At 70.4% G+C, this 228,574-nt stretch carries 214 protein-coding genes, 4 tRNA genes and 3 pseudogenes (2 of these 221 only partly in view); 90 read left to right on the top strand and 131 right to left on the bottom strand.

The annotated features are described in order from the left end of the window. Together LTL01_RS03830 and LTL01_RS03825 are read left to right on the top strand one after the other, a co-directional pair. On the top strand, positions 1-288 hold the final stretch of the coding sequence (locus tag LTL01_RS03830; RefSeq protein ID WP_236967473.1) for a PucR family transcriptional regulator. 1,272 nt of this gene lie to the left of the window's left edge; the window shows 288 of its 1,560 coding nt (coding positions 1,273-1,560); the start codon falls outside the window, past its left edge; it ends in the stop codon at positions 286-288. A gap of 15 nt (positions 289-303) precedes the next feature. Continuing rightward, complete coding sequence (locus LTL01_RS03825) at positions 304-1,689, top strand: NAD(P)/FAD-dependent oxidoreductase (protein WP_236967472.1); 1,386 nt, start codon at positions 304-306, stop codon at positions 1,687-1,689. Positions 1,690-1,791: 102 nt separating this feature from the next. Here the strand turns inward: LTL01_RS03825 and LTL01_RS03820 are convergent, their stop codons facing one another. After that, the gene (locus tag LTL01_RS03820) at positions 1,792-3,264 is read right to left on the bottom strand and encodes a helix-turn-helix transcriptional regulator (protein ID WP_236967471.1); all 1,473 of its coding nucleotides are present in this window, start codon (positions 3,262-3,264) and stop codon (positions 1,792-1,794) included. A gap of 230 nt (positions 3,265-3,494) precedes the next feature. Between LTL01_RS03820 and aceB the strand changes: the two genes are divergently transcribed. From aceB to LTL01_RS03805, 3 genes are all read left to right on the top strand, one after another. After that, positions 3,495-5,159: a malate synthase A gene (gene aceB, locus LTL01_RS03815; RefSeq protein ID WP_372461283.1), complete on the top strand. Its 1,665-nt coding sequence runs from the start codon at positions 3,495-3,497 to the stop codon at positions 5,157-5,159. Between the two features lie 136 nt (positions 5,160-5,295). After that, positions 5,296-6,888 (top strand): isocitrate lyase, encoded by a 1,593-nt coding sequence (locus LTL01_RS03810; RefSeq protein WP_053548114.1) that lies wholly within the window; start codon positions 5,296-5,298, stop codon positions 6,886-6,888. A 138-nt stretch (positions 6,889-7,026) separates the two neighbouring features. Beyond that, positions 7,027-8,235 (top strand): pyridoxal phosphate-dependent aminotransferase, encoded by a 1,209-nt coding sequence (locus LTL01_RS03805; RefSeq protein WP_053548115.1) that lies wholly within the window; start codon positions 7,027-7,029, stop codon positions 8,233-8,235. A 19-nt stretch (positions 8,236-8,254) separates the two neighbouring features. Here LTL01_RS03805 and LTL01_RS03800 read toward each other — a convergent pair whose 3' ends face one another. From LTL01_RS03800 to LTL01_RS03780, 5 genes are read right to left on the bottom strand one after another with little or no spacing between them, the layout of a single operon-like run. Then, positions 8,255-9,391, bottom strand: coding sequence for a UDP-N-acetylmuramate dehydrogenase (locus LTL01_RS03800; RefSeq protein ID WP_053548116.1), 1,137 nt, complete (start codon positions 9,389-9,391; stop codon positions 8,255-8,257). A 4-nt stretch (positions 9,392-9,395) separates the two neighbouring features. Beyond that, a complete protein-coding gene (locus tag LTL01_RS03795; protein ID WP_053548117.1) occupies positions 9,396-9,803 on the bottom strand; it encodes a MaoC/PaaZ C-terminal domain-containing protein in 408 nt (135 codons plus the stop codon). After that, on the bottom strand, positions 9,800-10,249 hold the full coding sequence (locus LTL01_RS03790) for an FAS1-like dehydratase domain-containing protein (protein ID WP_053548118.1): 450 nt from the start codon (positions 10,247-10,249) through the stop codon (positions 9,800-9,802). The genes LTL01_RS03795 and LTL01_RS03790 overlap by 4 nt, the downstream gene beginning before the upstream one ends. Before the next feature lie 21 nt (positions 10,250-10,270). Beyond that, positions 10,271-11,032: a sulfite exporter TauE/SafE family protein gene (locus LTL01_RS03785; protein ID WP_308195165.1), complete on the bottom strand. Its 762-nt coding sequence runs from the start codon at positions 11,030-11,032 to the stop codon at positions 10,271-10,273. Between the two features lie 42 nt (positions 11,033-11,074). Further along, the gene (locus LTL01_RS03780) at positions 11,075-11,860 is read right to left on the bottom strand and encodes a DUF2510 domain-containing protein (RefSeq protein WP_236967470.1); all 786 of its coding nucleotides are present in this window, start codon (positions 11,858-11,860) and stop codon (positions 11,075-11,077) included. A gap of 75 nt (positions 11,861-11,935) precedes the next feature. Between LTL01_RS03780 and LTL01_RS03775 the strand changes: the two genes are divergently transcribed. Further along, positions 11,936-12,766, top strand: a complete 831-nt coding sequence (locus tag LTL01_RS03775) for an oxidoreductase (RefSeq protein ID WP_236967469.1) — start codon at positions 11,936-11,938, stop codon at positions 12,764-12,766. Between the two features lie 131 nt (positions 12,767-12,897). Here LTL01_RS03775 and LTL01_RS03770 read toward each other — a convergent pair whose 3' ends face one another. Then, on the bottom strand, positions 12,898-13,431 hold the full coding sequence (locus tag LTL01_RS03770) for a TetR/AcrR family transcriptional regulator C-terminal domain-containing protein (RefSeq protein ID WP_236967468.1): 534 nt from the start codon (positions 13,429-13,431) through the stop codon (positions 12,898-12,900). 191 nt (positions 13,432-13,622) lie between these two features. On the opposite strand from LTL01_RS03770, the pseudogene LTL01_RS03765 reads away from it, so the two are divergent. The 4 genes and pseudogenes from LTL01_RS03765 to LTL01_RS03750 form a co-directional block, all read left to right on the top strand. After that, positions 13,623-15,296 (top strand): annotated as a pseudogene (locus LTL01_RS03765) (amidase); the annotation flags it as partial. 347 nt (positions 15,297-15,643) lie between these two features. After that, complete coding sequence (locus tag LTL01_RS03760) at positions 15,644-18,559, top strand: aminotransferase (RefSeq protein WP_236967467.1); 2,916 nt, start codon at positions 15,644-15,646, stop codon at positions 18,557-18,559. Next, entirely contained in the window at positions 18,553-19,611 is a 1,059-nt protein-coding gene (locus LTL01_RS03755; protein WP_236967466.1) for an agmatine deiminase family protein, read from the top strand. Before LTL01_RS03760 ends, LTL01_RS03755 begins: the two co-directional genes overlap by 7 nt. A gap of 43 nt (positions 19,612-19,654) precedes the next feature. Beyond that, positions 19,655-20,416, top strand: a complete 762-nt coding sequence (locus tag LTL01_RS03750; protein ID WP_236967465.1) for a LysM peptidoglycan-binding domain-containing protein — start codon at positions 19,655-19,657, stop codon at positions 20,414-20,416. 373 nt (positions 20,417-20,789) lie between these two features. Here LTL01_RS03750 and LTL01_RS03745 read toward each other — a convergent pair. The 4 genes from LTL01_RS03745 to LTL01_RS03730 form a co-directional block, all read right to left on the bottom strand. Next, positions 20,790-20,863: transfer RNA gene (locus LTL01_RS03745), tRNA-Met, on the bottom strand. A gap of 34 nt (positions 20,864-20,897) precedes the next feature. After that, positions 20,898-20,969: transfer RNA gene (locus LTL01_RS03740), tRNA-Thr, on the bottom strand. A 63-nt stretch (positions 20,970-21,032) separates the two neighbouring features. Beyond that, complete coding sequence (locus tag LTL01_RS03735; protein ID WP_236967464.1) at positions 21,033-22,409, bottom strand: peptidoglycan DD-metalloendopeptidase family protein; 1,377 nt, start codon at positions 22,407-22,409, stop codon at positions 21,033-21,035. Positions 22,410-22,566: 157 nt separating this feature from the next. Next, a complete protein-coding gene (locus tag LTL01_RS03730) occupies positions 22,567-23,361 on the bottom strand; it encodes an inositol monophosphatase family protein (RefSeq protein WP_236967463.1) in 795 nt (264 codons plus the stop codon). 51 nt (positions 23,362-23,412) lie between these two features. Here LTL01_RS03730 and LTL01_RS03725 point away from each other — a divergent pair, with 51 nt between their 5' ends. Then, complete coding sequence (locus tag LTL01_RS03725) at positions 23,413-25,014, top strand: phytoene desaturase family protein (protein WP_236967462.1); 1,602 nt, start codon at positions 23,413-23,415, stop codon at positions 25,012-25,014. Positions 25,015-25,039: 25 nt separating this feature from the next. Here LTL01_RS03725 and LTL01_RS03720 read toward each other — a convergent pair whose 3' ends face one another. Next, positions 25,040-26,407, bottom strand: coding sequence for a hypothetical protein (locus tag LTL01_RS03720; RefSeq protein ID WP_236967461.1), 1,368 nt, complete (start codon positions 26,405-26,407; stop codon positions 25,040-25,042). Positions 26,408-26,503: 96 nt separating this feature from the next. Between LTL01_RS03720 and LTL01_RS03715 the strand changes: the two genes are divergently transcribed. Next, positions 26,504-27,640: a calcium/sodium antiporter gene (locus tag LTL01_RS03715; RefSeq protein WP_236967460.1), complete on the top strand. Its 1,137-nt coding sequence runs from the start codon at positions 26,504-26,506 to the stop codon at positions 27,638-27,640. A 196-nt stretch (positions 27,641-27,836) separates the two neighbouring features. Here LTL01_RS03715 and LTL01_RS03710 read toward each other — a convergent pair. From LTL01_RS03710 to LTL01_RS03675, 8 genes are all read right to left on the bottom strand, one after another. Further along, positions 27,837-27,921: transfer RNA gene (locus LTL01_RS03710), tRNA-Tyr, on the bottom strand. 98 nt (positions 27,922-28,019) lie between these two features. Beyond that, a complete protein-coding gene (locus LTL01_RS03705; protein ID WP_236967459.1) occupies positions 28,020-28,937 on the bottom strand; it encodes a PfkB family carbohydrate kinase in 918 nt (305 codons plus the stop codon). Further along, positions 28,934-29,434 (bottom strand): FBP domain-containing protein, encoded by a 501-nt coding sequence (locus tag LTL01_RS03700; protein WP_053548131.1) that lies wholly within the window; start codon positions 29,432-29,434, stop codon positions 28,934-28,936. Before LTL01_RS03700 ends, LTL01_RS03705 begins: the two co-directional genes overlap by 4 nt. A gap of 23 nt (positions 29,435-29,457) precedes the next feature. Beyond that, positions 29,458-30,270, bottom strand: a complete 813-nt coding sequence (locus LTL01_RS03695) for a hypothetical protein (RefSeq protein ID WP_236967458.1) — start codon at positions 30,268-30,270, stop codon at positions 29,458-29,460. Continuing rightward, positions 30,267-32,159, bottom strand: coding sequence for an alpha-amylase family glycosyl hydrolase (locus LTL01_RS03690; protein ID WP_236967457.1), 1,893 nt, complete (start codon positions 32,157-32,159; stop codon positions 30,267-30,269). The genes LTL01_RS03695 and LTL01_RS03690 overlap by 4 nt, the downstream gene beginning before the upstream one ends. Continuing rightward, positions 32,156-33,130 carry a sugar ABC transporter permease gene (locus LTL01_RS03685; RefSeq protein ID WP_236967456.1) on the bottom strand — a complete coding sequence of 325 codons (975 nt, stop codon included), beginning with the start codon at positions 33,128-33,130 and terminating at the stop codon, positions 32,156-32,158. The genes LTL01_RS03690 and LTL01_RS03685 overlap by 4 nt, the downstream gene beginning before the upstream one ends. Next, positions 33,130-34,737 carry an ABC transporter permease subunit gene (locus tag LTL01_RS03680; protein ID WP_236967455.1) on the bottom strand — a complete coding sequence of 536 codons (1,608 nt, stop codon included), beginning with the start codon at positions 34,735-34,737 and terminating at the stop codon, positions 33,130-33,132. Before LTL01_RS03680 ends, LTL01_RS03685 begins: the two co-directional genes overlap by 1 nt. 90 nt (positions 34,738-34,827) lie before the next feature. Then, complete coding sequence (locus LTL01_RS03675; protein ID WP_236967454.1) at positions 34,828-36,084, bottom strand: sugar ABC transporter substrate-binding protein; 1,257 nt, start codon at positions 36,082-36,084, stop codon at positions 34,828-34,830. A gap of 280 nt (positions 36,085-36,364) precedes the next feature. Between LTL01_RS03675 and LTL01_RS03670 the strand changes: the two genes are divergently transcribed. Further along, positions 36,365-36,853, top strand: coding sequence for a YajQ family cyclic di-GMP-binding protein (locus tag LTL01_RS03670; protein ID WP_236967453.1), 489 nt, complete (start codon positions 36,365-36,367; stop codon positions 36,851-36,853). On the opposite strand, the gene LTL01_RS03665 is transcribed toward LTL01_RS03670, so the two are convergent. The 6 genes from LTL01_RS03665 to LTL01_RS03640 all read right to left on the bottom strand — a co-directional run bounded on the left by LTL01_RS03665 (position 36,844) and on the right by LTL01_RS03640 (position 43,860). Next, on the bottom strand, positions 36,844-37,554 hold the full coding sequence (locus LTL01_RS03665; RefSeq protein WP_236967452.1) for a sirohydrochlorin chelatase: 711 nt from the start codon (positions 37,552-37,554) through the stop codon (positions 36,844-36,846). The genes LTL01_RS03670 and LTL01_RS03665 overlap by 10 nt on opposite strands. After that, a complete protein-coding gene (locus tag LTL01_RS03660) occupies positions 37,551-38,699 on the bottom strand; it encodes a uroporphyrinogen-III synthase (RefSeq protein WP_236967451.1) in 1,149 nt (382 codons plus the stop codon). Before LTL01_RS03660 ends, LTL01_RS03665 begins: the two co-directional genes overlap by 4 nt. Beyond that, complete coding sequence (cobA, locus tag LTL01_RS03655; protein ID WP_236967450.1) at positions 38,696-39,928, bottom strand: uroporphyrinogen-III C-methyltransferase; 1,233 nt, start codon at positions 39,926-39,928, stop codon at positions 38,696-38,698. Before cobA ends, LTL01_RS03660 begins: the two co-directional genes overlap by 4 nt. Then, entirely contained in the window at positions 39,925-40,305 is a 381-nt protein-coding gene (gene nirD / locus LTL01_RS03650) for a nitrite reductase small subunit NirD (RefSeq protein WP_236967449.1), read from the bottom strand. The genes cobA and nirD overlap by 4 nt, the downstream gene beginning before the upstream one ends. Beyond that, positions 40,302-42,875 (bottom strand): nitrite reductase large subunit NirB, encoded by a 2,574-nt coding sequence (gene nirB, locus LTL01_RS03645; RefSeq protein ID WP_236967448.1) that lies wholly within the window; start codon positions 42,873-42,875, stop codon positions 40,302-40,304. Before nirB ends, nirD begins: the two co-directional genes overlap by 4 nt. 73 nt (positions 42,876-42,948) lie before the next feature. Next, complete coding sequence (locus LTL01_RS03640; protein WP_236967447.1) at positions 42,949-43,860, bottom strand: formate/nitrite transporter family protein; 912 nt, start codon at positions 43,858-43,860, stop codon at positions 42,949-42,951. A 201-nt stretch (positions 43,861-44,061) separates the two neighbouring features. On the opposite strand from LTL01_RS03640, the gene LTL01_RS03635 reads away from it, so the two are divergent. Beyond that, positions 44,062-45,246, top strand: coding sequence for a GAF domain-containing sensor histidine kinase (locus LTL01_RS03635; RefSeq protein WP_236967446.1), 1,185 nt, complete (start codon positions 44,062-44,064; stop codon positions 45,244-45,246). Here LTL01_RS03635 and LTL01_RS03630 read toward each other — a convergent pair. The 7 genes from LTL01_RS03630 to LTL01_RS03600 all read right to left on the bottom strand — a co-directional run bounded on the left by LTL01_RS03630 (position 45,240) and on the right by LTL01_RS03600 (position 52,083). Then, the gene (locus LTL01_RS03630) at positions 45,240-46,763 is read right to left on the bottom strand and encodes a SulP family inorganic anion transporter (RefSeq protein ID WP_053548138.1); all 1,524 of its coding nucleotides are present in this window, start codon (positions 46,761-46,763) and stop codon (positions 45,240-45,242) included. The genes LTL01_RS03635 and LTL01_RS03630 overlap by 7 nt on opposite strands. A 167-nt stretch (positions 46,764-46,930) precedes the next feature. Continuing rightward, entirely contained in the window at positions 46,931-47,230 is a 300-nt protein-coding gene (locus LTL01_RS03625) for a hypothetical protein (protein ID WP_053548139.1), read from the bottom strand. A gap of 9 nt (positions 47,231-47,239) precedes the next feature. Beyond that, complete coding sequence (locus LTL01_RS03620; protein WP_053548140.1) at positions 47,240-48,268, bottom strand: alpha/beta hydrolase; 1,029 nt, start codon at positions 48,266-48,268, stop codon at positions 47,240-47,242. Positions 48,269-48,277: 9 nt separating this feature from the next. Further along, positions 48,278-49,651, bottom strand: coding sequence for an FAD-dependent oxidoreductase (locus LTL01_RS03615; RefSeq protein ID WP_236967445.1), 1,374 nt, complete (start codon positions 49,649-49,651; stop codon positions 48,278-48,280). 17 nt (positions 49,652-49,668) lie between these two features. Beyond that, positions 49,669-50,721 (bottom strand): polyprenyl synthetase family protein, encoded by a 1,053-nt coding sequence (locus tag LTL01_RS03610; RefSeq protein WP_236967444.1) that lies wholly within the window; start codon positions 50,719-50,721, stop codon positions 49,669-49,671. A gap of 9 nt (positions 50,722-50,730) precedes the next feature. Further along, complete coding sequence (locus LTL01_RS03605) at positions 50,731-51,525, bottom strand: demethylmenaquinone methyltransferase (RefSeq protein ID WP_236967443.1); 795 nt, start codon at positions 51,523-51,525, stop codon at positions 50,731-50,733. Between the two features lie 9 nt (positions 51,526-51,534). Next, positions 51,535-52,083: a DUF402 domain-containing protein gene (locus LTL01_RS03600; protein WP_231717998.1), complete on the bottom strand. Its 549-nt coding sequence runs from the start codon at positions 52,081-52,083 to the stop codon at positions 51,535-51,537. Between the two features lie 67 nt (positions 52,084-52,150). On the opposite strand from LTL01_RS03600, the gene LTL01_RS03595 reads away from it, so the two are divergent. Genes LTL01_RS03595 through LTL01_RS03580 form a run of 4 tightly spaced genes read left to right on the top strand, consistent with a single transcriptional unit; the run spans position 52,151 to position 56,089 of the window. Further along, a complete protein-coding gene (locus LTL01_RS03595; protein WP_236967442.1) occupies positions 52,151-53,467 on the top strand; it encodes an isochorismate synthase in 1,317 nt (438 codons plus the stop codon). Further along, on the top strand, positions 53,464-54,708 hold the full coding sequence (locus LTL01_RS03590; RefSeq protein ID WP_236967441.1) for an amidohydrolase family protein: 1,245 nt from the start codon (positions 53,464-53,466) through the stop codon (positions 54,706-54,708). The genes LTL01_RS03595 and LTL01_RS03590 overlap by 4 nt, the downstream gene beginning before the upstream one ends. Next, entirely contained in the window at positions 54,705-55,073 is a 369-nt protein-coding gene (locus LTL01_RS03585; protein ID WP_236967440.1) for a TIGR04076 family protein, read from the top strand. Before LTL01_RS03590 ends, LTL01_RS03585 begins: the two co-directional genes overlap by 4 nt. Next, positions 55,070-56,089 (top strand): LLM class flavin-dependent oxidoreductase, encoded by a 1,020-nt coding sequence (locus LTL01_RS03580; RefSeq protein ID WP_236967439.1) that lies wholly within the window; start codon positions 55,070-55,072, stop codon positions 56,087-56,089. The genes LTL01_RS03585 and LTL01_RS03580 overlap by 4 nt, the downstream gene beginning before the upstream one ends. A gap of 30 nt (positions 56,090-56,119) precedes the next feature. Here the strand turns inward: LTL01_RS03580 and LTL01_RS03575 are convergent, their stop codons facing one another. Genes LTL01_RS03575 through LTL01_RS03560 form a run of 4 tightly spaced genes read right to left on the bottom strand, consistent with a single transcriptional unit; the run spans position 56,120 to position 61,010 of the window. Further along, positions 56,120-57,805 carry a DUF885 domain-containing protein gene (locus LTL01_RS03575; protein WP_236967438.1) on the bottom strand — a complete coding sequence of 562 codons (1,686 nt, stop codon included), beginning with the start codon at positions 57,803-57,805 and terminating at the stop codon, positions 56,120-56,122. A 42-nt stretch (positions 57,806-57,847) separates the two neighbouring features. After that, entirely contained in the window at positions 57,848-58,711 is an 864-nt protein-coding gene (locus tag LTL01_RS03570) for a polyphosphate kinase 2 family protein (protein ID WP_236967437.1), read from the bottom strand. A gap of 18 nt (positions 58,712-58,729) precedes the next feature. Continuing rightward, the gene (gene menD / locus LTL01_RS03565) at positions 58,730-60,607 is read right to left on the bottom strand and encodes a 2-succinyl-5-enolpyruvyl-6-hydroxy-3-cyclohexene-1-carboxylic-acid synthase (protein ID WP_372461282.1); all 1,878 of its coding nucleotides are present in this window, start codon (positions 60,605-60,607) and stop codon (positions 58,730-58,732) included. Beyond that, positions 60,543-61,010: a PLD nuclease N-terminal domain-containing protein gene (locus LTL01_RS03560; RefSeq protein ID WP_236967435.1), complete on the bottom strand. Its 468-nt coding sequence runs from the start codon at positions 61,008-61,010 to the stop codon at positions 60,543-60,545. Before LTL01_RS03560 ends, menD begins: the two co-directional genes overlap by 65 nt. 65 nt (positions 61,011-61,075) lie before the next feature. Here LTL01_RS03560 and LTL01_RS03555 point away from each other — a divergent pair, with 65 nt between their 5' ends. After that, entirely contained in the window at positions 61,076-61,414 is a 339-nt protein-coding gene (locus LTL01_RS03555; RefSeq protein WP_236967434.1) for a DUF4229 domain-containing protein, read from the top strand. On the opposite strand, the gene LTL01_RS03550 is transcribed toward LTL01_RS03555, so the two are convergent. From LTL01_RS03550 to LTL01_RS03530, 5 genes are all read right to left on the bottom strand, one after another. Further along, positions 61,361-62,338 (bottom strand): 1,4-dihydroxy-2-naphthoate polyprenyltransferase, encoded by a 978-nt coding sequence (locus tag LTL01_RS03550; RefSeq protein ID WP_236967433.1) that lies wholly within the window; start codon positions 62,336-62,338, stop codon positions 61,361-61,363. The genes LTL01_RS03555 and LTL01_RS03550 overlap by 54 nt on opposite strands. Positions 62,339-62,396: 58 nt before the next feature. Continuing rightward, complete coding sequence (locus LTL01_RS03545; RefSeq protein WP_236967432.1) at positions 62,397-63,551, bottom strand: AMP-binding protein; 1,155 nt, start codon at positions 63,549-63,551, stop codon at positions 62,397-62,399. A 175-nt stretch (positions 63,552-63,726) separates the two neighbouring features. Next, a complete protein-coding gene (locus tag LTL01_RS03540; protein WP_082334714.1) occupies positions 63,727-64,635 on the bottom strand; it encodes a 1,4-dihydroxy-2-naphthoyl-CoA synthase in 909 nt (302 codons plus the stop codon). Between the two features lie 41 nt (positions 64,636-64,676). Continuing rightward, a complete protein-coding gene (locus tag LTL01_RS03535) occupies positions 64,677-65,384 on the bottom strand; it encodes a formylglycine-generating enzyme family protein (protein ID WP_236967431.1) in 708 nt (235 codons plus the stop codon). Between the two features lie 36 nt (positions 65,385-65,420). Beyond that, on the bottom strand, positions 65,421-65,831 hold the full coding sequence (locus tag LTL01_RS03530) for a glucose-6-phosphate dehydrogenase (protein ID WP_236967430.1): 411 nt from the start codon (positions 65,829-65,831) through the stop codon (positions 65,421-65,423). Between the two features lie 108 nt (positions 65,832-65,939). Between LTL01_RS03530 and LTL01_RS03525 the strand changes: the two genes are divergently transcribed. The 3 genes from LTL01_RS03525 (at position 65,940) to LTL01_RS03515 (ending at position 67,698) form a co-directional block, all read left to right on the top strand. Continuing rightward, the gene (locus LTL01_RS03525; RefSeq protein ID WP_236967429.1) at positions 65,940-66,506 is read left to right on the top strand and encodes an SRPBCC family protein; all 567 of its coding nucleotides are present in this window, start codon (positions 65,940-65,942) and stop codon (positions 66,504-66,506) included. Then, positions 66,503-67,171, top strand: a complete 669-nt coding sequence (locus LTL01_RS03520; protein WP_236967428.1) for a DUF4166 domain-containing protein — start codon at positions 66,503-66,505, stop codon at positions 67,169-67,171. Before LTL01_RS03525 ends, LTL01_RS03520 begins: the two co-directional genes overlap by 4 nt. 140 nt (positions 67,172-67,311) lie before the next feature. After that, the gene (locus LTL01_RS03515; protein WP_236967427.1) at positions 67,312-67,698 is read left to right on the top strand and encodes a hypothetical protein; all 387 of its coding nucleotides are present in this window, start codon (positions 67,312-67,314) and stop codon (positions 67,696-67,698) included. Positions 67,699-67,891: 193 nt separating this feature from the next. Here LTL01_RS03515 and LTL01_RS03510 read toward each other — a convergent pair whose 3' ends face one another. The 3 genes from LTL01_RS03510 to LTL01_RS03500 all read right to left on the bottom strand — a co-directional run bounded on the left by LTL01_RS03510 (position 67,892) and on the right by LTL01_RS03500 (position 70,067). Next, positions 67,892-68,692, bottom strand: a complete 801-nt coding sequence (locus LTL01_RS03510; RefSeq protein ID WP_236967426.1) for an LLM class F420-dependent oxidoreductase — start codon at positions 68,690-68,692, stop codon at positions 67,892-67,894. 75 nt (positions 68,693-68,767) lie between these two features. Further along, on the bottom strand, positions 68,768-69,730 hold the full coding sequence (locus tag LTL01_RS03505) for a permease prefix domain 1-containing protein (protein ID WP_236967425.1): 963 nt from the start codon (positions 69,728-69,730) through the stop codon (positions 68,768-68,770). A 1-nt stretch (position 69,731) separates the two neighbouring features. Continuing rightward, entirely contained in the window at positions 69,732-70,067 is a 336-nt protein-coding gene (locus LTL01_RS03500; protein WP_236967424.1) for a PadR family transcriptional regulator, read from the bottom strand. Positions 70,068-70,145: 78 nt separating this feature from the next. On the opposite strand from LTL01_RS03500, the gene LTL01_RS03495 reads away from it, so the two are divergent. Continuing rightward, positions 70,146-71,153 carry an o-succinylbenzoate synthase gene (locus LTL01_RS03495; protein ID WP_236967423.1) on the top strand — a complete coding sequence of 336 codons (1,008 nt, stop codon included), beginning with the start codon at positions 70,146-70,148 and terminating at the stop codon, positions 71,151-71,153. 6 nt (positions 71,154-71,159) lie between these two features. Here the strand turns inward: LTL01_RS03495 and LTL01_RS03490 are convergent, their stop codons facing one another. Beyond that, positions 71,160-71,804: a TetR/AcrR family transcriptional regulator gene (locus LTL01_RS03490; RefSeq protein WP_236967422.1), complete on the bottom strand. Its 645-nt coding sequence runs from the start codon at positions 71,802-71,804 to the stop codon at positions 71,160-71,162. A gap of 155 nt (positions 71,805-71,959) precedes the next feature. Between LTL01_RS03490 and LTL01_RS03485 the strand changes: the two genes are divergently transcribed. The 3 genes from LTL01_RS03485 to LTL01_RS03475 all read left to right on the top strand — a co-directional run bounded on the left by LTL01_RS03485 (position 71,960) and on the right by LTL01_RS03475 (position 77,566). Then, positions 71,960-74,719, top strand: coding sequence for an efflux RND transporter permease subunit (locus LTL01_RS03485; RefSeq protein ID WP_236967421.1), 2,760 nt, complete (start codon positions 71,960-71,962; stop codon positions 74,717-74,719). Further along, positions 74,716-76,845, top strand: a complete 2,130-nt coding sequence (locus LTL01_RS03480; protein ID WP_236967420.1) for a YhgE/Pip domain-containing protein — start codon at positions 74,716-74,718, stop codon at positions 76,843-76,845. Before LTL01_RS03485 ends, LTL01_RS03480 begins: the two co-directional genes overlap by 4 nt. 76 nt (positions 76,846-76,921) lie before the next feature. Beyond that, a complete protein-coding gene (locus LTL01_RS03475; RefSeq protein ID WP_236967419.1) occupies positions 76,922-77,566 on the top strand; it encodes a class I SAM-dependent DNA methyltransferase in 645 nt (214 codons plus the stop codon). A gap of 6 nt (positions 77,567-77,572) precedes the next feature. On the opposite strand, the gene ccsB is transcribed toward LTL01_RS03475, so the two are convergent. Genes ccsB through LTL01_RS03445 form a run of 6 tightly spaced genes read right to left on the bottom strand, consistent with a single transcriptional unit; the run spans position 77,573 to position 83,476 of the window. Next, positions 77,573-78,655 carry a c-type cytochrome biogenesis protein CcsB gene (gene ccsB, locus LTL01_RS03470; protein ID WP_236967418.1) on the bottom strand — a complete coding sequence of 361 codons (1,083 nt, stop codon included), beginning with the start codon at positions 78,653-78,655 and terminating at the stop codon, positions 77,573-77,575. Positions 78,656-78,665: 10 nt separating this feature from the next. Beyond that, positions 78,666-80,411 (bottom strand): cytochrome c biogenesis protein ResB, encoded by a 1,746-nt coding sequence (gene resB / locus LTL01_RS03465; protein ID WP_372461281.1) that lies wholly within the window; start codon positions 80,409-80,411, stop codon positions 78,666-78,668. Beyond that, entirely contained in the window at positions 80,392-81,225 is an 834-nt protein-coding gene (locus tag LTL01_RS03460) for a cytochrome c biogenesis CcdA family protein (RefSeq protein ID WP_053548165.1), read from the bottom strand. The genes resB and LTL01_RS03460 overlap by 20 nt, the downstream gene beginning before the upstream one ends. Then, positions 81,222-81,827: a TlpA family protein disulfide reductase gene (locus LTL01_RS03455; RefSeq protein ID WP_236967417.1), complete on the bottom strand. Its 606-nt coding sequence runs from the start codon at positions 81,825-81,827 to the stop codon at positions 81,222-81,224. The genes LTL01_RS03460 and LTL01_RS03455 overlap by 4 nt, the downstream gene beginning before the upstream one ends. Next, positions 81,827-82,456: a histidine phosphatase family protein gene (locus tag LTL01_RS03450; RefSeq protein ID WP_236967416.1), complete on the bottom strand. Its 630-nt coding sequence runs from the start codon at positions 82,454-82,456 to the stop codon at positions 81,827-81,829. The genes LTL01_RS03455 and LTL01_RS03450 overlap by 1 nt, the downstream gene beginning before the upstream one ends. 9 nt (positions 82,457-82,465) lie before the next feature. Continuing rightward, entirely contained in the window at positions 82,466-83,476 is a 1,011-nt protein-coding gene (locus LTL01_RS03445) for a DUF368 domain-containing protein (protein ID WP_236967415.1), read from the bottom strand. A gap of 69 nt (positions 83,477-83,545) precedes the next feature. Between LTL01_RS03445 and aspS the strand changes: the two genes are divergently transcribed. The 5 genes from aspS to LTL01_RS03420 all read left to right on the top strand — a co-directional run bounded on the left by aspS (position 83,546) and on the right by LTL01_RS03420 (position 89,123). Next, complete coding sequence (gene aspS / locus LTL01_RS03440) at positions 83,546-84,886, top strand: aspartate--tRNA(Asn) ligase (RefSeq protein ID WP_236967414.1); 1,341 nt, start codon at positions 83,546-83,548, stop codon at positions 84,884-84,886. Between the two features lie 262 nt (positions 84,887-85,148). Further along, complete coding sequence (locus LTL01_RS03435; RefSeq protein WP_236967413.1) at positions 85,149-86,282, top strand: ABC transporter substrate-binding protein; 1,134 nt, start codon at positions 85,149-85,151, stop codon at positions 86,280-86,282. Continuing rightward, positions 86,279-87,217 (top strand): ABC transporter permease, encoded by a 939-nt coding sequence (locus LTL01_RS03430; RefSeq protein ID WP_372461280.1) that lies wholly within the window; start codon positions 86,279-86,281, stop codon positions 87,215-87,217. Before LTL01_RS03435 ends, LTL01_RS03430 begins: the two co-directional genes overlap by 4 nt. Beyond that, complete coding sequence (locus LTL01_RS03425; RefSeq protein ID WP_236967412.1) at positions 87,214-88,008, top strand: ABC transporter permease; 795 nt, start codon at positions 87,214-87,216, stop codon at positions 88,006-88,008. Before LTL01_RS03430 ends, LTL01_RS03425 begins: the two co-directional genes overlap by 4 nt. Next, on the top strand, positions 88,005-89,123 hold the full coding sequence (locus LTL01_RS03420) for an ABC transporter ATP-binding protein (RefSeq protein WP_236967411.1): 1,119 nt from the start codon (positions 88,005-88,007) through the stop codon (positions 89,121-89,123). Before LTL01_RS03425 ends, LTL01_RS03420 begins: the two co-directional genes overlap by 4 nt. Before the next feature lie 29 nt (positions 89,124-89,152). On the opposite strand, the gene LTL01_RS03415 is transcribed toward LTL01_RS03420, so the two are convergent. From LTL01_RS03415 to LTL01_RS03390, 6 genes are all read right to left on the bottom strand, one after another. Further along, complete coding sequence (locus LTL01_RS03415) at positions 89,153-89,710, bottom strand: bacteriorhodopsin (protein WP_236967410.1); 558 nt, start codon at positions 89,708-89,710, stop codon at positions 89,153-89,155. 88 nt (positions 89,711-89,798) lie between these two features. After that, positions 89,799-90,050 (bottom strand): glutaredoxin family protein, encoded by a 252-nt coding sequence (locus LTL01_RS03410; RefSeq protein WP_236967409.1) that lies wholly within the window; start codon positions 90,048-90,050, stop codon positions 89,799-89,801. Continuing rightward, positions 90,047-90,343: a rhodanese-like domain-containing protein gene (locus LTL01_RS03405; RefSeq protein ID WP_053548173.1), complete on the bottom strand. Its 297-nt coding sequence runs from the start codon at positions 90,341-90,343 to the stop codon at positions 90,047-90,049. Before LTL01_RS03405 ends, LTL01_RS03410 begins: the two co-directional genes overlap by 4 nt. A gap of 113 nt (positions 90,344-90,456) precedes the next feature. After that, positions 90,457-90,555 carry a 30S ribosomal protein bS22 gene (locus tag LTL01_RS03400; protein WP_003792170.1) on the bottom strand — a complete coding sequence of 33 codons (99 nt, stop codon included), beginning with the start codon at positions 90,553-90,555 and terminating at the stop codon, positions 90,457-90,459. 82 nt (positions 90,556-90,637) lie between these two features. Further along, on the bottom strand, positions 90,638-90,829 hold the full coding sequence (locus LTL01_RS03395) for a helix-turn-helix domain-containing protein (RefSeq protein WP_053548174.1): 192 nt from the start codon (positions 90,827-90,829) through the stop codon (positions 90,638-90,640). A 100-nt stretch (positions 90,830-90,929) separates the two neighbouring features. Continuing rightward, entirely contained in the window at positions 90,930-91,337 is a 408-nt protein-coding gene (locus LTL01_RS03390) for an ArsR/SmtB family transcription factor (protein ID WP_053548175.1), read from the bottom strand. A 69-nt stretch (positions 91,338-91,406) separates the two neighbouring features. Here LTL01_RS03390 and LTL01_RS03385 point away from each other — a divergent pair, with 69 nt between their 5' ends. Next, positions 91,407-92,846, top strand: coding sequence for a TrkH family potassium uptake protein (locus tag LTL01_RS03385; RefSeq protein WP_053548176.1), 1,440 nt, complete (start codon positions 91,407-91,409; stop codon positions 92,844-92,846). After that, positions 92,839-93,510 (top strand): potassium channel family protein, encoded by a 672-nt coding sequence (locus tag LTL01_RS03380; RefSeq protein WP_053548177.1) that lies wholly within the window; start codon positions 92,839-92,841, stop codon positions 93,508-93,510. The genes LTL01_RS03385 and LTL01_RS03380 overlap by 8 nt, the downstream gene beginning before the upstream one ends. Before the next feature lie 21 nt (positions 93,511-93,531). On the opposite strand, the gene LTL01_RS03375 is transcribed toward LTL01_RS03380, so the two are convergent. Continuing rightward, a complete protein-coding gene (locus LTL01_RS03375; RefSeq protein WP_236967408.1) occupies positions 93,532-93,843 on the bottom strand; it encodes a potassium channel family protein in 312 nt (103 codons plus the stop codon). Between LTL01_RS03375 and LTL01_RS03370 the strand changes: the two genes are divergently transcribed. Continuing rightward, positions 93,838-94,194, top strand: coding sequence for a LamG-like jellyroll fold domain-containing protein (locus LTL01_RS03370; RefSeq protein ID WP_236967407.1), 357 nt, complete (start codon positions 93,838-93,840; stop codon positions 94,192-94,194). The genes LTL01_RS03375 and LTL01_RS03370 overlap by 6 nt on opposite strands. Positions 94,195-94,270: 76 nt before the next feature. Here LTL01_RS03370 and proC read toward each other — a convergent pair whose 3' ends face one another. Beyond that, complete coding sequence (gene proC / locus LTL01_RS03365; RefSeq protein WP_236967406.1) at positions 94,271-95,119, bottom strand: pyrroline-5-carboxylate reductase; 849 nt, start codon at positions 95,117-95,119, stop codon at positions 94,271-94,273. A gap of 133 nt (positions 95,120-95,252) precedes the next feature. Between proC and LTL01_RS03360 the strand changes: the two genes are divergently transcribed. Then, positions 95,253-96,365 (top strand): alpha/beta fold hydrolase, encoded by a 1,113-nt coding sequence (locus LTL01_RS03360; RefSeq protein ID WP_236967405.1) that lies wholly within the window; start codon positions 95,253-95,255, stop codon positions 96,363-96,365. Between the two features lie 58 nt (positions 96,366-96,423). On the opposite strand, the gene tadA is transcribed toward LTL01_RS03360, so the two are convergent. Further along, complete coding sequence (gene tadA / locus LTL01_RS03355) at positions 96,424-96,885, bottom strand: tRNA adenosine(34) deaminase TadA (RefSeq protein WP_236967404.1); 462 nt, start codon at positions 96,883-96,885, stop codon at positions 96,424-96,426. A gap of 78 nt (positions 96,886-96,963) precedes the next feature. On the opposite strand from tadA, the gene upp reads away from it, so the two are divergent. Further along, complete coding sequence (gene upp, locus LTL01_RS03350; protein WP_053548181.1) at positions 96,964-97,596, top strand: uracil phosphoribosyltransferase; 633 nt, start codon at positions 96,964-96,966, stop codon at positions 97,594-97,596. 251 nt (positions 97,597-97,847) lie between these two features. On the opposite strand, the gene LTL01_RS03345 is transcribed toward upp, so the two are convergent. Continuing rightward, on the bottom strand, positions 97,848-98,171 hold the full coding sequence (locus LTL01_RS03345; RefSeq protein ID WP_053548182.1) for a DUF3467 domain-containing protein: 324 nt from the start codon (positions 98,169-98,171) through the stop codon (positions 97,848-97,850). A 40-nt stretch (positions 98,172-98,211) separates the two neighbouring features. Then, complete coding sequence (locus tag LTL01_RS03340; protein WP_236967403.1) at positions 98,212-101,694, bottom strand: TM0106 family RecB-like putative nuclease; 3,483 nt, start codon at positions 101,692-101,694, stop codon at positions 98,212-98,214. Positions 101,695-101,795: 101 nt separating this feature from the next. On the opposite strand from LTL01_RS03340, the gene LTL01_RS03335 reads away from it, so the two are divergent. Next, a complete protein-coding gene (locus LTL01_RS03335) occupies positions 101,796-102,419 on the top strand; it encodes a rhomboid family intramembrane serine protease (protein ID WP_236967402.1) in 624 nt (207 codons plus the stop codon). Between the two features lie 52 nt (positions 102,420-102,471). Next, positions 102,472-102,657 carry a hypothetical protein gene (locus LTL01_RS03330; RefSeq protein WP_236967401.1) on the top strand — a complete coding sequence of 62 codons (186 nt, stop codon included), beginning with the start codon at positions 102,472-102,474 and terminating at the stop codon, positions 102,655-102,657. A gap of 61 nt (positions 102,658-102,718) precedes the next feature. Here LTL01_RS03330 and LTL01_RS03325 read toward each other — a convergent pair whose 3' ends face one another. After that, positions 102,719-103,801, bottom strand: coding sequence for an FUSC family protein (locus LTL01_RS03325; protein WP_236967400.1), 1,083 nt, complete (start codon positions 103,799-103,801; stop codon positions 102,719-102,721). A gap of 160 nt (positions 103,802-103,961) precedes the next feature. On the opposite strand from LTL01_RS03325, the pseudogene LTL01_RS03320 reads away from it, so the two are divergent. Together LTL01_RS03320 and LTL01_RS14800 are read left to right on the top strand one after the other, a co-directional pair. Next, a pseudogene (locus LTL01_RS03320) lies at positions 103,962-104,525 on the top strand (alpha/beta hydrolase fold domain-containing protein); the annotation flags it as partial. A gap of 374 nt (positions 104,526-104,899) precedes the next feature. Beyond that, positions 104,900-105,379 carry a helix-turn-helix domain-containing protein gene (locus tag LTL01_RS14800; RefSeq protein WP_236967399.1) on the top strand — a complete coding sequence of 160 codons (480 nt, stop codon included), beginning with the start codon at positions 104,900-104,902 and terminating at the stop codon, positions 105,377-105,379. A 66-nt stretch (positions 105,380-105,445) separates the two neighbouring features. Here the strand turns inward: LTL01_RS14800 and LTL01_RS03310 are convergent, their stop codons facing one another. Next, complete coding sequence (locus LTL01_RS03310) at positions 105,446-106,264, bottom strand: YrhB domain-containing protein (RefSeq protein ID WP_236967398.1); 819 nt, start codon at positions 106,262-106,264, stop codon at positions 105,446-105,448. Positions 106,265-106,324: 60 nt separating this feature from the next. On the opposite strand from LTL01_RS03310, the gene LTL01_RS03305 reads away from it, so the two are divergent. The 3 genes from LTL01_RS03305 to LTL01_RS03295 all read left to right on the top strand — a co-directional run bounded on the left by LTL01_RS03305 (position 106,325) and on the right by LTL01_RS03295 (position 107,516). Next, positions 106,325-106,582, top strand: coding sequence for a hypothetical protein (locus LTL01_RS03305; protein ID WP_236967397.1), 258 nt, complete (start codon positions 106,325-106,327; stop codon positions 106,580-106,582). A gap of 156 nt (positions 106,583-106,738) precedes the next feature. After that, positions 106,739-106,993, top strand: a complete 255-nt coding sequence (locus tag LTL01_RS03300; protein ID WP_236967396.1) for a hypothetical protein — start codon at positions 106,739-106,741, stop codon at positions 106,991-106,993. A 37-nt stretch (positions 106,994-107,030) separates the two neighbouring features. Beyond that, a complete protein-coding gene (locus LTL01_RS03295; protein ID WP_236967395.1) occupies positions 107,031-107,516 on the top strand; it encodes a tetratricopeptide repeat protein in 486 nt (161 codons plus the stop codon). 3 nt (positions 107,517-107,519) lie between these two features. Here the strand turns inward: LTL01_RS03295 and LTL01_RS03290 are convergent, their stop codons facing one another. From LTL01_RS03290 to LTL01_RS03280, 3 genes are all read right to left on the bottom strand, one after another. After that, complete coding sequence (locus tag LTL01_RS03290; protein WP_236967394.1) at positions 107,520-108,272, bottom strand: YidC/Oxa1 family membrane protein insertase; 753 nt, start codon at positions 108,270-108,272, stop codon at positions 107,520-107,522. A 98-nt stretch (positions 108,273-108,370) separates the two neighbouring features. Beyond that, entirely contained in the window at positions 108,371-108,649 is a 279-nt protein-coding gene (locus LTL01_RS03285; protein WP_236967393.1) for a DUF6412 domain-containing protein, read from the bottom strand. A 170-nt stretch (positions 108,650-108,819) separates the two neighbouring features. After that, complete coding sequence (locus tag LTL01_RS03280; RefSeq protein WP_236967392.1) at positions 108,820-109,041, bottom strand: hypothetical protein; 222 nt, start codon at positions 109,039-109,041, stop codon at positions 108,820-108,822. A 112-nt stretch (positions 109,042-109,153) separates the two neighbouring features. Here LTL01_RS03280 and LTL01_RS03275 point away from each other — a divergent pair, with 112 nt between their 5' ends. After that, the gene (locus LTL01_RS03275; RefSeq protein WP_053548193.1) at positions 109,154-109,363 is read left to right on the top strand and encodes an HAD family hydrolase; all 210 of its coding nucleotides are present in this window, start codon (positions 109,154-109,156) and stop codon (positions 109,361-109,363) included. Positions 109,364-109,432: 69 nt separating this feature from the next. Then, positions 109,433-111,511 carry an NAD(+) synthase gene (locus LTL01_RS03270; protein ID WP_236967391.1) on the top strand — a complete coding sequence of 693 codons (2,079 nt, stop codon included), beginning with the start codon at positions 109,433-109,435 and terminating at the stop codon, positions 111,509-111,511. Between the two features lie 37 nt (positions 111,512-111,548). On the opposite strand, the gene LTL01_RS03265 is transcribed toward LTL01_RS03270, so the two are convergent. Continuing rightward, positions 111,549-112,136: a hypothetical protein gene (locus LTL01_RS03265; protein ID WP_236967390.1), complete on the bottom strand. Its 588-nt coding sequence runs from the start codon at positions 112,134-112,136 to the stop codon at positions 111,549-111,551. A 64-nt stretch (positions 112,137-112,200) separates the two neighbouring features. Here LTL01_RS03265 and LTL01_RS03260 point away from each other — a divergent pair, with 64 nt between their 5' ends. After that, complete coding sequence (locus tag LTL01_RS03260) at positions 112,201-112,758, top strand: nucleosidase (RefSeq protein WP_236967389.1); 558 nt, start codon at positions 112,201-112,203, stop codon at positions 112,756-112,758. Positions 112,759-112,860: 102 nt separating this feature from the next. On the opposite strand, the gene LTL01_RS03255 is transcribed toward LTL01_RS03260, so the two are convergent. After that, entirely contained in the window at positions 112,861-113,313 is a 453-nt protein-coding gene (locus LTL01_RS03255; protein ID WP_236967388.1) for a hypothetical protein, read from the bottom strand. A gap of 65 nt (positions 113,314-113,378) precedes the next feature. After that, positions 113,379-114,548, bottom strand: a complete 1,170-nt coding sequence (locus LTL01_RS03250) for a phosphotransferase (protein ID WP_053548197.1) — start codon at positions 114,546-114,548, stop codon at positions 113,379-113,381. A 91-nt stretch (positions 114,549-114,639) separates the two neighbouring features. Between LTL01_RS03250 and LTL01_RS03245 the strand changes: the two genes are divergently transcribed. Next, positions 114,640-116,175, top strand: a complete 1,536-nt coding sequence (locus LTL01_RS03245) for a sensor histidine kinase (RefSeq protein WP_236967387.1) — start codon at positions 114,640-114,642, stop codon at positions 116,173-116,175. A gap of 10 nt (positions 116,176-116,185) precedes the next feature. Beyond that, positions 116,186-116,842, top strand: a complete 657-nt coding sequence (locus LTL01_RS03240; RefSeq protein WP_053548199.1) for a response regulator transcription factor — start codon at positions 116,186-116,188, stop codon at positions 116,840-116,842. Between the two features lie 3 nt (positions 116,843-116,845). On the opposite strand, the gene LTL01_RS03235 is transcribed toward LTL01_RS03240, so the two are convergent. From LTL01_RS03235 to cmtR, 9 genes are all read right to left on the bottom strand, one after another. Beyond that, complete coding sequence (locus LTL01_RS03235; protein ID WP_053548200.1) at positions 116,846-117,022, bottom strand: hypothetical protein; 177 nt, start codon at positions 117,020-117,022, stop codon at positions 116,846-116,848. Positions 117,023-117,032: 10 nt separating this feature from the next. Next, positions 117,033-120,089: an AAA family ATPase gene (locus tag LTL01_RS03230; RefSeq protein WP_236967386.1), complete on the bottom strand. Its 3,057-nt coding sequence runs from the start codon at positions 120,087-120,089 to the stop codon at positions 117,033-117,035. Then, positions 120,086-121,240 carry an exonuclease SbcCD subunit D gene (locus tag LTL01_RS03225; protein ID WP_236967385.1) on the bottom strand — a complete coding sequence of 385 codons (1,155 nt, stop codon included), beginning with the start codon at positions 121,238-121,240 and terminating at the stop codon, positions 120,086-120,088. Before LTL01_RS03225 ends, LTL01_RS03230 begins: the two co-directional genes overlap by 4 nt. Before the next feature lie 50 nt (positions 121,241-121,290). Continuing rightward, positions 121,291-122,787 carry an MFS transporter gene (locus LTL01_RS03220; protein WP_236967384.1) on the bottom strand — a complete coding sequence of 499 codons (1,497 nt, stop codon included), beginning with the start codon at positions 122,785-122,787 and terminating at the stop codon, positions 121,291-121,293. A 235-nt stretch (positions 122,788-123,022) separates the two neighbouring features. Then, positions 123,023-124,411 carry an HNH endonuclease signature motif containing protein gene (locus LTL01_RS03215; protein WP_231718005.1) on the bottom strand — a complete coding sequence of 463 codons (1,389 nt, stop codon included), beginning with the start codon at positions 124,409-124,411 and terminating at the stop codon, positions 123,023-123,025. A gap of 122 nt (positions 124,412-124,533) precedes the next feature. Next, positions 124,534-125,133 carry a cadmium resistance transporter gene (locus LTL01_RS03210; RefSeq protein WP_053548203.1) on the bottom strand — a complete coding sequence of 200 codons (600 nt, stop codon included), beginning with the start codon at positions 125,131-125,133 and terminating at the stop codon, positions 124,534-124,536. After that, positions 125,130-125,591, bottom strand: a complete 462-nt coding sequence (locus LTL01_RS03205) for a signal peptidase II (protein WP_230379484.1) — start codon at positions 125,589-125,591, stop codon at positions 125,130-125,132. The genes LTL01_RS03210 and LTL01_RS03205 overlap by 4 nt, the downstream gene beginning before the upstream one ends. An 86-nt stretch (positions 125,592-125,677) precedes the next feature. After that, positions 125,678-127,582 (bottom strand): heavy metal translocating P-type ATPase, encoded by a 1,905-nt coding sequence (locus tag LTL01_RS03200; RefSeq protein ID WP_236967383.1) that lies wholly within the window; start codon positions 127,580-127,582, stop codon positions 125,678-125,680. Next, the gene (gene cmtR / locus LTL01_RS03195) at positions 127,579-127,938 is read right to left on the bottom strand and encodes a Cd(II)/Pb(II)-sensing metalloregulatory transcriptional regulator CmtR (RefSeq protein WP_053548253.1); all 360 of its coding nucleotides are present in this window, start codon (positions 127,936-127,938) and stop codon (positions 127,579-127,581) included. Before cmtR ends, LTL01_RS03200 begins: the two co-directional genes overlap by 4 nt. Positions 127,939-128,155: 217 nt before the next feature. On the opposite strand from cmtR, the gene LTL01_RS03190 reads away from it, so the two are divergent. Both LTL01_RS03190 and LTL01_RS03185 read left to right on the top strand, forming a co-directional pair. Next, positions 128,156-128,437, top strand: a complete 282-nt coding sequence (locus LTL01_RS03190) for a metal-sensitive transcriptional regulator (RefSeq protein ID WP_053548254.1) — start codon at positions 128,156-128,158, stop codon at positions 128,435-128,437. A gap of 32 nt (positions 128,438-128,469) precedes the next feature. Continuing rightward, positions 128,470-128,793 (top strand): heavy-metal-associated domain-containing protein, encoded by a 324-nt coding sequence (locus tag LTL01_RS03185; RefSeq protein WP_155048972.1) that lies wholly within the window; start codon positions 128,470-128,472, stop codon positions 128,791-128,793. Between the two features lie 23 nt (positions 128,794-128,816). On the opposite strand, the gene LTL01_RS14910 is transcribed toward LTL01_RS03185, so the two are convergent. Then, a complete protein-coding gene (locus tag LTL01_RS14910; RefSeq protein ID WP_082334724.1) occupies positions 128,817-129,020 on the bottom strand; it encodes a hypothetical protein in 204 nt (67 codons plus the stop codon). A 30-nt stretch (positions 129,021-129,050) separates the two neighbouring features. On the opposite strand from LTL01_RS14910, the gene LTL01_RS03180 reads away from it, so the two are divergent. The 9 genes from LTL01_RS03180 to LTL01_RS03140 all read left to right on the top strand — a co-directional run bounded on the left by LTL01_RS03180 (position 129,051) and on the right by LTL01_RS03140 (position 135,982). Continuing rightward, positions 129,051-130,979: a heavy metal translocating P-type ATPase gene (locus LTL01_RS03180; protein ID WP_082334732.1), complete on the top strand. Its 1,929-nt coding sequence runs from the start codon at positions 129,051-129,053 to the stop codon at positions 130,977-130,979. Positions 130,980-131,041: 62 nt separating this feature from the next. Beyond that, the gene (locus LTL01_RS03175) at positions 131,042-131,473 is read left to right on the top strand and encodes a DUF6153 family protein (RefSeq protein WP_053548206.1); all 432 of its coding nucleotides are present in this window, start codon (positions 131,042-131,044) and stop codon (positions 131,471-131,473) included. Positions 131,474-131,563: 90 nt separating this feature from the next. Next, positions 131,564-132,172, top strand: coding sequence for a DUF305 domain-containing protein (locus tag LTL01_RS03170; RefSeq protein WP_053548207.1), 609 nt, complete (start codon positions 131,564-131,566; stop codon positions 132,170-132,172). Positions 132,173-132,317: 145 nt separating this feature from the next. Then, a complete protein-coding gene (locus tag LTL01_RS03165; protein ID WP_236967382.1) occupies positions 132,318-133,157 on the top strand; it encodes a F510_1955 family glycosylhydrolase in 840 nt (279 codons plus the stop codon). 224 nt (positions 133,158-133,381) lie between these two features. Further along, positions 133,382-133,573 (top strand): hypothetical protein, encoded by a 192-nt coding sequence (locus LTL01_RS03160; protein WP_236967381.1) that lies wholly within the window; start codon positions 133,382-133,384, stop codon positions 133,571-133,573. 117 nt (positions 133,574-133,690) lie between these two features. After that, positions 133,691-134,092 carry a four-helix bundle copper-binding protein gene (locus LTL01_RS03155; protein ID WP_053548210.1) on the top strand — a complete coding sequence of 134 codons (402 nt, stop codon included), beginning with the start codon at positions 133,691-133,693 and terminating at the stop codon, positions 134,090-134,092. A gap of 57 nt (positions 134,093-134,149) precedes the next feature. Continuing rightward, positions 134,150-134,746, top strand: a complete 597-nt coding sequence (locus tag LTL01_RS03150) for a DUF305 domain-containing protein (protein ID WP_188700523.1) — start codon at positions 134,150-134,152, stop codon at positions 134,744-134,746. Positions 134,747-134,985: 239 nt separating this feature from the next. After that, complete coding sequence (locus LTL01_RS03145; RefSeq protein WP_236967380.1) at positions 134,986-135,546, top strand: hypothetical protein; 561 nt, start codon at positions 134,986-134,988, stop codon at positions 135,544-135,546. 19 nt (positions 135,547-135,565) lie between these two features. Then, a complete protein-coding gene (locus LTL01_RS03140; RefSeq protein WP_236967379.1) occupies positions 135,566-135,982 on the top strand; it encodes an alpha/beta fold hydrolase in 417 nt (138 codons plus the stop codon). 105 nt (positions 135,983-136,087) lie between these two features. On the opposite strand, the gene LTL01_RS03135 is transcribed toward LTL01_RS03140, so the two are convergent. The 5 genes from LTL01_RS03135 to LTL01_RS03115 all read right to left on the bottom strand — a co-directional run bounded on the left by LTL01_RS03135 (position 136,088) and on the right by LTL01_RS03115 (position 139,275). Then, on the bottom strand, positions 136,088-136,474 hold the full coding sequence (locus LTL01_RS03135; protein ID WP_053548213.1) for a hypothetical protein: 387 nt from the start codon (positions 136,472-136,474) through the stop codon (positions 136,088-136,090). 71 nt (positions 136,475-136,545) lie between these two features. After that, a complete protein-coding gene (locus tag LTL01_RS03130; RefSeq protein WP_236967378.1) occupies positions 136,546-136,977 on the bottom strand; it encodes a DUF1622 domain-containing protein in 432 nt (143 codons plus the stop codon). A gap of 26 nt (positions 136,978-137,003) precedes the next feature. Then, complete coding sequence (locus LTL01_RS03125) at positions 137,004-137,303, bottom strand: GNAT family N-acetyltransferase (protein ID WP_053548256.1); 300 nt, start codon at positions 137,301-137,303, stop codon at positions 137,004-137,006. A 71-nt stretch (positions 137,304-137,374) separates the two neighbouring features. Continuing rightward, complete coding sequence (locus LTL01_RS03120; RefSeq protein ID WP_236967377.1) at positions 137,375-138,820, bottom strand: GH1 family beta-glucosidase; 1,446 nt, start codon at positions 138,818-138,820, stop codon at positions 137,375-137,377. Then, positions 138,817-139,275 (bottom strand): glycoside hydrolase family 31 family protein, encoded by a 459-nt coding sequence (locus LTL01_RS03115; RefSeq protein WP_372461279.1) that lies wholly within the window; start codon positions 139,273-139,275, stop codon positions 138,817-138,819. The genes LTL01_RS03120 and LTL01_RS03115 overlap by 4 nt, the downstream gene beginning before the upstream one ends. 491 nt (positions 139,276-139,766) lie before the next feature. Here LTL01_RS03115 and LTL01_RS03110 point away from each other — a divergent pair, with 491 nt between their 5' ends. The 7 genes from LTL01_RS03110 to mgtE all read left to right on the top strand — a co-directional run bounded on the left by LTL01_RS03110 (position 139,767) and on the right by mgtE (position 144,976). Beyond that, positions 139,767-140,564 carry a winged helix-turn-helix domain-containing protein gene (locus LTL01_RS03110; RefSeq protein ID WP_053548216.1) on the top strand — a complete coding sequence of 266 codons (798 nt, stop codon included), beginning with the start codon at positions 139,767-139,769 and terminating at the stop codon, positions 140,562-140,564. A 141-nt stretch (positions 140,565-140,705) separates the two neighbouring features. After that, positions 140,706-141,722: a DNA-3-methyladenine glycosylase family protein gene (locus LTL01_RS03105; RefSeq protein WP_236967376.1), complete on the top strand. Its 1,017-nt coding sequence runs from the start codon at positions 140,706-140,708 to the stop codon at positions 141,720-141,722. Positions 141,723-141,752: 30 nt separating this feature from the next. Further along, positions 141,753-142,043, top strand: a complete 291-nt coding sequence (locus LTL01_RS03100; protein ID WP_053548217.1) for a DUF1905 domain-containing protein — start codon at positions 141,753-141,755, stop codon at positions 142,041-142,043. Between the two features lie 91 nt (positions 142,044-142,134). Then, on the top strand, positions 142,135-142,533 hold the full coding sequence (locus LTL01_RS03095) for a SpoIIAA family protein (protein WP_236967375.1): 399 nt from the start codon (positions 142,135-142,137) through the stop codon (positions 142,531-142,533). A gap of 9 nt (positions 142,534-142,542) precedes the next feature. Then, positions 142,543-142,767: a hypothetical protein gene (locus tag LTL01_RS03090; protein WP_053548219.1), complete on the top strand. Its 225-nt coding sequence runs from the start codon at positions 142,543-142,545 to the stop codon at positions 142,765-142,767. 30 nt (positions 142,768-142,797) lie between these two features. Further along, the gene (locus LTL01_RS03085) at positions 142,798-143,559 is read left to right on the top strand and encodes an SDR family oxidoreductase (RefSeq protein WP_236967374.1); all 762 of its coding nucleotides are present in this window, start codon (positions 142,798-142,800) and stop codon (positions 143,557-143,559) included. A 58-nt stretch (positions 143,560-143,617) separates the two neighbouring features. Continuing rightward, on the top strand, positions 143,618-144,976 hold the full coding sequence (gene mgtE, locus LTL01_RS03080; RefSeq protein ID WP_236967373.1) for a magnesium transporter: 1,359 nt from the start codon (positions 143,618-143,620) through the stop codon (positions 144,974-144,976). A gap of 4 nt (positions 144,977-144,980) precedes the next feature. On the opposite strand, the gene LTL01_RS03075 is transcribed toward mgtE, so the two are convergent. Continuing rightward, positions 144,981-145,814 (bottom strand): aldo/keto reductase, encoded by an 834-nt coding sequence (locus tag LTL01_RS03075; RefSeq protein WP_236967372.1) that lies wholly within the window; start codon positions 145,812-145,814, stop codon positions 144,981-144,983. A gap of 79 nt (positions 145,815-145,893) precedes the next feature. Here LTL01_RS03075 and panC point away from each other — a divergent pair, with 79 nt between their 5' ends. Continuing rightward, positions 145,894-146,739, top strand: a complete 846-nt coding sequence (panC, locus tag LTL01_RS03070) for a pantoate--beta-alanine ligase (protein ID WP_236967371.1) — start codon at positions 145,894-145,896, stop codon at positions 146,737-146,739. A gap of 13 nt (positions 146,740-146,752) precedes the next feature. On the opposite strand, the gene LTL01_RS03065 is transcribed toward panC, so the two are convergent. The 3 genes from LTL01_RS03065 to LTL01_RS03055 all read right to left on the bottom strand — a co-directional run bounded on the left by LTL01_RS03065 (position 146,753) and on the right by LTL01_RS03055 (position 149,347). Then, positions 146,753-147,547, bottom strand: coding sequence for an SDR family NAD(P)-dependent oxidoreductase (locus LTL01_RS03065; protein ID WP_236967370.1), 795 nt, complete (start codon positions 147,545-147,547; stop codon positions 146,753-146,755). Further along, positions 147,544-148,413 carry a 3-methyl-2-oxobutanoate hydroxymethyltransferase gene (panB, locus tag LTL01_RS03060; RefSeq protein ID WP_236967369.1) on the bottom strand — a complete coding sequence of 290 codons (870 nt, stop codon included), beginning with the start codon at positions 148,411-148,413 and terminating at the stop codon, positions 147,544-147,546. Before panB ends, LTL01_RS03065 begins: the two co-directional genes overlap by 4 nt. A 106-nt stretch (positions 148,414-148,519) precedes the next feature. Next, entirely contained in the window at positions 148,520-149,347 is an 828-nt protein-coding gene (locus LTL01_RS03055; protein ID WP_257730665.1) for a Cof-type HAD-IIB family hydrolase, read from the bottom strand. A gap of 61 nt (positions 149,348-149,408) precedes the next feature. Between LTL01_RS03055 and pgi the strand changes: the two genes are divergently transcribed. Both pgi and LTL01_RS03045 read left to right on the top strand, forming a co-directional pair. After that, positions 149,409-151,088: a glucose-6-phosphate isomerase gene (gene pgi, locus LTL01_RS03050; RefSeq protein WP_236967368.1), complete on the top strand. Its 1,680-nt coding sequence runs from the start codon at positions 149,409-149,411 to the stop codon at positions 151,086-151,088. Positions 151,089-151,151: 63 nt separating this feature from the next. Then, the gene (locus LTL01_RS03045) at positions 151,152-151,784 is read left to right on the top strand and encodes an NADPH-dependent F420 reductase (protein ID WP_236967367.1); all 633 of its coding nucleotides are present in this window, start codon (positions 151,152-151,154) and stop codon (positions 151,782-151,784) included. Between the two features lie 64 nt (positions 151,785-151,848). On the opposite strand, the gene LTL01_RS03040 is transcribed toward LTL01_RS03045, so the two are convergent. The 4 genes from LTL01_RS03040 to LTL01_RS03025 form a co-directional block, all read right to left on the bottom strand. Next, a complete protein-coding gene (locus LTL01_RS03040; protein WP_236967366.1) occupies positions 151,849-152,019 on the bottom strand; it encodes a CsbD family protein in 171 nt (56 codons plus the stop codon). Positions 152,020-152,177: 158 nt separating this feature from the next. Then, positions 152,178-152,603, bottom strand: coding sequence for a GIY-YIG nuclease family protein (locus tag LTL01_RS03035; protein ID WP_236967365.1), 426 nt, complete (start codon positions 152,601-152,603; stop codon positions 152,178-152,180). 33 nt (positions 152,604-152,636) lie between these two features. Next, entirely contained in the window at positions 152,637-153,242 is a 606-nt protein-coding gene (locus LTL01_RS03030) for an HD domain-containing protein (RefSeq protein ID WP_236967364.1), read from the bottom strand. Positions 153,243-153,504: 262 nt separating this feature from the next. Beyond that, positions 153,505-155,223: a long-chain-fatty-acid--CoA ligase gene (locus tag LTL01_RS03025; RefSeq protein ID WP_236967363.1), complete on the bottom strand. Its 1,719-nt coding sequence runs from the start codon at positions 155,221-155,223 to the stop codon at positions 153,505-153,507. Positions 155,224-155,442: 219 nt separating this feature from the next. Between LTL01_RS03025 and LTL01_RS03020 the strand changes: the two genes are divergently transcribed. Together LTL01_RS03020 and LTL01_RS03015 are read left to right on the top strand one after the other, a co-directional pair. Continuing rightward, complete coding sequence (locus LTL01_RS03020) at positions 155,443-158,373, top strand: endo-1,4-beta-xylanase (protein ID WP_236967362.1); 2,931 nt, start codon at positions 155,443-155,445, stop codon at positions 158,371-158,373. A gap of 283 nt (positions 158,374-158,656) precedes the next feature. Next, complete coding sequence (locus tag LTL01_RS03015) at positions 158,657-159,319, top strand: Rossmann-fold NAD(P)-binding domain-containing protein (protein WP_236967361.1); 663 nt, start codon at positions 158,657-158,659, stop codon at positions 159,317-159,319. 85 nt (positions 159,320-159,404) lie between these two features. Here LTL01_RS03015 and LTL01_RS03010 read toward each other — a convergent pair whose 3' ends face one another. Continuing rightward, entirely contained in the window at positions 159,405-159,836 is a 432-nt protein-coding gene (locus tag LTL01_RS03010; protein ID WP_236967360.1) for an SRPBCC family protein, read from the bottom strand. Between the two features lie 418 nt (positions 159,837-160,254). Here LTL01_RS03010 and LTL01_RS03005 point away from each other — a divergent pair, with 418 nt between their 5' ends. The 4 genes from LTL01_RS03005 to LTL01_RS02990 all read left to right on the top strand — a co-directional run bounded on the left by LTL01_RS03005 (position 160,255) and on the right by LTL01_RS02990 (position 164,794). After that, the gene (locus LTL01_RS03005) at positions 160,255-160,875 is read left to right on the top strand and encodes an MFS transporter (protein WP_236967359.1); all 621 of its coding nucleotides are present in this window, start codon (positions 160,255-160,257) and stop codon (positions 160,873-160,875) included. 96 nt (positions 160,876-160,971) lie between these two features. Then, positions 160,972-161,871, top strand: a complete 900-nt coding sequence (locus LTL01_RS03000; protein WP_053548869.1) for an SDR family oxidoreductase — start codon at positions 160,972-160,974, stop codon at positions 161,869-161,871. Further along, positions 161,868-163,244, top strand: coding sequence for an alpha/beta fold hydrolase (locus LTL01_RS02995; RefSeq protein ID WP_236967358.1), 1,377 nt, complete (start codon positions 161,868-161,870; stop codon positions 163,242-163,244). Before LTL01_RS03000 ends, LTL01_RS02995 begins: the two co-directional genes overlap by 4 nt. An 11-nt stretch (positions 163,245-163,255) precedes the next feature. Next, complete coding sequence (locus LTL01_RS02990) at positions 163,256-164,794, top strand: GMC oxidoreductase (RefSeq protein WP_236967357.1); 1,539 nt, start codon at positions 163,256-163,258, stop codon at positions 164,792-164,794. 4 nt (positions 164,795-164,798) lie between these two features. Here the strand turns inward: LTL01_RS02990 and LTL01_RS02985 are convergent, their stop codons facing one another. Further along, complete coding sequence (locus LTL01_RS02985; protein WP_236967356.1) at positions 164,799-166,610, bottom strand: glycoside hydrolase family 15 protein; 1,812 nt, start codon at positions 166,608-166,610, stop codon at positions 164,799-164,801. Between the two features lie 185 nt (positions 166,611-166,795). On the opposite strand from LTL01_RS02985, the gene LTL01_RS02980 reads away from it, so the two are divergent. Next, positions 166,796-167,686, top strand: a complete 891-nt coding sequence (locus tag LTL01_RS02980; RefSeq protein WP_372461278.1) for an SDR family oxidoreductase — start codon at positions 166,796-166,798, stop codon at positions 167,684-167,686. Positions 167,687-167,736: 50 nt separating this feature from the next. Here the strand turns inward: LTL01_RS02980 and LTL01_RS02975 are convergent, their stop codons facing one another. Continuing rightward, on the bottom strand, positions 167,737-168,750 hold the full coding sequence (locus tag LTL01_RS02975; protein ID WP_236967355.1) for a LacI family DNA-binding transcriptional regulator: 1,014 nt from the start codon (positions 168,748-168,750) through the stop codon (positions 167,737-167,739). Positions 168,751-168,921: 171 nt separating this feature from the next. On the opposite strand from LTL01_RS02975, the gene LTL01_RS02970 reads away from it, so the two are divergent. The 5 genes from LTL01_RS02970 to LTL01_RS02950 all read left to right on the top strand — a co-directional run bounded on the left by LTL01_RS02970 (position 168,922) and on the right by LTL01_RS02950 (position 177,505). Then, positions 168,922-170,949 (top strand): beta-galactosidase, encoded by a 2,028-nt coding sequence (locus tag LTL01_RS02970; protein WP_236967354.1) that lies wholly within the window; start codon positions 168,922-168,924, stop codon positions 170,947-170,949. A 126-nt stretch (positions 170,950-171,075) separates the two neighbouring features. After that, a complete protein-coding gene (locus LTL01_RS02965) occupies positions 171,076-172,302 on the top strand; it encodes a sugar ABC transporter substrate-binding protein (RefSeq protein ID WP_236967353.1) in 1,227 nt (408 codons plus the stop codon). 77 nt (positions 172,303-172,379) lie between these two features. After that, on the top strand, positions 172,380-174,002 hold the full coding sequence (locus LTL01_RS02960; protein WP_236967352.1) for an ABC transporter permease subunit: 1,623 nt from the start codon (positions 172,380-172,382) through the stop codon (positions 174,000-174,002). Continuing rightward, positions 174,002-174,895 carry a sugar ABC transporter permease gene (locus LTL01_RS02955; RefSeq protein WP_236967351.1) on the top strand — a complete coding sequence of 298 codons (894 nt, stop codon included), beginning with the start codon at positions 174,002-174,004 and terminating at the stop codon, positions 174,893-174,895. Before LTL01_RS02960 ends, LTL01_RS02955 begins: the two co-directional genes overlap by 1 nt. A gap of 75 nt (positions 174,896-174,970) precedes the next feature. Then, positions 174,971-177,505 (top strand): glycosyl hydrolase 53 family protein, encoded by a 2,535-nt coding sequence (locus LTL01_RS02950; protein WP_236967350.1) that lies wholly within the window; start codon positions 174,971-174,973, stop codon positions 177,503-177,505. 193 nt (positions 177,506-177,698) lie between these two features. Here LTL01_RS02950 and LTL01_RS02945 read toward each other — a convergent pair whose 3' ends face one another. Continuing rightward, positions 177,699-179,549, bottom strand: coding sequence for a DUF2207 domain-containing protein (locus tag LTL01_RS02945; RefSeq protein WP_236967349.1), 1,851 nt, complete (start codon positions 179,547-179,549; stop codon positions 177,699-177,701). A gap of 45 nt (positions 179,550-179,594) precedes the next feature. On the opposite strand from LTL01_RS02945, the gene LTL01_RS02940 reads away from it, so the two are divergent. Then, the gene (locus LTL01_RS02940; RefSeq protein WP_053548832.1) at positions 179,595-180,032 is read left to right on the top strand and encodes a MarR family winged helix-turn-helix transcriptional regulator; all 438 of its coding nucleotides are present in this window, start codon (positions 179,595-179,597) and stop codon (positions 180,030-180,032) included. A gap of 69 nt (positions 180,033-180,101) precedes the next feature. Here LTL01_RS02940 and LTL01_RS02935 read toward each other — a convergent pair whose 3' ends face one another. After that, positions 180,102-180,557 (bottom strand): Hsp20/alpha crystallin family protein, encoded by a 456-nt coding sequence (locus LTL01_RS02935; RefSeq protein WP_236967348.1) that lies wholly within the window; start codon positions 180,555-180,557, stop codon positions 180,102-180,104. Positions 180,558-180,879: 322 nt separating this feature from the next. On the opposite strand from LTL01_RS02935, the gene LTL01_RS02930 reads away from it, so the two are divergent. Continuing rightward, positions 180,880-181,866 carry a putative endonuclease domain-containing protein gene (locus LTL01_RS02930; RefSeq protein WP_236967347.1) on the top strand — a complete coding sequence of 329 codons (987 nt, stop codon included), beginning with the start codon at positions 180,880-180,882 and terminating at the stop codon, positions 181,864-181,866. A gap of 94 nt (positions 181,867-181,960) precedes the next feature. On the opposite strand, the gene LTL01_RS02925 is transcribed toward LTL01_RS02930, so the two are convergent. From LTL01_RS02925 to LTL01_RS02915, 3 genes and pseudogenes are all read right to left on the bottom strand, one after another. Continuing rightward, positions 181,961-183,460: an L-serine ammonia-lyase, iron-sulfur-dependent, subunit alpha gene (locus LTL01_RS02925; protein WP_236967346.1), complete on the bottom strand. Its 1,500-nt coding sequence runs from the start codon at positions 183,458-183,460 to the stop codon at positions 181,961-181,963. A gap of 67 nt (positions 183,461-183,527) precedes the next feature. Then, positions 183,528-185,213, bottom strand: coding sequence for a glycoside hydrolase family 13 protein (locus LTL01_RS02920; RefSeq protein WP_236967345.1), 1,686 nt, complete (start codon positions 185,211-185,213; stop codon positions 183,528-183,530). Between the two features lie 69 nt (positions 185,214-185,282). Continuing rightward, a pseudogene (locus tag LTL01_RS02915) lies at positions 185,283-185,408 on the bottom strand (carbohydrate ABC transporter permease); the annotation flags it as partial. A gap of 84 nt (positions 185,409-185,492) precedes the next feature. Here LTL01_RS02915 and LTL01_RS02910 point away from each other — a divergent pair. Together LTL01_RS02910 and LTL01_RS02905 are read left to right on the top strand one after the other, a co-directional pair. Next, complete coding sequence (locus LTL01_RS02910) at positions 185,493-186,719, top strand: ROK family protein (protein WP_053548871.1); 1,227 nt, start codon at positions 185,493-185,495, stop codon at positions 186,717-186,719. A 21-nt stretch (positions 186,720-186,740) separates the two neighbouring features. Further along, positions 186,741-188,651, top strand: a complete 1,911-nt coding sequence (locus tag LTL01_RS02905) for an amylosucrase (RefSeq protein ID WP_236967344.1) — start codon at positions 186,741-186,743, stop codon at positions 188,649-188,651. Between the two features lie 38 nt (positions 188,652-188,689). Here LTL01_RS02905 and LTL01_RS02900 read toward each other — a convergent pair whose 3' ends face one another. Beyond that, positions 188,690-190,834, bottom strand: a complete 2,145-nt coding sequence (locus tag LTL01_RS02900) for an MMPL family transporter (RefSeq protein WP_236967343.1) — start codon at positions 190,832-190,834, stop codon at positions 188,690-188,692. Positions 190,835-190,956: 122 nt separating this feature from the next. Between LTL01_RS02900 and LTL01_RS02895 the strand changes: the two genes are divergently transcribed. Next, the gene (locus LTL01_RS02895; RefSeq protein WP_236967342.1) at positions 190,957-191,451 is read left to right on the top strand and encodes a MarR family winged helix-turn-helix transcriptional regulator; all 495 of its coding nucleotides are present in this window, start codon (positions 190,957-190,959) and stop codon (positions 191,449-191,451) included. Positions 191,452-191,526: 75 nt separating this feature from the next. Here the strand turns inward: LTL01_RS02895 and LTL01_RS02890 are convergent. Together LTL01_RS02890 and LTL01_RS02885 are read right to left on the bottom strand one after the other, a co-directional pair. Next, a tRNA-Arg gene (locus tag LTL01_RS02890) sits at positions 191,527-191,599 on the bottom strand. A 71-nt stretch (positions 191,600-191,670) separates the two neighbouring features. After that, entirely contained in the window at positions 191,671-192,249 is a 579-nt protein-coding gene (locus LTL01_RS02885) for an asparagine synthase (RefSeq protein WP_236967341.1), read from the bottom strand. Between the two features lie 173 nt (positions 192,250-192,422). Between LTL01_RS02885 and LTL01_RS02880 the strand changes: the two genes are divergently transcribed. Beyond that, positions 192,423-192,629 carry a hypothetical protein gene (locus LTL01_RS02880; RefSeq protein ID WP_231718052.1) on the top strand — a complete coding sequence of 69 codons (207 nt, stop codon included), beginning with the start codon at positions 192,423-192,425 and terminating at the stop codon, positions 192,627-192,629. Between the two features lie 304 nt (positions 192,630-192,933). On the opposite strand, the gene LTL01_RS02875 is transcribed toward LTL01_RS02880, so the two are convergent. The 17 genes from LTL01_RS02875 to LTL01_RS02795 form a co-directional block, all read right to left on the bottom strand. Continuing rightward, complete coding sequence (locus LTL01_RS02875; RefSeq protein WP_236967340.1) at positions 192,934-193,875, bottom strand: aldose 1-epimerase family protein; 942 nt, start codon at positions 193,873-193,875, stop codon at positions 192,934-192,936. A gap of 108 nt (positions 193,876-193,983) precedes the next feature. Then, positions 193,984-196,956, bottom strand: coding sequence for an immunoglobulin-like domain-containing protein (locus LTL01_RS02870; RefSeq protein ID WP_236967339.1), 2,973 nt, complete (start codon positions 196,954-196,956; stop codon positions 193,984-193,986). Between the two features lie 73 nt (positions 196,957-197,029). Continuing rightward, entirely contained in the window at positions 197,030-198,541 is a 1,512-nt protein-coding gene (gene araA, locus LTL01_RS02865) for an L-arabinose isomerase (protein WP_236967338.1), read from the bottom strand. Between the two features lie 33 nt (positions 198,542-198,574). Beyond that, positions 198,575-200,173, bottom strand: a complete 1,599-nt coding sequence (locus LTL01_RS02860) for a xylulokinase (RefSeq protein ID WP_236967337.1) — start codon at positions 200,171-200,173, stop codon at positions 198,575-198,577. Next, the gene (locus LTL01_RS02855) at positions 200,170-200,889 is read right to left on the bottom strand and encodes an L-ribulose-5-phosphate 4-epimerase (protein WP_236967336.1); all 720 of its coding nucleotides are present in this window, start codon (positions 200,887-200,889) and stop codon (positions 200,170-200,172) included. The genes LTL01_RS02860 and LTL01_RS02855 overlap by 4 nt, the downstream gene beginning before the upstream one ends. 38 nt (positions 200,890-200,927) lie before the next feature. After that, positions 200,928-201,971 (bottom strand): ABC transporter permease, encoded by a 1,044-nt coding sequence (locus LTL01_RS02850; protein ID WP_236967335.1) that lies wholly within the window; start codon positions 201,969-201,971, stop codon positions 200,928-200,930. Further along, positions 201,968-203,005, bottom strand: coding sequence for an ABC transporter permease (locus tag LTL01_RS02845; protein ID WP_236967334.1), 1,038 nt, complete (start codon positions 203,003-203,005; stop codon positions 201,968-201,970). Before LTL01_RS02845 ends, LTL01_RS02850 begins: the two co-directional genes overlap by 4 nt. Position 203,006: 1 nt before the next feature. After that, the gene (locus LTL01_RS02840) at positions 203,007-204,578 is read right to left on the bottom strand and encodes a sugar ABC transporter ATP-binding protein (protein WP_236967333.1); all 1,572 of its coding nucleotides are present in this window, start codon (positions 204,576-204,578) and stop codon (positions 203,007-203,009) included. 117 nt (positions 204,579-204,695) lie between these two features. Further along, on the bottom strand, positions 204,696-205,712 hold the full coding sequence (locus tag LTL01_RS02835) for an ABC transporter substrate-binding protein (protein WP_236967332.1): 1,017 nt from the start codon (positions 205,710-205,712) through the stop codon (positions 204,696-204,698). A 167-nt stretch (positions 205,713-205,879) separates the two neighbouring features. Then, the gene (locus tag LTL01_RS02830) at positions 205,880-206,899 is read right to left on the bottom strand and encodes a LacI family DNA-binding transcriptional regulator (protein WP_236967331.1); all 1,020 of its coding nucleotides are present in this window, start codon (positions 206,897-206,899) and stop codon (positions 205,880-205,882) included. 44 nt (positions 206,900-206,943) lie between these two features. Continuing rightward, complete coding sequence (locus LTL01_RS14595) at positions 206,944-207,249, bottom strand: hypothetical protein (protein ID WP_272877634.1); 306 nt, start codon at positions 207,247-207,249, stop codon at positions 206,944-206,946. A gap of 8 nt (positions 207,250-207,257) precedes the next feature. Continuing rightward, positions 207,258-208,358, bottom strand: coding sequence for a WxL protein peptidoglycan domain-containing protein (locus LTL01_RS02820; protein ID WP_236967330.1), 1,101 nt, complete (start codon positions 208,356-208,358; stop codon positions 207,258-207,260). Positions 208,359-208,464: 106 nt separating this feature from the next. Next, on the bottom strand, positions 208,465-209,103 hold the full coding sequence (locus tag LTL01_RS02815) for a hypothetical protein (RefSeq protein ID WP_236967329.1): 639 nt from the start codon (positions 209,101-209,103) through the stop codon (positions 208,465-208,467). A 201-nt stretch (positions 209,104-209,304) separates the two neighbouring features. After that, the gene (locus LTL01_RS02810; protein ID WP_236967328.1) at positions 209,305-211,686 is read right to left on the bottom strand and encodes a family 43 glycosylhydrolase; all 2,382 of its coding nucleotides are present in this window, start codon (positions 211,684-211,686) and stop codon (positions 209,305-209,307) included. A gap of 94 nt (positions 211,687-211,780) precedes the next feature. Continuing rightward, the gene (locus LTL01_RS02805; protein ID WP_236967327.1) at positions 211,781-214,705 is read right to left on the bottom strand and encodes a family 43 glycosylhydrolase; all 2,925 of its coding nucleotides are present in this window, start codon (positions 214,703-214,705) and stop codon (positions 211,781-211,783) included. Between the two features lie 121 nt (positions 214,706-214,826). Continuing rightward, positions 214,827-214,982 (bottom strand): hypothetical protein, encoded by a 156-nt coding sequence (locus LTL01_RS02800; protein ID WP_236967326.1) that lies wholly within the window; start codon positions 214,980-214,982, stop codon positions 214,827-214,829. A gap of 304 nt (positions 214,983-215,286) precedes the next feature. Next, positions 215,287-218,805, bottom strand: coding sequence for a family 43 glycosylhydrolase (locus tag LTL01_RS02795; protein WP_236967325.1), 3,519 nt, complete (start codon positions 218,803-218,805; stop codon positions 215,287-215,289). 147 nt (positions 218,806-218,952) lie between these two features. Here LTL01_RS02795 and LTL01_RS02790 point away from each other — a divergent pair, with 147 nt between their 5' ends. The 3 genes from LTL01_RS02790 (at position 218,953) to LTL01_RS02780 (ending at position 221,769) form a co-directional block, all read left to right on the top strand. Beyond that, on the top strand, positions 218,953-219,867 hold the full coding sequence (locus LTL01_RS02790; protein WP_236967324.1) for an oxygenase MpaB family protein: 915 nt from the start codon (positions 218,953-218,955) through the stop codon (positions 219,865-219,867). A gap of 153 nt (positions 219,868-220,020) precedes the next feature. Beyond that, positions 220,021-221,292 carry an MFS transporter gene (locus LTL01_RS02785; RefSeq protein WP_236967323.1) on the top strand — a complete coding sequence of 424 codons (1,272 nt, stop codon included), beginning with the start codon at positions 220,021-220,023 and terminating at the stop codon, positions 221,290-221,292. 135 nt (positions 221,293-221,427) lie between these two features. Next, on the top strand, positions 221,428-221,769 hold the full coding sequence (locus tag LTL01_RS02780) for a DUF2834 domain-containing protein (RefSeq protein ID WP_236967322.1): 342 nt from the start codon (positions 221,428-221,430) through the stop codon (positions 221,767-221,769). Between the two features lie 15 nt (positions 221,770-221,784). On the opposite strand, the gene LTL01_RS02775 is transcribed toward LTL01_RS02780, so the two are convergent. The 9 genes from LTL01_RS02775 to pcaH all read right to left on the bottom strand — a co-directional run. Beyond that, complete coding sequence (locus tag LTL01_RS02775) at positions 221,785-222,558, bottom strand: IclR family transcriptional regulator domain-containing protein (protein WP_236967321.1); 774 nt, start codon at positions 222,556-222,558, stop codon at positions 221,785-221,787. 38 nt (positions 222,559-222,596) lie between these two features. Further along, the gene (locus LTL01_RS02770) at positions 222,597-223,763 is read right to left on the bottom strand and encodes a thiolase family protein (protein WP_236967320.1); all 1,167 of its coding nucleotides are present in this window, start codon (positions 223,761-223,763) and stop codon (positions 222,597-222,599) included. After that, positions 223,760-224,431, bottom strand: coding sequence for a 3-oxoacid CoA-transferase subunit B (locus LTL01_RS02765; protein ID WP_236967319.1), 672 nt, complete (start codon positions 224,429-224,431; stop codon positions 223,760-223,762). The genes LTL01_RS02770 and LTL01_RS02765 overlap by 4 nt, the downstream gene beginning before the upstream one ends. Next, entirely contained in the window at positions 224,428-225,168 is a 741-nt protein-coding gene (locus LTL01_RS02760) for a 3-oxoacid CoA-transferase subunit A (RefSeq protein WP_236967318.1), read from the bottom strand. Before LTL01_RS02760 ends, LTL01_RS02765 begins: the two co-directional genes overlap by 4 nt. A gap of 104 nt (positions 225,169-225,272) precedes the next feature. Next, positions 225,273-225,683, bottom strand: a complete 411-nt coding sequence (gene pcaC, locus LTL01_RS02755) for a 4-carboxymuconolactone decarboxylase (RefSeq protein WP_053548853.1) — start codon at positions 225,681-225,683, stop codon at positions 225,273-225,275. Beyond that, positions 225,683-226,522 (bottom strand): alpha/beta fold hydrolase, encoded by an 840-nt coding sequence (locus LTL01_RS02750; RefSeq protein WP_236967317.1) that lies wholly within the window; start codon positions 226,520-226,522, stop codon positions 225,683-225,685. Before LTL01_RS02750 ends, pcaC begins: the two co-directional genes overlap by 1 nt. Next, the gene (locus LTL01_RS02745) at positions 226,519-227,898 is read right to left on the bottom strand and encodes a lyase family protein (protein ID WP_236967316.1); all 1,380 of its coding nucleotides are present in this window, start codon (positions 227,896-227,898) and stop codon (positions 226,519-226,521) included. The genes LTL01_RS02750 and LTL01_RS02745 overlap by 4 nt, the downstream gene beginning before the upstream one ends. Continuing rightward, positions 227,888-228,457, bottom strand: a complete 570-nt coding sequence (gene pcaG, locus LTL01_RS02740) for a protocatechuate 3,4-dioxygenase subunit alpha (RefSeq protein ID WP_053548856.1) — start codon at positions 228,455-228,457, stop codon at positions 227,888-227,890. The genes LTL01_RS02745 and pcaG overlap by 11 nt, the downstream gene beginning before the upstream one ends. Then, a protein-coding gene (gene pcaH, locus LTL01_RS02735) for a protocatechuate 3,4-dioxygenase subunit beta (RefSeq protein WP_236967315.1) crosses the window boundary here: on the bottom strand, positions 228,457-228,574 show its 3' portion. It continues 698 nt past the right edge of the window; only the last 118 of its 816 coding nucleotides appear in the window; the start codon falls outside the window, past its right edge; the stop codon is at positions 228,457-228,459. The genes pcaG and pcaH overlap by 1 nt, the downstream gene beginning before the upstream one ends.

Raw genomic sequence — 228,574 nt, 5'->3', positions numbered from 1 at the left:
CGGGCGGGCGTGCTCTCCGCGCTCTCCGCGGATGCGCGGGCCCTCGCCGACGCTCAGCTGCGGCCCCTCGTCGACAACGACCGGACGCAGGGCACGGCTCTGCTGGCGACCCTCCGCGCCTGGCTCGATGCGGACTGCTCGCACGAGGCGTGCGCCCGGGCCCTCGGCGTGCACCGCCACACGGTGCGGACTCGTCTCGCGCACATCGAGCGCGTGCTCGGACTCGATCTCGGATCGTTCCCCGTGCGGGCGGAGCTCTACGCAGCGTTGCGCGCGGCGGAGGGCTGAGGACATGATGACCGCATGAGCAGCGCGACGGAGATCGGCGACGTTCCGAACGGCGACGTGTCGTGGTGGTGGCGCTCGGTCGGCGGAGTCCCCGCGCCGAGACCCGCCCTGCCGGGGGACATCGACGTGGATGTCGCCGTGGTCGGCGCCGGGTACACCGGTCTCTGGGCGGCGTACTACCTGAAGACCCTTCAGCCGGGCCTCCGGGTCGCGGTCCTGGAGCAGCGCTTCGCCGGCTTCGGCGCGTCGGGCCGCAACGGCGGATGGCTCACCAACAGCGTCACCGGCGGTCGCGCGCGGTACGGACGAGGACCCGGCACCGCGCAGCAGCGTGCATTGAACGCCGCGGTGGACGAGGTGATCACCGTCGCCGAGCGGGAGGGGATCGACGCCGACATCGTGCGCGGGGGCGAGTTCGAGGTCGCGCGCACCCCCGCGCAGCTCGCCCGTCTCCGCGCCGCCGCGCGCGCCGAGCAGGACTGGCCCGACACCGATGTGGAGGAGCTGGATGCCGCGTCCGCCGCCGCCCGGATCGGTGTGGCCGGGACGCTCGGGGCGATCCGGCACCCGCACTGCGCGCGCGTGCATCCGGTCAAGCTCGTCCGCGGACTCGCGGCGACCGTCGAGCGCCTCGGCGTGCCGATCTACGAGGACACGCGCGTCCGCGAGATCTCCCCCGGTCGTGCGGTCACCGACCGCGGGACGGTGCGCGCCGCGCACGTCTTACGTGCCACGGAGGGGTTCACGGCGGACCTCCGCGGCGAGCACCGGACCTGGCTGCCGATGAACTCCTCGATGATCGTCACCGATCCCCTGCCCGCCTCGGCCTGGGCGGAGATCGGCTGGGAGGGGCGGGAGACGCTCGGCGACTTCGCACACGTCTACATGTACGCCCAGCGCACCGCCGACGATCGCATCGCCTTCGGCGGCCGAGGGGTCCCGTACCGGTTCGGATCGCGCGTGGACACCGACGGGTCGACGCAGGCGCGCACGATCGCCTCGCTCGCCGCCCTGCTGCACGACTTCTTCCCCGTCGCGGCGGACGTGCCCGTCGCGCACGCATGGTCGGGCGTGCTGGGCGTCCCCCGCGACTGGGCGGCGACCGTCGGCCACGACGCGCGCACCGGCCTCGGCTGGGCGGGCGGCTACGTCGGCACCGGCGTCACCGCCACGAACCTCGCCGGTCGCACGCTCGCCGACCTCGTCCTGGGCCGCGACACCGATCTCACGCACCTGCCCTGGGTCGGGCATCGCGCGCGCCGCTGGGAGCTCGAGCCGCTGCGGTTCGTCGCCGTCCACGCGATCTACGCCGCGTATCGGAGCGCGGATCGGATGGAGGCCGGAGGCTCCTCCCGGACGGCGTGGCCGGCGCACGTCGCCGACCTCATCGCGGGGCGCTGAGCCCCGGCATCCGGAGACAGGCGATCAGCCGAGAACAGGACGATTCCGCGCGCATCGTCCTGTTCTGGGCACATCGCCTGTTGCGGTGAAGGGCCATGCCCCTCACGCGCGCGGGGCGTGGGCTTCGAGGAACTCGTAGACGTCGGTGGTGTCCACCCCGGGGAAGGCGCCGGTGGGGAGCGTGGCGAGCAGCGTCCGCGGGGTGCGGACGTTCGGCCACGCATACTCGCGCCACGACGCCTCGAGATCCGCCGGCGCCCGGCGGCAGCACACCTCCACCGAGTGCTTGGACACCCCGCGGTGCGGAGTGTCGCGGCCGAGGAACCATTTGGTGTCGTCGAAGCGCACCCCCACCGAGACCGAATGCGCGCCCTCGCTGGAGAGCTCGACACGGGCGGTGCACCAGTACGTCCCGTTGCCGGTGTCGGTGTACTGGTAGTACGGGTTGAAGTGGTCGTCCTCGTCGAAGACGACGCGTGAGGTCCACTTCCGGCAGCACATCTGCCCCTCGATCGATCCCAGCCGATCGGTCGGGAAGTTCACGTCGTCGTTCTCGTAGGCCTTCGTGATCGTGCCCGACTCGTGCACCTTCAGGAAGTGCACCGGGATGCCGAGGTGCACGGTCGCGAGATTCGTGAACCGGTGCGCGGCGGTCTCGTACGACACCGAGTACGCGTCGCGGAGATCCTCGATCGACACCGCCCGACGCCCCTTGGCCTCGAGGAGGAACGGCACGGCGTGGTCCTCGGGGATCAGGAGGGCACCGGTGAGGTAGTTCGTCTCGACCCGCTGGCGGAGGAACTCCGCGTAGCTCGTGGGTTCGGTGTGCCCGAGGATCCGGCTGGAGAGGGCCTGCAGCACCGCCGTCCGCGGGTCCCCCTTCGACGCCAGCCTGCTCGAGAGGTAGAGCCGGCCGTTCTTGATGTCGGCGACGCTGCGGGTGGTCTGCGGCAGGTCCGGCACGTAGTGCAGCGTGAACCCGAGGTGCGCGGCGATGTCGGACGCCGTCCGCTGGGTCAGCGGACCGCCCGGGTGGTCGACCGCCGTGAGGATCGAGCGCGCGTGCTCCTCGAGTTCGGGGAAGTAGTTGTCCTGCGTGCGCATGAGTCGCCGCAGTGCGACGTTGGCCCGTCGCGCTTCCTCCGGCGTCGCGGCGCGTTCGTCGCGAAGGCGCTCGATCTCGCCCTGCAGCGCGAGCATCGCGCGCAGCGCTTCGGTGGGCACGCCCTTCCCGATGCGGAAGGAGGGGATGCCCAGAGCCTGGAACGTCTGTCCTTTCATGGCGCGTTCGAGGGCGATCTCGAGGGTCGACCGCTCATCGAGGGGCTCCGACTCCAGCAGCGCGTCGAGCGTCGTGCCGAGGGTGCGGGCGATGGTCTGAAGCAGGGTGAGCTTCGGCTCCCGGCGCCCGTTCTCGATCATCGACAACTGGCTCGGGGCGCGGTCCACGGCGGTCGCGAGCTCTTCGAGGGTCATGCCGCGATCGGTGCGGAGCTGCCGGATGCGGCGGCCGATCGTGAGCGCGTCGACGCTCTCTTCCGTATCGGATGCCTGGCCGGGGGCGGTAAGCGTCATCGTCGACCTCCTGGGTGAGCTGGTGACACGCATTCTGTCACGAGAAGAGAAATTCGGCCAAACTTCACACCCGAATTGGTCAGGAGTGACCCTGATCTTCACCGGATAGTGGAACCACGAACAACCTGATCGATCCCGACACGGATCACGGGATGCCTCGGCCCGGCCCACACGCCGAGCAGGCAGCATCCCCCGACTCTCACCGAACTCGTTCACAGGAAGACCGGGACATGACTCCTGCAACCGCCGCCCCGATGCGTCCCCGCACCGGCGCCCTCCCCACCCAGACCACCGAGCCCACGATCGAGGTCATCGGCTCGATGGGACCCCGCTACGACGAGATCCTCACGCCCGAGGCGATCGCGTTCCTCACCGAACTGCACCAGCGCTTCAGCGCCCGCCGTCACGACCGCCTCGCCGACCGCATGCGTCGCCGCTTCGAGATCGGCAACGGACACGACCCGCAGTTCCGCGATGACACCCGCCACATCCGTGAGGATGCCGAGTGGAAGGTCGCGGGCGCCGGCCCGGGCCTGGAGGACCGCCGTGTCGAGATCACCGGCCCGACCGACCCGAAGATGACCATCAACGCCCTCAACTCGGGCGCCAAGGTGTGGCTGGCCGACCAGGAGGATGCCACGAGCCCCACGTGGAAGAACGTCATCGAGGGCCAGTTGTCGCTGCGTGACGCGATCCGCGGCGAGCTGGAGTACACCAGCCCCGAGGGCAAGCGGTACGAGGTCACCGCGACGGAGACGCCCACGATCGTCATGCGTCCCCGCGGATGGCACCTGATCGAGCACCACATCCGCTTCACCGACCGCACCGGTCGCGAGATGGCGGCGTCGGGTTCGCTCGTCGACTTCGGCCTGTACTTCTTCCACAACGCCACGCAGCTCATCGCGAACGGTCGCGGCCCGTACTTCTACATCGCCAAGCTCGAATCCAGCGAAGAGGCGAAGCTGTGGGACGACGTCTTCACCTTCAGCGAGCAGTACATCGGGATCCCGCACGGCACGATCCGCGCGACTGTGCTGATCGAGACGCTGCCCGCCGCGTTCGAGATGGAGGAGATCCTCTTCGAGCTGCGCGACCACATCGCGGGTCTGAACGCGGGCCGCTGGGACTACATCTTCTCCATCATCAAGAACTACCGCGGCCGCGGAGCGCGCTTCGTACTCCCCGACCGCAGCGAGGTCACGATGACCGTGCCGTTCATGCGGGCCTACACGGAGCTGCTGGTGCAGACGTGCCACAAGCGCGGCGCCTTCGCGATCGGCGGCATGAGCGCCTTCATCCCGAACCGCCGCGACCCCGAGGTCACGCAGCGCGCGTTCGAGAAGGTGGCGGCCGACAAGAAGCGCGAGGCCGGCGATGGCTTCGACGGCACGTGGGTGGCTCACCCCGACCTCATTCCGGTCGCGCGGGCCGAGTTCGACGCGGTCCTGGGCGACCGGCCCAACCAGGTCGACCGCCAGCGCCCCGACGTGCAGGTGACCGCGGCCGACCTCATCGACGTGCACATCGGACGCCCCGTGACCGCTCAAGGCGTGCGCGACAACGTGTCGGTGGCGATCCGCTACATCGAGGCGTGGCTGCGGGGCCTCGGTGCCGTCGCCCTGGACAACTTGATGGAGGATGCCGCGACCGCCGAGATCTCGCGCTCGCAGGTGTGGCAGTGGATCCACCAGGACCGCTCAACCGCCGAAGGCGACCACATCACCCGCGAGTACATCGAAGGTCTCATCACCGACGTGCTGGCCGAGGTGGAGCGCCACGGCGACGACCGCTTCGACGACGCGGCCGAGGTCTTCCGCGAGGTGGCGCTCGGCCAGGAGTTCCCGGCCTTCCTGACGCTGCCCGCGTACTCGAAGTTCCTCATCGAGACCCGCTGACCTCCTCCGCGTTTCGTCTCGTCGCTTCGCTCCTCGCTCAACGACCGGGAGCAACACCCACCCCGGTCGTTAAGCGAGCGGAGCGAGACGAAACGCCCTGACCACCAGCATCCACCCCTTCCCGAAAGAAACAATCATGACGAACTACCAGGACGACATCGACGCCATCCAGGCCCTCAAGGAGCAGCACGGCTCCAGCTGGGACGCCATCAACCCCGAGTCGGTCGCGCGCATGCGCGCCCAGAACCGCTTCCGCACGGGTCTGGAGATCGCGCAGTACACCGCCGACATCATGCGCCGCGACATGGCCGAGTACGACGCGGACTCCTCGGTCTACACGCAGTCGCTCGGCGTGTGGCACGGGTTCATCGGCCAGCAGAAGCTCATCTCGATCAAGAAGCACCTGAAGTCGACCAACAAGCGCTACCTCTACCTCTCGGGCTGGATGGTCGCCGCCCTCCGCTCGGAGTTCGGGCCGCTGCCCGACCAGTCGATGCACGAGAAGACGGCCGTCCCCGCGCTCATCGAGGAGCTCTACACGTTCCTGCGCCAGGCCGACGCGCGCGAACTGGACCTGCTGTTCACCCAGCTCGACGCCGCCCGCGCCGCGGGTGACGAGACGGCGGCGGAGTTCATCCAGTCGCAGATCGACAACTACGAGACCCACGTGGTGCCGATCATCGCCGACATCGACGCCGGCTTCGGAAACCCCGAGGCGACGTACCTTCTGGCGAAGAAGATGATCGAGGCGGGCGCGTGCGCCATCCAGATCGAGAACCAGGTCTCGGACGAGAAGCAGTGCGGCCACCAGGACGGCAAGGTCACCGTTCCGCACGAGGACTTCCTCGCCAAGATCAACGCGGTCCGCTACGCGTTCCTCGAGCTCGGCATCGACAACGGCGTGATCGTCGCCCGCACCGACTCGCTCGGCGCAGGCCTGACCCAGAAGCTCGCCGTCACGAACGAGCCGGGGGACCTCGGCGACCAGTACAACTCGTTCCTCGACGTCGAGGAGATCTCGGAAGACGAACTGGGCAACGGGGACGTCGTCATCAAGCGCGACGGCAAGCTGCTGCGCCCGAAGCGCCTCGCGAGCAACCTGTACCAGTTCCGCGCCGGAACGGGTGAGGAGCGCTGCGTGCTCGACTGCATCACGTCGCTGCAGAACGGTGCCGACCTGCTGTGGATCGAGACCGAGAAGCCGCATGTCGAGCAGATCGCCGGCATGGTCGACGCGATCCGCGAGGTGATCCCCAATGCGAAGCTCGTCTACAACAACAGCCCGTCCTTCAACTGGACGCTGAACTTCCGCCAGCAGGCCTACGACCTCCTCGTCGAGCAGGGCGCGGACGTCTCGGCGTACAACCGTGCCGAGCTGATGAGCCCGGAGTACGACGACACCGAGCTCGGACGCCTGGCCGACGAGAAGATCCGCTCCTTCCAGAAGGACGGCTCGGCACGCGCCGGCATCTTCCACCACCTCATCACGCTGCCGACGTACCACACGGCCGCGCTGTCGACCGACAACCTCGCCAAGGGCTACTTCGGTGACGAGGGCATGCTCGCCTACGTCGCCGGCGTCCAGCGCCGCGAGATCCGCGAGGGCATCGCGACGGTCAAGCACCAGAACATGGCCGGCTCCGACATCGGCGACAACCACAAGGAGTACTTCGCCGGCGACGCCGCCCTCAAGGCCGGCGGACAGCACAACACGATGAACCAGTTCTGATCGAACACATCGCACACAAGGGATGCCTCGGACCCACCCGGTCCGAGGCATCCCTTGTTCTCCCGTGTGTATGTCTCAGGGGCTGCCTTGTACACGGGGCACATCTTGACGGAGGGCCTCCCCCGCTACCCTCGGAGTGTGACCGAACGCGCTCCCCTCTCCCGCAAGCTGTCCGCGATCGCCGAGTCGGCGACCCTCAAGGTCGATGCCAAGGCCAAGGCCCTGCAGGCGGCCGGCCGGCCCGTGATCAGCTACGCCGCCGGCGAGCCCGACTTCGCCACGCCGGCGTTCATCGTCGAGGCCGCCGCCGAAGCCCTGCGCGACCCCGCGAACTTCCGATACACCCCCGCCGCGGGCCTGCCGGTGCTCCGCGAGGCGATCGCCGCGAAGACCGCGCGCGACTCCGGACTGGATGTCGCCCCCTCCCAGGTGATCGTCACCAACGGCGGCAAGCAGGCGGTCTACCAGGCCTTCCAGGCCGTGGTGAACCCCGGCGACGAGGTGCTCCTCCCCGCGCCCTACTGGACGACCTACCCGGAGGCGATCGCCCTCGCCGACGGCGTGCCGGTCGAGGTCTTCGCCGGCGCCGACCAGGAGTACAAGGTCACCGTCGACCAGCTCGAGGCCGCCCGCACCGACCGCACGACCGTGCTCGTCTTCGTCTCGCCGTCGAATCCGACCGGCGCCGTCTACACCGCGGAGGAGACCCGCGCGATCGGCGCGTGGGCCCTCGAGCACGGGATCTGGATCATCTCGGACGAGATCTACCAGAACCTCGTCTACGAGGGCACGCGCGCGGTGTCGATCGTCGAAGCCGTGCCCGAGGTCGCCGGACAGACGATCCTCGTCAACGGCGTCGCCAAGACCTACGCGATGACCGGCTGGCGCGTGGGCTGGATGGTCGGCCCCGCCGACGCGATCAAGGTCGCCGGCAACCTGCAGTCGCACCTCAGTTCGAACGTCAACAACATCGCCCAGCGCGCGGCGCTCGCAGCTCTCTCGGGCCCGCAGGACGAGGCGGAGTCCTTCCGTGTCGCATTCGACCGGCGCCGGCGCCTCATCGTCGACGAGCTGTCGAAGATCGACGGCGTCGTCGTCCCCAACCCGCTCGGCGCGTTCTACGTCTACCCCGATGTGCGCGGCCTACTCGGTCGCACGTGGGGCGGGGTCACCCCGCAGACCTCGCTCGAACTGGCCGATCTGATCCTCGAGCGGGCCGAGGTCGCCGTCGTCCCCGGGGAGGCGTTCGGACCTTCCGGCTATCTCCGCCTGTCGTACGCGCTCGGTGATGACGCGCTCCTCGAGGGCGTCTCCCGCCTGCAGGAGCTTTTCGCGACCTCGGACTGAGCCCGGCTGACGGACCGTTCTACAGCTCGACGCCGATGAGAACCGGCTCGGGCTGCAGGACGAGTCCGAACTCCGCCGCCACGCGGCTCTGGATATAACGGGCGAGCTCGGCGAGCTCGGTCGCCGTGGCGTTGCCGCGGTTGGTCAGGGCGAGGGCGTGCTTGGTCGAGAGCCCCGCGCGCGAACGCGGGAAGCGGAAGCCCTTCCGCAGCCCCGCGTTCTCGATCAGCCATCCGGCGCTGACCTTCACGTCGGACTCCCGACTCGTGGGCGCGGGAACCAGACCTTCGTAGGCGGAGAGCGGGATCACCACAACCGGATCGAGGTCCGGTGCGACGGGCCACCGCGGGCACGCGTCGGGAAGGGTCCGGGCGAAGGATGCCGACACAACGGCGTTCTGGAAGAACGAGCCGGCGCTGTGGGTGTCGGGGTCGGCGTCATCGAGCACCATGCCCTTCCGCGCCCGCGTGGCGAGGACGTGCTCGCGCACCCACGCGAGGCTCACGGTGTCGTCCTCGGTGAGCCCGAGGGCTCCGCGCAGCTGCGCGCCGGCGATTCGGCGCTCGCCGTGCCCGACATCCGCGAGTTCGAACGTCGCCGAGAGGATGACCGCCCGGCGCGCGGGGACAGAGCCGTAGTGGTGCTTGAGCACCGAGGTGCGGAATCCGAGTCCGAGGTCGGCGGCGGGGACGGTCTCGACCTCGCCGGTGGTCTCGTCGATGAGCTCCACCTCGACGAGGGTCTGGACGGTCTCCTGCCCGTACGCGCCGATGTTCTGCACGGGCGCGGCACCGACGGTCCCGGGGATGCCGGACATCGCCTCGAGACCCGCGAGCCCCTCCGAGACCGAGACCGCGACGAGGTCGTCCCAGTCGTGTCCCGCGGCCACGCGCAGCCGCGCAAAACCCGGCCGGGGCGACGGGAGGCGTTCGATCCCGCGCGTGAGGATGCGCACGACCGTGCCTTCGAAGGGGTCGTCTCCGACGAACAGGTTCGATCCGCCGCCCAGGACGAACCACTCGTCGCCCGTCGCCCACACGTCGCGAAGCGCCTCGACGAGCTCGTCCGTCGAGAGTGCGTCGATCATCCGCTCCGGGACGCCGCCGGTGCGCAGCGTCGTCAGCTGCGCGAGGGGAATCGGGGTGATCTCCGGCATCCGATCAGACGATCCGGACCCGGACCTGGGCCTTGCCGAGGACGGTCGCACCGTCGAAGGTGACGGTGAGGTCGACCCGCGCGACGTCGTCGGCCATCTGCCCGATTACCGCGCGGACCGTGACGTCGGCGCCGGTGTCGGGGTCGACCACGACCGGGCGGGTGAAGCGCACGCCGTAGTCGAGGATGCGGCCGGGGTCTCCGACCCACTCCTCGATCGTCTGCACGGCCAGGCCCATCGTGAGCATGCCGTGCGCGAGGACGCCCGGAAGCCCCACCGCGGCCGCCACATCGTCGCGGTAGTGGATGGGGTTGAAGTCGCCCGAGGCGCCGGCGTAGCGCACGAGCGCCGCCCGATCGAGGTGGACGGTGCGCTCGGCGACGACGTCGCCCACGTTCAGGGTCTGGCTCATGACTGCTCCTCCCCTACGACCAGCACGGATGTCGTCGTGACGACGTGCACGCCCTCGAGGTCGGTGATCTCGGCCTCGCTGGTCACCATCGTCGCCGCCCCCATCGCGCGAAGGCCTGTCACGGACAGCCGCCCGACGAGCTCGTCGCCCGCGACGATCGGACGGGTGTAGCGGAACCTCTGCTCGGCGTGCAGGACACGCGAGAGCTCGATCCCCGAGTCGGGCTCGGCGAGGAGCTGCTGCAGCGTCAGGTCCTGGAGGACCATCGCGAACGTCGGGGGCGCGACGACGTCAGCGTAGCCGAGGGCGCGCGCGGCGTCGGGGTCGTGGTGCGGTGCGGCGTCGGAGAACACCGCGCGGGCGAACTCGCGCACCTTCTCTCGACCGACCAGGTAGGGGGCGGTCGCGGGGAAGTCGCGACCGACGAGCTCGGGGTTCACTGGCACCCGTTCATCCTATCGACGGGGTCAGCGGGCGCCTTTCCGACCCCGGATCGCCTTCATCGCCATCTGCACGGCGATGAAGACCAGGAAGGCGGCGAACAGGATGTTGCCGACCTGAGGATCGACCCGGACGGCGATCCACGCGCCGAGGGCGGTCGTGGTGATCGCGGCGAGACCGACGATCCCGGCGGCGACGAGATCGATGTTGTGCCGGCGGATGTTGCCGATCGTGCCGGAGATGGCGGTCGGGATCATCATGAGCAGCGACGTGCCCTTGGCGACGAGGTCGCTCGTGCCGAAGAGGAAGATCAGCGCCGGCACGACGATGATCCCGCCACCCACGCCGAGGAGTCCCGCGAGCACTCCGGTCACGAGGCCGAGGGCGATGAGCCCGAGGCCCGTCCACCAGGTGAGCTCGAGAACGGCATCCCGCGAGGGGATGACGATGAAGAGCATGACGATGACGACGCCGAGGAACGCGACGAACCCCCACCGGAGCACCGTCTGCGAGAGCTTCGCGAGCAGGGCCGTCCCGACCTGGGCGCCGATGAACCCTCCGGCGGCGAGGATCAGCGCGGGGATCCATGCGACCGAGTCGTTGAGCGCGTAGGAGATCACCCCCACCGATGCCGTGGGCACGATCGCACCGAGGGACGTGCCCGCAGCCAATCGCTGATCGAATCCGAGGACGAGGACCAGCAGCGGCACGATGACCGTGCCCCCGCCGACGCCGAACAGGCCGGACATGAGACCGGCGAGGAGCCCGACCCCGATGCACGTGATCACGTAGCGCGCCCCGCGGGCGCGCGTCACCTCTTCCGCCACCGGTTACTCGAGGAAGTCGATCGCCCAGCCGCCGTCGGCGGGGACGAGCGTGTAGAGGAAGACGTTGTCGTAGGCGACCGCCTCGTCGAGGGGATTACCTTCTTCATCGAAGAAGCTCTCGAAGGTCTCGGTGGTGGTGACCAGGATCTGCTCCGCGTCGCCCTCGATGGAGGTGACCTCGATTCGGTAGTCCTCGACGGATGCCGAGAACTCGCTCGCGGTCGCCTCGAAGGTCTCGCAGTCGACCAGACCGCCGGCGGTGCGGAACGACTCGGTGGTGCTCGCGAGGAACAGATCGCAGTCCGCGTTCTGCCATGCGTCGTCGTAGTCCATGACGACCTCGACGGCGGCCTGTTCGTCATCGCCGGCCGGCGCACCGCCTCCGCCGGAGCCTCCGGAACCGCTCGACGTCGCGGCGTTGACGAGCAGCAGCGGGATGAGGACGGCTGCGGCGATGACCACGCCGAGCATCACCACGCCGAGAACGAGCCACAGGATCCAGAGCTTCGACTTCGGCTGCGTGGCCGCGGAGAACCCGCCACCCTCGCCGTTATAGCCCTCCGGGGGCGCGGCCCCGTCGACGGGCTGCGGGTCGAACCCGACGGTCTGCAGCGACGCGTCGGTCGCATCGGCCGCGGCGGGCGTGGCGTCATCGGGCGCGGGCGGCGTGGCGCCGTCGGGCGCCCCCTCGGCGTCGGGTGCGGCGACGTGGGTGGTCCACTGCGTGCCGTCCCACCAGCGCAGCGCGCCGTTTCCGTCGTCGTACCAGCCGGGAGGGGTCGCAGTCATGCTCGCAACCCTATCCCTCAGCCGACCTCGCCCCCACCCGGTCCGACCCCGGAGAATCCGTGATGGACTGGGGGGATGTCAGACAAGACCCGCCCCGTCGTCCTCATCACCGGCGCGTCCTCCGGAATCGGCTACGCCACCGCCCTCGCGCTGATCGCGCGCGGCTGGGTCGTCTACGCCGCCGCGCGTCGGGTGGACCGGATGGCGCACCTCGCGGCATCCGGGTGCGAGGTGCTGGAGATGGACGTCACCGATGACGCCTCGATGCAGGCGGGCGTCGATCGGATCGTGCACCAGCAGGGGCGCATCGACGTGCTCGTCAACAACGCCGGGTACGGCTCGTACGGCGCGCTCGAGGACGTCCCGATCGAGGAGGCGCGTCGTCAGTTCGAGGTGAACGTCTTCGGGCTCGCGCGCCTCACCCAGCTGGTGCTGCCCACGATGCGCGCGCTCGGTCGCGGACGCATCGTGAACATCTCCTCCGTCGGCGGCCGCATCTACGAGCCGATCGGCAGCTGGTACCACGCGACCAAGTTCGCCGTGGAAGGACTGTCCGACTCGCTGCGCCTCGAGCTCGCGCCGCACGGCATCGACGTCGTCATCATCCAGCCCGGGCCCATCCGCACCGAGTGGAACGCGATCTCGCGCGAGAGCGCGCTCGAGCGCTCCGGTGACGGCCCCTACGCCGCGCAGGCCGCCGCTCTCGTGTCGAACTACGAGAACGTCGATTCGTCCCCGCTGTCCGGCACCGCCGAGGGCGTCGCCCGCACGATCGTGAAGGCCGTCACCGTGCGCTATCCGCGCTCGCGCTACGCCACCCCCGCCTCGGCGAAGGTCATCGTCGGGCTCCGGCGCCTCCTCCCCGACGTCCTCATGGACCGGATGCTGTCGCGTCTGGCGACGTAGCCGTCGCAGGCGCGCTCTCCCCTGTGGAGGGCGACGAAGGTCGCGACTCCGGCGGCGAGCAGTCCGCGAGTGACGCGGGACGCTCGGGACGGACGCATACCCCCCGTCTGCCACTCGCGGCGAGCGCGCGGTCAGCTGCCGGGGTGCTCCTCCGGTCGCGCCGAGGCGATCAGCATCCGGAGCCCCATCTCGAACGCACGGGTGGCGATCGGGTCGGCGGGATCCTCGTCGGCGAGCGTCGCGAAGGCGGCGGAGAAGGCGGGGAGGTCGGCTTCCTGGCCGCGCGGATCGAACACGATCGCGGGGCCGGACATGTCCAGCACGCTCCCCAGGATGAACGACTCGAAGGCCGTGAGGAGCGGGAGGATGTCGCGATCAGCCCAACCGACGGCACGCGCGGCGACGGCGAAGTCCTCGTACTCCGCCAGCAGAACCGGCGCCTTGACCGCGTTGGTCATCAGGAGCGGCACCACGCGCGGATGCCCCGCGAACGCGCGCCGGTAGGAGCGCGCCCACTCCCGGAGCCCCTCCTCCCACGCCATCTCGCGCAGCGGTCGCGACTCGATGCGCGCCGACACCAGCGAGCGGACGTCCTCGATCATGGCGGCGAGGTTCGGAACGTGGTTGTACAGGGACGTGGGGTTCACGCCGAGCTTCGTCGCCACGCGGCGGATGCTCGCTCCCTCCACGCCGTGACGGTCCACGAGGGCGAGCGCCGTCTGCGCGATCAGCTCACGGCTGAGCAGCGGGCGGGGCGGTCTGGCGATGACGGACTCCTCGAGGTCGCGGCCGAGCTTACGCGGCGTCCAGCAAAGGGTGTGGCGGCGCGGAAAACATACGGTGTATGTTTACCCCCATGATCGCACCTCTGCCGACGGTCGTCGAGGCGTCCATCGCCGAGCTGGGCGCCGCCCTCCGGGACGGCGCGGTCACGAGCGTCGAACTCGTCGCCCGCTACCTCAACCGGATCGCGTTCTACGACCGATCGGGGATCGCGCTGACCTCCGTCATCGTGCTGAACCCCGGGGCCTTCGCCGAGGCGCGGGCAGCCGACGAGCGCCGCGCGCACGGCGAATCCCGCGGCATCCTGGACGGCATCCCCTTCACCGCGAAGGACAGCTTCTGCGTGGCGGGCCTCCCGGTCGCCTCCGGCTCCCCCGCTTTCGCCGACCTCATCGCCCAGGACGACGCGTTCGCCGTCGCGCGCCTCCGCGAGGCCGGCGCCGTGTTCCTGGGCCTGACGAACATGCCTCCGATGGCGGCGGGCGGGATGCAGCGGGGGCTCTACGGGCGCGCGGAATCGCCCTACAACGCCGAGTACCTCACCTCCGCCTTCGGCTCGGGGTCGTCGAACGGGTCGGGCACGGCCACCGCCGCGAGCTTCGCGGTGTTCGGGCTCGGAGAGGAGACCTGGTCGTCCGGCCGCGCCCCCGCCTCGCACAACGCCCTGACGGCGTACACCCCGTCCCGCGGCATGATCTCGGTGCGCGGCAACTGGCCGCTCGTGCCCACGATGGACGTGGTCGTCCCCCACGCCCGCACGATCGACGACCTCGCGCACATCCTCGACGCCGTGGTCGTCGACGACCCGATCACCGACGGCGATCTGTGGCGGTCGCAGCCGTGGATCCCGCTGCCGGCGCCGTCGGAGGTCCGTCCGCCCTCCTTCGCCGACCTCCCCGCCGCCGACCTCGCCGGCATCCGTCTCGCCGTCCCCCGCATCTACGTCGACGCCGACCCCGACACCGCGCTCCCGATCGACGCCCGCCCCTCGGTGATGGCGCTCTGGGAACGTCTGCGTGCCGAGCTCGAGGACGCGGGCGCCAAGGTGGTCGAGGTGGATCTCCCCGCGGTGGACAACTACGAGAAGCTCCGCGCCGACAGCCGCGACGTGGTCGACCGGGGCTTCGTGCCGCGGGAGTTCCTCGCCGACGAGGTGGGCGACCTCTCCGTGTGGGCGTTCGATGCATTCCTCCGCCTCAACGGCGACCCGCGCCTGAACCGCCTCGCCGACGTCGACGCGGCGAAGATCTTCCCCCACCCCACCGGCGCCCTCCCGGACCGCTACGGGATCTTCCCCTTCGACATCGCCTACGACCTCGCCGAGTATGTGGATGCCGCGAGGTCCGGGGTGCGCACCCCCACCGAGATCCCGAGCGTCGAGCAGGGGCTCCGCGGCCTGGAGCACACCCGCGCGGTCGACCTCGAGGAGTGGATGGCGGCGGAAGGGTTCGACGCCGTGATCTTCCCCACCCAGTCCGACGTCGGTCCCGCCGACGCCGACGTGAACGAGGCGTCCGCCGACATCGCGTGGCGGAACGGTGTCTGGGTCTCCAACGGCAACCTCGTCCCGCGCCACCTGGGCATCCCGACGGTCACCGTGCCGATGGGGACGATGGCGGACACCGGGATGCCGGTCGGTGTCACCCTCGCCGGCCCCGCCTACGCCGACGCGCGCCTGATGCAGCTCGCCGCGGCCGTCACGGCGCTCGGGGCACGTCGCACATCACCGCCGCGCACTCCGGCGCTCCCGGACGAGGCGGTCTTCCCCGCCGCGATGCCCGTCGCCGCGAGCGGGCTCGACATCCGTCTCGATTCGGTCCGGATCGACCGGGACGCCGATCACACGGTGGTGTCCTTCTCCGGCACCCTGAGCGGCACCACCCCCGCAGACGTGGTCGCCTACGTCGACGGCGTCCGGGCGGCGGTGAGCGTGGACGGCGAGCGCATCACGGGTGTGCATCCCCTCCCCCTCGACGCGCATACCGTGGCGTTCAGCGAATGGCTGCCTCCCTTCGGACCGCTCGTCGTCCTTGTCGCCCGCGACGCCGACGGCGCCGTGGCGGGGGCGTTCGGATCGACGGAAGGCGCACCGCTGTGACCGACACGACCCCGGCATCCGCCGCGCCGTTCGACTACTTCGCCCACGTCGAGCTGCCGACGCCCTCGCTCGGCGACGACGAGGTGCGACGCCTGTTCGCTCAGACCTTCGGCGTCGAGATCGACCTCCGCTCGCTCGGCAGCCAGCAGGACCAGAACTTCCGGGTCTTCGCGCGCGGCTCGGACGTGCCGCTCGGGGTGCTGAAGATCAGCAATCCCGCCTTCAGCGAAGCCGAGATCGACCTCCAGGACCGCGCCGCGGCGCGCGTCGCCGATCACGACCCGGCGCTCCGCGTCCCCCGGATCGTCACCGGACCCCGCGGTCCGATGAGTGCCTGGTGGGACTCCTCGCGCGGCCGCGTCCACGCGCGGGTGCTCGAGAACATCGCCGGATCGACCCTGATGGGCTCGGGCTACCTCTCCCCCGCCGTCGTCGGGCGCCTGGGCGACCTTGCCGCGCGGGTGAGCATCGCCCTCGACGGCTTCACCCACCCCGCGACGTCCCGGGTGCTGCAGTGGGACGCGCGTTACGCCCTCCGTGTCATCGACGCGCTCCTCCCCGGCGAGACCGACGCGACGGTGCGCGAGTCCCTGCGGGCGGCGACGACGGATGCCGCGGCAACGCTGACCCCGATCGCCGACCGACTCCCGGTGCAGGCCGGACACTTCGACATCACGGACGACAACGTGCTGCGCGCCGAGCCGGGGGCGCTTCCGGATGCCGTCATTGACTTCGGCGACGTCACCGCATCGTGGCGGGTCGGCGAGATCGCCACCACCGTCTCGTCGGTCCTCCACCACGACGGCGCCGACGCGCTGTCGACCCTCCCGGCCCTCCGGGCGTTCCACGCGCGTCGGCCGCTCACCTCTGACGAGATCGCCGCGGTGTGGCCGCTCGTCGTGCTCCGCGGTGTCGTCCTCGTGCTGAGCGGACGGGCGCAGGTGCGCATCGACGACGCCAACGACTACGCGGCGAGCGCCCTCGATCGCGAGTACCGCATCTTCGAGACCGCGACGGCGGTGCCGATCCCCGTCATGACCGCGGCGATCCGCGCCGATCTGGAGGGTGCGCCCGACGGCGGCGACACGGATCGCGCGTGGCGGAGTGGGCCGCTGCTGACGCTCGCCGGGGAGATCGCGGTCCTCGACGCGGGGACCGTATCGGCGCTGAACGACGAGGGCGCGTGGCTCGACGAGGGTGCGCTCGACCGCGCCGCGGCGGCGGCACTCGACCGGGGGGCCGCATGCAGTGTGATCCCGGCGTGGGAGCCCGTGCTGACCGGCGCACCCCGGCGGACCCCCGCAGCCCCCGCCACCGTGCCGACCGGGGCGACGATCTGGCTGGCGGAGTCGACGCTGCTCGCCTCCGCGGCTGCGGCCGGCGCGACCGTCGCCGACGGCACGCTCACCTGGACCGACGGACGGGAGACGGTGACGATCACCGGCCTCCCCGCCGACGCGACGGCGGCGGAACTCCCCGCGCGGACGCGCCTGTTCGCCCGGCGATTCCCTTCCGACGGCCCGCAGCCGCCGGCGCGGGTCACCCCGGCGCTCGCGGCCGCCTGGTGGACGGTCGTCGGGGATGTCGGCCCGGCGCTGGGGCTTCCCGCGAGCCCCAGGCCGCGGCATCCGTCCGACGATCTCCTCGAGCGCCGGTACCGCGTCGTCGCCGATGTGCAGGAGCACTACTACACCGCACCCCCGCAGATCGAACGAGGCTGGCGCGAGTACCTCATGGACGTCGACGGCCGGGTCTACCTCGACATGGTGAACAACGTCGCGTCGGTGGGGCACGCCCACCCGCGGGTGGTGGCGGCGGCGACGCGGCAGATGCACCTGCTGAACACCAACTCGCGGTTCCACTACGGCGGCATCACCGAGTACGGCGAGAAGATCGCCGCGACTCTGCCCGACGAGCTCGACACGGTGTTCTTCGTCAACTCGGGCTCCGAGGCGGTGGACCTCGCGCTGCGCCTCGCGATGGCCGCGACCGGCCGCCGCGACATCGTCGCGATGCGCGAGGCGTACCACGGCTGGACGTTCGCGAGCGATGCCGTCTCGACCTCGATCGCCGACAACCCGTTCGCGCTCGAGACGCGGCCCGACTGGGTGCACACGGTCGCCGCCGCGAACTCCTACCGCGGCGCGCACCGGGATGCGGATGCCGCGCGGTACGCGCCGGAGGCCGTCGCCGACATCGATCGGATCGTGGCGGGCGGCGCCCTCCCCGCCGGGTTCGTCTGCGAGACGTACTTCGGCAACGCCGGCGGCGTCGCCCTGCCCGCCGGTTACCTGCAGGAGGTCTACGCCGCGGTGCGTCGGCACGGCGGCCTCGCGATCGCCGACGAGGTCCAGGTCGGCTTCGGGCGGCTGGGACGCTGGTTCTGGGGCTTCCAGGAGCAGGGGGTGGTCCCCGACATCGTCGCCGTGGCGAAGTCGATCGGTGCCGGGCATCCGCTCGGGGCCGTGATCACCCGCCGCGAGATCGCCGACCGCTATCGCACGCAGGGCTATTTCTTCTCCTCCACGGGGGGCTCTCCGGTCTCCGCCGCGATCGGCAGTGCCGTGCTCGACGTCATCCAGCAGGAGGGGCTGCAGGACAACGCCCGCGACGTGGGCGCGCATCTCGCCGCACGCCTGGAAGACCTGGGGACACGGCATCCGATCATCGGTCGCGTCCACGGATCCGGCCTGTATCTCGGCGTCGAGTTCGTGCGGGACCGCGAGACGCGAGAGCCCGCCACGGCCGAGACCGCCGCCATCTGCGACCGGCTGCTCGAGCTGGGCGTGATCATGCAGCCCACCGGCGACCACCAGAACGTCCTGAAGATCAAACCCCCGCTGTGCGTGACGAAGGAATCCGTCGACTACTTCGCCGACGCGCTGGCCCGAACATTGGAGACCGGATGGTGAGCTCGCGCCCCCTCGACACCCCGAGCTGGCGGATGCCGGCCGAGACCGACCCGCACGAGCGGACGTGGATGGCCTTCCCCCGCGAGGGCTTCACGCTCGGTGAGGGCGGGCAGGAGCGCGAGGAGGGCTACGCCGCGTGGACAGCGGTCGCGCACGCGATCGTCGAGTTCGAGCCGGTGACGATGGTGGTCGACCCGACCGAGATGTCCCGCGCGCGACGGATGCTGAGCGGTGACGTCGAGATCATCGAAGCGCCGATCGACGAGTTCTGGATGCGCGACATGGGCCCGACGTTCGTCGTCGACGATGCGCGCCCCGGAACCCTCGCCGCCGTCGACTGGGTCTTCAACGGCTGGGGGGCACCGGATTGGGCCGAGTGGCGGAAGTCAGCCCTCATCGGACGATTCGTCGGCAAGCACCTCGGCATCGAGGTCATCGACTCACTCCTGGTGAACGAGGGCGGCGGCATCCACGTCGACGGTGCCGGGACGGTGCTCCTCACCGAGACGGTGCAGCTCGATCCGCGCCGGAACCCGTTCGCCGACAAGGCGCGGGTCGCCTCGGAGATGGCCCGGACGATCGGGGCAACCGACGCGATCTGGCTGTCGCGGGGACTCACCCGGGACTACGACGACATGGGCACGAACGGCCACGTCGACATCGTCGCCACCTTCACCTCGCCGGAGCACGTGCTGCTCCACGAGCAGCAGAACCCCGACCACCCCGACTTCGCGGTATCGCAGCAGATCCGCGGCGAGCTGGAGGCGGCGTTCGCCGCCCGGGGTCGGGACGTCACCATCACCGGGCTCCCCGCCCCGGACACCCTGCGGGACGACACGGGATGGGTGGATTGGAGCTACGTGAACCACCTCGCCGTCAACGGCGGCGTGATCGCGTGCGGATTCGGGGAGGACGCCGCCGACGCCCGTGCCCGCGACATCCTCGCCGCCGCCTACCCCGGTCGCCGCGTCGTCACCGTCGACGCGCGTCCGCTTTTCGACCGCGGCGGCGGCATCCACTGCATCACCCAGCAGCAGCCGGCCGTCGGCTGATCAGCCCTCGCGGGAAAACGGCATCCGTGAGAGGCTCGGTCCGATGAACCGGGCGCAGAAGATCACGATCGCCGTCTCGACGATGGTGGTCGCAGGCCTCGTGGTGCTCGCCGCTCCGCCCGTGCTCGACGCCGCAGGGTGGGCCGCTGCGCGACTCGCGCCGGCCGCTGCCGAGCCGACCGCGCCTCCTTCTGCCGCGACCGAATCGCCCGGTGAGGACGACGCGGCGCTCACGGGCCTGCCGGAGGGGTACGTGGACGTGGGAAACGGCACCTTCATCCCCGCGGGAGGCCCGGGCGACTGCGAGGAGGCCGCCTGGATACACATCGGGGAGATGAACGCCTGGCTTCACGGAGACATCCCCGACCAGGGCGTCCGGGAGTTCGCCGCCGGTGAGGCCGGGCTGGACGACGAGGGACGGGTCATGACGTACACCGTCGCGCCCGGCGACGCGCTGTATGCGATCAGCGACCGATTCTGCATCGCCAACCCGCACAGCATCGACACGCTGAACCACACGAGGATGATCCAGCCGGGCGACGTCCTCCTCCTGCGTCCGAACAAGTCACTGCCGTGGATCCCGTACTACAGTCCGCCCGATGCACCCGCGGGATATCAGCAGATCCCTTATCAGAACGCCGTGGAGGCGATGAGTGCTGCCGCGCAGGCCGGCGATGTCGACGCGATGCGTCGCATCTTCGAGGACGACCTCGCCGCCCTGTTCCCGAACCCCGACCACGCGAACGTCGTCGCCCGCGCGCTGGAGCTCGAGAGACTCGACGTCCTCCGTCACATGTTCGCGTAGCCGGGCTCGCACGCCTCGCACCCGCCCACTCGAGACCCGTCGTCCCGCGCCGGCCGCGACCCTGAGCCGAACTCCTCAAAACCGGTCCCGGACCCGCCCTGGGCACCGGAACCCGGCCGACTGCGCGCGAATCGGAGGAGTTCGGTACGCGACCGACCGCCCAGGGTCCGGCCCATGGGTTCGACGGCAGGAGGCCCGACCCGACCCCGAGCTCGCCGGAACCGCGGGCCGAACTCCTCAGAAACCCTGCCTGACGCCTCCCCGGGCCCCGGAACCCGCCTCCGGCGCGCGAATCGGAGGAGTTCGGTACGCGCAGGCCCCGACCACCGACCCGGAAACGAAAGAAGCGCCCCTCGAGGGGGCGCTTTTCCTGTAGCGGGAGCGGGGCTTGAACCCGCGACCTCACGATTATGAGTCGTGCGCTCTCACCAACTGAGCTACCCCGCCGCGACGCATTCCGTCGGTCGGACGAGATGCTGCGAGCCCCGAGTCAGGATTGAACTGACGACCCCTTCCTTACCATGGAAGTGCTCTGCCACTGAGCTATCGGGGCGTGTCACCTGCGTGCAGGCAACTCAACGAGGATACCAGAATCACGGCATCCTGCTGAATCGGCTCAGCCTCCCGCGTGCTCGCGCAACCAGGGAAGCGGATCGATCGCGGTCGTGCCGTTCATGAGGATCTCGAAGTGCAGGTGCGCACCGAACGAACGTCCGGTGTTGCCCGTCAGCCCGATGATCGTTCCGGCCGTGACGGTGTCGCCGACCTCGACCTGGAGCGAGTCGTACTGCATGTGCGCGTAGTGGCTCGAGACGAGCTGGCCGTCGATCTCGTGGTCGATGATGACGTGCACGCCGTAGGCGCCGCCCGCACTGGTGGCGACCCGCACCACGCCATCGGTGATCGCCTGGATCGGCGCACCGTCACCGGGGACGAAGTCGAGCCCTTCGTGCAGGTTCCCCGAGCGCATCCCGTAGCCATAGCTGATGGGCACACCCACGGGGAACGGCCACTGGATCTCGCCGTTGGGGTCGTTGTAGAAGAAGTTGGAGAAGTTCTGGATGCCGGACTCGGACGCGAGCTCCGCGATCGTCTGCGTCGAGTAGCTCTCCGTGCGCTGCAGCGTGTCGTTCTGCGCATCCGACGGGGCCACGTACGCCTGGATCTCGTCGCGGTCGATCGCGCTCGAGGCGACCGTCATGTTCGCGGGAGCCACCGCGGACGTGGGCACCGATGCTGCGGCGACGGCCTCGGCGGGAGTGGTCATGCCGACCGCCATGAGTCCGACGATGCCGAACACGCCGACGGAGAAGGATGCCGTCGCCACGCGCGTGACGGCGGAGCGTCCGGAGCGTCGACCGCGCGGAGGGACGACGTGGGCGCCCGTGATCGTGAGCGGCGCGGAGGATGCCGGCTCCGACGGCGCGGCGGCGACCGGGGTTTCGCCGGTGAAGCAGAAGAGGCGTGCGGCCCGTTCGAACTCGTCTTCGTCGGCGTCGGCCGGGGCGGTGGTATCAGCGGCGTCGCCGGGGTCCGCGTCGACGAGGGACTCCGCCGCGGGGGAATCCACGACGCTCTCGAGAAGCTCGGGTTCGACGGCGGCCGGGTCGTGCGCGATGGCCTCGGCGGCGGGGGCGGGGATCTCGTCGACGACGAGGTGCTCCACCGCCGGCACGGATGCCCGGCGGGCGCGGCGCGCGCGGCGGGTCAGGACGGGCTCCGCCTCGTCCGCGGGCACGACGGGCTCCGGGGTCACGGTATCGACGGGGTCCGCGGAGTCGCGGGGCTCCTCACCGGCTGCGGCGAGGTCGAGCTCGATGAGCACGGCGTCGCCCGGGAGGGTGACGGAGGCCGTCGACTCGACGGCGACGGCACGGCGTCGCTCCGCGCGGGAGGGGGCCGGAACCAGGACGTCGACGGATGCCGGGGGCGCGGGGAGTCGGCGGGAGCGCCGCGTGGGCGCGGGCTCAGCCTGGGGTGAATCGAGGGGCAAACGAAAAGGCTCTCAGTCGTGTCGCACGCGCGACGGAGGTCATCTCAGATGGGGGGATGTCGCTTCGTTCCGCACGGGCACGGAAGATAACGATCGGGTAAACACTACCCCCGGCGACCTGAGAATGCGATGTACACACGCCCGATCGCGCAGCCGCTCACGGCTGCAGCGCCGCCGCGAACAGGCGGTCGTAGAGCTCCGGTGCCGCCGCGACGTTCAGGACGCGCCCCGCCGCGTCCGCGTCACCGCGGCCGAAGCGGCCCCCGGCCTCCCGGACGATCAGGGCGCCCGCCGCGTGGTCCCACGGCTGCAGACCGCGTTCGAAATAGCCGTCGAGGCGCCCCGCGGCGACGTAGGACAGATCGAGGGATGCCGCGCCCGCACGCCGGAGGTCCCGCGCGAGGGGCAGCACACGGCCCACCGCGGCGAGGTCGCCAACGTGGGTGGACGGGTCGTAGCCGAAGCCGGTGGCGATGAGGCCGCCGGCATCCGTCAGCTCCGCCACCCGCAGGCGCGCGCCGTCGAGATACGCCCCGTCGTGCCGGACGGCGTGGAACATCTCATCGACCGCGGGCGCGTACACCGCCGCGGCCACGGCCTCCCATCGGTCGGGGTCGGGCTCTCCCGCGACGACGGCGATGCTCACCGCGTACTGGGGCATGCCGTACGCGTAGTTGACGGTGCCGTCGATGGGATCGACGACCCACGTCAGACCGCTCTCGCCGCCCTCCGCACCCGTCTCCTCGCCCAGGAACCCGTCCCGCGGTGCCTCGGCGGCCAGCCGGGCGCGGACGAGCGCCTCGACCTCGCGATCGGCCTCGGTGACGATGTCGGCGAGCGCGGACTTCGTCGCCGCGATCGCCACACCCTCGGTGCGGCGCCGGAGCGCGAGCGCGCCCGCCTCCCGCGCGATGTCGAGGGCGAGGTCGTGCAGGTCGCGATCGGATGCCATGCCTCCACGCTACTGCGGGCGCGCGGGGGACCCCGGCGCTAGCGTGGATCCATGACAGGCGGATTCGGCCACACCCACGATGTCGTCATCATCGGCGGCGGGCACAACGCACTGACCGCCGCGGCCTACCTCGCCCGCGCGGGCCACAGCGTGGTGGTCCTCGAACGGCTCGCGCACGCCGGCGGCGCCGCGGTCTCCGAGCAGCCCTGGGCGGGGGTGGACGCCCGACTGTCGCGCTACTCCTACCTCGTGAGCCTCCTCCCCCGGCGGATCATCGACGACCTCGGACTCGCCCTGACACTGAAGCGACGGCGCTACTCGTCCTACACACCGGATCCGGGCGATCCCTCACGCGGAATCCTCATCGACACGCAGGATGCCGCTGCCACCGCGTCCTCGTTCGCGCGCGTCACGGGGTCCGCCGCGGAGGCCGAGCGGCACGCACGGTTCGGGGCGCGGCTCGGCCCGCTCGCGGCATCCGTCTTCCCGACGATGACCGAGCCGCTCCGGCGACGTTCCGAGATCGCGGCCCGCGTGACGGATGCCGCGCTGTGGGAGGGGATCGTGGAGCGACCGCTCGGCGAGCTCCTGCGGGCGTCCTACGACAGCGACATCGCACGCGGGATCGCCCTGACGGACGGGCTGATCGGCACGTTCGCGGCATCCGATGATCCCGGCCTCCGGCAGAACCGGTGCTTCCTCTACCACGTGATCGGCGGCGGCACCGGGGATTGGGACGTCCCCGTCGGCGGCATGGGGCAGGTCACCGATGCGCTGGAGCGGGCGGCCCGGGCGGCCGGTGCGGAGATCCGCACGCGCGCCGAGGCGGTCTCCGTCACCCCCGAGGGCGAGGTCGAGATCGCCGGGGAGCACCCGGGAACCGTCCGCGGGCGGCTCGTGCTCAGCGGAGTCGGCCCGAGCGTCCTCGCGGCGCTCCTCCGCGCGGGCGGGGCACCGACGACGGATGCCGCCTCAGCACCGTCCCCGGAGGGCGCACAGGTCAAGGTCAACATGCTGTTGCGGCGCCTCCCGCGTCTGCGGGACGCCACGGTCGCCCCCGAGGCCGCGTTCGCGGGGACGTTCCACATCAATGAGACGCTGAGCCAGCTCGACGCCGCGCACGCGCGGGCGTCCGGCGGAGAGATCCCCGATCCGCTGCCGGCGGAAATCTACTGCCATTCGCTCACCGATCCGACGATCCTCGGACCGGAGCTGCGCGCATCGGGGGCGCAGACGCTGACCCTGTTCGGCCTGCACGTGCCGCATCGGCTCGTGGCCGGACGCGATCGCGACACCGTGCGACGCGACCTGCTGACCGCGGCGGAGCGTTCGCTGGACGCAGTGCTGGCGGAGCCCATCTCGGACTGTGTCCACGAGGCTCCGGACGGGACGCCGTGCGTCGAGGCGAAGACCACCGCCGACCTGGAGGCGGGCCTCGGGATGACCGGCGGCGACATCTTCCACGGCGACCTCTCGTGGCCGTGGGCCGAGGACGACGAGGCGCTCGACACCCCGGCGGAACGGTGGGGGGTCGCCACCGCGCACGAGCGGATCCTCATCTGCGGCGCGGCGTCGCGCCGCGGCGGCGCCGTCAGCGGCCTCGGCGGCCACAGTGCCGCGCACGCGGCCCTCGAGATCCTCGCGGGCCGCTGACCCGGGGGCTCGTCCCCGGGGCGCGTCAGCCGCGCGGCGGTAGCGGAGGCGGCGGCGGGAAGCCGTCGTATCCGGGTGCCGGCGGCGCGGGCTGTTCGGGGGCCTCCTGCGCGGGCGGAGGTGACACGGGCGCGAACACGTGCGCGCCCGGGCTCGGGAAGCCGGTCTGGTAGGCCGCGAAATCGGGCGAGCCGTCGGGCATCATCGGCAGCGGCGTGACCCCGTCGGCGAACATCGGCCACGGCAGCAGTTCCGGCTCAGCGGATGCCGCGGGAGCCGCGGTCGGAGCGGCAGCCGGGGTCGGTTCGGCCGGGGCGACCTCGGTCGGGGCCGGCTCGGGCGAGGGTCCCGCGTCGGGTGCGGGCTGCTCCCCCGCCGCCTGCGCGGCCTCGGCCTGCGCCTGCTGGACCGCGGCGTGGGTCACGACGGAGCGGGCCGGATGCGGCTGCTCCCCCTGGGGCGCCGGCGCCGCGGCATCCGTTCCCGCGGCCGGATCGATCGGGGTGGCACCCGCCGGTCCACGGTAGGGCTCCGGGGCCGCCGGAAGCTGCGCCGAGAACGGCGGAGCGGCGGGTGCGGACTGCGCACCGGGGTAGGCCGCGGGAGTCGCGGGCGCACCGTACCCACCGGTGGGACCGTAGCCGCCCGACGCTCCGTACCCGGCCGAGGCTCCGTACCCGGCCGACGCCCCGAAACCGGCGTCATACGCCGGACCGCCGGGGTAGCCGGGCGCCGGCGCGGCGGCGACGGGCCGCGCCTTGCGCGGCGCGAACAGGGCGTTCACGAGCGGGAGAAGAGCGGTGCCCACGGCGGCGAGGATTGCGGTGGCCACCACGATGCGCCAGTAGATGTCGGCGAAGTCGACCCACTCCGAGAGCATGAGCGGGATGATCAGCAGGACAGCCAGGAGCGTGACGAGACCGATGGTCGTGAACGCCACGATCTGCGTGAACCGCGTCACGTACCGCTCGAGCGCCTTCATGTACAGGCGCACGTGGAGGAGGGCGAGCTGCAGGATCAGCACGATGAAGAGGAACTGCAGGAAGCGGCCGAAGCCGCTCCACGAGTAGCGCTCCGGCATCCAGATCATCACCGCACCGATGAGGAGGGTGACGATCCAGGTGGCCATGCTCGCCAGCGCGAACCATGCGGGACGGCGGGGGGCGAGGTGCGCGTCGAGGATCGCGACGCCCGCGAAGCCCGCCAGCAGCAGGATCGTCAGGAACGCGCGACCGACGATGCCGTTCTGTTCGCCGATGAGGACCCACACGACGCAGACGAGCGCCGCGGCGATGAGAGCGCCGATGGCGACCCAGATCGCCGCACGCAGCAGCGGGGAGGTCTGGGCGTCGGCGCGCGAGGGCTCGAGCGCCTGTTGATCGGGCTGCGACATGGTCCGTCCTCTCGTCCGCGGGATGGACCCGCCGTCCCATCCTGACATGCGTGGTTCTCGGCGGCGACCCGGTTCTCGCGCCCCTAGAATCGCGACGTGGAACTCCTCGACATCGGCCGCGTCCTGCTCGGATTGGTCCTGCTCATCGGCGGCGGCGAGGTGCTCGTGCGCGGCGCGTCCGCGCTCGCGACCAAGCTCGGCATCCCCCCTCTCGTGGTGGGGCTCGTGATCGTCTCGGCCGCCACGAGCGCGCCCGAGCTGGCGGTGACGATCGGCGCCGTCATCGACGAGGAACCGAGCCTCGCCGTCGGCAACGTCGTCGGCAGCAACATCGTCAACGTCCTGCTGATCCTCGGCCTCTCGGCCTTGTTCCTGCCACTGGCGGTCAAGCGCCGCCTCGTGAAGTTCGACCTCCCGGTGATGGTCGGCATCAGCATCCTGTTGCTCGTGCTCGCCCTGGACGGCGAGATCACGCAGATCGACGGGGTGATCCTCTTCGCGGCGGCCGTCGCCCACGTCGTCCTGAGCTTCACGCTGAGCAAAAACGACCCGGATGCCCTGCCCGACGATGCCGCGGCAGCCACCGATCCCTCGCAGACCGGTCCGGTGCGGACACGGCGGGCCCCGGCATCCGGAGTCCTGTCGTACCTGATCCCGGTCGTCCTCATCCTCGCCGGCATCGGTCTGCTCGTGTTCGGCGCCGACCTGCTCGTCACCGGAGCCGTGGCGATCGCGACCGGTTTCGGCGTCTCGAGCCTGGTGATCGGCCTCACCGTCGTCGCGATCGGCACCTCCCTCCCGGAGCTCGCGACCTCGATCGCGGCCGTCCGACGCGGCGAGCGCGACCTTGCCGTCGGCAACATCGTCGGCAGCAACATCTTCAACATCGGGATCGTGCTGGGCCTCCCCGCGATCTTCTTCCCGGAGGGGATCCCCGTGCCGGATGCCGCGATCTCGCTCGACATCCCGCTGATGATCGCCGCCGCGGTCGCGCTCGTGCCGATCGCGTTCACGGGGTTCACGATCGCGCGGTGGGAGGGCGCGGTGTTCGTCGGCCTCTACGTCGCGTACACGGTGTACCTGATCCTCGCCGCGGTGGAGCACGATGCCCTGCGCGGCTTCTCGATCGTGATGCTCTTCTTCGTGCTCCCGCTCCTCGCGGTCACCCTCATCGCCGTGACGGCCTACGAGGTGGGCCTCCGCCGCGGCCGCCGCGAGACCCCCACCCCCTGACCCCTCCGACGCCGCGACACGCGCGGTTCGGTGGCGCCTTCGCGCGGGTCATGGGCGCGCACACCCGCCTGACGGCGCCACCGAACCCCGTTCACTTGTCGCCTCTGGCGGGTGTCGCCGCCCCCGACCCGCAGGAGGCGACAAGTCAACGTCGGGGGGAACGACGAAGGGCCCCGCGGTGCGGAGCCCTTCGTGATGGTGGCGAGTGAGGGATTCGAACCCCCGAATGCTGAGCAGTCTGATTTACAGTCAGATCCCTTTGGCCGCTTGGGTAACTCGCCGGGTGCGCACCCGCCCGGCTTGTACAGTCGACCGGAGGCGCGATCACCGATCCTACTCTCCCGAGGCCGCTCTCGGGAAATCGGATGCGGTGCGAGGATCAGGTGCCGATGGCGTCGAGGTCGGTGTCCTCCAGCGCCGACGGCAGACGCAGCAGAGCCCCCTCGAACCGGCAGGTCGCCGCGGCGGCATCCATCGCCTTCTCGAGCACATCGCCCCACTCCTCCTCGGACTCCGGACGCCCGTGCGCCAGCGACGCGAGGGTCGACGCGAACGCGGCGTCACCCGCGCCCATCGTGTCGACGATCGGACCCGGGAGGCTCGAGATCGGTCGCGTCGCGGTGACACCGGCGGCCTCGACCGACGCTCCGGCGGCACCCTGGGTCGCCAGCACCGCGTGCGTCCCGAGCTCCAGGAGCCGGGCTCGCAGGGCGTCCAGCGGCTCTCCGTACAGCAGCGTCGCGTCGTCCTCGCCGACCTTCACGAGCGCGGCGTCGGCGGCGAGCGCCTCGAAGCCGCGCACGAACTCGGCGCGGTCGTGCATCATGCCCTCGCGCGGATTCGGATCGATCGCCAGCGGAGTGCCGGATGCCGCGACCGCCTCCGCGAACTCCCGGGTCTGCTCCGTGTCGTCGAACGCGAAGCAACTGACGGCCACGAGGGCGGCATCCGCCATCGCGGCGCGTTCCGCATCACCGAATCGGATGCGGCGCTTCCGGGACGCCTCGTTGAAGACGTAGGTGGGCTCGCCGCCGCCGGAGCGGGTGCTCACCGCGCGGGCGGTGCCGAGCGGGGACGCCGTCGCGAGGAGGTCGACGCCGTGGTCGGCGAGGTACGCGCGCACCCGCGAACCGGGTTCGTCGTCTCCGACCATCGCGACGAGGGTGGTGGGCACGCCGAGTCGCGCGAGTCCGACGGCGACGTTCAGCGCGGCGCCTCCCACGAACTCGCGCACACCCGTGTCGTCGCGCAGCTCATCGATCAGCGCGTCTCCGACGACGACGATCCGTTCCGTCATGCCCTGCTCCCCACGCTCTCCAGCACTCGTCCGACGAAGGTCTCGGTACGCCGACGCGTTCCGTCGATCCGCATGTCCACGCTCGCCCGCATCTCGCTCGGCGCGAGCGGCGCGGCCAGCCGCACGTTCTCGTGACACGACAGGTCGGCGCACATGTACGTTCCCACACTGTCCCCGCGTTCCCCGGCAGCACCGGCGCGCCGCGCGGAGAACATCACCACCTGATCGGCCGGCTGCATCGTGTGGCAGAGGTTGCACATAGCCGAGCGCGCGTGCGAACTGCCCTCGGCAGCCCGGAGGACGATTCCGCGCGGCTCGTCGTCGATCTCGACGAAGAGGTATCCGCGGCCGCGCGTGCGCGGATCACGCCACGCCAGGAAGTCCAGGTGGAACCAGTCCAGCAGCACGAAATCGGTCGGCAGGGCGACGATCCGCAACTCGTCGGGGGTGGCGTTGACGAAATGGGAACGCACATCGTCTTCGGTCAGTGGGCGCATGGCACCTCCTCGCCCGACCCAGTCTACGAACCTCCCCGCGCCGCGGGGTCCGCACCCCACCCGAGGCGCGCGGCGACAGCGTCCGCGGCGGGCGTCGGAAACTCCCCCCAGCCCGGCTCGAGCACGTCGCGGGCCAGGTCGAACAGCCCTCGCGCGCACTCCTCCACAGGGCGGTCGAGGATCTCCGCGATGCGCGCGCCCTCCGCCGGGAAGTCCTCCTCGAATCGCCTCACCGGGTCGATGATGTCGCGCCGGGAGGTCGATACTGTCGCGAAACGTCCCCTCACGGCTCGGATCAGGTGCTGCACCGCCCACTGACGGATGAACTGCCCGCCGTTTAGACGCTCGCCGCGCCGGACGCGTCCGACGCCGACCATCAGCTTCACCAGGAAGAGGGCGGTGTCGTTCGCCGGGTCGAAGCGGTCGGATGTCTGCGCTCGGCGCCACGCGTCCTCGATGAGTGCAGCCACCGAACCGGCCTCGTCGTCGACGACGACGGAGGCGTCTCCGGCGAGAGCGCCGGACAGCTCGTCGATCTCGGCCACGGCGAACTCGAGCAGGTGTCCGTCCGCGTAAAGCACCGCGAAGCCGACCTCGCCCTCCCGCGCGACGAGGACGCGGGAGGCGGGATCGGGAAGCCACTCGAGACTCTCCCGGGCCTGAGCCCCGCGTCCGCGGTGAACGAGCGCGAAGAAGTCGTGATCGGACCACTCGTCGCGACGCAGGCGTCCCGATTCGGACGCCGACCCGAGCAGCACCAACCCGAGGAGGCGGTCATCGGCACGGACACCCTCGGCCAGGTCGGCACTGAGCGCGTCGAAGGCGTCCGGGTTCACGGCACCCGCACTCCGGGCAGGGCCCAGGCGGCGAAGACCGGTCCGCGCGCCGAGACCGTCACGACGCCGGATGCCGCGTCCACCGCGGCCGCCCCGTACAGCGTCTGCGCCTGTTCGGCGCCCGCCAGCGCGTCCGCCGGCACGGTCATCTCCACGTCGCCGCGGGCGGCGAGGACGAGGATGCTCTCCTCGGCGGTCTCCCGGACGAAGAGCACTGCGTCCTCGTCCACGTGCACCCATCGCAGCCCGCCGCCGGCGAGCGCGGGATGCGCGCGGCGGAGGTGCACGAGGTCGCGGTACAGCGCGATGCGCGCGGCGACGCCGGGCTCGCCCTCGGTGCCCCACGGCATCGGCGTGCGGCTGGCCTCGCCGTCGACCCCGACGGCGCCGAACTCGTCGCCCGCGTAGACGACCGGAAGGCCCGGGAGCGTCATGGACAGCCCGACCGCGACCGGGATCGTCCCCTCCCCCGCGTGCGTGGCGAAGCGGGCGGTGTCATGGGTGTCGAGGGGCTGCATGGTGCCGAGCCGCACCCGCCAGGGGACGCCGGCCGCGAACCGCGTGACGGACTCGACGAACTGGGTGGCCGTGTAGCGCGGGATCCCGCCGATCGGCTGCCCGAAGAACCACGGCTCGGTGACCTCATCGCCCTCGGCGTTCCGGTACACCGTCGACTGCGGATCGCTCAGCCACGCCCACAGCGGTCGAGTGAACGAGGGATAGGTCATCGCGCCGTGCCACCCGTCCCCCTGCAGGTCGCTCACGGCGTCGTTCGTCGACTCCCCCAGGAGGAGGGTGTCGGGGTTGATGGCGATCATCGTCTCGCGCAGGAGCTGCCGCACCTCGGCGTTGAGATCGATGTCGCCGAGCCGCCCGGTCATGTTCGCGACGTCGATCCGCCATCCGTCGGCGTTGTAGGGCGGCTTCAACCACATCGCCACGACCGAGTCGGGGCCGGAGATGAAGCGCTCGCGGAGCTTCTCCGAGGCCCAGTTGAACTTCGGCAGCGTCGGATACCCGAGCCAGGAGATGTACTCGGTGTTGCCCTCGTCGGTGAAGTAGTAGAACTCCTCGGCGGGCGCTGCCGGCGTGCCGTAGGCCGAGAGGAACCACTCGTGCCGGTCTCCCGAGTGGTTGCTGGTCAGATCTCCGATGACGCGGATGCCGCGGGCATGGGCCTCCTCGATGAGACGGACGTACGCGTCATCCCCGCCGAGGAGCGGGTCGACCGTCAGGAAGCTCGACGCGTCGTAGCGGTGGTTCGAGGCGGCGGGGAAGACGGGGGTCAGGTACAGCAGGTTCACGCCCAGGTCGACGAGGTGGTCGAGCTTCTCGATGACGCCGGGAAGATCGCCGCCGTAGAGCTGCTGCGACCGCCCGGGCGCGAGGACGTCGACCGGGTCGTCCCAGGATGCCGGGATCGCCCACTCCGGAGTCGGGTGAGTGTCGGCCTCGGACGACCGGGCGAAGCGGTCGGGGAAGACCTGGTACATCACCGCGTCGTACATCCACGCCGGGGGCGCGGGATACGCCACGAGGGCGAAGTCCTCGGCATCGAGCGTCTCGATCTCGTGGAGACCGGCCTGGTTCAACCAGAACACGCGACCGTCGTCCCGACGGATCATGAAGCGGTAGCCGTGGCGCGGGTTGGCCACGACGACCTCCGCCTCCCACCAGTCCCATCCGCCGTCGGCGCCGAGGAGGACGGCATCCGTCCACGCCGGCTCATGGTCCGGGTTCGACCGCGCGCGGACGATCCCGGCGCGTCCCCACCCGTGCGGGATCCGCACCCGCACCCGCACGGTCTCGCCGAGCGCGGGCGCGAGGGTCGACACGTGCAGCGGCGACCCGTCGTGGTGCGGGATCAGCCGGGACGCGGCATCCGTCACTTGACGCTGCCGGAGACCAGCCCGCCCGCGATGTAGCGCTGCGACAGCAGGAAGAGCACCATCACGGGGAGGGCCGCGAGGATCGCGCCCGCCGAGAACACACCCCAGTTCTGCGACTGGAAGCCCGACACGAGCTGGAAAAGACCGATCGCGACGGTCTGCGTGGCCGGATCGGTGAGGATGACGCTCGCGATGGCGAACTCGCCGATGATGCTGATGAAGGTCAGCAGCCCCACGACGATGAGGATCGGCGTGACCAGCGGCAGCATGATCGTGAAGAACACCCGCGCGTGGCCGGCACCGTCGATCTTCGCCGCCTCGTCGATCGCCGACGGGACGGTGTTGAAGAACCCGTACATGAGGAACGTGTTCACACCCAGCGCGCCGCCGAGGTACACCATGATGAGGCCCGCGTGGGTGCCGAGACCGATCGCCGGGAAGACGTCGCTGATCTGGATCATCAGGAGGAAGATCGCGGTGATCGCCAGGAGCTGCGGGAACATCTGCAGCACGAGCAGCGTCATCAGTCCGAACCGCCGCCCGCGGAAGCGCATGCGCGAGAACGCATACGCGCCGAGCGCGCACAGGAGCACCGTGACGACGCTCGTCACGATCGCGATGATCAGCGAGTTGACGTACCACGTGCCGTACGGGATCGCCGGGTCTGTGAAGAGGCGCTCGTAGTTGCGTGGCGAGATCGCCGAGAACAGCTGGTTCGAGCCGGTCAGGGTGCCGATCGGGTTGAGGGATGCCGAGACGATGTACAGCAGCGGGAAGAGCGCGAAGGCGATCGCGATCCACGCCACGACGTGACGCCACCCCTTGTCGGCGAACCACCGGCGGAACGACTGGCGCCGGTGCGTCGGGATCGGCGGCTGGTCGTCGGCGGGGAGGCCCGTGACGCCGCCGATGCGGCTGACGACCCCGACGCGGGCGGCGTCGGGAACGGACTGGTCGATGCGCTCGCTCATCAGTTCAGGTCCTCCAGTGCCTTGGTCTGCCGGAAGCTGATCACGGCGACGACGGTGACGATGACGAAGATCAGGATCGACAGCGCCGACGCGAGACCGAGGTCACGGCCTCCGCCGCCGCCGAAGGCGACCTTGTAGACCATCGTGATCATGATGTCCGTCGCACCGATGTCCAGCGTGGTGTCGGTGAAGCGGGGGTTTCCTCGCGTGAGCATGTAGATCACGCCGAAGTTGTTGAAGTTGTACGCGAAGGTGGCGATCAGCAACGGCGCGACGGCGACGAACAGGAGCGGAAGCTTCACAGAGCGGAAGATCCGCCACGCGCCGGCGCCGTCCATCTTCCCGGCCTCGACGATGTCTTCCGGCAGCGACTGCAGGGCGCCCGTGCTCACGAGGAACATGTACCCGTAGCCGAGCCACATGTTCACCACGAGCACGCTGAGTCTCGCGAGCCACGGATCGGCCAGCCAGGGTATCGAGGCACCGCCGAGGAGGATCTGGTTGATGAACCCGAACTCCTGGTTGAGCATGCCCGCCCAGACGAGACCCGTCAGGTACGCGGGGAAGGCGTACGGCAGGATCACGAGGATGCGGTAGTACTTCTTGCCCTTGAGGGTCGGGTGGTTCAGCGCGACGGCGAGGAAGAGGCCGAGCGCGAAGCAGAGGAACGTCGAGCCCGCGGCGAAGACGAACGTCCAGATCGTCACGCGCAGCAGAGGATCGCGGATCTGATCGTTGGTGAAGGCGTAGGCGAAGTTATCCCAGCCGATGACGACCCGCCAGCCGGGGGTGAGGATCGAACCGTCCTCGGCGCGGAAGTTGCCCTCGCCGTCGTCGACGTAGACGAGCCCCGAGTCGGTGTTCGTGAACGTGTCGGCGACCTCGTCGTACTCGAGGTTCGAGGTGAAGATGAACGCACGCTGACCGTCGGAGGTGCGCAGCGTCCCGTCGTTGATGTCGTCCGAGACCGGGACGTTCAGGGCCAGGATCTCGTCCTGGAAGCGGATCACCTGGTTGAGGTTCAGCTCGTCCCAGCCGGAGGGGGCGGCGGTGACGTCTTCCAGCGGCTGCTCGTTCGTGCCGAAGGCGAGCGTCCCGCCGGGCTCGGCCACGAGGAGACCGAACTGGTCGGCTTGGCGGAGCACCTGGACGGTGTACTCGGGCGAGTCGGGCACACGTGCCTGCGAGGTGCTGATGATCTGGGCGACCGCATCGTCTTTGGTGCTGTTGTGCTGGTCACCGGCGTTGGTGAAGGCGATGTAGCCGGTGTAGAAGATGACGAAGACCTGGAAGATCGCGAGGAACGCGAGGCCGGGCGTGAGGTACTTGCCGGGAAGGAGTCCCGGACGCAGGTAGATCACGTTCACCGCGATGACGACGAGCGTCAGAATGCCCGCGGCCACCCAGTCGCCCGTGGCGATGAGGACCCACACGGCGAAGACGGTGAGGGCGTCGATGACGCCGAGGAGGACGACCTTCACCACGAGGGCGAGAATTCCGCCCGAGGTGAGTCGTCGCGACGGGGTGTGGAACGGGTTGTCACCCCACGGTCCGGAGGACGGGGTGCCGGACCGGCCGGCGGTCGTTACAGGCTTGGCGTCGACCATCGATGGACGCTCCTTCATCGCAGTGTTGGGCTAAAGAATAGGGGCGGGTGGGGTTCGAGCAGAACCCCACCCGCCCTGTGACGGCGGAACTCAGCCGTCGATCTTGGTCTGGATGTTCGTCGCAGCGGTCTCCCAGACCTCCTGCGGGTCACCCTCGCCCTTGATGAGCTGGAGCTCGGCGTTGCCCCAGTCCGACCACACGGCACCCATCTCGGGGATCGCGGGCATCGGGGCACCGGTCTGGCCGATGGCGCCGAAGGCGGCGACGTCGGGGTTGGATGCCGCGGCACTCTCGTACGCGGCGGTCAGTGCCGGCGGACGGCCGCCGACCTCGAACAGTGCGAGCTGCGCCTCTTCGGTGCTGAGGTAGTTGACGATGAAGTTCGTCGCGGCCAGCGCGTTGGCGGACTTGCTCGAGAGGAAGAAGCCGTTGACGCCGATGAACGGACGGGCCTCTTCGCCACCGGCGCTGGGCAGCGGGTCGACGACGTAGTTGATGCCGGCCTCGGCGATCGCGGGGGTGTTCCACGGCCCGGTCAGGTAGTAGGGCGATTCGCCGGCGAGGAAGAACTCGCGGGCGCGGTCTCCGTCGATGTTGGCGTTGAGGATGCCCTCGGCACCCCACTGCTTCAGCGCGGTGGCGAACTCGACACCGGCCTCGTCACCGAGGACGAGGTTGGAGGAGTCGTAGCTGCCGTCGGCGTTCTGGGCGAACACCTGCGAACCGAACGAGGTCTGCAGCGGGTACAGGTGGTACGGGTCACCCTGCTCGGGCGACAGGCCCACGAGGAACGGGTAGGTGGTGCCGGCCTCGCGACCCTTCGCGATGACCTCGTCGAAGGTCGTGCTCGGCTCGGCGACGAGGTCCGCGTTGCGGACGAGCGCGACGTTCTCGATCGAGTATGGGACGCCGTAGACGTTGCCGTCGTAGGTCATGGCCTGAATGGCGGACTCCGCGAAGCCCGAGGCGACGTCGCCGAGCTCGAGCGGGGCCACGACACCGGCGGCCACGTAGGCGCCCAGCTTGTCGTGGGGGCTGACGATGACGTCGGGGCCCTTGCCGGTGGGAACCTGCGAGATGAAGTCCTGGTCGACGGTGGCGAAGTCCTTGGTCACCAGCTCGACCTCGATGCCGGTGTCCTCGGTGAAGGATGCCGCGACACCCTCCAGTGCGGGCTTGCGCTCGATGTCGACCCAGACGGTGATCGCGTTCGCGTCGCCGCTGCCTTCACCGGTGTCGCCGCCGTCGGCCGTGTCGCCGCCGCCGCTCGCGCAGCCGCTGAGCACGAGCGCGCTGCTCGCCACCAGCGCGCCGAGTGCGAGCACGCTCTTCCTGTTCACCTTCATCGGTGTGCCTCTCTTGAAGTGCTGATACGTGGAGAACCGGCTTCTGCCGGCGCTGAGCACCGAGAAGACCGTTCTTCTGCTCGCCGTGATGCAAGCGCTTACATTCTTACCCGCCACCCTCGATCCCGCAACCGCGGATTTCGGATCGATATCTCGCCGTGATCTGCGGGGTGGACTGGAACCGCTTACAAATGACACGCGGTGTCAGTTGTGCGCGCTCACTTCCGCACGATGCCGCGTCTCCGGCGTTGGCATGGCCTCCGCCGGTAGACTCCCCGGCATGGCTGATTCCTCGTTCGACATCGTCTCCAAAGTGGACCGGCAGGAGGCGGACAACGCCCTGAACCAGGCGCGCAAGGAGGTCGAGCAGCGCTACGACTTCAAGGGCACGGACGCCTCGATCGCGTGGAGCGGCGAGTCGATCCTCATCAAGGCCAACAGCGAAGAGCGGGCGCAGGCGGTTCTCGACGTCTTCCAGACCAAGCTCATCAAGCGCGGCATCTCCTTGAAGAGCCTCGATTCGGGTGAGCCCGTCGCGAGCGGCCGCGAGTACCGCATCGTGTCGACCCTGAAGGAAGGCATCTCGCAGGAGAACGCCAAGAAGATCGGCAAGATCATCCGCGACGAGGGACCCAAGTCGGTCAAGTCCCAGATCCAGGGCGACGAGCTCCGCGTGCAGTCCAAGAGCCGCGACGACCTGCAGGAGGTCATCCGCCTCCTCAAGGCCGCGGACCTCGACGTCGACCTGCAATTCCTCAACTACCGCTGAGCCGCACTCCCGCTGTGCAAGGCCCTTCGCGCGTCGAGGTAGCGTTCGGCCACGAGCTGCGCCATGCGCGGATCGAGTGCGAGCGGGTCGGTCGTCGCGTCCGCGCCCGCACGCGCGACGACATCCGCGAAGAATCCCGGGGCAAGGACGTAGCTCGCCGCCACGACGCGACCCGAGCGCTGCCGACGGATGTCGGAGACCACCGCGTCGATCCGTTCCCCGTTCCCCGCCGCCACCCCGACACGGACGGGCCGTCCCAGGGCCGCGGCGAGGTCGCGCGCGGTCTCGGCGACGTCCGCAGCCGCAGCGGGGTCGGTCGATCCGGCCGCGGCGAGGACGACGGCGTCATCTGGGCCGAGCTGCACCGCCGCAAGTCGGTCGGCGAGGACCGCGGTCACCAGCGGATGGGGACCCAGCGCGGGTGCGGCGACCGCGGCGCCCGGATGCCGTCCGACCGCGCGGGCGATGTCCACGCGCGTGTGGAACCCGGCCGAGAGGAGCAGCGGCACGACGATGACGGGGCCTCGATCGACCACACGATCGACGACCTCGCCGACCTCCGGCTGCTGCACGTCGACGAACGCCTCTTCCACGGGGACGTCGGGCAAGAGGACGCGCACGCGGGTCACGAGCCGGGAGATGGCGGCGCGGCCGGTCTCCGACGACGTTCCGTGGGAACAGGCGATGAGCGTCGGTGTCATGATCCGGCATCCTCTCCGTCGGGAACATCGAGACGATAGCCCCGCTTGACCACGGTGCGGATCGGGCACGGACCGCCGAACGCTTCCCGCAGTCGGGCGACCGCCACATCGACGGCGTGAGCTCCGGCGCCGGAGTGTGCGAGCGCTCCCTGCAACGCGGTCCGGGACACGACATCGCCCCCGGCGGCGAAAAGCACCCGCAGCACGCTGATGCCGGTAGGCGACAGCGGGACCAGCCGCCCGTCGAGCACCGCGCCGCCGCTGCGCAGCTCGAGCCGCCCCGCGGTCGTCTGAACCGCGGGCGGGTGCCCACCCCCGAAGTGCGTCACGACCGCCCGGACCAGCGACCCGAGCCGACCGCGCTCGGCGATCAGAACCTCCGCCCCCGCCTCGGCGAGGGGCTTGGCCGTGATCGGCCCGACCGCCGCGAGGAGGATCCGACCCGAGCGCGACAGCGCGACGACGTCGGCCAGCGCCCCTTCGCGCTCGGCGGAGGCCAACCACTCGGCGGCACCGGGCGCCGAGGTGAACAGGACGGCGTCCACGTCCCCCCGCGCGGCCGCCGCGACCGACCTCGCCACCACGGCTGCGTCGGGGGGTGGCCCCCAGCGGTACACGGTGAGACTCACCACGTCCGCACCGACATCGGCGAAGAGCTCATCGAGTCCGTCTGCTCCGGAGCCGTGATGCTGGACGGCGATCCGGCGGCCCGCGAGACCCTCGGCGAGGAGGAACTCTCCCAGCTCCTCGGAGGTCTCCGACTCGGCGACCCAGTCGGCGGTGAGGCCGGCCTGCTGGATCGCCCCGCGCGCCTTCGGACCTCGGGCGACGATCTGCGCCCGCTCGAGCGCGGGGTGGAGCTCATCGAGCATGCCCGTTTCTTCGGCGGTCTCCATCCATCCACGAAATCCCACGCCGGTCGTGACCACCACAATGTCGGGGGGCTCGTCGATCAGTGCACGGGTGGCCTCGATGAGGGCGGCATCATCGATGTGCGGCACGATCGTCAGCGCCGGGGCCCGCCGCACCTGCGCGCCGTGTCGCTCGAGCGCGGCCGTCAGTTCCGAGGCTCGCCGGTCGACCGCGATCACGATGGTCGTACCGGCGAGCGCAGAGGAGAGGGCGGGGCGGAGCGGAGCGGTCACCGGTGAGCATCACCGGCCAGGGCGGGGTCGGTGAGGAGGAGGTCGGCGCGGGCCACGTCGCCGACCACGATCACCGCCGGATTGGCGACACCGGCGGCCGCGGCATCCGTCACGACTTCCGCGAGCGTGGAGCGTGTCGTCCGCTGCTCGGGCGTGTGCCCGCGCTCGACGATCGCCACCGGGCGGTCGCCCGGCGCTCCGGCTCGTCGCGCGGCGTCGACCAGCCGCGGCAGGGCGGCGACGCCCATCAGCACGACGGTGGTGATGCGCTCGTCGGCGAGCGCGGCGAGGGTGGAGCGGGAGGGCTCCGCCTGACCGTTGACCACGTGGATCCCCGCGGACACCCCGCGATGCGTCACGGGGATCCCCGCCGCCTGCGGCACGGAGACGACACTCGTCAGCCCGGGGACGACGTCCACCGGGACTCCGGCGGCCAGACACGCCGCGACCTCTTCGCCGCCGCGTCCGTAGACGAACGGATCACCGCCCTTGAGCCGGACGACGCGCTTGCCCGCGCGGGCGAGGGACACCAGGAGCTCGTTGATCCGCTCCTGCGGAACAGGGTGGGCGCCGGGGCTCTTCCCGACGTCGATGACCTCGACATCCGCCTCCAGCTCGAGCAGGACGCCGGTGGGCCCGAGTCGGTCCGCCACGACGACGTCGGCTTCGGCGAGGAGCCGACGCCCCCGGACGGTCATGAGGTCGACCGGCCCCGGACCACCGCCGACCAGGTCGACGCGCCCGATCCCCCGACGACGCTGCCGCCGCAGCGGAAGCGATCCCTCTCGGAGGAGCGCGCCCACGGCGTCGCGGAGGCGTCCGGCGCGCCGAGGGTCCACCCCGGAGTGGGACATCACCCCCACGATCACATCGCCCGACCGCGTCTCGGCGGCGAGGCGCGCGGAGCCGTGAGACCCGTCGGAGGCGTTGATGCACAGCACCCGGTTCTTCTCGCACCAGGCGGCGACATCGGCGTCGACACGCGGGTCGCCGGTCGCGGTGTGCACGAGCCATGCCCCGATGACGTCGCCTTCGACCACCGCGCGTGCGATCCAATCGAGGTCATGCGCGTCGATGGCCGCACGCATCGCCGCGGACACCGCCGGCGCCACGACGACCACCCGGGCGCCGTCCTCGAGGAACCGGCCTAGCCGCCGCGCGGCGACGTTCCCGCCTCCGACGAGGACGACGCGACGGCCGCTGAGCGACACCCCGAGCATCGTGGTCATCGCGATCCCCCCGCCCGAACGAACACGGCATCGCCGTCCACGGCGACCGCCCACACCGGGAGGGTGGCCGGTGCCCACCCCTGCGGGTCGAGACACACCCCGGTGCGGAGGTCGAACACGTGCTTGTACATCGGAGAGGCCACGGTCGGCGCATCGCCGCGGGTCCCCACGATCCCGCGCGAGATGACGTGCGCGCCGCAGTAGGGATCCCGGTTGGAGACCGCGTGCACACGGCCTGTGTGCAGCAGGAACAGGGCGACCTGCACGTCGCCGAGCAGTGCGGCCCGGCCCCGCTCGACCTCCAGGTCGGCGAGTCGGCAGACGTAGGTCCACTCGTCCGCCCGCGACGGCGCGGCGTACTCAACCGTCAGGCTCATCGCCGCACCTCCAGAACCGAACCCGCGATGAAGACCGCAGGGTCCGCGCGCTCCGCATCCGTGGCGGGACGCCCCTGCCCCCGCTCGGCGATGTACGCCAGCCCCGGGTCGGGGGTCGTCGGCGCGTTCACGAACGACGCGAACCGTCGCAGCTTCTCAGGGTCGTCGAGCGTCGCCTTCCACTCGTCCTCGTACCCGTCCACATGCCGGGCCATGGCGGCATCCAGGTCGCCGCAGATGCCGAGGGAATCCTCGAAGATCACGTCCCGCAACCCCTCGATCCCCCCGTCGAGGTCGGCAAACCACGGCGCGGTGCGCTGCAGACGGTCGGCGGTGAAGACGTAGTACATCAGGAACCGGTCGATGGCAGTGAGCAGGTCATCGTCGCTGAGCCCTTCGGCGAGCAGCTCGGCGTGGCGGGGCGTGAAGCCGCCGTTGCCTCCCACGTACATGTTCCAGCCCGCTTCGGTCGCGATGACGCCGACGTCCTTCCCCCGCGCCTCGGCGCACTCGCGCGCACAGCCGGAGACGCCGAGCTTGATCTTGTGCGGCGAGCGCAGCCCGCGATAGCGCAGCTCGAGACGGACGGCCATGCCCACAGCATCCTGGACTCCATAGCGGCACCACGTCGACCCGACGCACGATTTCACCGTGCGGAGCGACTTCCCGTATGCGTGACCGGACTCGAACCCGGCATCGACCAGACGGCGCCAGATGTCCGGGAGCTGCTCGAGCCGGGCACCGAACATGTCGATGCGCTGGCCGCCGGTGATCTTCGTGTAGAGACCGAAGTCCCGCGCCACCTCGCCGATGACGACCAGACCCTCGGGCGTGATCTCTCCCCCGGGAATGCGCGGGACCACCGAGTAGCTGCCGTCCTTCTGCAGGTTCGCCATCACGTGGTCGTTCGTGTCCTGGAGCGTGGCGTTCTCGCCGTCCAGCACGTGCGTTCCGGTGAGCGTCGACAGGATGCTGGCCAGCACGGGCTTGCAGATGTCGCAGCCGCGCCCCGAACCGAACCGGTCGACCACCGCGCTGAAGGTCGTGAGCCCGGAGACCCGTACGGCGTCGAAGAGTTGCCGCCGGGACATCGGGAAGTGCTCGCACAGCGCCGTGCTGAGAGTCTTCCCGGAAGCGGCCAGCTCGGTGCCGACGATCTTCTTGATCATCATCACGCAGGAGCCGCACGCCGCCCCGGCCTTCGTGCACGCCTTCACACCGGCGACGTCCGCACAGCCCTGGTCGTGCACGGCCGAGCGGATGGCGCCCGCGGTGACGCTGTTGCACGAGCACACCAGCGCCGTGTCCGGCAGGTCTCCGGTCGGGGGCGCCGCGGCGCCCTCGGGCAGGAGATACGCGGCCGGATCTCCGCCGAGCGCGCCGCCCAAAAGGGGGCGCAGGGCACCGTACGCCGACGCGTCTCCGACGAGGATGCCGCCGAGAAGGGTCTTCGCGTCGTCCGAGAGGACGAGCTTCTTGTACACCCCGGCCACCGGGTCCGCGTAGACGACATCGAGCGCCCCGGGCGTCTGCGCGAATGCGTCGCCGAAGCTTGCGACATCCACTCCCGAGAGCTTCAACTTCGTCGAGACATCGAAACCCGCGAATGCTCCGTCGCCGCCGCGGAGCCGTGTCGCGGCCACTTCCGCCATGGCATAGCCGGGCGCGACGAGTCCGACGCATTGCCCCTCGAAGTTGGCAACCTCGCCGATGGCGAGGATGCGCGGGTCCGACGTCGCGCACGCGGCGTCGATGACGACCCCTCCCCGGGGGTGCACCCGCAAGCCGGCGGTGCGGGCGAGTTCGTCCCGGGGCCGGACCCCGACGGTGAACACGACCACGTCGGCGTTCCCCCACTCCCCGTGGCGGAACTCCAGCCCCCGCACCCGCCCGCGGTGGTCGGCGTCGATACGCGTCGTGATGGTCTCCGTCCGCACCTCGATGCCGCGGGACTCGATCAGGCGACGCAGCGCAGCGCCCGCGGGCAGGTCGAGCTGTGCGGACATCAGACGGTCCGAGGACTGTACGACGGTCGGGGCGACGCCCAACCCCTGGAGCGCCCCCGCGGCCTCGAGGCCGAGGAGGCCCCCGCCGATGACGGTGCCCACGAGCGGACGCCCCAGCTCGGCGGCCCGGCGCTGCACGAATCGCTCGAGAGCGACGACATCATCGAGGGTCCGATAGACGAAGCAGCCTTCGTGGTCGTAGCCCTCGACAGCGAGGCGCGCGGCGTAGGACCCGGTGGCCAGAACGAGCCGGTCGTATCCGACGCGCTCACCGTCCGCCGTGACGACCTCGGCGGAGTCGCGGTCCACCCGGCGCACCGCGCGACCACGGAGGAAGCGCACACGGCTGTCGCGCATCGGTCCGCGATCCAGTTCGAGATCCGTCGTCGACGCACCCGCGAAATACGACGTCAGCCCCACCCGGTCATAGGGGTGCCGGTCCTCCTCTCCGATGACGGTGACGGCCCACTCGCCTCCGTCACTGAGCAGGCTCTCGACGAAGCGGTGCGCGACCATCCCCGCTCCGGCCACCACGATGCGGGGGGCGGACCGGGTGGAGCTCATGTCCGCACCGTACGCCGACGAGGTTTCCCCGCCGTCAGCGGTGTGTTTCGTCTTCTTTTCCGCGGCGGACATCTCAACCCACCGGAGCGTGCACGGTCTCGCGCTCGGTCTCCGCCGCCGGGGCGACGGAATCGGATGCCGGGTGCTGCGCGGCGGCGCGCTCACGTCGGGAGGGAACCCGGCGGCGCGGCGACGACGGGCGCCCGTAGGTGACGTACAGAGGGATGCCGACGAACACCAGACCACCGACGAGGTTGCCGAGCACCGTGGGGATCTCGTTCCAGATCAGGTAGTCCATAACGGTGAAGTCACCGCCGAGGAGCAGGCCGGACGGGAAGAGGAACATGTTCACGATCGAGTGCTCGAAGCCCATGAAGAAGAAGAGCATGATGGGCATCCACATCGCGATGATCTTGCCCGGCACGCTCGTCGAGATCATCGCGAGCACGACGCCGGTGGCGACCATCCAGTTGCAGAGGACGCCGCGGATGAAGAGGGTCAGCATCCCGGCCGCGCCGTGTTCGGCGTACCCCAGCGTGCGGCCCTCGCCGATGTGTCCGATGGCCTCACCGACCGCGTTGGGCGGCGTCGAGAAGCCGTACGTCACCACGATCGCCATCAGGAGTGCCACCGCGAAGGCGCCGATGAAGTTCCCGAGGAAGACCAGGCCCCAGTTGCGCAGGATTCCGCCGAGCGTCACCCCGGGGCGCTTGTCCAGCCACGCCAGAGGGGTGAGGACGAAGACGCCGGTGAGCAGATCGAACCCGAGGAGGTACAGCATGATGAAGCCGACGGGGAAGAGCACCGCGCCCAACAGCGGGACCCCGGTGGTCGTGGCGACCGTCACCGCGAACGCTGCGGCGAGCGACAGCAGCGCGCCACCCATGATCGACCGCACCATCGTGTCGCGCGTGGAGTACATCACCTTCGAGGCGCCGGCATCGATGACCGTGCCGATCAGGTCTGCGGGTTTGACGTAGGACATCGGTTCTCCTTCGGGGACGAATGCGCGGGGAAGGTTCTCGTGCTACGAAGGTAGAAGCGCGGTGTTTCCCGACAACGACCGAGAACGACGACTTCGATTACGGCTTTCTCTCTTCGGCGCGGGGGCCACTGTGAGAAAGATCCGGACGACATCGAGCGCGACCCGCCCGCTCGACGCCGCCGGCACGAGGGCGGAGGGCCCATGACCGCAGTGGATGACGCGATCCGGCGCGAGGCGATCGCGGACTACGGCGTGATCGGCGAGGCCCCGGCGTCGAGCCTCGAAGGCCTGCTGCGTATCGCCGCCAGTGTCTGCCGGGTCGACAAGGCGGTCGTCAACATCATCGACGATCGCTTCCAGCACCAGATCGCCGCCTTAGGCTTCGACGCCGCGGTGTGCGCCCGCGAGGACTCGATGTGCGCGGCGGTCTACCTCTCCGGCCAGCAGGTGGTCCTTCCGGACGCACGAGACGATGAACGCTTCACCGACAACCCCTTCGTCACCGGCGAACTCGGTCGGGTGCGCTTCTACGCGTCGAGCCCGTTGCGCACCCCCGACGGCGTCATCATCGGCACCCTCTGCGTCTTCGACGACGACGTAGCCGAACTGGATGCCGCTCAGCGGTCGACGATGGACATCCTCGCCGGGCAGGTCGTCGACGTCCTCGAACTGCGTCGCGCGGGCCGCGAGCTGCGCTCCTCGAACGATCGGCTGAGCACGTTCGCCGGCCAGGTCAGCCACGACCTGCGCAATCCGCTCACGGCACTCGTGGGCTATCTCGAGCTTGCCAGCGACAGCCTCGAAGTCGATGAGGCGCAGCAGGCGACGGTCTCGCTGGCCCGCGCCGAGGCGGCGGCGAACCGCATGACCGACCTCGTCGGGGACCTGCTCTCGTACGCCCGCATCGGCGGCGCCGCGCGCCACTTCGGCCCGGTGTCCGTCCGCGAGGCCGCCGTGGCCGCGGTGGACGACCTGGATGCCGCGCTGCGCGAGCACGGAGCCCGGGTGAGCCTCGACGTGGACGGCATCGTGTTCGGCGACGCGACCCTCATCCGGCTCGTCCTGCAGAACCTCATCGCCAACTCGGTGAAGTTCACCGCCGCCGCCGGAATCCCGCCCATGATCGAGGTGAGCACGACCCGCACCGATGGGGCCCTGGTGATCCGGGTGGAAGACAACGGGCCGGGCATCCCCGAAGCCGATCGCGGGCGGGTCGTCGGGCTCATGGAACGCGGCGCCGACGCCCACGGGATAGAAGGCCTCGGGCTCGGTCTCTCGGTGTGCCGCCGCATCGCCCAGGAGCACGGCGGGCGTCTCGGGATCGATGCCTCCCCCACGGGCGGCGCCGCCGTGTGGGTGACGTTCCCGCTCCTCGGGGGTCAGTGACCGGCGCCGAGCCCTCCGGACAGCCGCGTGTGCAGCTGGGTCGTGGCGTCGTTCATCCCCTCGAGGACGACCTCCTTGCCGCGCTGGCGGTACTTCGTCACCACGGCGTCGAGCGCCGCGACCGTGGAGGCGTCCCACACGTGCGAGCGTGACATGTCGATGACGATCTTGTCGGGGTCTCCCGCGTAGTCGAACAGCGTCGTCAGGTCGTTGCTGGAGGCGAAGAAGAGCTCGCCCTCGACCTCGTACCGCACGATCGTCTCACCCGCGGAGTCGTTCACCGTCCGCTGCACGCGGACGAAGTGGGCCACGCGACGGGCGAAGAGGACCATCGCCGCGAGGACGCCGACGCCTACGCCGATGGCGAGGTTGTGCGTCCACACCGTGAACACGACGGTGATGACCATCACTGCGGTCTCGCTCTTCGGCATCCGTCGCAGCGTCGACAGGCGGACGCTGTGCCAGTCGAACGTCGCGACCGAGACGACGATCATGACGGCCACGAGAGCGGCCATCGGGATGATCGCCACGATGTCACCGAGGACGAGCACGAGGATCAGCAGGAAGACGCCGGCGAGGAACGTCGAGATGCGCGTGCGTGCGCCGGATGCCTTGACGTTGATCATGGTCTGGCCGATCATCGCGCACCCTCCCATACCGCCGAAGAGGCCCGAGAGGATGTTCGCACCGCCCTGGCCGAAGGCCTCCCGCGTCTTCCGCGAGTGGGTGTCGGTGATGTCGTCGACGAGCTTGGCCGTCATGAGCGACTCGAGGAGCCCGACGACGGCCACGGCGAGCGCGTACGGTGCGATGATCTGCAGCGTCTCCAGCGTCAGCGGGACGTTCGGGATGAAGAGGAAGGGCAGGCTCTCGGGCAGGTCCCCCTGGTCGCCGACCGTCGGGATGTTCATCACGAACACCACAGCAGCAGCGGTGAGCAGCACGATCGCCACGAGCGGTGCGGGGACGACCTTCGTCCAGCGCGGCATCAGGTACATGATGAGAAGTCCCGCCACGACCATCGGATACACCAGCCACGGGACGCCGATGAGCTGCGGGAACTGCGAGGTGAAGATGAGGATCGCGAGCGCGTTGACGAAGCCGACCATGACGCTGCGCGGGATGAAGCGCATGAGCTTCGCGACGCCGAGCGCGGCCATCACGATCTGGATGAGCCCGCCGAGGATCACGGTGGCGATGAGGTAGTCCACCCCGTACTCGCGCGCGACGGGTGCGATGACCAGCGCGATGGCGCCGGTGGCGGCGGTGATCATCGCGGGGCGTCCGCCGAGGAACGAGATGGCGACGGCCATCACGAACGACGAGAACAGGCCGAGACGCGGATCGACACCGGCGATGATCGAGAACGCGATCGCCTCGGGGATGAGGGCGATCGCCACGACGAGGCCGGCGAGCGCCTCGCGGGTGAGAAGCCGGGGGCTCCGCAGCGCCTGCATCACCGTGGGTTCGATGCGATAACGGCTCGGCGGGTCGGGGACGGGGACGACACGGGTCATGGACGCTCCAGGGTGGCGGGGCGGGATCGCGACGGCGATCGGGGAAGGACGCGATGATGCGTCGGGACCGCGAGCGCGGTCGGAGGATAAGGGAACGGATGCCGCAGAGCGCGGCATCCGAAGACTCTACCGCCGTCGGCATGCGCGGCGGGCGATGACTCCCGTGGTCAGCGCGCGGAGGTGTCCCAGTCGACCTCGATCGCGTCCTCGTGGGAGGGCGAGATGCGCGCGGCGTGCACGTCACCCGGTTGCGGCCAGCGGTTCTTCGGGAACACCGCCTCCGTGGAGACCGTGCGCGGCGCGACGCCGGCCGCTTCGGCGCGGAGCTCGACGCGGCATTCCTGGTAGCGCGCCCGCCCCTCGGGCTCGGATACCGAGACGACGGTCACGCGGCCGCGCACGGCGTCGGCCATCGGATCCTTCGTGGCCTTTTCCAGCCACTGCGCCATCTCGTCCCACTCATCCACGCGGTCAGCCTAGTGCGGCGGGGCGAGCATTCCCCGCGGAGCACGGCGGCGCACGGCGCCGTCGACGAGCCACTCCCGCAGACTCCGGTAGGCCTCGGTGCGTGCGGGCTCCGCCGAAAGGAAGACGTCGTGAAGGGCGCCGTCCACGCGGCGGAGGGTGACGTCACTGCCGACGCGCGTCGCGGCACGGGCGATCTCGTCGACCACGAGGACGGAGTCGGAGGTCAGCGCCTGCTCGGACCACGACAGCGGCGAACTCGAGCGCGCCGACAGCAGGACGAGCGTCGGACAGCCCGTCTCGATCCCCGCGGCGACGGTGGCATGCCCGCGCACCACCGCCCGGAGCCATCCGGGGTGCGTCGGGAAGCCGCGCTCGGGCCGCCACGCGGCGGGGATCGCCTCCCCGGGGAGCGCGCCCGTCTCCCGCTGCGCCCGCGTGTAGAAGCCGAGGTCGACCTCCGGGTGCGCACCCAGCGGATCCCACCGGGCGCGCGCTTCGATGAGCGGCAGGAGCGCCTGGCGCGCGAACGGTCCCGTCTGCAGCTCCAGCCACGGGCTGTTCAGCACGAGCGCATCGGCGAATCCCGGATGCCGGGCCGCCCACAGGGTGAGGGTCAGACCCCCGGTGGAGTGACCGAGGAGGACCAGCCGACGCCGGCGCGGGGCATCCGTCGCCGGGTCGTGTCCGATCGCCGTCAACGCCGCCGCGATGTCCTCGTCGTACACGGAGAGGTCGGTGACGTAGCCGGGGATCTGCCCCTCGCGGAGGCTCCGCCCGTACGCGCGGAGGTCCAGGGCGTGGAAACGGGCGCCGAGATCGCACCAGAAGCGCGCGAGCTCGACCTGGAAGAAGCAGTCCGACCACCCGTGGACGTACAGGACGTCGACGTCGCGGAGCGGTCCGACGAGCGTCGCCCACACCGAGGGCTCGCGACGCACCAGCGTCGCGACGACCCCACCGTCGGCATCCGTCCCGAGGGGAAGCGTGCGCTGCGCGAACGGAGGCCCGAGGACGTCGGGCCTCCATTCAGCGGTCATCGCCGAAGGCTACTCGCCGCGCGAGACGGTCACCATCTCGTCGCGCGGGACCACCTTGATGCGGGCGCGCCCGTGCGGCGCACCCAGGGCGATCTCGTGCTGGTCGAGGCGGTGCCAGCCCTCGAGGTCGGTCCACGCCACGCCGCGCTCGGCGAGGAGGGCGGGGATCGCCTCGTCCGACGGGTCGACGGGCTGCCACCACGACGCCTGGTCGTTGATGACGTGGCGGACGGTCTCCATGGCGTCGGACTTCGTGTGCCCGATGAGGCCCACCGGCCCTCGCTTGATCCATCCGGTCGCGTAGACACCGGGCACACGCTCGTTGGAGTCCTTGTGCAGGACCTGGCCCTCGTGGTTGGGGATCACGCCGTGGCGCTTGTCGAAGGGCACGCCCGGCAGGGGCGACCCGAAGTAGCCCACCGCGCGGTAGATCGCCTGGATCGGAACCTCGCGCAGCTCGCCCGTGCCGACCACGCCGCCCTCGCCGTCGGGGCGCGTGCGCTCGTACACGAACGCGGTCGCACGCCCCTCGGCATCCGTCTTCACCTCGACGGGCTTGGCCCAGAAGTGCAGGTGCAGGCGACGGGATGCCGTGCCTCCGGCGTTGTTGACCGAATCGCGCTGCCGCCACTGCTGCAGCACTCGGTCGATGACCATGACCTGCTTGTTGCTGGCGATGGCGACCTTGGACGCCTCGTCGTAGTCGAAGTCCTCGTCGTAGACGACCATGTCGACGTCGCGGAGCTCGCCGAGTTCGCGCAGCTCCAGCGGCGTGAACTTCACCTGCGCGGGTCCGCGCCGGCCGAACACGTGGACGTCGGTCACGGGACTGGCCTTGAGGCCCTCGTAGACGTTCTCGGGGATCTCGGTGGGCAGAAGGTCGTCGGCGTGCTTGGCGAGCATGCGCGAGACGTCGAGCGCGACGTTGCCGTTGCCGATGACGGCGACGGACTGCGCATCCAGCGGCCACTCGCGCGGGACGTCCGGGTGACCGTCGAACCAGCTGACGAAGTCGGCGGCTCCGTAGGAGCCCTTCGCGTCGATGCCGGGGATGTCGAGATCGGCGTCGCGGATCGCGCCGGTGGCGAAGATCACGGCGTTGTAGTGCTTCTTCAGATCGTCGAGAGTCAGGTCCTCACCGAAGCGCACGTTCCCGAAGATGCGGATGTCGCCGCGGTCGAGCACTTCCCGCAGCGCCGTGATGATGCCCTTGATGCGCGGGTGGTCGGGGGCGACCCCGTACCGGACGAGGCCGTACGGCGCGGGGAGCTGGTCGAACAGGTCGATCGACACGTCGAACGTGCGCTCGGCCTTCAGGATGATGTCGGCGGCGTAGATGCCTGCGGGGCCCGCCCCGACGATGGCCAGCCTGAGCTTGGTCAAGGAATGTCCTCCTGGAATCAACGGGAGCGGTCGGCGACGGCGCGCGCGAACCGGGTGAGAGCCTCGCGGACCGCGCCGTCCGGCAGCGGTTCGAGGGCGTCGATGGCCTCCTGCGAGTACGAGCCCGCAAGGTCGCGGGTGGCCTGGGTGGCTTCGTGATCGCGGAGACGGGCGAGGGCGTGATCGAGGATCGCGGGATCGGCACCGTCGGCGATCCGGGCGACGCCGTCGTCGATCTCTTCGCGGAGCCCCACCGAGTCCGCGTCGGTGCGGCGGGTGAGGACGAGGTACGGCATCGTGGGGACGCCCGCCCGTAGGTCGGTGCCCGGCACCTTGCCGGTCTCGGCGGGGTCGGCGGCGAGGTCGATCACGTCGTCCAGCAACTGGAAGGCGACCCCCGCCTTCTCGCCGAAGACCGCCAGCGGCTGCTCGAACTCCTCCGGGCCGTTCGCGAAGATGTTGCCCACCTGAGCGGATGCCGCGATGAGCGACCCCGTCTTGTCGGCGAGGACGTCGAGGGAGAACTGCACCGGATCGTCGCCCTCGGCGGGCCCGACGGTCTCGCGCATCTGACCGAGGACGAGACGCTCGAACGTGTCGGCCTGGATCCGGATCGCGCGCTCGCCGTAGCGGGCCATGATCTGGCTCGCGCGGGCGAAGAGCAGGTCGCCGGCGAGGATCGCGACGCTGTTGCCCCACACCTCGTGCGCGGCGGGGACGCCGCGGCGCTTGTCCGCGTCGTCCATGACGTCGTCGTGGTAAAGCGAGCCGAGGTGGGTGAGCTCGAGCGCGGCCGCGCCTTCGACGACGGCGTCCGTCGTCCCGTCACCGAGCTGGGCGGTGAGGAGCGCGAGCATCGGCCGCACGCGTTTGCCGCCGGCCTCGTAGAGGTAGCGGCTGACGGCGTCGACGACCGGCTGCGCCATGCGCAACTCGTCGCCGAGGACGGCGTCGACGCGGAGCATGCCCTCATCGACCGTGGCGAGGAGCCGACGCGAACGGGCGCCGGCGAAGATGCGGTCGGTGAGGCCCAGCTTGCCGAGACGCGAATCGGACGCGGAGGGGGTCACCTGATCAGCCTACCGGGGTGCGGGGGTGCCCTCGGCGGCGGAGCCGGAGGCGCGCGGGCGGACGGGCTTGACGCCGCGGTGGAGCGCGACGATCCCGAAGGACAGGTTGCGGAAAGCGACGTCGGCCCAGCCCGCGTCGCGCATCCACGCCGCGAGGGTCGGCTGGTCGGGCCAGTCGCGGATCGACTCGTTGAGGTAGTCATAGGCGTCGGCGTTCGAACTGACGGTCTTCGCCACGACCGGCAGGACGCGGTCGTTGTAGAAGCGGTAGAGACCGGCGAAGGCCCGCGACGGCGGGTGCGAGAACTCGCACACCACGATCCGCCCGCCGGGTTTGGTGACCCGCAGGAGTTCGGCGAGCGCCTTCTTCGGATCGTTGACGTTGCGCAGACCGAACGACATCGTGACCGCGTCGAACTCCTCGTCCGCGAACGGGAGGTCGGTGGCGTCGGCGTGGACGAAGGACAGGTTCCGGATGCCGCCGCCCGGCGCGTCCGGTCCGTGTCGGCGCCGCCCCTCGCCGATCATCCCGGGCGAGAAGTCCGCGGCGACGACCTCCGCACCGCTGCGGGCGAGGGAGACCGAGGACGCACCGGTGCCGGCGGCGAGGTCGAGGATGCGCTCTCCCGGGCGCGGGGACACCGCGCGCGTGGTGGCGACCCGCCACAGCCGGTCGTTGCCCATGCTGAGCACCGTGTTCGTGCGGTCGTAGCCGCGCGCGACGCCGTCGAACATGCCGCTGACGCTCGCCGGGTCCTTGCCCAGATCGGCGCGGCGGGGCTGGTTCGCGGGGGTGTCGGTCACCCGTCGAGTCTAGGCGGCGCCCAGGGCGGCGAGGCGCTCGAGCCAGGCGTCCGCCGTCGCCTCGTCGAAGGGGGCTTCGGCCGCGCGCACCTTCCGCTCGAGGTCGACCGCGAGCGCTTCCAGGTGCGCGACGATGTCGGCCGGGTATCCGTAGTGGACGCGGTGCTCGTCCCACTCGTCGCGGTCGTCGATGTAGATCCCGCCCACCGCGCGGTCCACGACGTCGAGGTCCATGTCGATGCCGGTCGGCTCGCCGCCGCGGAACGTCACATCCCACCCGAGGTCGATGTAGGTGTGGGTGCGGTCCGGCCGGGCGTTGCGGGTGAAGGCGTAGTCCCCGGTCGGGGGCAGCAGAGTGACGTTGTCGAACTCGGTGCGATTGTCGCGGCCGGGACGGAAGCTGCGCCACCCGGCACGCTGGCCGACCCAGTCGCCCCAGCGGTCGCTGCCGAGGAAGACGCAGTCGTGCACCCAGTGCTCGCTGCCGTCCCACTTGCGCCAGCGGAAGAGGATGCGCGATCCCACGGGGGGCCGGTCCGGCAGGGTGTTCTCGCTCACCCGCAGAGTCTAAGCCGCGGTCTCCGGGCGCGGATCCGCGGGGCGCGGCGGGCCATAGGCTGGGTGGGTGATCGAAACCTCCGGTGCGCCGTGGTTCGTGGCGCAGACGCAGGAGATCGACCCGATCGACGATCCCCTCCTCTTCGCCGATCCGGCGTCCCCTCTGGCTTGGCTCCGCCGTGGTGACGGCATCGTCGGCGTCGGCGGGATGGTCGCCGGATTCGAGACCGGCGCCGGGGCGGGCATTCCCTTTGGGAAGCCCGAGCCGACCGATCGACCGACGCCCGCCGAGGCCTGGCGCGACATCGTCGCCCGCAGCGAGATCGACGATCCGCTCGGCATCCCCGGCACCGGACTCGTGGCCTTCGGAGCGCTGGCGTTCGACCCGCGGTCGACCTCGACGAGCCGCCTTATCGTGCCGCGGGCCATCGTGGGACGCCGGGACGGTCGCGCCTGGATCACCCGCATCCGGAACACCCGGACCGATCCCGTCGACGACACCCCCTTCCCCGTGTCCCGCCCCTACGGCCCGTACTGGTCGGCGACGCTCGGCCCGGGCGCGATGAACCCGGTCGCCTATCAGGAGGCGGTGCGCGCAGCCCTCGCCGCGATCGATGCGGGAACCGTCGAGAAGGTCGTCCTCGCGCGCGACCTCGTCGGCACCGTCCCCGCCGGCGCCGACCTCCGCCGGCTCGTCCGGGCCCTGGCCGGCAGCTATCCCGACACGTGGGCGTTCGCCGTCGACGGTCTCGTCGGCGCGAGCCCCGAGACACTCGTCACCGTGTCCCGGGGCCGGATGACGGCGCGCGTGCTGGCCGGGACCGCCGCGCGCGGAGCGGATGCCGCCGCCGACGCGCGAGCGGTGGCCGCCCTCGCGGCGAGCACGAAGGACCTCGAGGAGCACCGGTTCGCCGTCCAGAGCGTGTTGACCGCGGTCGATCCGTTCACGCAGGAGGTCGACGCGGGCACCGGGCCCTTCACCCTGGAACTGCCGAACGTGTGGCACCTCGCCACCGACATCTCCGGCGCGGTCCGCGGGTCGGCATCCGCCCTCGATCTCGTCGCGGCGCTGCACCCGACCGCCGCCGTCGCCGGGACCCCGACGGATGCCGCGGTCGACCTGATCCGACGCCTGGAGCCCTTCGACCGCGGTCGCTACGCCGGTCCTGTCGGGTGGGTCGACGGCAACGGCGACGGGGAGTGGGCGATCGCCCTCCGCTGCGCGCAGATCGGATCCGAGCCCGCGCGCCGGTTTGCGGAGTACAGCGACACAATGCCGGTGACCGCCCACGCCGGCGCGGGGATCGTGGCGGGCAGCGACCCCGAGACCGAAATGCTCGAGACGCGCGTGAAGTTCCGCCCCATCGTGGACGCCCTGGCATGAGCGGGCCGGTCCCCTCCCTCGCCACCCGCGGCGACGCGGTGCTGACGAACCTGCGCCTGGTCGACGGCATCCGCCCGACACCGCAGGACGGGCTCGTGATCGTGATCGAGGCGGGTCGCATCGCGCGCATCGAGCCCGGCACGCTGTCGATGACGGATGCCGGAACCGCGGTGCACGATCTCGGCGGCGCGGTGGTGATGCCGGGTCTGATCAACATGCACACCCACTTCTCGCTGTCGCTTCCCGGGCCGGGAGGGGACGCGGTGAGCGCGCTCGACCCGCACGAACTGGCGCTGTACATGGCCGACGGTGCGCGGCGCACCCTCCTCTCGGGCGTCACGACCGTCCGGTGCGTGTCCGAGAAGGGCGGGGCCGACTTCGCCCTTCGCCGCGCAATCGAGGCCGGCCACGTGGCGGGCCCGCGCATCTTCACCGCCGGGCGGGGCCTGTGCTGCACCGGAGGACACGGGCACGACACCGACGACACCCTCGAGTGCGACGGAGCGGATGCCGTCACCCGCGGCGTCCGGAGCCAGATCGCCGCCGGCGCCGACCTCGTCAAGCTGATGATCTCGGGCGGCATCGCCGGGGAGAACGAGCAGATCACGACGCCGCAGCTCACGCGGGACGAGATGTCGGCGGCGATCTCGACGGCCCACGCGTGGGGACGCAAGGTGACCGCGCACGCCGGTCCCGCGGCGATCATCGCCGAGGCGGTGGAGCTGGGGCTCGATTGCGTGGAGCACGGCTACGAGCTGACCCCGGAGGTCGCCGCCCTCATGGCCGCGCACGGCACGGCGCTCGTGCCGACGCTCGTTGTCACGCGGGCGAAGGCGTTCTTCGACGACCTCGGTGTGCCGGAGTGGATGCAGCAGCGCTCGCTCGAGGCTGGCCCCCGCCATCTGGACTCGTACCGGTACGCCCTCGACGCCGGCGTCGACGTGCTCCTCGGTAGCGACATGCCGCCGTTCTGGGACTTCGAGGGCACGAGCGCCGTCGTCCGCGAACTCGAGCACATGCAGGCCGGCGGCCTTCCCGCCCCGGACGTCGTCCGCGCCGCCACCTCCGCTCCCGCGCGCTGGCTCGGCGCCGACGACCTCGGCATCCTCGCTCCCGGCGCGTGGGCCGACCTCGTGGCCATGCCCGACGACCCGACGGCCGACATCTCGGCGCTCCGCGGGATCGACCTGGTGATGCGCGGCGGCGTGATCGTCCGCGACGACGCGGGGCGCACCCGATGAGCGCGGAAGACGACGACCGGACTCCCGCAGCCGGCAGCTCCGGCGGCACCGCCGCACGCACGGAGCTGTACGACCTGCGCGTCGTCGTGGACCGCATCGAGGGCCGTTCGGTGTGTGGCATGAAGGTCGGCGATCACATCGACCTGGTCGAGAGCAGCCGCCTGTGCCTCCCGGACGGCGGCCACTTCTGCCTCTACGCCCTGCAGGCCGTCCTCCCTCTGCTCCCGGCCAAGCAGCGGCGCCTCCCGCCGGGCGATTGGCTGGAGCGCGACGACCTCGTCGCGTGCCCAGACCCGGAGGAACGCCTCATCATGCGGATCGAGCGCACCGGCATCCGTTCGATCCCCACCGAGGACCTGACGTGAGCGCCGACGACCGGCGCGAGCCCGTCCGGTTCTCCCTCGGGCTGCAGACCGACAAGGCGCCCGGAGACTACGCCGCGCTCGCCCGCCTCGCCGAGGACCTCGGGTTCGACGGCGTGAGCGTCTTCTCCGACCTCCTCTATCAGCCGCCGATCGCGGCCCTCCTCGAGATGGCGCACGCGACCACGCGCATCCGGCTCGGGTGCGCGTGTTGGAACCCGTTCACCCTGCACCCCTACGAGATCGCCGGTCAGTTCGCCGCGGTGGATGCCGCGTCCGCAGGCCGGGCCTACCTCGGACTCGCACGTGGGTCGTGGCTGGAGGCGATCGGGGTGGAGGCCGGGCGTCCGATCGCGGCGCTGCGCGACGCAACCGGCATGATCCAGGCGCTGCTGTCGGGTTCGGGCGAAGGATACGCCGGCGACGTCTTCCGGCTGGAGCCCGGCGTGCGGCTGCGCTACCCCATCGTCCGCGAGCGCGCACCGATACTGATCGGATCGTGGGGACCACAGGGCATGGCGCTCGCGGGAGAGATCGCCGACGAGATCAAGATCGGCGGCACCGCGAACCCCGCGATGGTCGGCATCGTCCGCGGGCGCCTGGGTCGCGGCCTGAAGCGGGCCGGTCGCCCGGACGGGGCCGTCGGAGTCGTCGTGGGCGCGGTGACCGTCATCGATCGCGACGGGGATGCCGCGCGCGCCCTCGCCCGGCGCGAAGTGGCGATGTACCTCGACGTGATCGCCGCGCTCGATCCGACGGTCGACCTTCCCGACGACCTGCTGCCCGGCATCCGTTCCCGGCTCGCGGACGGCGACGAGGAGGGGGCGGGGCGGCTCATCCCCCGCGATGTGCTCGATCTCTTCGCGTTCTCGGGGACGCCCGATGACATCGCGGCTCAGGCGCGGCTCCTGATGGATGCCGGGGTCGACCGGATCGAGTTCGGAACGCCCCACGCGCGCGTCCCCGCCGAGGGCATCGTCCTCCTCGGGCGCGAGGTGCTCCCGCGCCTCCGCGACTGAGGGCGCCGGCCCCTCCGGTCGACGGCGGCGTCAGCCCAGGAGACGCTCGCGGAGCGGCTCGAGTCCCATGGGACCGAGGCCGAGCGCATCGCGATGGAAGGCGCGGAGCGAGAAGCCCGCACCGTCCGCCGCCTCGCGCGCGGCGCGGGCCTGCACCCACAGCCGCGCGCCGATCTTGAACGCCAGGGCCTGTCCCGGCCAGCCGAGGTAGCGGTCCACTTCGAACCCGGCCAGGTGCGGTTCGACCAGAGCGAGGTCGACCAGCATCCGTCGGGCGAGGTCCGGGGTCCACGGCTGCGGCGGGACGACCGCCCCGTCCGGGACCGCCCAGCCGGTGTGCAGGCCGATGTCTGCGACGATCCGCACCGACCGCCAGATCTGCCCGAGCACGAGCCCGAGGCGTTCCGCCGGGTCGCGGACGAGGCCGAGCTCGTCGGAGAGCTGCTCGGCGTAGTGCGCCCATCCCTCGGCGTATCCGTGGATGTGGCAGAGGTGCCGCTGCCACGGGTGCAGGTCGGGGTCGGAAGCGGTGACGACGAACTGGAGGTGATGCCCCGGGAGACCCTCGTGGTGGACGCTCGTGACCTCCTGCCACGACGCGGCCACCGGCACCCCGCTCGGGATCGTCCAGACGATGCGACTCGGCGCCGAACCGTCCGGCGGCGCGGGCGTGTAGTAGACCACGCCGTCCGTCGCCTCGGCGACGACGCAGTCAACGCGACGGATGCCGGCGGGGAGGGCGAAGGCGTCCTCCAGCGCCGCCGTCGTCTCATCGACCCGGCGGGTGAGCCAGTCGCGGATGGCGTCCACCCCCTCGAGCCGGTAGCGCGGGTCGGCGTCGAGCAGAGCGGCGGCCGCGCGCACCGGATCGTCGCCGTCGCCTCCGAGCGCGCGGGCGAGCGTGCGGGCCTCGTCCGTCAGACGCTCGAGCTCGGCCCAGCCGTACGCGTACGTGTCGGCGAGGTCGATCCGGGCGCCGAGCATCGCGGCGGCGAGATCGGGGTAGACCTCCTCCCCCACCCCGTCCTGCTCCGGCGCGGCGGCGCGGAGGTCGCCGCGGAGGGCGGACACGAGATCGGCGAGCGCGCCGTTCGTGTCGTCGGCGGCGGCGCGGACGCGCGCCCGGGTGGCGTCGTCGACGCCCGGCGCGATCGGCACGCCGCTGAACCAGTCCGCGTCGATCCAGCGGTCGAGCTGGCCGGCGAGGGTGTCCAGCTGGCGGATCGGCGCGACGCCGCTGCCGGTGAAGCGGTCGGCCTCGTCGCGTGCCCATCGGAGGGCGGCGAGGTACTGCCGGACGGCGACGGCCGCGGCCTCCAGGCGCGCGAGCAGGGCCTGACCCGCGGCATCCGGTGTCAGCGTGAGCCCCTCGACGGCGTAGCGGACGAGGTGCACCGGCGTCGCGAGCCCGGCCACGAGGCGCGGGGTGAAGCCGGTGTCGAAGAGGAGGCGCTCGCGTTCGAGACGCTCGCGCAGCGCGGCGCGGAGCGCCGGGTCTCCGGCATCCGTCGGGAGGGCGTCGAGTCGCCGCACGGTCTCGCCCTGCAGGGCGTAGCGGCGCTGCAGCCATTCGGGTGAGAGGTCGGGAAGCGCGGGGCCGTCCTCCCGGCCGAGCGCCTGCGCGGCATCCGGTTCGTGGCGGGCGAGCTCGGCGACGTAGTCGTCGGCGATCCGATGGACCGGATCCGCGGGGTGGGGCTGGTGGGGCTGGGGCACCGCCTCAGCCTACGAGCCGTCTGCCGTGAGGCCGGATGCGGGTCAGCTCGCCGCGAGCCGCTCCTTCTCGGCCTCGACGTCGAAGGACGCCACCGGCCACTGCGGATCGATGCGCTCGAGCACGTCGAGGAGGAGTGCCTGCACGGCCAACCGGGCATACCACTTCCGATCCGCGGGCACGACGTGCCAGGGCGCGTGCGGGGTGGAGGTGCGGTCGAGGACGACCTGGTACGCGCCCATGTAGTCGTCCCACAGCTGCCGCTCGTCGATGTCGCCCGGGTTGAACTTCCAGTGCTTGTCCGGCCGCTCGAGGCGTTCGGCGAGACGCTCGCGCTGCTCGTCCTTCGAGATGTGGAGCATCACCTTCACGAGGTGGACGCCGGCGTCGGTGATGCGCCGCTCGAAATCGTTGATCGCGTCGTAGCGCCGCTCGATCTCGTCGGGCGTCGCGAGGCTCCGGACCCGGCCGATGAGGACGTCCTCGTAGTGCGAGCGGTCGAAGACCCCGATGTAGCCGGCGCGCGGCACTTCGCGCTCGATCCGCCACAGGAAGTCGTGCTCGAGCTCCTCGGGTGTGGGCTTCTTGAACGCCTTCAGGTGGATGCCCTGGGGGTCGGTCGCGCCGATGACGTGGCGGACGATCCCGCCCTTGCCCGCCGTGTCCATCGCCTGGAGCACCAGCAGCACCGCGGGCGAATCCGGGTTCTCGCGGCTCTGGGCGTACAGCCGCTCCTGCAGCTCGTCGAACTCCTCCGCGCCGGCGGCGAGGTCGTCTTGGGCGTCGGATTTCGTCTGACCGTAACCGGGGGTCGAGCGGGTGTCGACGTCCGCGAGGACGAACCCGTCCCGCACCCGGAGGAGATCGCCGAGGTCGCCGTCGCTGTGTGTCTGACTCTTCGCCGTCATCACCCCATCCTGTCCGGTTCAGCGCTCGAGCGGAACCTCGATGATCTGCCGCCCGCCCACCGGCGAGGTGAGCACCTGGTCGAGCTCGGCGCGCGTCGTCACCCGCCGGTACTCCCACCCGTACGCGAGGGCGAGCTGCTCGAAGCGGACCGTGTGCGGGGTGTACAGCACGCGGTCCATCGCATCGGCGTCGGCGAGGGCGGCCACCTCGAGCGAGTCGAAGATCGTCCCCCCGGCGTCGTTCCCGACGATCACCTGGAGGCGGGGCTCGTCCTCCGCGGGCGGGAGGAGGAGGGCGCCGACGTCGTGGAGGGCGGCGAGGTCCCCGAGCAGAAGCCGGGTGACGCCGGGCGCACCGCCACGTTGGCTGGCGGCGGCCACGCCGAAGGCCGTGGCGATCGTGCCGTCGATCCCGGCGAGGCCGCGGTTGGCGTGGACGACGACCTTCTTGCCGCCGAGAACGGCGTCGGCCACGCGCACGAGGCGCGACGAGCCGAACACGAGGCGATCGTGCGGCCACGACGCGCGCCAGACGGCGTCGACGAGGATCTCGCGGTCCACGCGGTGGCGGGCGACGGCGAGCTCGGCCGACAGCGCGCCGAGGCGCTCGGACGGGACGGCCGAGGCGAGGGCATCCGCGTCCGGGGCGGGGGGCGTGAGATCGACGGCGGCGTCGCGGGAGGCGCGGATCCACGCCCCGAGCCACTCGCGGTCGATCTCTCCGGCGGCCACGGCGACGGCATCCGCCGCGACCGTCGCACCGTTGAGGTTCAGCGGCTCGCCGGGGCCGCGGAGGGCGACGACCTCGATGTCGGGATCGGCGAGGAGCCGCGCGACCTCGCGGCTGAGGGTCGGATGCCCGAGGACGACCGCGCGCTCGACGCGACCGCCGAGTTCGGGATCCGACAGCAGCGCGCGATACCCGTGCGCGAGATTGCGTCCGAACCGCGCGCCGCTGACGATCTCCGCGACCAGCGGCCACCCGCCGAGGTGCGCGAGGTGCTCGGCATCCGCTCCGGCGTCGGCGCCGGCGATCACGACGGTCCGCGGGCCGCGCTCGAGCACGCAGGGCGCGTCGTCCGGGTCGCCGGGGAGGTCGGACACGCCGATGCCCCCACCCCCCTGGTACAGCGCACCCGAGCCGTCGGGGCCGTCGGGGTCGTCCTCGTCGGGCGCGGGCGATGCGCCGGTGTCGGTACCGGCCGGCGGCACATCGGAAGGCCCGATCCAGGCGGGAAGGGTCCCGGCGAGGGGCTCGCGGTACGGCAGGTTCAGGTGGACGGGTCCGGCGGACCGGAGCCCCACGCCGAGGGCGGCGTCCATCGCTTCGTCGGCGAGCCTGCGGAGCATGAGCGTCTGCGGGCCGTCGCCGGTCGGATCCGTCTCGTCCGGCGTCGGGACGTCGGTCTCGAGGCGCACGCTCGGGGCGAACATCCCCGGCTGCCGGGTGGTCTGGTTCGCGCCGACCCCCCGCAGCTCCGGAGGGCGATCGGCCGTGAGCAGCAGCATCGGGATGCCGGCATGGTGCGCCTCGAGGGCGGCCGGGAGGAGGTTCGCGACGGCGGTGCCGGAGGTGCAGATGACGGCGGCGGGGATCCCGGTCTCGCGTCCGATACCGAGCGCGGTGAACCCGGCGACCCGCTCGTCGATCCGGACATGGAGCGCGATCCGTCCGGCCCGTTCGAGGTCGGCCGCCACGAGGGCGAGAGCCTGCGAGCGCGACCCGGGGCTCAGTACGACATGGGTGACACCCCGCTCGACGGCGCGCAGAAGGAGCGCGGCGGCCGCGTCGGTGGCCGGGGAGGCGGACTCCCGGGAATCGCCGCTCACGTCAGCCGCGGGCGCCGCGCTGGCCGCGCGCGTCGTCGTCGCCGTCCGCGGCGGGCGGCGGCACATCGGGGGTTCCCGCACCGGTGGTGCCCGTGGTCCCCGTGGCGCCGGTCGTGCCGGCATCCGTTCCCGGGCGCTGCCAGCGAGGATCGTCGTCCTCCGCGTCGAGCTGCGCGAGCTCTTCCTCGAGTCGGCGGATGCGCTCGTCCTGATCGCTGACGGTGCCGATCTTGCCGAGGAAGTCGGGGTCGTCGTCCGGGGCGCGAGAGAGCCGCACGGCCGACGGCCGTGTACGGCCGACGACGAACCACAGGATGCCGCCGAGGACGGGGATGATCACGACGATCAGGATCCACATCGGCTTGCTCACCCCGCGATGGCGGGTGGGCGGCTGGAGGGCGCAATCGACGATGCTGTACACCCAGAACAGCGTGGCCACCAGCGCTCCGATGAGGAGTACCCTCGTCATCCCTCCATCCTAGGCGTCTCGCCGGACACGGGGGCGGCGTCGTGACCGAACCGTAGGATGGCAGGGTGAAAGCGCGCTCTGTGATCCTCTACACGGTGCTGCGGCTGGCGGCGTTCCTGGTGCCGTTCGGCATCCTCATGCTCCTCCCGATCATGCGGGAGTACTACCTGCTCGCTGCGATCTTCGCCGCCCTCATCGGCCTCAGCCTCTCGATGCTGTTCCTGCGTCGTCCGCTCGAGGAGGTCACCGCCGGCCTCGCCGAGCGGCGATCCCGCGCGCGCGACCGCGTCAGCGACGAGGAGGCGGAGGATGCCGCGGCCTCGGCCTCGGCCTCGGCATCCGCTCCGGCGTCAGCCGACGAAGGCCCAGAAGAGGAACCCGGCGTACGCGATCGAGGTCAGTGAGCACAGGCCCAGCGCGACGATGAGCTCGCGCGGGTTGCGGTACGTCCAGACGATGAGGATCGCCGGGAGCACAGCCAGCAGCACCAGCAGCGTCAGCCACGCAATCGGGTAGAACAGCGCGAGGAAGACCGCGATCGCGAACGGGATCAGCACGAAGATCGTGAAGAGCCAGCGCGTGGCGGTACGGCCGATGCGGACCGACAGGGTGCGCTTGCCCGCGGCGCGGTCCTGGTCGAGATCGCGCAGGTTGTTCGCCAGCAGCACCGCGCAGGCGAGGAAGCCGGCCGCGATCGCTCCGAACCAGGCCTCCTGAGGCAGGGCGAGGGCCTGCACCCAGGTCGTGCCGAGGGTCGCGACGAGTCCGAAGAAGACGAAGACGAACAGCTCGCCGAGCCCGGCGTACCCGTAGGGGCGCTTTCCACCCGTGTAGAACCACGCGGCGGCGATCGCGGCGGCGCCGACGGCGAGCAGCCACCACTGCTCGGTGCGGACGGTGATCGCGAGCCCCGCGACGGCGGCGATGCCGAAGAAGACGAGGGCGACGGTGAGGACGGTGCGCGGCTTCGCCTTCCCGGCGCCGGTGAGGCGGGCAGGACCCACGCGGACGTCGTCGGTTCCGCGGATGCCGTCGCTGTAGTCGTTGGCGTAGTTCACGCCGATCTGCAGCGCGACGGCCACGACGAGGCACATGAGTGCGATGACCCAGCGGAGCGAGTCGAGGACGAGCATCGCCGCGCCTGTGCCGATGAGGACGGGGGCGACAGCCAGGGGCAGGGTCCGCAGGCGGGCGGCGCCGATCCAGTCGCGGGGACCTGCCGGAGTCACCGGTTCGCGGACGACCGGCGCGACCTTCTGCGGGTTGCCGCGGGATCCCCGCCGGTTCTTAGACGGGTGCGAGCGCTTCTTGCCGGAGGTGCGTGCCACGAGGGGACATCTTACGAGGAGCGGGGCGCGGGTGGGGCGCTGTGGCTCCGACGCGGGCTCAGTGCAGGGCCAGGACGGCGCGACGGATCGCCTCGCGATCGGGCTTCCCGGACGGCAGTTCGGCGATCTCGTCCACCAGCACCAGGCGCGCCGGGCGCGCGTGGCGCCCGACCTCCGCGGCCACGACCTCGCGAGCGCGACGGAGCTGATCCGCCTCGCTCCGCCGCAGGGCCTCCCCCCGCGGAACGACGATGACCGAGGCTTCGCCCCAGCGGTCGTCGGGCACACCCACCACGACGGCATCCTGCAGCCCTGCCACGGACCGCACGGCGTGCTCGACGCGGTCGAGCGAGATGTTGACCCCGCCCGAGACGATGACGTTGTCGATCCGGCCCTGTACGCGCAGGGCGCCGTCCTCGATGATGCCGGCGTCCCCCGTGCGGTACCACCGGGTGCCGTCCGGATCGGTGGCGAAGACCGCGCGCGTGCGATCGGGCTCGCCGAGATAGCCGGACGCGAGCACCGGCCCGCTGAGCTGGACCTCGCCGTCGCGGATGCGCATCGCCACGCCGCGAAGGGGACGGCCGTCGTACACGCAGCCACCGCTGGTCTCGGTCGAGCCGTACGTGCGGACGATGCGGACCCCGGCGTCCTCGGCGCGTTCGCGGAGGGCGGCCGGGAGCGCCTGCCCGCCGATGAGGATGCGCTCGAAGGACCCGAGGGCCGCCGCGACCGCGTGATCGTCGACGGCGGCGTCGAGGAGGCGCTGCAGCTGGGCCGGGACCAGCGAGGTGAAGGTCGGGGTGCGGACGCCGTTCTCGGACGACGCCATCATCAGCGCGGCCGCGGCGAACGCCTGCGGCGAGAAGGAACCCGAGATCACCGCGGGTTCCCGCCCGGCGACGATCGAACGCACGAGCACCTGGATGCCGGCGACATAGGTTGCCGGAAGCGCGAGCAGCCACGCCCCCTCGCCGATACGGTCGGCGGTCGCAAGGGCCGAGGAGATGAGGGCGTCCCGTCCGAGGACGACGCTCTTCGGAACCCCCGTCGACCCGGAGGTGGTGACGACCACCGCCGTCCCCGCCGGAACGTCATCGGGCGACTCGCCGACGAGACCCACCCCGAGGGCCGGCCCCGGGCCGTGGATCGCGGCCTTCAGGGCCCGGAGGATGTCGCGCGGGTCGTCCCCCACCGCCGCCTCGAGTTTCACGGCCGGCCCGCCCCGCGGTTCGTCGGCCCCGCGGGCGAGGGCGTCGTCACCCCGCCCGCCTGTACCGAACTCCTCAACCCCGCCCCGAAACCGGCCGACACGCCGCGCGCGCCGCCCTCACGCCCCCGGATCGGAGGAGTTCGGCCCGCCGCGCCCGGCCGGCATCCGGCCCCCATCAGTAGTGCCAGGGGTACGGCGACCAGTCCGGGTCGCGCTTTTCGAGGAAGGAGTCGCGCCCCTCGACGGCCTCGTCTGTGCCGTAGGCCAGGCGCGTCGCCTCTCCGGCGAACACCTGCTGCCCGACCATCCCGTCGTCGACGGCGTTGAAGGCGAACTTCAGCATCCGGATCGCGGTCGGCGACTTCGTCAGGATCGTCCGCGCCATCGCGATCGCCTCACGCTCGAGCTCGGCGTGCGGCACCACCCGGTTGACGGCGCCCATCTCGTACGCGCGCTCGGCGGAGTACTCCTCGGCGAGGAAGAAGACCTCGCGGGCGAATTTCTGCCCGATCTGGCGGGCGAAGTACGCGGATCCGTAGCCGGCGTCGAACGAGCCGACATCGGCATCCGTCTGCTTGAAGCGCCCGTGCTCGGCGCTCGCGATCGACATGTCGCACACGACATGCAGCGAGTGCCCTCCCCCGGCGGCCCAGCCCGGGATGACGGCGATGACGACCTTCGGCATGAACCGGATGAGCCGCTGCACCTCGAGGATGTGGAGGCGGCCCGCGCGCGCGGCATCCGGCGCCACCGCGTCATCGGCGGCGTAGGTGTAGCCGTCGCGGCCGCGGATGCGCTGATCGCCGCCCGAGCAGAACGCCCAGCCGCCGTCCTTCGGGCTCGGACCGTTGCCGGTGAGGAGGACCACCCCGATCCTCGGATCCTGACGTGCGATGTCGAGGGCCCGGAACAGCTCGTCGACCGTGTGCGGGCGGAAGGCGTTCCGCACCTCAGGACGGTCGAACGCGATGCGCGCGATGCGGCCGTCGAGCGACACGTGCGACGTGATGTCGGTGTATCCGCCGTCGGGGGCGCCGGGGGCCGGCATCCAGGAACTCTCGTCGAACAGGTCCGATACGCTCACCCGCCCAGACTACGCGCGCGCTGATGCGCACGGTCGGGCGATCACTCCAGCGCACGGTCGCGGTCTTCTCGGGCCGACCAGCCTTGCGCCGCGTCGACCGCGTCGAACCCGCCCCGGGCGACGCGGAAGCCGACGTCGGGGTACCCCTCGCGCGGGGCGTCGCCCCGTCGGGTCGCCGCACGCGCGCTGCCGGCGTCGTCGGCGAACGACCCGCCGCGGAGCACCCGCACCGCGCGATGCTGCGCCGGATCGAAGAGATCCCAACACCACTCCCAGACGTTCCCGAGCGTGTCGAAGAGTCCGAACAGATTCGGATGCCGCGCGCCGACCTCTTGCGGTGCGCCGACCCCGTCGGCCGCCGTCCACGCGATCTCGCGGAGAGGTCCGTAGTGGGCGCCGGTGGATCCGGCACGGCAGGCGTACTCCCACTCGGCCTCGGTGGGAAGTCGGTAGCCGTCGGAATCGACGTGCCACGTGACGTCTTCGCCGTCGAACGTGTAGGCCGCGTCGAGCCCTTCCCACTCAGACAGGGCGTTGCAGAAACGGATCGCACGCAACCAGCTCACCCCGACGGCGGGGCGGCGCGGGTGCGCCGCGGACTCGCCGATGACCTCCGCGAGCTGTTCCTCGGTGACGGGATACACCCCCAGCTCGAAGGCGTCGAGGGCGACGCGCCGCCGCGGTCGGCCGCGCGCGGCGGCGAGGTCGAGGACTCCGGCGGGAATGCGGGCGAGCTCGACGTCGCTCACGCGGTCAGCCTCGCGTCGGGGTGCGGCGGCGCCGGCTCACGCCGCCGACCAGCCGCACATGCCGCACTCGCCGGCCGCAGAGACCTCCACGAAGCAGTTCGGGCACATCGCGCGCACGCGGTCGAAGTCCTGCGTGCGGCGCGGGGCGACGGTGCGCTCCGCACGCGGCACGGCCGGAGCGCGGCGCGCGCGGGCAGGTGCCGGAGCCGGGGCCGCGGGGGCGACCGGCAACGGCGGCACGTGCCGGATGCAGTAGAACCGCACGAACCCGTCGTGGTTCTTCGGATGCCGGTGCTTGACCGCCCACAGCTCATCCCGCTCGCGCAGCGGCGATTCGGTGCCGCACGCGAAGCACTTGGTCGGCTCGCCGGGAATGACGTCGGAGACGAGGACCGGGATGTCGTACTCGAGTCCGTCCCGCCAATCGGCCGATGCGACGATCTTCATGAGTGCCTTCCGCTCTGCGCTCCCGGGGGCGAGCGCACCTTCCACGGTAAGCGACGATCCGCCCGCGCGGGTACCCGGGCATCGTCCCGGACTCGCTACGGTCGACGGGTGGGTGCGCGGCAGATCTATGTGGAGACGGTCATCTCCGCGGACATGGATGCCGTCTGGACGGCGACGCAGAATCCGGTCGCCCACGCGCGCTGGGACCTGCGGTTCTCGCGGATCGTCCCGACCGGGACGACGACGGACGGCGCGACGACGTTCGACTACGAGCGGGCGACGCCGGTCCGGGTCATCCGCGGCACCGGGGTGAGCCTCGGCGAGCGCGACCGACCGGATGGCACGCGCACGTCGGCACTGCGGTTCGACACCGCCGATCGACTGTCGCCGCTGCAGTCCGGACGCGGGTACTGGCGCTACGTGCCCGCGGGAGGCGGCATCCGTTTCCTCACGGGCTACGACTACGCGCCGGGCTGGGGCGTGCTCGACCTCGTCGTGCGGCCGGTGATCGGGTGGGCGACGGCATGGAGTTTCGATCGGCTGCGCATCTGGCTCGAGCGCGGCGAGGAGCCCGAACGATGGCCGCTGCGGAGCGTCCTGTGGTTCTGGCGACCGGAACGCCCGCGCGCCGCGCGGTGCCGTCGCGCGCCCGAGGGCGGGAGGCACAGCCGGTGACCTCGGTGTTCCGCGCGGCGCTCGGCGAGGACGCGTTCAGCCGACTGCATCCGATGCTGCAACGGCGTTTCGACGTGCGGCTCGGCGGTGAGGCCTGCGTCGGCACCGGGGTGATGACGCAGATCCGGCGCGGCCCGTGGTGGACCGTGCCGTTCCTGCAGATCGGACGGATGCGGAACATCCTCATTCCGGATGTCAGTGAGAACGTGCCGTTCCGGATCGACAACCGCCCCTACCTCGACCCGTTCGGGCGGGAGACGGTGACCTTCGTCCGCGAGTACGTGATCGACGGGAAGCGCCGACGGTTCGACGCGACCATGATCCTCAGCGACGGGCGGGTCGTCGACTACCTCGGGACGCACCAGCACCTGGCCGTCGATCTGGACCTGAGCGTGCAGGACGACGGTTCGCTGCTCCTCCGGTCGGGGGCGCAGCGGTTCCACGAGGGGCCGGTGTCGTTCCGGTTTCCGATGTCGCTCAGCGGGCGGGCGACGTTGCGCGAGCGGTTCGACGACGCCGACGGCCGGTTCCACATCGACCTCGAGGTGCACAACGACCGATTCGGCTTCCTGTTCGGCTATCGCGGCAGCTTCGTGTGCGAGTGGATGCCGGCCGGCCCTGTGCCGCCGCGTCTCCTGCCCCTCCGGCACGAGCCCCGCGTCTGAGTTCGCCGGGTCGCCGCGCGCGACCTCGTGAAACCCCGGGGAGATCTGCGGCGTGTCGGCCCTCTCGGGGCCCCTTCGGGCCGATTTCTCCCGCGTCTTTCACCGGGAGCCCGCGCAACTGCGCCGCTACAGTCGGCTCCATGAGCTCCCCGACCTTGCGGGTCGCGCCCGAGACAGACCGCCGGTTGCATGCGGTGGTCGCCGCGGTCATCGTGACCGCCGCGGTCGGGCTCGGCATCCTGTGGCTGGTGGTGGTGCCGACCGGCCCCGAGGCCTGCGCACTGAGCATGCCCGGCCCGAGGAACTGCTTCCCGAGCGACCGTGTCTCCGCCGCGCAGGTCGGCACGGCCCTGGTCGCGATCAGCGCGATCGTCCCGGTCGCGCTGGCGCTGGTCGTGGCGCGTGCGCACCCGCGTGCGGCCCGCACCATCGCCCGCATCGGCCTCGTGCTCACCTCGGTGACCGCGGGCTACGCCCTCTTCACCTCCGCCTGGATCCCCGCCCTGGCCTTCGCCCGCCTCATCTGACCGATCACTCGACGAGTGTTGCGGATGCGGCGCCGTCCGACCCGCAAGACGCGACAAGCGAACCGGGGGGATGCCGGACACCTCGTCAAACCCCGGGGAGATTTCCGGCGTGTCGGGGCTCGCGGGGCCCGTTCTGGACGATATCTCCCGCGTTTTTCACGCGGCGCGCGGCGCGCAGCGCGGCGCGCCCGGGTCAGGCGTTCTTCGCGTCGCGCCAGCGGAGCCACGAGCGCACGACGTCGTAGTCCCACTCCGGACCCGAGAAGCCGAGCGTGAACAACCGGGTCCCCACGGCGTACAGAGCGTCGGCGTCCGCCTCGCTCCGGTCGCGCAGCTCGTTCGAGACGATGAGGCCGGAGGTGTCGCGCTCCTCCTTCTCGGACCACCGGGCGATCACGTCGAGCTTGTGCGCGACCTCGTCGGGTGCGACGAAGCTGTGCCAGATGTCGGCGTGGCGGGCGACGAGCCGGAGCGTCTTCTGCTCGCCCCTCCCGCCGATCATCACCGGAATCTCCCGCGTCGGAGCGGGGTTGAGCGCAGCCCACCGCCTCTCGATCCGTGCGAGTCCGTCGGCGAGGTCGTCGAGTCTCGAGCCGGCGGTGCCGAACTCGTACCCGTACTCCTCGTAGTCGCGCGCGAACCAGCCCGACCCCGTACCGAAGATGAACCGTCCCGTGCCGGTCCCACGCGCGGAAATGTGATCGATCGTGCGGGCCATATCGGCTTGCAGGTCGGGGTTGCGGTACGAGTTGCAGTTCACGAGCGCCCCGAACTCGACCCGCTCGGTCTGCTCGGCCCACGCTGCGAGCATCGTCCACGACTCGAAGTGCGCACCGTCGGGTTCGCCGAACAGCGGGAAGAAGTGGTCCCAGTTGAACAGGATGTCGACGCCCATCTCCTCCAGCCGCGCCACGGCGTCGCGCAGCTGCGAGTAGGTGACGTGCTGGGGCTGGAGCTGCACGCCGAGGCGTACGGGGGTGTCGAGCTGAGGCATCGTCCCAGGATAGGAGCGCCCGGCCGGACAGGACGCGCGGCCGGACGATCGGGACGCGCCCCGGCGCATCCAGCCTCAGCTCGTCCGACGCGCCTTGACGAAGCCGTCCACCGAATCCCAGACGGCGACCGCGACCGCCCCCACGCCGACGACGGCCACTACGACCGTTTCGAGGTTCGAGGCATCGCCGGAGAGGATGCCGGACTCGAACAACGCCGGATCGATCAGGCGTCGCTGCCCGAGGAGCCAGAGGACCGGGATCACGATCGCCGCGTTCAGGGCGACGTTGGCCACGGCGGCGGCGAGCGTCCACCGGCCGTGAGCGTAGACGTACACGGCGAGGAGGGCCTCGAGCACGAGGACGACGAAGAGCCCGCCGATCCACCACGGCCACAACCCCGGATCGAGGACCGGCATCCACCCGCGTCCGTCCGCGTAGGCGAATCCGACGAAGCGGTCCCACAGCACGGCCCCGGCCGCCGCGGCGAGGAAGACGACCGTGGCGATGAGGTCCGAGAGCCGCGCCCCGCTCTGACGGACCTCCGGCAGCGCATCGATCGACCATTCGGCGACGACACCGGCGCCCCCGGCCCGCGCCGAGCGTTCGACGATCGCGAAGACGAGGGCGGTCCAGAACGCGACGTGGACGACGACGGACAGGACGACCACGACCACCTCCGCGATCACCTCCCCCACGGTCGCACCCGTGAGCGTCTGGGCGATCGCGACGCCGACGGCCGCGCAGGCCGGCACGATCGCGAGCAGGAGCTTCAGCAGCCGCCACCACGAGAAGAAGTACCGCGGCCCGATGAGGAACGCGGGGCGGTCGGCGTACTCCGCCGCGAGGCGGTCGGGGTCGCCGAGGGCGGTGAGGACGGCGCGCTCCGCCTCGGCCGGATCGGCCCCGCCCTCGACGCGCGCCTCGATCTGGTCGGCGATCGAGCTCCGCAGCTCTGCGGCGAGGTCCGCCCGCTGCCGCTCGGGCACGGTCCGGACGGTGGCGCCGATGTACCTGTCGGTGAGAGTGACCTCGGTCATCTCAGTCCTCCTCGGGTAGGGCGGCGATCGACGATGCGATCGCCGCGAAATCTCTCGTGAGTGCGGCGGCCAGCCACTCACCACTCGCGGTGGTGCGGTAGAACTTCCGCGGTCGCGCCTCGTCGGTGTTCCAGACGCTCGTCAGGTGCCCCTGCTTCTCGAGTCGGCGAAGGAGCGGGTAGAGGGTGTTCGCATCGGTGTCGAATCCCCGGGTCTGCAGGTCTTCGAGCAGGCCGTACCCGTACCCGTCGGTGCGCAGGAGGCGGAGGCATGCCAGGACGATGGTGCCGCGCCGCAGCTCCTGCACGTGGGTCTCGAGGGTCGCTGTCTCTTCCACGTCACGCACGATACCGTGTGACACACAATATTGTCGAGGGTCAATGGATGTCCGGCCACCCTGTGTCAGGATGACGACGTGACGGCCCTCCCTCCCCTCGCCGACCTCCTCGCCTCCGCCCACGTCGTGGCGCTGCCGCTCGCGACGCGCTTCCGCGGCATCGAGGTGCGCGAGGCGATGCTCCTCGAAGGCCCCGAGGGCTGGACGGAGTTCTCCCCGTTCGTCGAGTACGACGACGCCGAGTCGGCGCACTGGCTCGCCGGCGCGATCGATTTCGGGTGGATGCCGGCGCCCCGTGCCCTCCGCGCCGACATCCCCGTGAACGCCACGGTCCCCGCCGTCCCCGCTGAGCGGGTCGCCGAGGTCCTCTCCCGCTTCGACGGATGCCGCACCGCCAAGGTCAAGGTCGCCGAGGCCGGTCAGCGCCTGGGCGACGACGTCGCGCGGGTGCGGGCCGTCCGCGAAGCCGTCGGACCGGAGGGCCGGATCCGCGTGGACGCGAACGCCGGCTGGAACGTCGACGAGGCCGAGCACGCCGTCCATGCGCTCGCCGAGTTCGACCTGGAGTACGTCGAGCAGCCGTGCGCGAGCGTCGACGAGCTCGCGGAGCTGCGGCGCCGCATCCGCTACATGGGCATCCCGATCGCCGCCGACGAGAGCGTCCGCAAGGCCGAGGATCCGATCGCGGTCGCGCGGGCGGGCGCCGCCGACATCCTCGTGGTGAAGGCCCAGCCCCTCGGCGGCATCCGACGCGCGCTCGCGGTGATCGAGCAGGCGGGCCTTCCCGCCGTCGTCTCGAGCGCGCTCGACACCTCCGTCGGGCTGTCGATGGGCGCGGCACTGGCCGCCGCCCTGCCCGCGCTCGACTTCGACTGCGGACTCGGCACCGCCTCACTCCTCACCGCGGATGTCGCGGCCGTGCCCCTGCGCCCCCGCGGCGGCGTGATCCCCGCGGCGCGGGTGGCCGCGGATCCCGCACTGCTCGTGCGTCACGCCGCCTCCCCCGAGCGCGCCGCGTGGTGGCGTGCGCGCCTCAGCCGCTGCCACGCCGTCCTCGCGCAGACGTCCCAGCCTCACGAGGCCTGAGCCACCTCAGACCGTCGACCCCGCCTCGAGGAGCAGCTGCGCCACGCGTGCGACCTCTTCGTTGGAGCGGCGGCAGAGCTCGTCCTGGTCGGCTCCGGCCATCACCGCGCGCACGGACGCGCTCTCCCACGTGGTGATCAGCATCCGTGCGGCGTGCTCCGGTTCCAGACGGAAGCGGAGCGCATCGCCGTCGGCGATCTCGGCGATGATCTGCGCGACGCCGGCGACCATCTCGTCCTCCTGCGCGAGGTAGGCCGCGGCGAGTTCCGGCGAGCGCAGCGCGTGGATGCGGATCTCGCTCATGAGCAGCACCCCGGCGCGATCCTCGTGGGAGGTGTCGACGATCTGTCCGACCACCTCGAGCGCCCGTCCGGCGGCCTGCGCGAGTACACCCTCGCGCCGCAGCTCGGCCACGCGCTCGCGCACGACCCCGACCCGCTCCCGGGCCACTTCGCCGGCGAGATCGAGGAAGAGCTCTTCCTTCGTCTCGTAGTTCGAGTAGAACGCCCCTCGCGTGAATCCGGCGCGTTCGCAGATCGCCTCGACGGATGCCGCGTCCAGGCCCACTTCGGCGAACGTCTGCGCGGCGGCGTCGCGGAGCTTCTGCCGGGTGGCCTCGCGGCGGGGCGACGTGGCGGCGACGTCCGTCATGGTTCCTCCGGTCTCGATCTCACACGGCCCACTCAGGTTGGCCCGGGGTGCAGCGCCCTACGATACACTCATGTATCCGATACAGCGCTGTATCGACTCGTGAGCTTGTACCCCGAACACCGAACCCGAAACCTGATCCCTGAGCCGGAGGCGCTGTGTCCACCGTTCTGTATGCCCTCGGGCGCTGGTCCTATCGTCACCCCTGGCGCGTCCTGGCGAGCTGGCTGCTGATCCTGGTCCTGAGCGGTGGAGGTGCGGTGCTGTTCAACCAGGGCACCGACAACTCCTTCTCGATTCCGGGCACCGAGGCCGAGGCCGGTCTCGAGCAGCTGAACCGCACCTTCCCGGAGGTGAGCGGCACGAGCGCGCAGATCGTGGTGGTGTCCGCCGACGGAGAGACCGTGACCGAGGAGCCCTACCGCGGGGCGATCGAGGATGCCGTGGCCGACCTCGGCGACCTCGACGGCGTCGTCGGCGTCACCGACCCGTTCGACGAGCTCGTCACCGGGCTCGTGAACGAGGACGAGACCGCCGCGATCATCCGCCTCCAGTTCGAGGGCCAGCCCACCGAGGTCTCGGCGGAATCGACCGAGGCCCTCGAGCAGATCTCCGACGACCTCGCCGCCGCGCTTCCGGACGGCTCGCAGGTCGCCCTCGGCGGCGACCTCTTCGCCGCCTCCGTCCCCGGACTCACCATCACCGAGGTCGTCGGCGTCATCATCGCCCTCCTCGTGCTGATGGTGACCTTCCGCTCGTTCCTCGTCGCGGGCCTCCCCCTTGCGACCGCGATCATCGGCGTCGGCATCTCGATGGCCCTGATCCTCCTCGCGACCCTCGTCGCGACCGTGTCGTCGACCACCCCGCTCCTCGCCCTCATGCTGGGTCTCGCGGTGGGCATCGACTACGCCCTGTTCATCGTCGCCCGGCACCAGGACCAAGTCCGCTCCGGCATGGACCCGGAGGAGTCCGTCGCCCGCGCCACGGGGACCGCGGGGTCGGCGGTCGTCTTCGCCGGCGTCACGGTGCTCATCGCCCTCATCGGCCTGTCGTTCGCCAACATCCCGTTCCTGACGACGATGGGCATCGCGGCATCCGTCGCCGTCGCCATCGCCGTCGCGGTCGCCATCACCCTCACCCCCGCCCTCCTCGGTTTCGTCCGCGGGCGGGTCGTCGGCTGGAAGCGACGGACGCCGCGCCGCACGCGTCGCGTGCACAAGACCAACCGGTGGGTGATGACCGTCACCCGCCACCCGCTCATCACGACGATCGCGGTGGTCCTGGGTCTCGGGATCCTCGCCATCCCGTCGACGAGCCTCGCGCTCGCGCTCCCGAACGGTGGCGTGCAGCCGGAGGGCACCGCCGTCCGCGAGAGCTACGACCTGGCGGCGGAGGAGTTCGGTCCCGGCTTCAACGGCCCGCTCATCATGACGGGCACGATCGTCACCTCCACCGACCCGCTCGGGCTGATGGAGGATCTCGCCGCCGAAGTCGAGAAGGTGCCCGGCGTGAAGGAGGTCGCCCTCGCCACCCCGAACGCGACCGCCGACACGGGCATCATCCAGATCGTCCCCACCACCGCCCCCGACGACCCCGAGACCGCCGAACTCGTGCGCGCTCTCCGCGACCTCGCGCCGGAACTCGCCGACGAATACGGCGTCGACCTCGTCGTCACCGGCTTCACCGCGGTCGCGATCGACATCTCCGACCGCCTCGGGGCTGCACTCCTCCCCTTCGGGATCTTCGTGGTCGGGCTGTCGTTCATCCTGCTGATGATCGTGTTCCGCTCCATCGCGGTGCCGCTGACGGCTGCCCTCGGCTACCTGCTGTCGGTCGTCGCGGCGTTCGGCATCGTCGCCGCGGTCTTCGAGTGGGGCTGGTTCGCCGACCTCCTCCACGTCGGACGGGTGGGTCCGGTCATCAGCTTCATGCCGATCATCCTCATGGGCGTGCTCTTCGGGCTCGCCATGGACTACCAGGTCTTCCTCGTCTCCCGGATGCGGGAGGACTACGTCCACGCCCTCCGCGCCCGCCGCGGCCGCGCTCCCCGCGAGACCGCGATCGGCGCGGTGCGCTCCGGCTTCACCGCCTCCGCGCGCGTGGTGACCGCCGCAGCGCTCATCATGTTCGCCGTCTTCGCCGCGTTCGTGCCCGAGGGCGACTCGTCGATCAAGCCGATCGCGCTGGGGCTGGCCGCCGGCATCGCCCTCGATGCGTTCGTGGTGCGCATGACGCTGATCCCGGCACTCATGACCCTGCTCGGCGACAAGGCGTGGTGGATGCCGCGCTGGCTCGACAGGATCCTCCCGCACTTCGACATCGAGGGAGAGGCCGTCGAGCGCGAGCTCTCGCTCACCGACTGGCCGGAGCGCGACACGACGGCCACGGTGGTCGCCGACGACCTCGGCGTCGCGGACGACGGGCACCCCGTGTACGCCGGCGCGAGCTTCCGCCTCGAGCCCGGCGAGGACCTCGTCGTGACCGCGGAGGCTCCGATCACCGCGCGGGCACTGCTCTTGACCGTCGCCGGACGCCTCGCCCCCACCGACGGGCGCCTCCGGGTCGCCGGCCACCTGCTCCCCGAGCGGGCGGCATGGGTCCGCGCCCACGTCGGCGTCGCCCTGCTCCGCGACGCCGACGATCCGGTGGGCGAGATCGCCCGAGCCCTGCGGGGACGCACCTCCGTGGTCGTCATCGACGGTCTCGATTCCCTGCCCCCGGGCCCGCACCTCGACCGGGTCGCCGCGCTGCTACGCGACGCCGCCGGCACCTCCTTCGTGATCTCCGCGCGCGACACCCGCTTCGCCACGGCGCTCCTCGACGACGCCGGTCGCCGCGGAGCCACGATCCTCGACCTCTCGTCCGCCGGCTCCGCCGCCCGCACGGCGCCGCGTGACCTGAACGGAGTCCTCGCATGACCCTGCCCCTCGAACGCGCCCGCTCCCGCAGGCCCGTCACCTGGCTGACCGTCATCGGCGTCATGCTGCTGCCGGTCGTGATCGGCGGCATCCTCGTCGCCGCGCTCTACAACCCCACCGAACGGCTCGACGCCATCACCGCCGCCGTCGTCAACGACGACGAGCCGGTGACCATCGACGACCAGCTCGTCCCGCTCGGTCGCCAGCTCACGTCGGGGCTCGTCGAGGGCTCCGATGAGCTCGACAGCAACCTCACCTGGGTCATCACCAACGACGAGGATGCCGCGACCGGCCTCGCCGACGGCGCATACGCCGCGGTCATCACGATCCCGGAGAACTTCTCCGCCGCCGCCACCTCCACCCAGCCGGGCGAGACGCCGGAGCGCGCGGTGATCGAGGTGCAGACGCCGCCGGACAGCCGTCTCGTCGACGACGCGATCACCGCGCAGGTCGCCCAGGCTGCCGCCGCGGCGACCGGCCAGCAGCTGTCGGAGATCTACCTCGAGAACGTCTTCCTCGGCTTCACCACACTCGGCGACCAGCTGGGCGACGCCGCTGACGGCGCCGGTGAACTCGCCGACGGTGCGGGCGAGGCCGCCGACGGCGCGATCTCCCTCGCCGACGGCATCGCCGAGCTCGCGAGCGGCGCCGGCCAGCTGGCCGGGGCGGCGAACCAGATCGGTGGCGGGGCCTCCGAGATCGCGACCGGCGCGGGCGGCCTCGCCGACGGCGCCGGACAGCTCGCGGACGGTGCCGCGCTCTCGGCATCCGGTCTGCAGGAGCTCTCGACCGGCGCGAGCGATCTCGCCGCCGGGATGGTCCCGCTCAACAACGGTCTGACGCAGATCGCCGACGGGATCGCCGCGTCTCCGCAGCTGCCGTCGGAGGTCGTCGACGCCGCCAACGCGCTCGCCGCGAACAGCGCCGCCATCCAGCAGACACTCGAAGCGAGCGTCGCGGAGCTGGGGCAGGCCGCAGCCGACTGCGCGGCATCCGGAACCGCACCGGAGATCTGCGCGGCACTGGACCAGGCGTCCCTCCGCGCGCAGGAAGCCCTCCCCGAAGCGATCGCGATCCTCGGACAGTCCGATCAGATCGCCGCCGGCGTCGAAGGCATCGCCGCCCTCCCCCAGGTCGGGGCGAGCCTGCAGCAGATCGCCGGCGGATACGGGGCGATCACCGGCGGCATCAACGACCTCGCCGCCGGCGCGAACGACGCCGCGGGCGGACTCCGACAGCTCTCCGGCGGCGCGAACGAGCTGTCGTCCGGCGCCGGCGCGCTCGCCTCGGGGGCGAACACCTTCGCCTCCGGCGCGAACGAGTGGGCCGCGGGCACGCAGACGTGGGCCGCGGGCGCGGGAACCGCCGCGACAGGTGCTCGAGACCTCGGCGACGGCATCGGTCAGCTCGCCGGCGGTACCGACACGCTCGCGTCGGGCCTCGCCGAGGCCGCGGACGCCCTGCCGAGCTACACCGACAGCGAGGCGACCGACCTGGCCTCCGTGGTCGCGGATCCGGTCAGCGCCGAGGGGACGGGCACGTCGCTCTTCGGCGCCGCCGCGGTGCCGCTCCTGGCGACCCTCGCCCTGTGGTTCGGCGGCGTCGGCACGTTCATCGCCCTGCAGGCGGTGTCGCGCCGCGCGCTGACCTCCCGCGCACCGTCGGCGGTCCTCGCCGGACGCCAGTTCCTCCCCGCCGCGGGGGTCGGTGCGGTGCAGGGCTTCCTGGTCGCCGCCGTCGTGCAGACCGCCGCATCGTACACGTGGGGCGAGTGGGCGGTGTTCGCGGGCGTCTGCGTCGTCGCCGGTGTCGCCTTCGCCGCGGTGAACCAGGCGTTCGTCGCCGTCCTCGGGGGCGCCGGCCGCTGGGTCGCCGCGCTCGTGGGGGTTCTGGCCGTCGCCACCGGAATCGTCTCGACGATCCCCGGCGTGCTGGCGGATGTCGCAAGCCTCCTCCCGACAGCTCCCGCCTACGCGGCGATGCTCTCGGCGTTCACCCCCGCCGAGGGCCTCGGCGCCGGGATCGCGGGCCTGGTCATCTGGGCGATCCTCGCCTTCATCGCCAGCACCCTCGCGGTGGTCCGAAAGCGCACCACCTCCGCCCGCGCGGTCCTCGCGGAGGCGTAGCCCGTACGCACGGAACGAGAAGAGGGCCCCGGGCGTCACGCTCGGGGCCCCTCCTCTTGCGCCGTAGGCTCTGCGCATGGACGCCCATCGCGAGGCCACCCGCGCCGCCTACGACACAGTTGCGTCCGCCTACGCGAACGCCCTCCCCGATCTGTCCTACGAGGCTCCGCTCGATCGCGCGATGATCACCGAGGTCGTTCGGGAACTCCCGGAGCGGGCGTCGCTCCTCGACGCGGGCTGCGGCACGGGCCGACTTCTCGCCCACCTGCGCGAGCAGCACCCGTCGCTCCGCCTTGTCGGCGTCGATCTCTCGGAGGGGATGCTCGCAGAGGCTTCACGGGCAACCTCGGACGTCGAACTTGCGCGCGCCGATCTGGCCGCCCTCCCGTTCGAGGATGCCCGTTTCGATGCGGTGGTCGCGTGGTACTCCGTGATCCACACACCGACCGATGGTCTGGGCAACATCTTCCGCGAGCTCGCACGGGTGTCGATCCCGGGCGCCGTCATCCTCGTGGCATTCCAGGTCGGGTCAGGCGAACGAACCGTTCGGCGGGCGTACGGTCGCGAGGTGTCCCTGACCGCTCACCTTCACATGCCGTCGGACGTCGAGTCGGTGCTGGACAGCGTCGGCTTCCAGCGGGAAGCGAGCCTGGTCCGCGCTCCGCGGGCGACCGAGGCGCACAGCCAGGCGATCCTGTTGGCGCGCAGGCGGCTCGGCTGAAGCGGGTCAGCTGAGGCCGGAGTAGGCGTGCAGGCCCTTGAAGAACATGTTCACGATCGTGAAGTTGAACAGCACCGCGGTGAAGCCGATGATCGACAGCCACGCCGACCGCGAGCCGCGCCAGCCGCGGGTCGCACGAGCGTGGATGTAGCCGGCGTAGAGGACCCAGATGACGAAGGTCCAGACTTCCTTCGTGTCAAAGCCCCAGTAGCGGCCCCACGCGTCGTTCGCCCAGATGGACCCGGCGATGAGCGTGAAGGTCCAGAAGATGAACCCGACGATCGCGAAGCGGTAGGCGAGGGACTCCAGCGCGTCCGCACTCGGGAGCGTCCGGAGGAAGCGCGGTCCGGTCGACACGGCTCCGTCCGAGCCCACGGCACCCACCGCGGCGATCGCACGCCGCTCGCGACGGCCCTGCATGAGCTGCAGCACCGACAGCCCGAATGCGAGGGCGAACAGCGCGGTCGCGAGGGTGGCGACGAAGACGTGGATGACGAGCCACACGCTCTTCAGCGGATCGGCGAGGGGCACGACCTCGACGTAGAACGACAGCGTGGCGCCGCCGAGGAGCAGCACCGTCATTCCCGTGATGAGGGAGCCGAGGAAGCGCAGGTCGAAACGGAAGAGCGCCGTGAGGTACACCGCAACGATGAGGAGGGTGCCGGTGAGGGCGAACTCGTACATATTCGACCACGGCACGCGCTCGGCGGCGACGCCGCGCCCGATCGTGGCGGCGAGGTGGAAGAGGAAGCCGATGACGGTCAGAACCGTCCCGAGGCGCGCCCAGAGCTGCTTGGTCCGCGCCGAGACGGGGGCGTTGAGCGCCTTCTCGGCCACCCGCTGGCTCTCCCGCACCTGCGCGAGGGTCTCTCCCGCGGATGCCGCGCCCGCCGAAGCAGACGCCACACCGGCGCCGACGAGCTCACGCTCGCGTTCGCTCTCGCGGACGCGGGCGTCCTGCATCTCGATCGCGACGGCCGAGCGGCGCGCGAGGTCGATCGCGTACGCGATGAAGGCCAGGGCGTAGACGGCGATCGCGGTCCACACGAGGAGCACCGAGATCGAGTCGAGGGCGAGGGCGTCGGGCATGGTTCCCAGTCTACGTGCGGGGCGGAGCACCCTCTCCGGCGGAGAGGGACTGCCCGTGGGCGTCGGCGAACTGGTCCACGGCCTGGTTCAGACCGGGGTCCTCGCCGCGGGCGAGGCCGGCGTAGTGCACGGTGACGCGGTCGCCGTCGGCGGTCGCCTTCACCCACATGCGCCGGCGCGGGACGAACAGGGCGGCGAGCAGCCCGCCGGTGGCGAGCATCGCAAAGATCAGCACCCACGTCGCCGCGGCATCCCGGTGGATCGAGAGCGACACGTAGCGCTTCACCGCACCCTCGTACCCCTCGGCGCCTTCGGGCGCCTCGGACTCGAAGGTCACCGATCCCCGGCCGCCCGGGAGCTCGGCGGTCTGCCCCGGCGCGAGCTCGAGGGTCGGCGCCTCCGCCTCGGCGTCGCGGCCCGCGATGGGGGTCATGTCGGATGGGTCGAGGGTGTAGACCGAGCGGGGTGTGCCGTCGTCGATCCCGAGATCACCCTCGTAGACCTCGAGCGTCACGACCGGGTTGATCAGTGCGGGGTAGCTGGACGTGAACGCGCCCGAAGCCAGCTGCACCTGGGTGGGATAGAAGAAGCCGACCATGCCGAGCTGTTCGGGCATCCCGTCCGGTACCTTGATGACCCCGAGCGAGGTCATGAAGCTGTCCTGCGGCAGGAACGGCACCGGCTCGGAGAAGACGACGTCGCCCTCGCCGTTGCGGATCGTGATGGTCGGCGCGTAGCCGTTGCCCATCAGGTAGACCCGGTCGCCGTCGATGTCGAGCGGCTCGTTGACACGCACCTCGGCGGGCTCCGCAGCCTCGCCGGGGCGCTCGGTGGTGAGGTTCGCGACGAAGTCGCCGGCCTGACCCGCACCCGGCTCGCCGAGCGGCTGGTAGGTGACGTCGAATCGGTCGAGCGTCAGCGCGTACGGGGCGAGGGCCTCCTCGTCGACGAAGCGCCCCGGGTTGAAGGAGGTGTAGTCGAGGAGGGTGTTGACGAACGAACGCCCCTCGATGATCACCGTCTGCCCGGTGTACGTGAACCCCCCGCCGAGGCCGACCGCGATGAGCACACCCACGAGCGCGCCGTGGAACACGAGGTTGCCGGTTTCGCGCAGGTATCCGCGCTCGGCCGAGACCGACACGCTCCCCCGCCCGTCGTATCGCTCGACGCGGTAGCCCGCGCGCCGCAGCTGGCGCGCGGCGCTGTCGACGGCCGCTTCGGCTCGGGCCGCGGCATCCGATCCCGCGGGGACCTCGAGGGTCTCCGACCGGAAGGCCGCCAGACGCTCGAGGCGTGCGGGCGTGCGCGGCGGACGCGAACGGAGCGCTTTCCAGTGGTGCTTCGTGCGCGGGATCACGCAGCCGATGAGCGAGATGAACAGCAGGATGTAGATCGCCGAGAACCACGGCGACGTGTAGACGTCGAACAGGCTCAGGTCGTCGAGGATCGGCGCGAGGTCCGGGTTGTCGGCGAAGTACTGCGTGACGCCGTTCGGGTCGGCCCCGCGCTGCGGGACGAGCGAACCCGGAACCGCGGCGATGGCGAGAAGGAGGAGCAGCAGCAGCGCCGTCCGCATCGACGTCAGCTGTCGCCAGCCCCAGCGGAGCCACCCGACGACGCCGAGGCGCGGCTGGGTGATGTCGTCGCCGTCGGATGCCGCACTGTCGGCGTGGTCCGAGGGGCGACCCTCGAGCGTCTCGCGACGACCATCGGCGTCGGCGCGGACCCCGTCGAGGTCAGATCGGGAGCGGGACACTGAGGAACACCCCCTGTAGCTGCGCCATGAGCGCGGTCCAGACCCCGGTCACCATGAGCAGGCCGAGGACGATGAGCAGACCGCCGCCGAGGAGGTTCACGGTGCGGATGTGGCGGCGGAGGAACGACACCGAGCGCGTCGCCCAGCCGAAGCCGAGGGCGAGGAGCACGAACGGGATGCCGAGCCCGAGCGAATAGGCGAGGCCGAGCACCGCGCCGCGTGCGACCGAGCCGGAGTCGAACGACATCCCGAGGATGACCGCGAGGGTCGGCCCGATGCAGGGCGTCCACCCGATGCCGAGCGCGATCCCGAGGAGCGGCGCGCCCGCGAGTCCGACGCCCCCGCGCACCTGCGGACGCAGTGTGCGCTGCGCCATCCCGAAGACGCCGATGAAGACGAGGCCGAGGGCGATGATGACGACGCCGAGGATGCGGGTGATGACGTCCTGGTACTCGATGAGGAAGCGTCCGAGCGTCCCGCCGAGCATCGCGACGCTGACGAAGACCAGGGTGAACCCGGCGATGAAGAGCACCACGCCCCACAGGAGCCGCCCGCGCGAGCCGTCGGGCTCGGGGGTGACCGTGCCGGGCGATCCCGCCGCTTCGGCACCGGGTGCGGCATCCGTCGCTCCGGGGCCCGTACCGACGGCGACCCGGGCCCCCCGACGCGGGGCGACAGCCCCGCCGAGGAAGCCGAGGTATCCGGGCACGAGCGGGAGGACGCAGGGCGAGAGGAACGAGACGAGCCCGGCGAGGACCGCGATCGGGATCGCGAGCAGCAGCGTGCCGTCGGCGACGATCGCGGCGATGTTCACGCTTCGTCCCGGGTGTCGCGGACGAGGGTCTCTAGGATCGATGCGTCGCTGATCTGTCCGATGAGGCGCGCGGCGACCCGACCGTCACGATCGAGGACGAGCGTGACCGGCACCGCGTTCAGCGGCGTCTCGCCCGCGAACGCGAGCTTGATCGAGCCGTCGACGGTGGTGAGCGCGCTCGGGTACTCGATGCCGTAGGTCTCGGCGAAAGCCTGGGACGCCTCGGCGCCGTCGTAGAGGTTCACGCCGAGGAAGTCGACGCCGTCGTCGCGGAAGCTCTCGTGCACCTCGGCGAGCTCGGGGGCCTCGACCCGGCAGGGCGCGCAGGCGGCGTACCAGAAGTTCACGACCAGCACCTCTCCCGCGTAGTCGGCGCTCGTCGCGGTCTCGCCGTTGTCGAGCACCGCCTCGAACTCGATCGGGTTGGTGCGATCGGCCTCGGGGATCTCGACGACGCGGAAGCCGTCGGCGGCGATGAAGCCCTTGTTGTCACCCTCGCGGTACTGCTCGGCCAGGGGATCGCTCGTGCACGCGGCGAGTCCCGCCGCAAGCGTCAGAGCGAGGACGGATGCCGCCGCCCGCCGCCACCGGTTCGTCGTCATCACACCGCTCCCACATCGACCGCGCCCGCGGTGGACGCGGGCTCGGCGTACGACACCTCGGCCCACTGCCCGGGGCCGCCTTCCAAACTCGTCACGCTCGACAGCGCGCAGCGACGCCGCCGCGGATCGTGCCGGAGCGGCTCGCCCTCGACCCACAGGTGGGTGATCCAGATCGGCAGCTGGTGGGAGACGATCACCACGTCGCCGCCTTCGGCGTCGTTCCAGGCATCCGTCATCGCCGCGTCCATGCGGGAGATGACCTGCGCGTACGGCTCGCCCCACGACGGCAGGGCGGGACGGCTGAGGTGCCGCCAGTTCAGCGGGTTCATCATCGCCCGCTTCATACGGCGGCCCTCGAAGACGTTGGTCGGCTCGATCACGCGCTCGTCGATGCGCGGGTCGATTCCGAAGGTCGCGGTGAACGGCTCCGCCGACTCGCGGGTGCGCTGGAGCGGCGAGCACACCAGCGTCGTCACGGGGCGATCGAGTTCCTTCACCCAGGCCGCGGCATCCGCCGCCATCCGGCGTCCGTCCTCGCTCAGGCCGAATCCGGGGAGGCGGCCGTAGAGCACTCGCCCGGGATTGAAGACCTCCCCGTGGCGTACGAGATGGAGGCGTTCGGCGGGCACGGGTCCAGTCTACGTCGGCGTGTTCTGGGGGTCGCCTGAGTGGGCGGCATCCGTGCGCTTCTGGAGGCCCCGCTCGACGAAGAGGAGTGCGACGACCGCCGCCGCACCGACCAGCGCGAGGAGGATGGGACCGGCGACCGGATCGTAGGGGGCGACCAGCTCGCCGACGCCGTGGTCCTCGCCCGGCGGGAGCGCCTGCCAGGGCCAGAGGGCGCGGAGCGAGCCGAGCATGAGGCCGGCCATCGCGAGCAGCGTGAAGCGGCGGTAGTGCTCCAGCATCCACTTCATGACGCGGACGATCGTGACGAGGCCCACGATCGCGCCGAGCGCGAAGACGGCGAGATATCCCCAGTCACGGTCGGCGACAGCGCGGAGCGTCGGCGAGTACAGCCCGATCGCGAGGAGGAAGAAGGATCCCGAGACACCGGGCACGACGAGCGCGCACACGGCGATCGCGGCGGCGATGAACACCAGCCAGACCGGGGGGTCGACCACGAGCGAACCGCCGGCGAAGTCGATCGAGGCGTAGGCGAGAAAGGCGGCGCCGACGAACACGATGACGCCGCGTGCGTGCGAAGCGAGCGTGCGCCGGACGCGCGGGATCAGCTGCAGCGGCACGATGATACTTGCCGCGACGAGGCCGAAGAAGAGGCCGCGCGAGAGCTCGGCGTTGCCGGAGACGAAGGCTTCGACGAATCCGGCGAGGGTGAGCACCATCGCCGCCATGCCGCCGACGACGGGGATGATGAGCCACAGGTCGACCGCGCGGATCTCGGCGAGGAATCCCGCGCGCCGGTCGGGTCCGAAGATCAGGCGCTTCACCGCCGACACGACGTGCGCGGCGGCGTCGATGAGGCGCTCGTAGACGCCGGTGATGAGGGCGACGGTTCCGCCGGAGATCCCCGGGATCAGCTCCGCCATCCCGATGAGCGCACCACGGAGGGCGTTCAGCAGAACAGTGGGGAGGGCGACCAGGAAGGAAGGGGAGGTCCGAGGCGGCGTCGCGGCAGGCGTCGTCATGCGTCCAGAGTACGGCCTGGATCCGCACGGACCCGGCGCGCGGCATCCCCCCGCGTAGACTGTGGCCTCGTGAGTGAACGCGTTCTGGTGAAGCAGCTGCAATCGCGGGCCGACGGCCCGGTGTCCGTGTCGGGGTGGGTCGAAACCGTCCGTGACCAGAAGAAGGTGCAGTTCGTCATCCTGCGCGATGAGACCGGCGCGGTGCAGCTGGTCAATCCGGCGACGCGTCCGGCCGAGGACGGCACGGAGCAGGATGCCGCGGCTTTGGCCCTCACCGACACCATCTCGAACCTCGCCACGGGCACCTTCCTCACGGTGCAGGGCGAACTCAAGCACGACGAGCGCGTGAAGCTCGGCGGCGTCGAGATCAAGATCGGCGGGCTCGACATCGCCGCGGCAGCGCTCCCCGAGACCCCGATCGCCGCGGACTCGGGCCTCGACAAGCGCATGGACTGGCGCTTCCTCGACCTGCGCCAGCGCCGCAACAACCTCATCTTCCGCGTGCAGACGACGCTCGAGCACGCCATGCGCACCTACTGGATCGAGCGCGACTACATCGAGGTGCACTCCCCCAAGCTCATGGCGAGCCCGTCGGAGTCCAACGCCGAGCTGTTCGAGGTGCCCTACTTCGAGGAGAAGACGGCCTACCTCGCGCAGAGCCCGCAGTTCTTCAAGCAGATGGCGCAGGTTGCCGGCTTCGGGAAGATCTTCGAGATCGCCCCCGCCTTCCGCGCCGATCCCTCGTTCACCTCGCGTCACGCGACGGAGTTCACCTCCATCGACGCCGAGATCAGCTGGGTCGAGTCCCACGAGGACGTCGCGCGCATGCAGGAGGAGCTCCTGCAGACCGCCATCCGCGCGGTGAAGGACAAGCACGGCGACGAGATCCAGGAGCTCTTCGGGCTCGAGATCGTCGTCCCCGAGGCCCCCTTCCCCCGCATCCCCCTCGCCGAGGCGCGCGAGATCGTCGCCGCCCGCGGGTACGACATCCCGCGCACCGACGGCGACCTCGACCCCGAGGGCGAGCGCCAGATCGCCGCGCACGTGCAGGAGACCTTCGGGCACCAGTTCGTCTTCATCACCGACTACCACCCCGAGATCCGCGCGTTCTACCACATGCGCGACGAGGAGACCGGGCTGACGAAGTCGTACGACCTGCTGTTCAACGGAGTCGAGATCACCACCGGCGCGCAGCGCGAGCACCGCGTGGACGTCCTCATCGAGCAGGCCAAGGAGAAGGGTCTCGACCCCGAGCACCTGGACTTCTACCTCGACTTCTTCCGTTACGGCGCCCCGCCGCACGGCGGATTCGGCATGGGCCTCGCCCGCGTGCTGATGCTGCTGCTCGGCCAGGACTCGATCCGCGAGGTCACCTACCTCTTCCGCGGACCGACGCGCCTCGCTCCCTGACGCGCGCTACCGCACGAGAACAGGCGATCCCCCCGGAACAGGACGTTCCGACGGGGATCGTCCTGTTTTCAGAGGATCGCCTGTCTCGGCGGCGCCGCTCACCGACACCGGCGGTCCGGCATCCGCGCACCGTTCGTCAGCCTTCGCTCACCATCCGTTCACCCGCTTCGACCTGGCCCGTCACCTCTCGGCCGTACGGTCCTCTCGTCCCGCGCACCCGGGCGCTCTGCGCCTCCGCGGCACTCACCCGAGAGGAACCCCCATGCACACAACCTTCGCCCGCCGGCTGTTCGTCGGCGCCGCGGCGACCGCAATCGCCGCGCTGACCCTGTCCGGCTGCGCCGGCGCGGATGCCGCCACCGGCGGTGACACGGGTATCGACGCGTCGACCGCGACGAGCCTGTCCGACTTCGGTACCTTCGAAGACCTCGAGGCCGCCGCCAAGGCCGAGGGCGCGCTCAACGTCATCGCCCTTCCCCGCGACTGGGCCAACTACGGCGAGATCATCGACCTGTTCAAGAGCCGCTACCCCGAGATCACGGTCAACGAGCAGTCGCCCGACATCTCCAGCGCCGAAGAGATCCAGGCGGCCCAGACGAACGAGGGCCTCGACACCGCCCCGGACGTCTTCGACCTCGGCCTCACGGTCGCGCTGCAGAACACGGACTGGTTCGCTCCCTACCAGGTGCAGACGTGGGACGACATCCCCGACGCCCTGAAGGAGCCCAGCGGCCTGTTCGTCGGCGACTACGGCGGATACATGTCCGTCGGCTTCGACTCCGACCGCTACGACGCCCCCGCATCCCTCGACGACCTCCTCGGCGACGACTACCGCGGGGCGGTCGCGATCAACGGCGACCCGACGCAGGCGGGTGCCGCCTTCGCCGCGGTCGGCATGGCGACGGTGCAGTCGGACGGAACGCTGGACGACTTCCAGCCCGGAATCGACTTCTTCTCCGAGCTGAACACCGCCGGCAACATGCTGAAGGTCGACGTCACCAGCGCGACCGTCGCGAGCGGCGAGACCCCCGTCGTCTTCGACTGGGACTACCTGAACGCGGCGCACCAGAGCGCGAACCCCGCGTGGGAGGTCGTCGTATTCCCGGGCGTCGGCTACGCCGGCTACTACAACCAGGCCATCAACCGCGACGCGCCGAACCCCGCCGCCGCGCGTCTGTGGCAGGAGTTCTTGTACAGCGACGAGGTCCAGAACCTGTGGCTCAAGGGCGGCGCCCGCCCGGTGCGCATGGAGGCGATGATCGAGGCCGGCACGATCGACCAGGCCCTCGCCGACGCGCTTCCGGAGGCTCCCGCCGAGACCGTAGTGCCGACCGAGACCCAGAGCGCGGATGCCGGCACCCTGCTCGGCGAGAAGTGGGCAGCCGCGGTCCAGTGACCTCGACCGTCGACGCCGCTCCCCTCCCGGAGCGCCTGACCGGACCCGCCGCATCGGAGCCCACCGCTCCGGTGCGGCGGGCCGCCGCATCCGCCCCCTGGGCAGCTCTCGGCCTCGTTCCGTTCGCCGCCTACCTCCTGCTCTTCCTCCTTCTGCCCACCGTCCTCGCCATCGGCTCCGGTCTGTTCGACAGCGCGGGCGACGTCACGCTCGCCAACGTCGCGGCCCTCGGCGACCCCGTCATCCTGCGGACGTTCGCCAATTCGGCGTGGATCTCCGCGCTCACCGCGGTGATCGGCGCCGTTGTCGGCGGTCTGGTCTGCTACGCGCTGCTCGGCCTCTCCGAGAACGGGACGACCCGGACGATGGTGGATGCCGCATCCGGTGTGCTCGCACAGTTCGGCGGCGTCATGCTGGCGTTCGCGTGGATCGCCACGATCGGCATCCAGGGCGTCGTCACTCGTCTGCTCTGGGACGTCTTCGGAATCGACATCTTCGCGAACGGCGCGTGGATCTACGCTCTTCCGGGACTGATCCTCCCCTACATCTACTTCCAGGTTCCGCTGATGGTCATCACCTTCATGCCGGCCATGTCCGCGCTGAAGCCGCAGTGGGCCGAGGCAAACCTGACCCTCGGTGGCACCCGCGCGGGGTTCTGGCGCCACATCGGGTTCCCCGTCCTGGCACCGTCGTTCCTCGCCAGTCTCCTGCTGCTGTTCGCCAACGCCTTCTCGTCCTATGCGACGGCGGCGGCGCTGGCGAGCCAGGGATCCCAGATCGTGCCGTTGCAGATCCGTACGGCCCTCACCAGCGAGACCGTGCTCGGCCGCGAAAACCTCGCAGGCGCGCTCGCCCTCGGAATGATCATCGTCGTCGCCGTGGTCATGTGGGGCTACTCGATCATCCAGCGTCGCGCGGCGCGGTGGCAGTCATGAGGGGCATCGCACCGTCCCCCGCGACCCGCTGGGTCATCGCCGTGGTGGTGGGCCTCTTCTTCGCCGTTCCGCTGTTGTCGACGCTGCTGTTCACGCTCACCACCCGGGACGCAGCATTCACGGCTGATCGGTGGCTGGGGCTGTTCGATCCGGCCAATGCGGGGCTGTACGCCCCGATCTGGGTCGGTGTGACGAACTCGCTGATCCTGTCGGTCGTCACGGTGGTGATCGTCCTGTTCATCCTCGCGCCGACGATGGTGCTGGTCGCCCTCCGGTTCCCGAAGCTGCGGCGACCGTTCGAGTTCGTGGCGCTCCTGCCGATCACGATCCCGGCGATCGTCCTGGTCGTAGGGCTCGCGCCGGTGTACCTCCAGATCGGACGCACCCTGGGCACCGGTGCGTGGACGTTGGCGTTCGCCTACGGGATCCTCGTGCTCCCGTTCGCCTACCGCTCCATCCAGGCATCGATCGACGCGGTCGACCTCACCACACTGTCCGAGGCGGCCCGCACCCTCGGGGCGAGCTGGCCGAGTGTGCTGCTCCACGTCATCGCACCGAACCTGCGTCAGGGACTGCTGGCCGCATCCCTCATCTCCGTCGCCGTCGTGTTGGGTGAATTCACGATCGCGTCGCTTCTCAATCGTCAGGTCTTCCAGACCGGCATCCTCCTCGTCAGCAGGATCGACGCCTACGCATCGGCAGTCTTCACCCTGATCGCCCTTGCGTTCGCCTTCCTGCTGCTTCTGATCATCGGCCGCGCCGTGCGCGCGGGCGGAAGGAGATCATCATGACCACGGCCGACACCCCGCCCCGCACGCTCCCCTCGACCTCGGACAACCAGCTGCTCGCCGACGCCGGCGAGGGTACGCGCGTCGAGTTCCGAGGGCTGGTCAAGGACTACGGCACCACACGGGTCCTGCACGGGCTCGACCTCGACATCGCACCCGGCGAATTCGTGTCGCTGCTCGGGCCGTCCGGGTGCGGGAAGACCACCGCGTTGCGTGTGCTGGCGGGGCTGGAGGCGGCGACGGAAGGGTCGGTGCGCCTCGGCGACGTCGACGTGTCGCGGGTCCCGACGAATCGGCGCGACATCGGCATGGTATTCCAGTCGTACTCCCTCTTCCCGCACCTGCGCGTGCTCGACAACGTCGCCTTCGGCCTGCGCCGTCGCGGAATGCGCAAGAAGGATGCCGCGCGACGCGCGACCGATGCCCTCGACCTCGTGGGGCTCGACCATCTCGCCGAGCGGTTCCCCCACCAGCTCTCGGGCGGCCAGCAGCAGCGCGTCGCGCTGGCCCGGGCCCTCGTGACCGAACCTCGGGTGCTTCTCCTCGACGAGCCCCTCTCGGCACTGGACGCAAAGGTGCGCGTTCAGCTGCGCGATGAGATCCGGCGCATCCAACTGCGCCTGGGCATCACCACAGTGTTCGTCACGCATGACCAGGAGGAGGCACTGGCGGTGTCGGACCGGATCGCAGTGATGGAGCGGGGCCGCATCGAGCAGGTCGGCACCCCGGAGGATCTCTACCTGCGCCCCGCATCCGCGACCGTCGCGGCGTTCGTGGGCGTGTCCAGCGTCGTCCCCGGCCTCGCCGCCGGCGACCGTGTCGAGGTGTGGGGACGTTCGCTGCCGCTGCACACGCCCGGACTGAACGGCGATGTCGAGGTGTTCCTCCGTCCCGAGAACGTCCTGCTCGTCGCACCCGACGGGCCCTCGGGCATCGACGCCACGGTCCAGGAGAGCACCTTCATGGGCAACTTCCGCCGGACACTCGTGCGGACGGCGGACGGTGCGCTCGTACGCGTGCAGCACTCGGCATCCGATCACCTCGAATATGCCGAGGGTGTGCGGATCGAGCTGGCCGCCGTCCCGGTGGCGGCCCGTGCCAGGACGGCCACCACCTGAGCCTCACCTTCGGGCTCCCCGACAGCAGGTCAGCGACGCGACGCGGCGGGCGCCTTCTCCCCGGCGTGCCCCTCCTCGACCCGCGCGAACGACGGCAGCAGATACGCGATGGGGTAGACACCCCAGCTGAGCAGGAGCAGCCAGCGGAGGTTGCTGAGCGTCCGCCGCACCTGCACGGGCTGCACCGCGAGGGACTTGGTCAGCTCGACGAACAGGACGTAGAGGATGAACAGGAACGGGATCGTGGAGAGGATGCCCCAGATCGTCCGGGTCGCCATATCGGAGCTGATCTCACCCGGGTATCCGAAGACGATCATGAGGATCGATGCCGGGACGAGCATCCACAGGAGCCTGCTCTGGGCCTTGCGCGTGAGGGCGAGGACGGCGACCAGCTCCACCAGCAGCAACGGAACGGTCAGGAGCCAGTCCACGTAGCGGTAGCCCTCGTTGAATCCGACACCCACCGCCTGCGAGAAGTCGCCCAAGCCGCCGGGGGTCTCGGTCTCGAAGGCTTCGGTGAACGAGGCGAAGATGCGGAAGTAGTGGTGCGCGGCGATCGTCAGGGCCGTGCGATATCGCGGCAGCACGCGTGGACGCGCTCGACGCGATGGCGGCGCACATTCGCACCGATCTCGACGCCCCCTGAGCGTCCGCCGGCGGCCGGCGGGCGCGGGGTCAGTCGGCGACGTCGAGGGCGGCGCGCAGCCGGTCCGGTGAGACGCGCCAGTGCGCGTGGAGGCGGTCGTCGATGAGCACGACGGGGATCTTCTCCCACCACTGCGCGTAGAGCGCGGGATCGTCGTGGATCGAGAGCTCGACGATCTCGATGTCGTTCTCGTCGAGGTCGGACACGACGGTCTCGACGACCTCCCGCGCCACGTCGCAGAGGTGGCAGTCGGGCTTGCCGATGAGGGTGAGCGTGGTCAAGGGCGGTCGAGGGGGTAGCCCTCGGCGGCCCACCCGTTGGTGCCGCCGTCGACATTGGTCACATCGTGCCCCCGCGCTTCGAGCGCCTCGACGACGCGTGCAGAGCGTCCTCCCATCGCGCAGATGACGTCGAAGGGACCCTCGGGCAGTTCGTCGAGGTGCTCTCCGATCGTCGACATCGGCAGGTTGACCGCGCCGGGGACATGACCTGCAGCGTACTCGTCGGTCTCGCGGACGTCGATGAGCGGGATGTCGACCCGCTCGCGCAGCTGCTGGACGGTGATGGACTTCATCGTGTGCTCCCGGAGAGACAGAGGACGTGGGCGACAGGAACAGGCTGAGGGGACAGACACGAAGCGCCCCACTGATGGCAGATGCCGATCGGGGGCGCTTGGTGCGATGCCGCTTACTTCTTGTTGCGGCGCTGGTGGCGAGTCTTCCGAAGCAGCTTGCGGTGCTTCTTCTTCGCCATGCGCTTACGGCGCTTCTTGATGACTGAACCCACGGGAAACCTCACTAAGTCAGGGGTCTGGACGTGTGTCGATCACGTCCGGGAACGGGCAGATGGAAAAATGCCTCGGATCAGTCTAGCCGACGTCGGCGATCGGCCGCTGCAAGGCCTCTGTGACCGCAGCCTCGGGCACGCGATACGAGCGTCCGAAGCGCACGGCGGGCAACTCGCCCGAGTGGACGAGTCGATACACCGTCATCTTCGATACGCGCATGATGTCCGCGACTTCGGCGACGGTGAGGAAGCGCACGTCGGGCATGTCCGCCATCACCGATTCCCTTTCCCCAGGATTGTTCACCACACTCTAGGGGCTCGGTGGGACACGTGTAAACACGCGTGACCCGTGTGACGCGAGGGCGGGGGAACGCTCAGCGACCGTTCCGCTTCCACCACGCGTTCTCCCACGCGTGCTTGGCGGATGCCGCTGCCCGACCGACCACGTCGGCGGCGTGCGCGGCCGAGTCCGGGAGTCCGGCGACGGTCTCTTCGTCGGCGGCGGCGACGTCGTCCAGGAACGGCACGAGCCACTCGTCGACCTCGTCCAGCGGACCGGCGGACAGGCTGTAGAAGCGGTGCTGCCCCTCTTCGCGAACCGAGACGAGGTGCGCCTCGCGCAGGACCTTGAGGTGCTTGGAGACGGTCGGCTGGCTCGCGCCGAGCTCGTGCACGATCTGCGACACACTCGTCCCGCGCTCACCCGCGGTCGAGCGATCGAGCAGAATCTGCAGGATGTCGCGACGCGTGCCGTCCGCGATCACGTCGAAGATGTCCGCCATGGCACCAGCGTAGTCGCGCCCCGGGGCGGAGTACCATGACGCACGGCCGAACGTCGGAAGGGGCGGTGGATGGCAAAGGATCCCTCGGGCTTCGGCAGCACCCGGAGTCCGCGGACCCTCCGGGGCCTGTGGGACGACTTCCGCCATCTCACGACCTCGTCGCCCTCGCGCTTCGCCGTCCTCGTCTTCGCCTCGCTGGTCCTCCTCTTCACGGGCCTGCTGTCGCTTCCGGCCGCGACGACCTCCGGCCAGTCCGCTCCGCTCGTCGACGCCGTCTTCATGGCCGTCTCCACGATCTGCGTGACCGGCCTCACCACCGTCGACGTCGCGACCTTCTTCTCACCCCTGGGGAAGGTGTTCATCTTCATCGGCGTGAACATCGGCGGCATGGGCGTGCTGACCCTCGCCTCGATCCTCGGCCTCGTGATCTCGAAGCGCCTCGGACTCCGGGCGAAGCTCATCGCCGCGAGCGACAGCAACCCGCTGCGCACCCACGGCGGACCCGTGAACGAGGGGCAGACCGTGCGCCTGGGCGAGGTGGGTCAGCTCCTGCGCACCGTCGCGCTGTCGACGCTCCTCATCGAGCTGATCCTCGCGATCCTCCTCTACCCGTCACTGATCTTCGCCGGAATCGCCCCCTTGGACGCGCTGTGGGAGGCGCCGTTCTACGCGGCGATGGCGTTCACCAACACCGGCTTCACCCCCAACCCCGGCGGCCTCGTCCCCTTCGCCGATGACTACTTCCTCCTCACGGTGCTCATGGCCGGGGTCTTCCTCGGCAGCATCGGCTTCCCGGTCATCTACGCGCTGTGGAAGAACGTCTGGCACATCCGTCTGTGGCCGCTGCACACGAAGCTCACCCTCATCACGACCGTCGCGCTGTTCTTCGCCGGCGCGGCAGCCTTCCTCGTCCTCGAGTACAACAACCCCGCCACCTTCGGCTCGATGAATGCCGGGGACACCACGTTCCAGGCGTTCTTCCTCTCCGCCATGACACGTTCCGGCGGATTCTCCGTCGTCGAGATCGGCGATCTCTACGGGTCGTCGTTGATCGTCGGCAGCATGCTGATGTTCGTCGGCGGCGGATCGGCCTCCACCGCCGGCGGCATCAAGGTGACGACCCTCGCCGTCCTCGCCCTCGCGGTGCTGTCGGAGGCGAAGGGCCGCCCCTCGGTGCAGGCCTTCGGCCGCCGCATCCCGAGCGACGTCCAGCGCGTCGCCCTCTCCGTCGTCGCATGGGGCGCCACGATCGTGGCGCTGTCGACGATCACCGTGGCGCAGATCAGTCAGGAGCCGGTCTCGGATGTGCTGTTCGACGTCATATCCGCCTTCGGCACCGTGGGCCTGTCGACGGGTCTGACCGCGTCGGCGCCCGAGGCCGCGCAATACGTCCTGGCAGCGACCATCTTCATGGGTCGCATTGGTACAGTGACACTCGCCGCGGCGGTGGCCGCGACCAGCCGTTCGCAGCTGTATTCGCTGCCCGTGGAGAGGCCCATCGTTGGTTGAGCGGATCAGAAGCGACGCCCCCGTCCTCGTGATCGGACTGGGGCGCTTCGGCGCCGCGTGCGCCGGCGAGCTCGATCGACTTGAGCGCGAGGTCCTCGCGATCGACGAGAGCCTCGAACTCGTGCAGAAGTGGTCGGACCGGGTCACCCACACCGTCCAGGCCGACGCACGCAACATCGACGCGCTGAAGCAGATCGGCGCGCAGGACTTCCAGGTCGCGGTGGTCGCCGTCGGATCCCTCATCGAGGCGTCCGTCCTCATCACCGCCAACCTCGTCGACCTCAAGGTCCCGCAGATCTGGGCGAAGGCGGTCTCGCAGTCGCACGGCAAGATCCTCGCCCGCGTCGGCGCGAACCACGTCATCTATCCCGAGCGCGAGGCGGGCGAGCGCGTCGCGCACCTCGTGAGCGGACGGATGCTGGACTTCATCCGCTTCGACGACGACTTCGTGCTGGCCAAGATGTATCCGCCGAAGTTCATCCGGGGCGTGGGGCTGAACGAGTCCGGCGTCCGCACGAAGTACCACGTCACCGTCGTCGGGGTGAAGAGCCCGGGGCGGCCGTTCCGCTACGCCGAGGCGAACACGGTGGTCACCAACCACGACCTCATCATCGTGTCGGGCACGAACTCCGACATCGAGCGGTTCGCCGCCCTCGACCGCTGACCCGGACGCCGCGCCGCGCGCTCAGCGCAGCTGCGCGAACGCCTCCACCTGCGCGGTGGGGCCGACGATGAGAATCGTGTCTCCCTCGTTCACGACGGTCTGGTTGTCGGCGTTCCGCCACTGCTCCGCAAGGGTCTTGTACGCCGTGACGGTGATGCCGTGGGACTTCCGGATACCGGTCTGTCCGAGCGGGATGCCGCCGATGACCTGCGGGGGCGAGATCTTCGCCATCGCGTAGCCGCGCTCGACCTCCAGGTAATCCATCGCGGCGCCGCGGACGAGATGCGCCACGCGGCGCCCCATGTCCTTCTCCGGGAAGATCACGTGGTGCACACCCAGCTGCTCGAGGATGCGCCCGTGCTGCTCGCCGATGGCCTTCGCCCAGATGACCGGGACGTTCAGGTGCAGCAGGACCGACGCGGTGAGGATCGACGCCTGGACGTCGTCGCCGACCTGCTGGGCTACCTCGGTCGGTCCTTCTACGAGGGCGACGCGTTCTTCCAGGGCTGGTACGACAACATCCGGGTGTACAGCCGGTCGCTGTCGGCCACCGAGATCCTCGGCAACGCCGGCGTCGACGACCAGCTCATCGACGTGCCGCTGAGCGACCCGTCGGCGCTGAAGATCGCGCCGATCGCGAACAGCACCGCGCGCACCGCGGTGCTGCCGGTCAACCGGGACTGATCCCCCCACACAGCGGAACGGCCGTGGACGCACTCGCGTCGGCGGCCGTTCCGCTGTTCCCGATGCGGGCGGAGCCTCAGGCGCCGGCGGCGAGCTCTTTCGCGCGGACGAGAGCGGCGTCCGTCGCCCGTCCGAAGACACCGGCGAGGTCGGCATCCTGCAACACCGCCACGGCGCGCTCGGTCGTGCCCTTCGGACTCGTCACGCGGCGACGGAGTTCGGCGGGGTCCTCCCCCGTGGCGTCGAGGAGAGCGGCGGCACCGATGAAGGTCTGCTCGGCCATGAGCCGCGCGTCGGCCTCGCCGAAGCCCTTCGCCACCGCGGCCTTCGTCAGCTCCTCGACGAGCAGGAAGACGTAGGCGGGACCCGAACCCGAGATGGTCGACAGCGCGTCGATCTGCTCTTCGCCGACCTCGATGACCGCGCCGCACGTCTCGAACACCGCCCGCACGGTCGCGACGTCATCCGGGGCCGCCGCGGATCCGGGCGCGAGTCCGGTCACGGCCTTGCCGACGACGGCAGGGGTGTTCGGCATCGACCGCAGCACGATCGCACCGGCCGGAAGATGCGCCTCGAACGTCGCGATCGTGACGCCGGCGGCGAGGCTCACGACGCGTGCGCCAGGGCGGAGGTGCGGGGCGATCTCATCCAGGAGGTCGGGCACCATCCCCGGCTTCACTCCGATGAGGACGATGTCGGCGGATGCCGCGGCGCGGGCGTTGCCCTCGGGCTCGACCTCGAGCGCGATGCTCTCCAGCTCCGCGGATGCGGAGGCTGCGGCATCCGTCAGCGCCTCGGCTTTCGCGCGGGTGCGGTTGGTGACGGTCACACGGGACGCCCGCCCCGAGGCGAGCAGGCCCTGGAGGATCGCACCCCCCATCGAGCCGGCACCGAGGATCGCGATCGAGGGAAGGGAATGAGCCATCCCCTCATCGTAGGAGGGCCGGTACGCCGCAGCACGGTCGCACCGCGGGGCGCGCACTGCGGGCACAGGCACCGAGGGTTATAGTCGAAAACGCCGCGGCGTCGACGCCCGGCGCGGCAGACCGGAGGTTCGCATGACCCTGTTCGACGGCATCACGTCTCGCATCGTCGACACCGACCGCCTGACCGTGAACATCCTGGAGCGCGCGGGCGACGACCCGCAGACCCCGCCCGACCGCACGGTCGTGTTCGTCCACGGGAATGTGTCCTCCGCGCTGTTCTGGCAGGAGATCATGCAGGACCTGCCGAGCGACCTGCGCGCCATCGCGGTCGACCTGCGCGGCTTCGGCGGCTCGGAGCACGCGCCGGTCGACGCCACCCGCGGCGTCCGCGACTTCAGCGACGATCTGCACGCGACCCTCGAGGCGCTCGACATCCCGGTCGCGCATCTGGTCGGCTGGTCGATGGGCGGCGGCGTCGTCATGCAGTATGCCCTCGACCACCCGGTGCTGAGCCTGACCCTGCAGTCGCCGGTGTCGCCCTACGGCTTCGGCGGCACCCGCCGTGACGGCTCACGCCTCACCGACGACGATGCCGGCTGCGGTGGCGGCGGTGCGAACCCCGACTTCATCCAGCGCCTCATCGACCACGACACCTCCGACGATGCGCAGACCTCGCCCCGGAGCGTCTTCCGCGCCGGCTACGTCGCCTCGGACTACACCACCGACCACGAGGACGTGTGGGTCGAATCGATGCTCACCACGTCCACCGCCGACGGAAACTACCCCGGCGATGCGGTGCCGAGCGACAACTGGCCGGGCTTCGCCGCCGGCCGCCACGGCGTGCTGAACACCATGGCCCCGCAGTACTTCGATGTGTCGGGGATCGTCGACCTGGCCGAGAAGCCTCCGATCCTGTGGATCCACGGCACCGCGGACGCGATCGTCTCCGACGCGTCGTTCTACGACCTCAACTACCTCGGCCAGCTGGGCATCGTCCCCGGCTGGCCCGGCGAAGACGTCGCGCCCGCGCAGGAGATGGTGTCGCAGACCCGCGATGTCCTCGGCCGCTACGCCGCGGGCGGCGGAACGGTCACCGAGGTCGCCGTCGAGGGCGCGGGCCACTCCGCGCACCTGGAGCGTCCCGCGGTGTTCCGCCACGCGCTGCTCGAGATCATCGGCTACGTCGGCGCGGCGGCCGACCCCGCCCCGCCGACCGAGGCGATCATCATCCGCTCCGCCGACTGAGGCGTCCGGGCCGGGGCTGTTCGACGACGTCGCCGTCGCAGGTCATCCGGGCGCCTGGTCAGCGCTGGGCGTCGAAGAAGGCGCGGAGCTGCGCGGCGGCCTCGTCGGCCTCGACGCCGGCGACGACCTCGACCCGGTGCGGGAGGCGGCGGTCGCGGAGCACGTCGTAGACCGAGCCGGCGGCTCCCGCCTTGTCATCCCACGCACCGTAGACGACCCGAGAGACGCGGGCCTGAAGGATCGCCCCCGCGCACATGAGGCACGGCTCGAGGGTCACGACCAGCGTGCACCCATTGAGGTTCCATGATCCGATCGCCTGGGCCGCAGCGCGAAGCGCGACGACCTCGGCGTGGGCGGTCGGATCGGCCGTCGCCTCGCGAAGGTTGCGCCCCTCGCCGATCACCGTGCCTGCGGCATCCGTCACCACCGCCCCGACGGGCACGTCGTCGTGTCCGGCGGCCTCGGCGGCGAGCTCTCGCGCCCGGCGCATGGCTGCGCGGTCGGTCTCGGCGACGATCATGCCCCGAGGATACGCGGCGGCGGGCACCGCGACGGATCGAGCCTCGGCGGGAGCGCGTGACGCATTACCCTGGGGACTATGCGCCTGCACGTCGCGGACCACCCGCTCATCACCCACAAGCTCACGGTCCTGCGGGATGCCGCGACCCCGTCGCCGGTCTTCCGCCAGCTGACCGAGGAGCTCGTGACGCTCCTCGCCTACGAGGCGACCCGCAACGTCCGCGTCGCGCCGCTCGAGATCCAGACCCCCGTGACCACAACGGTCGGCGTCAAGATCGACGACCCGCGTCCGCTCGTCGTGCCGATCCTGCGTGCCGGTCTCGGCATGCTCGAGGGCATGGTGAAGCTCATCCCGACCGCCGAGGTCGGCTTCCTCGGGATGGTGCGCAACGAAGAGACCCTCGAGCCCTCGACCTACGCCGAGCGTCTTCCGGACGACCTCAGCGACCGCCAGTGCTTCGTGCTCGACCCGATGCTCGCCACCGGCGGCTCGCTCGGCGCGGCGATCGACTTCCTCTTCCAGCGCGGCGCGAAGGACATCACCGCGATCTGCCTTCTCGGCGCGCCCGAGGGCGTCGCCGCGATCGAGAAGCAGGTCGACGGACGCGACGTGACCCTCGTGCTCGGCGCGATGGATGAGCGTCTGGACGAGAACGGCTACATCGTCCCCGGTCTCGGCGACGCCGGCGACCGTCTCTACGGCACCGTCTGACCCGAGCGGGGTCCATCGCCCCCGGGTTCATGTGTCGATCACGGCCCCTTCGCGGGGTCGGACACGGCCACAACTGCCACCCGAACGGGCGGGCGCGGCACGCGCCCGCCGGATCCACGACGTGCGGCATCCGCCCCTCGCCGAACGGATGCCGCACTTGCGCCGTGAAGACGCTTCGTCAGCGTACGCAGGGCCCCCGACGCGCAGAACGGGGTTGACACGGAGCCGGTCGGAGAGCTATCCGATACCGTTCACGCGGTGGGGAGATCGCCGGACGGCGGCATCCGTCGTCCGGTTTCGCGTTCCCAGAACTCCAGCTGCTGAGTGAGGGCTTTCGCGAGTTCGAACACCTGCTCCGGAGGGATGCGGATACGGCTGACCACCCGCGCCGGAACGACCGTCATCGCCTCGCCCGTATCGGGATGAATCTCGTCGCGCGGGGGCTGCGCGAGGGTGAGGAAGTCCATCACGAAGACGTTGGGGGTGTGCCAGACGTTGGCGAAGTCAGCGAAGGCTCCGCCGATCAGGTCCTGCGGCAGATCGATCTCGAACTGCTTCGGTGCGTCGTCCGCCATGCCGCCCCCTCGGTGTCGTTGGCGCGAGTCTACGCGCGCGTCATGCGCGCCCGACCAGTCGCGCGAATCCGCTGAGACGGGCGACGCCCTCGGGGGTGCGCGGGAAGTCGTCGAGCAGTCCCGGCGAGTACACGAGGTAGGCGGTGTGCATCGCGCGCGAGATGGCGACGTTGAGACGGTTGCGGAGAAGGAGGAACTCCAGTCCGCGCGGAGCGTCTCTCCCGGAGGATGCTGCGAGCGACACGATCGCGACCGCCGCCTCCTGCCCCTGGAACTTGTCGACGGTGCCGACGGGGATGTCGCCGAATCCGGCGGCGGTGAGCGCCTCTTCGACGAGCACCTGCTGGGCGTTGTAGGGGGTGACGACGATGATGTCCTTCGCTGTGAGGGGGCGAGCCGCCGTCGGCGTCGCGCCCCCCGACTCGTCGATGTCGATCCCGGTCCATGCGCGGCCGATGAGGTCGCGGACGATCTCCACGACCCGCGCCGCCTCTTCGGGCGACCGGGTCGCGTTTCCGGTGTGGCGGAGCGGCACCGGGTGGAGGCCCGGTTCGACGCCGTCGAGCCCACGCATCGCGGTGGCCGGCTGCGCGGCGAGCTCACCCCGATACGACAGCTCCGACACCGATCGGGCGACGGCGGGGTGCATGCGCCACGACCGGGCGAGGAAGAAGCCGAAGGCGGGCGGGATGACGTCGGCGCCGTCCATGACCCAGCCGAGAGCGGAGGTGTCGACGGGTTCGGGATGGGTGCCCTGGCTCACCTGCGGCAGCTGCTGCGGGTCGCCGAGAAGCAGCAGGCGCGACGACGCGAGCGAGACGGCGATGGTGGAGGCCAGCGAGAACTGTCCGGCCTCGTCGATGACGAGCAGGTCGAGGCTCCCCCGCGGGATGCGGCCTTCGTGGGCGAAGTCCCACGCGGTGCCGCCGACGACGAATCCGGATGCCGCGTGCTCGCCGGCGAATGCGGCGACGCCGTTCTTCGGGATGGGCGTGAAGCGCACACGTTCGGCATCCTCCGGCTTCTTGAGCGCTTTGCCGACCTGCTGCGGCGGAACTCCCGCCGCGACGATGCGGTCGAGCATGTGCTCGACGACGGCGTGCGACTGGGCGACGACGCCGACCTTGTAGCCGTGGTCGGCGACGAGGCGGGCGATGACGTGCGAGCCGACGAACGTCTTCCCCGTCCCCGGAGGGCCCTGCACGGCGAGGTAGCTGCGGTCGAGATCGAGGAGTGCGGCGGCGATGTCGGCGACGTCGTCTCCGGTCTGCGGCGGGAGGCCGCCCGACCGGGTGCGCGGTGGGCGACGGAGCAGGATGTCGGTCGCCGGGTCGTACGGCAGCTTCGGCGCGGCGGCGACGAGACCATCGGCCCACGCGTCGATCGCGGTCTGCTGATTGAGCGCGCGCGGGGGAGCGGCGGGCGTCAGGGCGATCGGGAGCTCCGCCCAGGTCTCGCCGTCGATGGCGGCCTCTTCGACGATCGCGCCGTCGTCGAGGGTTTCGATCACGGTGACGCGGTGGTCGGCGTGAATCCAGCGGGGCTTGTCGGCGAACCGGAACGACACGGGCAGCTCGTAGAGCGCGAAAGGCTCGTTGCCTTCGCTGATGCGGGTGCCGGGGGCGAGTTCACCGCGCAGCTCGAGGCGGCGACGGAGGGTGCGCTTGCCCTCCTCCTGATGCCAGTCGGCGACGACGCGGCAGCGGGAGGAATCGAGCGTGACGACGTCGCGCGTCTCCTCCCACAGCGACGCGGGTTCGCGCAGGCGCAGGAAGTGGGTGGCCCAGAACGACTTCGCTTCGCGCGGGTAGTAGTCGATCGCGGCGGCGCCGAGGCGGAGCGCCCTCGCCTCAGCGGAGTCGGGGTCGCGCCGGGCGGCGAGGGCGCCCAGTCGGTCAGCCCGCTCCGAGGGCGTGTACCCGTTCTCGTCCGGATCGGGATTAGGGGTGGGGCGGAGCTGTGCGTCGCGGGCGCGATCAACGAGCCAGTCGCGCAGGCGCAGTGTCGAGACGCAGTCGTATCGGTTGTAGTCGGCGAGGTCGTCGAGGATGCGAGCGGCCTCGGCGGCGGCATCCGGTCCGTCTTGTTGAAGGGCGCGCGCCTGGACGTACCTGACGATCGAGTCGTCGCCCTTCTGGACGTCGCTGGTGCGCACGTCGTCGCCCATGTAGAGGGGTTCGAGCTTCTTGATCGAGTAGGAGCGGGAGCCGACGCGCAGGGCCCGCCGGACGATCGGGTAGAGGTCGACGAAGACGCCGTCGCGCAGGAGGTGGTCGACGTCGGCTTCGCGCACGCCGTGGCGGGCCGCCATGGCGAGCAGGTGCGTGGGCTCGTAGGGGGCGTAGTGATAGATGTGCAGATCGGGATGGGTCTGACGGCGAAGAGCGACCATGTCGAGGAAGCGCTCGAGCGCTTCTTTCTCTTCGGCGAAGGAGTGCGCCCACAGCGCCGAGTACTGCTCGTTCAGGTCGATCCAGCCGAAGAGGTAGTCGATGCCCCAGACGGTGCCTTCGCCTTCCGTGTAGAGCGGGTCGCCTTCGAAGTCGAAGAAGATGTCGCCCTGGCTCGGACGCGGTAGGGCTCCGAGCGCCTGCGGCTGGACGACCTCGTACTTCGGGATGTCGGGCGGCGAGCTCAATTGCAGCGTCGCCTGGGTGCGCAGCAGCGCGACGGTATCGGGGTTCATCCCCGCGGGCGCCGTGTCGAGCCGGGCGAGGTCGTCGATGGTCTCGACGCCGACGGCGCGGAGGCGCTCGCGCTGAACGGGCCGCATCCCGGCGACGAGGAGGAGGTCGCCGGCGGCGACGACCTCGAGGTCGCAGGTTGCGCAGCGTCCGCATGCGACGACGCCGAGGTCGCCGCGCGGGTCGCCCCACGCGAGGGGGCCGCCGGTGGCACCGAGATCGAGTCGACGGTCGGCGATGAGGGCCTGCAGGCGGTCGCGGCGCAGCTGGAATACCGGGAGGAGGTCGTCGACTTCGTGGGTGCTGGTGGTGCCGTCGCCGAGGAGCAGTTCGACCCGGTCGGAGCGCGGGATGCCGAGTCGATCGAGCTGGACGACGTATGCCGCGAGCTGCATCAACGCGGTGACGCGCGCGTGGCGGGCGAGCTTCGTGTCTTGCACGACCCACGCGCCGGCGCGGTCGCGGACGAGGAAGTCGGCGAACCCCACGAAGTCATGGGTGGCGAAGGTCGCCTGGTAGACGACGTCCGCGTCGGAGTTCAGCGCCGCATCGGTCAGGCGCACCGCCTCGGCGAGCGCCACGACGTCGGAGGAGCGCGTCTCGGGGATCTCGACGACTCCGGCACCGAACTGCTCGCGGTAGCGGGCGAGCACGCGGAGCTCGTGCTCACCGCCGAGCTCCCCCGCACGGCGCAGCGTCGGGTCGTCGGGCTCGTCGACGGGGGCGACGCGACCGAGCTTGGCGTCGATCGCCCGCAGCCACGCGAACTCGCATTCGGCAGCCGCCTTCAGGTCGCTCGCGCTCCAGACGATCCGCCCCTCGTCCTCGATGTACCGCAACGTGCCCTTCCCGACCGCCCGCCGCTCGGACCGTCCCCCTGACCCTAACCGGGGGCGCCGACGTCGCCCGGCCGGGGGCGCACAGATGCGACGATGAGACCATGCACCCGACCTCGGCCCCGCCGCGATCGCGGGGCGACTGGGGCCTGCGCGTCCTCCAACCGCTGATCCTCCTGGCTGCGATGTGGGTCGTCAGAGTTCTGGACGCGGTCCTGCCGGGCAGCTGGGTCACCGCGTTCGGCATCCAGTCGTGGGGCATCGAGGGGCTCGACGGCATCCTGTTGTCCCACGGCCTGCACACCGGGTGGCCGCACCTGCTCGCCAACACGATCCCCTTCCTCGTTCTCGGGGTGATCGTCGCTCTCGACGGCATCGGTCGGTTCTGGGCGGTGACCGGTATCGCCGGGGTGATCGCGGGCATCGGCACCTGGGTCTTCAACGCTCCCGGCACCGTCACGGTGGGCGCGTCCGGTCTGGTCTTCGGCTACTTCGGCTACATCTTCGCCCGCGCCTTCGTCGTCCGATCCCTCGGCCACGGCATCCTGTACGCGCTGATCGCCGTTGCGGTGGTCGCCGTGTACGGCGGCAGCATGCTGGCCGGCATCTTCCGCGCCGCGGACGGCATCTCGTGGCAGGCGCACCTCTTCGGCGCGATCGGAGGCGCGGTCGCGGCGCTCATCCTCCGCCCCGCGCGCCCCGCACCGCCCGCTACGCTGACCTCATGAGCAATCGGCAACGCTAGCCCCGTCCGGGGCCGCGCCGATCGAAGGGACCATCATGGGTCACCTGCTCTGCAGAACTCTCTTCCGCATCTTCGGGCACCGTATCTGCTGCGGACGCATCCCCGAATGGACGGCGCACGTCGGCCAGCCGTGGCGGCCGATCGACGAAGCGCCGTGGAATCTGTACAACGTGGTCTGGAGCGTCCAGGCGTGGATCCGCAACCGCGTCGAGAAGTATTAGCGCTCCGCGGGCCGGCGGCCGCGTGCGCGCTTCGGCGCATCCGCGTGCGGTTCGGCGGCGGTCACACGAAGGGTCGCGTCGCGTCGATGATGCGCCGGAGACACAGATCGATCGCGGCTGCCGCGGCCGTCTCGCGTCGGAGGCCCGAGTCGGGCGAGACGATGCCGGCCTCGTAGGCGTCGAGCGCGCGCGAGGCCGCCGCAAGGCGAGACCGCGCGTCGGGATCCCCCACCGGCGCCGCCACGAGGTCCGACACCTTCGCGATCGCCCGCGCGAGCGTCTGCCTGCCGTCGGGACCGAGTGCCGGATCGGCATCCTGCACGTCCACGAGGAGGTCGACCAGCTCGTGCGCGAGGTACCCCAGCCGCTCCATCGCCTCCATCCGCCTCGTGTTCTCGTCGCGCTCGTCGACGTGGCGCCGCCGGCGCGGATTGGCGCGCGCGCTCTCCTCCGCTTCCCGGACTTCTTCGCGGACCGTGACGCTGACCTCGTCGACCCGGGCCAGCGCGGGAGCGAGCCCGTCACGGTCCACGTCGCCGCGCGCCAGCGCGTCGGCGGCCTCATCGAGGAGCGACGTCAAGGCGTCCCGCAGGAGTGACAGCTTCTCGCCGGCGCGCCGGATGTACAGCGGCGGGACCACGAGCAGATTCACCGCGATCCCGATGACGATGCCGAACGCGACGGTGCCGAGATACGAGACGGAGAAGCCTTCGGGATCGCCGCCCGCCGCGAGCAGCACGAACAGCCCGGCGAGGGCGACCCAGTCGCCGCCCGTCCCCAGGAAACGCCACCCGCCGAGGAGCACCGCGACGCCGATCACCACGCCGAGCACGAGCCCTCCGGGAACGCCCGCGCGGAGCGCTGCCACGCCGCACAGGCTGAGCGCGATGCCGAGCGCGAGTCCCATGAGCACCTCGCCGCCGACGCGCGCGGACCGCGCCACGGTCGGGTGCATCGTCACGAGGGCGCCGAGGGCGCCGTAGTAGGAGTACTGGTCTTCGGCGAACGGGATCATCGGCGCCAGGTACCAGGCGAGCACCGCCGCGACAGCGGTCTTCACTGCGAGCAGCAGCCGTGGTTGCGCAGCGAGACGCGCGGCGTAGGTCACGGCGCCTCGCACGCGGGGGGCACGGGTTTCAGGCACGACGTGATCATGACATGCCCCGCCGTGCGCGGCCATCCCGTGGCGGATGCGGCGGGTGCCGCCACGTGGCGGTGAGACACCCCCATCTGCGCCCCGATGGCGGTTCCGTCAATTGCCACGCTGATCGATCATGGGATCGGGTCACAGTGCTGTGCCCACGGTCGACGACTGCTACGCGGGTCTCGTGTGGACGGCAGCGCACGCCGAGGAGCTCGGTATCGACCCGGCCCGACTCGTGATCGGCGGCGCCAGCGCCGGCGGCGGACTTGCGGCAGGCGTCACCCTCAAGGCGCGCGATCTCGGCGGTCCGACCCTCGCCGGGCAGCTCCTCATCTACCCCATGATCGACGACCGCAACGAAACGGTGTCGAGCCGCCAGGTCGACGGGTTCGGCGTGTGGGATCGCGGCAGCAACGACACCGGCTGGGGTGCCCTGCTCGGCGACCGCCGAAAGACGGATGCCGTCTCGATCTACGCCGCACCCGCGCGCGCGACGGACCTGACGAACCTGCCGCCGGCATTCATCGACGTCGCGAGCGCGGAGGTGTTCCGCGACGAGGACGTCGCGTACGCCGCGAGGATCTGGGAGCAGGGCGGCATCGCCGAACTGCACGTCTGGCCCGGCGGCTTCCACGGCTTCGACGCCATGGCCCCGCAGGCGGGGCTGTCGCTCCGGGCACGCGCCGCTCGCCTGGACTGGCTCCGCCGCATTCTCGGAGCGTAACCGCACGACCTGCTGCCCGCCCTGCCCCGCGCAACCGGTGCGGGGCTAGGGTGGGGCAGAAGTCCACTCGAGGCGGCGGCGAAGATGCAAGAACTCGTAGGGCGCCTGACGGCGGTTGACGCCGAGGCCACCGAAACACTCAAGGTCATCGCGTACTTCGACGCGCTCATCCACGGTCACGCCACCACCGAGGTGCTGCTGCGGGGCGCGGCGATCCTCAGCGGGTGCGCGGCGGGGCAGACGGTGAGCGGCAAGACGATGCGCGTCGACGCGTCGGGCGTCCGTGCGGCCGCTCCCCCGGGCGTGTGGCCGTCGCGATCGTTCGAAGACGGCGGCGTCGTCTGGATCGAACGGTCCGGACCCGCGCCAGCGTCGTGGTCGGTACGGCGCACGGCCCGGTCCGCGCGGTGCTGGCGGACGAGACGTCGACGTGGCGACACGCGGGGATCGGCATCCGATGCACTCCGCCGTCGATGCCGGAGTCGTGGGCGTCCGCGGTCATCGCGTTGCGACTGGCCTCCGCGCGGGAGCCGGTCGTCGACGCCGCCGACGTCGGCGCCCTGCTGCCGCTCGCGGTCGCGGCCGACGCGTCGACGCTCGGAATGCCGGACGTCGTGGCGCTGTCCGACCTCGTCGCGACTCACCCGGGCGGCGAGGTGCTGCTGGATGCGATCACCGCGACCGACAGTCTGCGCGCCGCGGGCGTGGAGGCGGGGCTGCACCATTCCACCGTGCAGGCGCGCGCGGAGCAGTACTCCGACGCCCTCGGATTCGACATCCGTTCTCCGCGGGGGCGGGTGCGCCTCTCGCTCGCGCTCGCGATGCACCGCCTGGCCACGTCGCGCTTCGACTGACGCGCGACGTCGCCAGGCCGCGAGCGGGTTCAGGTACCGGCGCGCTCTTTTGAATCGGCCCTCGCCTCAGCGCAGGGCGTCGTACCTGATGAGAGGCGTCCCCGCGGGCGACGAGAACGACGCGTCGATGTCGGCGAGGGAGGCGCGAACGAACGGCAGGAACCGCTCGCGATCTCCGCGCCGCAGGAAAACCGCATCGCGACCGTCCCAGCGGAGGGCGGGATGGCCATCGAACTCGCACGACTCCACGTCGCTCAGCGGATCCCGCGGCTCGTACGCACCGAGGTACGGGCGCCGCACGAGCTGAATGAGGAGCATCTTCCGCGCGTCATCCTCGTGACTGAAGAGCGCCTCGTCGCGAAAGGTTCCGCGATTCCACGACCGAAACACCCATCCCTCGCCGCGCGGCTCGACGAGATAGCCGACCTCCATGTCCGACCAACCGATGGCGCCCTCCTGGGTGAACGGAAGCAGCAACCCCTGCGACCGCGCGTGACGCTGCAGAAGCCGGCCGCCGGCGCCGGCGGGGTCGACCACGTCGAATACGTTGGCCTCACCGGCGCTTCGGTGTGTCCGCCAACGCTCGAACGTCTCGATGTCGTCGAGCACACTCCACCCAGGGGCCTCGTCGGTGCCGTAGTAGGCGACCGGCGACGAACTCGTCGCCCAGACTTCTCCCGATTGGCCATCGACGATGTACGGACCGCCTCCCACCAGCATGGTCAGCTCATCGCCGGTGTCGAGGAACGCGCGCGACTGCGTGGAGACCGTGAACCCCCACGGCTGCTTCTCCACTCGCTCGTCGGCTTCCTCGCCCTCGTTGAATCGGTCGCGCGTCCACTGGATGACAACGTCGCGGGGAACCGTGAAGTCGAAGCCTGCCACCAGGAAAGGGTACCCACCCCGAGCCTTCCGCCGTGGGCCGTCCGATGATTGGCTGTCGCCATGCCTCTGCGTCGCCATTCGCGGGGTGCCACCGTCTGGCTCGGCATCCTCGCCGCAGTCATCGCCACTGTGGCGTTCGCGCCCATCGTGACGGTGGGCTGGTGCGCTGATGCGGACGAGACCGGCACATCCACGTGCGGCTCCCATCAGACCTCCCTCGTCGGCATCGAGACGTCTGTCTGGCTGTGGGCCGTGGTCATCACGGCGGTCGTCATCACAACGGCTGTGCTCGCGCGTCCGCGGCGGGCCCCGGGCTGATCTGAGACGGTCATCCGGAGCCGACACTCCTCCTGCGAGAGGCCCGCATGACCCGCACGGGAGATCGCACGATCACGGCGTCCAGGGCGTTGAGGGCGTCCCGGTGGCTCCGCCGCGGGTCGATCCTCGGCTGCCGGGGAGTGCGAGACTGTCGCGGTGACCCACTTCACGGCATCCGGTCGAGAACTCCTCTCGCGACCCCTGCAGGCGATGATCACCGTCGCACCGAAGGGTGATCGGTGGCCTGCACCGCGGCCGGTGTGGTTCGAACTGACGGATGCCGACGAGATCCAGCTCTTCTCGTTCGCCGCGACGCCGCGGGTGGCGCGGGTGCGCGAAACTCCGCGGGCCTCGATCGTCGTGACGGCGCCTGTGGGCGAGCCCGAGCAGTGGGTCTCGATCGAGATCTGACCGCGTCCATGCACGGCAGGCTGGAGGGGGTTCACACATGAACGCGGATGCCGAGTGGAACTCCCGGATCGAGGCATTCTGGAAGTCGTTCGACGACGCCAGGCCGCAGGAGATGCTGGCTGCGATGAGGGCGCTCGTCGACGAGCGACCCGAGGGGGACGCGCGAGCGCTGGCCGAGTGGGGCGGCGTCCACGACGCGCTCGATCTCGGTGCCGACGCGGTGGGTCCGTATCGCCGTGCTCTGGCCGCCGGCCTCGACACGGAGGAGCAGCATCGGGTCACGCTCCAGCTCGCGAGCACGCTGCGGAATCTCGGCCACGTCGATGAAGCCATCGCGTTGCTCGAGCACCTTGATGCACCCGAGCTCGGGGATGCGCCCGCGGCGTTCCTCGCTCTCGCGCTGCACAGCGCGGGTCGCCCGAATGAGGCGCTGCGAGTGGCCCTGACGGCGCTCGCTCCGCACCTGCCGGCGTACGGCCGCGCCGCGACCGCGTACGCCGCGGAGCTCCCGACCGACGTCTGACCCTCATCCAGCCACCGGTCCCAGCGGGAACCGACGCCGCAGCACGACCCGTTGCACGAGCGTCCACGTCACCGTGACCACCAGGTAGAGCGCCGCGGCGAGGGGCACGAAGATCGCGACGACGGCTGTTCCGAACTGGAGGAACCCCGCCATCCGCGCCACGGCCTCGACACCCGGCGCCGCGTCGGATGCACCGACGACGGGTCGGAACACGCGACGCGTCACCTCGGCGACGACGACGATCACCAGCAGCAGGATGCCGAACACGAGCGCCGTCGCGCCGGTCGCCGTTCCGCCCGCCATCGTGCCGACGAGACTCGCGCCGAGCGGCACCCCGAGCAGCTGATCGGTGAGCAGCGCGTTCGGGTGCCCCGCGATCACCGGATAGAGGAACAGCGCGTAGACGACGCCGACGATCGGCGCCTGGATCAGCACCGGCGCGCAGCCCGCCAGCGGCGAGGTCTTCTCGTCGGCGTAGAGCTTCATCGTCTCGCGCGACATCCGTTCGCGATCGTTCTTGTACCGGCGCTGCAGCGCCTGCAGCTTCGGCGCGAGCCGCGCTCGTGTCTGCTCGGCTTTGGCCTGCGCGATACCGGCGGGGATGAGGATCGTGCGCACCAGAAGTGTCAGCACGACGACGGCGAGCGCGGCGGATGCCGAGCCCGCGAGCGGGTAAAGAAGGTCGGCGAGGCCCATGAGCAGCGCGTACGCCGCGTCGAGGATGGCCGCGATGGGAGGGAAGGAAAGGAGGTCCACAGAGATGTCCGTTCGTCGATGAAGAGGGTCGCGGAACGGCCACGACAGTCATCGACGAAGACAGAGATCGCCCAGAGGAGGGCGGAGGACGCCGAGTGCTACGCGGCCGGAGCCGCGACACCCGGTGCGCGCGAACGGGGGTGCCCCGCGGCATCCGGATCGCTCTGCGCCACCACGACGGAGACGTCGATGGCGCGTGCGGCCCCGTCGAGCGACAACCCCCGCGCAGGCAGCGACGCGGTCGTCAGCAGCAGGGCGACGAGGAGAACGGATGCCGCCACCAGCGCCCAGACCGCCGAGGAGTCGGACGGACTCAGCGCGATCGCCCCCGACAGGGACAGGAGCACGGAGAAGAAGGACATCACGGCATCGACCATGGCGCGGCTCCTCCCTCCGGTTGCGCCCACGCTAGCACCGGCGGTCGGGTCGTGCCCGAGGCCCCGCATTACGCTCGGTGAACGACTCGTGGGCGGGCACGCGAAGCGACCTATTCCCGCTGGGTCTGAGTGACCCTGCGGTCACCGGAATCGATCATGTAGTCGGTGATTCAGGCCGAGCGGTAGACATCCACGCTGTCGTTGCGAAAACGTGCGGCGAGCACGAGGGCGAGGATGCCGAGGCCGAGGGTTCGGGCGAGGAATCCGATCGCGCCGAGGAGGATCGCCGCCTCGGCCAAGGCCTGCGCGCCCGAGGAGCCGGCGGCAGCGAAAAGCAGTTGCGGAATGACCGCAGCCACGACCGACACGGCGAATGCCCAGAGCAAGGGCATCGGAATCTCCACGTCGCTTTGTTGTAACGCCAGAGGCATACCATCCGTTCAGGCGGCTCTATTCTGAGCTTCCCGAACCGATTGCTGTCCACCGAGAGGAGGTGACTGCGCCGTGACCACACCGCAGTTCGAGGCCGGCGTCTGGGAGCGCTACGCGACCGAGTTCGCCCTCGCCCTCGGAGACACCCCGACCCGCATCCGCGCGATACGCGAGGCGTACTTCGTGCACGGATTCGACGTCGACCTCATTGAAGAACTGAGCGGCTTCCCGATCTGGCGAATCCGCCAGGCGATCCAAGCCGGCCTCACCCGCAGCGACTGAGCTGCGCATCGCCACACCCCACCGCAAGAGGCGCGCGCCCGGCGGACCCTCCCTGACAGACTGGGACCCATGAGCCTGCCGTTCGAGAGCGCCTACCGGCACGGGTTCGCCCGCATCGCCGCCTGCACGCTGCCCGTGGCGATCGCCGACCCTGCGACCAACGCCGACGCCGTCCTCGACGCCGCCCGCCGCTGCCACGACGCGTCCGTCGCCGTCGCCGTCTTCCCGGAGCTGTCGCTCACCGGGTACGCGATCGAAGACCTCGTGATGCAGGACGCCCTCCTTGACGCCGTGGTCGCCGCGGTCGAACGTCTCGTTGCGGCATCCGCGGATCTCCTGCCGATACTCGTCGTCGGAGCGCCGCTCCGCCACCGCAACCGCCTCTACAACTGTGCGGTGGTCATTCACCGCGGACGCCTCCTCGGGGTCGCCCCGAAGTCGTACCTGCCGACCTACCGCGAGTTCTACGAGCGTCGCTGGTACGCGCCCGGCGACGACCAGCGAGGCCAGCAGATCCGCGTCGGCGGGCTCGAGGCACCCTTCGGCCCCGACCTCCTCTTCGAGGCATCCGACGTGCCGGGTCTCGTCGTGCACGCCGAGGTGTGCGAGGACGTCTGGGTCCCGGTTCCGCCGTCCTCGCTCGCCGCTCTCGCCGGGGCGAGCGTGCTGGTGAATCTCTCCGGCAGCCCCATCACCATCGCCCGCGCGGACGACCGGAAAGACCTCTGCCAGTCGCAGTCACTGCGATGCCTCGCCGCCTACGCGTACGCCGCAGCGGGCCAGGGAGAGTCCACGAACGACGTGTCGTGGGACGGCCAGACGATGATCTACGAGGCGGGAACGCTCCTCGCCGAAACCGAGCGCTTCCCCGACGGACCGCGGATCTCGATCGCCGACGTCGACCTCGACCGACTCCGCCAGGACCGCCTGCGGCAGGGCACGTTCGACGACAATCGGCGGACGATAACGGATGCCGCACCCCACCGCTCGATCCCCTTCACCCTCGACCCGCCCGCGGCCGACATCGGCCTCCGGCGTCCGCTCGACCGCTTCCCGTTCGTCCCCGACGACCCCGCGCGTCTCGCACAGGACTGCTACGAGGCCTTCAACATCCAGGTTTCGGGGCTCGTCCAGCGCCTGCAGGCGATCGGCAACCCGCGCCCGGTGATCGGGGTCAGCGGCGGGCTCGATTCCACGCACGCACTCCTCGTGATCGCGCGCGCGATGGACCGTCTCGGCCGGCCGCGCAGCGACATCCTCGCGTACACGATGCCCGGATTCGCCACGAGCGACCACACGAAGTCCAATGCCATCGCCCTCGCCGAGGCCATCGGCGCCTCGATCGAGACGATCGACATCCGTCCGGCGGCGACCGAGATCCTCCGCGGCATCGACCACCCGTTCGCGGGCGGAGAGCCGGTGTACGACGTGACGTTCGAGAACGTGCAGGCCGGTATCCGCACCGACTTCCTGTTCCGGCTCGCGAACCAGAAGAACGGCATCGTGATCGGCACATCCGACCTCTCCGAGCTCGCGCTCGGCTGGGCGACCTACGGCGTCGGCGACCAGATGAGCCACTACGCGGTGAACCCCGGCGTGCCGAAGACGCTGATCCAGCACCTGATCCGCTGGGTGATCGCGCACCGCGGTGGTAGTGACGGCGCGGCCGAACTCAGCGACCGCGCCCGCGAGGTGCTGCAGTCGGTGCTCGACACCGAGATCTCGCCCGAACTCGTCCCCGCGGGACAGGACGGCAAGATGCAGTCCACCGAAGACCGCATCGGGCCCTACGCCCTGCACGACCTCACGCTCTTCCACGTGCTGCGTTTCGGCTTCCGTCCGTCGAAGATCGCGTTCGTCGCGTGGCATGCCTGGCGTGATGCGGATGCCGGAGCCTGGCCCCCCGGCTTCCCCGACGCCGATCGCTACGCGTACGACCTGCCCGAGATCGTCCGCTGGCTGCAGGTGTTCCTGCGTCGCTACTTCGCGTTCGCGCAGTTCAAGCGCTCGGCGATCCCGAACGGCCCCAAGGTCTCCCCCGCCGGGTCGCTCTCCCCGCGCGGAGACTGGCGCGCACCGTCGGACGGCAACGCGCGCGCGTGGCTCGAGGAGCTCCGCACGGCGCTCCCCGACCTCGTCGACGACTGAGCAGCGACGGAGCGGAGCCTGAGCCGCGCCGCGGGACTCAGTCCTCGTCGGATGACGGACGAGCGACGGCGAGGGTGATGACCCACCCGTCCCGCGACAGGTCGACCACGTCATAGCGCGCACGACGGTCGGGGATCCACCCGCGCCGGCCCCCGGCATCCAGCCGGACGTGCTCGGCGGCGACCCGCGTGCCGCGCCCATCGGCGTCGCGCACGGCCTGCACCCGCGTCCAGTGGTGCACGAGCGCCGCAGTGTCGTCCTCGTTGAAGATGTGCGAGTGCCGACGCATGTCCGCCAACGTGTCGGGGTCGGGTTGGGCGTCGCGAAGGTCGAGCCCGAACGCGAGCCCCGGCTCACCGATCGCCACCACCGTCGCCGCGCGGAAGCTGATGTTGCGGATGGTGAGGGGCACGACGTCGCCGTCGATCTCGGCGACGAGCTGGGTGTGGAAACCGAACGATCCCGGCGCCTCGCGGACGATGAGGACGTCCTTCTCGCTCACCCCCAGGCGCTCAGCGACCAGCTCACGCGCGAGCGCACGCTTGCGATCGTGGGCGGTGACCTTCGGGTCCCACCCGAGGCGGGCATCGATCCCCGCGGGGGCATCGAGGGCGATTGATGACATGGGCGTTCCTCCTCGCGAACCCATCCTGCCCCAGAGCCCCGGACCCGCAGAGGACAATGGGAGGGTGAAGTTACTCGTTGCCGCCCTTGATGCCGAACTGTCCGCCTTCCCCGACGAGATCCCCGGCTTCGACCGGCTCGTGACCGGCCCCGGCAAGCTGCAGGCCACGTACGCGCTCACCCGCGCGCTGGATGCCGGCGACTACGACGAGGTCGTCGTCGTCGGAACGGCCGGCGCGATCGATCCGCGCATCGACTACGGCGTGTACGAGATCTCCGCCGCCGTCCAGCACGATGTCACCGACATCGACGGGATCGTTGGCCAGCATGTCTCGCTCCCCCCACGCCTGGAGACCGCGGGCGGCGATGCGGTGATCGCGACCGGTGACCACTTCGTCGACGATGTCGAGGCGGTCCGGGTGATCCGGCCACTCGGCGCGGGTCTGGTCGACATGGAGACCTACGCCTACATCTGGGTCGCGAGCCACTTCGACGTGCCGATTCGCGTCTTCAAGGCCGTCTCGGACCGCGCGCAGGACGACGCGATCACCGACTGGCGCACCGCCGTGACCGCGTGCAGCGCGCAGCTCTACACGTGTCTCGGCGAGGTGTATCCCGTTTGATGCCCTCCGCCTGATCCCCTCCGCCTGACGCGGCCTCCGCGGGCAACCGAAAACCCCGGAGCCTTCGGGGCTCCGGGGTTGCCGGTGGGGGTCAGGGGCGGGTCAGTTCGAGCCGGCCGATGCCGCCGACGCGGGCGACGGCACAGATGCCGGCGACGGCGGGGAATCCACCGGGGCGGGCGGCGCCGGGGCGGGGGCCGGTGCGGGGGGCGGCACCGGGGTCGGGGCGCTGACGACCGAGATCGGCGACGGCGGCGTTGCGGGGCTCGGAGGGGTCACCGGCGACGGCGAGCTCTGCACCGACGGGGCGCTCATGGTCGGCGACGGGGTCGGCGAGGGCGACGAGACGACCGAGGCCGACGTGAGCGTCGCCCGGATCTGCACGGCGTCGCCGAGCTCGCCCGAGTTGCCCTGGATCGAACCGCCGGGGACGACGTTTCCATCGGTGGTGCGGATGGTCATGTTGGCGGCGGTGGCAGCGGCCGCGCCGCCCGCGATCGTGAGTCCCAGGGCGCCGGCGACGCCGTAGGCGATCCACTTCTTCTTGGTGTTCATGATGCTGTCCTCTCTCTGCCGCAGTCCGGGGGGAACCGGCGGTGATACCACTCTGAGGGTCTTCGCTAAGGCGTACCGAAGCCGTCCATGAGACCGTCCTTAGGTACGCCCTCGCCCGCGAGCAGGGCATCCGCGGTCGCCAGCAGCACGTCGCGTCGCGCGGCGTCGCCGAGATCATCCGCCCCCAGGGCGTGACCCCACAGGTGCACCGCCACGCGCTCGCGCACGTGCACGGCGGGGTCGTCCCACCGCTCCAGGGCCGCGAGCGCGACCGTGAAGGCCCACCCTCCTCGCGCCCCCGGATCGAGGGCGGCGCTGGCGAGGGCGTGCGAGACGAAGGCGGCGCTGTCGTCGGCGGCGGATCCGCGACCCGCGGTGTCGACGTCGATCACCCCCGACATCCGTCCGACGTCGTCGACGAAGAGCTGCCCGAAGTGGAGGTCGCCGTGGATGGCGGTGAGCACTCCGTCGTCGCCGACGACCGCCGCCACCCGTGCCGCGTGCGCCCGCAGTCGCTCCGCCGCTTCCGGGGCGAGGCGCGGCACGAGGCGCGCGGTGTACCACTCGGCGCGTTCGGGCAACCCCGACCGGGCACGGTTCTCCAGCGGTGCGTCCGCCATCGCCGCCCGCCACCGGTCGACGTCGTCGAGGAACACGGATGCCGGTGGGGCCACGTCGACGGCCGGGCGTCCCGACGCCTGCGGGAGCACCAAGAGCCCGGCGTCGGCCCACGCCTCGATCTGCGGGACGTGCAGCGCGGCATCCGCGAGGAGGGCGTGCAGCCCCACGATCCGTTCGACGCGCTCGGGCCGGATCACCTTGACCCACCGGATGCCGTCACGGCAGACGACCCGGAACACCGCGCGGCGACCGGCGCGATACGCGACGAGCTCGGGAGCCTCGACGACCTCGCGCCCGATGCGGTGCAGCAGTGTGCGCGCCGCATCGCCGAACGCGACCGGGGCGAGTGCCGGCAGGTGCGGATCCTGTGGGTGCAACCAGATCCGCTCCCCCGGGGCATCCGGTGTTCCGGTGGCGAGTCCCGTCTCCTGGGCCACGCGGCGCCCCGAGGTGTCGACGAAGTAGGTCGCGGTGTGCCCGTCGGCGCCGATCACCTCGAAACCGGTCACGGTGCCCGCACCCAGCGGCTCACGGGTGCGGAGGACCACGGGCGCGGCATCCGGAATCTCGAGGGCCTCGCGCAGGAGCACCTCGTCGGGAAGAAGAGCGGGCACCCCTCGATTCCAGCACGCGCGGCGGCGCGATGGGATGAGACCTCTCTTAGGCTTGCGCGGCGGGCGGGCGGGCGGCTTCATACTGAAACGCGTGACGCGCACCAAGACCGCACGCCGCCGGGGCCTACCGGCGTTCTCCGTGCGCACGCGCCTCATCGCCGTCATCACGATCGTCGCCGCCCTCGGGATGATCGCCGTCGGGTTCGCGGTGTTCCTGCAGGAGCGCTCGCGCACCCTGCAGCAAGTCGACGCCCTCCTTCAGGGCGGCCTCGACACGGCGCGGTTCCTCGTCGAGCAGGGCGACCCCCGCGCGGGTACCTGGACGTCGACGTCTGAGGCGCTCGCCGCCGTCGTGCAGCGGACCGCGCCTGATGACAACACCGGCACCGTCGGACTGCTCAACGGCGCGCCGCGGCTCGTTCCGGGGGTGGCACTCGACGTCGATCTGCTCACGCAGCCGGGCTTCATCCTGCACGTGGAGGATGCGACGGCGGGCGGAGACCCCGTCATCGGCACCTACGCCGAGAACGGCGTCGTGTGGCGGTACCTCGCGACGCCGATCTCCGTCGGCGACGGAGACGACGGAACATTCGTCCTCGCCTATGACCTGAACGCCGAGCTCGCCGAGCTCGACCAGTCGGCACAGGTCTGGGTGATCGCGTCGGCCATCACCATCGCCGTCATCGCCGGGGCCGCCGCGCTCGTGACCACGCGCCTCCTCCGCCCCATCCGCCAGATGCGCGACACCGCCGAGCGGGTGTCGGGGCAGTCGGTGACCGAACGCATCCCGATCCAGGGCCGCGACGATGTCTCCGGCCTCGCCGCGACGATGAACGACATGCTCGACCGCATCGACGACGCCCTCGAGTCGCAGCGACGTCTCCTCAGCGACGTCGGCCACGAATTGAAGACCCCGCTGACGATCGTCCGCGGCAACCTCGAGGTGCTCGACCCCGACGACCCGCGCGACGTGCGCGAGACCCGGAATCTCGTCGTCGACGAGCTCGAGCGCATGGCACGACTGGTGCAGGACCTGGCGGCCGCCGCGGCCCTTCACGGCCCCGCCCCCGTGAAGCCCGAGGAGGTGGACGCCGCCGATCTCGTGCGCCAGATCATCCGCAAGAGCGAGGGGATCACCGGCGCCGACGTCGAGACCGGGCCGATCGCGGAGGTCGTCACCGCGCTCGATCCCGCCCGCGTCACCCAGGCGGCGCTGCAGCTCGCACAGAACGCCGTCACCCACGGCGGCGGGCGTCTGGTGATCTCCAGCGCCGTCGCCGGAGACCGCTGGGAGCTGTCGGTGCGCGATTTCGGTCCGGGTGTCACCGACGACGAGAAGGAGCGCGTGTTCGACCGCTTCCACCGCGGGTCCGACTCGGATGCCGCGGGCAGCGGTCTCGGACTGAACATCGTCCAGGTCATCGCGCGTGCCCACGGCGGTACTGCTCGGGTGACCGATGCGCTCGGGGGCGGTGCGGTGTTCACGCTGTCGATTCCCCTGTCTACGAGCCGTCTCCGCGTGCCGGAGGGCCTCGTCATCCCACCTCGACCCGATCTGCCGTCGCCGCCGGCGTCAGCGCCACCTTCATCCTCGCCCGCCCCCACCGCCGCCCCCGCGGCGCCCTGAAAGAGCACCCATGGCATCGATCCTCATCGCCGAAGACGAGGCCCGGATCTCGGGCTTCATCGACAAGGGCCTGCGCTCCGCCGGCTTCGCCACCCGCGTCGCAGCGACCGGGACGGACGCGCTCGACCTGGCCCTGACGGGAGAGTTCGACCTCCTCGTCCTCGACGTGAATCTCCCCGGCATGGACGGCTTCGCCGTACTGGAGCACCTCCGCGGGTCGGGATCACGGATGCCGGTGATCATGCTGACCGCCCGCGTCGAGCTCGAGGACACCGTTGCGGGTCTCGAGGGCGGCGCGGACGACTACCTCGGCAAGCCCTTCCGTTTCGACGAGCTGGTCGCTCGGATCCGCCTGCGAATGCGGCGCGATGACGCTGCGCCGAAGGACGAGCTCGTTCACGGCGACATCGCTCTCGACATCCGCACCCGCCGCGCACATGTGGCGGGGCAGTCGGTGGAGTTGTCGGCGCGCGAGTTCGCCCTCGCGGAGGAGTTCGTACGGCATGCCGGTCAGGTGCTCAGCCGCGAGCAGCTGCTCAGTCGCGTGTGGGGCTACGACTTCGACCCGGGCTCGAACGTCGCCGACGTGTACGTCGGATATCTCCGCCAGAAGCTCGGCAGCGACGCCATCGAGACGGTGCGCGGCGTCGGCTACCGCATGACCTGAAGGTCACTCGCGACGGGAGAAGACCCCGCGGATGACGAAAAAGACGATCGCCGCGACGATGGCGACGATCACGAGCTTGCCGATGAACCACAGCACCGAGAAGAGCACGTCCACGAGCACCCAGGCGATGATGACGGCCACGATGACCCCGAGGATCGTCCACAGCGTGCTCTTGTTCATGCGTTCGAGCTTAGCCGGGGGCGGGAATCGCGACATCCTGGCGGATGACGCTCGGGCCCTGCGCCGAGGCTTCGACCATCAGCTGCGCGGGGATCTGCTCCTTCATCGCGGCGACGTGGCTGATGAGCCCGACGGTGCGGCCGCCCTGGCGGAGCTCGTCGAGGGTGCGCATCGCGAGGTCGAGGGTCTCGTCGTCGAGTGATCCGAAGCCTTCGTCGATGAAGAGGGTGTCGAGCCGGACACCGCCGGCGCGGGCGGTGACGACCTCGGCGAGCCCGAGGGCGAGCGCGAGGGACGCGAGGAACGTCTCGCCGCCCGACAGCGAGGATGCCGGCCGCGGCCGCCCCGTGTGCGCGTCCAGGATCTGCAGCCCGAGACCGGATGCCGCGCCCCGCGCCGCCAGGGCGTCGCTGTGCTGGAGGCGATACCGGCCTGCGGACATCTCGTCGAGGCGGAGGTTGGCTGCGGCGACGATCTCTTCGAGCTCGGCGGCGAGGACGAAGGACTCCAGCGTCATCCGGTGCGTGTTCGGCGCGCGCCCCGCGACGGTGTGGGCGAGGCGCGTGACGGCGGCGGCTTCGGCCGCGAGGTCGCCGATCTTCCGCTGCGCATCCTCAGCGCGTTCAGCGAGTTCGCGAAGATGCGCGGCGCGCTGCGCGGCTCGGGCGGCGGCATCCAGCGCCGCGCTCCACGCGTCTCGCGCGGCGGCGGCCGTGGCCGCGGCTGCGTCGACGTCGGCCGGCTCGTCGGCGACGCCGGCGAGCTTCAGTTCCCACTCGCGGACGCGGTCGCGCTCGGCCCGGAGAGCCACCTCGTGGTCGGTGATTCGGGACTCGAGGTGCGCACGCGCTGCACGGTCGCGAAGAGCGGCAGCCGCGTCGATCGCGTCGACGAAACGTGTCGGTTCCAGGGCCGCGGCCGTGAGCGCCGCCGCTTGGTCCCGCGCCGTGCACGCACGGGCGCTCTCATCGCGCGCACGCCGGAGCGCCTCAGCCGCCGCACGCCGCGTCTCGGCGGCCTCCTGGCAGGCGGCGACGGTCGCGTAGTCGCCGCGGGCACGGTCGACGGTCTGCTCGGCCGCACCGATCTCCGCGCGGAGGGATGCCGCCCGCTCTCGTTCCGCCGACAGCCGCAGTCGCACCTGGTCGCGCTCCGCGGCGACCTCGGTCGCGGTCTCGGCCAACCGGGAGCGTCGGAAGACGAGTTCGTCGCGACGGGCGGCGGCGGCGTCCGCGTCCGCTGCGATGGCGCGAGCCTCGGTGAGCGCCGCCGTCAGGGCCGCCTCGGACTCGCCGCCGGAACGCTCGCGCACTGCGGCCACGCGGTCTCGAGCCTCGGTCGCGCGTCGCGCCGCCTCCTGTTCGGCGGTCGCCGCGGCATCCCGCACGCGCTCGGCCGCGTTCATCTCGTCGTCGGTGACCGGCTCGTCGTCGTGACGCGCGGGCGCGGGGTGTTCGGTCGAGCCGCACACGTCGCAGGGCTCCCCGGGGGCGAGCGCGGCGGCGAGCTCCCCCGCGTAGCCGGCAAGTCGACGGCGCAGCAGGTCGGTGACCTCGGTGCGCGCGCGGTCGTGCTCCGCCGTGCGCGCGAGGTACAGCGCTTCGGCCTCACGGAGCACCGCCTCCTCGCGGATGACCTCCTGCGCGGCGGTACGGCGCGACTCGAGGTCGGTCACCCGCCGGTGGACGGCGTCTCGTCCTCCGGCGGCGTCGCGAGCGACCGCCAGGTCGTGATCGAGGGCGGCGAGTTCGAGCGGCAGGGCCGCAGCCTGCGCCTCGAGGTCGGCCTGCGCGGCCTCGGACGCCGCGATGCGCGCCTGGGTGCCCTCGAGTTCGCCCCGCCACCGCTCGAGGTCGCGCTCGGCATCGCGGGCGGCTTCGGCGACAGCGGCCGTCGCTGCGGCGGCGTCGATGATCGCGGTGAGGTCGTCGGCGTCCGGCTCGTGCGGGTGGTCGGCCTCGATCGCGACGACGACGGTCTGCCACTGCGCGAGGGCGCGCTCTTCCATCGCCAGCGCGCTCGACAGCGCGATCTCCGCGGCCGCCTCCGCCTCGAGCACCGGTCGGAGTTCTTCCGCTTCGCGCGCGGCGTCGAGGATGCTGCGGTCGGCGTCGATGGCGGGCTGCTCCGCTTCGCGCGCGGCGAGCGCGTCACGCGCGCGGGCGCGTTCGGTCTGCGCGTCGCGCAGGGCGACGAGGTCGGTGTGGGCGCGGTCGGCGGCCCGATGGGTCGCCTCGGCCTCGTCGCTCTCGCGCCGGAGGCTGTCGGCCCGGTAGGCGGCGCGCTGGACTCCGCGGGCGACCGCGGCGATGCGATCCTCGAGCGACGTTCCCGCTTCCGCGTCGACGGCTGCCGCCCCGGGGTCGGTCGCCTCCGCATCGATTCCTTCGAGTCCGTCGGCCGCGAGCATGGCCTCGGCTTCGGCGAGGAGCATCTGCACACCCTCGCCGGCGGTCGTGACGTGTGCCTCGGCGGCACGACGCCGTTCGTCGAGCGCGGTCTGGTAGCCCTCGTAGGTGCGCGTGCCGAACAGGCGACGCAGGAGGCGCTGGCGGTCGTCGTTCTTGGCGAGGAGGAACTCCGCGAAGCGGTTCTGCGCGAGGAGGATGACCTGGAGGAACTGCTGCTGGTTGAGGCCGAGGATCTCGTCGAGATCGCGCGCGACGTCGACCGGACGTGCGGCGCGACCGACCCACTCGCCGTCGATCCACTCGTCGAGCTGGGCGCGGTGGGGTTCCGTGGTCATCCCGGTGCCACGCTGCTTGGGCCGGTCGTACTCCGGAGAGCGGGTCACGCGCCAGCGGGTGTCACCGGCGGTGAACTCCACGACCACCCGAGTGGGGTCGGCGGGGTCGCAGTGGTCGCTCCGCAACCGCCGCTCGGAACCCTCGTACCGCGGGACACCGCCGTAGAGCCCGAAACACACACCGTCGAGCACGCTCGACTTGCCCGCGCCGGTGCGACCGGCGATGAGGAAGATCCCGTCGGTCTCGAAGGCGTCGAAGTCGACGATCTGGGTGTTGCGGAACGGACCGAAGCCGGTCAGCTCGAGCCGATGCAGCTTCACGAGCGAGCCTCGGACAGGGCGTGGTCGTCGAGGACGTCGCGGATGAGCTCCCGCTCGCGCTCGTCGGCCCCCTCGCCCTCGCGGACGTGAACCAGAAAAGCGTCGATGAGCTCGGCATCCGACCGGGCATGACGGACGCGCTGGGCGTAGGAGCGCTCGTCGCTGACCCGCGGGGCGTCGGGAGTGTGCATGACCGTCGCGCAGTGGGGGAAGCGCTGCTGCAGACGCCGCATCGGGTCGATCTGAGGAGTGGTGTCGGTGTACTGCGCGCAGACCCACGCGTCTTCGGCATCCGCGAACCGCTCATCGGTGAGGAGGTCATCAAGGGCCCCGCGCACCGTCACGAGGCGGCGAGGGACCGGCAGCTCGAGCCACTCCGCCTTCTCGAACCCGTTCTCGTCGAGGTCGACGAGCCAGGAGCCGCGCGGCTTGTCCTGCTCGCCGAAGCTGTAGTGGAGCGGCGCACCCGCGTACCGCACGCGCTCGGCAAGCGTCTGGCGGCCGTGGATGTGACCGAGGGCGACGTAGTCGAGGTCGTCGAAGACCGACACCGGCACCACGTCGAGGCTGCCCTGGCGGATCTCGCGCTCGACTCCGGGGGTCGCCTCGACGCCGGCGGCGAAACAGTGCGACATCACGACCGCGCGGCCGCCGCGCGCGGTGTGGTCGGCGCGGATCAGTGACATCGCGTGGGTAAGCGCGTCGTGCTGGGAGCGCATCGGCACCCCGGGCCACACGTGACGCACCAGCGCCGGCTCGAGGTACGGGATGCCGTAAACATGCACGGGTCCGGCCGCGTCGTCGATCGTGACCGGGGTGCCGACCGCGGCCGGGTCGGTGAGGACGAGGATGCCGTCGCGCAACAGTGCCGACTGGAAGCCGAGCCGCGCCGCGGAGTCGTGATTGCCGCTCGTGACGACGACCGTCGCGCCCGTCTCGCGGAGGGCGAGGAGGGTGTCGCTCAGGACCGGGTAGCAGGCCGCGGACGGCGCGGCGGAGTCGAAGACGTCACCGGCGACCAGCACGAGGTCGACGTCGTTCTCGCGCACCTGCGCGACGAGACGCTCGAGCACCCCGCGCAGCGCCTCCAGCGTCGAGTGCCCGTGGAACGAGCGCCCGATGTGCCAGTCGGAGGTGTGCAGGATGCGCATGCTTCCACGGTAGACGCGCCCTCCGACATCATCCGTCCGGCAGGCCGCGATCAGGCGTCGGCGGGCTCGGCATCCGGCTCGCGGCGGCGCGAGAAGATGTCGAGGATCCCGAGAACGAGCGCGATCAGGAGGAAGAACACCACGGCACCCATGCCGAACGCGTAGGCGTCGTGATAGGTCGACAGCGTCGGGGTGCCGTTGCCGACCTCGCGGTAGATCGTCGAGTAGAAGAGCGAGAGCCCGACCGCGGTTCCGACGGCCGCGCCGATGCGCTGGCCGAGCTGGCCGACGGACCCGGCGAGTCCACCGTCGCGCACCGGGATGTCGGCGAGGGCGAGGGTCTGGTTGGGGGCGATGACGAGGCCGCCTCCGAGGCCGCCGACGGCCATGACTCCGGCCATCGCGTACGGCGCGATTTCGGGCGGCAGGAAGAACGCCACGACGGCGAGTGCGATCACCGCGACCAGGATGATCGCCAGGCCGATGACCACCAGGGGGCGTCCGAAACGGTTCACGAGGTTGCCGCCGACCCAGGATCCGACCGCGCTGATGACGGCGAATCCGATGCCGACCATGCCGGCGAAGACGGGTTCGAGGCCGAGGCCGAGCTGGAGGAACAGGGTGGTGAGGAGGAACAACGCCGGCGCGGCGGTGAAGTACGACGCGGCAATGAGGGTGCCGTTGCGATAGGACGCGATGCGGAAGAGCCCGAAGGGCACGAGCGGCGCGCGACCGCTTGCGGCGTACCGGCGCTCCCACAGGAAGAAGAGCACCCCGAAGACGGCGAAGAGCGCGAGTGCCCACCATCGCGCCGGGTTGTCGTCGGGCGAGCCGGTCGTGAAGAGGAACGGCCACATCAGCGAGATGACGACGATGGCGAAGAGGAAGACGCCGACCGGGTCGAGCTCGATGCGCGTGCCGTCGCGTTTGCGGACGCTGGGAAGCACCCAGATCGCCAGTCCGATCGCGGCGAGGCACAGCGGCACGTTCATCCAGAAGATCCAGCGCCAGCCGTCTTCGGGGCCGCCGAGGGCGATCAGGAGCCCCCCGAGCGTCGGGCCGAACGCCGTGGAGATGCCGATCGTCGCGCCGAAGAGGCCGAACGCGCGTCCGCGCTCTTTTCCCTGAAACAGCTGCTGGATCGTTCCGATGACCTGCGGCATCTGGATGCCCGCGGCGATGCCCTGCACCAGTCGCCCGATCATGAGCGTCGTCGGATCGGGCGCGAGGGCGCACATCGCGCTTGCGAGCGTGAAGAGGGCCAGGCCGATGATGAACAGGCCGCGACGCGACCACTGGTCGCCGATGCGGCCGAACGGCACGAGCGCCAGACCGAAGGTCAGCACGTAACCCGAGACCACCAGCTGCAGAGCCGTCGGAGATGCGCCGAGGGAAGCCTCGATCGAGGGGACGGCGACGTTGACCTTCGTCAGGTCGAGGATCGTGATGGCAGCGACGGAGACGCACACCCAGAATGCCCGCCATCGCTGGGGGTTTGTCAGCGGAATCGACAGGGTCGAGGGGGCGGTGGAGGCGGACGGGGACATCGGGTCCAACCTAGACCCGATCGCCGGGGAGGGGATCGGTCGGCCTCATCGACGAGCATGCCCGACGGTCGCCGCCGGCGCAGCGCTCGTCTTTATCGGGGTCTTATCGGGGTTCGGATCGCTGACACGCGCCGCTGGTGTCGATGTATCCGATCGACGGCGCGTCTAACGTGCGTGATCGGCCCTGTACGCGTCCGGTCGTCGGCGCGAAGCTTTGGGAGGCTGCAGCTCTGCGTCAGAAGGGGGCGGGGTCGGGCGGTGGTGCGCCGCCGCTCCCATCAGGTGGTGGTGCCCCACCTCCCGACGGCATGAATCTCACCAGCGGTGCCGGTGGGTGGTCGATGTAGACCCTCCCCGTCGGTGAGGTCCATTCCAGGACTCCGCCGCCGAGTTGCCGGACACCCCACGAGGTGAATTGCTTCATCGAATGGTGCCGTTGACATAAGTGGCAGAGGTTTCGGATGTCGGTGGGGCCGCCGAGGGCGAAATCGAGGGTGTGGTCCAGCTCGCAGCGGATCGCGGGGCGTCGGCATCCGGGGAACCGGCAGTGTCGGTCGCGGGCCTTCAAAAATCGCGCCATCGAGGTGGTGCGCCGGTACGAGTCGGTGAACAGCACCTGCCCCGACACGGGGTGCACGACCATCCGCTCCCACGAGGCAACAGCCCCGGCGAGAGCGCGCGCGGTCGCGGGGTCAATCGGCGCGGATCCGACCAGATCCGCCGTGGTGGTGTCGTTCGCGGGGTCATCATCCCGGCCTAGCAACGTCAACGCCGGCACCACGACCTGCACCTTTGCGCGGATCATCCCGAGGGTGCCGTTTCCGTCGCCGTCGATGGTGGGGTCGGCCAGCGGTGAGGCGGTGAGGAGCATGTCGCAGAAGATGTCCGCGCGGATCTGATCCCGCGTCCGACAGTCCGGCGTCGAGTCGGTGTCCGCGTCGGCGTCCGCCCCGCCGTCGCCGGGTGTGTTGCGGGCGTCGATGATCGAGGAGGCCTGCTCGTTGAGGCGGTCGCTGATTCCTTCCGCAAGCAGGGTCGGGAGGGTCGCGACGAGTTCCGACATCCCATCCGGCAACGGCGTGACACTCACCCGACGTTCCTCGCGAGCCTTCGCGTGCCGCTCCGCGAGCGTCCGCGGGTGCAACTCCTGCGCGAGGTGGTCGAGGCGGTCCTTCACACGCCCGACGGCTTGACCCACACACAGCTCCGCGGCCCGAGCGTCGAACTCCGCCCGCGCATCGCGGGGCAGCACCGTCCCGCACCGCAACACCGCGGTCGCGTGCGCCCGGGTGATGCGCCCTGCTTCCCACGCGGTCAAGGTGGCGGGGTAGCACTCGACCCATTCCATCGCCTGGTTGATCTGCGCTTGCATCGACCGGTCGGTGGTGAACGTCACCCCGGCAAGTTCCGCGGCGACGGAGCGGTAGACCATCTCCTGCGACCGTACTGACGCCGGCTGACGACGCGCCACCCGCTCCGCGACCGCCCCCGCACGGGCCTGGTTGCGAACGTTGCCGACTTCCATCGCCCCCAACGCCGGCGTCATCGCCTCGGCGTAGCGCGCGACCTCGTCCAGCTCGGCGAGGTCTTCCTCGCGGAACTCGATCAGGCAGCTCGTATTCATGTTCGAAGACTAGCGATAGCCTCCGACATTCAAAGCGGATATCTCAACGACGTGGAAAGAAATTCTGAAGCGATCGTTTACGGCAGGGGGCAGTCAGCCTGTTTGACGTTGTTGCGCCGGTCTCAGAGCCCGAATGCTCCTCCGCTGATCAGGATGAATACACCGAGCCCGATGAGGACGAGGGGGAACAGGACGTGTTCCCAACGTTCCAAGATCTCGGCGATCGGACGTCGCGTGGCGATGAACTTGGCCACGATGACGAGCACAGCAACGAGCGCGAGGAACACGACGCAGTATGCGACCACCGCCGCGGGTCCGACGTTGAGGAAAACGGGGACGTAGACGCCGATGTTGTCACCGCCGTTAGCGAAGGTGACCCCAGCTACGGCCCAGACAGCAACCTTCTTGCCTTCGATCTTCGCCTCATCGTCGTCATCGTCGTGCCGGCGGCGCCATGCTTGCCAAGCTGCCCATAGTCCTAACGCCAGCGGGATGAGGCCGAAGTATGGAATGACCTCGGGCGGAAGGAAGGCTCCGGCGCCGAGGGAAACGAGTACGGCAGCGCCGAGAATGCCGACGAATCCCAGGTACTGACCCGCCAGGATTCGAGTTGTCGTGCCGCGTTGCCCCGCGCCGCGGGCGAAGAATAGGGACAACACGATGATGTCGTCGATGTTCGTGGCTAGGAACAGACCGATCGCTTGGAGGACAGAGAGAATCATGTGTTCGCTTTCCGGAGATAGAGCAACAAGCCAAGTCCCACGCCGACGCCGAGGATGACGTCGGCAAGGTTGCCGATGAAGAGGTTGCCGTAGGCCAGGAAGTCGGTGACGTGACCGCGACCGAATCCGGGCGGAGCGAGCAAGCGGTCCAGCAGGTTGCCAACCGCGCCTCCCCACAGGAGTCCGATCGCGATCGCCCACCCAGCCGTTCGGGCGCGCGTCGCGGCGATGAGCAGCGCGATGGATGCGGCAGCGGCCAAGACGGTCAGGAGCCAGGTCGCGTCGGCGCCGAGAGACATCACGGTGCCAGGGTTGAACGCGAGCTGCAGCCCGAGCCAGTCTCCGAGGATGGGGACTCGGTCGGCCTCGCTGAGCCGTGCAAGGGCGAGTGCCTTCGTGCCTTGGTCGACCCAGACGGCGACCGCTGCGACACCTACTGCGAGTAGGAACCGCAGCAATCGGCTTCGCGCGGACGCTCGGTCGGGCGAACTCGTCGCGTCCCCACGAGTGGCTCTGCCGAGAGTGATTCCGTCATCGGGCCGGGTCATGCCTTTCTCCGTCGCGCCGCTCGGAGCCCGTTGAGGATAACGACAACCTCTGCGACCTCGTGAACAAGGACGACGGCTGCCAGACCTAGGTATCCGGTAATCGCCAAGGGCAACAGCACCGCGATGATCGCGATGGACAGCACAACGTTCTGATTGATGATGTTGCGGCCACGGCGTGCGTGTTCCAGTGCCTGCGGGATAAGGCGCAGGTCATGTCCAGTGAACGCAACATCGGCCGACTCGATCGCGGCATCCGCGCCCTTCGCTCCCATCGCGATTCCCAAGTCCGCGGAAGCCAGCGCGGGGGCGTCGTTGATGCCGTCCCCGATCATGGCCGTGGGTTGCGACTTCGACAGTGCTGCGACAGCGGCAGCTTTATCCTCGGGGCGTAGCTCGGCGCGCACATCGCTGATCCCGGCCTGTGCGGCCAGAGCTGCGGCGGTGCGAGCGTTGTCGCCGGTGAGCATTGTCACCGCGATTCCACGTCGGGTGAGGGTTGCGATGACATCGGGAACTTCAGGGCGCAGCTCATCACGCACTCCTACCGCGCCAACAGGCTGGTCGTTGCGGTGCACGATAACCACAGTCATCCCCTCGGATTCCATTGCCTGCACCTCGCCGTCCAGCGAACCGGCGTCCAGCCAGCGCGGGCTACCCACCGCGATACGGGCACCGTCGAGCGTGCCAGAGATGCCGTGTCCGGCAGTCTCACTGACGGCCTCCGCGGTTCGGGCCTCGGAAACGGCGGTGGTGATCGCAGCAGCCAGGGGGTGCGTACTGTGACCCTCCAAGCTCGCCGCCCACGCGAGCACATCGTCCTCGGTCGTCCCCGCGACGGTGACGACGCGGGCCACGGTGGGCTCATTGCGGGTCAGGGTGCCGGTCTTGTCGACAGCGAGATGGCGGATCCCACCAAACCTCTCGAACGCGGCCCCGGACTTCACCACCACACCAAACTTCGATGCTGCACCGATCGCGGCTACGACGGTGAGCGGAACAGCGATCGCCAGGGCGCACGGGGACGCGGCGACCAGCACGACCAAGGCGCGGGTGATCCACAGCTCAGGATCGCCAGTCAGGAGCGAACCGAGCACACCGACCAGAACCGCGAGGATCATCACTCCGGGAACGAGAGGACGGGCGATCCGGTCAGCCAGTCGCGCCCGGTCGCCCTTCTCAGCTTGCGCCTGCTCGACCAGCTCGACGATCGTCGTCAGCGAGTTGTCGGTGCCAGCAGCGGTCGCCTCGATTTCGAGAACGCCTGTGGTGTTGATCGACCCGGCAGAGACTTCGTTGCCGGGATCGACGTCGACCGGGATCGACTCGCCCGTGATCGCTGAGGTATCCAGGCTGCTCCGCCCAGTCCGCACAATGCCGTCTGTGGCTACCCGTTCACCCGGGCGCACCACGAGCACGTCTCCCACGCGCAGATCCTTCGCCTCCACTTCGGACGTCGCGTCGCATCTCTTGACGAGTGCGGTTTCGGGTACGAGCTTCAACAACGCCCGCAAGCCCGCGCGTGCACGGTCCATGGCCCTGTCCTCCAGCGCTTCCGCGATGGAGTACAGGAACGCCAACGCCGCGGCTTCCTCGACGTAGCCGAGGATGACTGCACCGGTAGCGCTGATCGTCATCAACAGTCCGATCCCGAGCTTTCGCTTCGCGAACAGCTTGCGCAGCGCACCCGGAACGAAAGTCGACGCACCCAACAACAGAGCCACCCAGAACAGCACCAGGCCCGCGGCCTCTGCGCCGGTCCACTCGCACACCAGGCCGGCGCCGAACACCACGCCGGAGAAAATCGGGATCAGAACGCCCGGGCTCCGGTACCACGGCCGGTCATCGTCATCATCGTCGTCGAGGTCGACATGCTCGACGTGCGAACCCGTGACCGAGCTCACGCCCGCAACTCCCCCGCCACGCATCCTTCGACCCCACAGTCCGGGTCCATGCACGGCACACTCTCATCGACCGCGAGCGTCACGTCAACCAGCGCCGTCAAGGCGCGGGCAAGGTGTGGGTCTGCGACCTCGTAGCGAGTCTGCCGCCCCTCGGGCTCAGCCACCACGATCCCGCACCCGCGCAAACACGTCAGGTGATTCGAGACGTTGGAACGAGACAGCCCCAGCTCCCGAGACAACACCGCCGGGTAGCTCGGTCCGTCAAGAAGGGTCAGCAGGATGCGCGAACGAGTAGGGTCAGCCATCGCCCGCCCGAGCCGGTTCATCACGTCAAGTCGATCTGAAATAGTCAGCATACGATGACTATACATTGTGCGATGTACAGTTTACCGCCGTCTTCATGCATCCTCAAACGGCTTCCACCGGTTCGAGACGCTCGCCTGGGCGGGCATCACTTCCGGCATCGTCGACGCCTGGCCGGCGGCGCCAAAGACGACCCGGGTATCAAGGCTGCCTTTCGGGAATAGACCGGCACCCGTTGAGTTGGATACCCCTAGGGGGTATCTTGTGAGCATGAACGGTTACACCGACAACAAGGCGGATCTGCGTAAGCGATTGAGTCGGGTTGAGGGTCAGGTGCGGGGTATCTCTCGGATGGTCGATGAGGACAAGTACTGCATCGACATCCTGACGCAGGTCGCTGCGGCCACGAAGGCGCTTGAAACTGTGGCGTTGTCGCTTCTCAGCGACCATCTGAGTCATTGCGTCGCCCAGGCAAGCGCTGAGGGTGGCGAGGTTGCCGCGGAGAAGGTCCGCGAAGCAAACGATGCCATCGCTCGCCTGGTCCGTTCATAACCACTCGTCAAACTACTTGGGAGGAACTCACCATGACTGACCGCATCGAACTTGGACTGAAGGACGCGAACGCTGGTTGCGCGTGCTGCGCCGCTCCATCGAACACCGAAGCATCCACTCCTGTCACGACCCCGGTCTCGGAGGATGTCCTGGTCACCGGGATGACGTGCTCACACTGTGTGTCGAGCGTCAGTGAGGAACTGAGCGCCCTGGACGGTGTCGCGTCCGTCACCGTCGACCTGAACACTGGCGGCCCGTCCCGAGTGACGATCCACAGCGCATCCCCTGTCGATCCCGCTGCCGTGAGGGCTGCGGTCGAAGAGGCCGGCTACAGCCTCGCGACCGGTCACGCCTGACCCACTATCCGTCCGCGCCCGGGTCATCCCCGGGCGCATCCGAGCAGGGGTTTCCGATGAGCCAGCACGACGAACACACCCATCACACTGGACACGAGAATCACGGCGGTGCGCCGACAGCGCAGCATGACCACGCGGCGATGAGCCACGATCACGGCGCTCCTCAAGAACACGCCGGTCACAGCGGTCACGAGGGCCACGCCCGCCACGCCGGCCACGGCGATCACGTGGGCCAGTTCCGGCGATTGTTCTGGATCATGCTGATCCTCGCGGTCCCTGTTGTCGGGTTCTCGATGATGTTCTCGATGCTGCTCGGGTACCCGCTGCCGGAGGCCGCGTGGATCGGGTGGGTATCCCCGGTTCTCGGGACGGTCATGTACGTGTGGGGTGGTGCCCCGTTCCTCACCGGCGCGGTGAGTGAGCTGCGTGCCCGTAAGCCCGGCATGATGCTGCTGATCGCCCTGGCGATCACTGTGGCGTTCCTCGCATCCTGGGGTGCGAGCCTCGGGCTGCTGCATCACGAGCTGGACTTCTGGTGGGAGCTGGCGCTGCTAATCGTGATCATGCTGCTCGGTCACTGGATAGAAATGCGTTCGCTCGCACAGACGACCTCAGCGTTGGATTCCCTGGCTGCGTTGCTGCCCGACGAGGCGGAGAAGATCGAGGGAGATACGACCGTGACGGTCGCCCCGTCTGATCTGCAGGTGGGTGACATCGTGGTGGTGCGCCCGGGTGGGCGGGTGCCCGCGGACGGGAGGATCGTGCAGGGCTCGGCCAGCATGGACGAGTCGATGATCACCGGCGAATCGCGCCCGGTACGTCGCAGCGACGGCGACCAAGTCATCGCCGGCACCGTCGCCACCGATTCCGGGGTCCGGGTCGAGATCACCGCAATCGGTGAAGACACTGCTCTCGCCGGGATCCAGAAACTGGTGACCGAGGCGCAGAACTCATCCTCACGAGCGCAGCGACTCGCAGACAAGGCGGCAGGGTGGCTGTTCTGGTTCGCACTCGGCGCTGCCGCCATCACCGCGATCGTCTGGACGGTCGTCGGCCTGCCCGACGCCGCAGTGATCCGCACGATCACCGTGCTGGTAATCGCCTGCCCGCACGCTCTGGGCCTGGCGATTCCGCTCGTCGTGTCGATCGCGACCGAGAGGGCCGCGCGTGGAGGCGTTCTGATCAAGGATCGTCTCGCGCTGGAGAGCATGCGCACCGTCGATACCGTCCTGTTCGACAAGACCGGCACGCTCACCAAGGGCACTCCCGCTGTGACCGCGATCGACCCCGTCTCCGGAACCGACCCTGATCAGTTGCTGGCGTGGGCGGCGGCCGCGGAAGCAGACTCCGAGCACCCGCTCGCTCGCGCGATCGTGAACGCGGCGAAGGAGAAGACTCTCACGGTCTATTCCTCCTCCGACTTCGAATCTTCCCCGGCGGTTGGGGTGCGTGCACGTGTCGATCGACGCATCGTGCAGGTCGGTGGCCCGTACATGCTCGAGCAGGAGCACGCCTCCGAGCTGCCGGTCGCCGACGAATGGCGCGATGAGGGGGCGATCATCCTCCACGTGCTCGTCGACGGCCAGGTCGCCGGAGCGCTGCGTTTGGCGGATGAGATCCGATCGGAGTCGCGTCACGCCGTCGACGCCCTCCATGAGCGCGGCGTGCAGGTGGTCATGATCACCGGTGACGCCGACGCGGTTGCCGCCTCGGTCGCGAGCGAACTCAGCATCGACCGCTACTTCGCCGGGGTCCGACCGGAGGACAAGGCCTCGAAGGTGAAAGAGCTTCAGGGCGAAGGCCGCAAGGTCGCGATGGTTGGAGACGGTGTCAACGATGCCCCCGCGCTCGCGCAGGCCGACGTCGGTATCGCCATCGGCGCGGGAACGGATGTCGCGATCGCGTCCGCGGGCGTCATCCTCGCCAGCGACGACCCCCGTTCGGTGCTGTCGGTGATCGAGCTGTCGCGGGCCAGCTACCGGAAGATGAAACAGAACCTCTGGTGGGCCGCCGGCTACAACCTGCTCTCCGTCCCCCTCGCGGCCGGCGTGCTCGCCCCGATCGGGTTCGTGTTGCCCATGTCAGTGGGTGCGCTGCTGATGTCTCTGTCGACCATCGTGGTCGCCCTCAATGCACAGCTGCTGCGCCGACTGGATCTGCGCCCGGACGCGGTGACGGGCACGTAGCCGGGAATCAGAGGCGCATAGTCTGCGGTGTTAGCATCCTGAGCAGAGTGGAGGGTCCCCGCATGCATGTCGCGTTTCGCAGCGCACGCCCGCAGCTGTCGCTGCGCGCGCTGTTGATGCTCGGCGCGGCCACGCTCATGGTCATCGTCGGGCTGCTGGCCATGCACACCTTCACCGCCGAACCAGCCGGGCACGGATCGCCCGGGCTCACCCACTCAACATCCGCAGCCGGCGATGAGCACGCCCCTGACGTGATGGGCACCGCCTGCGATGGGCCCTGTCACGTAAGCACCGGGCCCGACCAGGGCCACAACGACATGCTGACGGCCTGCGTGCTCGCGCTACTCGCCGGCCTCCTGCTGCTGCTTCCTCCGACGCTGATCCACGGTCGCGGCCTGCCCCTTCACCGAGCGATGAGCCTGGTGAGATGGGGTGCGACCGGTGTTTTTCCGCGGGCTCCCTCGCTCACGTTCCTTTCGATAAGTCGCACCTGAGTAGTCGCCGCCGACCCGAGCGGTCGGTTTCGTGGCGCCGCCTGGCGCCGTTATTTGCGAACCCTCATACGACTTATCGAAGGAACAATCATGAACAAGAAGATCGCCCTCGCTGTCAGCACCGGCATTCTGACACTCGCGCTGGCGCTCAGCGGCTGCGCGGACAGCGGCACCGCGCCGTCCAGCGAGACCACCTCCCCGTCGCAGTCGTCGTCGACCTCACAGGCGACTGAGGCGGATGAGATGTTCGTCACGATGATGATCCCGCATCACCAGCAGGCCATCGAGATGGCCGACATCCTGCTCGCCAAGGACGGGGCAGACCCACGCGTGGTCGAGCTCGCCGAACAGATCAAAGCAGCGCAGGGTCCCGAAATCGACAAGATGCTCGGATGGCTCGAAGACTGGGGCGTGGACTACGACCCTGACTCCATGGGCGGCATGGACCATGGGTCAATGGGCGGTGACGACAGCATGATGTCCGAAGAAGACATGACCCTGCTGGAGAACGCAGACGCCGCCGAGGCCAGCCGTCTGTTCCTCGAACAGATGATCGTGCACCACGAAGGTGCCGTCGACATGGCGCAAACTGCCCTTGACGACGCGCAGAGCCCGGACGTCCTCGACCTCGCCCAGCAAGTGATCGACGATCAGACCGCAGAGATCGCCACAATGCAGGAACTCCTGGAACAGCTCTAGGACCCGACTCGGGCGGGCCCAGAAACGTTCGGCCCGCCCTCACCGGCCACCTCTTTGCCACGCCCTCGACATCCATTACATGTCGGTGCGCTCCTGCCGCGCGCCGCGAAGCCAGGCCGTCCCGCGGCCGCCACCGGAAGCCATCATGAAACGCTCACTCCTTCTCGCCACTGCCACGGTGACCGCCCTCGCCGTCATCGCCACCGGCTGCACCGCAACACCGCTCGGAAACCCCGACTCGGCACCCCGCATCGACCACATCCACGGCATCGCCGAAGACCCACGTGGCGATGACCTGCTCATCGCCACGCACAACGGCATCTTCACCCTCGACCCCGGCGGGAAGATCTCCGGCCCGATCGGCGGACACGATTTCGACGCCATGGGATTCACCGCCTGGAAAGACACGCTGTTCGCGTCCGGACACCCCGGGGAAGACACCCCGCCTGAACTGGGAGCCCCGAACCTCGGCATCATCCGCAGCGACGACTACGGGAACTCCTGGTCCCCGATCGCCCTCAACGGGACCACCGACTTCCACGTCCTGACCGCAGGACCCGACGGCGTCCTGTACGGCATCCCTTCCAGTCAGGTGAACCTACTCACCAGCACCGACGAGGGAAGCACCTGGACAGAGCGTGCACCCCTCGGCGCCGCTGATCTCGCCGCCACCGAATCCGGCGTGTACGCCGCCGCCGAAGAAGGCCTCCTCCTCAGCACCGACGGCGGCAACACCTTCACGCCCGTCGATGCGGCCCCTGTCCTGTACGCCCTGGAGGCGCGCACGGACGGCACCCTTCTTGGTGCTGGTACGGACGGCGTCCTGTGGTCACAGGACGAAAGCGGTGCCTGGCAGCAGCTGGAATCGCTGCGCGGCGCCGTGCAAGCCCTCTCCGTCATCGACGAGCGCATCATCCTCGTTGACGACCGTGGCATCGTCGAGATCTCCACAAACGGCACGACCGTCCTCAGCCCCGCCCGATAGGGGGGGCGGATACCGACAAAGCCCCGCGCTCCAAGACTTCTCATGAACAAGCCCAAGAACCCATTGCAGAATCTCACGTTCTTCATCACAGCCGCGACGATCGCCGTCGCCCTCCTCGCCATCGCCAGTTTCCTCACGATCGGAGCGATCTTCCAATGACCCGCGCCGGAACCCACCCGCTCGATCCTGTGCGAACGCATCGACGCCTCGTTCGCCTCGGGTACGTGCTCCTGGCCACGGGCCCGGTCCTCGCACTCGCGCACTTGCTGAGCGACACGCAATCGACCGATGCCGCCTGGTGGACCTACACAGTCGCCAGCTACGACATCGCGCTGATCATCGTCATGGCTGCCGTGGCATTGATCCTGCGGGATCCCCCGCCTGGGGGAACGGATCAGCGAGACACTGCGCCCTGAGCGTTGAGGCCGCATCACGGCTGGGGTTACCATGCCCTCCCGGGGTATTCAACGGGGTGCCGCAGGCGACACCGTGATCGTAGTTTGAGAGTTCCAGGACGACGAGAGGATTCGATCATGACTGTCGTGGCAGAAATGCTCCGCTCCTATCCGAAGGACCTCGGACAGGTCGACCAGAAGGCGCTCGTGGACTGCATCGAGGCCTGCATGGACTGCGCCCAATCGTGCACCGCATGCGCGGATGCGTGCCTGAGCGAGGAGATGGTCTCAGAGCTCACGAAGTGCATCCGCACGAACCTGGACTGCGCCGACCTCTGCGACACCACCGCGCGCATCCTGTCCCGACACACCGGCTACGACACCAACCTCACCCGGGCAGCCCTGGAAGCGTGCCGCACCGCGTGCGCGAGCTGCGCCGACGAGTGCGAGAAGCACACCATGCACGAACACTGCACCGTGTGTGCCGCGGCCTGCCGGCGATGCGAAGACGCGTGCGCCACGCTCCTCGCAACCCTCTGAACCGGACGCTCGTCAACCGCGCGACGCGCAACCAATCCAGCCGAACAGGTGAATCACATGTCACAGGATGCCCATGAAGGAAGCGAACGACAAGCAAAGGACAAGAAGCACGGCTCGCTGAAGATGTACCTGCGTTTCGCGGCGATGATCCTCACCGGCATGGTCGTGATGTACTGGACGATGTTCGCCGGAGTGTGGGAATGGGGACACATCCGCTTCAGCGAGAGCCGCATATTCATGGCTCTCACCATGGGCGGCGCCATGGGCCTCGTGATGCTCGCCTGGATGCTGAACATGTACAAGAACACCAAAGCGAACATCGCCGTCGTCATCGTCAGCGTCCTCCTGCTCGGAGGCGGCGTCGCGCTCGACCGTAGCCAGATCACCGTCGACGACACCGCATACATGCGGGCCATGATTCCCCACCACTCCCTTGCGATCACCAGATCTGAACGAGCGCAGATTCAGGACATCCGGGTCTGCGAGCTCGCCGTCGGGATCAGCGAAGCTCAGCGGCGAGAGATCCTAGAGATGGACTGGCTGATCGACGATATTGAACGCAACGGACTCGCCACGACACCCGAGGACGCGCAGAACCGGCCCGTTCCCGACTTCGACCGGGCTGCCGACCGTGAATGCACCGACGACGAGTAGCGACGCCCGGGCGTGGCCCAGATGTCTGCGACGAGATAGTCACCGAGGTCCGCTGAAAGTCCCCACCACCGAATGAGTTTCGGAGAGCCACTGCGGCAGCTCGCCGTGAGACTCCAACCGAATCAGTCAGAAACGATGAAATTCGAGGCCCTCCGCAACGCCCCACGAGCCCGGCGGAGCTCCGCGAATCGTCGCCGAGTCGATACCCGGGCGTAACACCCGGCGTCCTAACGTGGACCATGGCGCCTTCTTCCGATTCCGCAGCCCGGTCCACCGTCGTCGCCCTCGTCGGATGCGACAGCGACGAGCTCCTCGAGGGGATCTCCGACCTCCCCGCCGTCGCCGCCCTGTCTCTGCGCGGCCAGGATCCGACCGACGCGGCGCTCGCGATCGCGACGCGTCCGCAGCCCTACGTCGTGCATGACGCCGACCCGCTCGAACACGTCGCCGCCGCGTGGGTGGAGCTCTTCCAAGAGCGCGCCACCCTCGGCACGCTCGAGGTCGAGGTGGAGGCGCTTCTGGCGCTGTTCGCGTCCGGCGCGGCGTTCATGCCCGACTACTACGTCGTCGCCTCCCCCGGCGCGGTCGAGGGCGAGTGGCGGCACTGGTGGTTCGGAGCCCTCGCCCATCACGCCCCGGCGCGCGTGCTCCCGATCGAGGGGTCGACCACCGCCCTCCGCCAGCGACTCCGGAGCCTCCCGGCGTCTCGCCCGTGGCCGGACCCGGCGTCGTGGCTTCCGGCGGTGCACTTCGACATCCCGGACCGCGTAGGGCTCTACGGCGCACGCGGCGCCGCCTGAGTCCGCGGTACCCTCGCCCGTGGCCTCGATCCTGTCCTACACGCACGCCGGCGCGACGCTCGTCGCCGAACTGCGCAACGAAGGAACCGGCGTCGGCCCCGGTCCGTTCCTCCTCATCCATGGGATCGGCATGGGCCGGAGCGTGTTCACGGACCTCATCTCGCACCTCGACGATGCGGCCCCCGTCGTCGCCGTCGACCTGCCGGGATACGGCGAAGCGCCACCGCCCGTCCGGGTCCTGACGATGGAGCGCACCGCCGACCTGCTCGCGGCGTTCCTCGAGCATCACATCCGGGTCCCCGTCGTGGCGATCGGCCACTCGATGGGGTCTCAGATCGTCGTGGAGCTCGCGGCCCGGCATCGGCGAGCACGACCTCGTCGCCCCGCGCCGGCTGGTGCACCCGCATCACCGAGCTCATCCCCGCCGCGAAGCTGACCGAGATTCCGCATCACGGTCACGAGACGATGATCCGGGATGCCGCACCCGCCGTCGCCCGCATCCTCCCGTTCGTGGCGAGATGAGCGGGCGAGGCGGAAGGCGTCAGGGGCGATCGGGAGCTGCGGCGTCGCCCGTAGAGATCTGACGCACGAGTTCATCGATCTCGTCGTCGGGGAGCGCGATGCCGGTCTGCTCGAGACGCTGCGCGAGCACGTGGCGAATCTCGTCGAACGTTCGGGTGCCGACATCCGATCGGGTCTGCGCGACGATGCCGGCGACCTTCGCGACGTCATCGGCGTTGTTCTGCGACATCGCGGGAAGTCGCTGCTCGGCGGCATCCCCGAGGCCGTTCTTCCGCTGCGCCTCACCGACGGTGAGGGTGTCGCGCTCGGCGTCCTGACCGTGGTGGTCGGCGCTGCCGACCACACCGATGCCGACCGCCTCGTGGCTCACGCCGTTGTCGCCGGTGTTCTCGCCTGTCGTGCTCATGGCGCACTCCTCTCGTCCGTGCACCAGCCTCACACCGCGACGCCGCCGATCCACGGGCTTGACAACACCCCTCAGGTGCGCTTCGGCTCCGTACGCGCGGCCGCGGCCTGGTCGCGGTCGCGCGCGATCTCGCGGCCGACGACCGCCGCCCCCGAGGTCAGGAGCGCACGACGCCAGGGCAGCGTGCCCTCGATCTCGATCTGGATCGACATCGACAGCACCGTCCGGATGACCACGATGATGCCGAGGATCAGGGCGTCTTCCACCGACGGCTTCGACGTGATCGTGCGGATGAGGTCGGCGGCGACGAGCACCTCGAGGCCCAGGAGGATCGCTCCCCCGAGCGTCGTGCGGAGCGTCGTGAACGCGGCCTGCCCTCCGTCGCCGCGGGCGAGAGAACGGATGCCGAGCACCACGGCGACGACGAATCCGATCACCATGGCCGTCGCGCCGATCAGTTCGAACGCGATCGCGACGGCGACGAAGACCTCTTCCAGGTTCACGCCGCCAGCATAGGGTGCGGGAGGCGTCAGGCCGAACGCCGATCGGCGAGGATCGCGGCACGCTCGGGGTGGTCGGCGAACCAGTCGGCGACGTACCAGCACACCGGGGAGATCCGTCGGTCGCCCAGCCCCTCGATGTCGGCGACGGCACGCTCGACGACCTCGGCGGCGTATCCGTGGCCGCGGAAGGTCGGAACGGTGTACGCGCGCGTCAGGGCGACGGTACGGCCATCGTCGCGGTAGTCCAGGACACTGACGAGGTCGCCACCGTCGTGGAGGGTGTAGCGCGACGCGTCGTGTTCATGGGAGAAACGCAGATCGGTCACCACGACAGGCTACGCCTGCGGCGCCCGGCCAGCAGCCGCTCGCACCCCGGGTCGCGGCGACTTCGCGGGCGTCAGGGCGTGACGCCGGTGCGCGCGAGCTCCCCGTACCAGCGTCCGGAGTCCTTCACCGTGCGCTCGAGGGTGTCGAAGTCGACGCGGACGATCCCGAAGCGCTTGGCGTAGCCGTAGCCCCACTCGAAGTTGTCGAGCAGCGACCAGACGAAGTAGCCGCGCAGGTCGACCCCGCGCTTCATCGCACGGTGGGCTGCGGTGAAGTGGCGTCGCAGGTAATCCAGACGCTCCGGGTCGGGGACCGTGCCGTCCTCCGCGACCACGTCGTCGAAGGCGGCGCCGTTCTCGGTGACCATGAGCGGCTGCTCGGGGAACTCCTCCCCCAGAGCGACGAGGAGCTCCTCGAGCCCTTCGGGGGCGATGTTCCATCCCATGGCCGTGTACGGTCCCGGCTGCTCGACGAACTCCACGACACCTTCGCTGCCGGGCCACGCCGTCGCCCCGGGGACGCCCTTGTGCCCGTCGTTCGTCTGCTTCGGCGAAACGCCGTCCCACATCCGCACGGTGGCCGTGGAGTAGTAGTTGACGCCCAGCACGTCGATCGGCTGACGGATGTCGGCGAGGTCGCCGTCGCGCACGAACGACCAGTCGGTGACATCGCGGGTGTCGGCGAGGAGGTCTTCGGGGTACGCGCCATGCAGCATCGGACCGGTGAACGCGCGGTTCGCCAGGGCGTCGATGCGTCGCATCGCCTCCGCCGCCCCGTCCCCCTCGCCCCGCAGGACGTGGAAGTTGAGGGTCACCGAGTACTCGGGGTCGCCGGTGGAGGTCGCCCGTAGCGCCTGGACGGCCCGCCCATGGGCGAGGTTCAGGTGGTGGACTGCGGCGAGCGCGGCATCCGGCTCGTGCCGTCCCGGCGCGTGCCCGCCCTGTCCGTAGCCGAGGTAGGCCGAGCACCACGGCTCGTTGAGCGTGGTCCAGGTGTGCACGCGGTCGCCGAGCGCCGCGCCCATGACCTCCGCGTAGCGCTCGAACGCGTCGGCGGTCGCGCGGACGGGCCAGCCGCCGGCATCCTCCAACGCCTGCGGGAGATCCCAGTGGTAAAGCGTCGCCACGGGACGGATGCCGCGCTCGAGCAGCCCGTCGACCAGGCGCGAATAGAAGTCGATGCCCGCCTGGTTGACCTCGCCGGTCCCGGTGGGCATGATGCGGGGCCACGCGATCGAGAAGCGATACGCCCCGAGGCCGAGGTCGGCCATGAGGTCGAGGTCGGCCGCCACCCGGTGGTAGTGATCGCAGGCGACGTCGCCGGTGTCGCCGTTCCACACCTTCCCGGGGGTCTTCGAGAACGTGTCCCAGATCGACGGCCCGCGGCCGCCTTCGTCGAACGCGCCCTCCACCTGATAGGCGGCGGTCGCCGACCCGAAGGTGAAGCCCGCGGGGAAGACGAGTCCGCTGTCGCGGTAGTCGGCGCGGCCGGTCGTCGTGGTCGTGGTCGTGGTCATTCGGTCACTCCCGTGCGATCGATGGTGAAGGAGGCGGTGCGACCGTCGGGCGTCGCGATCCGACGCTCGATGGTACCGCTCCCACCCGGGTAGAACCGCCAGGTCAACCCGTCGAGATAGTCGTAATCGGGCCGGTCCTCGCGCGCACCCCAGGGCAGCACGGCGCCCGGGCGGACGTAGAGCGGCAGGCTGAACACGTCGTGCTGCTCCTCGATCCAGCGGCCGCCGACCACCCGCACGCCGGTGAGGAGGTGCGTCCACTCCCCCGCGGGAAGGTAGAACGACACCCGCCCGTCGGCGCGGAAGACCGGCGCGACCAGCAGGTCGGGGCCGAGCATGTACTGGCGATCGAGGTAGGCGGCGGCGGGGTCGTCCGGGAACTCCAGCACCATCGGACGCATGAGCGGCACACCGGATGCCGCGGCCTCCTCACCGAGACCGAAGAGGTAGGGCATGAGCCGCATCTTCAGACGTTTGCGGGGAGAAGCAACAGAAAAGTTCTCGCCTCTCCGATTGCGAACCCCACCGGCGTCGGCATGGGCGATCTGTCACATTTCGTCACACGTCGCGGGGCACCTTTTCCGCAATTTGACCGTCACGGAAACACTCGGTCATAATCAGCCGCATGACTGACAACGCACGCTCTCTGTCCGCCTGGGAGGCGAACGGGACTGCCGGCATGATGATGGCCGGCCGCGTGGCGCTGTGTTGTCGAATGTGCCACTAGCACGGTGATCCCCGCCGGATCCGCCCGTTGGAGCGAGCCTTCGACGCGCATCGGATCCCCCGAGGCGCCGCGCGGACGCGTCGATCACGCGCCGTCGGAGTCCTCGCACACCGCCCCGCCCGGGCATCCGTCGCCTCAGAGCGATCGAAACGCAGAACCCTCTCCCGGCCACCCACGCCGACGACCTCCCGGGGTTCACCTCCTTCAAGGACCATCATCATGTCGAACACCGCACTCCTCGAGCGTCCCGCCGCCCCCGTCCGTCGCCTCCGCCCCGTGAACCGCCCGACCGTGCCCGCAGAGGCGTCCGCCGAGACCGCGTCGGCCCCGACTCCCGCCGCGTCCGGCGACACCGGCGCATCCGGCAGCGCCGGCGCACCCGGCAGCACCGCCGCGCGCAGCCTCCCGCCCGGCACCGCACCGCGCGGCTTCGCGCTGTACGTCGGCATCGACGAGGCCAAGGCCTCCGCAGCCGGGGTGAACCTCGGCGTCCTCGTCGACGCGCTGCGCCGCACGCTCGCCGACCTCGCCCCCTCGGCCGAGACCTACGCCACCGTCGCCCTCGCGCCGGTCGGCGCGGGCGGGCGCGACGTCGACGTCGTCCGCCTCGCTCTCCACGAGCCGTCCGCCGTCGCCCGCACGAAGCAGGACGAGACCCTCGAAGAGGATGTCATCGCCGGCGGCGTCGTGGTCGACATCTCCCGCAAGCGCGTGCTGATCGACGGCGAGTCGGCGGCCTTCACCTTCAAGGAGTTCGAGCTCCTGCAGTACCTGGTGCTGCGCGAGGGTCGCACCATCGAGCGCACCGAGCTGGTCACCTCGCTCTGGCAGGCCGCCAGCGACGACGAGGCGCCCGGCGAGCGGACGATCGACGTCCACGTCCGGCGCCTGCGGGCCAAGCTCGGTCGCTACGAAGACATCGTGCGCACCGTCCGTGGCGTGGGATACCGCTTCGACCGGCACGCCGACGTCGTGATCCACTACGGCCACGGCACGCCGTCGCCCGACCGCTTCTGACCGCCGCGCCCGTCTCGCACGGCATCCGTCGTCGGTTCATGTGGCGCATGTGGCCCCCTCGGGCTCTGTGAGGCGGCCACGACCGCCACACGAACGCGCTCGCGGCGGGCGACGTCGGCGGTGCGACGTAGGGTCGAGGGCATGACGATCGTCGAGCGCACGCGCGAGCAGGTCCGCGCGCGTCCGGCGAGCCCGCCGCACACCCCGGCGCCACCTCACCCCCAGGCGCCGGCACGACCCGAAGCGCCGCTGCAGACCGAGTACCGACCGCGGCATCCGCTCGACCTCCGCCGCACGGTGATGTTCCAGCGCCGCGGCGCGAACGACCCCACGATGTCGATGGCGGGCGCGGTCATCTGGCGTGCCAGCCGCACTCCCGAGGGCGTCGCGACGCTCGCTCTGACGGATGCCGGATCAGGCGTCGTCCGCGCGGCGGCCTGGGGGCAGGGGCGCGAGTGGGCGATCGCCCACGTGCCCGACCTCTGCGGCGCGCGCGACGATGCCACCGGATTCGCCGCCGAGCGACATCCGCTGGTCGCGGAGCTCTTCCGCCGGATGCCGGGGCTCCGCCTCGGGCGCACCGACGGGGTGTTCGACGCCCTCGCCTGCGCGATCTTCGAGCAGAAGGTCACGGGGATGCAGGCCTTCGCCGCGTGGCGCCGGATCGTCTCCGCGTTCGGCGAGACGGCGCCGGGCCCGACGCCGCGCCCGATGGCGGCGCCCCCTGACATCGACGGCTGGCGGGACATCCCCTCGTGGGCGTGGCACCGTGCAGGTCTCGAACCCCCGCAGTCCAAGACCGTCGTGCGCGCCGCACGGAGGGGCCGCTCGATCGTCCGCGCCGTCGAGGCCGCGGGCGACGGCGAAGCGGTCGACCGGGTCCTCGTCTCGCAACCCGGGATCGGCCCGTGGACGTCGGCCGAGACGCGCATCCGCGCCCTCGGCGACCCCGACGCCGTGAGCGTGGGCGACTTCCACCTCGCCCACGAGGTCGGCTACGCCCTCGCCGGAGCGCGCACTGACGACGACGGGATGCTGGCGCTCCTCGAACCGTGGAGCGGGCAACGGCAGCGCGTCATCCGACTCCTCGCGGCCGGTGGCGTGCGCGAGCCGCGCAAGGCGCCACGCCTCCACCCCGAGGACCACCGCGACCGCTGACCACGACCGCTGAAGCGACCAGGAGCACCGATGCCGTTCGACCCCGTCCCCCTCGACCACACCTTCACTGCCCCGATCGGCGTCGACGTCAAAGGGGAGGTCTGGGCCTGTGTGGAGATGCCCGGCTCCGCGGAGTTCTTCGGCACCGGCCGCTCGGTGCGCGTCGACCTCACGGTCGATGAGGTGCCGCTGACGGATGTCGGCATGATGGTCACCGGCACGGGCGGTCACATGGTCTCGCTGAACGCCGCCGTCCGCCGGAAGCTCGGCAAAGACATCGGCGACACCGTCACCGTTCATCTCACGCGACGCGTGAAGTAGGTCACCGCGAAACCCTGCCGCCCGGGGCGGGGGCGCGATATCCTGGGCGCGCAATGGACCGCGGAGTCGCGATCCCCGGAGGAGTACCCGAATGCTCGCCACGTTGCCCGATGCGCCCGCGAACGTGCTCGCGTTCCGTGCCGTGGGTTCCGTCCACGCCGACGACTACCGCACGGTGCTCGATCCGGCGATCGACCGCGTGATCGCCGACGGCGGCACCGTCAATCTCGCCCTCGTCTTCGGCGACGACTTCGACGGCTATTCCTTCGGCGCGCTGTGGCAGGACGCGCGTCTGGAGAGCAAGCCGGCGAGCTCGTGGGGCCGCATCGCCCTGATCACCGACCACACCGCCGTGGCCGAGATCATCCACGCGATCGCCTTCCTGTTCCCCTGCGAGCTGCAGATCTTCCGGACCTCCGCGAAGGACAAGGCGATGACCTGGGCCTCGCGCGCACCGGAACGCCCGACGAGTACGGATGCCGCCCCCTAGGCTGAGCGCATGACTACCCCTCGCTCGCGCTGGACGCGCGGCCGCTCCGGCTGGGCTCTCGGCACCGCCCTGATGTTCGCGCTCGGCATCATGTTCGGACTCATCTGGGAGAACCTGCTGCTGGGCATCGTGATCGCCGCGGCGGTCTCGATCGGCTGGCTGATCGCGTACGAATCCTGGCGCGGACGCAACGTGGGGCTGGAGAACCGCGACGACGACGGCGCGCAGCTCTAGCGGCAGCGGCGAGCACCGGAGGCCGGGACGATGCGGATCGCGATCGCAGGTGCGACGGGACGCGTCGGCGTCCCGGCCGCCGAGATCGCCCGCGCCCGTGGACACGACGTCGTGGCCCTGACTCGGTCCGACGGGGTCGACCTCGTCACCGGCGCGGGGGCGGATGCCGCCCTCCGGGGTGTCGACGTCGTCATCGACGTCACCCATCACGAGACCCGCAACACCCGACGATCGGTGGACTTCTTCACCGCAGTCACCGCCACACTGCTCGACGCGGAAGTCCGGGCGGGCGTCCGACACCACGTCGCCCTGTCGATCGTCGGCATCGACGGTCAGACCTCCGGGTATTACGCCGGCAAGCTCGCCCAGGAGGCGGCGGTGCAGGCGGGTCCGGTCCCGTGGACCCTTCTCCGTGCCACGCAGTTCCACGAGTTCGCGGGCCAGATCTGGGAGGTCGCCTCCGTCGGCCCCGTCCACCTGGCACCCCGGATGCGCACCCAGCCGATCGCGGCGCGCGAGGTCGCCTCCCACCTCGTCGACCTCGCCGAGGGACGCCCGCGCGGACGCGCCCGCGACCTCGCCGGTCCGCACGAGGAGAGCCTCGTCGCCATGGTCCGCGCCTACGGCCGGGCGATCGGGCGCCCGGCGACGCGCTGGCGCGTGCCCGCTGTCTCGCTCCCCGGCGCGTTCGGCCGATGGCAGCGCGACGGTTCCGCCCTCCCGGGTCCGGATGCGACCCTCGGCGAGCAGACCTTCGCCGAATGGGTCGAGGAGACCCGCGCGGCGCGGTGACCCGGCATCCGTTCGCCCTCGCGCGAGCCGTTCGTGCGCGACAGGAGTGAGATCCGTCATGACCCCCGAGCAGACCCGTGCCCTCGATGACCGTGTGCTGGCGATCGAACAGGCCCTCAGCGCCGACGATCTGGCCGCGACGTCGTCGCTGATCGCCGACGCCCCCACCCACGAGGTGGTGGCCGTGATCGAACGGCTGGACGCCCGCCGGAGGGCGGTGGTCTACCGCCTGCTGCCGAAGCAGCGCGCCCTCGAGGTCTTCGAGGACCTCCCCGCGTCGCTCCAGGGCGATCTCGTCGACGCGCTGCAGGACTCCGAGGTCGCCGCCGTGTTCGCCGACCTCGACCCGGACGACCGGGTGCGCCTCCTCGACGAGCTCCCGGCATCCGTCGCCCCGCGGCTCCTCCGCGGTCTCCCCGTCGACGAGCGCACGCTCACCGCGGCGGTGCTGGGCTACCCGCAGGATTCGATCGGGCACCGCATGAGTCCCGAATACGTCACGCTCCGCCCGTCGGTCCGGGTCTCCGACGCGCTCGCCCGGGTGCGTTCCCGCGTCCGCGACGCCGAGACGGTGTACACGATCCCGGTCATCGACGACGCGCGCACGGTCGTCGGAGTCATCAGCCTGCGCGACCTGCTCGGCGGCGCCGACGACGACACCGTGGGCGCGCTCATGAGCGAGCCCCACACCGCGACCGCCACCGACGACGCCGAGGACGCCGCGCGCCTGTGCGCCGACCTCGGCGTGCTCGCGCTTCCCGTCGTCGACAGCGAGGGACGCCTCGTCGGCATCCTCACCATCGACGACGCCGTCCGCATCCTCGAGCAGGAGGAGAGCGAGGATGCGGCACGCCAGGGTGGTGCCGAGCCGCTCCGTCGCCCGTACCTGTCGACGCCGATTCTCCGTATCGTCCGCTCGCGCGTGGTGTGGCTGTTCGTGCTGGCGGTCGGTGCGACCCTCACGGTGCAGGTGCTGTCTGTGTTCGAAGACACCCTGGCGCAGCTCACGGTGCTGGCGCTGTTCGTGCCGCTGCTCATCGGAACGGGCGGGAACACCGGCAATCAGGCAGCGACCACCGTGACCCGTGCCCTGGCGCTGAGCGAGGTCCGCACGCGGGACGTGTGGCGGGTGCTGTCGCGCGAGGTCCGCGTCGGTGCGCTCCTCGGGCTGCTGCTCGGCGTCCTCGGGTTCGCGATCACCGGCGTCGTGTTCGACCTGCCGGTGGGGCTGGTGATCGGGCTCACCCTGCTGTCGATCTGCACGGTCGCGGCATCCGTCGGCGGTGTCATGCCGCTCCTCGCCCGCGCGATCCGGGTCGACCCGGCCGTGTTCTCGAACCCGTTCATCACGACGTTCGTCGACGCGACAGGGCTCGTCATCTACTTCCTGATCGCCCGCGCGGTCCTGCAGATCTGACCGCTCACATCTCTTCGTGCGTCTCGGGGTCGCCGTCCCACAGCCGACCGCGCTCGAGTCCGGAGATCGCCGCGACCTGCTCGTCGGTGAGGGTGAAACCGAACACGTCGGCGTTCTCGCGCTGCCGGTCGGCGTCGGCGGACTTCGGAATGGGGGTGCTCTGCAGCTGGGTGTGCCAGCGCAGCACGACCTGTGTCGGGGTCGCGTCGTGGATCGCGGCGAGGTCGGTGATGAGCTGCTCGGCGAGCAGATCGCTGCGGCGGGCGAGCGGGCTCCAGCTTTCGGTGCGGATGCCGTGCTCCGCGTGGAAGGCACGGAGCGCGCCCTGGGGGAAGTAGGGGTGGAGCTCGACCTGGTTCACCGCCGGGACGACACCGGTCTCCTCGATCAGCTCGGTGAGCATCGCCTCGGTGAAGTTCGAGACACCGATCGAGCGGACGAGCCCCTGCTCGCGCGCGTCGATCATGCCGCGCCACGTGTCGAGGTACTTCCCGACGCTCGGGTTCGGCCAGTGGATGAGCTGGAGGTCGATGCGCTCGAGGCCGAGCCGGTCGAGCGATCCACGGATGCTGTCGACGGCTTCGGCACGGCCGTGATGACGGCCCGGGATCTTGGAGGTGACGATGAGGTCGTCGCGATCGACGTCCGCCCGACGGATCGCCTCGCCCACCTCGCGCTCGTTCTCGTAGTTCACGGCGGTGTCGAGCAGCCGGTACCCGGACGCGATCGCCGAGACGATCGCCTCGATCCCCTCCTCCCCGCGCAGGTTGTAGGTTCCGAGTCCGAGTTCGGCGAAGGACTGGCCGTCGTTCAGGGTGACCGCAGGAATCGTCAGCATCCCCCCATGATGCCCGAGAGGAGGCTCCGCGGGGCGGCTCGCGATCATAGTCGACCCGCGGACGAAGTACGCTCGGCGGATGCGCGTGATCGATTCCGTGGCGCAGCTGCGGGCCGCCCTCGACCCCATCCGTCGCCGCGGGGGTCGGATCGGCCTCGTCCCCACGATGGGCGCCCTCCATGAGGGGCACCTGACCCTCATCCGCGAGGCCGCACGGGTCTCGGACGAGGTCGTCGTGTCGGTCTTCGTCAACCCGACCCAGTTCACCGATGCCGCAGACCTCGCCGCCTACCCGCGCGATCCCGAGACGGATGCCGCAATGGCGGCCTCCGCGGGAGCGACGGTGGTCTTCGCCCCGACCCCCGGCGAGGTGTACCCCGCGGGGTTCTCCACCGGCATCCGCGTCGGAGGGGTGAGCGAGCCGTGGGAGGGCACCGCGCGCGGTGCGGCGCACTTCGACGGGGTCGCGCTGGTGGTCACCAAGCTCTTCCTCATGGTGGGGGCCGACGCCGCCTGGTTCGGCCGTAAGGACGCGCAGCAGGTCGCCGTGGTCCGTCGGCTCGTGCGCGATCTGAACATCCCGATCGAGATCCACGCCGTCCCGACCGTCCGCGATGCCGACGGGCTCGCGCTGTCGAGCCGGAACGTCCGGTTGAGCGCCGCTGACCGCGCGAAGGCCCTCGCGATCCCCCGCTCGCTCTCCGCGGCCGGCGCCGCCGTCGCGGACGGCGAGACGGACGCCGCTCTCCTCACGGCCCGGGCGCACGAGGCGCTCCGCGCGGCGGGGATAGAGCCCGAGTACTGGGCGATCGTCGACCCGGACTCGTTCGCCCCGCTCACCCGGATCGAGACAGAGTCGCTCGCGATCGTCGCCGCCCCGGTCGGCGGCGTGCGGCTCATCGACAATGAGCTGCTGAGCCCCTGACGCGCGTCGCGGATCAGAAGAGCGTGGAGAGCCCGCCGTCGACCACCACCGTCTGACCGGTGAGGTAAGACGCCTCGTCCGACGCGAGAAACGCCACCAGCGCCCCGACCTCGGCGGGGGTCCCCCACCGGCCGAGAGCGGTGCGGGTCGCGACGACGTCGGCGATCCGCGCGTCGACGAGCAGGTCGGCGTTGGAGTCGGTGACGATCGTCCCGGGTGCGACGGAGTTGACGCGGCATCCGAGCGGTCCCAGTTCGGACGCGAGGGACCGTGTGAGCCCGTCGAGCCCCGCCTTCGCCGCGGCATACCCGGGGTCGCCCGCGCGCCCGCGAAGGGCTGCCACCGACGACACCGTGACGATCGAGCGGAGCACGCCGCCGGCGGCCTCGGCCCCGGCCAGGCACCGACGGATCACGTCGTAGACCGCGACGAGGTCGGTCCCCACGAGCGCCGAGAAGGCCGCCGTGTCGAGGTCGCGCACCCCGCGACGGTCACGCAGGCCGACGTTGTTCACCAGGATGTCGGGCACGAGGCCCACCTGCGCCGCCGCAGCGAACGCGGCGTCCAGCTCACCGGGATCGGTGACGTCCGCGGCGAACCCGTGCGCGTCGACTCCTTCGGCCCGCAACTCCGCGATCCGCGGGGCGAGGGTCACGGAGTCCCGCCCGCCGACGAGGACCCGGGCCCCACGGTCGGCGAGCGCATCCACGATGGCACGGCCGATCCCCACGCGGCCGCCGGTGACGAGCGCCGTGCGACCGGCGAGGCTCCGCGGGCGGACCGCGCCGTCGTCGACGGGGATGCTCACCCGAGGCCCTCGGAACCGTCGACCTCGCCGAGGTCGTCGACGCCGTCGAGCGCGGCGGCGACCTCCGCTGCGTCCCACGACGACGCATTCGACGCGGCCGGGAACGAGCCGTCACGGACGGCCGCGGCGTACTCGTCGAGGGCGGCGACCGTCTCGTCGCCGAGCGAGCGGAACCGACGCGCGTGGCGCGGGACGAAGTCGTCGTAGAGGCCGAGGAGATCGTGCCAGACCTGGACCTGTCCGTCGCAGCCGGCTCCCGCGCCGATGCCGACGGTGGGGATGTCGAGCCGCGCCGTGATCTCCGCGGCGAGCTGGGTGGGCACGAGCTCGAGGACGACGCCCCACGCTCCGGCGGCCTGCACCGCGAGCGCGTCGCGCAGCACGCGCCGGGCCTGATCGCGGCCGCGTCCCTGGACGCGGAGGCCGAGCGCGTGGACCGACTGCGGCGTGAAACCGATGTGGGCGAGGACCGGGATGCCCATCTCGACGAGGCGACGGATCGTCGACGCCTGCGCGACCCCGCCCTCGAGCTTGACCGACTGGCATCCGCCCTCCGCCATGAGACGGGTGGCGGCGCGGACGGCGTCGTCCTCGATCGCGTAGGTGCCGAAGGGGAGGTCGGCGACGATCATCGGGCGGGAGGCTCCGCGGGCCACCATGCGCGTGTGGTAGATCATGTCGTCGAGGGTCACCGGCAGGGTGCTGTCGTGCCCCTGCACGACCATCCCGACCGAGTCGCCGACGAGGATCGTGTCGACGGCGCTGCGTTCGACCAGGCGCGCCGAGGTGTAGTCGTACGCGGTCACCATGGTGAACCGCTCCCCCGCGTCGCGCATCGCACGGATCCGCTCGATGGTGGTGCGCATGTCGCGCCTCCTCTCCGAGCCGCTCGACGCCGGGCTCACGCGAGTCCGCGGGCCGGCGGGCATCCTCCAGCCTGTCAGACTCGCGCGCGACGCGGGTACCGGCCGCTCACGCGAAGGATGCCGGATCCTTCGCCTCCAGCAATCCGCGGATGGTCGTGATGACCCCCTCCTCGGTGTGCGACGGCGCGCGGAAGCGGGCGCGGTCGACCACGTCGGGGTGCGCGCCGGCCATCGCGAACGACAGGTGCGCGGCATCCAGCATCTCGAGGTCGTTGAGGTAGTCCCCGAACGCGGCGGTGTTCTCCGGCCCCACCCCGAGGGCGCGCTGCAGCGCGGTGAGAGCGACGCCCTTGTTCACGCCGGGATTCATCACGTCGACCCAGTGGGCACCCGAGACCACGACCTGATGGGTCTCGCGCACGTCGGCGAGCGCGCCCGCGACCCGTTCGCCGTCCGAGAATGCGTAGACGGCGACCTTGAGGATCTGGTCGTCCACCTCGGCGAACGCGGAGACGTGGGACAGCCGCGCGTAGTATTTCGCGGCTTCGTCGGCGAAGGCGGCATCCATCCGCTCGATGTACGCGGACTCCTTGCCGCACAGGACCACGCCGAGGTCCTCACGCGCGGCGAGGTCGGTCAGGCGCGCCAGCAGCGCCTCGACGAACGCACGGTCCATCGCCACCGAACTGACCTCCTCGCCCGCCCGCACGACGTAGCCGCCGTTCTCGGCGATGAAGACGAGCTCGTCGCGGTGATCGGGGAACGCCTCCTGCAGGGTGGCGAGCTGGCGACCGCTCGCGGGGGCGAAGTGGATGTCGCGCGCCCGCAGCTCCTCCAGCAGCGGCCAGAGCGCGTCCGGGACCCGCCCGTCGGCATCCAGCAGCGTGCCGTCCATGTCGACGGCGATCAGGCGCAGGTCCTCGGCGGAAGTCACGCCTTCCAGCGTCGCACACCGCACGGATGCCGCCTGCGGGCGGGGCCGCTACGGTAGCGGTGTGACTGCACCCATCGACCCCACCGGCACGTCCGCCTGGGCGGAGCTCGCACGACTCCGCGACGGCTTCACCCCCGATCTGCGCGCGTGGTTCGCGGCAGACCCCGACCGCGTGAGCGCACTGACGTTCGATCTGGACGACCTGCGCGTCGACCTGTCGAAGAACCTCGTCGACGCCGAGATCGTCGCCGCCCTCGTGCGCCTGGCCGAAGAGACCGGTGTCGCCGAGCGCTACGCCGCCATGCGCGCGGGCGCGCACATCAACACCACCGAAGACCGCGCCGTTCTGCACACCGCCCTCCGCCGCCCCGCGGGGGCGGAGCCGGCGCTCGTCGTGGACGGGCAGGACGTCGACGCCGACGTGCAGTCGGTGCTCGAAGCGATGTCGGCGTTCGCCGAGCGCGTGCGCTCGGGCGAGTGGCAGGGTGTGACCGGCAAGAAGGTCACGCACGTCGTCAACATCGGCATCGGCGGTTCCGACCTCGGTCCGGTGATGATCTCCACCGCCCTCCAGCCGTACGCGGATGCCGGCATCCAGGCGCGATTCGTGTCGAACATCGACCCGACCGACCTCGCGCAGAAGACCGCCGACCTCGACCCCGAGACGACGCTTTTCATCGTCGCGTCGAAGACCTTCACGACGCTGGAGACGCTCACCAACGCCCGCCTCGCCCGCGACTGGCTGTGGGCGGGACTCGCCGCCGCCGGAGCGATCGACGACACGGAGGATGCCCGGACGGATGCCGTGGCCCACCACTTCGTCGCCGTCTCGACGGCGCTGGAGAAGGTCGCCGAGTTCGGCATCGATCCGGTGAACGCCTTCGGCTTCTGGGACTGGGTCGGCGGGCGCTACTCGGTGGGCTCGGCGATCGGCCTGTCGCTCGTGATCGAGTTCGGCCCCGAGGTCTTCCGCGATCTCCTCGCCGGCTTCCACGCCGTCGACGAGCACGTCGGCTCCACGCCGCTCGCCGAGAACGTGCCGGTCCTCATGGGCCTGCTGAACGTCTGGTACGTGAACTTCCTCGGCGCGCAGTCGCACGCCGTCCTCCCCTACGCCCAGCAGCTGAGCCGCTTCCCCGCGTACCTCCAGCAGCTGACGATGGAGTCCAACGGCAAGTCGGTGCGCTGGGACGGCTCCCCCGTCACCACCGACACCGGTGAGGTCTTCTGGGGCGAGCCGGGGACGAACGGGCAGCACGCGTTCTATCAGCTCATCCACCAGGGCACCCGCCTGATCCCGGCCGACTTCATCGCGTTCGTGAACCCCGCCTACCCCCTCGAGGACGGCGGCCGCGACGTGCACGGACTGTTCCTTTCGAACTTCCTCGCCCAGACCAAGGCGCTGGCGTTCGGCAAGACCGCCGAGGAGGTCGAGGCCGAGGGCACCACCGGGGCACTCGTCGCCGCGCGCACGTTCGCCGGCAACCGTCCGACGACGTCGATCTTCGCTCCGGCGCTGACCCCCCGCGTGCTCGGCGAGCTCATCGCCCTGTACGAGCACATCACCTTCACGCAGGGCACGGTGTGGGGCATCAACTCGTTCGACCAGTGGGGCGTGGAGCTCGGCAAGCAGCTCGCGCTGCAGATCGCGCCGGCGATCGAGGGCGACGAGGACGCAATCGCCGCACAGGACGCCTCGACGCAGGCGCTGCTGGAGTACTACCGCACGCACCGGGACTGAGCCCCGACACATCAGCGCGGCCGGGTGGGAATTCCCACCCGGCCGCGCTGCGTTGGGCCCCACATGACCACGGTAGGAATCATCGGAGCAGGACACATCGGCAGCACCCTCGCGGAGGCGCTCTCCACCCACGGCTACGACGTGGTGATCAGCAACTCGCGCGGCCCGGAGACGCTCGCGCCGCTCGTGGAGCGCCTCGGCGACCGCGTGCGCGCCGCCACGGTGTACGGGGCGGCGGAGGCCGGCGAGTGGGTCGTCGTCACGGTGCCGCTGAAGAACGTCACCGACATCCCCACGACACCGCTCGCGGGGAAGATCGTCGTGGACACGAACAACTACTACTGGGAGCGCGACGGCCGCATCGACGCCCTCGAGCAGAAGCGGACGACCACGACGCGGATGGTGCAGGATCACTTCGCCGAGGCCAAGGTCGTCAAGGGCTTCAACCACATTCCGTCCGCAGAGATCCTCACGGATGCCGCGGAACCCGGCGACCCGGACCGCCGCGCCCTCGTCGCCGCGGGCGATCACCCCGAGGCCGTCGCGTTCCTGACGGCGCTGTACGACGAGCTCGGCTTCGACACCGTCGCGCTGGAGGTCTCCGAGAGCTGGCGGATCGAGCGCGACCAGCCGGGATACGGCATCCGTCTGACGGCCGACCAGCTGCGCGAGAAGCTCGCCGCCGCGGAGCGCTGAGCACTCCGCGCGAAAACGACGAAGGGCGCCCCCTCCCCGGGGGGCGCCCTTCGTCGTCAGCGGCTTACTTGAAGGTGTCCTTCACGTTCTCGCCGGTCTTCTTCGCGTCGGCCTTGACCTGGTCGGCCTTGCCCTCCGCGACGAGCTTGTCGTTGTCGGTCGCGTTGCCGATGGCTTCCTTCGCCTTGCCGGTGAGGTCCTGCGCGGCGTTCTTGATCTTGTCGTCGAGGCCCATGAGGCGTCCCTTCTCTCGGTGGATGTGTCTCGGTGAAGGGGTTCGGAGAACCGCCTTCACGAATGAGAGGGGCGCGCGGCACGATTCGTCACAAAAAAGTTCGGACCGGTTTTCGGGCGGGTGGTGCGCTTCGGCCGACGCCCCGTGCAATCGAGGGCTCAACTCGCGAGGGCCTCCGCCACCCAGCGCGCGTAGGCCTGCCACGGCGGAACGCCACCGGTCACGGCGTCGATGTGCGCCCGCAGCTCCGGGGTGTCGCGGAACCACTCCCCTCCCTCGCGCACGGTCGCGAACTCGCGGTGTCGACGCTGTTCGAGCGCGCGCCCGCCCCGCTCGAACCCGAGCAGCTCGTCGTGCCAGATCGCCCGCACCCGCCGGCGCGGATGCCGGGATGTCCCGATCTTGACCCGTTCAGCGAACCGCAGGTAGTAGACGACCTCGATCGTCGGCATCGGCAGGTCGTGATCGGGGGCGTCACCGACGCGCCATCCGCAGTCCGCGCACCGCCAGCCGTCCGCCGCGCGGATGCCGGCGTCGCTGCCGCACAGCGCGCAAGGGCCCGGCATCCCTCCCACGATCGTCATGAGGGGACGGTAGGCGAGGGTTCCGACGTCGGATCAGCCGAGCTGCTCGAGCGGGTTCTCGGTGAGCTTCCGGGCGATTCCGCCCGCGTGCAGGCGCTGCGCCGCAGTCAGGGGTTTCCGAGCGGCCTGATCGGCGATGCAGGCGCTGAACTCGGCCGCGAGCGCTCCTCGTGGGTGGGCGGCGAGCACCTCGCGCCGGTAGGACTCGGGAAGATCGTCCGGTCGTGCGCCGGAGATGTCGAGCCCGGTGGCGATCTCGAGCAGGTAGCCCTCCGCATCCGTCGCCCGATCCACCGACGGCCAGTTGTGCCGCACGATCACGTCGAGGACGCGCGCACGTCGGGGCGCGGGCCAGCCCGCGCCCGCGGTGAGCGCGACGGCGACGTGGCCGCCGGCGTGCTCGTAGGAGAGGGTGTGGTTGTCGTACTCGACGACGGTTCCGATGTCGTGCATGACGGCGGCGACGTACAGCAGCTCGTGATCGAGGTCATCGATTCCGTCGACGCGCGCGAAGGCCTCCGCCCAGAGCCAGGACCGCAACGCGTGCGCGGTGATGGCGGGTGACTGATAGGTCTGGGCCATTTCGAGCGCACCCCGCGCCGCGGGGGTCTCGGGAACGGGGAAGTCAGCGATCTGCACACTCCACTATCGCGGCGCGGCACCGCTCGCCGCCGTCCCTCGCCGGGCAGGTCGCGACGGTTTCCTGCCAGAAGCGCGAGCGCTGGCACACTGCCCGCAAGTCCGTCCGGAAAAGGTCTTCCCTTCCGTTACCCCACCGTTATATAGTGCTCGCACGGTAACCGTTTGCTGTGGCGGGAACCGGACATGTGATTACTCTCGGTGCAAGGGTTGCGGGCCGGTCGGATGCCTCTCCGACCGGCCTCCACCGTTTCGCGGCCGCTCAGTCCCCGAGCAGCTGCTCGCGGACGCGGCGGCGCAGGACCTTGCCGATCTGCGAGCGCGGCAGGTCGTCGACCTGCACCACCCGGCGGGGCACCTTGTACGCGGCGAGATGCGACCGGCAGAAGTCACGCAGAGCGTTGGCGTCGAAGGCTGCGCCGTCCGCCAGGACCACCGCGGCCACGACTTCCTCGCCGCCCGAGGGGCGCGGAAGCCCGACGACCGCGGCATCCGCGACATCAGGATGCTGGATGAGCACCTGCTCGACCTCGCTCGGGCTGACGTTGAAGCCGCCCGTGATGATGAGCTCCTTGACCCGGTCGATGACGGTGACGAAGCCGTCCTCCGAGACGGTGACGATGTCGCCGGTGCGCAGCCACCCGCCCTCGAGCATGACCGCGGCCGTCTCATCGGGGCGCCGCCAGTATCCGCCGAAGACCTGGGGCCCGCGGATCAGCAGCTCGCCCGCCTCGCCGATCGCCCGATCGCTTGCGGGATCCTCGGGGTCGACGACGCGGATCTCGGTGCTGGGGAACGGCACGCCGACGGTGCCGGGTCGCCGGGTGTGACCGATCGGGTTGCCGAGCGCGACAGGGGAGGTCTCGGTCATGCCGTAGCCCTCGACGAGCAGCCCGCCGGTCGCCTCCTCCCAGCGGGCGACGGTCGCCACGGGGAGGCTCATCGCCCCCGAGATGGCGAAGCGGATCGTCGATAGGTCGACGCCCTTCCGCGACGTCGCACGGGCGAGGGCGTCGTAGATCGGGGGGACGCCGGGGAGAAACGTCGGGGGCGAAGACTTCGCCGCGGCGACGACCATGTCGACGTCGAACTTCGGGAAGAGCACCACCCGGGCGCCGATCGAGATCGCGAACGTCAGACAGAGGGTCAGTCCGTACGCGTGGAACATCGGGAGCACCGCGTAGAAGGTCTCCTCCCCCTCCTTCAGGCCCGGCACCCACGCCCGCCCCTGCGCGGCGTTCGAGCGGAGGTTCCGGTGCGACAGGATCGCCGCTTTGGGGGTTCCGGTCGTGCCGCTGGTCAGCTGGAGAAGCGCCGTGTCGTCGAGCGCGGGGGCCGGCCACTTCTTCGGCAGCCTCCGCTCCTTCACCCAGGTCTTCCACGAACGGATGCCGCGCGCCGACGGCTTCGCGGTCATGGCCTCGCGCGACGCCCGCGCCGCGGGTACCGGCAGACGCAGTGCCACCCGCTTGAGCAGCGGCAGGGCATCCGGAAGCCGGACGGCGACGATCGCGCGCGGCGCGATGTCGCTCGGGAAGTCGGCGACGATGTCGGCGACCTTGTCCCATACGATCGCGACCACGGCCTCGTGCACCTCGAACTGGTGGCGGAGCTCGCGCGCCGTATACAGCGGGTTGTGCTCGACGACGATGGCTCCGATGCGGAGGGCGGCGTAGAACGCCACGACGTGCTGGGGGCAGTTCGGCAGGATGAGCGCGACCCGGTCCCCCGTCTTCACGCCGAGCTTGCGCAGCGCCATCGCCGCACGGAGCACCTCGTCCTCGAGCTCGGCGTAGGTGGTCTCTGCGCCGAAGAACTCCAGCGCGACGTGATCACCGAAGCGCGCGACCGCGCCCGCCAGCATCTCCACGAGGGTGTCGCGCACGGGTTCGATCTCGTGCGGCACGCCCTCGGCGTAGGCCGAGAGCCACGGGCGGTCGCTGAGGGGGGATTCGGATGCCGGAGCGTCGCTGTTCGTCACCGGTTCAGCGTAGGACGCCCCGACCATGCGCGGCCTGACAGCGGCGCCAACACGCGCGCGAACGCCCGCCGGCGGAAACCTTTCGAAATTCGTTGTTAGCGGCATCATTCTGTGGAAGCGTGGCCGTCGCCGCGCCTGCATCCGTCATCGCATGGAGATCCCCCGGGCGCGCGCGCCCCCGTCGTCGGGTGGCGCGTCAGTGAAGTGCAAAGGAGCATTATGCGAACGTCCGGCCTGCGCCCGAGAGGCGGGAAGCGCCTCGGCGCCGTCCTCGCCACGGTCGCCCTCCTCCTCGGCGCCGCGGCCCCCTCCGCCGCATCCGCCGCGGAGGAAGACCTGAGTCCGTACACCATCTGGTTCAACAACTTCGAGTCCGGGCGCCTGGCGCCGTGGGCACCGAGCGGCGGCTCCGTCACGGTGGAACGCCAGACCATTCCCGAAAGTATCGGCCTCAGCCACGCAACCTCGATGCGGGTCGCCGGGCGCGCCGCCACCGGCGAGGGCGCCGCCCTCCCCCTGGCCGATTACCTCACCGCCGGTGAGCGGTCCACGATCTCGGTGTGGACGCGCCTGCACCCGGGGACCCCCGCCACGACCGTCCGGGTCGGGGTCGAGCAGGGCGGCACCGTGACCCCGGTGGCATCGGGTGCCGCGACCGCCGACGGCTGGATCGAGATCGTCGGCGACTACACGCCCGCCGCCGGCGCCGAGCTCGGCCGCCTCCTCATCACCGCCGACGCTGCGGATGCCGGGTTCTGGGTCGACGACACCCTGCTCACGGGATACGCCCCGCGCACGGTCGTCATCGACGACACGACTCCCTTGAAGTCGACGCTGCCCTTCCCGATCGGCGCGGCGGGCGACTCCCGCATCGCCGCGGGCTCCGGCGAGCCGACGCTCTCCACCCATTTCAACTCCGTCTCGGCGGAGAACCACATGAAGCCCGAGGCCTGGTACAACGCCGACGGGTCGTTCGTCTCCACCAACCCTCAAGCGGACTCGCTCGCCGATTGGGCCGTCGAGAACGACGGCCGGGTGTTCGGTCACGTCCTGCTCTGGCACAGCCAGATCCCCGCGTGGTTCTTCCGCGAGACCGCGGGCGACAACACCTCGCGCGAGCTGACGAACTCGGACGCCGACAAGGCGATCCTCACCGAGCGCATCCGCACGCACATCGACAACGTCGCGGAGTATTTCGCCGACCGTTACGGCCCCTACGGAAGCGCCGGCAACCCGATGAAGGCCTGGGAAGTCGTCAACGAGGTCATCAACGACGGACAGAACCCGCAGCTGCGCAACTCGCGCTTCTTCCAGATCCTCGGCGAGGAGTTCATCGACATCGCGTTCCACGCGGCCGACGAGAGCTTCAACGAGACCTACGCCGCGGAGGGTGTGGATCACCCCGTCGAGCTCTTCATCAACGAGTACGGCACCGAGGGCGGCGCGAGCGCGACGTCGAAGCTGCAGCGCTACTACGACCTCGTGGTGCGCCTGCTCGAGCGCGACGTGCCGATCACCGGCGTCGGCCACCAGTTCCACACCACCATGGCGTCGCTGAACCTGGCGAACATGGAAGCGGCGCTGGAGAAGTTCGCGGGCCTCGGCCTCGTGCACGCCGTCACCGAGTTCGACATCGCGATCGGCACGGTCACCGAGCGGAACCTCATCCGCCAGGGCCACATCACCGCTCAGGCGTTCGACATCTTCAAGGAGTTCCACGCCGGCCCCGAGACGATGTACTCGGTCACCGTGTGGGGCCTCCGCGACATGGGCTCGTGGCGGTACTACGACGGCGCCCCGCTGCTGTTCGACGACTACTTCAACGGCAAGTGGGCCTACCGCGGTGCCGCAGGGCTCTCGATCCCGGCCGAACCTCGTGCGATGAACGCCTTCGGCGGTACCGTCGAACTCACCGAGGACGCCGTCACCGACGTCGCATGGGATCAGCTCGCCCCCACCCCGATCGCCGATCGGCACGCCTTCGGTCTGCGCTGGTCGCCGGACCACGTCACCGCGCTCGTCGAGATCGCCGACACCGACGCCGACGCGACGGATGCCGTCACCTTCACCCTCGGCGGCGACACCTACACCGTCGGACGCGACGGCGGCGGTGACATCGACGCCGTCGTCGGCGAGACGACGGACGGCTGGCGTCTCGTCGCCCACGTGCCTGCCGCGGGCCTCGCCGAGGGCGACATCGTGCGCTTCGACGTCGCGGTCGATGACGGCGACGCCGTGCTCGGGTGGAACGACGCCGGAGTGCTCGGCGAGGTCACCCTCCGCGAGCCCCTGTCGTTCGCCGCGATCACTGAGATCGCGGACGCTCCGACGATCGACGGCGACATCGATGCGGCGTGGGCCGACGCGGTCGGAATCGCCACCGGCAAGCAGATCGACGGCACGGACTCGGCATCCGCCGATGTCCGCCTCGCCTGGAACGGCGACGGTGACACACTGTTCCTCCTTGCCGAGGTGCAGGACGACGTCATCGACACCTCCGCCGGCGCCGCGCACGAGCGGGACTCGATCGAGGTCTTCCTCGACCTCGGCAACCGCAAGAACGGCACCTACCTGGCAACCGACATGCAGCTGCGCATCAACGCCGCAGGCGAGCTGAGCTTCGGCTCGGGTGACGCCGCGGCTCAGCAGGCGCGCGTGACGTCTGCGGTCCAGGTCGTGGACGGCGGATACGTGGTCGAGGCCGCGATCAGCCTGTTGGATGCCGGCGGAGCGGAGTCGCTGCACGGCTTCGACGTGCAGGTCAACGACGCCCGGGACGGCGCCCGCGTGGGCGTGCGCAACTGGGCCGACCCGACCGGGTCGAGCTGGAACAACACCTCCCGGTGGGGTGTCATCCAGCTCGCGGTCGACGAGGGAGACGTGGCGCCGACCCCGGAGCCGACGCCCGACCCGGAGCCGACGCCCGACCCCGAGCCGACGACCCCGGCACCGGTCCCCGGTGACGGCGGATCCGACGACGATGACGCGGCATCCGGTGGAACGGGCGGGAACGACGGAGACGGCGCACTCGCGGTCACCGGTCTCGCCGGGTCGTTCCTCCTGCCGCTCCTCGCGGGCGGAGCCCTTCTGGCTGCGGGTGGCGCGTTCGTCGTCCGCGGCATCCGACGCTCGCGGGCCGGTCTGAGCTAGCGAGCAGCTCTCGCGGCGGCTCCGGGCCTCCGCCACGAGGGCGAACCCACCACCCCCGCGCCGCGGACGTCACTCCGTCGGCGCGGGGGTGCTCTGGTCTCCGGGGCCGCGGACATCGCCGCGGGCGCCCTCAGGTGGCAGGTGTCGCCGCCTCCGCGCGCTCGACGCGGCCACACCTGCCACCTGAAACCGTCCCGCACACCGGTGAGGGGTGGATCAGTGGGCCGTGGCTCCGCACACCGCGCCGGGGTAGAAAGGGAAACTCCTCGAGAAAGGCGCGCGCGTGATCGATCGACCCGCCCTGGCGGCGTTCCTCCGGCATCGCCGCGAAGCGCTCCAACCCGAGGACGTGGGCCTCCCGCGCGGACCGCGACGGCGGACCGGCGGGCTCCGCCGCGAGGAAGTCGCGGAGTCGCATCGTCTGCTGCTGCGCGCCGGACGCGCCCGCGTCACGCATCAGACGAGTATCGCCGCCCGGTCGGGATCGATCCCCTGGGACGACATCGATGGCGAGCGGGAGTACGACGCGATGCGGGCGTACTCGGCGTCGAAGATCGCGGTCGGGCTGTTCGCGCGTGAGCTCGACGCTCGCAGCCACGCGGGCAACTGGGGTATTTCGAGCAACCTGTCGCACCCGGGCGTCTCGCCGACGAACCTTCTCGCCGCTCAGCCCGGAGTGGGCCGCGCCCGCGTGACCCCCGAGCGCCGGATCATCGGGGCGCTCTCCCGCATCGGTGTGACCGGCACGCCGCAGTCGGCGGCGCTCCCGGCGCTTCGTGCAGCGACGGCGACGGATGCCGCGGGCGACGAGTTCTACGGACCGAAGCGCGTCGTCGCCGGTCCGCCGACGCGGGTGGACCTGTGGGAGCCGTTGCGCTCGATGGGCGACGCTCGGCGCGTATGGGAGATCTCGGAGGCGCAGATCTCCGTCGGCGCGCGCGAGTAGCGGTGGTTCAAGTGGCGCTCGGCGCCGCCTCCGCGCGCGGGAGGCGGCGACACCTGCCACGTGAACGCACCCCAACGCGCGCGGGCTACGCCTCGAGCTGCGCCTTCGCGCGGGCGAGCCCCTGCGCGAGGGTCGAGCGGACCGTGTCGGCGACGACCGGTTCGACGAAGCGCAGCATCCCGCCGGGGCTCGCCTCGATCTCGGCGCGGACGTGGCAGGCCTCTCCGCGCGGGGCGAAGTCGAACCGCAGGGTCGTCGGCATGATCCCTGCGCTGCTGCGCGCCGCCATCACGACCGGCGGCTCGAAGTGCGTCACACGCCAGTCGTACTCGACCTCACGGCCGATGACCCGCATGCGCGTGCGGAGGGTCGTTCCGGGGCGCACCGGCGGGGCCGAGGTGATCTCCTCTGAGATCACCGACGTGTCCCAGCGCGAGCGGTTCGCTGGGTCGGTCAGGTACGCGAACACCGCGGCGGGGTCGCGCTCGATCAGGATCGTCTCGGCCACGGTGAACATGCCCCCATCCTCCCCCACGCCCGCGTTCCCCGGGCGGGAGTCGCCTTCCAGATCCTGATCGTGACGGTGTTGAACGCCACCCCGGTGCAGCTCAGCGTGCTCAGCGCGCTGAGCGTCGCCCCCTACCTCGTGCTCGGATTCCTCGTCGGCGCGCTGATGGACCGGTGGCGTCGCCAGCGCACCCTCGTGATCACCAGCGTCGGACGCGCCCTCGTGCTCGCCGCGGTCCCGGTGCTGATCCTCACCGACACGCTGACCTTCGGCACTCTCGCGGCCGTCATCCTGACGCTCGGTGTGCTGACGCTCTTCGCTGACTCCGCCGCCCAGCCCCTCCTCCCCCGGATCGTCCCGCGCCGTCGAGCCGCCGGCTCCCCGGCGCGCCGCCGGTCGGCACGTCGGTCACGAGATCGTCGACGGCATGCGTTTCACCTACGCGCGTCCGACTCTCCGCCCTCTCGCACTGTCTGTGCACGTCTGGTTCCTCGGCAACAGCATCGTGATGACGGTGTTCGCGGTGTACGTGTTGCGCGAACTCGCGCTGCCGGCGTGGGCCTTCGGCGTCGCCCTGGCGGCCGCCGGGATCGACGGTTTCGCCGGGGCCCTCATCGCACCGTCGCTCGGTGCCCGCTGGGGAGCCGGGCGTGCGATCCTGTGCGGCCGCACCCTGGTCGTCGTCCCGTGGCTGGTGCTGGGGTTCGCGCCACTCACCGCGGAGACGGATGTCGTGCTCGCGCTCGCGGTCGTCGGGGGCGCTCAGCTCCTGTACGGCGCGGCGATGGGGATCGAGGACGCGAACGACATCTCGTACCGCCAGTCGGTCGCGCCGGATGCGATCCAGGGCCGGATGAACGCGACGATCCGCACCGTCAATCGGGCCGTGTTCTTCGTCGGTGCCCTCGCCGCCGGGCTGCTGATGACGGCGATCGGCTTCGCGTCGACGCTCGTGGTCGGCGCGGTCGTGTTCGCCGTCGCCGCGGTCATCATCGTCGTCTCGCCGCTGCGCGATGCGCGACACGACGACGAGGTCGGCAGCGGATGAGCCGCTGACCCGACGGCCGCCCGCCAACCCGATTGCGCATCGGCGAGGTTTCCGCAACCCCGAGGCCGAATGCGGCGGCCGACTTATCGTGACGGCATGAGCACATCGGACCAGTACACGTTCGACGACCCGGTACGTCGCTACGCGCGGGTCGAGCCGCCGCTTCAGCACCAGCCCGAACCGGGCGTGCAGGCGCGGATGCAGCCGGTCCCCGATCTCGGCGAGAAGACCTACCGCGGCACGGGTCGGCTGGCGGGCCGCAAGGCGCTCATCACCGGCGGCGACTCGGGAATCGGCGGCGCCACCGCGATCGCGTTCGCGCGCGAGGGCGCCGATGTGGTGATCGTGCACCTGCCCGACGAGACCGAGGACGCCGCGCACATCCTCGAACTCATCGCGGATGCCGGAGCCCAGGGTCACGCGATCATCGCCGACATCGCCGATGCGGCCCGGTGCCGCGAGATCATCGAAGAGGCCGTGGCACTGCTCGGCGGCCTCGACATCCTCGTCAACAATGCCGGCCGCCAGATCGCGGTGGACCGCGTGGAGGACCTCAGCGACGAGCAGTTCGAGCTCACCTTCCGCACGAACCTCTTCGCGCCGTTCTGGCTCACCAAGGCCGCCCTCGCCCACCTTCCCGCCGGTTCCAGCATCATCAACACCGCATCCCTCGAGGCGTACAAGCCCGCTCCGGACCGTCTCGACTACGCCGCGACGAAGGCGGCGATCAACAACCTCTCCAAGGGTCTCGCCGTGCAGCTCGCCGATCGCGGCATCCGTGTGAACGTGGTCGCCCCCGGCCCGGTGTGGACGGCCCTGCAGGTTTCGGACGGCGTCTCGGACGAGCAGATGCAGGCCTTCGACGACGAGAACACCTACCAGCGATCCGGCCAGCCGGCCGAGCTGGCGCCGGCGTACGTCTTCCTCGCCTCGTCGGAGTCGAGTTATGTCTCGGGCGCGACGCTCAACGTCAACGGCGGGATGATCACCCCGTGACACCCGTCTGCACGGTCTACGTGCTCCCGGGCCTCGGTTTCGCGGGCGAGGCGGCCGCACCGATCGCCGCGCACCTGCCCGAGCGCTTCGACGTCGTCGGCATCGACCTTCCCGGACACGGCGACGCACTGGATGCCGCCGACGCCGGTGTCGCCGCCGTCGCCGACGCCGTCGTCGCCGCGATCGCCGCGCGCGCGACGGGCGGACCGTGGATCCTCTGCGGCCACAGCATGGGTGGCAAGATCGCCGCCGTCGTCGCCGATCGCGTTCTCCGCGGGGATGCCCCGCTGTTCGGGCTCGCCGGACTCGTCCTCCTCGCCCCGTCGCCGACCACGCGCGAACCGATGGACGAGGAACGTCGCGAGCGCATGCTCGCGTGGGTGGCGGACGGGCCGATCTCGGCACAGCACGCCCACGACTTCGTCTCGGAGAACGTCGCCGCGCCACTCGACCCCGACACCGAGACGACCGCGATCGCCCAGGTGCAGCGGATGTCGCCCCTCGCCTGGCGCCGATGGCTCGAGACCGGAAGCCGCCAGGATGTCCGGGACGGTCTCGACATCGCCGATCTTCCGGCCGTGGTCCTCGCCGGCGACGCGGACGAGGACCTCGGGGCCGACGCCCAGCCGGGTCTGATCACCGACCTCCTCCCCCGCGCCGAGGTGATCGCACTCTCCGACACCGGGCATCTGCTCCCCTACGAGCGACCGCGCGAGGTCGCCGCCGCGATCGCGCGACTGTGGGAGCGCATCCTCGCGGCGTCCGCGCCTGTTCCCTCGGACTGGGGTCGGATCATCGCGTCCGAGCGGACCGATCCCGAGACGCGCGGCATCCTCTCCCGCCGGGCTCTCGCCGACGACGTCGACGCGGGCCCGCAGGCTCTCACGCCGCCGCAGCTGACGATGCTGCGCGCGCTGGCCTCACGCCTCGTTCCGCGCGCCGCCGCCGACCGCTTCGATCTCGCGCTCCGCCTCGACCGCGACCTCGCCGAGGGCCGCGGAGACGGCTGGCGCCCGCCGGGGCTGCCGACGGATGCCGCCGCCGCCCGCGCCGGACTCGACGCCCTGGCCGCGGTGTGGCCGGACGGCACCGCCGCACAGGACGCCCTCATCGCGCAGATCATCGCCGGCGACGGGTTCGACGGATCCCCGTGGGATGCCGACACCACGCGCCGCTGGTTCGAGGACCTCCGCGTCGACCTCGCACAGGCGTGGGTCTCGCACCCCGCGTCCTCGGCGCGGATCGCCTTCGACGGATTCGTCACGGGCGTCGGCACGTCGGATCCCGGATTCTCGGAGCTCCGCGCCGATCGCCGCGACGCGTGGGAACCCCCCTCCCTCGGCATCCTCTCCTCCACGGAAGACCCCTCATGAACCTCTCCGGCATGCGCACCTATCCCATCGACGAGACTGTGGACGTCGTGGTGGTCGGCACCGGCGCCGGCGGCGGCCCGCTCCTCGCGCGGCTCGCGAAGGCCGGCCTCCGGGTCGTCGCGCTCGAGGCCGGGCCGAACTTCGACGTCACCGACTTCGTCCCCGACGAGGCCGAAGGCACCCGCGTGAACTGGATGTCGGAGCGGATCAGCGGTGGCGAAGCGCCCACCGCATTCGGGCCCAACAACAGCGGGCGCGGGGTCGGTGGCGGCACCCTGCACTGGGGGGCGTTCACCCCGCGTCCCGACGCGCGCGACCTGCGGCTGCGGTCGGAATTCGGCGTCGGCGCCGACTGGCCCGTCGACCCCGGTGAGCTCACCCGCTACATCGAAGAGGTCGAGCGCACCGTCGGCGTCTCCGGCCCGACGCCGTATCCGTGGGACGAGGGGCGCGAGTACCACTGGCCGGCGGTCGCGCGGAACGCCCCCGCGGACGTCGTCGCGGACGGCTGCGCGCGCGAGGGCATCCGCACAGCCACCGCGCCGGCGGCGATCCTCACGCGCGACCACGACCAGCCGCACTACGGGCGCCGGTCACGAAACCTGAATTTCGGCAGCATCCACCAGGGAGACCGGAGCGACGCAAAGGCCACCACCGCGAACACCTACCTCCCCGCCGCGGTCGCCGCCGGTGCCGAGATCCGCCCGGACAGCACCGTGCACGGGATCGAGCTCGACGCCCGCGGACACGTGTCGGCCGTCGTCTACACGCGCGCCGGTCTGGAGGTGCGGCAGCGGTGCGCGACCCTCGTCCTCGCGGCGGGGGGCGTGGAGACTCCGCGCCTCCTCTTGCACACCGGCCTCGCGAACTCGAGCGGCGCGGTGGGGCGGAACTTCCTCGCCCATGGCGCGCTGCAGGTGTGGGGGCGCTTCGACGCGCAGATCCGCGGCTACCGCGGCTACCCGTCGTCGCTCATCAGCGAAGACTTCGTCCGTCCTACCGGTGTCGACTTCGCCGGCGGCTATCTGATCCAGAGCCTCGGGGTCATGCCCGTCACCTACGCCACCACCCTCGTGCGCGGCGGCGGCCTGTGGGGTCAGGAACTCATGGATGCCCTCGACGCGTGGCAGTACTCCGTCGGCGTCGGGATCAACGGCGAATGCCTTCCGGCCGAGCAGAACCGCCTCGTCCTCACCGACGAGGTGGACGAGTTCGGTGTCCCGCGGGCCGAGATCACGTTCACCCCGGGGGCGAACGAAGAGGCGCTCGACCGGCACGCGGCGCGCACACTCACCGGCATCCTCGAAGCAGCCGGTGCGCGCGAGACACGTGTGCTCGCCCGCACGGCCCACACCCTCGGCACGTGCCGCATGAGTGCCGATCCCGCGGAGGGCGTCGTCGATCCGGACGGGCGGAGCCACGACATCCCGAACCTGTGGGTGTGCGACAACTCGACCTTCCCGAGCGCACTGTCGGCGAACCCGTGCCTCGCACAGATGGCGCTGTCACTGCGGACGGCGGACCGGATGCTGGCCTCTCGGGCGGCCTGAGCGGTCAGCGGGTGCCGAGGGTCTTCTCGGGGACCAGCTCACGGATCGTCAGGGCCGCGCTCACCAGCGCGAGGTGGCTGAGCGCCTGCGGGGTGTTGCCCCAGAACGAGCCGTCGTCGGCGGAGATCATCTCCGCGTAGATGCCGACGTCGTTCGCCGTGGCCACGAGCGCGTCCATCGCGGCGATCGCCTCGTCATGCCGGCCGACGCACGCGAGCGCTCCCGCGCACCAGAAGGCGGACGCCACGAACGTGTGCTCCTCGGCATCCATTCCGGTGTAGCGGTAGAGAAGCCCGTCGCCGGCGCCGAGCTCGCGCGTGAGGGCGTCGATGGTGGCCGACATCCGTTCTCCGCGGTCGAAACCGCTCTCGGCGTGGAGGAGCACCGAGGTGTCGAGATCGGACGAGCCGGGATACATCACGTAGCTGCCGGCATCCTCCGACCAGCCGAACTCGTGCACCCACTGGGCGATGCGCTCGCGCTCGGCGCGCCACCGGTCGGCGTTGCCGGGGATCGCGCCCTCATCGGCGAGCCACGCGGCGTCGTTGAGCGCCTGCCAGCACCCCATCTTCGACGAGGTGTAATGGCGGATCTCGGGGAGCTCCCACATCCCGGAATCGGGGTTGCGCCACAGATCGCACGTGCGGTCGGCCATGTCGGCGAGCATGCGGCCGGTGGCGACGTCGAGGATGTTGCCCGCGTCGACATAGGTGCGGCAGATGGCGAAGAGGTCGCCGTACACGCCGAGCTGCAGCTGGTCGCGTGCGGGATTTCCGGACACGACCGGGCCGATGCCCTTCCATCCGTCGACGTCGAACTTCTCGACGCCGGCGGTGACCTCACCGCGCAGCGAATAGAGGACGTGCAGCTCGGGCCCGTTCTCGCGGATCGTCCGCAGCAGCCACGAGATCGCGGCGTGGGTCTCTTCCCGGAGCCCGAAGCGGACCAGCGCGTGGGCGGTGTAGGCGAGATCCCGCACCCACGCGAAGCGGTAGTCCCAATTCTTCCCCCCGCGCGGATTCTCGGGGAGGGACGTCGTCGCCGCGGCGGCGATCGCCCCGGTGGGCGAGTAGACGAGAAGCTTCAGTGCCAGAGCGCTGCGCTGCACGGCATCCGCCCAGGGGCCTTCGTAGGAGAACTCCCTCGACCACGCGCGCCAGCCGTCGATCGTCCGGTCCACGCTCCGATCGACGTTCGCCGGGTCGGGGAGGTGGAGGGGCTCCCCGTCGGTGGCGACGACGACGAGCAGATGACGGGAGTCGGCGGATGTCGTGAAGCGGCCGCGCAGGAGCGGGCCGCGGGGGCCGTCCGGGTCGGGCGCATCGGGTCCGTGGTCGCTGCCGACGACGGCGAGGGAGACCCCGCCGACGCGGAGGATGGCGGCCCCGGCGTGCTGCTCGATCCACGGAGCGGCGGTCTGGAGGCGAGACCCCGGCTGCACCACCCACTGGAATTCGACCGTGCCCTCGATGCCCTCGATCCGGCGCGCCAGCTCCGCCCAGGGGAGGCGCCCGGCGACGCCGGTCACCATCGCGTCGACCACGCGCGCCCGCCCGGTCGGCGTCGTGAACGTCGTCTGGAGCACGTTCGTGCGCGAGATGTAGCGACGGCGGACGGTGTACTCACCGACGGGCTCGAGCTCGATACAGCCCCCGGTGGCGTCGTCGAGGATGCGCGCGAACACGGGCGCCGAATCCAGGTTGGGCAGCGGAAGCCAGTCGATCTGGCCACGGCGACCGATCAACGCGATCGTCCGGCCGTCGCCGATCGGTGCGTAGTCGCGGAGGTCGTCGTGGGAAGGGGATGAAGGGGCCACGGGTTCAGGCTAGGCACCGCGAGACGGACGAGGCGTGGCTTGCGCGAGCGGACGTCGAGGGGTACGTGGATCGTGAGGGCTCGGTCGCAACGGCTTCTTTTCATCGGCACGGGCTGCGTAGCGCGCGCCGGCGCTCCGCGCAACCCGGGGTGGCGGCATCCACTCCCGGGCTTAGCGTGGCCGGCATGCCGAACATGTACACGCCCCAGGACCCCACGACCCAGTTCCCGCGTCCTCCCTTCCCGCCGCAGCAGCAGACCGGCCCCGGCGACATCCACAAGATGGATCCGGCCCCCGATCACGGCGAGACCTCGTACGTCGGGTTCGGGCGCCTCCCGGGTCGTAAAGCGCTCGTCACCGGCGCCGACTCCGGCATCGGCCGCGCCGTGGCGATCGCGTTCGCCCGCGAAGGCGCCGACGTCGCCCTCAGCTACCTTCCCGAAGAGCAGGGACAGGCCGAAGAGGTCGCCGCCCTCATCGAGAAGGAAGGCCGCGTCGCCGTCCTGCTCCCCGGAGACCTCCAGAAGGAGTCGACCAACACCGAGGTCGTCGCCCAGGCGGTCGAAGGCCTCGGCGGCCTCGACATCCTCGTCATCAACGCCGGCACCATGCCGACCGTCGACAGCATCGACGACTTCGAGACGAAGACGCTGGACCACGTCGTCCAGGCCAACATCTACCCGCTGTTCTGGCTCACCAAGGCGGCCTCGCCCCACCTGAAGCCGGGAGCGTCCATCATCACGACCTCGAGCATCCAGGGCTTCGTCCCCTCCCCCTCGCTCGCCGAGTACGCGGTGTCGAAGGCCGGCATCGCCAACTGGACCCGGGCCATGGCGCAGCAGCTCATCGAGCGCGGCATCCGAGTGAACGGCGTCGCCCCCGGCCCCATCTGGACGCCGTTGCAGCCCGCGTTCGTGCCGAACGAGAAGATCGAGGAATTCGGCTCGCAGACCCCGATCGGTCGTGCCGGACAGCCGGTGGAACTCGCCCCGGCGTTCGTCTTCCTCGCCTCGCAGGAATCCAGCTACGTCATCGGCGAGACCATCGCCGTCACGGGCGGCATGCCGACCCACTGATCGCACGCGACGAGGGTGGGCCCGACGACCGGGTCCACCCTCGTCCGGCGTCAGGCGCTGTCGCGCACGACCAGCGTCGTCGGCAGAACGATCGTCCGCGGCGGTGCGCCGGCGATCACCTCCAGGAGAAGCGCCACCATCTCCTCGCTGATGCGATCCCACGGCTGGCGCATCGTGGTCAGCGGGGGTTCGTGACTCTCCGCCAGGCCCGAGTCGTCGAATCCGGCCACGGCGACATCCTCCGGCACCCTCCTGCCGGCCCGGCGCAGACCCTGCACCGCACCGGCGGCCATCAGGTCGGAGGCGGCGAACACCGCATCGATGTCCGGATGCCGCGCGAGCAGCTTCGACATCGCCGCGGCTCCGGATTCCATGCCGTAATCTCCGACCTCGACCATCGAGTCGTCGTAGTCGGAACCCATCTCCTCGCGGAACCCGACGAGGCGGAAGCGACCGCCCGGGGTGTCCGGGGGGCCCGCGATCATCGCGATCCTGCGATACCCACGATCGCGGAGGTGCCTCGTCATCTCCTTCGCGGATGCGGTCTCATCGACCGACACGGACGACAGCTCCCCCTGGTGACCGAGCGGGGCTCCACACGAGACCGTCGGGATGCCGGCAGCCAGCAGGCGATCGAGGAGCGGGTCGGACTCATGCGAAGAGATGAGCATCACCCCGTCGACGTGACCCGCCGACACGTAGTGCTCCACGCTCTCGCGCTCCCGCGGGGTACCCGCCACGAGGAGGACCAGGGTCATCGCCCGCTGCGACAGAGCCTCGGCCGCGCCGCGCAGCAGGAGCGCGAAGGTCGGGTCGGCGAACAGCAGGTGCTGCTCCTCGGTGAGCAGGAACGCGAGCGAATTCGCACGACCGGTCGCGAGGCTCCGCGCCGCGTGATTGGTCCGATACCCCGTGGCCACGATCGCCGACTCGACGGCCTCGCGGGCCTGCGGAGACACCCAGCGTCCGCCATTGAGCACGCGCGACACCGTGCCGTACGACACACCGGCCGCTTCCGCGACGTCGCGGATGGTCGGCTTGCGCCTGCTCGTCGTGCGTTCCACGCCGTGACTCTACTCGACCGGGATCGTTTCGACCGAGCAATCCTGTAACCGGTCACAGTTCGATAACGGAAAGATTGTCCGGGATGACAGCGACACGGGCGTCTGCCTACTCTGTGACCGGTTACAGGATCACACCGGCATCGCAGCCGGAGCAGAACACGATGGAGCGTCATGTCCCCCGAGAACGTCTGGCCGCACGTGCGCGGAATCGCCTATGGTGGCGACTACACGCCGGAACAGTGGCCTCGCGAGGTCTGGCACGAGGACGTCGAGCTCATGAAGCGCGCCGGGGTCAACCTGGTGAGCGTCGGCATCTTCGCCTGGGCGCTCCTCGAGACCGCCGAGGGGGTCTTCGACTTCGACTGGCTCGACGAGCTGCTCGACCTCATGCACGAGAACGGCATCGCGGTCGATCTCGGCACCCCGACCGCCTCGCCGCCCGCGTGGTTCTTCGCCGCTCATCCGGACGCGCGGGTCGCCGACCGGAACGGAACCGTCATGGGGTTCGGTGCGCGCGGCATGGCCTCGCACTCCTCCCCCGCGTACCGCGAGGCGATCGTGCGCATCGCCTCCGCCCTGGCGGAGCGGTACGCCCGGCACCCCGCGGTCGTCCTCTGGCACGTCCACAATGAGTACGGCGTGCCGGTCGGCGAGGACTACTCCGAGCAGTCCGTCCGCGCGTTCCGCGATTGGCTCCGCGAGAAGTACGGAACCCTCGATGCACTGAACGCCGCGTGGGGGACCACCTTCTGGGGGCAGAGCTACGGCGACTGGGAGCACATCGGCGCCCCCGCGGCCGCGCCCTCCGTCGTGAATCAGACGCAGCGCCTGGACTTCGCGCGTTTCACAGACCACCAGCTGCGCGCATGCTTCATCGCCGAACGCGACGCGATCCGGGCGCACGCCACGCAGCCGATCACCACCAACTTCATGGCCAACCAGAGTTGGACCACCGACCTGTGGGCCTGGGCGCGCGAAGTCGACATCGTCTCGGATGACCACTACCTCTGGGCCGCCGACCCCGAAGGCGAGATCGGCCTGGCGATCGCGGCGGACCTCACACGGTCGGTCGGGGGCGGAGCGCCCTGGATCCTCATGGAGCACTCGACCTCGGCGGTCAACTGGCAACCGCGGAACGTCGCCAAGCGCGCGGGCGAGATGGCGCGCAACTCGCTGACGCACCTCGCGCGCGGCGCCGACGCGATCCTCTTCTTCCAATGGCGCGCATCGCGCTTCGGCGCCGAGAAGTTCCACTCGGCCATGGTTCCCCACGCCGGCACGGACTCCCGCGTCTTCCGGGAGGTCGAGCAGCTCGGCGCCACGCTCGGCGCGCTCGAAGAGGTGCGCGGATCGCGCGTCGTCGCCGATGTCGCCATCCTGTGGGACTTCGAGTCCTTCTGGGCGGAGGATCTGGAGTGGCGTCCGTCCGTGGACGTGACCCACCCCGACCGGATCCGGGCCTTCTACGAGCGCCTGTGGCGGGACAACATCACCGTCGACTTCGCCCTGCCCGGCCAAGACCTGTCGCGGTACCGCCTCGTGATCGCGCCCGCCCAGTACATGCTGAGCACGTCGGATGCCGCGAACCTGACCCGCTACGTCGCGGACGGCGGCACGCTCCTGGTCTCCTTCTTCTCGGCGATCGTCGACGAGAACGACGCCGTGCACGCCGGCGGCTACGGCGCACCCCTCGCGGATGCCCTCGGGGTCGTCGTGGACGAGTTCCTCCCCCTCCGGGAGTCGGCGGCGCACGACCTCTCCTGGCGGGGACGCACGCAGACCCTCCGCTCGAGCCTGTGGCAGGAGGACCTCGCGGTCCGCGGCGCCGAGGTCGTCGCAACGTACACCGACGGTCCCGGCGCGGGTGGCGCCGCCATCACGCGCAACACCCTCGGCGACGGCGTCGGCTGGTACATCAGCACGCGCCTGGATGCCGAGGGGATGCAGACGGTGATGCGCGAGGTGTACGCGGACGCCGGCCTCGAGCCGTCCGCCGCCGCCGACGGGCTCGAGGTGGTCACGCGACGCGGCGACACCGCCGACTACGTCATCGCCGTCAACCACCGCGACGAACCCGCCCATCTCGCGGTGCAGGGCACGGACCTGCTCACGGGAGACGACCTCGACGCGGGTCTGACCGTCGTCGGGGGCGGCGTCGCCGTCATCCGCACCTCACCGCTCCGAGGAGGCGATCTCTGACGCGGCCCGTCCCCTTCCTTCCCTGACCCGACCCGACACACCGCCGGACAGACCCGGCACACCCCCTGTCGCAGCGGCGCGACCTCAGCAGAGACGCACCGTCGCGACACATCTGAAAGGAAAGTCATGCGCAAGCAGATTGGATTCGGCGCTCTCGCCGCGGCATCCGTTCTCGTGCTCGCCGGCTGCACCGGCGGCACCACCGACACCGCGGGCGACGACGCCGCCGAGGGCGGTGCGGAGCTCGTCGTCTGGACCGACGCCGAGCGCGAGGAGGCCCTCGCGGTCGCCGCGGAAGCCTTCGAGGCCGAGACGGGCGCGACTGTCACCCTCGTGCAGAAGAACTTCGAAGACCTCCGCAACGACTTCATCGCGCAGGTCCCCACCGGCGAAGGCCCCGACATCACCGTGGGTGCCCACGACTGGCTGGGCGCCCTCGTCGCGGCGGGCGTCGTGGACACCATCGACCTCGGCGAGAAGGCGCAGGAGTTCGAGCAGGTCGCGCTCGACGCGATGACCTACGACGGTCAGCTCTACGCCCTCCCCTACTCGCTCGAGACGATCGCACTCATCCAGAACGTCGAGCTCGTCGGCGAGGAAGCCCCGGCGACCTGGGACGAGATGATCGCGAACGGCCTGGCCGCGGGCACCGAGCGCCCCTTCGTCATCAACACCGCGGGCGAGACCGGCGACGGCTACACGATGTACGGGTTCCAGACCTCCTTCGGGGCTCCGGTGTTCGTGCAGGATGCGTCCGGCTCGTACACGAACGAGGTGGGCATGGGCGGCGCCGCCGGCGAGGCGTTCGCCGGCTGGCTCGGCGCCAACGGCGCGAACGGCACGGGGTACATCGCCACCACGGTGGACTACGACATCAACAACGAGCTGTTCAACTCCGGCGCCGCGCCCTACACGATCCAAGGCCCCTGGGCGATCCCCAGCTTCACCGATGTGGAGGTCGCGGTGAACCCGATCCCGTCCGCCGGCGGCGAGACTGCGGCGCCCTTCGTGGGCGTTCAGGGCTTCTACCTGAGCTCGCAGAGCGAGAATGCGCTGCTCGCCCAGGACTTCCTGGTCAACTACCTCGGCACCGAGGACGCCCAGCGCACCCTCTACGAGGCCGACCCCCGCATCCCCGCCTGGTCGACGCTGGCCGAAGAGGTCTCCTCCGACCCGATCGTCGCCGGCTTCGTCGCCTCGGCGCAGGGCGGCGTGCCGATGCCCAGCATCCCCGAGATGGGTTCCGTGTGGGACCTCTGGAACGCCGCACAGGTGCAGATCATCAACGGCGCCGACCCCGCCGGCACCTGGAACACGATGATCGCCGACCTCGAGGCCGCCCTCGCCGGTTGATCCGCCCCGTGGGGCGGGTGACCACCGCGCACCCGCCCCACCCCTCGAGCGCCGCACGCCGGACAGGAGCACATGTCATGACCACCGAAGAACGCACGGCCGAGCGCCCACCCGTGCGCCGCGCCCCCGGCGCAGCCGGCGCCGCGTTCCCCGCACGCCGCCGCATCCCTTGGGGCTTCTTCGTCAAGATCGCCCTGCTCGCGCTCGTCAACGCCCTCGGCTTGTCGATCGCGCTGGCCGCATTCGCGGCCGAGTCCTGGCTGATCCTCGGCGGCTCGGTCGCCCTCGTCGTGATCGCCGACGTGGTCTACCTCACCAAGCGCGCCCTGCCGATGAAGTACCTGCTGCCGGGCCTGGTGTTCCTGTTCGTCTTCCAGATCTTCATCTTCGGCTACACCGCCTACATCGCCTTCACGAACTACGGCACCGGTCACGCCGGCTCGCAGGAGCAGGCGGTGCAGGCCGCCCTCATCCAGGGTGAGCGTCGCGTGGACGGCGCACCCACCTATCCCCTCGCGGTGGTCGAACGCCTGGGCGAGTACGGCTTCGCCCTCACCGACGACGGCGAGGTGCTGGTCGGCACCGAGACGGAGCCCCTCGCCGAAGTCCCCGGCGCCACGGCCGGCGCCGCGGGCGCGCCGACCGACGTCCCCGGCTGGACGGTCGTCCCGCGCGCCGACGTCCTGACCGATGCGGAGCTCCAGCAGGTCATCGCCGCCCTCCGCGTCCCGGTCAGCGACGACCCCAACGACGGCTCGATCCGCACCCGGGACGGCACGAGCGGCTCCGTCTACACCTCCACCCTCGTGTGGGATGCCGACGCCCAGACGATCACCGACACCTCCACCGGCACCATCTACGAGGCGACCGACCGCGGATCCTTCGTCGCCGCCGACGGAACGGCCCTCCCCGCCGGCTGGTACGTCAACGTCGGGTTCGAGAACTTCGTCCGCGGTTTCACCGACCCGTCGCTGGGCACCCCGCTCATCCAGGTCATGGCGTGGACCTTCGCGTTCGCGATCCTCACCGTCGTGTCCAGCTTCGGGCTCGGCCTGCTGTTCGCGCTGATCTTCAACGATCCGCGCGTGCGCGCGCGCAAATTCCTGCGGATGCTGATCATCCTCCCGTACGCCTTCCCCGCGTTCATGACGGCGCTCCTGTGGCGGGGGATGCTGAACTCGGAGTTCGGCGTCATCAACGACCTGTTCTTCTTCGGTGCCGACATCAACTGGCTCGGCGACCCGTGGCTCGCCCGGTTCGCCGTGCTCTGGGTCAACCTGTGGCTCAGCTACCCGTACTGGTTCCTCGTGTGCACCGGTGCGCTCCAGTCGCTGTCCGGCGACACGATGGAGGCGGCCACGATCGACGGCGCCGGCGCTTGGCGCCGCTTCCGCTCGATCATCCTCCCGCTGCTGCTGGTGTCCACGGCTCCCCTGGCGATCGCGTCGTTCGCCTTCAACTTCAACAACTTCACGATCATCTACATGCTCACCGAGGGCGGGCCGGCCATCCCCGGCGCGGCATCCCGACTCGGTGCGACGGACCTGCTGATCACCGCGATCTACAAGATCTCGGGGGTCTCCGGAGGCGCCGCCGACTACGGGCTGGCCAGCGCCCTGTCGATCATCGTGTTCATCGTCATCGGCGTCGTCTCCGCCGTGGCCTTCCGCCAGACGCGCAAGCTCGAGGAGATCCAGTGATGTCCGCATCCGCCGCCCCCACGGGCACCGTTCGCCGCACCCCCACCAAGCGCAGCCGGTGGTGGGTCGAGGTCGGGTGGAAGTATCCCGTCGCCGTGGTCATCGTCTTCTACGCCGCGTTCCCCCTCATCTACGTCCTCTCGGCGGCGTTCAATCCCCGCGGCAGCCTCGCCGGCAGCAGCGCCCTGTTCACCGCCTTCAGCCTCGACAACTTCGCCGCGCTGGGCGAGACGAGCTACTGGACGTGGGTGGGCAACACGCTGCTCATCGGGAGCGCGGCATCCGTCGGCGCCGTGGTGATGGGAGCCGCCGCCGCCTACGCGTTCTCGCGCTTCCGGTTCCGCGGACGCCGGGCGAGCCTGACCGGGCTCCTCATCATCCAGATGTTCCCGCAGACGGTCGCCTTCATCGCCATCTTCCTTCTGCTCCTCGCTCTCGGAGAGGTCGTCCCCGCCCTCGGGATCAACTCCAAGCTGGCCCTCATCTGCGTGTACCTGGGCGGAGCGCTGGGCGCGAACACCTTCCTCATGTACGGGTTCTTCAACTCCATCCCGCTCGAGATCGACGAATCCGCCAAGATCGACGGCGCGACCCACGCGCAGATCTTCTGGCGCCTCATCATGCCGCTGGTGACCCCCGTCCTGGCGGTCGTGGGCCTCCTCGCCTTCATCGCCGCGTTCGGCGACTTCATCCTCGCCCGCATCGTCCTGACGTCCGAGGACAACTGGACGCTCGCGGTCGGCATGTACCAGTGGGTGTCGAATCAGCTGACGTCGCGATGGGGACTGTTCGCCGCGGGAACGGTGATCGCGGCCCTCCCCGTCCTCGCCCTGTTCCTGTCCCTGCAGCGATTCATCGTCGGCGGCCTCACCCAGGGTGCCGTCAAGGGCTGATCCCACCGAGCCGCCGCGCTCACCCCTCTCGCGGAGAAGAAGACCTCTCGCATCGAAGAAGATCGGAGACAACGCATGTTCCACGCACGCACCCGCGGGGTGATCGCCGTCCTCGCGGCACTCACCCTGGTCGGGAGCCTCGCCGCTCCCGCATCCGCCGCCGAACCGACCGACGGCCCGCCCGTCCCGGCGGGCATCACCGTCGAGAAGGTCGAGGGGATGCCCGACGACTTCATCACCGGCATGGACGTCTCCTCCGTCCTGTCGCTCGAGGCCTCCGGCGTGGTGTTCCGGCGCGCCGATGGAACCCCGGGCGATCTGTTCGAGATCCTCGCGGAGAACGGGGTCAGCGACATCCGCGTCCGGGTGTGGAACGACCCCTTCGACGCGGAAGGACGCGGATACGGCGGCGGGAACGTCGACGTCGCGCGCGCCGTCGAGATCGGCGAGCGCGCGACGGCGGCCGGCCTCCGCCTGCTGGTCGACTTCCACTACTCCGACTTCTGGGCGGACCCGGCCAAGCAGCAGTCGCCGAAAGCGTGGGCGGGTCTGGGCGTGTCCGAGAAAGCCGCCGCCGTCGGTGCGTTCACCACGGATGCCCTCCAGCGGTTCGTCGCGGCAGGCGTCGACATCCGGATGGTGCAGATCGGCAACGAGACCAACGGCATGGTCGCCGGCGTCAGCGGCTGGGCGGGCATGGCCGAGATCTTCTCCGCCGGCTCGGCCGCGGTGCGCAGCGTCCTGCCCGACGCCCTCGTCGCCGTCCACTTCACCGACCCGCAGACACCGGGTCGATACGCGGGCTACGCGCGCGAGCTGGCGACGCGCGGCGTCGACTACGACGTGTTCGCGTCGTCCTACTACCCGTTCTGGCACGGGTCCCTCGCCGACCTCACCGCGGCACTGCGGGACGTCGCCGACACCCACGGTAAGAAGGTCATGGTCGCCGAAACCTCCTGGGCCCACACACTCGAGGACGGCGACGGTCACGGCAACGTCATCGATCTCCCCGAGGAGGCCACGGCCTACCCCGTCAGCGTGCAGGGACAGGCGACCGCGGTGCGCGACGTGATCGACGCCGTCGTCGACGTCGGCGAGGCGGGGATCGGCGTCTACTACTGGGAGCCCGCGTGGCTGCCGGTGGGCCCGCCGTCGGAACGGGAGCAGAACGCGGTCCTGTGGGAGCGCGACGGATCCGGCTGGGCGACGAGCTTCGCAGGCTCCTACGAACCCCGCGACGCCGGAGAGTACTTCGGCGGATCCGCCTGGGACAACCAGGCGCTGTTCGCCGTCGACGGCACGGCGCTGGAGTCCCTGCGCGTCTTCGACTACGCCCGGACCGGCGCCGTCGCGCCCCGCGCGGTGTCGGACGTGGAGACCGTCCGCATCGAGATCGTCGCGGGAGAAGAGGCGGTGCTCCCGGACACCCTCTCCGTGTCGTACAACGACGGATCCGTTGAGCGGACCGCGGTGACGTGGAGCGACACCCGCGAGTGGACCGCCGGCCCCGGCGAGTACCGCGTGCCGGGGGTCGTCGAGGGTGTCGGCGACGTGACCGCGACGATCGTGGTGCGGGCACCGAACCTGCTCCAGAATCCCGGGTTCGAGTCGGCGGACACCACGATGTGGCGTCTGGAGGGAACGGGCGCGACGCTCCGCGCCTGGGACGACCCCCGATCGGGTGAGCGCTCCGTGCACTTCTGGTCCGAGACCGGATCGACCTTCACGCTCTCGCAGCGGGTGGACGGTCTTACCGCGGGCACCTATCGGGCCTCCGCATCTCTCCAGGGCGACGGCGAGGACGCCGAGAGCATCATGGCACTCTCGGTCACGTCACACCCCGACGAGCAGGAGGCGACGGCCGCGTTCGCGATGGACGGATGGCGGAACTGGTCCACGCCCGTCACCGACGCCGTCGCCGTGTACGACGGCGGGGCGGCGACCGTCACCGTCCGCATCGACGTCCCCGCGGGCGCGTGGGGCACCATCGATGACGTCGAGCTCGTGCGTGTCGGAGACACGGATGCCGCGGCATCCGTTCCTGCGCGGGGAACGCTCTCGCACGACAACGGCTGGGACACGGGTCTGCAGGATGGCGACTACACCGTGCGGATGAACCTTTGGTGGGGCGAGAACGGCTCGACCTTCCGGCTCTACGAGAACGGCGTGCTGCTGGAATCGGTACCTCTTGCCTACGCTGGCTCCGCCGCGCAGAGCGCGCGTGTCGCGGTCGAGGGACGGAAGAACGGCACGTACCGGTACACCGGCGAGATCGTGAACTCCCGCGGCATCACCGCCGTCGGCGGGACCACCGTCACGGTGAAGGATGCCGCCCCCGGCGTCCCCGTCCTCAGCCACGACAACCACGACCGGGACGGCGCGTACACGGTGTCCGCGAACCTCTGGTGGGGGACGAATGCCACGTCCTACCGGTTCTTCGAGGACGACGTCCTCGTCGCCGAGGGCACGCTCGAGGCACGGACGCCCGCGGCACAGGTCGCCCGACTGGAGGTCGTCGACGCCCCGCGCGGGCGGCACACGTACCGCGTGGAGTTCGTGAACGCGGCGGGCACGACGGAGAGCAAGTCCGTGACCGTCGTGGTGCGATGAAAGTCACAGAAAGATAACGAGACCCCTTGCCACCGTTACCTCACCGTTATAGAGTGCTTGCACGGTAGTTGTTTTGCTGTGGCAGCTGCCGACATGTGATTGCAGGACACTCTTGGTGCAGGGAAAAGGGCCGGTCGGACGCCTCTCCGACCGGCCCTTGCTCTTGCCCTGACGCCGGGGCCGGCGCCTCGCGTCAGACGCCGCCCCCACCACCGCCGCCGCCTCCGCCACCGGCTGACCCGCCACCGCTGGAGCCTCCCGACGTGGATGCGCTGGCGGTCGCGGAGAGACTCGAGATCCCCGACGAGAACGCGGCCGCGTTGAACCCCGTCGTCCCGACGTACCAGCCGGGCGTGCCCGTCCGGTCGTAGAGGACGGCCAGCCGATCGGCCCACTCCTTCTCCTGGCCGAACACCACCGCATAGGGCAGGAGCTTCTCGTACAGCACGAGCATCTGCCGCGGATCGTCCGGGTCGATCGCGTCTCCGGCGGCATCCACCGCGCGACGCTCCGCGCCCCGGGGCGACTGCAGCATCCGGATCCGGTCCGCCTCGGCCCACTCGATGAACGTCTTCAGCCCCGCGAGGTGGTCGCGCGTCTCGGCGCCGACCGACGTCAGGGGCCGACGGGAGATGAGCCCGGCGACGAGGAACACCAGGAGGAACGACCCGATGAGGACGGGCACGGTCACCGCCGGGGTCAGGTAGGCCTCGAGCGCGAGCACGCCGAAGATCGTCGCGCCGATCGCCGCCAGGATCGACAGGATCATCGGCCACGCCCGCGTGCCCGCCGGAACCGGTCGGCGAAGACCCCGCGTCGTGAGTTCCTTGTCGGCGAGGCTGAGGATCTTCCGCGCCGCCGTGGAGAACCGCGTGTCGGAGGAGCCGAACTCGTATTCCGCACCCGGCACCGGCTGCGGGAAGAGCCCATCGAGCAGCATCCGCCCGTCGCCGTCCGCCCGCGACGGGTCGATCAGCACGGCCTTCAGCTTCACCCCGCCGAACATCTTCTTCCCCGCTTCCTCGATGCGGATGCTGCCGACGACGGCCTGCTCGAGCACCTCGGCCGGGATGGCCTTCGCGGTCTTGCCGAGCAGGACCGCGCTCTCGAGTGCGTCGATGTTCGGCGGCGGCGCGTACTCGGCGATGATCGTCGGTCGACCCGGCGCGTCGCGGAGGTGTCGGCGCCGCACCGCGATCGCCCATCCCAGCGCACCGAGGCCCAGCGCGCCGAACGCCGCCTGCAACCACCCGAGCGGCGAGGCGACGTAGCTGCCGTCGAACGGCGTGAAGGTGTCGGGAGCGAAACCGACGGCGATCGTCATCGTCTCGTAGGGCGCCAGATCCCGCGCGGAGGCCTCGATGAGCACCGCGCCGAGCTGTCCCGGCTGCACCGAGATGTCGCACGTCTGCGTCGACCCCTGGGTGCCGACGTAGCAGGCCTGATCACCGGTGAGCGAATCGGCGAGTTCCGCGGGCACCCGCAGGGTCGCGGAGACCTCGCCGAACGGCTGCGCCCAGTCGACGCCGTTGACGTCCCAGTAGAACTCCTGCACGCCGGTGTCGTCGAAGAAGCGCACCACGTTGTCGAGCGTGTAGGTGAACACGTACGACTGCTCGCCGCGCACGTAGTCGTCGGCGCGAGACGTCATCGCGTAGGCGCCGTCGTCGCTGTCGGTCTCGCTCTCGCGGGGGTTCCCGTCGGCATCCGTGATCGAGATCAACCGCGGATTCAGCGGCGCGCCGAGGTAGGAGTCCGGAACGATCCGCCGCATGCCGCGGTTCTGGTCGTACTCGGGGAAGCGGGCGACGAAGGTCTCCGCCACGGTCAGGGCGCTCGCGCCGTCCTCGCCGCGGCCGATGGAGTACTCGACATCCATGCTGTCGAACGTGAAGTCGTCGACATCCGTCGACACCGCGCTCACCGGTTCGGCGGATGCCGCGCCCGCAGCGATCATCCCCGTCGTCGCGGTGAGGGCCGCGACGATCGCGACCGCCCCCGCCGCTCGAGCACCGAAAAGTGACCGAAGTCTGCGCGTCGCCATGCGGCCAGCCTACGGCGAGGCCCTCTCGGCCGTACCCTGGTCTGCATGACTGATCGCCGCCTCGCCATCGACGCCTGGGAAAGCCTCTTCCGGGCGCAGCACGAGGTGTTCCACGAGATCAGCAGCGACTTCGACGACGAGCTCGGCCAGGCCGAGTACGACGTGCTCCTCACCGTCACCCGCGGGCCGGAGATGACCGCCCGCCTCCGCGATGTGACGGCCAACATGCTCATCAGCCAGCCGAGCGTCTCGCGGCTCGTCGACCGTATGGTCTCGCGCGGACTGCTGACGAAGTGCGCCGATCCCGATGACCGACGCGGTTCGCTCGTCACCGCGACGGATGCCGGAGCCGCCGTCTTCCGCCGCGTCGCGTCGGCGCACGGCAAGGCGATCGCGGAACGGATGTCCCCTCTCGACGACGCCGAGCTCGCACAGCTACGCGATCTGACGGCGAAGCTCCGTCGCCGACCCGCGTCGGACTGACGACCCGAACGCCGAAGGAGCCCGCCCGCGGGGTGCGGACGGGCTCCTCTCACGGAGTCGACGAAACGATCACTGCTCGACGGGCTGCGGGCCGTCGGCGCTCTCGTGCGCCTGGATGACGGGATTCGTGCCGTCGGCCATCACCTCGATCTTGCGGGGCTTGGCCTTCTCGCTGACGGGGATCGTGACGCTCAGGACGCCGTTGCTGTAGTTCGCCGAGATGCGCTCGGTGTCGATGCCCTGGCCGAGGTTCAGCTGACGCAGGAAGCTCGCTGCCTCGCGCTCGCGCGTGATCCACTTCACGCCGTCGCCGGACGGAAGCGTGCGCTCGGCGCGGATCGTGAGCAGCTGGCCGTCGACGTCGACGTCGACCGAACCGGGGTCGATGCCGGGGAGGTCGGCGGTCAGGACGTAGTGGTCGCCGTCGCGGTAGAGGTCCATCGGCATGCGGCGCGGGCCGCGGCGCGTGTCGAAGAGGCTCGTGGCGAGGCGGTCGAGGTCACGGAAGGGGTCGTACGTGGCCATGGTGTTCTCCTCTCGAGTGGTTCTGGAGTTGAGTCCACTCGACTCAACTACGACGAGATTAGCACTCTCGGGTGCCGAGTGCCAGATTCACCCTCACCCACCCGTGTTCGCCCTCGGCGAACACGTCGCGGGGACGCGCGTTCGAGTGGCGCGTGTCGCCCCCTCGCGCCGGGCGAAGGGGCCACGACTGCCACTCGAGGGGCGGGATGACGGCCGCGCGCCCCTCCTCCCCAGGGAGCAGCGGGGCGCCGAGCGGAGCGTGCCGTCCACGAGTGACGCGGCGTCGACCCGCGGGGGCGGGAGCGCGCGGAAGGGTGAGGCGATGCCCGTCGCACCACGCCCCCTCCCCGGCGGTCTCGGCCCTGCCTTCTCCTGTGGAGACGCCCGCGCCGCCGGCGTCTCGCCGAAGCGGCTTCGGGCGAAGGATCTCGCCGCGCCGTTCCGCGGCGTGCGCACCGTCCCGGATGCCGAGCCCCCGGCATCCGGAATCGACCCGCTCGCGCGGCAGCGCGAGGTCCGCGAGCGCACCCGTCGCCTCGCGAGCGCGTACGCCGAGATCATGCCGGCGCACGCGGTGTTCGCGGGGCGGACCGCGGCCGTCCTGCTCGGGGCTCCCCTCGATCCCGGTCCCGACCTCGTCGTCGCCGTCCCCGATCCGATGCGGGCACCGCGCCGGATCGGCATCCGCGGCGTGAAGTCCCGTCCGGAATACCTCCGCGCCACCGTCGTCGACGGCCTGCGCGCCACCGACCCGGCCTCGACGTGGTCGATGCTCGGCGCCGAACTCGACGTCCGGGAGCTCGTCATCCTCGGCGATGCCTTCGTGCGCGTCCCGCGCGACTCAGTCGGATCACAAATGCCGCACGCGCGCCTCGCGACGATCGACGACCTCCGCGCCTCCCTCACTGCCGGCCGCCGCATCGGCGCGCGAAAGCTCCGCACGGCGCTCGAACTCATCCGCGAGGGCAGCGCCTCACCGCTCGAGACCGACTACCGCCTCGATGCTGCTGCGGCGGGCCTTCCTGATGCCGATCTCGACATCGAGGTTTGCGATCGTCAGGGACGCCTCGTCGGAATCAGCGAGTTCGTCTACCCCACCTACCGCACGATCGTCGAGATCGAGGGAGACCATCACCGCGTGGACCGCGCGCAGTGGGACCGCGACATCGAGAAGTACGCGGCGTACTCCGCGTTGGGCTGGGAGGTGGTCCGCCTCACCGCGCGGCACGTCCGCCACCGGCGCACTGCGGTTGCGATCGTCGACGATGTGCTCCGACGCCGAGGGTGGGATGGCACGCGCCCGCGATGACGTACGTTCAAGTGGCAGTTCTCGCCGCCTCGCGAACGGGGAGGGGGCGACGACTGCCACATGAACGCGCACGCCGAACTCCGGCGCCCGCGCGTCAGCACTCGATGACGTTGACGGCGAGACCGCCCTCGCTCGTCTCCTTGTACTTCGTCGACATGTCGATACCGGTCTGACGCATGGTCTCCACGACCGCGTCCAGTGAGACGTAGTGACTCCCGTCGCCGCGGAGTGCCAGCCGCGCGGCGGTCACCGCGGTCGAGGCCGCGATGGCGTTCCGCTCGATGCACGGGATCTGCACCAGCCCGCCGACCGGATCGCACGTGAGCCCGAGGTGGTGCTCCATGGCGATCTCGGCCGCATTCTCGATCTGGCGGTTCGTCCCGCCCATGACCGCCGTCAGCCCGCCTGCCGCCATCGCGCACGCCGACCCGACCTCGGCCTGGCACCCGCCCTCGGCGCCCGAGATGGACGCGTTCGCCTTGAAGAGCGATCCGAGCGCCGTCGCAGTCAGCAGGAACCGACGGATGCCGCGCCGCCGGTTCGCGTCGGCCACGGCGTCCTCGTCCGCAAGCTCTCCCTCCCCCGGCCTGCCACCGCCGTGCGCACCGAACCCGAGGAGCGCGCTGCCGACGAGCTCGCCGTAGGGCGTCACCGCGTTCCCCGCCCCGAGCCCCGAGTCGGCGAGGAAGCGCCACCAGTACATCGCCACCGCGGGAAGGATCCCGGCGGCCCCGTTGGTCGGCGCCGTCACGACCCGCCCACCGGCCGCGTTCTCCTCGTTCACGGCGAGCGCGAACGCACCGAGCCACTCCCCCGGCAGCTCACGGTGTCCGCCGGCTTCGGCATCCTCCAGCTGCGCGCGGATCGCCGCCGCCCGCCGGCGGACCCGGAGCATCCCCGGGAGCACCCCGTCGGCGCGGAGCCCCGCCTCGACGCACGACGACATCGCCGCCCAGATCGCGTCGAGGCCTTCAGCGAGCTCCTCCTCGCCGCGCAGTGCCTGCTCGTTGAGCCGTGCCGCCTCCGCGATGCTGATCCCGCGCTCGTCGCAGACCGCCAGCAGCTCCTCGGCGCTGGCGAAGTCGAGGGGGAACTCCGCCGCGCGCACCGCGGGCGGCTCCCCGTCGCGGCGGATGAACCCGCCCCCGACGGAGTAGTACGTCTCATCGCCGACGACCGCGCCGCCGGCATCCGTAGCCCGCAGCGTCATGGCGTTGGGGTGCCCCGGCAGCCGGGTGCGCGGCGAGAGGACGACGTCCGCCTTCGAGAAGCGGATGCCGCGCCGCCCGCCGAGCGACAGCTCCGCGTCGTCCGGCCACGTGGTCCACGCTCCGCGCACGAGCGCGGGATCGACGGTCTCGGGCACGTGCCCCTGCAAGCCCGCCACGACCGCGTCGGGGGTGCCGTGGCCGATGCCGGTCGCCCCGAGCGACCCGAAGAGCTCGCACGTGACGCGGTCGACGCGGTCGAGCACCCCCGCCTCATCGAGCCGGGAGACGAAGTCGGCGGCCGCCCGCAACGGACCGACCGTATGGGAGCTCGAGGGTCCTACACCGATGGAGAACAGCTCGAACGCCGAGATGTAGGCGCTCATCGCTCCAGGCTATGCGGCGTCCCGCGAATCCGCGCCCCCGAGCGGGCGGGACCCCGCACAGCCGTCCTCAGTCGGCGGCGAGCCAGACGGTGCTCTCCCCCGCGGCGCGGCGTCCCTCGGGCGCGACGGTGGCGAGCACGATGCGTCCGGCGTCGCCGAGGTCGTACGGCTCCAAGCCGAAGACCGTGACGATCTCCCATCCGCCCGGGCGCGCGACGCGCAGCACGTCGTCGCGACCGGTGTCGATCCAGGTCAGGTCCTCGGCATCCTGGAGCTCACGCCGCAGGCGCAGCGCCCGGCGGTAGAGGGCGAGGGTGGAGCCCTCGTCCTCAGCCTGGCGATCCGCCGCCACCTCGGCGAACCACGCCGGCTGCGGCAGGTGCGCTTGCCCGTCGCCGAATCCGTAGGACGACCCCTCGGCCGACCACGGCAGGGGGACGCGGCATCCGTCACGGCCGATCTCATCACCCTGGGTCCGGAAGAACGTGGGGTCCTGCCGGTCGGCTGCCGGGATGTCGCCGACCTCGTGGAGACCCAGCTCCTCGCCCTGGTACAGGTAGGCCGAACCGGGCAGCCCCAGCATGAATAGCGTCGCCGCCGTCGCACGCCGGAGGCCGCCGATCCGGTCGAGCTCGGCCTCATCGGCACCGCGCCGCAGCCACGCCGACCCGTGCTTCTCGGCGCCGCGCCCGCGGTGCTCCTCGCCGAGCGGCGGGAGCCCGTAGCGCGTGGCGTGGCGGACCACGTCGTGGTTCGACAGCACCCACGTGCTGGACGATCCGGAGGCCGCGGCGAGCTCGAGGTTGTGCGTGACGACGCGGCGGAACTCGCCCGCGTCGAAGTCGGCCTGCAGCAGTTGGAAGTTGAACGCCTGGCCGAGGCTCTGCGGGTTGGCGTAGCGCGGCACGCGCGCGGCATCCACCCACGCCTCGGCGACGGCGGTGCGCGGCGGGTCGTACTCGTTGAAGACCGCGCGCCACTCGGCGTAGATCTCCTGCACGTCGTCGCGGTCGATGAGGGGGTGGTGCCCGTCGAAGGGCAGCACCTCCAGCTCGGCGCGCGTGGGGAGCGGCTCGCTGAGGTCCTTCGTCAGCATGTGCGCGACATCCACGCGGAAGCCGTCGACGCCTCGATCCGACCAGAACCGCAGGGTGCGCAGGAAGTCCTCGCGCACCTCGGGGTGGTCCCAGTTGAAGTCGGGCTGCTCGGGCGCGAAGTTGTGGAAGTACCACTGGCCGTCGGCGACGCGGTGCCACGCCGGTCCACCGAACACCGACTCCCAGTCGGTCGGCGGCTCCGCACCGTCCGGCCCCTGTCCTTCGCGGAAGATGTACCGCTCGCGGGCCGCCGACCCGCGCCCGGCGGCGAGCGCCTCCTGGAACCACACGTGCTGGTCGGAGCTGTGGTTCGGCACGATGTCGACGATGACCCGGATGCCGCGGGCGTGGAGCGCGTCGACCAGGGCATCGAAGTCCTCGAGGGTGCCCAGGCGCGGGTCCACGTCGCGGTAGTCGGCGACGTCGTACCCGCCGTCGGCGAGTGCTGAGGGGTAGAACGGGCTCAGCCACACCGCATCGATGCCAAGCTCGGCCAGGTGGTCAGCGCGGGAGATCAGTCCCGGCAGGTCGCCGATGCCGTCGCCGTCCGCGTCGGCGAAGCTGCGCGGGTAGACCTGGTAGACCACGGCCTGGCGCCACCAGGTCTCGGTCTCGTCGGCGGCGGTGCGGGGGTGCGCGGGGGCGAGCGTGTTCACGAGGGGAGAATGCCTTTCTTTCGAGCGAGGGGTGTGGACGGTTTGGACGGAGAGTGCGGGGCGGGCCGGTCAGCCCTTGACCGCCCCCTGGGTGACGCCCTCCATCACCCAGCGCTGGGTGAAGAGGTAGACGATGATCGCGGGCGCCATCGCCATCAGGTACGAGGCGAACGAGACGTTGTAGTTGTTGCTGAACGTGTTGATGCGGATACTATATTTTTTGTCCGAATCAATGTGGCGTGGACAATAATGCAGGAGAAGGACGGGGAGGTCAAGGGCATGTCCGACATCGATGCGACAGGGGTCCCGCGCGCGGCTCGCGCCTCCGTCGAGACCGTCCTCGCCGCCGTGTGGGACGACGAGACCTTCACCAGCAACGACGTGATGCCCCGGGTCGGGCTCACCCGCTCGACGACGATCGAGGCCATCGACGAACTCATCCGCTACGGCGTGGTCGAAGAGCTCCCCAACGCCCGCGTCGGCGGCGACTACCGGAAGGGACGCCCGGCGCGTCGGTTCGCGTTCCGACCGGACGCGGCATCCGTCGTCGGCGTGGATGCCGGCAGGACGCACGTCATCGCCACCGTGGCGGATCTGCGCGGGCGCCCGCTCACGCGCGTGTCACGGGAGCTCACCACCGATCTCGACGATCCCGTCCGGCGACAGGAGGTCGTGGCCGCCGTGATCGACGCGGCTCTGGCCGACGCCGGGATCGCCCGCGAGCACGTCGTGGCGGTGTGCGTGGGCGTGCCCGCACCGGTCGACGGGGCCGGACGTTCGCCCGCGCGGCACAACGACTTCTGGTATCGGATGAATCCCGATCTCGCGGACACCGCGGCGCCCTGGGCACCGCTCGTACGCGTGGAGAACGACGCCTCCCTCGCCGCCGTCGCCGAGAGCGTCCACGGCGCGGCGATCGGATGCCGGAACTTCGTCGCAATCCTCGCCGGCGACCGCCTCGGATCCGGCGTCGTGATCGACGGCCACCTCCTCCGCGGCGCCCACGGCGGCGCGGGCGAACTCATCCCCTTCGATCACGTCAGGGGCGTCGGCAGCGTCGACGGGATCGGCGTCCACGTGGCCACGTGGGCCCGCCAGGCCGCGGAGCAGGGGCGCATCGGTTCCCGCAGCCGCCTCGCCGGACTGTCCCCGTCAGAGCTCACCGCACCCGCCGTCTTCGCCGCCGCGCGGGAGGGCGACCCGGACGCCGTCGACATCATCGTGCGCTCCGCGCGGGTCATCACGCGGATCGCGTCCGTGTTCGGCGGCTTCTTCGATCCCGAGCGCATCATCTTCTGCGGCGCCGTCGCGGAGAGCATCGAGTCCGCACTCGTGCCCGCGCGGACCATGATCCAGAACGAGATGCACCTCCCCGCGCCGGACCTCGTCGCCTCCCCGCTCGGCGCGGACGTGGTGGCCGCCGGCGCGGTCGCCGCGGCCACGGAGTCCGCCCGCACCCACCTGCTCGCCTTCGCCTCCACCCCCCTGACCGCACCGTCGCGCTAGCATCGCGGCGACAGGAGAACCATGACACACCTCGCCACCGACGTCGACGTCGACCGCACCGCCGCCCTCGCCGCGGCGGAAGACCTCGCCGGCACTCTGGATCCCGCGTTCCGTCGACGCTTCGACGCGCACTTCCCGACCCTGCACGGACTCTTCCGCCGCCTGTACGGCGAGCGCCCCGACGCGCAGGAGCAGCTGAGCGCCGTGGTCGCAGAGGCGGCCGCCTCCTGGGGCGCACGCCCACTCGAGCTCAAGGCGCTGGACGAGCGACGCGAAGAGGATCCGGAGTGGTTCCAGTCCGAACGCATGCTCGGCGGCGTCTGCTACGTCGACCGGTACGCGGGCTCGCTCGCCGGCATCCGCGAGAAGATCCCCTACTTCCAGGAGCTGGGACTGACCTACCTGCACCTGATGCCGCTCTTCGACAGCCCCGAGGGCAACAGCGACGGCGGCTACGCGGTGTCGAGCTACCGGCGCGTGAACCCGGCCCTCGGCACGATGGCCGAGCTCACCGAGCTCGCCGCCGAACTGCGGCTCGCCGGGATCTCGCTCGTGGTGGACTTCATCTTCAACCACACCTCGAACGAGCACGAGTGGGCGCGGAAGGCGATCGCCGGCGAGCCCGGGTACGAGGACTTCTACCTGATCTTCCCCGACCGGGAGATGCCGGATGCGTACGAGCAGACCGTCCGCGAGATCTTCCCCGATGATCACCCCGGCGCCTTCGTGCAGCTGGAGGACGGAAGGTGGATCTGGGCGACGTTCTATCACTTCCAGTGGGATCTGAACTACGCCAATCCCGCCGTCTTCCGCGCTATGGCGGGCGAGATGCTCTTCCTCGCCAACCGCGGCGTCGAGATCCTGCGGATGGACGCCGTCGCCTTCATCTGGAAGCAACTCGGCACCACGTGCGAGTCGCTCCCCGAGGCGCACCTGCTCCTCCAGGCATTCAACGAGGTGCTTCGGATGGCGGCTCCGAGCCTGCTGTTCAAGTCCGAGGCGATCGTCCACCCGGACGAGGTGATCCAGTACATCTCCCCCGGCGAATGCCAGATCTCGTACAACCCGTTGCAGATGGCGCTCACGTGGGAGGCTCTGGCGACCCGGGATGCCCGCCTTCTACAGCAGGCGCTGGAACGGCGCCACGCCCTGCCCGACGGCACCGCGTGGGTCAACTACGTCCGCAGTCACGACGACATCGGCTGGACCTTCGCCGACGAGGATGCCGCGGAGCTGGGGATCGACGGGTTCGATCATCGGCGCTTCCTCAACGACTTCTACGTCGGCCGCTTCCCGGGCTCGTTCGCCCGGGGCGTGCCGTTTCAGGAGAACCCCAAGACCGGCGACGCGCGCGTGACCGGCACGACCGCATCCCTCGCCGGGATCGAGGCCGGGGACGCCGGTGGGGTCGACCGCGTCATCCTCGCGCACGCGATCGCGATGTCGACGGGCGGGATCCCGCTGCTGTACCTCGGCGACGAGGTCGCCCAACTGAACGACTACGGATTCCGCGACGACCCCGCGACGGCCGACGACAGCCGCTGGGTGAATCGGCCCGCGTATCCGACCGAACGCTACGCGGAGAGCGAGGATCCGACGACGATCGCGGGCAAGGTCTTCGCGCGGATGTCCGAGCTGGTGCGGGTGCGCGCGGCCACGCCGGAGCTGGCCGGAAACGCCCTGGTGGGCTTCGACGCGCATCTGCCCTCGGTGCTGGGATTCCAGCGCAGCGGTGAGGAGGAGGGGGCATCGGTCGTCCTGGTGCTCGCCAATGTCGGCGACGACCTCGTCCTCGTCGACCCGCTGACGTTGAGCGGCTTCCTCGCGGAGGCGTGGGACCTGATCGGTCTGGAGATGCGCGACCTCACCCAGGGGCTCGCCCTTCCGCCGCACGGCTTCGTGTGGCTGCGGGTGATCCCCGCCCACGCCTGAGCGGGACGGGGATCACCGGCTGCGAGCAGCCGTGAGGGTCAGACCGCGACGGTCTTCTTACGGCGTGACGTGCGGTTCTCCTCGTCTTCCACCTCCAGGGCGGTGAAGGCGTCGATGCCGGCCTCGGCGGCAGCGGCATCCGTCGCTTCCGGACGACGCGGCCACCAGAACTTGTCGCCCGTCCGGAATGCCAGCGCCGGCACGATCACCGTCCGCACGAGGAGGGTGTCGATGAGCACGCCGATACAGACGATGATGCCGATCTGGGTGAGGGTGATCAGCGGCAGCACGCCGAGCACGGCGAAGACCGCCGCGAGCAGGATGCCGGCGCTCGTGATCACCGCACCGGTGGCGGCGAGCGCTCGGATCATGCCCTGGGTCGTCCCCCGCGTGCGCGCCTCCTCCTGAGCGCGCGTGACGAGGAAGATGCTGTAGTCCACCCCGAGCGCCACGAGGAACAGGAAGCTGAACAGCAGCACGTTGGTGTCGATCGCGGGGAAGCCGAACAGCGGCGTCTGGAACAGCCACCAGCTGGCACCGACGGCCGAGAAGAAGCTCGCCACCACGGCCAGCAGCAGGAGGATCGGCGCGACGAACCCGCGGAGCAGGATCACCAGCACGATGAACACCAGCACCAGGATCAGCGGAATCACCAGCGCCTGGTCGCGGGCCTGGGCGTCGGCGACGTCGAGGGCGCGGGCGTCGAGACCGCCGACGAGGCCCTCGCCTGAGCCGACGTCGTCCAGCGCCGCCCGCATCCGCTCCACGGTCGCCAGCGCCTCCTCGGTCTCCGCCGAAGACGACAGGGTCACGTCGATGCGCGCGATGTCGTCGTTCTGCTCGCCGACCGTGGCACTGTCGACTCCGTCGATGTCGGCGAGCGCCGCGGCGGCCTCGTCGGCCTCGTCGACGGGCACCACCACCACCGAGGGCGACGTGGACCCGGCCGAGAACGCCTCGGCGAGCACCTCCTGACCGACGACGGCCTCGGGCTTCTGGAGGAACCGGTCGTTCTGCGACAGGCCGGTCTGCACGAAGAAGACACCGCTGGCGAGGATGCCGAGCAGGACGAACCCGCTCGTGGCCACGACGACGGGGCGACGGGCGACCGCGCGGCCGAGCTTGCCCCACGGGCTGCGTGACAGCGCGTCGGCCGAACCGAAGCGCGGGATGTAGGGCCAGAAGATCCAGCGCCCGAAGAGGACGAGCGCGGCCGGCAGAACGAAGAGCGCGAAGATCATCGCGACCACGATCCCGACGGCGCACGCGAGACCCAGCGCCCGGTTGCCCGACAGCTCACCGAACAGGAGGGTCGCAAGGGCCAGTGCCACCGTCGAGCCGCTCGCGATGATCGCGGGACCGGCACCGCGGAGCGCCCTGCGCATCGCGGCGCGCCGGTCGGCGTAGCTGCGCAGCTCGTCGCGGTATCGGGCGATGAGCAGCAGGGCGTAGTTCGTGCCCGCGCCGAAGACGAGCACCGACAGGATCCCGGTGGTGGAGGCGTCCAGCTGGATTCCGACCGCGGACGCCACCCGGGCGGCGACGATGCCCGCCAGGACGTCCGAGACACCCACGACGATCAGCGGGACGATCCACAGGGTGGGGCTCCGGTAGGTCACGAGCAGGAGGATCGCCACGACGATGACGGTCGTGAGGATCAGGGTGAAGTCGGCGCCTTCGAAGACCGCGGCGATGTCGACCTCGAAGCCCTCGGCGCCGGTGAAGTACACCGTGACCCCGTCGAGGTCCGTCGCGGCCGCGGCCCGGATCTCGGCGGCCCGCTCGGACTGCTCGCCGACGGTCGGGAGGGGCTCCAGCGGCACCACGACGAGGGCGACCGTGCCGTCATCGGACACCTGCGCCGGCGGGACGAACCCCTCCGGGGTGAACTCCGCCAGCTCTCCCATCGCGTTCTGGGTGATCTGGCCGAGCTGCTCCTCCGTCAGCTCCTCCCCGCCGCCGGAGAAGACCAGGAGCGCCGAGGTGGTGTCGGCGCTCGGCAGCTCCTCCAGGAGCGCGTCGACCTGACGGGACTCGGCTGTGTCGGGCAGACCGACCGGCGGCGCGGTGTCGCCGTCCGAGCCGGAGCCCAGGGCGAAGATCCCCCCGGCCGCGGCGACGGCGAGGATCAGGACGATCCACGATGTTCGGGCGGAGGTGATGAAGCGGAGCAGAGCGGCCATGACGACTCCTCGGGAGGGAATGAAGGGGGGTGCGGGTGCGGGCGTCGAGCTGATCAGATCACAAAGTAGTTAGATTGCCTAGATACTAGCCGAGCGATCATACGTGCGGGTACGATTTCCGCATGGATGCCCCCCTTCCCCCCGCGGGCGCAGCCGCGGGCATGATGCCGCGGCGTCCGACCGTCCTTCTGCGCGAACTGATCCAGACCTCGGCCGACTTCGAGGCCGCCTTCGGCGAAGAGCTCTCCGTCAACGCCACCGACCTCGACGCGATGGAGCACCTCCTGCAGGAGGGACCGCTCGGCCCGAGCGAGCTCGCCCGCCGGCTCGGGATCACCACCGCGGCGATGACCACCGCGGTCGATCGCCTGGTCGACCTCGGACACGTCACCCGGGAGCCTCACCCGTCGGATCGCCGCGCCGTGCGCGTGGTCCCGACGGACTCGTCCCGAGCCAAAGCGATGTCGATCCTCATGCCGATGGTGCGCGGGCTGGATGCCGAGCTCGACCACTTCGACGAGGACGAGCAGCGGATCATCACCGAGTACCTCGAGCGGATCCTCACCGCGTATCGGGCGCACACCCCTGAGCCTTCGCGGGCACGCCGCGTCCGCTGACTGGAAGAGCCGGGCGGGAAAGAAAGAAGCCCCGCCGGCGAACCGGCGGGGCTTTCTCACTGTCTCAACACAGTGTGCGCCCGAAGGGACTCGAACCCCTAACCTTCTGATCCGTAGTCAGATGCTCTATCCATTGAGCTACGGGCGCCCGGCCCGCGATCTCCCGCGGGCCAGCGACCAGAATACATGACCCCCGCCGCCCTCGCGAATCGACGCCGTTCAGTCGGGCGCGTCGCCGGCGGCCTCCGCCGCGGCTGCCGTGACGTGTCGGCGATGAGCGGCGAGTCGGGGCAGATCCACGAGGCGGAGGGACTGCATCCGCGCCGCGCGCATGCGCTCGTAGTCGGGGTCGAGGTCCGGTCGCATGCCCTCGACGGTGAGCCGTCGCTGCAGGTTCGCTTCGACGTCTCCCCAGGCCGCATCCCGCGCATGCTCGACGAGCTCGCGGACGGCCTCCGGGTCCTCAGCGCGGCGCCGGAGCTCCTTGGCGACACCGACGTACTGCCGTCGGCGCTTCCGCAGATTGCGGGTGTCGCGGTCGCGGTAGTCGTGCGTGCCGTCCGGATCGCTGAACCGACCCCACGCCTTCTTCGCCTGACGCCGCGCGAGGTCACCCGCCTGCTGCTGCTCGTCGGCGAGGGCGATCAGCGTGTCGTGGGCGAACGGCGCGAAGGCGGCCGGATCGAACGGCGCACCGTGCGCGATCGTCTCGACGAGGATGTGGTTGCGCACCGTCAGCCGGGCGGCGGCCGTCGCGATGGCGACGCCTTCCGCGATCGCGTCCGCTGTCTTGCCCATGCGACCTCGCGCCTCCTCCGTCTAGAGAAGGCTATCCGAGAGCCGGGCTCGACGGCCGCGCGCTCAGACTGTGCGTATCAAGCCGCCGACATCCGTGCAACCCCCCGGAATCGACCACCTCCGCGGCTAGCGTCGAAGACACAATCCTTCGAGAGGAGCGGTTCATGGGATTCATGGAAGACGCCAAGAAGACGGCCGAGGCCGTCGGTGAGAAGATCTCGGACGACTGGGACAAGACCACGGACCGACTCAGCGACAAGGCCGACGAGATGAAGGCCGACGCCGAAGTGAGGAAGGCTGAAGCGGAGGTCGACAAGGCTGAAGCAGAACGGGACTCGGTGCACACGCGCAACGAGATCCGGGAAGAACTCCGCGACTGACACGCGGACCTGTCGCGGCGACCCCGCGACGACTCAATCGGGGGGCCTCGGAGAATACTCCGGGGCCTTCTATGTTTCTCCCATCCGATCCCCCGACGGCTCCGAACAGAGAAGGAGCGCGCCCTCTCCCTCCCCGCCTGGGGCGAGGTGGAGGGACGGTGCTCAGCCGCCTGGGGTGCGGCCACGCTCGGGCTCGCCCATCGGCGGAGGAGGCGGGGACGGCGGGACATCGTCTGGGGAGGATGTCCCGCCGACCTTCCACCGCGGGGCGGGCCCGAGTCGTCTTCGGACCGCGGCCGGGGCCTCAGGCGATGGCGGCGATGGTCCAGGATGCCGAGACCTCGGCACCGGGCTCGATGACGATGAGGCCGGCGTCGAAGTCGTAGCGATCGGCGTTGAAGGCGTCGGGTGCACACGTCATCGGTTCGACCGCGAGACCGAGCCGCGAGTCCTCCGGACGCGGCTTGTCGGCCGTGTGGATCTGCACCCATGGGCACGCGGCGTCCCAGCTCATCTGCACACCGTGTCCGGCGGCATCCGTGAGCCGCACGGCGGCGATCCCGTCGTCGTCACGCGTCAGAGCGGTGTAGGCGTGGTCGATCTCGACCGTGCCGATCGTGCGCTTGCGGCGGAAGTCGAACCGGTCGGCATCGACGTCGACGCTCTCGAGCGATGTCGGGATGAGACGGTCCTCGGTGACGGCGAGCACCTGAGCGGCCGGGAGCTCGAGGGTCCAGTCATCGACCGTCCCCGCGCCCGCCACCAGGTACGGGTGAGGTCCGGTCCCCCACGGGGCGGCCTCATCGCCGTCGTTGCGCGCCGTGACCGTCTGGGTGAGGCCGTCGGGCCCGAGCACGAACGTCGTCGTGACGACGATCCGCCACGGGTAGCCCGTCTGGGCCGGGATCACCTGGGCCAGAGTGACGTGGTCGGATCCCTTGTCGATGGCTTCGTAGTCGAGCCACGCGGCGAGGCCGTGCAGGGCGTGTCCGCGAGCCGGCTCGGTGAGGGCGAGACGACGCTCCTCCCCGCCGAAGGTGTACGTTCCGTCGACGACGCGGTTGGGCCAGGGTGCCAGCGTCGCACCCCGGTAGGACGGGCGCACCTCGTCCGCGTCGAAGGGCACGACCAGGTCGCGCCCGGCGAGGGTCAGCGAGCGCAGGGTCGCCCCGACGCTGGAGATGATCGCCTCGTAGTCGCCGGAGCGGAGGGAGTGCTGGATGCCGGACAGGGGCGTACGGGCCATGAGTGGGTGATCCTCGGGTCGGGTGAAGGGGGATGTATCTGACGTTTCAGTATCGCGGCAGACGGTGGGGGCCGACGGATGCACCGCCGACCCCCACCGTCTCCGTGTTCAGTTGCAGCTGCGCGCTGCCAGCGACACCTCCGTCTGGACGGAGCGTCCGTCGGCGGTCGAGGCGGAGACCTCGATCACGCCGGCGGTGTAGGCCGCCGTGCGGGTGGTGAAGGTGTGCGTCGCCTTCTTACCGGGGGCCAACACGAAGGTCTTCGACCCGTAGCGGCTCTGGATGACCACCGTCGCCGCGGCATCCGCGTCGTTGGCGATCGTCACCGACTCCAGCACCTTGCCCGCGAGGCAGCGCGTGATCGCCGTCGCGGTGACGGCGAGACCGGCGATGTCGACCTCGTCCGAGACCGACGTCGCGACCAGGCCGTCGCGGTACCCGTCGTAGGTCGCCGTGACGGCGGTCACGCCGGCCGGTGCGGTCGCCGTCGCGGTTCCGTCGACGAGCGCGACGGTCTCCGACCACTCGCCACCGGCGAAGGTGACGGTGCCGACGACGTCGCCCTCGTCCTCCGCGGTGACGGACGCCGTGAGCTCACGGCCGTCGGCGTCGAGCGCCGTGGTCGAGGCGACCGCCTCGACGTCGCTCCAGCTGTTGACCGCGTCGAGGACCTGACCCGAGACGTTCACGAACGAGCCGTGACGCGGGCTGGCGGGGAGCCCGCCGCGCTGACGAACGACCCACGAGCTCCGCTGCGAGAGCCGGTCGGCCTGCGAGCTCGAGGCGATCTCGTCGCCCGTCGTCACGAACGCCCGGTAGCCGCCGTCGCCGTAGTTGTCCACGAGGAAGACGTAGCCGTCGCCGGTGTTGCTCGGGTCGCCCTCGTTGAGCTTGATCACCTGCGGGCCCTCGCCCGCCTGGTTCGTCTCCAGCGTGGTCATCCGCGTGTCGGTGAGCTGCCACGTCTGCGCGGGGTCGGCCGACCAGTTCGACCGGGTGGTCGGAGCGGTGAGGACCTGCGACTTCTCCAAGAAGATGTCCTTGCCCGCCTCCAGGCCGTCGGCTGCGCCACCCTCTTCGTTCTTGGTGAAGCGGTAGTAGAAGTCGTCGATCTTGATGACGGTGGAGTCGATGCGCGCGTATCCGGTGTCCTGCCAGCTCTGCGGCGGGTAGGTGAAGGTGCGGAAATCGCGCGTCAGCACGTAGAACATCCGGGCGTACAGGTTGTCGCTGTTGCTCTTGCTGGCGTCGGAGTACAGACGCGAGGCGAAGAACAGCACGTACGACTGCAGCTCGTCGTCCCAGTAGGCTTCCGGTGCCCACGTCATGCCCGCCGCGGGCTGGTTGACGGTGATACCGGAGTTCTCGTCGTTGGTGCGCTCCCAGTTGACCAGGTCGGTCGATTCCCAGATGTGCACCTTCAGGCTGCCGTCGGACTGCGCGGGACCCCAACCGGTGCCGCATCCGATGCAGAGGTCGGTGGCGATCATGTAGTACTTGTCGCCCTCGGCCGAGCGGAGGATGTACGGGTCGCGGAGACCGGTCGTGTCGGCGGTGTTCTCGACCGTGGGCTGCCCGCCGTTGACCGGCGCGAAGCTGAAGAAGTCGTTGCCGGAGGTGGCCGCCTGGTAGATCCGCTCGTCCGAGTCGGACTTGAAGTACGCCGCGACGTAGCCCTCGTCCGGGGCCGTCCGGGCCTTCTCGGCGACGTCCAGCGTGAACGTGCGCGTCGCCGTCTGACCGTTGAGGGTCGCCGTCGCGGTGAGCGTGACCTCGCGGTCGCCCTCACCGTAGGCCGGACGCGTGACCAGCCCGCCGCCCTCGAACGGGTCGGCCGCGCCCACGGCGGGCGCGACGTAGTCCGGGTCGGTGGCGGTGACCAGCTCGGGGTCGGACGACTCCCACGTGATGTCGGCGCCGTTGACGGAGCCCTTCACCGCGAGGGGCAGGTTCTCCGTGGTCCGCTCCTCCAGCACGATGGCGTCGAGGTCGGCGCCGACGGTCGGGGCGATGACGGTCGCGTCGAAGGTGAGGGTCGACCCGAGCGAGGTGGTCGCGGTGAGTGTGACCGGGGTGTTCTCGGTGATCGCACGCGACACGACGCCGGTGGTCGAGATCACGGCGGGGTTCGACGACGCCCAGGTGAGGTTCACTCCGTTCACGCTCGCGCCGAGCGTGAGGTTCGAGGTGACGCTGTCGAGCGACGGGTTGGCTCCCAGCATGCTCGCGAGCACCTCGCCGCGCAGGAGCGCCGCGGTCGCCGCGGTCTTCTCCTCGGTGTCGGGCATGCTCGCCGTCACCTCCTCGGGGGTCAGGGCGACATCCCAGAACTTCATGTCGGAGACGTCCGCGCGCAGCAGCGAGTCGCCCTGGTAGAGCGAGCGACCGATGTAGCCGAGCGTGTCACCGGCCGGGATGATCGAGCTCATCGCGCGGTTGTGCGTGAGCGTCGAGATCACCGCGCCGTCGCGGTAGAGGGTGAGCGTGTTGCCCGAACCGACCATCGTCAGCGTCGTGAAACCCGCGTTGAGGCCTCCTCCTGCGGGCATCCGGCTCTCGCCGTTGTTGCCGTCGGTCTTGACGCGGATCGCGGCCAGCACCTGGTTCGTGTAGCCGCCCTGGGCGGAGCGGGGGCTCAGGAAGATGTGGTTCCCGAGCTGCGTGGTGTTCCAGGGGCCGACGCCATCACCGATGACCCATCCGAAACTGTTCTGAGCGGTCTGCGCGGCCACGGTGAACTCCACCGTGAAGTTGTTGTCGGTCCCCGTCACGAGACCCTTGGGCAGTGCCGCGTATCCGTCCGCGCGGAAACGCAGGACGTCATCGCCTCCGGCATCCGCGAAGGATGCCGAGGTGAGTCCCGTCAGTGTCGCGTGACGGGCGTTGCCCGACACGTCGAGCAGCTGCGATCCGCTGTGCGACATGTCGTAGTGCGCCGTGGGCGCCGGCAACTCGGCGGCCGTCGCGACCGCCGGGGCCAGGCCCACGCCGGTCAGCGCCATGACGCCGGCCACGGTGCCGGCGAGTCCGCGCCGGAACGCGGAACGCCGACGCTGCGGCTGGATGGTGGATCGTCTCATCAGTGAGACCTTCCTCTCTTGTTCGGGTGGGGGGCCACGCTCGCAGGGCGAGCGCTCAGGGAGAGTTGCGGGTTCAGAGACCCTGGGCGAGGCGGTAGTAGGCCTGGTTCCAGCGCACTTCGTGCTGGAACCGACGCAGGGTGGTGTCCTCGTCGATGACGAGGAGTTCGGTACCGGCCATGTCGGCGAAGTCGCGGAAAACGTCGATCCCCACGGCGGTGGTCATCACCGTGTGGTGGGCGGCGCCGGCGGTCAGCCAGCACGCCGCGGAGGTGGCGAAGTCCGGCGCGGGACGCCAGACCGCACGACCGACGGGAAGGTTCGGAAGGTCGGGGGCGGTGATGTTCTCCACCACGTTCGCGACCAGGCGGAACCGGTCGCGCATGTCGCTCATCGCCACCACGAGCGCGGGCCCGGGGTCGGCGGTGAAGACCAGACGCACCGGGTCGTCCTTGCCGCCGATGCCGAGGGGGTGGATCTCCAGCCGCGCCTTCTGCGACGACAGCGACGGAGACACCTCGAGCATGTGCGCGCCGAGGATCTTCTCATCCCCGGGAACCAGGTCGTACGTGTAGTCCTCCATGAGGCTCGCCCCACCGGGAAGCCCGGCGCCCATGACGTTCGCGACCCGGACGAGGATCGCGGTCTTCCAGTCACCCTCCGCACCGAACCCGTATCCGTCTGCCATCAGACGCTGGACCGCAAGGCCCGGCAGCTGCGTCAACGCACCGAGGTCTTCGAACGACGTGGTGAAGGCCCCGAACCCGCCCTCTTCGAGGAACGACCGCAGACCCACCTCGATCGCGGCGCCGTCGCGGAGGGACTGGTGGCGCTCTCCGCCCACGCGCAGTTCGTCCGCGACGTCGTAGAGCTCTTCGTACTCCACGACGAGCGCGTCGATCTCGGACGCGGATGCCGCGGCCACCGCGTCGGCCAGCTCGTTCACACCCCACGTGTTGACCTGCACGCCCAAGCGCAGCTCGGCCTCGGTCTTGTCGCCCTCCGTGACAGCGACGTAGCGCATGTTGTCACCGAAACGGGCGAGCTTCAGCGTCCGCGCCGCGGTCCACCCCGCCGCCGCCCGCTGCCAGTCCTCGACCTGCTGACGAACCGCCGGGTTCGACACGTGCCCCACGACCGTCTTGCGCGTGATGCCCAGGCGCGTCTGGATGTACCCGAACTCGCGGTCGCCGTGCGCCGCCTGGTTCAGGTTCATGAAGTCGAAGTCGATCTCGTTCCACGGCAGCTCCACGTTCGCCTGCGTGTGCAGGTGCAGCAGAGGCTTCCGGAGGGCGTCCAGACCCGCGATCCACATCTTCGCCGGGCTGAACGTGTGCATCCACGCGATCACACCGATCACGTCGTCGCGTCCGTTGGCCTCCAGAGCGAGGCGACGGATGCTGTCGGCATCCTTCAGCACCGGCTTCCAGACCACCCGGACCGGCAACCCGGCGAGGCCCTCGGCCACGGCCTGCGACTGCTCCGCCACCTGCCGCAGCGTCTCCTCGCCGTAGAGGTTCTGGCTACCGGTGACGAACCACACCTCGTAGCCGTCGAGCGAGGTGGAAAGCGGAGAACGGGTCATGCGAGGAATCCTTCGAGATAGAGAGGGGAGAGGTCAGAGAGCTGCGACGGCTGCCGCTTCGACGGCCAGCCCCGCACCGTACCGGGTCAGGTACGCGGCGAAGCCGGGGACGTCCTCGGGATCAGGCTCGAGCGTGCGGAAGCTGGCGTCGGCGAACACGCGCTCGCGCAGGTAGGTGTCCAGGCTCATGTCCGCGGGCGCCGAGAGGTACGCGGCGAGGACCGCGATCCCCCATGCCCCGCCTTCGGAGGCGGTCTCGGCGACCACGACCGGCGCGTCGAGCGCCCCGGCCAGGAAGCGCTGTGCGACCCCGGCGGTGCGGAAGATGCCCCCGTGCGCGAACATGCGGTCCAGGGCCACGCCCTCGTTCTCGAGCACGCGCATCCCGAGCGCGAGGGTGCCGAAGGCACCGTAGAGCTGGGCGCGCATGAAGTTCGCGAGCGTGAAGCGGCTGTCGGGCGTGCGGACCACGAGCGGGCGCCCCTCGGAGAGCCCGGCGATCGGCTCGCCGGCGAGGTGGTTGTACGCCAGGATGCCTCCGGCATCCGGATCGCCGTCGAGGGCCTCGCGGAAGAGCACCTCGAACACCTCATCGGGGTCGAGGTCTCCCCCACCCACGGTCGCGAACCGGCCGAACAGGCCGACCCACGCGGCGAGCTCGCTCGCGCCGTTGTTGCAGTGCACCATCGCCACGGGGTCTCCGACGGGCGTGGTGACGACGTCGAGCTCGGCGTGCGCGGTCGCGAGCGGCTTCTCCAGGACGACCATCGCGAAGATGCTCGTGCCGGCGGAGACGTTCCCCGTGCGCGGCGCGACGGAGCACGTCGCGACCATTCCGGTGCCGGCATCGCCTTCCGGCGGGCAGAGCGGAATGCCCGGGCGGAGCGCTCCCGAGACATCGAGCAGGGCCGCCCCCTCGGGGGTGAGGGCACCGGCATCCCGCCCGGCGACGAGCACCTCGGGCAGCACATCGGCGATGCGGAGCCCGAAGGCGCGCTCCGAGACGAGCCGGTCGAACTTCTTCATCAGCCCGCGGTCGTAGTCCCGACGCGCCGGATCGATCGGGAACATGCCCGAGGCGTCGCCGATGCCGAGCGCCGAGCGCCCCGTGAGCTTCCAGTGGACGTACCCGGCGAGCGTCGTGATGAGGCGGACGTCCGGGACGTGGGGCTCCTCGTCGAGAACCGCCTGATAGAGGTGGGCGATCGACCACCGCAGCGGGATGTTCACTCCGAACAGCTCCGTCAGCACGGATGCCGCACGGTCGGTGTTGGTGTTGCGCCACGTACGGAACTCGGCCAGCAGATCTCCGCGCTCGTCGAGGGCGAGGTAACCGTGCATCATGGCCGAGACGCCGATGGCGGCGAGGTTCTCCAGCGGGACGCCGTGCCGTCGAGCGACGTCGGCGGTGAGGTCGGCGTAGGCGCCCTGGACGCCCGCCCAGACGTCGGCCAGGGTGTACGTCCACACCCGATCGACGAAGCGGTTCTCCCAGGCGTGGGATCCGACGGCGAGGACCGTGGACGGGTCGTCCGCGAGGACGAGGCAGGCCTTGATGCGCGTCGAACCGAGCTCGATGCCGAGCACCGCCCGCCCTTCGCGGATCGCCGCAGCGGCGTCGTGCACGCTCATCGGCGCTCGTCCCCCGCCTGCCCGTAGACGTTCTGGTAGCGGTTGTAGAGGCTGTCGATCGCCTCCTGCGGAATCGGGATGAGAGGTCCCGCCTCCCGCGCGTAATGCACGGTGCGTGCGACGTCCTCGACCATGACCGCCGCCTTCACGGCATCCTTCGCCGACACCCCGATCGTGAACGGACCGTGGTTCTGCATCAGCACCGCCCGCGAGCGGTGCCCCGACAGCGTCTCCACGATGCCGCGACCGATCGAGTCGTCGCCGATGATCGCGAACGGACCGATCGGGATAGGACCACCGAACTCATCCGCCATCGCCGTGATCACACACGGGATTTCCTCGCCCCGCGCCGCCCACGCCACCGCGAATGTGGAATGCGTGTGCACCACACCCCCGACATCCGGCATGTTCCGATACACGTACGCGTGCGCCGCGGTGTCGCTCGACGGGCTCCGCTCGCTCCCCGGCGCCCCCGGAACGACGTTGCCGTCCAGATCGCACAGGATCATGTTCTCCGGCGCGAGGTCATCGTACGAGACCCCGGACGGCTTGATCACGAACAGGTCCGCGCCCGGCACCCGACCGGAGACGTTCCCGCCGGTCCACACGATCAGGTTGTAGCGGACGAGCTCACCGTGCAACGCCGCGACGTCGGCGCGGACCGCATCGATCGAAGCCTGCACCTCGGGGGCGAATCGGGGGGCTTCCACAGCCATGGACGTCTCCTTCGGGGCCTCGGGGGTGGGGGCGGCGCTCATCGTCGACGACGAGCGGTGAGGACGCGCTGCAGGAGCACGAACACGAGCAGGATGCCGCCGGTGATGATCGTCAGGTACTCGGGCCGGATCGTGCCGTCCTTGGTGATGATCATCCAGAGCGACGCCAGCACGAGCGAACCCACGACCGAGCCGAGGACGTAGCCGGCACCGCCGGTGAGGAGCGTGCCGCCGATGACGACCGCCGCGATCGCGTCCAGCTCCCAGCCGATGCCGGTCACGTTCTGCGCCTTGCCGCCGACCTCGGCGGTGTAGACGACGGCAGCGAGCCCCGCGAGCGCACCGCTGAGCACGTAGATCCAGACCCGGGTCCGCGCGACGGGGAGCCCCATGAGCTGCGCCGACGACTCTGCGCCGCCGATGCCGTAGACCGTGCGCCCCATCCGCGTGCGGTGCAGGAAGACGTAGGCGCCGATGATCACCAGGATCGCGATGAAGAACCCGGGGGTGAGCACGAGGTCGTTGACCTTCGGACCGTCGATGATCTTGAAGTCCGTCGCCAGCAGCAGGATGGGGGCGTTCTCGGGAGCCTGGACCGGAACCGTCGACAGAATCGAGGCGAGGCCGCGGGCGAGGAACATCATCGCCAGCGTCGCGATGAAGGGCTGCACGTTGAAGTACTGGATCAGGACACCCGAGACCAGGCCGAAGAGCGCACCGAATCCGATCATGAGGAGGATCGACAGCCAGCCGTTGACCCCGATGTTCATGAGCATGACGCCGGCGACCGAGGTGAAGGCCACCACCGCCCCGACGGAGAGGTCGATGCCTCCGGAGAGGATGACGATCGTCATCCCGACGGCGAGGATGATCGTCGGCGCGAAGCTGACGAGCAGGCTCGACATCGTTCCGGCGTGGAAGACGCGCCCGTAGGCGATCTCCGCGTACACCAGCATGGCGACCAGCAGGACGACGGCCGCGAGGGTCGGGATGATCGACTGGCTTCGACCCCAGACCCGCTGGAGGGCGGTCTGGGCGGCGCTCTCGGCGCCGAGGGCGGGGGACGTGACGGGCGCGCTCACGCGACGACCTCCTTACGGGAGCGACGGCGTCCGAGTTGGAGGACGTAGTTCCGCACGCGTTCGGATTGCAGCAGGACGAGGAGGACGATGACGATCGCCTTGAAGGCGGGCGTCGCCGCCGCCGAGACGCCCAGGAACAGCACGGTCTTGTTCAGCGTCGCGATGAGGAGCGCGCCGATGGTCGAGCCGAGGATCGAGAACTTTCCGCCCGCGAGGGAGGTGCCGCCGATCACGACCGCGAGGATCGCGTCGAGCTCCATCTGGTACCCGGTTCCCGACACGTCGACCGTCATGACCTCCGACACCGTGAACAGACCACCGGTGGCCGCGAGGACTGCGGAGAGGACGTAGACGGTGATGAGGATCGGGCGGGGACGGATGCCCGCGAGGCGGCTGGCCGCGGGGTTGACCCCGATCGACTCGATCATGAGTCCGAGAGCCGTCCGGCGCATGATGAGCGACACCACCACGACGATCGCGATCGCGAGGACGAAGCTCGTCGGGAGTCCCAGGATCTGTCCATTCGAGATCTCGCGGAAGGGCGCGTTCGTGGCGTTGGTGTTCTGACCGCCGGTGATCACACGGGCGATGCCGCGCGCGGCGAGCATCATCACGAGGGTGCTGATGAAGGGCTGGAGGCCCACGACCGCGACGAGCAGACCGTTGATCACACCGAGGAGGGCACCGATGAGGAGCGCCACGGCGATCGCGATGAACATCGCTCCGAACGGGCTCTGGCCGTCCACGGCGCGGAGCGTCTCCATCGCCGCCGCGCCGCCGACCGCCATGATCGAGCCGACCGAGAGGTCGATGCCCTTCGTGGCGATGACGAACGTCATGCCGAGGGCGATCATGATGATCGGCGCCGACACACGGAGGATGTCCAGGACGTTTCCGGCGAGGAGGCCGGTCGTGGAGTTGATGCCGATCGCGAGGTAGGTCGGGTCCTTGAGCGTGTTCAGCGTCAGGAGGAGCGCGATGCCCACCAGGCCCCAGAACCACGGGGTGCGGATGAGCGTCTTGACGATCGCCATGTCAGATCTCTCCTTCGGCGATCTTCTCGCCCTGCTCTTCTGATCGGTCCGCGCTGCCGTCGGCGGCGATGATCGACACGATGCTCTCCGCAGTCACGTCGGGGCCGTTGACGACCTCGCCGACCTTCTGGTGGTCCTTCAGGATCACGATCCGCTCGGACAGCCGCACGACCTCCTCCAGCTCGGACGAGATGAAGACGACGCTCATGCCACCTTCGGCGAGCTCCGCGACCGCTTCCTGGATGTCGGCCTTGGCGCCGACGTCGATGCCGCGGGTCGGCTCGTCGAGGAGGAGCAGGTCGGGCTCGGTGGCCAGCCAGCGGCCGAGGAGGACCTTCTGCTGGTTGCCGCCGGACAGGAGCCGGATCGGACGGTCCGGGTCGTTGGGGCGCACGCTGAAGCGCTCCATGTAGGTCTTCACGAGCTGGTCGACCTCGCGCGCGGGGACGCGGCGCAGCCATCCGCGCTTCGCCTGGACGGCGAGCATGATGTTCTCGCGGACGCTGAGGTCGCCGATGATGCCGTCGTCGCGGCGGTTCTCGGTCGAATACGCGATGTGCTGGGCGAGACCGTTGACCGGCGACGTGATGGACGCCTTCTTGCCCTTGACGCGGACGGCGCCGGAGTCGGCACGGTCGGCGCCGAAGATGAGGCGGGCGAGCTCGGTCCTGCCGGCGCCGAGGAGACCGGCGAACCCGACGACCTCGCCGCGGTGGATCTCGATGTCGGTCGGGGCCAGTGCGCCCTTGCGGCCGAGGTCCTCAGCGGCGTAAACCGGCGTCTCGGTGCGGTCGCGCACGTCGACCTGGCGGTTCGAGCCGAGCGCACGGAGCGTCTCGAAGTCCTTGCCGATCATCTTGGAGATGAGTGCGCTGCGATCGAGGTCCCGCTTGAGGTACTCCCCGACGAATTGACCGTTGCGCAGGACCGTGATGCGGTCGCTGATCGCGTAGACCTGGTCGAGGAAGTGCGAGACGAAGAGGATGGCGACACCCTGGTCGCGAAGACGTCGCATCACGGTGAAGAGGACCTCGACCTCGGCGGCGTCCAGGCTCGAGGTCGGCTCGTCGAGGATGAGGACCTTGGAGTCGGTGACCATCGCGCGGCTGATCGCGACGAGCTGCTGGAGCGCGATCGAGATGGACGAGAGGGGTGCGCGGGTGTCGAGGTGGCCGAGCCCCATGCGAGAGAGGGCGTCCTCGGCCTGCGCGTGGGTCTTCCGCCAGTTGATGCCGAGGGGGCCGCGGACCTCGTGCCCGAGCATCACGTTCTCACCGATGGTGAGGTTCGTGCAGAGGTTGACCTCCTGGTACACCGTGGAGATGCCGGCGGCCTGCGCGGACGCCGTTCCCGTAAGGTGGCGCTTCTCGCCGAAGACGAGGATGTCGCCCGAGTCGATCTGATAGACGCCGGTCAGCGCCTTGATCAGGGTCGACTTCCCCGCGCCGTTCTCACCCATGAGGGTGTGGACCTCGCCGGGGAGGAGCCGGAAGTCGACCTCGTCGAGTGCCTTGACGCCGGGGAACGTGATCGATGCGCCGCGGACTTCGACGATCGGGGGGGATTCGGTCATCTCTGACGAACTTCCTCGTGTAGTGCTGGTTTCGGGTGTGAGCCGACAGGAACGGGGATCGCCTTGTGCGGCGATCCCCGCTCCGTCAGGTGGTGGTGCTGGTCAGACGATCCGAGCTCAGAAGCCCTGGCCGTCGGCGAGCGCCGTCTCGCCGGCCTCCGGCGAGTCGAACGTCGCGCTGTCGACGATGATGACCGGCTCGACGGTCTCACCGGCGAGCGCCTTCTCGACGACGTCGACGGCGATGTCGCCGAAGAACGGGTTGTACTGAGCGACGAAGCTCAGCTGACCCGCGGCGAGCGCCTCGAGGGCACCGGTGGTGCCGTCGATCGTGGCGATCTTGACGTCCTCACCGGGGACGAGACCGGCAGCCTCGACGGCCTGGGCGGCGCCGATGCCCATCTCGTCGTTCTGGGCGAAGATGAACTGGATGTCGTTGTTGTTGGCGCGGAGAACCGTCTCGGTGACGGACTTGCCCTCGTCGGTCTTCCAGTTGGCGGTCTGCGCGCCGACCTTGGTGAAGCCCTCGGCACCCTCGACCTCGGAGTCGAAGCCCTCGTTGCGCTCGTTGACGACCGAGAGACCCGGGACGCCCTCGAGCACGTAGTAGTTCGCACCCTCCGGGAAGGTCTCCACGGCCCATGCGCCGACGGAGGCCGCGACCTGGAAGTTGTCGGGCGCGATACGGGTGACGTAGAGGTCCTCGCTGGCGTCGACACCGCGGTCGAGCAGGATGACGGGGATCTCGGCCTCCTGGGCGAGCTCGAGCGAGTCCTCCCAGCCGGACGCCTCGGTCGCGGTGAGGAGGATGACGTCGACCTCGTCGTTGACGAAGGTCGAGAACGCGTCGAGCTGCGACTTCTGGTCGCTCGGGCTGGCGGCCGGAGCGTACTTGAGCTCGTAGCCGGCCTCCTCCGTGAAGGCGTCCTTGACAGCCTGCTCGTTCGCGTTGCGCCAGCCGCCCTCGGGGCCGACCGCGACGAAGCCGACAGTGATGAGCTCGCCGTCGCCACCGGTGTCGCCACCGGCGCTGCCGCCGTTGTCGCCGCCCGATGCACAGCCGGCGAGGCCCAGTGCCAGCGCCCCAGCGCCGACGAAACCGATGACGCCGAGCAGGCGCTTCTTCTGTGACATGTGTCTCCTCCTTGAGATCGACGCTCCATCGTGGAGTCGGGTCGGATCACTCTGGTGCAGCTGCCTGTCGCAGCCGCGTGCATCAGTATTGTGCGCGCTAACAAGAATTGCAAGCAAGAGTTGCAAGTTTCCGTTACGGAGTCGTTACGCCCGCCCGGGGACGGCGATCAGGCGCGCGGCGGCGCGGTGGATTCGCGCACGATGAGCTCGGGCAGGATCATCGCGCTGTCCGCCGGCTCCTCGCCCGCGATGCGGCTGACAAGCAGCTCCAGGCCCAGGCGTCCGAGCTCGGCGAAGTCCTGTCGCACCGTCGTGAGCGGAGGCAGGAAGTGACGCGCGTCGGGCAGATCGTCGAAGCCGACGACGCTGATGTCCTCGGGAACGCGCAACCCGCGCTTCGTGAGTCCGTGGATGAGACCGAGGGCCATCTGGTCGTTCGATGCGAACACCGCGGTGACATCGTCGATGGCGGGCGCGTCGCGGCCGATCGCGAAGCCGGCATCCGAGGTCCAGTCGCCGACCAGCGCGTCGCGGATCGTGAGCCCCCGATCGGCGAGATCCTCCTCCCACGCCGTGTGACGGGCGCGGGCGTCGAGCCAGTCGAGCGGGCCCGAGATGTGCAGGATCTCGCGGTGTCCGAGATCGACGAGGTGCGCCACGGCCGCGTGCGCACCCGCGCGCTGGTCGACCGCGACGGTCATCATCTCCGGGTCGGGGTCTGCTTTGACCACGAGCACCGGCACACGGATGGGCTGCTCGCGCAGCGTGTCGAGCGACGAGGAGCGGGGGGCGATGACGCACAGGGCGTCGACGCCCTGCGACATCAGGTCGGCCACGCCGACATCCACCCCCAGATCGGGGTCGTCCGAGATCGAGAAGGCGCTCACCGAGTAGCCGCTGTCGCGCGCGGCGCGCTCGAGGGCGCGCAGCGTACTGTTCGGGCCGTACTCGACCGGTCCGTCGACCATCACCCCGATCCGCATGGCCTTACGCGTCGCGAGTGCCCGGGCGATCGAGCTCCGCGTGTAGTTCATCTCGTCGATCGCCTGCATCACCCGCTCGCGGGTCGAGTCCCGGATGTTGGGATGCCCGTTGAGCACCCGGGATACGGTCATGTGCGAGACTCCGGCGTGGGCGGCCACGTCGTAGATGCTCGGACGCTGCCACGCGCGATTCTGATCGCTCATCGGCGTCCCCCCTTTGTTCATTTCCAGCATGGGGCGCCGAGCGCTCAGTCGCTACCGGCGCGTGCCCCCCTGCGTCGCAGAGCGTACGCGATGACCCCGGCCCCGACCAATGCGACCGCGCCGATGATGAGCCAGGTGGGGTCGATGCCGGTGCCCGCGAGCCAGTCCGGAACCGAGGGGACGCCCGTGGGGCTCGGGGACGGGAGGGGCGTGTCGGTGGGGACCGGCGTCGGCGAGGGGATCACCGTCTCGGTCGGCGTCGGGGTCGGCGTCGGGGTGGGCAGAGGTGTGATCTCGACGTCGACGCTGACGCCGTCGCTCTGGTCCGTCTCGGTGGAGAAGATGTTCAAGGCAGGCCTCACTGGAGTGGGGACGAGCCGCCGCTGGGGAGTGGGACGTCGTCGGATGGGTGGTTCTGGGCGGCCGCGGCGCGGCCTTCCTCTCGGGCCGCGGCGATCGCCGCCGCCATGCGATTCCGCGAGCGTCGGCGCCCCCAGAAGAGCGCGCCGATGACGAGCACGAGACCGAAGAGGATGAGGAGTTGGGGAACGGGGATGGCCCACGCCGTCGCCGACGCGGTGATGGGCTCGACGGGCACGGCGTCCCCGCCGAGGTCGAAGCCTTCGGGCACGAGGGTGATCTCCACCGGCACGTAGAACGTCGGCCACACCCCCGGCACGACGACCTCGACACGGCGCGTCTCACCGGGAAGGAGGGTCTGCCGGGCGCCGTCTTCGTCTCCGATAACGACGACTCCGGTACCTGCGCCGACTTCGCCGGCGACGGTGACGTTGGCGTTGCCGGTGTTGGTGACGTCGAAGGATGCCGTCATCTCACCGGGCCGGATCGGGTTCCACGCGAGGGCGTAGTCGGTGACCACTCCCCCGATCTCCGCCGACGCGACGACATCGCCGGAGACGCGGGTGAGGACGCGGAAGCCGACACGGCTCTCGACCCCCACCTGCGATCCGGTGTCGTCGGTGCCGGTGGACAGCACCGAAGCGGCGATGCCCGCCACGTGGTCGCCCGGGACGGCGTCCTCGGGCACGGTCGTCGTGAACGGCACGACGACCGTGGCGTTCGGCTCGACGGTCACCGAGTCCGGAAGGTCGATCCAGGTTCCCGCATCGACCGACTCGCGATCGGAGGGGAGCCTGTTGAACCGGCCGTTCTCGTTGTAGTAGCCGTCCGCCGCGTTGAGCTGGAACGTGACGGCGACCCGACTGGAGTTGCGGACCGCGAAGAAGTCCTCTGCCGTCTGGCCGGGATCGAGTTCCTGCTCGATCACGCCGCGCTGATCCGGACCGGACGCATCGGCGGGAGTGACGGACCATGTGATCCGGTCGTCGTCATCCTGCGCGTGAGCCGGCACGGCTCCGACGACGGACGTGCCGAGGGCGAGGGCCAGAGCCGTCGCCCAGGCCGCCGCGATCGAGACGCGGGTGGGGATTGTTCGCATGGATATCCATCCTGACGCACGCTGACGGGTGAGAACCGGGGCCGAACACCGACCCCGGTCCTCACGCACGCCGTCACGACTGCGGAGCGCTACCGCGCGGGGACGCTCACTCCTCGAAGAGTGAGAGCGTCAGAGTGGAGCTGTATGAACCGGGGGCGACGTCGAGCGGGGTCTTGAGCGTCAGACCGGCGGTCGCGGACCAGGAGTTGGTCCCGCCGTCCCGTGCCGCGGCCGTGTCGGCGAGGTACAGGAACTCGCCCTCGACGAGGCCGACCGCCGGGTTGTCCACGCCCTCGTCGAGGATCGTCTCGATCTCCTGGCCCGCCTCGACGATGCCGTCGCCCTCGTCGCCGACGAGCTCGGGCACCCAGCCGAGGTGACCGGGAGCGAGGGGGTCCTGTCCGGCGTCTCCGACGAACTCGGACGCCTGCCCGAGCACGTACCAGAACGCCCCCTCGGGGACCTCTTCAGGGGCGCGGGTGTCGGTGACGGTCACAACCGGAAGAGCGCCGTCGAACTGACGGATCTCCGCGTCGCCCGAAGCGACCTCGGACAGCGGCGACGAGGTTCCGTCGACGCTGAGGCTCAGCGTGCCCGGCTCTTCGAGCGGCGCGATCTCGACGTTGACGTCGACATCTTCGGCGCCGAACTCCTCGGCGAAGGCGGTGCCGGCCGCACCGGCGAGCACGAGGCTGCCGGCGGCGGCCACGGCGATACGGGCCGAAAGCCCACGAGAAAACTTCATTGCTTACTCCGTTTCTTCGACCGACGACCACGTCGATCGAGCGTGCAAAGACCACCGGACTTTCCGGTCGTCGCTCGTCAGGCCCGGGGTATCCCTGTCTCGCGACTCGTTCATGTTACCGAGAACAAATCGAGGGGACAAGTCTTTCCGGAGGGGATTTCCCGGGGGCGGACACGCGGTCCGCCCCCGGGGTTTTTCGGGTCAGCCGCAGCTGCGCGCGCCGTACGACGCGTCGAGCTCGACCTCGACGGTCTCGCCGTCGACGACGGCCGTGGCCGTCACGGTGGCGGAGCCGGCGACGACGCTCGTCGAGCGCGTGTTGAACGCCGTCGAGGCGGTCTTCCCGGGCTCGATGGAGGCGTACGTCTTCGTGCCGAAGTCCGTCACGATCGTGGCGCGGACCGGAACCTCATCCTGGTTCGCGACCGACACCGAGGTCACGACCTTGCCGGCGAGGCACCGGGTCGTCACCGCAGCCGTCACGTCGAGGGTCGGGGCGGCGTCCGCAGCCGTGAACGACCACGTGTCGAGCTCGAACAGGTCGCCGGTCGGTCCCGCGAAGGTGAAGAACACGTCCTGCGTGCCCGTCGCCCCCGTGAGCTCGGCCGAGAGCTCGGTCCACTGGCCGACCTCGCCCGTCACCGGGATGGTGCCGAGGACGGTGCCGGTGGCGCTGCCCTGACGGACCTGGATCTCGCCACCCTCCTGGAGCGGCTTGACCTTCACCGAGACGGACGCCGCGCCGTCGTCACCGAAGGCGACGGCGGACAGGGCGGTGTAGTCGCCGTTGTCGATGTCGGTCACGGCCAGGTTCGGCGACGTGCCGCCGAACTCCGCCGAGCCGCCGTCGATCTTCGCCGTGGCGATGCCCTTGCTCCAGCCCAGGGTCTCGGCTTCGAACGTCCGGAACGGATCGAAGTCGCGCACCTGCTCGACCCCGGCGTAGTCGCCGACGACCTGGTTGACGGTGCCGTCCTCCTTGAAGGTCAACTCCTGGATGTGCGGGCTGCGGTAGCCCTGCGTGGTGTCGCCGTTGATGCGCTTGTTGAGGGTGGGGGCGTGGTACGTGAAGTAGTACTTGCCCTCGTACTCGAACACCGACTGGTGGTTGTTGCCACCGGTCCCCGCACCGAAGAACTGCGACTGGTTCGGGAACATGACGCCCGCGTAGGCCTCCTTGGGGAACGACATCGGGTCGTCGGAGATCATGTAGCCGATCTCACCGCCGCCCGGGTAGCCGGGCACGCGGGTCTGGTTGCCGCCGAAGTCGTTGCCGCCGAAGTGCGACGAGTAGGACAGGTAGTACTTCTCGCCGCGCTTGAACACCTGCGCCGCTTCGAAGGCGACGGGCGCGTCGACGACGGCCGCGGTGCCCTGGGTGGAGACCATGTCGTCACCGAGCTCGATCACGCGCAGGTTCTTCGGGTTGTTGAACCGCTCCTCCGCGGGGAAGCTCGTCGAGGCGGGACCGCCACCGAAGTACAGGTAGGCCTGACCGTCGTCGTCGACGAACGGCGCCGGGTCGAACAGCCACGACACACCCTGGGAACCCGGGGTGCTGCTGTTGATCAGCGTCGAGGTGCGCTGGCTCGACCAGGGGCCGAGAGGCGAGTCGCCGGTGATGACGTTGCTGGATCCGCCGCCGTTGGCGTAGTAGAGGAAGAACTTCTCCTCGCCGTTGACGACCTTCTTCTCGATGCCGGGAGCCCACGAGTTGTTCGTGAACGGGGCGATGCCGTTCTGGCCGGCGACCTGGATCTCACCGTGGTCGACCCAGTTGACCATGTCGGTGGTCGAGATGAGCGTCAGCTGGTTGATGTTGCCGTAGTTGATCTGCGGCGAGACACCGGTCGACGGGTTCGGGGCGTAGCCCTGGGTGTCGTTGGTCATGTACATGTACACGCGACCCTCGTGCACGAACCCGTAGCCGTCGGCGCCGAACTTGTGGCCGATCAGGGGGTTGTGCTCGCCCGGAAGCTTCCCGGCGACCTCGATGGTCTTCGACGGCGCAGCCGGCGGCGGGGGCGGCGGGGCGCCCACGAGCGAGATGTCGTCCACGACGAAGTCCATCAGGTGCGTGTCCGGCGCCGTCGAAGGGTTGGCGTTGAACGGCGTCTCGATGAACAGGCGCGTCGTGGTGACGTTCTGCCCCTCGGGGATCGTGAAGGTGGAGTTGATGTACCCCCACTCACCCCGTGCGGGGGTCACGCTTCCGAGGTTGGTGTACGTGAACCCGCCGTAGTGCATCGTCGCGAAGAACTGCTTCGTGGCAGGGCTGTTGGGGTTGTCGTACTTCACCCGCGCCTTCACCGTGTAGGTCTGGCCCGCCTGCAGCTTGCCGGACAGATCCTGCATCGGACCGGAGCCGGTCGTCTGCCGGGCACTCGCGCGCAGAGCGCTCGTGCCGCTGAAGGCGTCGTCGGTCAGGGTCAGGGTGGCGCCGTCGGTGGAGTTGCCGTTGTTGGCGAACCACCCCTGTGTGCCGCTTTCGAACCCACCGTTGACGATGAGTTCCTCCTCGGCCGCGTAGACGGGTGCGGTGACAACGAGGCTCGCTGCCAACAGCACACCGGCCGCGGCCATCGCTGCGATCCGGAATCGGGATCGCGTGAGGCCATGCTCGTGCAAGAGATTTCTCCTCTGTGTGTACAAGGTGTCCCTATTCAGTTGTGGTGTCTCACGACGTGCAGCTGCGCGCCGTGAAGCTCTCGGTGAGGTCGGTCGAGATCTCGCCGGAGGTGGCTGTCACCCGCACCTCCCCCGCGGGGATCACGGCCTGACGCGACGTGAAGGCGTACGAACTGGCCTTCCCGGGCGCAAGGGACGCGATCTTCTTCGTGCCGTACGGGGTCACGATCTCCACCGACACGGGGGCGTCCTCGTCGTTGCGCACGGTCGCGGAGACGAGCACCGAGCCGGCGAGGCAGCGCGTCGACGCGACCAGGGTGACGTCGAGCTTCGGCGCCTCGTCGACCAGGACCCCCAAGCGGGCGAGCTCCAGGCTCAGGGCGCGCTCGGGAGCGTCGATCTGGTTCTGGGTCCCGAGCGTCCCCGCGCGTGCGGCGACCGCCTTGTCGAGCGTCCGCTCCATCGCCGACCACGCATCTGCCGGGTAGTCCGCGGCGTCCAGTTCATCGGCATGCGCGATCGCGGCATCCAACGCGGTGGTGTCGAGCGGGAGGTTCTGCGCCGAACGGACGTCGCTCAGCAGGAAGTGGTCGACGTCGACCCATCCGCCCGCCTCCTCGGTCGCGTAGGTGAAGAGACCGACACGGTGCCCCATGAAGTGGGTCAGGGCTCCATCGAGGCTCTGCGGCCCCACCCGGTTGCCCAGCTGCGTCCACGTGACCCCGTCGAGGCTGTAGAGGAACGTCGTCCACAGCTGCCCGGTCGGGTTGGCGAAGTCGAGGTCGGCCTTCAGGTGCACCTCGGCGGCGTCACCGAGCGCGGCGGTGGTGCCGGGCACGAAGCTCTCGATGGCGGCGTGGTCGATCGTCGCAGTGAAGGGGGTCGTTCGATTGACGACACCGATCGTGTTGACTCCGTCGACCCGTTTGACGGCGACGTAGGAGAAGTTCCGCGCGTAGGCGGCGAGCCCCGCGACGTCACCGTCCTTCATCGCGGAGATGTCGAACTTCGTCTCCACCGACTGGCTCGGCGCGAACGTACGCTGCGACAGGGTGTTTCGCGTCTCCTCCAGCCACGTGACCTGATCGTCGTTCGCGAGCTTGACGTGGCGGAAGTCGCCGGTGACCGTCTTGCCGTTGGTCAGGCGCAGCCAGCCGTCGCGGTCGGTGAGCGACCAGTAGCGGTTGTCGGGCGCGTGATTCCACTGCCACTGGATGTCCAGTCGCGAATCCGTCGGCGCGATCTCATCCGGATGCGGGTTCTCCCGCGTGATCGGCCGTCCGGTGAGCGTGACGTCGTCCACCTGGAAGTCCATGAGGTGCGTCGCCGGCGCGGACTGCGGGTTCTGCGTCCACGGCGTCTCGACGAACAGCCTCACGGCGTCGACGTTCTGCGACGCCGGAACGGTGAACGATCCGGTGATCGTCGCCCACTGCCCGCGCTGCGCAGTGACGGTGGCGAGGTTCGTGAACGTGCCGGAGCCGTACCGCGCCGTCACGAAGAACTGCTTCGTCGCCGGGCTCGCGGTGTCGGTGTACTTGACCTTCGCCGTGACGTCGTAGGTGATGCCCGCCTGGATCTTGCCGGACAGGTCCTGCGCGGGGCCGGAGCCCGTCGTCTGGCGACCGGTCACCGCGATCGATCCGGCGCCGGTGGCGGCATCCGTCGACGCCGAGAGGGTCGCGGTGTCGTTGGCGAACCAGCCCGTCGTGCCGTTCTCGAAGCCGCCGTTCTGGATGAGATCGACGCCGAGGAGCGTGTCGTCGTATTCCGGCGAGGACGGGATGTCCCACATCTCGTCCATGTAGGCGCGGTGCGGTGCGTCGTTGTCGAAGTCGTCGGAGGTGACGATGCTCTTCTGGCGTTCGAGCGTCTGCTCCGCCGGGCTCAACTCGATGGGCTTGGCGAACGAGCCGTTCACCGGGACGCTGCCGTTGTTCCCGAAGACCGGCCAGCCGTCCTCGCCCCACGTCGCCGGGATGAGGGCGGGGATGCGACCGGTGGGGAAGGTGTCGCGGAAGAACATGCCCCAGTAGTTCAGGGCGCCGCTCTCGTCCTCGATCGGCACGAGGCTCCCCTGCGCGAAGCCGTTGGAGTTGAGGACCCCCTTCGCCTCGTACGGGTTCGAACCGTCCTCGGTGGCATAGCGGCCGAGGAGGTGATCGGAGCGGAACAGCACCACCTGGCGCCCCTGGCCGGAAGGCCAGGTGATGATGACGATGTAGTACTTGCCGTCGATGTAGGTGACCTGCGCGCCCTCGAAGAGGCCGCCCACCGGCGCCCCCGGGTAGTCGGCGGGGCGGATGATCTGGTTGTAGGTCTGCAGCACCTGCGTGAAGTCCGCACTCAGACGCACCGCGCTCGTGGAGCCCGAGCCGTAGAAGATGTACGGCGTTCCGTCGACATCGAAGAACAGGGACGGGTCGTGGTAGGACCCGGGCAGTTTCGTGCGCTCCCAGACCCCGTCGTCGATGTCATCGGTCGTGTAGAGGTACGACCCCCCGAGGTTGTTGGTGTTGAAGGCCACGTACCAGGTGCCGTCGTGGTACCGGATCGACGAGGCCCACTGGCCCTGACCGTAGGAGGTCTGGCCGTTGCGGAGCGAGAAGTCGTCGCCGATGTCGGCGCGGTTGAAGACGTAGTTGACGATCTCCCAATTGACGAGGTCGTACGACTTCATCACCGGCGCCCCCGGGCTCAGGTGCATGGTCGTGCTGATCATGTAGTAGATGTCGCGTCCCTCGTCGTTCTCCGACGCCGGGATCCGCTCCACCGACACGTCCGGCACATCGGCGTTCATCAACGGCACGCGGTAGGTGCCGTCGCCGTTGTCGGTCGAGGTGTAGGCGGAGTCGGGGTTCCACGGCTCCGCCGCCGCGGCGGCGGGGACCGGCATCAGCAGCGCTCCGAACAGCGCGCCCGCCGTGAGCGCGGAGACCGCTCCGCGAGACAGTGTGGACAGGGACGGGGACATCGGTGGCTCCTTCGACGGGCGCAGTCGGAACCGACTGCGGGGTTCTTGCGGGGAATGCGGGGGTACAGGGGCAAGGTGGGGGTCCCGCGGGGGCGGAGAGACGACTCCGCCCCCGCAGCACTCACCGGGCGCAGGACAACGCGGCGTGGTCGTACGTCGCCGACGACTCCTCGGTGACGGGCGAGAAGGGCGTCGATGCCGTCACGGTGACCTCTCCGGCGGGGAGTTCGGCCTGACGCGTCGAGCGCCGGAGCCGATGGGGGGAAGCGGGGACCATTCGGATACTCCTTCGTATCTGTCGTCACGCGGATGCCGGGCTGCGCGATGTGGGGACCGCAGCTCCGAGTCTGAGAACGCCCTTAAGTGTTACCGTTAACAGTCCGAAAGGCACAACCCCTTTCGCGAAAACTTTCTCCCTTCCTCGTGCCTCGTGGGACGCATACCCCACCCGCCCGCGGACAGGCCGCAGAGAGGGCGCAGCCACCTCCTCCTCGGCTGCGTTCCCTCGACGGCGCACGCCCGTCGCTATCGCGAAACGAGTGGTCGGAAAGTGCTTTCCATTTGCGATTCCTTTGTGGTGTTCAGCGCGCGCCGCAGAGGGTCGCCGGGTGTGCGAGATCGAAGCCCACCGTCGTCGGAACGCCCTCGACGGTCGCCGAGGCGGTCACAGTCACCACCGCCGCGGGGACGGCGCTCTGGCGCGTCGTGAAGCTGTACGACGCCTTCTTCCCCGGCGGCAGAGCCGCGATTGTTTTCGAACCATACGGCCCCCGGATGGTGACGGCGGCGGGCACGTCGTCATCGTTCGCGACGGTCACTGCCTGAAGCACAGTGCCGGCCAGGCAGCGCGTCGACAACACGGCGGTGACGTCCAGTTCCGTCTCCGCGGCGGGACGCACGACGACCTCGATCTCCACCTCGCGATTGCCCGGCGCGACCTCCTCCTCGGCCTCCATGTCGAAGATCGGCAGCCCGTCGGCGGCGAAGTGCACGCGCCGCACGAACGTGTCGCGGCCGCTCAGACCGTTGTTGTCCGTCCGGGCGTGGAAGACGTAGAGCAGGTTGTCGTTCTCGTCCCGCGACCACATCCCGTGCCCCGTCCCCAGCTGCCACTCGCCGTTGAAGAGGCCGGACTTCTGGATGGGATAGCCGAGCTTCGTCCACAGAGCCGGATCGGTGAGGTCGGCCCCCGCTCCGGCCGGTGCGGTCAGCAGACCGGTCGTGTAGGAGTCCCCCACCAGGGACCCCGAGTAGATCATGAAGAGGGTGCCGTCCTGCGCGTGGACGTTCGGCCCCTCCGCGATGAGGTTGTCCCACGCGTACTCCGGCGGCGTCAGCCGCACCGCGGGCGAGGTCAGCCGCGTGGGATCCGTCGGATCCATCTCGGCGATGAAGAGCGACCCGAGCATCTGCCACGCGTAGTACGACGTCCCCGAATCCTCGAAGAACGTCATGTCGAGCGAGATGCCCTGGATGGGGTTGAGGATCGCGCCTTCGGCGGTCCGCACCTCGCGGGGCTTGCTCCAGTTGCCGGGAACGGCCGGATCGAGGTCGTTCCCATGGGCGTCCTGCTGCAGCTGCATGATGCTCGCGCGGCCGGTGAACATGTCCGGTCGACCGTTCGAGCCGTTGTAGCAGGGCATGAACAGGATCGACAGGCGTCCGCCGATCACGTGGTACTCGGGGGCCCAGAAGCACCCCGTCATCACCCGCCCCTCCGCGTCGGTGTCGCCGCGACGGAGGAGGTCGACCTCGACGTTCCGGCCGGCGCGCAACGCCTCATCCGAGAGGTCCTCGATGCGGTCGGCGATCCGGATGGGCATGTGCGCCCCGCCCTGCGGGTCGATGTTCGCGCCGTACAGGTCCTCGGTGGCGATCATCAGGAACTTCTGCTCGCCGTTGAGGTCGTACCGGAAGATCGACGGATCGGCGCGTTCATCGGCGAACGGGGTCGCGTATTGCGGCACCTCCAGCTCGCCGCTGACCGTGTAGGTCCCGGGGACGTCGGTGTCGACCGCGGCGAGGGACGCCGCATCCCAGGCGACGCTGCGTGAGGCGGTCGAGCCGTCCGTGTAGGCGAGTTCGGCGCGTGCCGGGAGCGCCGCTGCCTCGAGCGCGTCGCCGGCGTCGAGTTCGACGGGGTCGAACGCCTGGACGGTGGTGTTGGACACGCGCCCGAATCGCACCTCCAAGGCGCGGGCGAGGGCGCGATCGACGACGACGGCGTTGCCGACCGCGTAGTCCTCGACGTCCGCGTCGTCCTCCACGGTGATCGCGGAGACGGCACCGCGGCGCACCTCGCCCTGCGACTGCGGATCGGTCAGGTCCGCGAAAGACGTGTACACCGACGCCCCGGCGTCGCTCGTCCACGTCAGAAGGTAGCGGCCCGACGCGCTGTCGAAGACGGCGGCCGGCCGGTTGACCCCGCCCGTGACCCCGAGGTCGATCATGCCGACCTCGTCATAGGTGCGCAGGTCATCGCTCCGCGCGAAGAGCACACTCGAGGCGCGCGTGCCGTCGTCCGCTCCCCCGCGGGCCGTGCGCGTGGCGACGACACCGAAGCCGCCGTCGGCGAGATGGAACACGTGCGGGTCGCGAAGACTCCGGATGAGCGCGTCCCGCGGACCCGCCGCGGGGATCTCGGCCGAGGTCTTCGGGAAGAAGATGCCGTAGTTCTCGTTCAGCGGCATCCACCCGTCGCCGTCGGCGAGCGCGAGGTGCATGCTGAGCGCGACGTCGGCGTTGTTGGCGACCGCAGCGCTCGTGGGGGTGCGGTGATAGGCGAGGACGCGGGTGGCCTCGCTCGCGGGGAGGACGCGGACGGCGAAGCGGCGCTGGCTGACCGCACCGGTCGCGGAATCGGTCACGCGCACCGCGAGGGCCGCGTCGGTGATCTCATCCGCCGCGAAGACGCCTCCCTCCAGCACCGCGTCCGGGTCGTCGACGACGTCGACGGTCATGCCGGGAGGAGCGGCGGGGAGGGTGTCCCCGGCGGCCACACGGGTCGGGATGACGAACAGCCCTGCGAGGCGGTCCACCCGCTCCTGGGCCGTCTCGGTCGAAGGCTCCACGGTCACCGTGATCGACGTCGTCGCCTCCTGGCCGCGGACGGTCGCCGTCGCCGTCAGGATGACCTCCACGGGTTCCGCGCCGATCAGCGGGGCGGTGACCGTGCCGTCGGGCGCGACCACCTCCGGGGCGCTCGAGACCCACGTGACGCGTCCGGCCGCCGTAGGCAGGTCGATGTCGGTGCTCGTCGTGAGGTCCGACACCTGGAGGCCGTCGAGCAGCTGCTGCGCGCGGGCACGGAGGTGGTCGACGTGGGGTTCGGCATCCGCGAGGGAGAGCTCGGCGATCTCGGACGCCTCCAACGCGCGCTCGTACACGTGGAACGACGAGATCGCCCCCTGGAACAGGGGGTCCGGCCACGGCGCACGCCCGATGGTGTTGAGCGACTGATCCGCCACGTCGGCGGGCGTGCCCGCCATCGCACCCTCGGCGACACGGATGCCGTCGAGGTACAGCGCCGCGCGGCCGGCGTCGCCGTCGATCACCGAAGCGACGTTCACCCACTCGTCCGCGGCGACGCCGCAGGATCCGCTCGAGACGAGTCGCTCCACGCCCGCCGTCTTCAGCCCGACGAGAGGGGATCGGCCCGAGCCGCAGTTGAGGGAGGCGAAGAAGTACTCGGTCGCGGCGGATTCGTTGCCGATGTTCCACAGGAAGTGGAAGCCGCCGAGCATCGCCTGTGACGCCCGCACCTCCGCGACCACCGTCGCCGAGGTCGCGTCGGCCAGCAGATCGCCCGGCAGCTCCACCCAGTTGCCGGACGACGTCTTCGCCCCGCCGCGGAGCGTGAGCGATGAGCCGGTCCAGTCGGAGGGCTGCAGGTTGCGGACGGTCGCGGCGCCCACGCCCACTCCCGCGTCGACGACGGCGTTCGGGACGCTCGCGCCGGTGCTCTGCCCGAAGTCGTACGAGGCGACGAGCCCGTCGGGCGAGACGTCGGCGGCCGCCGGAGCGGTCGCCCCGAGGCCGGCGATCAGAGCGGCGACCGCTGCCGCCACGACGACGGAACGCGCACGTAGGGGTGTGGGCATCGGACTCTCCATCGAGTTCTCTGCGGCCGGGATGAACCGACCGGCGGTCCGCGTCAGCGCGGCTGTTATCGCTCACGTTAGCGGTAACCAAGCGGGGACGCCACCCTTTTCCGGACCCGGGTCCGATGTGCGTGGCACGCTGGGAGGGTGCCTTCCGCCCCTCGAACCACCCCTCGCGAGCCTCTCCGCGCGCGCTTGCTGACGACGCTGTCGGGCGACCCCGCCGGCCAGCCGCCGTGGGTGCGAGCCCTCGCCGAGGGCGACGACGCGGGCTACTTCCACGACGGCGGCGCGGTGTGGACGGTGCACGCGGGGCTCGGAACCCTCGTCGCCGGCATCCGTGCCCTGCTCCTCCAAGCCCTCCATCCCGGGGCGCTCGCGGGCGTCCACGAGTTCTCGCGCTACCGCGAGGACCCGGCGGGCCGTCTGGTCGGAACGGTGCGCTGGATCCTCTGCGTGACCTACGGCTCGACGGCGCAGGCCGACCGCGAGACCGGACGCGTCGCGCGATTGCACGAGCGGGTGCGCGGCGCCTACGACGCCGCCGACGGGCCGCGGGAGTACTCCGCCGGCGACGCCGACCTCGTCGAGTGGGTCCACATCGCCTTCACGGACGCCTTCCTCGGCAGCCACCAGCGCTGGGGCGGACCGATTCCCGGCGGTGCCGATGCGTATGTGGCCGAGTGGAGCCGAGCCGGCGAGCTCATGGGGCTCACCGATCCGCCCCGCACCGAGGCCGAGCTGCGCACGCGCCTGCGGGGGTTCCTGGACCGCGGCGAACTCCGTCGCGACGAGCGGGTCGACGACGTGGTGCGCTTCCTCCGCGGCATCCGCTTCCCCGGCGCGATGCGGGTGGCGTATCGCATCCTCTTCGCCGCGGCCGTCGCGAGCCTCCCCCGCGAGTACCGGAAGATCCTGGGTCTCCGGCGCGTGTGGTGGCCGGCCGTCACGCTGACCCGGATCGTGCTCGCGGTGTCGGCGCGCGCCCTCGGCGAAGGGCCTCGCGCCCAGGACTTCGCACGCCGGCGTCTGCGGCGCCTCGGCGTTGAACCGGCATCCTGATCCGCGGATGTCGGGGCGTGGCCCCGCCCAGCACTCTCCCATGTGCACCCTCTAGCATCGAAGGTTGATCCGGGGTGCATCTACCTGGCCCGACGCGGGACGAAGGCGGCACGACAGGCCGCGGCGACCCGCGGCGCGAGACACAGGAAGCAGATGTACAAGACGATCGCCGCACCACCACGCACGTCCCTACTCCGCGAAGCGGGGGTCGCCTACTTCCCCATCGCCCTCATCGCGCGCCTGCCGTTCGCGATGCTCGTCGTCGGGATCCTGACGCTCATCGTCGCGGCGCGCGGGTCGCTGGCCCTCGGCGGACTCACCTCCGCCGCCACGGGCCTCGGCACCGCCCTCATCGGGCCGCTCCTCGGCGCCGCCGCCGACCGGTTCGGCCAGCGCCCGGTGCTCCTCGTCGCGGGGACCGCCAACGCCCTCCTCCTGCTCGCCCTGTCGTGGCTGGCCTTCTCGCCCGCTCCGGATGCCGTACTCCTGGCCGTCGCGTTCGCGATCGGCGCGTCGATGCCGCAGGTCGCCCCCCTCTCCCGCAGCCGCCTGGTCGGCATCATCGGACGGGCCTTCGCCCGCGATCGGCGCGAGAAGGTGCTGAACGGCACGATGGCCTACGAGTCCGCGGCCGACGAGATCGTCTTCGTCTTCGGCCCCGTCATCGTCGGGCTCCTCGCGACCACCCTGAACCCGGTGGCGCCGGTCGTCGGTGCCGCCGTGCTCGCCCTCGTCTTCGTCACGGCATTCGCCCTACACCCCACCGGCCGCACCGCGACCGCGCACCCGGCATCCGCCGGTCCCGCGCCCGTCCGCACCGACGGCGGTCAGGCCATCACCGCGGCGACCGACATCGTCCAGGCCCCCGCACGCGAGCTCGCCGCACCGGCGCTCGTGACGACCGTGCTCGGCACGCTCGGAATGGGTCTGTTCTTCGGAACGATGCTCACCTCCCTCACCGCCTTCATGGACGAGCGCGGCGTGCCCGAGCAGGCGGGCCTCGTCTACGGCGCGATGGGGATCGGCTCGGCCGCCCTCGCCCTCGGTGTGGCGTTGTTCCCGGCGCGCTTCACCCTGACCGCGCGGTGGCTGGTGTTCGGGTCGATCCTCTTCGCCGGCAGCCTCACCCTGCCCCTCGCGCAGGACGTCGTCGGCATGGCCCTGTGCCTGCTGCTCATCGGCATCGGCATCGGCCCGACCCTCGTGACGCAGTACAGCCTCGCCGCCCGGCACAGCCCGCGCGGCCGGTCCTCGACGGTGATGACGATGCTCGGTTCGGGTGTCGTCGTCGGCCAGTCCGCGGGTGCGGCGGTGACGGGGCTGGTCGCCGAAGCGGGCGGGGCCTCCGTCGCCCTGATCGCGCCGATCGTCGCCGCGGCGGTCGTCCTCGGCGCGGGGATCGCCTCGGCCCTCGTCCGCCGCTGACCCCGCGCTGACCCCGCAGCCGCAGACGCTCAGGTGGCGTGTGCGGCCCCCTCGCGCGCGCCGAAGGGGCCACAAGCGCCACACGAAAGGCGTGGCGGATGCCGCGGGCCCCGGCATCCGCGCGAGAATGCGCCCATGACCCGCCACCTCACGCCGCTCGCGATCGCCTATCTCGTCATCGCCATCGTCGGCCTCGTGGGGACGTGGTGGTTCAACGCGCTCGCGATCGTGCAGATGAACGACTTCGTCACGGACCTCGTCACGAGCGGCCCCGCGGTGTCGTCGATCACCGTCGACCTCCTCGTCGTCGCGGTCGCCGGGAGCGTCTTCATCCTCGTGGAAGCACGCAGGTTGCGGATGCGCTTCGGCTGGCTCTACGTCGTGGGCTCCGCGCTCACGGCGTTCGCCTTCACCTTCCCGCTCTTCCTGGCGATGCGTCAGCGGCGGATCACCGAGCTCGCCCGCGCGCAGTCCTAGCGCGCGGCGCGAGGATCACCCCGGGTGCTGGAGCCGGAGGTCCTCGTCGATGCGGCGAGCCGTCTCCACGAGCGCGGGGAGGATGTCGCTCCGCGCCCGGTCGGCGCCGATCCGCGCCGAGGGGAGGGCGACATTGACCGCGGCGATGACCCGCCCGCGCGCATCGTGGACGGGGGCGGCGACGGAGAGGAGGCCGGTCTCGAGCTCGCCGTCCACGAGCGCCCACCCCTGCGCCCGCACGAGCGCCACCGCGCGGAGGAGATCGTCGGGTTCCGTCAGCGTGGCGGCGGTGTGCGCCTCGAGCGTCGAGCGCTCCAGGATCGCGCGCACCGCGTCGTCGTCGAGCGCCGCGAGCAGCACGCGCCCCATGCTCGTCGAGGCGGCGGGGAAGCGTGTGCCGACGGTGATGCCGACGCTCATGATGCGGCGCGGGGCGACACGACCGACGTAGACGATGTCGGTGTCGTCGCGCACCGCCGCCGACGCGCTCTCGTCGATGCGCTCGGCGAGGTCGACCAGGTGAGGTTGCACGAGGGCGGGGAGCCGGGCGGCGGAGAGGTAGCTGAATCCGAGCTCGAGCACCCGCGGCGTCAGCGAGAACACCCCGTCGTCGGAGCGGACGTAGCCGAGCTCCTCCAGCGTGAGCAGGAACCGCCGGGCCGCAGCCCGGGTGAGGTCCGCGCGACGCGCGACGTCACTGAGGCGCAGGGAGGGATGGTCGCGGTCGAACGCGCGGATGACGCCGAGGCCCCGCGCGAGGGACTGCACGAAGTCCGCTGATTCCCGCACGCCCCCCACGGTACCGGGGAGCGGACCCGCCGCCGCACTCACCGCTCGAGGACGACCGCGAGCCCCTGGCCGACGCCGATGCACAGGGCCGCGACCGCGACACCCCCGCCGCGACGGGCGAGCTCGTGGGCGGCGTGCCCGATGATGCGCCCGCCCGAGGCGCCGAGCGGGTGCCCGATGGCGATCGCGCCACCGTGGATGTTGACGATCTCGGGATCGAGCTCGTCCCACAGCTGCAGACACGCCAGGCTCTGCGACGCGAAGGCCTCGTTGAGCTCGACGAGGTCCACGTCGGCCCACGTCTTGCCCGCGCGGGCGAGGGCCCGGTTGGCGGCTTCCACCGGCGCGACGCCGAACACGTCCGGGTCGTTCCCGAAGGCCGCGCGACCGGCGATGCGGGCGAGCGGCTCGCCGTCGAGCTCTCCCTCGCCCGCGAGGAGCAGCGCCGAGGCCCCGTCGTTGATCGAGGAGGAGTTCCCGGCGGTCACGCTGCCGTCCGCGGCGAAGAGGGCCTTCAGTCCCGCGAGGCGCTCGAGCGTCGTGTCGGAGCGGATGCCCTCGTCCCGGGCGAGCTCGTGTCCGGGAACCTGGACGATCTCGGCGTCGTACGCGCCGGACTCCCACGCGGCCGCGGCCAGGCGGTGACTGCGGAGGGCGAAGGCGTCCTGGGCCTCCCGGGAGATGCCGTGGATTCGCGCGAGCTTCTCCGCCGACTCCCCGTTGGAGATCGTCCACTCCGTCCCGAGGGCCCGGTTGGTCATGCGCCAGCCGATCGCGGTGTTCCACAGGGTCTGGTTCCCCACCGCCGGCCACGGGCGGGGGGACTTCTCGACCACGAAGGGGGCGCGGCTCATCGACTCGACGCCGCCGGCGACGATCACACGGGCGTCGCCGGCCTCGATGGCGCGCGAGCCCTGGATGACGCTCTCGACACTCGAGCCGCACAGGCGGTTGACCGTCACACCCGGGACCGAGGTGGGATACCCGGCGAGGAGCGCGCTCATGCGGGCGACGTTGCGGTTGTCCTCCCCCGCCTGGTTCGCATCCCCGAGGATTACGTCGTCGATGCGGGCGGGGTCGAGACCGGAGCGCTCGACGATCGCCTTCAGCGCCACCGCGGCCAGGTCGTCGGGCCGCACGCCCGAGAGGGCGCCGGCGGCGCGACCGAACGGGGTCCGGACGGCGTCGTGGATGTAGGTGCTCATGCGGGAACGTCCTCTTCCTTCTCGATCGGATGCTGCAGCCGCAGTCCCGTCAGCTCCTCCAGGAGCTCGACCGTGTTCTCGCCGAACAGCTGTCGCACCCGGAACCCGTCCGGGGTGACGTCGAAGACGGCGTGGTCGGTGTAGACGCGGCTGACGCAGCCCACGCCCGTGAGCGGGTAGGTGCACGCCGCGACGAGCTTCGCGCCGCCCTGCTTCGTCAGCAGGTCGGTCATCACGAAGACGTCCCTCGCACCGATGGCGAGGTCCATCGCGCCTCCGACGGCGGGGATCGCCCCCGGGGCGCCCGTCGACCAGTTGGCGAGGTCGCCGTTCTCGGAGACCTGGAACGCACCGAGTACGCACACGTCGAGGTGCCCGCCGCGCATCATCGCGAACGAGTCGGCGTGGTGGAAGTAGGCGGTGCCGGGGCGCTCGGTCACGGGCTGCTTCCCCGCGTTGATGAGGTCCGGGTCGATCGCATCCGGAGCGGGCGCCGGACCCATGCCCAGCATCCCGTTCTCGGTGTGCAGGATGATCTCGCGCCCCTCGGGGAGGTAGTCGGCGACGAGCGTCGGTGCACCGATGCCGAGGTTGACCACGGCCCCCTCCGGGATGTCGGCGGCGATCAGGCGCGCGAGGTCGTCACGGGAGATCCGGCTCGCGGTCATCGTGCTTCTCCTTCGGTCGGGCGGCCTTCGATGTCGACGCCGCCTCGGAACTGTCCGCCCTCCAGCCACCGGCGCTCGCCGACGGCGACCAGCCGGTCGACGAAGATGCCGGGGGTCACGATCGCCTCCGGGTCGAGGGCGCCGAGGTCGACGATCCGGTCGACCTGGGCGACTGTGGTGGTCGCGGCCGTGGCCATGACGGGACCGAAGTTGCGTGCGGTCTTGCGGTAGACGAGGTTGCCCCAGCGGTCGCCGGCGAGCGCGGAGATGAGGGCGAAGTCCGCACGGATCGGGTACTCGAGGACGTAGTCCCGGCCGTCGATCGTGCGGGACTCCTTGCCCTCGGCGAGCTGCGTGCCGACGCCCGTCGGCGAGAAGAAGGCCCCGATCCCGGCGCCCGCGGCCCGCATCCGCTCGGCGAGATTGCCCTGCGGGACGAGCTCGAGCTCGATGCGTCCCGCGCGGTAGAGGTCGTCGAAGACCCACGAGTCGTGCTGACGCGGGAAGGAGCAGATGATCTTGCGCACCCGGCCGGTCCCGAGGAGCGCGGCGAGGCCGGTGTCGCCGTTGCCCGCGTTGTTGTTGACGATCGTGAGGTCGCCGGCCCCCTGGGCGATCAGCCCATCGATGAGCTCGACGGGCTGCCCTGCCCGGCCGAACCCGCCGATCATGACGGTCGCGCCGTCGGGGATGCCGGCCACTGCGGCCGCGGCATCCGTCACGGTCTTGTCGATCACGTCGCCTCCTCGAGAAGTGTTCGCATTGCGCACATGTGTGCGCATGACGATCAGTGTACGCCGCACAGCACCTCCGCGCCAGAGCGGAGGAGACGGGGAGCGGGTCACTCGCCGGCGGCGAAGACCTCCGAGGCGATGCGGAAGGCGGTGTTCGCCGCCGGGACGCCGCAGTAGATCGCGGACTGGAGGATGACCTCCTGGATCTCCTCCATGCTCAGCCCGTTCCGCCGCGCCGCGCGCAGGTGCATCGCGAGCTCTTCATGGTGCCCGAGGGCGATGAGCGCGGTGAGCACCGCGACCGACCGCGCGCGGCGGTCCAGTCCCGGGCGCGACCAGATGTCACCCCAGGCGTACCGGGTGATGAGGTCCTGGAAGTCGGCGGTGAGGGGCGTGGTGGCCGCGATCGCGCGGTCGACGTGGGCGTCCGAGAGCACCTCGCGACGCACCCCCATGCCCTGCGCGTGGCGTTCGCCGTCGGTGAGGCCGTCGCCGTCGGGTCGGGTCGTTCCGGTCATCACTGCTCCTGCTCCTGCTCGCGCTCGTGGTCGTCGCGGCCGTCGTCGTCGCGACCGTCGGAACCGGATGCCGGTCCGAAGAAGGCCGCGAGCGCCGCCGCCGTCGCCGCGGGATCCTCCGCGGGCGGGAGGTGCGCGACCCCCGCGAGGCGCGAGACGCGTCCGTGGGCGACCCCGTCGCCGATCTCGCGCGCCTTCGCCTCGGGGGCGACGGCGTCGTGCTCGCCCCACAGCGCCAGGACCGGCATCCGGAGGTCCGACAGGCGGGCCCGCACGTCGAAGTCGGCGAGCGCCTCGCAGCACCGCGCGTAGCTCTCGGCGTCGGCGTCGCGGAGCGCGTGCAGGAGGCGCCCGGAGAGCTCGGGGCGGCGCTCGATCGACCCGGGCGCGAACCAGCGCTGCGCCGACGGGACGATGAGGACCGAGGTCGACTGCGCGCGCACGGTCGCCGCGCGCTCGTGCCAGGCCGCGGGATCGCCGAGCTGCGCACCCGAGGCGACGATCGCGAGCCGGTCGACGAGCTCCGAATGCCGGAGGCCGAACTCGAGTCCCACCGCACCCCCGAGCGAGACACCGGCGTAGGAGACGGGGCCGTCCGCGAGCGCGCGCGCACCCTCCGCGACGGCGTCGGCGAGGTCGGCGACGGAGAAGGGCGCGTCGGCCGGGGCGGAGGCGCCGTGTCCGGGCAGATCCCAGGCCACGACGCGGTTCCGCACGGCGAGCGCGGGGATGACGTCCTCCCAGAGGATCGTGGAGGTGCCGAGCGAGGGCCCGAGGATCACCAGCGGCGCCCCGGCAGGCCCCACGGGGGCGGTGAACGACAGCGTCGGGACGGTCATGCGTCCTCCTCGCGGGGAGCGGCGATGCGGCGATCGGCGTGCAGGGCGCGGTCCACCAGGATGTCGGCGAGGCCGGTGTAGCCGGCCGGGTCGAGCAGGGTGTCGGCGTCGAGATCGAGGTCGTGCCGGGCGATGAGCCCCCGGACCAGGGCGGCGAGATCCTCCCCCGCGCCCGCGCGGGCGACCAGCGCGGCGACCTCTTCGCGTCCGACGCGTGGGCCGAGGACCAGGGAGAGACGTTCGGCGAGCACGAGTCCCCCGGTGTCGTCCACGTGCGCCGCCGCGGCCGCCGCGTCGACCCGGAGATGCGCGGTGAGGGATGCGGCGTGCCACGCGGCACCGAGTGCGAGTCGCAGGAGCTCCCGGAGCGTCGGCCATTCGGCGTGCCACGCACCGTCGGGCCGCTCGTCCACCGCGAGCGCGGAGGCGAGGTGGAGCGTCGCCCCGAGTTGCGGCGCGCGCAGGGCGGCGGAGCGGATGAGCACGGCCTCGGCGGGGTTTTGCTTCTGCGGCATCGCGGAGGACCCGCCGCCGATGCCCTCGGCGACCTCGCCGATCTCGGTGCGGCTGAGGGTCGCGACATCCGCGGCGAGCTTGCCGAGCGCATCGACGGCCTGGACGAGCACGTCGCCGATCTCGGTCACGGGATGACGCAGCACGTGCCAGGGCCCGTCGGGGGCATCCAGCCCGGCATGCTCCGCGAACGATGCGACGAGCTGCTCCGCCTGTGCCGGCGAACCGGCGACCTCCACGAAGGAGGCGAGGGTCCCGCCGGCGCCGGAGAGCTGCGCGGGGAACTCCAGGGCGTCCAGCCGAGCGGCCGCGCGCCGGAGACCCCGTTGCCAGTTCACCGCCCGCAGGGCGAAGGTCGTGGGGACGGCGTGCTGCGTGAGCGTGCGCGCGACGACGACGTCATCGCGGTGTCGCTCGGCGAGCTGCAGCAGCCACTCCTGCGCGTTGCGGACGGAACGCGACACCTGCTCGACGGCGCGCTTGGCGACGATCATGATCGCCGAGTCCCAGATGTCCTGACTCGTCGCGCCCCGGTGGACCCACTCCCGCGCGTCCGCGGGCACACGCGCCTTCATCACCCCGACCAGCGGAATGACCGGATTGCCTCCGGCCACGGCATCCGTGGCGAGTGCCGCCGCGTCGATGCCCGAGGACGGACGGATGCCGCGATCCGCGCGGAACTCCTCCCGGATCGCAGCGACGGCCTCGACGGGCGCGAGACCCATCGTGCCGTACGCCTCGACGAGCGCCACCTCGGCGGAGACGAGGGCATCGAGGAAGAGCCGGTCGGAGACGAGGTCGTCGTGGCCGGCGGTGACCGGCGAGAGCAGTCCCAGATCGAATCCGGGGACGTCAGAAGGCAAGGAAGACGGTCTCCTTCTCGCCCTGCAGCCGGATGTCGAAGTGGAGTCCGCCGTCGGGCGTGCGCGTTGCGATGAGACTATCGCGCTCCTCTGGGGTCAACGAGGACAGGAACGGGTCGGCGGCGAGGAGCTCGGGCGAGTCCGGGAGGTAGATGCGCGTGTGCAGCTTGTTCGGCAGGCCCCGCGCGTAGACGATCGCGGCGATGAAGGGGGCCTTGCCCTCCTGGGCGCCGGGGTTCCGCGTCCAGAACTCCCAGTGCCCGTCGTCGGTGGTGAAGGTGCGCCCGAAGCCGGTGAAGGTGTGGTCGTCGCGCCGGAACGCCCCCCGCGCCCGCGGCACGGAGCCGTCGGTGTCGGCGGAGAAGATCTCGATGAACGCGTCGGGGATCGCCTGGCCGTTCCCGTCGGTGACGGTGCCGCGCAGCACGATCGAACCCGGGGAGTGCGGGAAGACGACCTGGCTCATCTTCGGGTACTCCACGCCGTAGGCGAAGAATGGCCCGACGGTCTGCCCGGGGGTCGGGGCGAGGCGTTCGCGGGTCTCGGGCTGCTCGCTCATCAGTGGTCTCCCTCGTTCTCGAACCACGTCGCGTCGGGACCGTCCACGACGATGTCGAACCGGAACCCCATGGAGAACTCCGGGACGGTGAGGTCGTGGTCGTAGACGCCCACCAGG

Origin of the sequence: Microbacterium aurantiacum, from assembly GCF_021654035.1 — a bacterium.
In the GTDB taxonomy this organism is placed as follows: Bacteria; Actinomycetota; Actinomycetes; order Actinomycetales; family Microbacteriaceae; genus Microbacterium; species Microbacterium aurantiacum.
Note: the sequence above shows the minus strand (reverse complement) of the source record. Positions and strands in the feature narration are given on the sequence as shown.

Excerpts from the sequence above, each read along its gene's own strand:
- LTL01_RS03825 (WP_236967472.1), top strand. The coding sequence starts at position 304 with ATGAGCAGCGCGACGGAGATCGGCGACGTTCCGAACGGCGACGTGTCG.
- LTL01_RS03820 (WP_236967471.1), bottom strand. The coding sequence starts at position 3,264 with ATGACGCTTACCGCCCCCGGCCAGGCATCCGATACGGAAGAGAGCGTC.
- aceB (WP_372461283.1), top strand. The coding sequence starts at position 3,495 with ATGACTCCTGCAACCGCCGCCCCGATGCGTCCCCGCACCGGCGCCCTC.
- LTL01_RS03810 (WP_053548114.1), top strand. The coding sequence starts at position 5,296 with ATGACGAACTACCAGGACGACATCGACGCCATCCAGGCCCTCAAGGAG.
- LTL01_RS03800 (WP_053548116.1), bottom strand. The coding sequence starts at position 9,391 with ATGCCGGAGATCACCCCGATTCCCCTCGCGCAGCTGACGACGCTGCGC.
- LTL01_RS03795 (WP_053548117.1), bottom strand. The coding sequence starts at position 9,803 with ATGAGCCAGACCCTGAACGTGGGCGACGTCGTCGCCGAGCGCACCGTC.
- LTL01_RS03780 (WP_236967470.1), bottom strand. The coding sequence starts at position 11,860 with ATGACTGCGACCCCTCCCGGCTGGTACGACGACGGAAACGGCGCGCTG.
- LTL01_RS03775 (WP_236967469.1), top strand. The coding sequence starts at position 11,936 with ATGTCAGACAAGACCCGCCCCGTCGTCCTCATCACCGGCGCGTCCTCC.
- LTL01_RS03755 (WP_236967466.1), top strand. The coding sequence starts at position 18,553 with ATGGTGAGCTCGCGCCCCCTCGACACCCCGAGCTGGCGGATGCCGGCC.
- LTL01_RS03750 (WP_236967465.1), top strand. The coding sequence starts at position 19,655 with ATGAACCGGGCGCAGAAGATCACGATCGCCGTCTCGACGATGGTGGTC.
- LTL01_RS03730 (WP_236967463.1), bottom strand. The coding sequence starts at position 23,361 with ATGGCATCCGATCGCGACCTGCACGACCTCGCCCTCGACATCGCGCGG.
- LTL01_RS03725 (WP_236967462.1), top strand. The coding sequence starts at position 23,413 with ATGACAGGCGGATTCGGCCACACCCACGATGTCGTCATCATCGGCGGC.
- LTL01_RS03720 (WP_236967461.1), bottom strand. The coding sequence starts at position 26,407 with ATGTCGCAGCCCGATCAACAGGCGCTCGAGCCCTCGCGCGCCGACGCC.
- LTL01_RS03705 (WP_236967459.1), bottom strand. The coding sequence starts at position 28,937 with ATGACGGAACGGATCGTCGTCGTCGGAGACGCGCTGATCGATGAGCTG.
- LTL01_RS03700 (WP_053548131.1), bottom strand. The coding sequence starts at position 29,434 with ATGCGCCCACTGACCGAAGACGATGTGCGTTCCCATTTCGTCAACGCC.
- LTL01_RS03685 (WP_236967456.1), bottom strand. The coding sequence starts at position 33,130 with ATGAGCGAGCGCATCGACCAGTCCGTTCCCGACGCCGCCCGCGTCGGG.
- LTL01_RS03680 (WP_236967455.1), bottom strand. The coding sequence starts at position 34,737 with ATGGTCGACGCCAAGCCTGTAACGACCGCCGGCCGGTCCGGCACCCCG.
- LTL01_RS03675 (WP_236967454.1), bottom strand. The coding sequence starts at position 36,084 with ATGAAGGTGAACAGGAAGAGCGTGCTCGCACTCGGCGCGCTGGTGGCG.
- LTL01_RS03670 (WP_236967453.1), top strand. The coding sequence starts at position 36,365 with ATGGCTGATTCCTCGTTCGACATCGTCTCCAAAGTGGACCGGCAGGAG.
- LTL01_RS03665 (WP_236967452.1), bottom strand. The coding sequence starts at position 37,554 with ATGACACCGACGCTCATCGCCTGTTCCCACGGAACGTCGTCGGAGACC.
- cobA (WP_236967450.1), bottom strand. The coding sequence starts at position 39,928 with ATGACCACGATGCTCGGGGTGTCGCTCAGCGGCCGTCGCGTCGTCCTC.
- nirD (WP_236967449.1), bottom strand. The coding sequence starts at position 40,305 with ATGAGCCTGACGGTTGAGTACGCCGCGCCGTCGCGGGCGGACGAGTGG.
- nirB (WP_236967448.1), bottom strand. The coding sequence starts at position 42,875 with ATGAGCTCCACCCGGTCCGCCCCCCGCATCGTGGTGGCCGGAGCGGGG.
- LTL01_RS03640 (WP_236967447.1), bottom strand. The coding sequence starts at position 43,860 with ATGTCCTACGTCAAACCCGCAGACCTGATCGGCACGGTCATCGATGCC.
- LTL01_RS03635 (WP_236967446.1), top strand. The coding sequence starts at position 44,062 with ATGACCGCAGTGGATGACGCGATCCGGCGCGAGGCGATCGCGGACTAC.
- LTL01_RS03630 (WP_053548138.1), bottom strand. The coding sequence starts at position 46,763 with ATGACCCGTGTCGTCCCCGTCCCCGACCCGCCGAGCCGTTATCGCATC.
- LTL01_RS03620 (WP_053548140.1), bottom strand. The coding sequence starts at position 48,268 with ATGACCGCTGAATGGAGGCCCGACGTCCTCGGGCCTCCGTTCGCGCAG.
- LTL01_RS03590 (WP_236967441.1), top strand. The coding sequence starts at position 53,464 with ATGAGCGGGCCGGTCCCCTCCCTCGCCACCCGCGGCGACGCGGTGCTG.
- LTL01_RS03585 (WP_236967440.1), top strand. The coding sequence starts at position 54,705 with ATGAGCGCGGAAGACGACGACCGGACTCCCGCAGCCGGCAGCTCCGGC.
- LTL01_RS03570 (WP_236967437.1), bottom strand. The coding sequence starts at position 58,711 with ATGACGGCGAAGAGTCAGACACACAGCGACGGCGACCTCGGCGATCTC.
- menD (WP_372461282.1), bottom strand. The coding sequence starts at position 60,607 with ATGTGCCGCCGCCCGCCGCGGACGGCGACGACGACGCGCGCGGCCAGC.
- LTL01_RS03560 (WP_236967435.1), bottom strand. The coding sequence starts at position 61,010 with ATGACGAGGGTACTCCTCATCGGAGCGCTGGTGGCCACGCTGTTCTGG.
- LTL01_RS03530 (WP_236967430.1), bottom strand. The coding sequence starts at position 65,831 with ATGAAGATCGTCGCATCGGCCGATTGGCGGGACGGACTCGAGTACGAC.
- LTL01_RS03515 (WP_236967427.1), top strand. The coding sequence starts at position 67,312 with ATGAGCTCCCCGACCTTGCGGGTCGCGCCCGAGACAGACCGCCGGTTG.
- LTL01_RS03510 (WP_236967426.1), bottom strand. The coding sequence starts at position 68,692 with ATGCCTCAGCTCGACACCCCCGTACGCCTCGGCGTGCAGCTCCAGCCC.
- LTL01_RS03505 (WP_236967425.1), bottom strand. The coding sequence starts at position 69,730 with ATGACCGAGGTCACTCTCACCGACAGGTACATCGGCGCCACCGTCCGG.
- LTL01_RS03490 (WP_236967422.1), bottom strand. The coding sequence starts at position 71,804 with ATGACGGACGTCGCCGCCACGTCGCCCCGCCGCGAGGCCACCCGGCAG.
- LTL01_RS03480 (WP_236967420.1), top strand. The coding sequence starts at position 74,716 with ATGACCCTGCCCCTCGAACGCGCCCGCTCCCGCAGGCCCGTCACCTGG.
- LTL01_RS03475 (WP_236967419.1), top strand. The coding sequence starts at position 76,922 with ATGGACGCCCATCGCGAGGCCACCCGCGCCGCCTACGACACAGTTGCG.
- ccsB (WP_236967418.1), bottom strand. The coding sequence starts at position 78,655 with ATGCCCGACGCCCTCGCCCTCGACTCGATCTCGGTGCTCCTCGTGTGG.
- LTL01_RS03455 (WP_236967417.1), bottom strand. The coding sequence starts at position 81,827 with ATGACGACGAACCGGTGGCGGCGGGCGGCGGCATCCGTCCTCGCTCTG.
- LTL01_RS03445 (WP_236967415.1), bottom strand. The coding sequence starts at position 83,476 with ATGACGACGCCTGCCGCGACGCCGCCTCGGACCTCCCCTTCCTTCCTG.
- LTL01_RS03435 (WP_236967413.1), top strand. The coding sequence starts at position 85,149 with ATGCACACAACCTTCGCCCGCCGGCTGTTCGTCGGCGCCGCGGCGACC.
- LTL01_RS03425 (WP_236967412.1), top strand. The coding sequence starts at position 87,214 with ATGAGGGGCATCGCACCGTCCCCCGCGACCCGCTGGGTCATCGCCGTG.
- LTL01_RS03420 (WP_236967411.1), top strand. The coding sequence starts at position 88,005 with ATGACCACGGCCGACACCCCGCCCCGCACGCTCCCCTCGACCTCGGAC.
- LTL01_RS03405 (WP_053548173.1), bottom strand. The coding sequence starts at position 90,343 with ATGAAGTCCATCACCGTCCAGCAGCTGCGCGAGCGGGTCGACATCCCG.
- LTL01_RS03395 (WP_053548174.1), bottom strand. The coding sequence starts at position 90,829 with ATGGCGGACATGCCCGACGTGCGCTTCCTCACCGTCGCCGAAGTCGCG.
- LTL01_RS03390 (WP_053548175.1), bottom strand. The coding sequence starts at position 91,337 with ATGGCGGACATCTTCGACGTGATCGCGGACGGCACGCGTCGCGACATC.
- LTL01_RS03385 (WP_053548176.1), top strand. The coding sequence starts at position 91,407 with ATGGCAAAGGATCCCTCGGGCTTCGGCAGCACCCGGAGTCCGCGGACC.
- proC (WP_236967406.1), bottom strand. The coding sequence starts at position 95,119 with ATGGCTCATTCCCTTCCCTCGATCGCGATCCTCGGTGCCGGCTCGATG.
- LTL01_RS03360 (WP_236967405.1), top strand. The coding sequence starts at position 95,253 with ATGACCCTGTTCGACGGCATCACGTCTCGCATCGTCGACACCGACCGC.
- tadA (WP_236967404.1), bottom strand. The coding sequence starts at position 96,885 with ATGATCGTCGCCGAGACCGACCGCGCAGCCATGCGCCGGGCGCGAGAG.
- upp (WP_053548181.1), top strand. The coding sequence starts at position 96,964 with ATGCGCCTGCACGTCGCGGACCACCCGCTCATCACCCACAAGCTCACG.
- LTL01_RS03345 (WP_053548182.1), bottom strand. The coding sequence starts at position 98,171 with ATGGCGGACGACGCACCGAAGCAGTTCGAGATCGATCTGCCGCAGGAC.
- LTL01_RS03335 (WP_236967402.1), top strand. The coding sequence starts at position 101,796 with ATGCACCCGACCTCGGCCCCGCCGCGATCGCGGGGCGACTGGGGCCTG.
- LTL01_RS03330 (WP_236967401.1), top strand. The coding sequence starts at position 102,472 with ATGGGTCACCTGCTCTGCAGAACTCTCTTCCGCATCTTCGGGCACCGT.
- LTL01_RS03305 (WP_236967397.1), top strand. The coding sequence starts at position 106,325 with ATGCCTCTGCGTCGCCATTCGCGGGGTGCCACCGTCTGGCTCGGCATC.
- LTL01_RS03295 (WP_236967395.1), top strand. The coding sequence starts at position 107,031 with ATGAACGCGGATGCCGAGTGGAACTCCCGGATCGAGGCATTCTGGAAG.
- LTL01_RS03285 (WP_236967393.1), bottom strand. The coding sequence starts at position 108,649 with ATGGTCGATGCCGTGATGTCCTTCTTCTCCGTGCTCCTGTCCCTGTCG.
- LTL01_RS03280 (WP_236967392.1), bottom strand. The coding sequence starts at position 109,041 with ATGCCCTTGCTCTGGGCATTCGCCGTGTCGGTCGTGGCTGCGGTCATT.
- LTL01_RS03270 (WP_236967391.1), top strand. The coding sequence starts at position 109,433 with ATGAGCCTGCCGTTCGAGAGCGCCTACCGGCACGGGTTCGCCCGCATC.
- LTL01_RS03265 (WP_236967390.1), bottom strand. The coding sequence starts at position 112,136 with ATGTCATCAATCGCCCTCGATGCCCCCGCGGGGATCGATGCCCGCCTC.
- LTL01_RS03255 (WP_236967388.1), bottom strand. The coding sequence starts at position 113,313 with ATGAACACCAAGAAGAAGTGGATCGCCTACGGCGTCGCCGGCGCCCTG.
- LTL01_RS03240 (WP_053548199.1), top strand. The coding sequence starts at position 116,186 with ATGGCATCGATCCTCATCGCCGAAGACGAGGCCCGGATCTCGGGCTTC.
- LTL01_RS03235 (WP_053548200.1), bottom strand. The coding sequence starts at position 117,022 with ATGAACAAGAGCACGCTGTGGACGATCCTCGGGGTCATCGTGGCCGTC.
- LTL01_RS03225 (WP_236967385.1), bottom strand. The coding sequence starts at position 121,240 with ATGCGCATCCTGCACACCTCCGACTGGCACATCGGGCGCTCGTTCCAC.
- LTL01_RS03220 (WP_236967384.1), bottom strand. The coding sequence starts at position 122,787 with ATGTCCCCGTCCGCCTCCACCGCCCCCTCGACCCTGTCGATTCCGCTG.
- LTL01_RS03215 (WP_231718005.1), bottom strand. The coding sequence starts at position 124,411 with ATGAATACGAGCTGCCTGATCGAGTTCCGCGAGGAAGACCTCGCCGAG.
- LTL01_RS03210 (WP_053548203.1), bottom strand. The coding sequence starts at position 125,133 with ATGATTCTCTCTGTCCTCCAAGCGATCGGTCTGTTCCTAGCCACGAAC.
- cmtR (WP_053548253.1), bottom strand. The coding sequence starts at position 127,938 with ATGCTGACTATTTCAGATCGACTTGACGTGATGAACCGGCTCGGGCGG.
- LTL01_RS03190 (WP_053548254.1), top strand. The coding sequence starts at position 128,156 with ATGAACGGTTACACCGACAACAAGGCGGATCTGCGTAAGCGATTGAGT.
- LTL01_RS03185 (WP_155048972.1), top strand. The coding sequence starts at position 128,470 with ATGACTGACCGCATCGAACTTGGACTGAAGGACGCGAACGCTGGTTGC.
- LTL01_RS03180 (WP_082334732.1), top strand. The coding sequence starts at position 129,051 with ATGCTGATCCTCGCGGTCCCTGTTGTCGGGTTCTCGATGATGTTCTCG.
- LTL01_RS03175 (WP_053548206.1), top strand. The coding sequence starts at position 131,042 with ATGCATGTCGCGTTTCGCAGCGCACGCCCGCAGCTGTCGCTGCGCGCG.
- LTL01_RS03170 (WP_053548207.1), top strand. The coding sequence starts at position 131,564 with ATGAACAAGAAGATCGCCCTCGCTGTCAGCACCGGCATTCTGACACTC.
- LTL01_RS03165 (WP_236967382.1), top strand. The coding sequence starts at position 132,318 with ATGAAACGCTCACTCCTTCTCGCCACTGCCACGGTGACCGCCCTCGCC.
- LTL01_RS03155 (WP_053548210.1), top strand. The coding sequence starts at position 133,691 with ATGACTGTCGTGGCAGAAATGCTCCGCTCCTATCCGAAGGACCTCGGA.
- LTL01_RS03150 (WP_188700523.1), top strand. The coding sequence starts at position 134,150 with ATGTCACAGGATGCCCATGAAGGAAGCGAACGACAAGCAAAGGACAAG.
- LTL01_RS03145 (WP_236967380.1), top strand. The coding sequence starts at position 134,986 with ATGGCGCCTTCTTCCGATTCCGCAGCCCGGTCCACCGTCGTCGCCCTC.
- LTL01_RS03135 (WP_053548213.1), bottom strand. The coding sequence starts at position 136,474 with ATGAGCACGACAGGCGAGAACACCGGCGACAACGGCGTGAGCCACGAG.
- LTL01_RS03120 (WP_236967377.1), bottom strand. The coding sequence starts at position 138,820 with ATGACCACGACCACGACCACGACGACCGGCCGCGCCGACTACCGCGAC.
- LTL01_RS03115 (WP_372461279.1), bottom strand. The coding sequence starts at position 139,275 with ATGCCCTACCTCTTCGGTCTCGGTGAGGAGGCCGCGGCATCCGGTGTG.
- LTL01_RS03110 (WP_053548216.1), top strand. The coding sequence starts at position 139,767 with ATGTCGAACACCGCACTCCTCGAGCGTCCCGCCGCCCCCGTCCGTCGC.
- LTL01_RS03105 (WP_236967376.1), top strand. The coding sequence starts at position 140,706 with ATGACGATCGTCGAGCGCACGCGCGAGCAGGTCCGCGCGCGTCCGGCG.
- LTL01_RS03100 (WP_053548217.1), top strand. The coding sequence starts at position 141,753 with ATGCCGTTCGACCCCGTCCCCCTCGACCACACCTTCACTGCCCCGATC.
- LTL01_RS03095 (WP_236967375.1), top strand. The coding sequence starts at position 142,135 with ATGCTCGCCACGTTGCCCGATGCGCCCGCGAACGTGCTCGCGTTCCGT.
- LTL01_RS03090 (WP_053548219.1), top strand. The coding sequence starts at position 142,543 with ATGACTACCCCTCGCTCGCGCTGGACGCGCGGCCGCTCCGGCTGGGCT.
- LTL01_RS03085 (WP_236967374.1), top strand. The coding sequence starts at position 142,798 with ATGCGGATCGCGATCGCAGGTGCGACGGGACGCGTCGGCGTCCCGGCC.
- mgtE (WP_236967373.1), top strand. The coding sequence starts at position 143,618 with ATGACCCCCGAGCAGACCCGTGCCCTCGATGACCGTGTGCTGGCGATC.
- LTL01_RS03075 (WP_236967372.1), bottom strand. The coding sequence starts at position 145,814 with ATGCTGACGATTCCTGCGGTCACCCTGAACGACGGCCAGTCCTTCGCC.
- panC (WP_236967371.1), top strand. The coding sequence starts at position 145,894 with ATGCGCGTGATCGATTCCGTGGCGCAGCTGCGGGCCGCCCTCGACCCC.
- panB (WP_236967369.1), bottom strand. The coding sequence starts at position 148,413 with ATGCGCACCACCATCGAGCGGATCCGTGCGATGCGCGACGCGGGGGAG.
- LTL01_RS03045 (WP_236967367.1), top strand. The coding sequence starts at position 151,152 with ATGACCACGGTAGGAATCATCGGAGCAGGACACATCGGCAGCACCCTC.
- LTL01_RS03040 (WP_236967366.1), bottom strand. The coding sequence starts at position 152,019 with ATGGGCCTCGACGACAAGATCAAGAACGCCGCGCAGGACCTCACCGGC.
- LTL01_RS03035 (WP_236967365.1), bottom strand. The coding sequence starts at position 152,603 with ATGACGATCGTGGGAGGGATGCCGGGCCCTTGCGCGCTGTGCGGCAGC.
- LTL01_RS03020 (WP_236967362.1), top strand. The coding sequence starts at position 155,443 with ATGCGAACGTCCGGCCTGCGCCCGAGAGGCGGGAAGCGCCTCGGCGCC.
- LTL01_RS03010 (WP_236967360.1), bottom strand. The coding sequence starts at position 159,836 with ATGTTCACCGTGGCCGAGACGATCCTGATCGAGCGCGACCCCGCCGCG.
- LTL01_RS03005 (WP_236967359.1), top strand. The coding sequence starts at position 160,255 with ATGCGTTTCACCTACGCGCGTCCGACTCTCCGCCCTCTCGCACTGTCT.
- LTL01_RS03000 (WP_053548869.1), top strand. The coding sequence starts at position 160,972 with ATGAGCACATCGGACCAGTACACGTTCGACGACCCGGTACGTCGCTAC.
- LTL01_RS02990 (WP_236967357.1), top strand. The coding sequence starts at position 163,256 with ATGCGCACCTATCCCATCGACGAGACTGTGGACGTCGTGGTGGTCGGC.
- LTL01_RS02980 (WP_372461278.1), top strand. The coding sequence starts at position 166,796 with ATGCCGAACATGTACACGCCCCAGGACCCCACGACCCAGTTCCCGCGT.
- LTL01_RS02970 (WP_236967354.1), top strand. The coding sequence starts at position 168,922 with ATGTCCCCCGAGAACGTCTGGCCGCACGTGCGCGGAATCGCCTATGGT.
- LTL01_RS02965 (WP_236967353.1), top strand. The coding sequence starts at position 171,076 with ATGCGCAAGCAGATTGGATTCGGCGCTCTCGCCGCGGCATCCGTTCTC.
- LTL01_RS02960 (WP_236967352.1), top strand. The coding sequence starts at position 172,380 with ATGACCACCGAAGAACGCACGGCCGAGCGCCCACCCGTGCGCCGCGCC.
- LTL01_RS02955 (WP_236967351.1), top strand. The coding sequence starts at position 174,002 with ATGTCCGCATCCGCCGCCCCCACGGGCACCGTTCGCCGCACCCCCACC.
- LTL01_RS02950 (WP_236967350.1), top strand. The coding sequence starts at position 174,971 with ATGTTCCACGCACGCACCCGCGGGGTGATCGCCGTCCTCGCGGCACTC.
- LTL01_RS02945 (WP_236967349.1), bottom strand. The coding sequence starts at position 179,549 with ATGGCGACGCGCAGACTTCGGTCACTTTTCGGTGCTCGAGCGGCGGGG.
- LTL01_RS02940 (WP_053548832.1), top strand. The coding sequence starts at position 179,595 with ATGACTGATCGCCGCCTCGCCATCGACGCCTGGGAAAGCCTCTTCCGG.
- LTL01_RS02935 (WP_236967348.1), bottom strand. The coding sequence starts at position 180,557 with ATGGCCACGTACGACCCCTTCCGTGACCTCGACCGCCTCGCCACGAGC.
- LTL01_RS02930 (WP_236967347.1), top strand. The coding sequence starts at position 180,880 with ATGCCCGTCGCACCACGCCCCCTCCCCGGCGGTCTCGGCCCTGCCTTC.
- LTL01_RS02925 (WP_236967346.1), bottom strand. The coding sequence starts at position 183,460 with ATGAGCGCCTACATCTCGGCGTTCGAGCTGTTCTCCATCGGTGTAGGA.
- LTL01_RS02910 (WP_053548871.1), top strand. The coding sequence starts at position 185,493 with ATGTCCGACATCGATGCGACAGGGGTCCCGCGCGCGGCTCGCGCCTCC.
- LTL01_RS02905 (WP_236967344.1), top strand. The coding sequence starts at position 186,741 with ATGACACACCTCGCCACCGACGTCGACGTCGACCGCACCGCCGCCCTC.
- LTL01_RS02900 (WP_236967343.1), bottom strand. The coding sequence starts at position 190,834 with ATGGCCGCTCTGCTCCGCTTCATCACCTCCGCCCGAACATCGTGGATC.
- LTL01_RS02895 (WP_236967342.1), top strand. The coding sequence starts at position 190,957 with ATGGATGCCCCCCTTCCCCCCGCGGGCGCAGCCGCGGGCATGATGCCG.
- LTL01_RS02885 (WP_236967341.1), bottom strand. The coding sequence starts at position 192,249 with ATGGGCAAGACAGCGGACGCGATCGCGGAAGGCGTCGCCATCGCGACG.
- LTL01_RS02880 (WP_231718052.1), top strand. The coding sequence starts at position 192,423 with ATGGAAGACGCCAAGAAGACGGCCGAGGCCGTCGGTGAGAAGATCTCG.
- LTL01_RS02875 (WP_236967340.1), bottom strand. The coding sequence starts at position 193,875 with ATGGCCCGTACGCCCCTGTCCGGCATCCAGCACTCCCTCCGCTCCGGC.
- LTL01_RS02870 (WP_236967339.1), bottom strand. The coding sequence starts at position 196,956 with ATGAGACGATCCACCATCCAGCCGCAGCGTCGGCGTTCCGCGTTCCGG.
- araA (WP_236967338.1), bottom strand. The coding sequence starts at position 198,541 with ATGACCCGTTCTCCGCTTTCCACCTCGCTCGACGGCTACGAGGTGTGG.
- LTL01_RS02860 (WP_236967337.1), bottom strand. The coding sequence starts at position 200,173 with ATGAGCGTGCACGACGCCGCTGCGGCGATCCGCGAAGGGCGGGCGGTG.
- LTL01_RS02855 (WP_236967336.1), bottom strand. The coding sequence starts at position 200,889 with ATGGCTGTGGAAGCCCCCCGATTCGCCCCCGAGGTGCAGGCTTCGATC.
- LTL01_RS02845 (WP_236967334.1), bottom strand. The coding sequence starts at position 203,005 with ATGGCGATCGTCAAGACGCTCATCCGCACCCCGTGGTTCTGGGGCCTG.
- LTL01_RS02840 (WP_236967333.1), bottom strand. The coding sequence starts at position 204,578 with ATGACCGAATCCCCCCCGATCGTCGAAGTCCGCGGCGCATCGATCACG.
- LTL01_RS02835 (WP_236967332.1), bottom strand. The coding sequence starts at position 205,712 with ATGTCACAGAAGAAGCGCCTGCTCGGCGTCATCGGTTTCGTCGGCGCT.
- LTL01_RS02830 (WP_236967331.1), bottom strand. The coding sequence starts at position 206,899 with ATGAGCGATCAGAATCGCGCGTGGCAGCGTCCGAGCATCTACGACGTG.
- LTL01_RS02820 (WP_236967330.1), bottom strand. The coding sequence starts at position 208,358 with ATGCGAACAATCCCCACCCGCGTCTCGATCGCGGCGGCCTGGGCGACG.
- LTL01_RS02815 (WP_236967329.1), bottom strand. The coding sequence starts at position 209,103 with ATGAAGTTTTCTCGTGGGCTTTCGGCCCGTATCGCCGTGGCCGCCGCC.
- LTL01_RS02810 (WP_236967328.1), bottom strand. The coding sequence starts at position 211,686 with ATGGCCGCGGCCGGTGTGCTGTTGGCAGCGAGCCTCGTTGTCACCGCA.
- LTL01_RS02805 (WP_236967327.1), bottom strand. The coding sequence starts at position 214,705 with ATGTCCCCGTCCCTGTCCACACTGTCTCGCGGAGCGGTCTCCGCGCTC.
- LTL01_RS02800 (WP_236967326.1), bottom strand. The coding sequence starts at position 214,982 with ATGGTCCCCGCTTCCCCCCATCGGCTCCGGCGCTCGACGCGTCAGGCC.
- LTL01_RS02795 (WP_236967325.1), bottom strand. The coding sequence starts at position 218,805 with ATGCCCACACCCCTACGTGCGCGTTCCGTCGTCGTGGCGGCAGCGGTC.
- LTL01_RS02785 (WP_236967323.1), top strand. The coding sequence starts at position 220,021 with ATGTACAAGACGATCGCCGCACCACCACGCACGTCCCTACTCCGCGAA.
- LTL01_RS02780 (WP_236967322.1), top strand. The coding sequence starts at position 221,428 with ATGACCCGCCACCTCACGCCGCTCGCGATCGCCTATCTCGTCATCGCC.
- LTL01_RS02770 (WP_236967320.1), bottom strand. The coding sequence starts at position 223,763 with ATGAGCACCTACATCCACGACGCCGTCCGGACCCCGTTCGGTCGCGCC.
- LTL01_RS02765 (WP_236967319.1), bottom strand. The coding sequence starts at position 224,431 with ATGACCGCGAGCCGGATCTCCCGTGACGACCTCGCGCGCCTGATCGCC.
- pcaC (WP_053548853.1), bottom strand. The coding sequence starts at position 225,683 with ATGACCGGAACGACCCGACCCGACGGCGACGGCCTCACCGACGGCGAA.
- LTL01_RS02750 (WP_236967317.1), bottom strand. The coding sequence starts at position 226,522 with ATGACCGTCCCGACGCTGTCGTTCACCGCCCCCGTGGGGCCTGCCGGG.
- pcaG (WP_053548856.1), bottom strand. The coding sequence starts at position 228,457 with ATGAGCGAGCAGCCCGAGACCCGCGAACGCCTCGCCCCGACCCCCGGG.